Annotated in this window: 144 protein-coding genes, 1 tRNA gene and 1 pseudogene (2 of these 146 cut by a window edge); 76 read left to right on the top strand and 70 right to left on the bottom strand. The window is 48.7% G+C overall.

Going from position 1 to position 230,686, the window contains the following annotated elements; all coding sequences use genetic code 11:
- Positions 1 to 796: the start of a GH92 family glycosyl hydrolase gene (locus T495_RS0103105; protein ID WP_033147532.1), read on the bottom strand. The gene continues 1,817 nt to the left of window position 1, outside the view; 796 of the gene's 2,613 nt are visible here — the first part of the coding sequence; its start codon is at positions 794 to 796; its stop codon lies off the left edge, out of view.
- 84 nt (positions 797 to 880) lie between these two features.
- On the opposite strand from T495_RS0103105, the gene queC reads away from it, so the two are divergent.
- The gene (gene queC, locus T495_RS0103110; RefSeq protein WP_028904531.1) at positions 881 to 1,534 is read left to right on the top strand and encodes a 7-cyano-7-deazaguanine synthase QueC; all 654 of its coding nucleotides are present in this window, start codon (positions 881 to 883) and stop codon (positions 1,532 to 1,534) included.
- 1 nt (position 1,535) lies between these two features.
- Positions 1,536 to 2,765 carry a pitrilysin family protein gene (locus tag T495_RS0103115; protein ID WP_028904530.1) on the top strand — a complete coding sequence of 410 codons (1,230 nt, stop codon included), beginning with the start codon at positions 1,536 to 1,538 and terminating at the stop codon, positions 2,763 to 2,765.
- On the opposite strand, the gene T495_RS0103120 is transcribed toward T495_RS0103115, so the two are convergent.
- From T495_RS0103120 to T495_RS0103130, 3 genes are read right to left on the bottom strand one after another with little or no spacing between them, the layout of a single operon-like run.
- On the bottom strand, positions 2,758 to 3,255 hold the full coding sequence (locus T495_RS0103120) for an RNA polymerase sigma factor (protein WP_033147533.1): 498 nt from the start codon (positions 3,253 to 3,255) through the stop codon (positions 2,758 to 2,760). The two genes, T495_RS0103115 and T495_RS0103120, sit on opposite strands and share 8 nt — an antisense overlap.
- Positions 3,248 to 4,249 carry a glycoside hydrolase family 43 protein gene (locus T495_RS0103125; protein WP_033147534.1) on the bottom strand — a complete coding sequence of 334 codons (1,002 nt, stop codon included), beginning with the start codon at positions 4,247 to 4,249 and terminating at the stop codon, positions 3,248 to 3,250. The genes T495_RS0103120 and T495_RS0103125 overlap by 8 nt, the downstream gene beginning before the upstream one ends.
- A 24-nt stretch (positions 4,250 to 4,273) precedes the next feature.
- Positions 4,274 to 5,722, bottom strand: a complete 1,449-nt coding sequence (locus tag T495_RS0103130; protein ID WP_028904527.1) for an MFS transporter — start codon at positions 5,720 to 5,722, stop codon at positions 4,274 to 4,276.
- A gap of 164 nt (positions 5,723 to 5,886) precedes the next feature.
- Between T495_RS0103130 and T495_RS0103135 the strand changes: the two genes are divergently transcribed.
- The 5 genes from T495_RS0103135 to T495_RS0103155 all read left to right on the top strand — a co-directional run bounded on the left by T495_RS0103135 (position 5,887) and on the right by T495_RS0103155 (position 13,653).
- A complete protein-coding gene (locus T495_RS0103135; RefSeq protein ID WP_033147535.1) occupies positions 5,887 to 7,830 on the top strand; it encodes a sialate O-acetylesterase in 1,944 nt (647 codons plus the stop codon).
- Between the two features lie 18 nt (positions 7,831 to 7,848).
- Complete coding sequence (locus tag T495_RS0103140; RefSeq protein WP_033147536.1) at positions 7,849 to 9,240, top strand: MFS transporter; 1,392 nt, start codon at positions 7,849 to 7,851, stop codon at positions 9,238 to 9,240.
- A 96-nt stretch (positions 9,241 to 9,336) separates the two neighbouring features.
- Complete coding sequence (locus tag T495_RS15045; RefSeq protein WP_051651820.1) at positions 9,337 to 11,400, top strand: PP2C family protein-serine/threonine phosphatase; 2,064 nt, start codon at positions 9,337 to 9,339, stop codon at positions 11,398 to 11,400.
- A 20-nt stretch (positions 11,401 to 11,420) separates the two neighbouring features.
- Positions 11,421 to 11,966, top strand: coding sequence for a hypothetical protein (locus tag T495_RS0103150; protein WP_155993412.1), 546 nt, complete (start codon positions 11,421 to 11,423; stop codon positions 11,964 to 11,966).
- Position 11,967: 1 nt separating this feature from the next.
- Entirely contained in the window at positions 11,968 to 13,653 is a 1,686-nt protein-coding gene (locus tag T495_RS0103155) for a nucleoside kinase (RefSeq protein WP_033147538.1), read from the top strand.
- Between the two features lie 40 nt (positions 13,654 to 13,693).
- Here the strand turns inward: T495_RS0103155 and T495_RS0103160 are convergent, their stop codons facing one another.
- From T495_RS0103160 to T495_RS0103175, 4 genes are all read right to left on the bottom strand, one after another.
- Positions 13,694 to 14,743 (bottom strand): hypothetical protein, encoded by a 1,050-nt coding sequence (locus T495_RS0103160; RefSeq protein WP_155950174.1) that lies wholly within the window; start codon positions 14,741 to 14,743, stop codon positions 13,694 to 13,696.
- An 850-nt stretch (positions 14,744 to 15,593) separates the two neighbouring features.
- Positions 15,594 to 17,606 carry an alpha-L-arabinofuranosidase C-terminal domain-containing protein gene (locus T495_RS0103165; RefSeq protein ID WP_081831989.1) on the bottom strand — a complete coding sequence of 671 codons (2,013 nt, stop codon included), beginning with the start codon at positions 17,604 to 17,606 and terminating at the stop codon, positions 15,594 to 15,596.
- Between the two features lie 14 nt (positions 17,607 to 17,620).
- Positions 17,621 to 20,020: a glycoside hydrolase family 127 protein gene (locus tag T495_RS0103170; RefSeq protein ID WP_231495035.1), complete on the bottom strand. Its 2,400-nt coding sequence runs from the start codon at positions 20,018 to 20,020 to the stop codon at positions 17,621 to 17,623.
- Positions 20,021 to 20,036: 16 nt separating this feature from the next.
- Positions 20,037 to 20,921 (bottom strand): PfkB family carbohydrate kinase, encoded by an 885-nt coding sequence (locus tag T495_RS0103175; RefSeq protein ID WP_033147539.1) that lies wholly within the window; start codon positions 20,919 to 20,921, stop codon positions 20,037 to 20,039.
- Between the two features lie 160 nt (positions 20,922 to 21,081).
- Here T495_RS0103175 and T495_RS0103180 point away from each other — a divergent pair, with 160 nt between their 5' ends.
- From T495_RS0103180 to T495_RS0103190, 3 genes are read left to right on the top strand one after another with little or no spacing between them, the layout of a single operon-like run.
- The gene (locus T495_RS0103180) at positions 21,082 to 22,371 is read left to right on the top strand and encodes a glycoside hydrolase family 28 protein (RefSeq protein WP_051651843.1); all 1,290 of its coding nucleotides are present in this window, start codon (positions 21,082 to 21,084) and stop codon (positions 22,369 to 22,371) included.
- Positions 22,372 to 22,417: 46 nt separating this feature from the next.
- Complete coding sequence (locus tag T495_RS0103185; protein ID WP_033147541.1) at positions 22,418 to 25,411, top strand: TonB-dependent receptor; 2,994 nt, start codon at positions 22,418 to 22,420, stop codon at positions 25,409 to 25,411.
- Positions 25,412 to 25,442: 31 nt separating this feature from the next.
- Positions 25,443 to 27,086, top strand: a complete 1,644-nt coding sequence (locus T495_RS0103190) for a RagB/SusD family nutrient uptake outer membrane protein (protein WP_033147542.1) — start codon at positions 25,443 to 25,445, stop codon at positions 27,084 to 27,086.
- 67 nt (positions 27,087 to 27,153) lie between these two features.
- Here the strand turns inward: T495_RS0103190 and T495_RS0103195 are convergent, their stop codons facing one another.
- Positions 27,154 to 28,635: a glycoside hydrolase family 28 protein gene (locus T495_RS0103195; RefSeq protein WP_231495036.1), complete on the bottom strand. Its 1,482-nt coding sequence runs from the start codon at positions 28,633 to 28,635 to the stop codon at positions 27,154 to 27,156.
- A gap of 82 nt (positions 28,636 to 28,717) precedes the next feature.
- Between T495_RS0103195 and T495_RS0103200 the strand changes: the two genes are divergently transcribed.
- The 5 genes from T495_RS0103200 to T495_RS0103220 all read left to right on the top strand — a co-directional run bounded on the left by T495_RS0103200 (position 28,718) and on the right by T495_RS0103220 (position 36,513).
- Complete coding sequence (locus T495_RS0103200; protein ID WP_155950033.1) at positions 28,718 to 29,677, top strand: ABC transporter substrate-binding protein; 960 nt, start codon at positions 28,718 to 28,720, stop codon at positions 29,675 to 29,677.
- A 16-nt stretch (positions 29,678 to 29,693) separates the two neighbouring features.
- Positions 29,694 to 31,607: a SpoIIE family protein phosphatase gene (locus tag T495_RS0103205; RefSeq protein ID WP_033147544.1), complete on the top strand. Its 1,914-nt coding sequence runs from the start codon at positions 29,694 to 29,696 to the stop codon at positions 31,605 to 31,607.
- A 170-nt stretch (positions 31,608 to 31,777) separates the two neighbouring features.
- Positions 31,778 to 34,120, top strand: coding sequence for a glycoside hydrolase family 3 protein (locus tag T495_RS0103210; protein WP_033147545.1), 2,343 nt, complete (start codon positions 31,778 to 31,780; stop codon positions 34,118 to 34,120).
- 17 nt (positions 34,121 to 34,137) lie between these two features.
- Positions 34,138 to 35,244: an esterase family protein gene (locus T495_RS0103215; RefSeq protein ID WP_033147546.1), complete on the top strand. Its 1,107-nt coding sequence runs from the start codon at positions 34,138 to 34,140 to the stop codon at positions 35,242 to 35,244.
- Positions 35,245 to 35,271: 27 nt separating this feature from the next.
- Positions 35,272 to 36,513 (top strand): esterase, encoded by a 1,242-nt coding sequence (locus T495_RS0103220; RefSeq protein ID WP_033147547.1) that lies wholly within the window; start codon positions 35,272 to 35,274, stop codon positions 36,511 to 36,513.
- A 63-nt stretch (positions 36,514 to 36,576) separates the two neighbouring features.
- On the opposite strand, the gene T495_RS0103225 is transcribed toward T495_RS0103220, so the two are convergent.
- From T495_RS0103225 to T495_RS0103235, 3 genes are read right to left on the bottom strand one after another with little or no spacing between them, the layout of a single operon-like run.
- Positions 36,577 to 37,026 (bottom strand): MgtC/SapB family protein, encoded by a 450-nt coding sequence (locus T495_RS0103225; protein WP_028902836.1) that lies wholly within the window; start codon positions 37,024 to 37,026, stop codon positions 36,577 to 36,579.
- Positions 37,027 to 37,028: 2 nt separating this feature from the next.
- The gene (locus T495_RS0103230) at positions 37,029 to 38,159 is read right to left on the bottom strand and encodes a hypothetical protein (RefSeq protein WP_028902837.1); all 1,131 of its coding nucleotides are present in this window, start codon (positions 38,157 to 38,159) and stop codon (positions 37,029 to 37,031) included.
- 52 nt (positions 38,160 to 38,211) lie between these two features.
- Positions 38,212 to 40,107, bottom strand: coding sequence for an AAA domain-containing protein (locus T495_RS0103235; RefSeq protein WP_033147548.1), 1,896 nt, complete (start codon positions 40,105 to 40,107; stop codon positions 38,212 to 38,214).
- Positions 40,108 to 40,183: 76 nt separating this feature from the next.
- Here T495_RS0103235 and T495_RS0103240 point away from each other — a divergent pair, with 76 nt between their 5' ends.
- From T495_RS0103240 to T495_RS0103250, 3 genes are all read left to right on the top strand, one after another.
- Positions 40,184 to 40,996 carry a bifunctional hydroxymethylpyrimidine kinase/phosphomethylpyrimidine kinase gene (locus T495_RS0103240; protein ID WP_033147549.1) on the top strand — a complete coding sequence of 271 codons (813 nt, stop codon included), beginning with the start codon at positions 40,184 to 40,186 and terminating at the stop codon, positions 40,994 to 40,996.
- On the top strand, positions 40,993 to 42,345 hold the full coding sequence (locus tag T495_RS0103245) for an RluA family pseudouridine synthase (RefSeq protein ID WP_033147550.1): 1,353 nt from the start codon (positions 40,993 to 40,995) through the stop codon (positions 42,343 to 42,345). The genes T495_RS0103240 and T495_RS0103245 overlap by 4 nt, the downstream gene beginning before the upstream one ends.
- Positions 42,346 to 42,408: 63 nt before the next feature.
- Positions 42,409 to 44,913: a M1 family aminopeptidase gene (locus tag T495_RS0103250; protein WP_197020329.1), complete on the top strand. Its 2,505-nt coding sequence runs from the start codon at positions 42,409 to 42,411 to the stop codon at positions 44,911 to 44,913.
- A 16-nt stretch (positions 44,914 to 44,929) separates the two neighbouring features.
- Here the strand turns inward: T495_RS0103250 and T495_RS0103255 are convergent, their stop codons facing one another.
- A complete protein-coding gene (locus T495_RS0103255) occupies positions 44,930 to 47,824 on the bottom strand; it encodes a DUF4450 domain-containing protein (protein ID WP_033147700.1) in 2,895 nt (964 codons plus the stop codon).
- Between the two features lie 280 nt (positions 47,825 to 48,104).
- Positions 48,105 to 48,178, bottom strand: a tRNA-Ile gene (locus T495_RS0103260).
- A 133-nt stretch (positions 48,179 to 48,311) separates the two neighbouring features.
- On the opposite strand from T495_RS0103260, the gene T495_RS0103265 reads away from it, so the two are divergent.
- Together T495_RS0103265 and T495_RS0103270 are read left to right on the top strand one after the other, a co-directional pair.
- The gene (locus T495_RS0103265) at positions 48,312 to 49,253 is read left to right on the top strand and encodes a bifunctional riboflavin kinase/FAD synthetase (protein ID WP_033147552.1); all 942 of its coding nucleotides are present in this window, start codon (positions 48,312 to 48,314) and stop codon (positions 49,251 to 49,253) included.
- Positions 49,250 to 50,008: a CPBP family intramembrane glutamic endopeptidase gene (locus T495_RS0103270; protein WP_033147553.1), complete on the top strand. Its 759-nt coding sequence runs from the start codon at positions 49,250 to 49,252 to the stop codon at positions 50,006 to 50,008. Before T495_RS0103265 ends, T495_RS0103270 begins: the two co-directional genes overlap by 4 nt.
- A 173-nt stretch (positions 50,009 to 50,181) precedes the next feature.
- Here T495_RS0103270 and T495_RS0103275 read toward each other — a convergent pair whose 3' ends face one another.
- From T495_RS0103275 to T495_RS0103330, 12 genes are all read right to left on the bottom strand, one after another.
- Positions 50,182 to 50,655 (bottom strand): hypothetical protein, encoded by a 474-nt coding sequence (locus tag T495_RS0103275; RefSeq protein WP_033147554.1) that lies wholly within the window; start codon positions 50,653 to 50,655, stop codon positions 50,182 to 50,184.
- On the bottom strand, positions 50,645 to 51,163 hold the full coding sequence (locus T495_RS0103280; protein ID WP_028902869.1) for an RNA polymerase sigma factor: 519 nt from the start codon (positions 51,161 to 51,163) through the stop codon (positions 50,645 to 50,647). The genes T495_RS0103275 and T495_RS0103280 overlap by 11 nt, the downstream gene beginning before the upstream one ends.
- 59 nt (positions 51,164 to 51,222) lie before the next feature.
- Positions 51,223 to 51,996 (bottom strand): acetylglutamate kinase, encoded by a 774-nt coding sequence (gene argB / locus T495_RS0103285; RefSeq protein WP_033147555.1) that lies wholly within the window; start codon positions 51,994 to 51,996, stop codon positions 51,223 to 51,225.
- Between the two features lie 17 nt (positions 51,997 to 52,013).
- Complete coding sequence (locus T495_RS0103290; RefSeq protein ID WP_033147556.1) at positions 52,014 to 53,060, bottom strand: GTP pyrophosphokinase family protein; 1,047 nt, start codon at positions 53,058 to 53,060, stop codon at positions 52,014 to 52,016.
- Positions 53,060 to 53,362, bottom strand: coding sequence for an STAS domain-containing protein (locus T495_RS0103295; RefSeq protein ID WP_028902872.1), 303 nt, complete (start codon positions 53,360 to 53,362; stop codon positions 53,060 to 53,062). The genes T495_RS0103290 and T495_RS0103295 overlap by 1 nt, the downstream gene beginning before the upstream one ends.
- Positions 53,359 to 55,785 (bottom strand): SpoIIE family protein phosphatase, encoded by a 2,427-nt coding sequence (locus tag T495_RS0103300; protein WP_197020330.1) that lies wholly within the window; start codon positions 55,783 to 55,785, stop codon positions 53,359 to 53,361. The genes T495_RS0103295 and T495_RS0103300 overlap by 4 nt, the downstream gene beginning before the upstream one ends.
- Before the next feature lie 25 nt (positions 55,786 to 55,810).
- A complete protein-coding gene (locus tag T495_RS0103305) occupies positions 55,811 to 57,076 on the bottom strand; it encodes a phosphatidylserine decarboxylase (RefSeq protein ID WP_028902874.1) in 1,266 nt (421 codons plus the stop codon).
- An 8-nt stretch (positions 57,077 to 57,084) separates the two neighbouring features.
- Positions 57,085 to 58,977 (bottom strand): biosynthetic arginine decarboxylase, encoded by a 1,893-nt coding sequence (speA, locus tag T495_RS0103310; RefSeq protein WP_033147558.1) that lies wholly within the window; start codon positions 58,975 to 58,977, stop codon positions 57,085 to 57,087.
- The gene (locus tag T495_RS0103315) at positions 58,974 to 59,501 is read right to left on the bottom strand and encodes a shikimate kinase (protein ID WP_028902876.1); all 528 of its coding nucleotides are present in this window, start codon (positions 59,499 to 59,501) and stop codon (positions 58,974 to 58,976) included. Before T495_RS0103315 ends, speA begins: the two co-directional genes overlap by 4 nt.
- The gene (gene topA / locus T495_RS0103320; protein WP_033147559.1) at positions 59,498 to 61,876 is read right to left on the bottom strand and encodes a type I DNA topoisomerase; all 2,379 of its coding nucleotides are present in this window, start codon (positions 61,874 to 61,876) and stop codon (positions 59,498 to 59,500) included. The genes T495_RS0103315 and topA overlap by 4 nt, the downstream gene beginning before the upstream one ends.
- A gap of 86 nt (positions 61,877 to 61,962) precedes the next feature.
- Positions 61,963 to 62,496: an NUDIX domain-containing protein gene (locus T495_RS0103325; protein ID WP_033147560.1), complete on the bottom strand. Its 534-nt coding sequence runs from the start codon at positions 62,494 to 62,496 to the stop codon at positions 61,963 to 61,965.
- A 5-nt stretch (positions 62,497 to 62,501) separates the two neighbouring features.
- Positions 62,502 to 63,953: a sialate O-acetylesterase gene (locus tag T495_RS0103330; protein WP_081832010.1), complete on the bottom strand. Its 1,452-nt coding sequence runs from the start codon at positions 63,951 to 63,953 to the stop codon at positions 62,502 to 62,504.
- Between the two features lie 113 nt (positions 63,954 to 64,066).
- Between T495_RS0103330 and T495_RS0103335 the strand changes: the two genes are divergently transcribed.
- Both T495_RS0103335 and T495_RS0103340 read left to right on the top strand, forming a co-directional pair.
- On the top strand, positions 64,067 to 64,915 hold the full coding sequence (locus T495_RS0103335) for an alpha/beta hydrolase (RefSeq protein ID WP_033147562.1): 849 nt from the start codon (positions 64,067 to 64,069) through the stop codon (positions 64,913 to 64,915).
- An 18-nt stretch (positions 64,916 to 64,933) separates the two neighbouring features.
- Complete coding sequence (locus T495_RS0103340) at positions 64,934 to 65,227, top strand: DUF4491 family protein (RefSeq protein ID WP_033147563.1); 294 nt, start codon at positions 64,934 to 64,936, stop codon at positions 65,225 to 65,227.
- 76 nt (positions 65,228 to 65,303) lie between these two features.
- Here the strand turns inward: T495_RS0103340 and T495_RS0103345 are convergent, their stop codons facing one another.
- Positions 65,304 to 66,458 (bottom strand): TlpA disulfide reductase family protein, encoded by a 1,155-nt coding sequence (locus T495_RS0103345; protein ID WP_033147564.1) that lies wholly within the window; start codon positions 66,456 to 66,458, stop codon positions 65,304 to 65,306.
- A 167-nt stretch (positions 66,459 to 66,625) separates the two neighbouring features.
- Here T495_RS0103345 and pnp point away from each other — a divergent pair, with 167 nt between their 5' ends.
- The 6 genes from pnp (at position 66,626) to T495_RS0103375 (ending at position 73,147) form a co-directional block, all read left to right on the top strand.
- Positions 66,626 to 68,968, top strand: coding sequence for a polyribonucleotide nucleotidyltransferase (gene pnp / locus T495_RS0103350; protein ID WP_033147701.1), 2,343 nt, complete (start codon positions 66,626 to 66,628; stop codon positions 68,966 to 68,968).
- A 331-nt stretch (positions 68,969 to 69,299) separates the two neighbouring features.
- On the top strand, positions 69,300 to 69,761 hold the full coding sequence (rplM, locus tag T495_RS0103355) for a 50S ribosomal protein L13 (protein WP_013063360.1): 462 nt from the start codon (positions 69,300 to 69,302) through the stop codon (positions 69,759 to 69,761).
- 9 nt (positions 69,762 to 69,770) lie between these two features.
- Positions 69,771 to 70,157 carry a 30S ribosomal protein S9 gene (gene rpsI / locus T495_RS0103360; RefSeq protein ID WP_013063558.1) on the top strand — a complete coding sequence of 129 codons (387 nt, stop codon included), beginning with the start codon at positions 69,771 to 69,773 and terminating at the stop codon, positions 70,155 to 70,157.
- Between the two features lie 123 nt (positions 70,158 to 70,280).
- Positions 70,281 to 71,090 carry a 30S ribosomal protein S2 gene (rpsB, locus tag T495_RS0103365; RefSeq protein WP_028902885.1) on the top strand — a complete coding sequence of 270 codons (810 nt, stop codon included), beginning with the start codon at positions 70,281 to 70,283 and terminating at the stop codon, positions 71,088 to 71,090.
- A 41-nt stretch (positions 71,091 to 71,131) separates the two neighbouring features.
- Entirely contained in the window at positions 71,132 to 72,130 is a 999-nt protein-coding gene (gene tsf, locus T495_RS0103370) for a translation elongation factor Ts (RefSeq protein WP_028902886.1), read from the top strand.
- A gap of 57 nt (positions 72,131 to 72,187) precedes the next feature.
- Positions 72,188 to 73,147 carry a carbohydrate kinase gene (locus T495_RS0103375; protein ID WP_033147565.1) on the top strand — a complete coding sequence of 320 codons (960 nt, stop codon included), beginning with the start codon at positions 72,188 to 72,190 and terminating at the stop codon, positions 73,145 to 73,147.
- Between the two features lie 40 nt (positions 73,148 to 73,187).
- Here T495_RS0103375 and T495_RS0103380 read toward each other — a convergent pair whose 3' ends face one another.
- Positions 73,188 to 74,987: a DEAD/DEAH box helicase gene (locus tag T495_RS0103380; protein ID WP_028902888.1), complete on the bottom strand. Its 1,800-nt coding sequence runs from the start codon at positions 74,985 to 74,987 to the stop codon at positions 73,188 to 73,190.
- 228 nt (positions 74,988 to 75,215) lie between these two features.
- Between T495_RS0103380 and T495_RS0103385 the strand changes: the two genes are divergently transcribed.
- Positions 75,216 to 75,743, top strand: coding sequence for a TIGR00730 family Rossman fold protein (locus T495_RS0103385; protein WP_033147566.1), 528 nt, complete (start codon positions 75,216 to 75,218; stop codon positions 75,741 to 75,743).
- 39 nt (positions 75,744 to 75,782) lie between these two features.
- On the opposite strand, the gene T495_RS15775 is transcribed toward T495_RS0103385, so the two are convergent.
- Both T495_RS15775 and T495_RS0103390 read right to left on the bottom strand, forming a co-directional pair.
- Complete coding sequence (locus T495_RS15775; protein ID WP_155993414.1) at positions 75,783 to 75,887, bottom strand: smalltalk protein; 105 nt, start codon at positions 75,885 to 75,887, stop codon at positions 75,783 to 75,785.
- Between the two features lie 69 nt (positions 75,888 to 75,956).
- Positions 75,957 to 76,511: a hypothetical protein gene (locus tag T495_RS0103390; RefSeq protein WP_051522972.1), complete on the bottom strand. Its 555-nt coding sequence runs from the start codon at positions 76,509 to 76,511 to the stop codon at positions 75,957 to 75,959.
- A gap of 452 nt (positions 76,512 to 76,963) precedes the next feature.
- Here T495_RS0103390 and T495_RS0103395 point away from each other — a divergent pair, with 452 nt between their 5' ends.
- From T495_RS0103395 to T495_RS0103435, 9 genes are all read left to right on the top strand, one after another.
- On the top strand, positions 76,964 to 77,272 hold the full coding sequence (locus T495_RS0103395) for a type II toxin-antitoxin system RelB/DinJ family antitoxin (RefSeq protein WP_033147567.1): 309 nt from the start codon (positions 76,964 to 76,966) through the stop codon (positions 77,270 to 77,272).
- Positions 77,273 to 77,277: 5 nt separating this feature from the next.
- Complete coding sequence (locus T495_RS0103400) at positions 77,278 to 77,691, top strand: putative toxin-antitoxin system toxin component, PIN family (RefSeq protein WP_033147568.1); 414 nt, start codon at positions 77,278 to 77,280, stop codon at positions 77,689 to 77,691.
- 4 nt (positions 77,692 to 77,695) lie between these two features.
- Positions 77,696 to 78,526 carry a hypothetical protein gene (locus T495_RS0103405; protein WP_033147569.1) on the top strand — a complete coding sequence of 277 codons (831 nt, stop codon included), beginning with the start codon at positions 77,696 to 77,698 and terminating at the stop codon, positions 78,524 to 78,526.
- A gap of 13 nt (positions 78,527 to 78,539) precedes the next feature.
- A complete protein-coding gene (locus T495_RS0103410) occupies positions 78,540 to 79,520 on the top strand; it encodes a hypothetical protein (protein ID WP_033147570.1) in 981 nt (326 codons plus the stop codon).
- On the top strand, positions 79,517 to 80,368 hold the full coding sequence (locus tag T495_RS0103415) for a hypothetical protein (protein WP_028902892.1): 852 nt from the start codon (positions 79,517 to 79,519) through the stop codon (positions 80,366 to 80,368). The genes T495_RS0103410 and T495_RS0103415 overlap by 4 nt, the downstream gene beginning before the upstream one ends.
- Before the next feature lie 272 nt (positions 80,369 to 80,640).
- Entirely contained in the window at positions 80,641 to 80,763 is a 123-nt protein-coding gene (locus T495_RS16265) for a hypothetical protein (protein WP_255347581.1), read from the top strand.
- Between the two features lie 95 nt (positions 80,764 to 80,858).
- On the top strand, positions 80,859 to 81,293 hold the full coding sequence (locus tag T495_RS0103425; RefSeq protein WP_033147572.1) for a hypothetical protein: 435 nt from the start codon (positions 80,859 to 80,861) through the stop codon (positions 81,291 to 81,293).
- Positions 81,278 to 83,491, top strand: a complete 2,214-nt coding sequence (locus tag T495_RS0103430; RefSeq protein WP_051651825.1) for a DUF3987 domain-containing protein — start codon at positions 81,278 to 81,280, stop codon at positions 83,489 to 83,491. Before T495_RS0103425 ends, T495_RS0103430 begins: the two co-directional genes overlap by 16 nt.
- Before the next feature lie 41 nt (positions 83,492 to 83,532).
- On the top strand, positions 83,533 to 84,024 hold the full coding sequence (locus tag T495_RS0103435) for a DUF5675 family protein (protein ID WP_033147573.1): 492 nt from the start codon (positions 83,533 to 83,535) through the stop codon (positions 84,022 to 84,024).
- Between the two features lie 35 nt (positions 84,025 to 84,059).
- Here T495_RS0103435 and T495_RS0103440 read toward each other — a convergent pair whose 3' ends face one another.
- The 4 genes from T495_RS0103440 to T495_RS0103455 all read right to left on the bottom strand — a co-directional run bounded on the left by T495_RS0103440 (position 84,060) and on the right by T495_RS0103455 (position 91,414).
- Positions 84,060 to 86,183 (bottom strand): S46 family peptidase, encoded by a 2,124-nt coding sequence (locus T495_RS0103440; protein ID WP_033147574.1) that lies wholly within the window; start codon positions 86,181 to 86,183, stop codon positions 84,060 to 84,062.
- A 10-nt stretch (positions 86,184 to 86,193) separates the two neighbouring features.
- On the bottom strand, positions 86,194 to 87,654 hold the full coding sequence (locus T495_RS0103445; RefSeq protein ID WP_033147575.1) for a lipopolysaccharide biosynthesis protein: 1,461 nt from the start codon (positions 87,652 to 87,654) through the stop codon (positions 86,194 to 86,196).
- A gap of 65 nt (positions 87,655 to 87,719) precedes the next feature.
- On the bottom strand, positions 87,720 to 88,952 hold the full coding sequence (locus tag T495_RS0103450) for a nucleoside recognition domain-containing protein (RefSeq protein ID WP_033147576.1): 1,233 nt from the start codon (positions 88,950 to 88,952) through the stop codon (positions 87,720 to 87,722).
- A gap of 146 nt (positions 88,953 to 89,098) precedes the next feature.
- The gene (locus T495_RS0103455; protein ID WP_155993416.1) at positions 89,099 to 91,414 is read right to left on the bottom strand and encodes a hypothetical protein; all 2,316 of its coding nucleotides are present in this window, start codon (positions 91,412 to 91,414) and stop codon (positions 89,099 to 89,101) included.
- A 157-nt stretch (positions 91,415 to 91,571) separates the two neighbouring features.
- Here T495_RS0103455 and T495_RS0103460 point away from each other — a divergent pair, with 157 nt between their 5' ends.
- Positions 91,572 to 92,906 (top strand): LruC domain-containing protein, encoded by a 1,335-nt coding sequence (locus tag T495_RS0103460; protein WP_197020331.1) that lies wholly within the window; start codon positions 91,572 to 91,574, stop codon positions 92,904 to 92,906.
- Between the two features lie 91 nt (positions 92,907 to 92,997).
- On the opposite strand, the gene T495_RS0103465 is transcribed toward T495_RS0103460, so the two are convergent.
- Positions 92,998 to 95,256, bottom strand: coding sequence for a DUF4842 domain-containing protein (locus T495_RS0103465; protein ID WP_155993418.1), 2,259 nt, complete (start codon positions 95,254 to 95,256; stop codon positions 92,998 to 93,000).
- 281 nt (positions 95,257 to 95,537) lie between these two features.
- On the opposite strand from T495_RS0103465, the gene purL reads away from it, so the two are divergent.
- From purL to T495_RS0103480, 3 genes are read left to right on the top strand one after another with little or no spacing between them, the layout of a single operon-like run.
- On the top strand, positions 95,538 to 99,248 hold the full coding sequence (gene purL / locus T495_RS0103470) for a phosphoribosylformylglycinamidine synthase (RefSeq protein ID WP_033147580.1): 3,711 nt from the start codon (positions 95,538 to 95,540) through the stop codon (positions 99,246 to 99,248).
- A 30-nt stretch (positions 99,249 to 99,278) separates the two neighbouring features.
- The gene (locus T495_RS0103475) at positions 99,279 to 99,821 is read left to right on the top strand and encodes a chromate transporter (RefSeq protein WP_028902903.1); all 543 of its coding nucleotides are present in this window, start codon (positions 99,279 to 99,281) and stop codon (positions 99,819 to 99,821) included.
- A 16-nt stretch (positions 99,822 to 99,837) separates the two neighbouring features.
- The gene (locus tag T495_RS0103480) at positions 99,838 to 100,413 is read left to right on the top strand and encodes a chromate transporter (RefSeq protein WP_028902904.1); all 576 of its coding nucleotides are present in this window, start codon (positions 99,838 to 99,840) and stop codon (positions 100,411 to 100,413) included.
- Here the strand turns inward: T495_RS0103480 and T495_RS0103485 are convergent.
- Positions 100,410 to 101,198: a hypothetical protein gene (locus T495_RS0103485; protein WP_155993420.1), complete on the bottom strand. Its 789-nt coding sequence runs from the start codon at positions 101,196 to 101,198 to the stop codon at positions 100,410 to 100,412. The two genes, T495_RS0103480 and T495_RS0103485, sit on opposite strands and share 4 nt — an antisense overlap.
- A gap of 249 nt (positions 101,199 to 101,447) precedes the next feature.
- On the opposite strand from T495_RS0103485, the gene T495_RS0103490 reads away from it, so the two are divergent.
- On the top strand, positions 101,448 to 102,473 hold the full coding sequence (locus tag T495_RS0103490; RefSeq protein ID WP_231495037.1) for a glycosyl hydrolase 53 family protein: 1,026 nt from the start codon (positions 101,448 to 101,450) through the stop codon (positions 102,471 to 102,473).
- A 9-nt stretch (positions 102,474 to 102,482) separates the two neighbouring features.
- Here T495_RS0103490 and T495_RS0103495 read toward each other — a convergent pair whose 3' ends face one another.
- Genes T495_RS0103495 through T495_RS0103515 form a run of 5 tightly spaced genes read right to left on the bottom strand, consistent with a single transcriptional unit; the run spans position 102,483 to position 112,351 of the window.
- Positions 102,483 to 104,003 (bottom strand): glycoside hydrolase family 30 protein, encoded by a 1,521-nt coding sequence (locus T495_RS0103495; RefSeq protein ID WP_033147582.1) that lies wholly within the window; start codon positions 104,001 to 104,003, stop codon positions 102,483 to 102,485.
- Positions 104,000 to 106,204 (bottom strand): glycoside hydrolase, encoded by a 2,205-nt coding sequence (locus T495_RS0103500; RefSeq protein ID WP_081831993.1) that lies wholly within the window; start codon positions 106,202 to 106,204, stop codon positions 104,000 to 104,002. Before T495_RS0103500 ends, T495_RS0103495 begins: the two co-directional genes overlap by 4 nt.
- Before the next feature lie 29 nt (positions 106,205 to 106,233).
- Complete coding sequence (locus T495_RS0103505; protein ID WP_033147583.1) at positions 106,234 to 107,823, bottom strand: RagB/SusD family nutrient uptake outer membrane protein; 1,590 nt, start codon at positions 107,821 to 107,823, stop codon at positions 106,234 to 106,236.
- Positions 107,824 to 107,844: 21 nt separating this feature from the next.
- Positions 107,845 to 110,847, bottom strand: coding sequence for a TonB-dependent receptor (locus T495_RS0103510; protein ID WP_033147584.1), 3,003 nt, complete (start codon positions 110,845 to 110,847; stop codon positions 107,845 to 107,847).
- A 31-nt stretch (positions 110,848 to 110,878) separates the two neighbouring features.
- The gene (locus tag T495_RS0103515) at positions 110,879 to 112,351 is read right to left on the bottom strand and encodes a hypothetical protein (protein WP_231480181.1); all 1,473 of its coding nucleotides are present in this window, start codon (positions 112,349 to 112,351) and stop codon (positions 110,879 to 110,881) included.
- A gap of 202 nt (positions 112,352 to 112,553) precedes the next feature.
- On the opposite strand from T495_RS0103515, the gene T495_RS16105 reads away from it, so the two are divergent.
- Together T495_RS16105 and T495_RS16110 are read left to right on the top strand one after the other, a co-directional pair.
- The gene (locus T495_RS16105) at positions 112,554 to 114,986 is read left to right on the top strand and encodes a two-component regulator propeller domain-containing protein (protein ID WP_231495038.1); all 2,433 of its coding nucleotides are present in this window, start codon (positions 112,554 to 112,556) and stop codon (positions 114,984 to 114,986) included.
- A gap of 27 nt (positions 114,987 to 115,013) precedes the next feature.
- Positions 115,014 to 116,558, top strand: a complete 1,545-nt coding sequence (locus T495_RS16110; RefSeq protein WP_231495039.1) for an ATP-binding protein — start codon at positions 115,014 to 115,016, stop codon at positions 116,556 to 116,558.
- Here T495_RS16110 and T495_RS0103525 read toward each other — a convergent pair.
- The 6 genes from T495_RS0103525 to T495_RS0103550 all read right to left on the bottom strand — a co-directional run bounded on the left by T495_RS0103525 (position 116,555) and on the right by T495_RS0103550 (position 127,269).
- Positions 116,555 to 119,206, bottom strand: coding sequence for a glycoside hydrolase family 2 TIM barrel-domain containing protein (locus tag T495_RS0103525; protein WP_231495040.1), 2,652 nt, complete (start codon positions 119,204 to 119,206; stop codon positions 116,555 to 116,557). The genes T495_RS16110 and T495_RS0103525 overlap by 4 nt on opposite strands.
- Positions 119,203 to 122,505 carry a DUF5107 domain-containing protein gene (locus T495_RS0103530; protein WP_033147586.1) on the bottom strand — a complete coding sequence of 1,101 codons (3,303 nt, stop codon included), beginning with the start codon at positions 122,503 to 122,505 and terminating at the stop codon, positions 119,203 to 119,205. The genes T495_RS0103525 and T495_RS0103530 overlap by 4 nt, the downstream gene beginning before the upstream one ends.
- Before the next feature lie 62 nt (positions 122,506 to 122,567).
- Entirely contained in the window at positions 122,568 to 123,905 is a 1,338-nt protein-coding gene (locus T495_RS0103535; RefSeq protein ID WP_033147587.1) for a sugar porter family MFS transporter, read from the bottom strand.
- 92 nt (positions 123,906 to 123,997) lie between these two features.
- On the bottom strand, positions 123,998 to 124,870 hold the full coding sequence (locus T495_RS0103540; RefSeq protein ID WP_028902914.1) for an AraC family transcriptional regulator: 873 nt from the start codon (positions 124,868 to 124,870) through the stop codon (positions 123,998 to 124,000).
- Positions 124,871 to 124,916: 46 nt separating this feature from the next.
- Positions 124,917 to 126,218 carry an MFS transporter gene (locus tag T495_RS0103545; protein WP_028902915.1) on the bottom strand — a complete coding sequence of 434 codons (1,302 nt, stop codon included), beginning with the start codon at positions 126,216 to 126,218 and terminating at the stop codon, positions 124,917 to 124,919.
- Between the two features lie 25 nt (positions 126,219 to 126,243).
- Entirely contained in the window at positions 126,244 to 127,269 is a 1,026-nt protein-coding gene (locus tag T495_RS0103550) for a LacI family DNA-binding transcriptional regulator (protein WP_033147588.1), read from the bottom strand.
- Positions 127,270 to 127,572: 303 nt separating this feature from the next.
- On the opposite strand from T495_RS0103550, the gene T495_RS0103555 reads away from it, so the two are divergent.
- From T495_RS0103555 to T495_RS0103645, 18 genes and pseudogenes are all read left to right on the top strand, one after another.
- A complete protein-coding gene (locus T495_RS0103555) occupies positions 127,573 to 128,967 on the top strand; it encodes an ammonium transporter (protein WP_033147589.1) in 1,395 nt (464 codons plus the stop codon).
- 18 nt (positions 128,968 to 128,985) lie between these two features.
- Positions 128,986 to 130,314: a circularly permuted type 2 ATP-grasp protein gene (locus T495_RS0103560; RefSeq protein ID WP_033147590.1), complete on the top strand. Its 1,329-nt coding sequence runs from the start codon at positions 128,986 to 128,988 to the stop codon at positions 130,312 to 130,314.
- Positions 130,315 to 130,333: 19 nt separating this feature from the next.
- Positions 130,334 to 131,032, top strand: a complete 699-nt coding sequence (locus T495_RS0103565; protein WP_033147591.1) for an alpha-E domain-containing protein — start codon at positions 130,334 to 130,336, stop codon at positions 131,030 to 131,032.
- Between the two features lie 9 nt (positions 131,033 to 131,041).
- Positions 131,042 to 131,815, top strand: a complete 774-nt coding sequence (locus T495_RS0103570) for a transglutaminase family protein (protein WP_051651829.1) — start codon at positions 131,042 to 131,044, stop codon at positions 131,813 to 131,815.
- The gene (locus T495_RS0103575; protein ID WP_033147592.1) at positions 131,812 to 132,747 is read left to right on the top strand and encodes a M14 family metallopeptidase; all 936 of its coding nucleotides are present in this window, start codon (positions 131,812 to 131,814) and stop codon (positions 132,745 to 132,747) included. The genes T495_RS0103570 and T495_RS0103575 overlap by 4 nt, the downstream gene beginning before the upstream one ends.
- Positions 132,744 to 133,676, top strand: a complete 933-nt coding sequence (locus T495_RS0103580; protein ID WP_033147593.1) for a M14 family metallopeptidase — start codon at positions 132,744 to 132,746, stop codon at positions 133,674 to 133,676. The genes T495_RS0103575 and T495_RS0103580 overlap by 4 nt, the downstream gene beginning before the upstream one ends.
- A gap of 88 nt (positions 133,677 to 133,764) precedes the next feature.
- Positions 133,765 to 134,922 (top strand): sialidase family protein, encoded by a 1,158-nt coding sequence (locus tag T495_RS0103585; RefSeq protein ID WP_033147594.1) that lies wholly within the window; start codon positions 133,765 to 133,767, stop codon positions 134,920 to 134,922.
- A gap of 49 nt (positions 134,923 to 134,971) precedes the next feature.
- Positions 134,972 to 137,509 (top strand): helix-turn-helix domain-containing protein, encoded by a 2,538-nt coding sequence (locus tag T495_RS14895; RefSeq protein WP_081831994.1) that lies wholly within the window; start codon positions 134,972 to 134,974, stop codon positions 137,507 to 137,509.
- 153 nt (positions 137,510 to 137,662) lie between these two features.
- A complete protein-coding gene (locus T495_RS0103595) occupies positions 137,663 to 140,959 on the top strand; it encodes a TonB-dependent receptor (protein ID WP_033147595.1) in 3,297 nt (1,098 codons plus the stop codon).
- A 35-nt stretch (positions 140,960 to 140,994) separates the two neighbouring features.
- Positions 140,995 to 143,127 carry a RagB/SusD family nutrient uptake outer membrane protein gene (locus T495_RS0103600; protein ID WP_033147596.1) on the top strand — a complete coding sequence of 711 codons (2,133 nt, stop codon included), beginning with the start codon at positions 140,995 to 140,997 and terminating at the stop codon, positions 143,125 to 143,127.
- Positions 143,128 to 143,289: 162 nt separating this feature from the next.
- Positions 143,290 to 144,198, top strand: a pseudogene (locus T495_RS0103605) (pectinesterase family protein); the annotation flags it as partial.
- Positions 144,199 to 144,259: 61 nt separating this feature from the next.
- Entirely contained in the window at positions 144,260 to 145,408 is a 1,149-nt protein-coding gene (locus T495_RS0103610) for a S9 family peptidase (protein WP_033147597.1), read from the top strand.
- Positions 145,409 to 145,426: 18 nt separating this feature from the next.
- Entirely contained in the window at positions 145,427 to 147,070 is a 1,644-nt protein-coding gene (locus T495_RS0103615; RefSeq protein WP_033147598.1) for a glycoside hydrolase 43 family protein, read from the top strand.
- A gap of 217 nt (positions 147,071 to 147,287) precedes the next feature.
- Entirely contained in the window at positions 147,288 to 150,287 is a 3,000-nt protein-coding gene (locus T495_RS0103620; protein ID WP_033147709.1) for a TonB-dependent receptor, read from the top strand.
- Positions 150,288 to 150,326: 39 nt separating this feature from the next.
- Positions 150,327 to 152,015, top strand: coding sequence for a starch-binding outer membrane lipoprotein SusD (gene susD / locus T495_RS0103625; protein ID WP_033147599.1), 1,689 nt, complete (start codon positions 150,327 to 150,329; stop codon positions 152,013 to 152,015).
- A gap of 31 nt (positions 152,016 to 152,046) precedes the next feature.
- Complete coding sequence (locus tag T495_RS0103630; RefSeq protein WP_033147600.1) at positions 152,047 to 153,243, top strand: SusF/SusE family outer membrane protein; 1,197 nt, start codon at positions 152,047 to 152,049, stop codon at positions 153,241 to 153,243.
- A 19-nt stretch (positions 153,244 to 153,262) separates the two neighbouring features.
- The gene (locus T495_RS15060; protein WP_197020332.1) at positions 153,263 to 155,053 is read left to right on the top strand and encodes a DUF5115 domain-containing protein; all 1,791 of its coding nucleotides are present in this window, start codon (positions 153,263 to 153,265) and stop codon (positions 155,051 to 155,053) included.
- A 131-nt stretch (positions 155,054 to 155,184) separates the two neighbouring features.
- Positions 155,185 to 156,300 carry a glycosyl hydrolase 53 family protein gene (locus T495_RS0103645; RefSeq protein WP_033147712.1) on the top strand — a complete coding sequence of 372 codons (1,116 nt, stop codon included), beginning with the start codon at positions 155,185 to 155,187 and terminating at the stop codon, positions 156,298 to 156,300.
- A gap of 106 nt (positions 156,301 to 156,406) precedes the next feature.
- On the opposite strand, the gene T495_RS0103650 is transcribed toward T495_RS0103645, so the two are convergent.
- Together T495_RS0103650 and T495_RS0103655 are read right to left on the bottom strand one after the other, a co-directional pair.
- Positions 156,407 to 156,838, bottom strand: a complete 432-nt coding sequence (locus T495_RS0103650; RefSeq protein ID WP_155950042.1) for a DUF6078 family protein — start codon at positions 156,836 to 156,838, stop codon at positions 156,407 to 156,409.
- 140 nt (positions 156,839 to 156,978) lie between these two features.
- On the bottom strand, positions 156,979 to 158,190 hold the full coding sequence (locus T495_RS0103655; protein WP_033147601.1) for a VapE domain-containing protein: 1,212 nt from the start codon (positions 158,188 to 158,190) through the stop codon (positions 156,979 to 156,981).
- Positions 158,191 to 158,574: 384 nt separating this feature from the next.
- Here T495_RS0103655 and T495_RS0103660 point away from each other — a divergent pair, with 384 nt between their 5' ends.
- Positions 158,575 to 160,602: an alpha-amylase family glycosyl hydrolase gene (locus tag T495_RS0103660; protein ID WP_033147602.1), complete on the top strand. Its 2,028-nt coding sequence runs from the start codon at positions 158,575 to 158,577 to the stop codon at positions 160,600 to 160,602.
- Positions 160,603 to 160,617: 15 nt separating this feature from the next.
- Here the strand turns inward: T495_RS0103660 and T495_RS0103665 are convergent, their stop codons facing one another.
- The 15 genes from T495_RS0103665 to T495_RS0103735 all read right to left on the bottom strand — a co-directional run bounded on the left by T495_RS0103665 (position 160,618) and on the right by T495_RS0103735 (position 188,378).
- Entirely contained in the window at positions 160,618 to 161,403 is a 786-nt protein-coding gene (locus T495_RS0103665; protein WP_033147603.1) for a glycosyltransferase family 2 protein, read from the bottom strand.
- On the bottom strand, positions 161,400 to 162,668 hold the full coding sequence (locus T495_RS0103670; RefSeq protein ID WP_033147604.1) for a glycosyltransferase family 4 protein: 1,269 nt from the start codon (positions 162,666 to 162,668) through the stop codon (positions 161,400 to 161,402). The genes T495_RS0103665 and T495_RS0103670 overlap by 4 nt, the downstream gene beginning before the upstream one ends.
- Positions 162,669 to 163,226: 558 nt before the next feature.
- Positions 163,227 to 163,709 (bottom strand): 2-C-methyl-D-erythritol 2,4-cyclodiphosphate synthase, encoded by a 483-nt coding sequence (ispF, locus tag T495_RS0103675; RefSeq protein WP_033147605.1) that lies wholly within the window; start codon positions 163,707 to 163,709, stop codon positions 163,227 to 163,229.
- A gap of 7 nt (positions 163,710 to 163,716) precedes the next feature.
- A complete protein-coding gene (porV, locus tag T495_RS0103680; RefSeq protein WP_155950044.1) occupies positions 163,717 to 164,862 on the bottom strand; it encodes a type IX secretion system outer membrane channel protein PorV in 1,146 nt (381 codons plus the stop codon).
- 79 nt (positions 164,863 to 164,941) lie between these two features.
- Positions 164,942 to 168,100: a type IX secretion system sortase PorU gene (gene porU, locus T495_RS0103685; RefSeq protein ID WP_033147607.1), complete on the bottom strand. Its 3,159-nt coding sequence runs from the start codon at positions 168,098 to 168,100 to the stop codon at positions 164,942 to 164,944.
- A gap of 36 nt (positions 168,101 to 168,136) precedes the next feature.
- The gene (locus T495_RS0103690) at positions 168,137 to 168,754 is read right to left on the bottom strand and encodes a fumarylacetoacetate hydrolase family protein (protein ID WP_028902938.1); all 618 of its coding nucleotides are present in this window, start codon (positions 168,752 to 168,754) and stop codon (positions 168,137 to 168,139) included.
- Positions 168,755 to 168,809: 55 nt separating this feature from the next.
- Positions 168,810 to 172,679 carry a hybrid sensor histidine kinase/response regulator transcription factor gene (locus T495_RS0103695; RefSeq protein WP_033147608.1) on the bottom strand — a complete coding sequence of 1,290 codons (3,870 nt, stop codon included), beginning with the start codon at positions 172,677 to 172,679 and terminating at the stop codon, positions 168,810 to 168,812.
- Between the two features lie 41 nt (positions 172,680 to 172,720).
- Positions 172,721 to 174,289 (bottom strand): right-handed parallel beta-helix repeat-containing protein, encoded by a 1,569-nt coding sequence (locus T495_RS0103700; protein ID WP_155993422.1) that lies wholly within the window; start codon positions 174,287 to 174,289, stop codon positions 172,721 to 172,723.
- 2 nt (positions 174,290 to 174,291) lie between these two features.
- Positions 174,292 to 175,866, bottom strand: coding sequence for a RagB/SusD family nutrient uptake outer membrane protein (locus T495_RS0103705; RefSeq protein WP_033147714.1), 1,575 nt, complete (start codon positions 175,864 to 175,866; stop codon positions 174,292 to 174,294).
- Between the two features lie 13 nt (positions 175,867 to 175,879).
- A complete protein-coding gene (locus T495_RS0103710) occupies positions 175,880 to 178,954 on the bottom strand; it encodes a TonB-dependent receptor (RefSeq protein WP_028902941.1) in 3,075 nt (1,024 codons plus the stop codon).
- A gap of 231 nt (positions 178,955 to 179,185) precedes the next feature.
- Positions 179,186 to 181,546, bottom strand: a complete 2,361-nt coding sequence (locus T495_RS0103715; protein ID WP_033147610.1) for a beta-glucosidase — start codon at positions 181,544 to 181,546, stop codon at positions 179,186 to 179,188.
- 3 nt (positions 181,547 to 181,549) lie between these two features.
- Positions 181,550 to 182,755, bottom strand: a complete 1,206-nt coding sequence (locus T495_RS0103720; protein ID WP_033147611.1) for an esterase — start codon at positions 182,753 to 182,755, stop codon at positions 181,550 to 181,552.
- A 5-nt stretch (positions 182,756 to 182,760) separates the two neighbouring features.
- Entirely contained in the window at positions 182,761 to 183,675 is a 915-nt protein-coding gene (locus T495_RS0103725) for a hypothetical protein (RefSeq protein WP_155993424.1), read from the bottom strand.
- Positions 183,676 to 183,717: 42 nt separating this feature from the next.
- Positions 183,718 to 185,283: a RagB/SusD family nutrient uptake outer membrane protein gene (locus T495_RS0103730; RefSeq protein ID WP_028902945.1), complete on the bottom strand. Its 1,566-nt coding sequence runs from the start codon at positions 185,281 to 185,283 to the stop codon at positions 183,718 to 183,720.
- Between the two features lie 47 nt (positions 185,284 to 185,330).
- Entirely contained in the window at positions 185,331 to 188,378 is a 3,048-nt protein-coding gene (locus T495_RS0103735; protein ID WP_033147613.1) for a TonB-dependent receptor, read from the bottom strand.
- 253 nt (positions 188,379 to 188,631) lie between these two features.
- Between T495_RS0103735 and T495_RS0103740 the strand changes: the two genes are divergently transcribed.
- Together T495_RS0103740 and T495_RS0103745 are read left to right on the top strand one after the other, a co-directional pair.
- A complete protein-coding gene (locus T495_RS0103740; protein WP_051651832.1) occupies positions 188,632 to 192,681 on the top strand; it encodes a hybrid sensor histidine kinase/response regulator transcription factor in 4,050 nt (1,349 codons plus the stop codon).
- Positions 192,682 to 192,789: 108 nt separating this feature from the next.
- Positions 192,790 to 194,769 (top strand): alpha-amylase family glycosyl hydrolase, encoded by a 1,980-nt coding sequence (locus T495_RS0103745; protein ID WP_033147615.1) that lies wholly within the window; start codon positions 192,790 to 192,792, stop codon positions 194,767 to 194,769.
- Between the two features lie 55 nt (positions 194,770 to 194,824).
- Here the strand turns inward: T495_RS0103745 and T495_RS0103750 are convergent, their stop codons facing one another.
- Together T495_RS0103750 and T495_RS16115 are read right to left on the bottom strand one after the other, a co-directional pair.
- Positions 194,825 to 196,276 carry a family 43 glycosylhydrolase gene (locus T495_RS0103750; protein WP_033147616.1) on the bottom strand — a complete coding sequence of 484 codons (1,452 nt, stop codon included), beginning with the start codon at positions 196,274 to 196,276 and terminating at the stop codon, positions 194,825 to 194,827.
- Between the two features lie 19 nt (positions 196,277 to 196,295).
- On the bottom strand, positions 196,296 to 198,392 hold the full coding sequence (locus T495_RS16115; protein WP_231495041.1) for a family 43 glycosylhydrolase: 2,097 nt from the start codon (positions 198,390 to 198,392) through the stop codon (positions 196,296 to 196,298).
- Between the two features lie 329 nt (positions 198,393 to 198,721).
- On the opposite strand from T495_RS16115, the gene T495_RS0103760 reads away from it, so the two are divergent.
- The 4 genes from T495_RS0103760 to T495_RS0103775 all read left to right on the top strand — a co-directional run bounded on the left by T495_RS0103760 (position 198,722) and on the right by T495_RS0103775 (position 207,097).
- Positions 198,722 to 202,039 carry a TonB-dependent receptor gene (locus tag T495_RS0103760; protein WP_081831997.1) on the top strand — a complete coding sequence of 1,106 codons (3,318 nt, stop codon included), beginning with the start codon at positions 198,722 to 198,724 and terminating at the stop codon, positions 202,037 to 202,039.
- Positions 202,040 to 202,091: 52 nt separating this feature from the next.
- Positions 202,092 to 204,254: a RagB/SusD family nutrient uptake outer membrane protein gene (locus T495_RS0103765; protein WP_033147617.1), complete on the top strand. Its 2,163-nt coding sequence runs from the start codon at positions 202,092 to 202,094 to the stop codon at positions 204,252 to 204,254.
- A gap of 169 nt (positions 204,255 to 204,423) precedes the next feature.
- Positions 204,424 to 205,632 (top strand): DUF6057 family protein, encoded by a 1,209-nt coding sequence (locus T495_RS0103770; RefSeq protein ID WP_033147618.1) that lies wholly within the window; start codon positions 204,424 to 204,426, stop codon positions 205,630 to 205,632.
- A complete protein-coding gene (locus T495_RS0103775; protein ID WP_369793221.1) occupies positions 205,607 to 207,097 on the top strand; it encodes a hypothetical protein in 1,491 nt (496 codons plus the stop codon). The genes T495_RS0103770 and T495_RS0103775 overlap by 26 nt, the downstream gene beginning before the upstream one ends.
- Here T495_RS0103775 and T495_RS0103780 read toward each other — a convergent pair.
- Positions 207,081 to 209,342 (bottom strand): SpoIIE family protein phosphatase, encoded by a 2,262-nt coding sequence (locus T495_RS0103780; RefSeq protein ID WP_033147619.1) that lies wholly within the window; start codon positions 209,340 to 209,342, stop codon positions 207,081 to 207,083. The genes T495_RS0103775 and T495_RS0103780 overlap by 17 nt on opposite strands.
- Before the next feature lie 186 nt (positions 209,343 to 209,528).
- Here T495_RS0103780 and T495_RS0103785 point away from each other — a divergent pair, with 186 nt between their 5' ends.
- Positions 209,529 to 211,730: a cellulase family glycosylhydrolase gene (locus tag T495_RS0103785; RefSeq protein ID WP_051651834.1), complete on the top strand. Its 2,202-nt coding sequence runs from the start codon at positions 209,529 to 209,531 to the stop codon at positions 211,728 to 211,730.
- A gap of 23 nt (positions 211,731 to 211,753) precedes the next feature.
- Positions 211,754 to 213,781, top strand: a complete 2,028-nt coding sequence (locus T495_RS0103790; protein ID WP_033147620.1) for a bifunctional carbohydrate acetyl esterase/feruloyl esterase — start codon at positions 211,754 to 211,756, stop codon at positions 213,779 to 213,781.
- A gap of 509 nt (positions 213,782 to 214,290) precedes the next feature.
- Here T495_RS0103790 and T495_RS0103795 read toward each other — a convergent pair.
- The gene (locus T495_RS0103795) at positions 214,291 to 215,079 is read right to left on the bottom strand and encodes a hypothetical protein (RefSeq protein ID WP_028902292.1); all 789 of its coding nucleotides are present in this window, start codon (positions 215,077 to 215,079) and stop codon (positions 214,291 to 214,293) included.
- Positions 215,080 to 215,304: 225 nt separating this feature from the next.
- Here T495_RS0103795 and xyn10D/fae1 point away from each other — a divergent pair, with 225 nt between their 5' ends.
- The 3 genes from xyn10D/fae1 (at position 215,305) to xyl3A (ending at position 222,872) form a co-directional block, all read left to right on the top strand.
- Complete coding sequence (gene xyn10D/fae1, locus T495_RS0103800; RefSeq protein ID WP_028902293.1) at positions 215,305 to 217,500, top strand: bifunctional endo-1,4-beta-xylanase/feruloyl esterase; 2,196 nt, start codon at positions 215,305 to 215,307, stop codon at positions 217,498 to 217,500.
- A 295-nt stretch (positions 217,501 to 217,795) separates the two neighbouring features.
- Positions 217,796 to 220,273, top strand: a complete 2,478-nt coding sequence (locus T495_RS0103805; protein ID WP_033147621.1) for a glycoside hydrolase N-terminal domain-containing protein — start codon at positions 217,796 to 217,798, stop codon at positions 220,271 to 220,273.
- Between the two features lie 19 nt (positions 220,274 to 220,292).
- Positions 220,293 to 222,872, top strand: coding sequence for a xylan 1,4-beta-xylosidase (gene xyl3A, locus T495_RS0103810; RefSeq protein ID WP_081831999.1), 2,580 nt, complete (start codon positions 220,293 to 220,295; stop codon positions 222,870 to 222,872).
- On the opposite strand, the gene T495_RS0103815 is transcribed toward xyl3A, so the two are convergent.
- Both T495_RS0103815 and T495_RS0103820 read right to left on the bottom strand, forming a co-directional pair.
- Complete coding sequence (locus tag T495_RS0103815) at positions 222,862 to 224,160, bottom strand: ABC transporter substrate-binding protein (RefSeq protein ID WP_033147622.1); 1,299 nt, start codon at positions 224,158 to 224,160, stop codon at positions 222,862 to 222,864. The genes xyl3A and T495_RS0103815 overlap by 11 nt on opposite strands.
- Before the next feature lie 22 nt (positions 224,161 to 224,182).
- Positions 224,183 to 228,187, bottom strand: coding sequence for a two-component regulator propeller domain-containing protein (locus T495_RS0103820; protein WP_033147623.1), 4,005 nt, complete (start codon positions 228,185 to 228,187; stop codon positions 224,183 to 224,185).
- 189 nt (positions 228,188 to 228,376) lie between these two features.
- On the opposite strand from T495_RS0103820, the gene T495_RS0103825 reads away from it, so the two are divergent.
- A protein-coding gene (locus tag T495_RS0103825) for a glycosyl hydrolase 115 family protein (protein ID WP_033147624.1) crosses the window boundary here: on the top strand, positions 228,377 to 230,686 show its 5' portion. It continues 177 nt past the right edge of the window; the window shows 2,310 of its 2,487 coding nt (coding positions 1–2,310); it begins with the start codon at positions 228,377 to 228,379; its stop codon lies off the right edge, out of view.

The raw sequence follows: 230,686 nt of genomic DNA on the forward strand, positions 1-230,686 counted from the left end.
CTGTTATCTGGATGCGACTGAGCAGACGCTCCCAGCTCTGGCGGAGTTTTGCCAGTTGACTGTCGAAGTCGTCTTCAACGATATTGCGCTTGGCTTGTTGTTCGCTGACGTACGAAATGCCAATCTTTATGTTCAATAAGGTATCGGCAAAGGCGATGGTATTATCGCTCGTCTGCTTAAATGCTTTATCTGTTACCAGACAAAAGTAGACTGTATAGGCATCACCATTGTTCCAGCCGCCTCGAACGCGTGTGTAACCACGTACCTCGTGGTTGTTCACCACTTCTACTTCGCCACCGATGAACTGCTGCTGTTCACGACGGTCTGGTTCAGGGTTCTTGCCCAGGTAATGGGTGGCATCGATGAGTAGTGAACCGTTCGCGGGATAGTGTATGCGATAGAATGCACAGCGTTCAGCTGTTGTAATCTCTGTGCGGATGCCATTCTCGAAGGTGGTGGCATAATAACCTAATGCGAACATCTCATTTACCCGTCTCTGAGGAGTTACACCTGGTTGTATCAGAATATTACCATATTTCTGCCCACCGCCAGTACCACTGACATGGGTCTGCGAAAAACCTGTCACAACCTCAGGCATCTTGGCCCAGCCGGCATTAGGCTTAACGGTACAGTCGGGACCTGGTTTACACATGCCAAAAGGCATCGACGGACCAGGGAAAGTCCTTCCCACACCCTCACTGCCAATCCTTGGATCGACATACTGCCACACTTGTCCCAAGCTTGCCATAGAACAGAGTAGCAAACATACGGTTAAAATGTTCGTTTTTAGTTTCATGCCGCAAAGATAAACATTTTTTCGTGTAATTAGTGTGTTTCGTGCCTTTTTTTTCGTACTTTTGCAACCAAAAAGATAAGAAAGATGAAAGACTGTATATTGATACTGAGCGGTGGTCTCGATTCTACCACCTTGCTGTACGACTATCAGGACCGTATTGCATTAGCAATATCTTTCGATTATGGCAGTAATCATAATGCGAAGGAGATACCCTTTGCACGTCTGCATTGCGAACGTTTGGGAATCAAGCATATCGTGATTCCCCTTGAGTTTATGGGGCAGTATTTTCATAGTTCGTTGTTGGAGGGCGATGAGGCCATCCCTGAAGGTCATTATGCCGACGAGAATATGAAATCGACCGTTGTGCCTTTCCGCAATGGTATCATGTTGGCTGTAGCAACAGGTATGGCCGAGAGCAATAATCTGCAGTATGTGATGATGGCCAATCATGGAGGCGATCATACAATCTATCCTGACTGCCGTCCAGAGTTTGTCGATGCTTTCGATCAGGCCGCTCATGCCGGCACTTATAATGGTGTACGCTTGCTTTCGCCATATTGCAATATGACTAAAGGACAGATTGCTGCACGTGGTAAGCAACTGGGTATCAACTATGCCGAGACCTGGTCGTGCTACCGTGGTGGCGACAAGCATTGTGGTAAGTGTGGTACCTGCGTAGAACGCAAGGAGGCCTTGGCTGATGCCGGTATCGATGACCCAACAGACTACGAAGGATAAGATGTCGAAATACAATATCCATACTCTATCCAATGGATTGCGGATCATCCACAAGCCTTCTGTGGCTGAGGTGGTTTACTGCGGTTATCAGATTGCAGCAGGCACGCGTGATGAGCTACCAGGCGAAGAGGGTATGGCTCACTTCTGCGAACATATGACGTTCAAGGGTACTGAGCATCGCAACGCCCTCCAGATTATCAATGGCCTGGAGCAATTAGGCGGCGATCTGAATGCCTTCACTAACAAGGAAGATACCACCTTCTATGCTGCTATCCAGAAGGAGCATATTGCTAAAGCTATCTCGCTGCTTACCGATATGGTATTCCACAGTGCCTATCCTCAGCACGAGATTGATAAGGAGGTAGAGGTAATCTGCGATGAAATTGAGAGTTATAACGACTCGCCAGCAGAGCTGATCTACGATGAATTCGAGAATATGTTGTTCGAGGGGCATCCCTTGGGGCATAACATATTGGGCAATGCCGATCAGTTGCGTACCTATAAAACAGCCGATGCCTTACGATTTGTAAAGCGCAACTATCGCCCTGATAACGCTATCTTCTTTGCCTATGGCAATGTGGATTTCAAACGTCTGGTAAAAATGGTAGAGAAAGCGCAGGAATTAGTTCAGGCACCAGCCGGACAACAATCCGTATTGGTTGGCGGTACCCCAGCGGTTCCTGCCAAATCGCTTACCAAAGATATAGGTTCGCACCAGGCTCATGTGATGTTAGGCACACGTAGCTACGATATCCATCACCCTTTGCGTATCCCTTTGTATCTGCTGAATAACATCCTTGGCGGTCCCAGCATGAATGCCCGCCTGAACCTTGCCTTGCGCGAGCGTCATGGTCTGGTTTATACTGTTGAGAGTACGATGGTGAGCTATAGCGATACAGGCATGTGGAGCATTTATTTTGGTTGCGACCCACATGATGTAAGAAAATGTCTCCGTTTGGTGCGTCGCGAGCTGGATAAGGTGATGCAGAAGCCTCTGAGCGATAGTGCCCTTCAGAAAGCCAAACAGCAGTTGAAAGGTCAGATAGCCATTGCTTGTGACAATCGTGAGCAGTTTGCCCTCGACCTTGGCAAGAGTTTCCTGCATTATGGTTGGGAGAAAAACGTTGATAAACTGTTTGATAGTATCGATAAGGTGACGGTTGCTGACATCCAGCAGGTGGCAAACGATTTGTTTGCCGCTGATAAACTGTCCACTTTAATATTCAAATAGCGCGCAGGTACTGTCGCATAGCTTTGCGGGCAGTACCCAAGCGATACTCTACGCTCTTGTAGTTATCGCCCAGAAAGTCCGATATCTCACTTACCTTCATACCATCGTAGATATGAAGACGATAGATTTCACGACAGTTCTCAGGCAGTCGGGCTAATCCGCGTTCCATCTGTTCGGTGATTTCGTAGATAGAGTAAACGGAGTCTGTAGAAAGCTTCTCGCTACATACCTGATGGATATAGTGCTCGTACTCATGATAGCTGGTACGACGGCGGTAGTAGTCGAAGATGAGATGACTGGCAATGGTATAGGCTAAGGCAGGTAAGGTGTGCTCGGTTAATAATTTAGTGGAAGTGAGCAGACGCAGAAAGACATTTTGTACCACGTCTTCTGCTTCTGCACTTCCACCAAGACGAGCTCTGACGTATGTCAGCAACTCGTCGCGGTGAGTAATAAAATAGTTGTCTATAAGTTGATAATTATTATTCATTGATGACCTTCTGAATCGTACCATCCTCGTTATAGAACAGGCGCTGCACCTTGAGTGAGCGCAGGTGGGTGATATCATTTGAAGGTACGCAGTCGTGATAGAACAGGAACCATTCGCCCTTATACTCTACGATAGAGTGGTGGGTTGTCCATCCTACAACTGGGTCGAGGATGACACCTTGATAGGTGAAAGGTCCGTAAGGATTGTCGCCGATACCATAGCACAGCATGTGGCTGTCGCCGGTAGAATAGCTGAAGTAATACTTGCCGTTGTACTTGTGCATCCATGAAGCCTCGAAGAAACGATGAGGATCACCTGCCTTCAGGGGCTGTCCGTCCTTGTCGACTACCACAACGCTGCGTGGAGCCTCTGAGAACTGTAGTACATCATCGCTCATCTTTACCACGAAGCTCGACAGGGCAGGTACGTCGGCAGGCGCAAAGAGCTGGGTCTTCTTATCAGCAGCAGGACCAAGGTCAACACCTTCTTTCACCAGTTTCTCTGGAGCCTGGTACCACTGCAACTGTCCACCCCACAGACCACCGAAGTAGCAGTAGATCTGTCCGTCTTCGTCTTTGAATACGCTGGGGTCGATAGAGAATGAACCACGGATAGGCTGATTCTGTGGAATGAATGGCCCTTCGGGCTTATCAGCAACTGCTACACCCAGGTGGAATACACCATTGTAGTCCTTAGCCGAGAAAATCAGGTAGTACTTACCATCCTTCTCTACACAGTCGTTATCCCACATCTGCTTTTCAGCCCACTTTACGTCGGCAACATCCAGAATATTTCCATAGTCGGTTACCTCGCCATTCTCTACGTCTTCCATAGAGATAACGTGATAGTCTTTCATCTGGAAGTGACCGCCATCATCGTCGAAGGCAGCACCAGCCTCCCAGTCGTGAGAGGGATATACATAAAGCTTACCATTGAATACATTAGCAGAAGGATCTGCATAATAATCTTTCGGATAAAGATAGCGTGGTTTCATATACAAACTATATTAAATGAGTTATTAAACATGATTATTTTGGTTGGCAAAGCGTCGCCGTGCAGCTAACTCTGCCTGCATATTCTCGTTATATTCCTTGGAAATCGGATAGAAATGGAGCGCTACTACGCCTACAACAAAGAGGATGGCAGGAACAACACTTGATACCAGTCGGATGCCTAAGGTGGCACTCTCATTCTGGATCGTTGACTCGCCACCAGAGTTATAGCCAAACATCGAAATGATGATGCCGGCAATAGCACCTCCGAATCCCAGACCTAATTTCAGTGCGAGTACGATACCTGAGAAACAGAATCCTGTGGCACGGCGATGGTTCTCGTATTCTATATGGTCGGCTACATCGCCTATCATGGCCCATAGTAGTGGGATGGTAGGGGCATAGACTAACGAGCGCAGGAAGTTGAGTACGAACAATAAGCTGACATCTGTTGGCTCAGGGATATAGAAGAGCGCTGTAAAGAAGGCGGTCATGGCCAGACAAACCTTGAAGGTCTTTTTCTTTCCGAACTTGTTGGCTAAGTAACGCGACAAACAGATGACACCCATAAATTGTACCACAGCGCCCATCATGTTAAAGGCTGAGAAACCAAAAGAATAGGCCTCGTCAGGTTCGATGCTGACAAAATGTGACAGGAAATCATAAAGCGACTTCTGATCGACATTATACTGGAAATAGAAATTCATGGCCGATCCCCACATGGCTAATGTGATGAATAGGGAGAAAGTGAGCAGCGCCATGGCATTCCAGGATACACTCGAAAAAGTGTTCTTGATATCTTCTCTAATACTGATTTGCTGCTGTGGAGGTGGTTGGATACGCTCTTTGGATACCGCAAATGTAATGATAAAGAATAGAAATGCGATACAGGCAAAGAGTATGATAGTACAGCTCCAACCATGCTGCAACGTGTTACCCTCGGCAAAATGTTCGACGAGTGGTAATGTGAGTCCTTGTACCACGAACTGTGCTATGGTAACAACGACAAATCGGATGGTGGTGATGCTGGTGCGCTCGCGTATGTCGCTCGTCATTACGCCTCCTAATGAGGAATAGGGGATGTTGTTAAAACTGTAGACGGTCATGAGCAGCACGTAGCTGATAGTAGCATAGATGGCTACGGCGCCTTTGCTATGTATGCCCGGATTGTAGAATGCCAATACATAAAAAAGACAGAAAGGGATGACGGTCCATAGCATCCAGGGGCGGAATTTGCCCCAGCGGGTGTTGGTATGGTCGGTCAGTAGACCTACTGCGGGATCAACAATAACAGCCGAGATACTGGCAATCATCAGTACCGATCCAGCCACGGCTCCATCAAGTCCGAAAACGTCGGTATAGAACTTCAACTGGAATATCATCATCATCTGGAATACCAGATTAGCGGCGGCATCTCCCAAGGAATAGCCCACCTTTTCGCCCAATGAAACCTGTTGTGATGATAACTTATTCATAACTGTTGTTGTTAAAACTGCTGCAAAGGTAGTGAAAAAATAGCCATCCGACATTCTAAATTGTTACAGATGCTTTTCAAAATGTGTCATCGCGTAAGAAAAAAGGTGATTTTGGATAGTTCAACAAAGAATTTTGTTACTTTTGCAACATCAAAGCAACAATTATGAAGAAAATTCTGTTTTTTTGCGCAACTTTATTCTGCCTTTCAATTGCTGATGCTAAGGTTTCTATGCCGCGACTGTTCCAGTCGGGTATGGTGATGCAGCGTGGTAAAACGATCCCTGTTTGGGGAAAAGCCGATGTCGGCGAAACGGTTACCATACGATTCAATAAGAAAGTGTATACCACAACTGCCGATGCTGATGGTCGTTGGCGTATTGATCTCCCTAAGATGAAAGCGGGTGGCCCTTATCAGATGTCTGTTAACGAACAGACCATTGATAACATTATGATTGGCGATGTGTGGCTGTTGTCTGGTCAGTCGAATATCGATGTAACTATCGAACGCGTCTATCCGCAGTACACTCAGGAGATTGATAACTACGAGAATAGTCAGATCCGCTTGTTCCGTGTGCAGAACGAAACGAGCACGCATGGCGTTAAGGAAGATATCCGTCCCACAAATATCAACTGGAAACCTGCCAATAAGCAGAATGCCTGGCTATTCTCGGCAGCTGGCTACTTCTTGGGTAAGCGTATGTTCGAGAAAAGCAAGGTGGCTCAGGGCATCATCGTCAACAGTTGGGGTGGAACCCCTATCGAGGCATGGATTAGCGAAGACTCGCTGAAAACCTGCTATCCCATGCTTATCAAAAAATTGCAGATGTATCAGAATGATGCCTACATACGCGCTCAGATGCAGGCCAATGGTGCTGCTAACCAGCAATGGGAGGCCATTCTGAATCAGACCGACCCTGGCTATGCTGATGCGAAATGCGATGACAGCCAGTGGCCTGTGGTCAATCAGAACGACTGGATCTGGCGCGGTACGGGTAGTGTGTGGTTGCGTCAGCATATAACGATTGACAAGGCGCATGCAGGAAAACCGGCGCGTTTGCTGTTAGGTACACTCTTCGATCGTGATGTGACATACCTGAACGGTAAGCAGATTGGCCAGACGGGCTATCAGTATCCACCTCGCCGCTATGATATCCCTGAAGGACTCTTGCAGGAAGGTGATAATGTAATTGCTATCCGCTTTATCAACAAATACGGCGCTGCGCACTTTATTCCCGAAAAGCCTTATATGTTTTGTTTCGGCGACGATCGTTTCTCGCAGAACCCCATGCCCCAGGATGTGATTCCTTTGAGCCAGCAGTGGCTGATGCATGTCGGTGCCGAGATGCCTCAGTGCCCAGGCGGCGATGTCTCTCTGCAGAATCAGCCTACCACCCTCTATAATGCCGTGCTCTATCCCTTGGCACCTTACGCCATCAACGGTGTTGTTTGGTATCAGGGTGAATCGAATACAGGAAATCCTGCATATGCAGACTATCTGAAGAAACTGATGGACAGTTGGCGCGATCGTTGGCAGGAGCAGCTGCCTTTTGTCATTGTCCAGTTGGCCAACTACGATGGTCGCCAGCAGAGTGGCTTCCCACGTCCCATCACGCCACAGGTAGACCCCGTCAACAGCGGTTGGGCGCAGTTGCGCGAGGCTCAGCGCACCGCAGTCAAAGCCGATGCACGTGCAGAACTGGCAGTCATCAACGACTTGGGCGAGACGGTTGATATCCATCCCTTGCGTAAAAAAGAGGTTGCCGAGCGCGTGGCCCTGTGCTTTGATAAGCTCTTATATAATAATAAGGTGAAGTTGTCGCCCGAGGTGGTATCTACTCATGTGAGTGATGCGGCTATTCAGCTCACACTCGACCAACCCATACAGGAAGGCGATCTTTATACATTCGAGGTTTGCAACAATGGTAGCGACAAATATCAGAATGTTCCTGCTGTCGGCAGGGGTAACGTGATTACCCTTCTTTATCCTACGGCATCTCAGGCACCATGCCTGAAAATCCGCTACGCTTGGAAGGACGATCCTAAGCAGGCAAATGTACGTTCATTGAACGGTCTGCCAATGAGTTCATTCGAATTGAAGATTAAATAATAATAACTAATAAGAATTATGAGTACAACTAACGAAACCAAAGGCTTTTACAAGCTTTCGTGGCTCCAGCGCATCGGATATGGATCGGGCGACCTGGCGCAAAACCTGATTTTCCAGACGGTGGCATGTTATCTCATGCTTTACTTGACTACAGTACTGAAGATTAATCCAGCTTTTGTGAGTGGACTGATTCTTTCCGTTCGACTCATCGACTGTTTCTGGAGTCCTGTAGTAGGTCGTTATATTGATAACCGTAACCCCAAATTGGGTAAGTACCGCACTTACCTGCTTTATGGTGGTATTCCCCTGACGGTTGCCGCCTGCCTGCTCATGCTGCCTCAGGCCGCTACCTGGTCAACCAGCATGAAGCTGATCTATGCCACTGTGAGCTATACGGTGCTGAGTATGATCTATTCAGTGGTAAATATCCCTTATGGCTCTATTATGGCCAGTATGACGCGCGATAACGACGAGGTGCTGAAACTGACATCTACCCGTATGGTGTGCGCCAATATCGGTCAGATTGTAGTTCAGGCAGGTTTCCCCATCGGTTTGGCTATGGTTGCTCACACGATGATCGACTGGAATCAGGCTCTGTTCATGGCCATTGGTACTATCCCTGCCTTCGTTATCCTGCCCTCTCTGCCTATGTTGAAGAGATGGTTGGGCAAGAAGGGCCTGTATTATCTGCTGCTCACTATTGGTTTTGTAGGCTTCGCCATCCTGTTTACCATTGGTAAGTTCTTTGATGTGGCAGCCCTTAATACGCTGGTACAGACAGCCAAGGTGATGACAGGTGTGGGTCTGTTGGTAGGTTCTCTGATGTGGGCTCTTGTGCCTGAGGTCATCACCGAGGCCGAGTATCGCACAGGCAACCGTCCTGCTGCTACCGTTAACGCCCTGGCTGGTGTAGCCTTCAAGGCTGGTTTCTCCATCGCCGGTTGGATTACGCCATTGGTAATGGGTATGATTGGCTTCGACCTGGCCAGCGAGGAGTCGGCTCTGCCTATCGATCCTAATGCCTGGTTTACCGTTACCTGCGTGTTTGCCATCATCGGCTTTATGCTTCTGCTTTATTGCTTCACAGGTTGTAAGGAGCGAATCGCTACCACCCCTGAGAAGCCTGTTACCTACCGCGAGATGTTTGCCGAGTTCAAGGCCAACAAGTGCCTGCAGCTGGTACTGAGCATCTTTGTAACAGTGTTCCTGGCATCGTTTATCAGCGCACCTGTTAACGCTTATTATACGCACCTTGCCGAATATTCTGCAACAGCACAGAATGCTATTCTGGTGTTCACTTGTATTATCCCAGCTGTTTTGCTGATCGTTGTAGGCTGCCTCATCTATAAGTATCCTCTTACCGATGAGCGTCTTGACGAGATTAACAAGGAGATTGAAGCTCGCGGATAAAAGAGCGATGTTTATGTAATATTTTGGTGGAATAACTTGCAAGTTCCAAACTTTTTCCGTATCTTTGCCCACAAGAAATGATTATTGGGCATAAGAATGAGCCAAAGAACTATTAAACTACTGGCTTGTTTCTCGCTGGCAGTGTTGCTGGTGGTTGCATGCGGCGAACGGAAAGAAACAGGACTTGAAAAGAATACAGCCGACGGATTAGTCCTTGATGCATACAAGCATAAGGACTATCCGTTGTTATTGTCTTTAGCCGATAGTCTTGGCAAGGCTGGTGCTATCTCCGAAGTTCAGTCGTACTATTGGAGTGGCTATGCCAGCGACCGCATGGGTAAGAAGCGTACAGCCGAGTATTATTGGAAGAAAGCCGAGAGCGCAGTCGATAATTATAATAATGGCGAGCAGGTGGATTATTATGCCAAATCGGCCAGTCATCTGGCTAACCTGTTGAACCTGAAGGGCGATTTCGATGGCTCGTTGAAGGAGGCTATCAATGCTGCTGAAAAGCTCGAGGTGTTAGGTTGCGACACTACCACCGATTATGTAAACCTGCTGGTGTTTATCGGTTGCGGTCAGGCCCGTTTGCCTGGCATGGAAGAAACTACCAGAAAGTCGTTCGAACGTGCTTATAGCAAACATCTTGAGCGCATCAACGCTTCACCTACCGAATCTACTTACAAAGGTGCCATTGCCGGCATTGTGAATATGGCTTACTCGTGCAATGCCACCCATCAGTATCAGCAGGCCATGCATTGGTGCGACTGCTATGAAGAGCTGGTACAGAAATACGAGAGGCTATATCCTGCCGACGTAGACTATATCGACAAGCAGCTTGCCCGTTGTAGTATCTATCGTGCCACAGCGCTTGTCTCGTTAGGACAATCGCAGGAGTCGTATCTGGCCTATCTTGATTTCAGAAACACCAAGTTCAGTAAGAGTCCTGAGGGTATTTACGACGCTGGTGAGTACCTGATTGAGGCCAAACAATGGAAAGATGCTGCCGTTTGTTTTCAGCGACTCGATGAGTTGGTGAACAAATATCGCATGGAGTTCTCGATCGAGAATCTCGAAACCTATTATCTTAAGAAGTACGAAGCCAACCTCAAGGCTGGTCGCAAGGATTCGGTTTATGCCATTAGTACCTTTATATGCGACTCGCTGAGTGTAGCTATCGATCGTGCAAGAGCTGATAATGCAGCCGAACTGGCCACTATCTACAATACCGAGCAGAATGAAACCAAGCTGGCCGAAAACGAAGCCAAGCTGCTGCGCGAACGACAGATAGCGGCTATCATCACCATTATTCTCATCATCGGCTTCTTCATTGTCTATGCCCTTTACAAGCAGAAGGCTGCTGCTAGGCTGCACAAGGCGCACAACGATCTGAAAGCGGCTTACGACCAGCTCGAGGAAACCACGTCGGCCAAGGAGCGTATCGAGAGCGAGCTGCGCATTGCCCGTCATATCCAGGAGTCGATGGTGCCCAACGAGTTCCCAAAGCGTTCCGATTTCGATCTCTATGCTTCGATGACAGCCGCTAAGGAGGTAGGAGGCGATTTGTACGACTATCTGATTATTGGCGATAACTTGTGCTTCTGTGTAGGCGACGTATCAGGTAAGGGCGTGCCCGCAGCGCTCTTCATGGCACAGGTCATCCGCCTGTTTCGTGCTATGGTTAAGCGTAACTATACGCCAGCCAAGTTAGCTACCGAGCTGAATGCCGAGTTGTGTGAACATAACGACGACGGCATGTTTATTACCATGTTTATCGGTATGGTGAACCTGCGTACAGGCAAGCTCGACTTCTGTAACGCAGGTCATAATCCCCCCATATTAGGTAATGGCGATGAGAGCAGATTCCTGAAGATGGAATCGAATGCGCCCATTGGCCTGTGGGAGGGACTGAAATATACTGGCGAGGTTATCGACGACATCCGCGGTCGCCTGTTCTTTGTATATACCGACGGACTGAATGAGGCCGAGAATAGCCAGCTGGATCAGTTTGGCGACGAACAGGTGCTTACCGTATTTAAGCGCAACAGCATGCTGAGTCCTCGCAAGATGGTAGATACCATGAAGACTGAGGTGAGTCAGCATCGCGATGGTGCCGATCCAAACGACGACCTCACTATGCTCTGCCTACATGTAATATAGACTATAATATTTGATTTGATATGATAAATTGCAAACATCTCTGTATGATGCTGATGTTGGCATTATGCACTCTCACCGCTCAGGCTCAGGAAGCAGAGCTTATCCGTAATGGCGATTTTGAACTGAACCCCAGAGTAGAACGAGGCACCAGTGCCACAACCGTTTGGGATGGTCCCAAGCCAGTAGTCGTGGTACATGTCGACCCTATTAGTGCCGATAATCCTAATTATGCTGTTATCTGCTGCGATACCATCTATAACGTGGGCTTTGATGGTATCCCTGTGGTTGAAGGTGCCAAGTACGATTTCTCTGTCAGCTTGCGTCATATCCCTGCGCTGAAGGAAGAGGAGCGTACCTGTGGCCACAAACTCCTCATCATCCAGTTGGTCGATGAGCAACGGAAGCCTTTGGCCGAGGCCACTATTCGCGCTAAGGGCTGCCACTGGCAGAAATACGAAACAACATTTACGGCTAATGCCGCCAGCGTCAAGGCTCGGTTAGCCATCATCGGCATCGGCTGTCAGAAGATAGCTATCGATAAGGTCAGTCTGAAAAAACACGAGTAGTATGTTACATATCCGCTGCAAGAATAACAACGTCACCAAGAGTTTCCCTGAAGGCACATCGTTAACCGACGTCTATCAGGCGTTTGCCAATGATCTTAACTTTGAGTATCCTGTGGTTTCGGCCAAGGTCAATAATGCCTCGCAGGGCTTGAAGTTCCGTTTGTATCAGAATCGCGACGTGGAGTTTCTCGATGCCCGTAGTGGTTCTGGCCGCCGTGTGTATATACGCTCGTTGTGCTTTGTGCTCTACAAGGCTACCTGCGATGTGTTCCCTGGTAGCAAACTCTACATGGAGCACCCCATCTCTAATGGCTATTACTGCAACTTTAAAAAGAAAAACAACGAGCCCCTGACCGATGAGGATGTGCAGAAGATCTGCCAACGCATGAAGGAGATTGTTGATCTCGACCTGCCCTTCCGTCGCACCGAGGCCACTACCGACGAGGCTGTACGTGTGTTCAGCGAGCGTGGTTTTGCCGATAAGGTGAAGCTGATTGAAACCAGCGGTCAGATATATACCGATTATTATATGCTGGGCGATACCGTGGATTATTACTATGGTCCGCTGGTACCCTCGGCTGGTTTCCTCAAGGTGTGGGGCCTGGAGCGCTATCACGACGGCTTGTTGCTGCGTGTGCCTGATAAGAACGACCCTACCAAGTTGGCCGAGAAGGTGGATATGCCCCGTACGTTCGAGGTGTTTGCAGAAAAAGTGCGTTGGGATATCATCATGCGCCTGTCGAATGCGGGCGATGTCAACAAGGCCATCCTGCGTGGCTATGGCTCCGAGCTGATTCAGGTGAGCGAGGCCCTGCAGGAAAAGAAGATCGTGAAAATCGCCGAGGAGATCGACCAGCGTTTCCGCGACCCAGAGAATCCCATCCGTATAGTCCTCATTACAGGACCGTCGAGCTCAGGTAAGTCCACCTTCTGTAAGCGTCTTTCCGTACAGCTCTTGGCCTGCGGTTTGCGCCCCTATTCGTTCTCTACCGACGATTACTTTGTGAACCGTGTCGATACCCCCAAGCTGCCTAACGGTCAGTACGACTTTGATAATATCGAGACTGTAGATTACAAGCTGCTGGGCGAGCACTTGGAGCGCCTGATGAAGGGCGAGGTAGTAGAGGTGCCCCAGTATAACTTTGTAACGGGTAAGCGCGAGTGGAACGGCAAGAAGTTCAAGCTTAGCAACGATAGTGTGCTGATTATCGAGGGTATTCACGCCCTGAATCCCCTGCTCACTAAGCAGATTCCCGATTCAGCCAAGTATAAGATCTATATCTCTGCCCTCACCAGTATCTCGCTCGATGATCACAACTGGATTCCTACCCAGGACAACCGCCTGTTGCGTCGTATTATCCGCGACTACAACAAAGGCGCTTTCTCGGCTCGTGAGACCATCAGTCAATGGAAGAGTGTGTGCGAGGCCGAGGACCAGTGGATCGCTCCTTTCCAGGAGACGGCCGATGTGATGTTCAATTCGGCGCTTAATATCGAGTTTGCCGTGTTGCGCACCCATGCCGAGGTGATTCTTGCTTCAGTTCCCAAGAACTGCCCCGAGTATGCCGAGGCCCATCGCCTGTTGAAATTCCTGCGCTATTTCATTCCCATCAGCGACAAGGAGATTCCCCCCACCAGCATCATGCGTGAGTTCGTAGGTGGCAGCAGCTTCAAATACAGGGGCTAAACAAAAACGGTGCATCTCGTATAGAGTTGCACCGTTTTTTTTACATCGTAGTATCGTAGGCTGAGCTGTCATCGTCTTCGTACACGCCCCATCGACGAGTATTCCATACTATATTCTTTATCTCGATGGTCTGTGTTCCCATCAGATCAATAAGCTTCGACTGCGTCATCTCACATGGCCAACCATTATAGAAGTAGTTGTACTGCTCAGAGTAGGTAATCTTTGCCTCGCTATATTCCGTCGAGTCGATAGCCTGATTCATCTCATCCAGATGCTTGTCGCTTATCATCTTGTTGAAGTACATTTTCAGCATATCCTTTACGTCATCCTTAGGGACGGTGGTTTCTGATACGCTATGCACATAATAATCGTCTTCGAATCCGTAGTCATCGTCGGTCTTACCGTAACTTGTCACAATTACGCTATGTTGTGGATATCCGTTATCTGAAGGCTCTTCGTTCTCTACTTTACCTATAGGCAGCGACTTGCCATGTAACAAGAACAGCAACTGCAGATCGTCATTATTGGCCAGGAAAGCCTTCTCGTTAGAAAACATAGTTGCTACCTGTGCTTCAAATCGATGTCGAGGAAGCACTTCACTCATCGCAGGCATATTAGTATAGATTGAGTCAAATATCGCCTTAGATGCAGCTTTCATATAGTTTTTCACCTCTGTCCAGTTCTTCACGTGTTCGATAGTGCCATACTCATCTGTAGAAAACAGCACCTTCACATCGCCCATCTTTTCCATTATCGACTGCATCACACGTGTAAACATAGAGTCTTTATATTCCACTGTAGTGTTCAGCGTATTGTATTCTATCAGATATCCTTTCGACGTCGAGTCGACTACCACCAATTGTATATCGCTCTTGATGTAGTGGTCTACGATGGTATCATTTTTTTCCACCTTAGCCTCGTAATCCTGATATTGATAACACATGGTGTCGTTCTTGCAGAAATATGCAATAACATTTACTACCGAATCCTGACTAGCCTGCTGGGCAGTCACCGCTTGGGCTGCAACGGGCATAGCACACAATTGCAGAGTAAGTGCCATTACGGCACGTAACAGATTTTTCTTGTTCATAATACAGTTAGCCATTTAAGCATGGTAGGCTTATTTTTAATTCAGCGACAAAGGTACACACAATTCTTCATTCCGCCAAATATTTATGCGAGAAAAATGAAAAAAAATATACCAGAAATGGGCATGACATGCTGAAAATCCAAATAAGAATCTCACAAACAGCCTACATGCCTACACGATTTTAGAGTAATTCTCTATGTTTCAGTCACTTGCAAGTTTCTAAACCTACATAAAGCCTACATGAAGCCTACATGTTTTACAGCTGATAAGGGAGTTAAGCGATTGCTTTGCCTAGTATAGCAAACCTTTTCTTTAATATAAGTTACGAAATTCTCTAGAGAATTTTATAGCTTCTTAACTAGTTAGCAATCCTTTGCACGTCACTTAGCCGAAAATTCTCTAGAGAATTTCACAACACCCCATAATACTAATCATTACAAACATTACAAAAAGTATCTTTTCGCAAGGCTAGGAGTGGCTTTCTACAGCCTAATAAGTTACTCGCTAGATGTCAAAAAGCTACTTTTTGTGTAGGAATCATGTAGGCTTTGTGTAGGCTTTATGTAGGATTTATGTAGGCTTAAAAACGCAGAAAACCTAGTGTTTATACTGGTTTTGAGCAATTTTATGTAGGCATGTAGGCTTATACCAAACTTTTCTGTTTTATTTCTACAACCGTCAATACATTGTCTGCGACTTTGAATCTTATCTTTGGTCCCCAGTTTGGTCCAACAGATGGCATCAAATTCGACCACTACAAAACCGATTGGGATTTTGATTAGTAAAACAAAAAAAGGCTTGCTCAGGATAATTTGAGCAAGCCTTTAGGTTTATTAATGTTTAGCTGTGATTACAGCTGGTACTGCAGCATGACCATAGAGTAGGGCTTCAGCTGGAGTGAGAACTTCTTCTGAGCCTTGACGGGGGTGCTACGAGGGAAGATGGGTTGGCTCTCGTAGTTGTTCTCATCGTTGGCCTGACCGGCAAGGACGGTCTGCAGGGCAACCTTCTTGATACCCTTGAAACGGCTCAGGTCGATGTTAGCCGTCTTAGGCTCGGCTGTAGCGTTGCAGAGCTTCACATATACCTGACGCTTCTTTACGTTGAGAACTACCGACTGGCCGTAGCGTACATCCTCCATAGGCTGGATGACATCAGCAGCGTCGCCCTCGAACTTCACGCAGTCTCCATAGTAGTACTGACCAGAGCTCTGTCCGAACATCTGCTGAACATAGTAGCTGCAAGTAAGATAGGTGCGCTGGTTGTCGAAGTAGATGAGGTCGGGATTCCAGTTGGTGGCATCCTTCTTGGCGAAGAGGGGGGCGTACGAGGTCATAGCTACCACGTCGCCGTTGCGCTCTACATGGAGCAGGTACAGACCCTCGGCCAGGGCGTCGATGAGCTTCTTGTCCTTAGCGGCATACTCGCCCAGATAAACCTTGGTCTTGCGGTCGCGTGGGTACTTGTCGTACTGGCGGCTCTTCAGGAAGTAATCGTGTGGCTCGTAGTAGTGCTCGTCGATGATAGGCATGCCTAACTCTTCGGCCAGCTTCCAGCCGTTCTCCAAGTCGGGGTTACCTGGATGTGAGCCAGGACCGGCTGTGCCTACAATCACAATCTCAGGATGTGCCTTGGTGACACGCTCGTAGATATACTTGAAGCGCTCGGCAAACTCGGGCGAGATACGCTCCTCGTTACCCAGACCGAGGTACTTCAGGTTGAAGGGTTTGGGATGACCGGCATCGGCACGCATCTTGGCCCATTTGTTGGTGGCAGGATCGCCGTTGGCCCACTCAATCAGGTCGATGGCCTCGGCCACCCATTCGTCCATCTCACTCATAGGAACAACGTCCTGTGCCTGATTCTTCATGCCCCAACCACCGTTGGTACCCTGACAGCTCACACCGCAAGGCAGGATGGGCAGTGGCTCCATATTCAGGTCTTCACAGAACTGGAAGTACTCGTAGTAACCCAGTCCCATGCTCTGGTGGTAGCCCCAGGTGTTCTTCAGCTGTTTGCGCTGCTCCTTGGGACCGATGGTGGTCTTCCAGCGGTAGGTATTCCAGAAACCGTCGCCGCCGCCATGAACCACGCATCCGCCAGGGAAGCGCATGAACTTAGGCTGCAGCTCAGCCAGTGCCTCGGCCAGGTCGGTACGCATACCATGTCCCTTATAGGTGTCCTGAGGCATCAGCGATACCATATCGACATCCAGGGTTCCCGTGTTCAGCACCAGTATCTGGAGGGCTGCCTTCTGACAGTACTCGTTGGTAGTCAGCTCGGCCTCGTATTTCTGCCATGACTTGCTATCGACCTTGATGGTTGCCTCCGACAGCAGTTTGGGGTCCTTGCCCCAGCCCAGTGGCTCTACAAGGGCAATGCGGATCTGCTTGGCGCCGCTGTCAACATTGCGGAAGAAGGCCGAGAACGTGTATTTCTTGCCATCTTTGACAGAGATACCGCTAAAGCCATCGTTCTGGATGCCATAGCCGGTCCAGCCGTTGTAGTCGTAATACTGCTTGGCACGCTCGATATGCAGACGCATATAAGTGGGGTTGTTAGGATGGATGCCGTTATCCATGCGAGGCTCGAGATAGCCCAGAGAGTGGCCTGGACGGATCTGGCGCCAGGCGGTGCCGGGGCCCCAGCCATCGCGCTCGGTGGGGTTGAACTCGAACGATCCGTTCTGTATCAGTTCGGCATAGAGTCCACCATCAGCCGAGCTGCTGATGTCCTCGAAGAAGATGCCAATGAGCTCGTCGCTGATGGCCTTGCCGCCAACAGGGGCTTTCATTGGTTTCTGGGCGTTGAGGCCCATGGTGGCTGCCAGGAGGGCAGCGCTGAGAATAGTTCGTTTGTACATAGTTGATGTTATTGTTATTTGTTATTGATGAGTCTTACTTCGTATATCTCGCCTATCTGTTTCTTGGGTTTGGCCACAAACTTGATGCGGACCTGTTTCTTACCCTTCAGCAGCTGGGCTGGAATGGGATACTCCTCGTACTTGAATTCGGAGATGCGGTACTTACCTGTGTTGTTTACCGATGTCACCAGTACATCGTCGACCAGGATATCAAACTCGTGGCTCTTCCACTCGCCTACACCCCAGTATTTCAGTCGCAGGCTCAGGTCGGTCTGGTCGCCTGTCTGCATCAGGTAGCTGAAGTAATGGCCGTCGTTGGCATCGCGGAAGAACACATCGTTGGTATTGCCCACAAACGACTGGTCGGTCTCCATGAAGTGGTCTGACTCGGGCTGCTGCTCGCCTGGCTGCACCTTGTCGGTGGTGCGCGCCTCGAGTGCTTGGCGCTCCTGTTCCTGCTTGGCCAGGTTGGCCAGATAGCCCTTGTAGCTATCCTCGCTCAGCGCCAGCCAGTACATCATGTAGCGTGAGTCGTGCAGTTCGAAGAAGGGCATCAGCTCGTTGTGTATCTCGTTGACCATCTTGGTCTGCAGGGTGAAGTGCAAGGGTTTGCCGGCGATAGGTTGCAACTGGTCGGCAATGCCCTCGATATCGTTGTTGATCAGGATGGGGGCCTGGTCGATAGGCAGTTTCTTGCCCACTGCCAACTGACCGAAACGACTGTCGTCGGCTATCAGCATGGCCAGATCCTCTGTGCCTGTCTTCATGGCCAGCATAATCGGGCCGTGCATCAGGGCGATATACTGCGAGAGGTTAGGCATATACTTCACGCTGTTGTGCATGGGGAACTGGATATCGATGACGTCGCCCTTCTTCCATTGGCGGTCGATAGCCACATAGCTGGAAGGACCAGTGATGATGCTGACGGGTTTGCCGTTCACCTTGACGCTGAACTGGCCGGGCTTCACCCAGCCGGGGTAGCGCACCTGCAGGGCAAACTTGCCTTTGCCCTGAGTGATGGTGATCTTGCTGTTCTCGCTATAAGGGAAGTTGGTCTCCTGACGCAGCTGGATACCTTTCTGCTTCCAGTTCAGTTCAGAAGCCACGAAGAGGTTTACAAACAGAGCGTCGCCTTTGTGGGTATATACGAACTGACCGTACTTGCCATGGTTCTCCATACCTGTGCCCACACAGCACCACATGGCCTCGTTGGGGGCGGAGTAGTTGCGGTAGTGGCGCGGACGGGCTGAGGTGAAGTACACATAGCCGCCGTGCTCGGGATGCTGGGTAGAGAGGATGTGATTGAACATCGCCAGTTCGTAGAAGTCGGCAAAGCGGGCCTCTGGGTTGCGGCGATGCAGGTCCTCTGTCAGTTTCAGCATGTTATTGGTGTTGCAGCTCTCAGGCCCGTCGATATCCTCAACGAAGTCCTTACAGGCCTCCTTGCTGGGGAAGTGCTCACGGCGACTGTTACCGCCAAAGGCCAGCGAGCGCTCGCCCGTCACGATATCCCAGAAATAGGCGCCAGCGGTGTGGTAGGCCTCGTCGCCAGCCAGTTCGGCTATGCGTTCAAAGCCGATGACCTTGGGCACCTGGGTGTTGGCATGCATGTTGTCGAGCACATCGCGGCGCTGCATCAGCGGGTTGAGCAGACGGCGGTGTGAGAATCGCTTGGCTACATCGAGGTATTTCTTATCGCCTGTGATCGCATAGGCATCGGCCAGTACCTCGTTCATGCCGCCATGCTCGGTGTCGAGAGCGCGTTCCATCTGGGCATCGGTCAAGTCGGCTGTCAGGTCGATGGCCCAGTCGCAGAAGCCTAAGAAGAGCTGTTTGGCCTGCTCGTTGCCGCAGTAAACCCACGCATCGCGCAGACCGGCATACATCTTGTGTATATTATAGAATGGCACCCACGCACTGTGATAAGCGCCGAAGTCGCCCTTCTTGAAGTTACCCCACACACGGTCGCTGCCAGGCACGCCGCCCACATAGCCACGGCCCCAGGCGGGGTGGTTCTTGGCGTTGGCATCGGCACAGCGCTGCAGTTCGCTAATCCAGTATTCCATGCGCTGGCGGCATGCTTCATTGCCTGTAGCGGCATTGATGGCCATCGCGGTCAGATAATGTCCGCCCACATGTCCGTCGAGTCCGTCCCAGTTGGGGTACGACTTGGCCTTTGGCGTTAGGCCGGCCTCTTTCAGATAAGGTGCTAACAAACGGTCGTTGTCGTACTTCAACAGTACGTTGATGTTCAAGTCACGCGCGTGCTTCAACGGTCCGTCAAGTAGGGTTACATCTCCCAATGGGAATTCATCGGCATACAACCGATCCTGCGCATGAACGCTACCAGCTGCGACAAAAAGCAGCGAGGCGAGCAGCAGTCCATGCGAATGAGTCTTGAATAGGTACATCATGTTTGTTTATAAGTTGTTATTGATTCTTTCTGATGACGTGATACACATCTTCTATCTGGTGGGTAAAAGGTCCGGTGTGTTCCAGTTTCAGTGTACACATGGCAGCCGCAAACTGGCCGCTTTCGGCATAGCCCATGCCTCGTGCTCTGGCATAGAGATAGCCTGCGCTGTAGGTGTCGCCGCAACCTGTGGCATCAACGAGCTTGGTGGGGGCATAGGCCGGCGTCTCGTAGAAGCGGTCCTCGGCTAAGATCATCGAACCGCCACCGCCTAAGGTCACGATGACCTCACGCACGCCCCAGTCGTGTATCTGCTGGGCAGCTTCGTAGGGATCGGTCATGCCTGTCAGCGTCTGGCATTCCCATTCGTTCACCTTCAGGATGGCTGTGTGTTTCAGCAGACGCAGCTTGTCGGCCCATTCGCAGGCCTTCACTTCTTCGCCAACCACCTCTCTCAGGTAGCCCTGCACATCGATGCTCACATCGCCTTTGCTGGCTAAAAACTCCACAATCTCTGGTGCGAAATCGTCGGCCAACAGGGTGCCTAAGTGATATACACGCGCCTCCACATCCTTCAACTGGTTGAGTGTGAATGGGGCCGACTTGGCCAGCACCCGCTGGGTGCGGTTGTCCATGTTGGCGCCATATTTATTCTCGAAGAATACGTTGGTGTCGCTCTCGAAAGCCGTTACCTCGATACCTGCCTGACGCAGTTTCTCAACTTCGGGCATCACTTCCTGGCTCACCGAGGTGATCATGTGGAAGAGGATGTCGCTTGGCAGCGATGCAATGGCCCACGCCATATAGTAGGCTGAGCCGCCTGCACAGTGTGTGGTCATGGGCGGAACCTGCGTGATAATCCTATCGCGAGTGATGTGCCCGATACAACAAATGTCTGTCATTAAAATCGCCTTTTTTTAAATAATAACTTTTTTTCGCTTGCAAAGATAACTTTTTTTTTCTAAAAGTTTTGTTTTATTCGGAAAATATGCTATCTTTGCATCAATAATTTGGTACTACTAATTGCAATTAATGGTAAAACGTACACTTTTCTGGGTTTTTATGCTTAGCATGACGGTCTTTCCGGCATGGTCGCAGACGATATATGATGTGATGAGTTTTGGTGCCGTTGGCGATGGCGTGACCGATGATGCCGCTGCCATTCAGCGAGCTATCGATCAGTGCTCGGATGAGGGGGGCGGTCGTGTGCTGTTGCCACGCTGTCACACCTTCCTGGCTGGTCCTATCCAACTCAAGAGTCATGTGGAGCTATACCTGGAGGCTACCGCCACGCTCAAGGCCCATCCTGACGAGGCTATCTATCACCTGAGCGCCTTTGGTGAAAACCGGGGCGAGGGTATGCTGTGGCTCTGGGCAGCGCATGCTGAGAACATCAGCATCTGTGGTAAGGGTACCATTCATGGCAACGGCATTGCCTTTATGGGTGCCGAACTGAGCGACAGCTACGAGCTGAAGCCGCTGAAGGATCAGACTTTCGATCCCCGTCCGCATGTGCTCACGCTGACCGATGTGAAGCAGCTCACCATCCGTGATGTCACCATCAACGAGGGAGCCTATTGGACCGTTCACCTCATCGGTTGTGATGAGGCTGTGATCGATGGTATCAACCTGCTCAACAACCTGAAGATCCGTAATGGCGATGGCATCGATATCGACCACTCTAAGCATGTGCGTATCGCCAACTGTCATATCACCAGCGGCGATGACTGCATCTGTCTGAAGAACCGCAGGGAGTTCGAACAGTATGGCTCGTGCCATGATATCACCGTGACCAACTGCGTGATGTCGAGTCGTTCGTGTGCCATCAAGATTGGTAGCGAGAATATGGACTCTATCTACAATGTGGTGTTCGATAACTGTATCATCACCGGCTCTAACCGCGGCCTGGGCATCCAGAATCGCGATGAGGGTACCGTGACCGATGTGGTGTTCTCGAATATCCAGATGGACTGCCGCCTGTGGAGCGATGTGTGGTGGGGTAAGGCGGAGCCTATCTATGTGACCAGCTATCCCCGTGCCAATGGTAATCATAAGGATGCCAACTGGCGATTCCCCAAGGGGCAGATTGAAGGTAAGTGTGGCGAGGTGAGCCGCATCTACTTCAACAATATCACCGCTACCAGCGAGAACGGCTGCTTTGTGGGTGGTGACGAGCCCGGCAAGGTGAAGGACATCTATTTTAATAATGTACGCGTGCGACTGCTTGGTGAGGGGCAGCGCTACATGGATAAGCGTCCGTGTAAGGGCGAGGGCTTTGTTGAGGCCAGTCTCAAGGCCATGAGGCGCATGAAGGTGCCCCTGCTAACCGAACATGCCACTGTTTATATGTAATCATACTAAGAATAAATATTTTTTTACTAACTTTTAATTTTAAATTATGCAAAAGATCCTAAATCTCAAACAAGGAATGCAGAAGACCATGTTTTTTGTGTTCTTTCTGTTGTGCAGTACAGTGATGCTGGCACAGAACAAGGTGTCGGGAACTGTACTGGACGCAACTGGTGAACCTCTGATTGGCGTAAGCGTTCTGGAGGCTGGAACCAACAATGGTGTTGTTACCGATTTCGAAGGTCAATTTACACTGACCGTAAAACAAGGTGCTAAACTTACATTCTCGTATGTAGGTTATCTTACACAGACTCTTGCCGCTGCCAACGGCATGAAGGTTACACTTCAGGAGGACAACAAGGTGCTGAACGAAGTTGTAGTAGTTGGTTATGGTACCATGCGCCGTAAGGACGTTACCTCATCTATCACAACCGTTAAGGCCGAGGATCTGAACCGTGGTGTATTTACCGATCCAGGTCAGATGCTGCAGGGTAAGGTGCCCGGACTAGTTGTTTCTTCAACAGCCGACCCAAATGGTTCACCTACCATCACACTGCGTGGTGCATCTACACTGCGTTCAGGTGCTATGTCGCCATACTATGTTGTAGATGGTATTCCTGGTGTTGATATCTCTATCGTTTCACCAGACGATATCGAGAGCATCGATGTGCTGCGTGATGCTACTGCTACCGCTATCTATGGTTCTAAGGCTGCTAATGGTGTAATCATTATCACCACCAAGAAGGGTGATAAAGATAGAACCAATGTAACTTATAATGGTTATGTGGCATTCGACAATATCCTGAAGAAGTACGATGTGGCTACTGCTGCAGAATTGCGTGAGTACGCCTCGAAAAATGGTGTTACTCTTAAGGATGGAGGCGCAAATGTTGATTGGCAGAAGGAAGTGCTGCGTACAGGTATTAGCCATAATCATAACTTAGGTATTACTGGTGGAAATGGTCGTACCAACTATATGATTAGTGGTAACCTGATGAAGCGTGAAGGTGTTATTAAGATGACAGGTATGGATCGTTTCAATTTACGTTCACTTGTTTCTACTAAGACGCTGAAGGATCGCCTCACTCTGTCGATGAGTTTGAATGCTATGTATGGTAAGCACTTTGGTGTGCCTACAGGTGACAAGGGTGCTTCTGTTCTCGATGCGATGAACTACTACTCGCCAACCAATCCTATCAGAGAAGCTGATGGAACTTGGTCAATTGGTAAGGGATCAAAGAACTACAACCCACTGGCTCTGATGGAGGAGAATATCTCTGAGACCATCTGGAAGCGTAATCAGTTTATTGGTAAGGCCACTCTCGAGATCATCAAGGGCCTCCTCTGGAATGTAAACTACTCTTGGAGCAACTACCAGAGCACATATAGCGCATATAACACCCGTAACTCTCAGATTGAGGGTATTGGTAACAAGAATGGTCAGGCCAGCCGTAATACCTACTTCGGACGCGAGCAGACCTTTGAGACCTATCTGAACTACGGCTTCACAACAGGTAAGCACAAGGTTGACCTGATGGCTGGTTACACTTGGGAAAAGAAGAAGAACAATGATGGCTTTGGTCTGAGTGTTGAGGGTTATTATAATGATGACCTGACATGGTATAATATGGCGTATGCCCAGACTATCCTTGGCGTTCAGAACTCTGTATCAAGCGGCTATGTTGAGAATGTAAAGAACATCTCGTTCTATGGACGTGCCAACTACTCGTTCGATAGCCGCTACATGCTGCAGGCTACTATTCGTCGTGATGGTTCTTCAGTATTCGGTAAGAATAACCGTTGGGGTACCTTCCCATCAGTATCAGCTGCATGGAACATCACAGAGGAGAGCTTCATGAAGAATCAGAAGATTTTTGATAACCTGAAGTTGCGTGCTGGTTATGGTGTATCAGGTAATGCTATGGGATTCGATATTTATTCTTCATACGAAACTTATGGAGCTTCTGGTACATTTAAATACGATGGCAAGACCTATCGTACTTATGGTGCTACCAAGAATGCTAACCCTGACTTGAAGTGGGAATCAACATCGATGTTGAACATCGGTTTGGACTTTGCTTTCTTGAGAGGCCGCATTAATGGTACTATCGAGGTTTATAATAAGAAAACTAAGGATCTGATCTGGGGCTATCCTGTTTCTACTACAGAACATGTATACGGTTATATGGATGCCAATGTGGGTGAGATGACCAATAAGGGTATTGAGTTCTCGATTAATGCCGTTCCTGTTCGCACTAAGAACTTTACATGGAGCACCACTATCAACCTGTCGCATAATAAGAACAGAGTTGACAAAATGCAGAACGAGACCTATCATACAACTAACCTGTCTCAGGGTGATCCTGACGTAGCTGGTGTTTCTGCTGATGGATGGACCCAGCGTATTATGGAGGGTGAGTCTATTGGTACATTCTATACCTATCAGTATGCAGGTACAGTTAATGGCCGTTCAGAGTATTATGTATTGGACGAGAATGGTAATCGTACAGGCGAAACCACAAATAACCCAAGTCTGAAGGATCGTTCTATTACAGGTTGTGCACAGCCTAAGCTGAATGCAGGTTGGAATAATACCCTGACTTATAAGGATTGGAGTTTGAACGCCTTTATTACTGGCGTATTCGGCAATGATGTTTACAACAGCCCACGTGCTCACTACACCAGTGCACAGTTGTTCTCTGATGGAAAGAACGTGCTGAAGGAGTTCCTGTCGTTCCCAGCTGGTGATGCTTCTGGTTCACTCCCATCTGACCGTTGGATTGAAAAGGGTACCTATGTTCGTCTGCAGTCTCTCTCTCTGAGCTACACATTCCGTAACTGTTTCAACAACTGGATTCAGGATCTTACCCTCTATGGTACAGCTAACAACCTTCTTACTATCACCAACTACAAGGGACTCGATCCTGAGGTTAACCTCGGTGGTATCGACCCTGGTATTGATTACCGTTGGAGCCGTTTCCCACACGCTCGTACCTTCATGGTTGGTGTGAAGATTAACTTTGGCGATGGCAAGAAGAAATAAAGTTATTATCATTTAATAAGATTCAAGTATTATGAAACTAAATAAAGTATTCCTTGCAGCTGGCATGTTTGCCGTAGCACTTACCAGTTGTACAGATTTGGATGTAAATCCGAATTCTCAATACACAGAAGACCCCAGTAAGAATTCTGGTATTGACCCAATGATCATGGTAGAGGCCAAGATGTCAGATGTATATTTCCACTTGTCTGGTACTCTTGGTCGCCGATACATGGAAGCACAGTGCCTTGCTTCGGATGAGTTTACGTCTCTGGCTTTTGATGGTGGTTACTATGATAGTGGAACATATGCTCATCAGGCTCTTCATGATAGTAGAGCAACTGATGCTTCGCTCGATTGGTATTCTGAACTCACATCAGGTATCACGAAGGTGAATACCATTCTCGCAGAACTCAGTGGTGCTTCTGCTCAAATGACAGCTCCTGCCCGTGCTATGCGTGCTTATTTCACATGGGTACTGATGGATAACTTTGGTGACACTCCTATCCTTGAGAAGGTTCCTGCCGAAGGTGAGGTTGTTGCCCGTTCTCCACGTAAGGAAGTTGCCGAATGGATTGAAAGTGAGCTTCTTGAAATCATTCCTTCGCTGACAGATGAATTAACAGAGAATACATACGGTAAGCCAACAAAATACATGGCTCAAGCATTATTGGCTAAACTTTACATCAACTGGGCTGTTTATACAGCAGAGTCGGTTGATCAGTATGATGCAGCAACTGCTGCCAATCCGAAGCTTGATGCCTGCGTTGAGGTTTGTGATGAGATTATCAATAGCGCTAAGTTCAACCTCGGTTCTGTTGATTATCTTCACAAGTTCTCTTATGACAATGGTTCTCACGTAGAAGACTTTATCTATGTTATGCCTTATGATGTACTCACCCTTCCTGGTATGCAGTACGCTCGTCCTCGCTCGTTTAAGCAGATGAAGGGATTACTCCCCAACTATTATGGCTCAACTGAAAAATTCACTAATTCGTTTGGTGGAAACATGGTTGTGACACCTGAGTTTGCTAAGTTGTTCTGTCTCGATGGCGACATCCGTAACCTCTGTATTCTGCGTGGTGATGTTTACAATCGCGATCCTAAGACGCTGAAACCAACTACAGAGCCATTTATGTATAATGGTAAGCAAGTTCATTTTACAGAAGACATCACACTCATTAAGGAGGATAATACTATTGATGTTGGTAATGACGATAATGCTCTTCAGCAGGGTTGCCACTCAATCAAGTGGTTCCTCATCCCAGGTGACTACAATGTAAAATACGATCCTGGTAATAAAGAAGGACGTAGCCAGTCGAATGATCTTCCCATCTTCCGTTATGCTGATATCCTGTTGATGAAGGCTGAGGCACTCACACGCATTGGAAAGGGTGGAGCCAAGGATCTCTTCAATCAGATTCGTACCTATGCTGGTGCTCCACAGATTGCTGCAGAACCTACACTCGACGAAATCTATCAGGAGCGTGGTCGTGAGTTCTTCGACGAGAACTGGCGCCGTAACGATATGATTCGCTTCGGTCACTTCGAGGACGAGTTCTTCCCTCACTACAAGAACTTCCCTGATGCTAATTTCGATAAGCGTCATCGTATCTTCCCTATAGAGCAGGAAATGCTTGACCTGAACCCAGGTTGGAAGCAGAACCCTGGTTATTAATCTGAATACATACTGATTAGTAATATTCCCTAAACTTCGGGCGGAGATGAATCACATCCCCGCCCGATTATTTATATGTATTGATCATATATCTGTATCTCATGTTTTCAACATCCTCATCGACTATCATGGGGCGGAAGTCGGGAGCTGCGAGGGTGAGGTGGATGTTTTTGAGGGTGATGCCGTTGATATGGCGGAGGTAGAAGCCCCAGGCGGGGAGTTCGCCAAACATGGTGAACTCAGGGTATTTCTGAATCTGCTCGGGTACATCGTGCTTACGCCAAAGGGGCACATAGGCCATGCCTTTGGTGGCGCGACCTGGGTAGTGGATGTTGATGTCCTCGAGTGTGATATGCTCGATGCGATTGCCGGGAATGCCGCAGATACTGCTGGGGAAGGGGTTGTGGAAGAAATCGACCTCAGGACCACGCAGGTCGTAGGCTTCATCAGGACGACCAAAAGGCACTTCGCAATAAAGGTCGCGGATGGTGATATTCCTGATTGTACCCTTGCGCTGGCCTGCCCGCTGTCCTAATCGCACAAAAATAGGATTGCCGGTATTTGTGGCATTGATGCGTTCTACAAGAATGCTATCTATCTGTGCGCCATCTACGCTCTCGATGGCGATGGCCGAGCGGAAGGTGTCGCGTACTTTGATATCATGCACATAGACCTTGCGGAAGCCGCCCCACGAGGCGGTGCCGAACTTTACAGCCGAGGCGCTACTGCAGATGTTTAAGTGGGCTATCTCGATGTCGTAGCACTCGCTATCGACGTGATAGGACTTCAGGCATACGCCATCGTCGGCAGAGTTGATATTGCAGTCGGTCACCTTCACATGTTGGCAATCGGTCAGGTCGATACCGTCATTATTCCAATAGGCGCGATTCTCGATGTTGAGGTCTTTCAGTGTGATCTGTTGGCAAAGGTGGAATGAGAGCCCCCAGTTGGCACTGCTCTTCAGTGTCATACCCTTCACCGTGATGTCCTTGCTGCGGTAGATGAAGAACAGCTTGGGGCGTGCCAGCTCGCTGGGGCGCTGGCGGCGCAGGTTGTAGTGGGGGTCGATGCGTTCGCCTGTATGATGCAGACTGTCGATGTTCAGCGCTAACTGCAGCCCCTGTCCGTCAATCAGTCCCTTACCTGTGATGGCTATATGTTCGGCCTCATTGGCCATCAGCAGCGCCATGGCGGCGTTGTCGCCCCGCTGGTCATCGGTCTGTGCTATCTGCATCGGCTGGTAGTCGTAGGGATTGGTGCTGCCTAACAGAGTGGCGCCTTCCTCGAACTCGAGGGTAACACCCGAGCGGAGCATCAGTCCGCCTGTGAGATAGCGTCCTGCCTTAAGCACCAATGTGCCGCCGCCTTTCTTGGCGATGCGGTCGATGCCTTGTTGCAACTGGGGGGTACAGAGCGCTTGTCCGCTGGCATCCAGATGCAGATCCTTGGAAGTCAGGGTGACCTTGGCCAGAGTCGAGCCTGGCAGAATGGCCATCATAGCGCAGACGAAATGGACAAAACATGTTCTCATGGTTGCAAAGATAGCCATTTTTGTTGAATGTTGTGTTGTTTTTCACATTTATTCTTATCATTTTGTTGGCGTTTCAGATATTTTTTTGTACATTTGCAAAGTGAATATAAAGATTAGGTTATTCGTCGCATTGATAGTTCTGGCAGCTTGTATGCCTATCGTGGCGCAGAAGACTCACAACGAAAAGATTATCTTCACGCCACAATGGACGGCGCATGCCCAGTTTGCCGGCTATTATGTAGCCTTGGAGAAGGGTTTCTACAAGGCGGCAGGGGTTGATGTGGAAATAGTTCATCCGTCTTTATCACAGACCGTGATAGACCGTCTGCGCAACAATGAGAGTCATGCCACCACCATGCAGCTTTGTCAGGCCATGGAGATTGTCGACAATGGTATCCCCTTGGTGAACATCCTTCAGACATCGATGAATAACGCCACCGTCATTGTATCGCGACGTGATAAGGATCCGCTGACTCAGAAGGGAGCCCGTGTGGGTATCTGGCAGGCCGGCTTTGGCCAGGTGGCTGTGTGTATGAGTCGTAAGGAGCATCTGAACTACCAGTGGATCCGCTTTACCACCAATTTCGACTTGTTTGTGAAGGGTGCCATCGACGGTACGCTGGCCATGAGCTATAATGAGTATTATCAACTGATGCAGATGGGCTTTACGTTTACGGAAAAGAACGTATATCGTTTCTGCGATCATGGCTATAATATTCAGGAGGACGGTGTTTACATGCGTCGCGACTATTACGAGACGCATAAGGCGCAGGCCCGCAAGTTTGCCCAGGCCAGTCGCAGGGGATGGGAATGGGCTTCGGCTCATCCTGAGGAAACGGTGGATATCGTGATGAAATATTGTCGCGAGAATCATATCATCACCAACCGCGTACTGCAGCGACTGATGTTGAAGGAGATCCTGAGATTACAGATTGACCGCGAATCGAAGAAGCGCGAGTTCCGTCTGCGTCCTGATATGGTGAAGTTGGCCAGCAAGCTGATGCTGGAGAACGAGATGCTGAAAAAGGAAGTTACCTACGAACAACTCATAGCGAGATAGCTGTATGATTAACCCGATGACATATGTCCGCCAGTCGATTACCAAGAGGCTTAGCATCTTGATAGTGTTCATTGCTACCATCATCTTTGTGGCAGCGATAGGATATATGTTCTTCGAATCGCGTCAGGCCGTCCGTGAGGAGGCTATCAGTCGTGCTACTGAGACGTTGGATAATACCGTGCTCCGTGTGAATGGTCTGCTCGACCGTGTGGTCATTGCTACGGAGAACTTTGAATGGTTGCCAGTGCGTCATCTGGATAAGCCCGACTCGATGTTTACCTATTCGGCGCGTATCCTGAGGTGCAATCCTGACCTGAATGGTTGTTCAATCGCCTTTGAGCCTGATTTCTTTAAGAGTAAAGGACGTTACTTCTCGGCTTACAGCTATAATAATAAAGGTACGATTGAGACAACACAGGAGGGTAACGACCAGTATCAGTATTTCTATATGGACTGGTATCAGTTGGTGAAACTGCTTGATGGCCCCAGTTGGGTGGAGCCCTTTATGGATTATAATCCGGAGGACATCTATGCAGAGGAGATTATCGCCTCGTACTGTAAACCGCTCAAAGACGAGAAAGGTACCTATGTAGGCACTATCTCGGTGGATATCTCGATGGAGTGGATATCGGAGGTGATATCGAAAGTGAAACCCTATCCCAATTCCTACAGTATCATGATTGGTCAGGGAGGTACCTACTTTGTGCATCCTGATACCACGAAGCTGCTCCATGAGACGATATACACCCCGACTTTGGAACATCCTGACACCGCCTTGACCGCTCTTGGACATGCCATGCAGCGTGGTGAGCAGGGCATGCGCCAGCTGAAGTTTGAAGGACAGGACTGTTATGTGTTCTACAAGCCACTCGGTTCTACAGGTTGGAGTGTGGCTATTGTCTGCCCTGAAAGTGACATTTTTGGCAGTTACAACCGATTGTACCGAATCGTGATAGCCATCGTGGTGGTGGGACTGCTGCTGATGCGCTTTGTGTTCAGTCGTGTCATCAAACGTGAGCTGAATCCCCTTCATACCTTAGCGTTACAGGCTGAGACGATAGCCTCGGGCCAGTTCGACCAGACGCTGCCTGATGATAAGCGTATCGACGAGATAGGTAAGCTGAACCATTCGTTCAGCAATATGCAGCAATCGTTGGTCAACTATATCGACGAGTTAAAACGCTCTACTGCCCAGAAAGCGTCTATCGAGAGTGAGCTGAAGGTGGCGAGTGATATACAGATGGGAATGATTCCCAGAGTGTTCCCACCGTTCCCAGAGCGTCATGATATCGACCTCTATGCTTCGATGACGCCTGCCAAGGTAGTAGGTGGCGACCTCTACGACTATTTTATTCAGGATGAGCGACTCTACTTCTGTGTAGGCGACGTGTCGGGTAAGGGTATCCCAGCCGCGATGTTCATGGCCATCACCCGTGATTTGTTCCGTATCATTGCCCAGCAGAACCATTCGCCTTGGGATGTGGCTACGCAGATGAACTCTTTCCTGGTGAAGGATAACGAGCAGAGTATGTTTGTGACGATGTTTATCGGAATGATCGACTTGCGCAGAGGGTGCATGGAGTTCTGTAACTGCGGCCATAATCTGCCTATCCTTGACGGACAGTTCATGGAGATTAAGGATTGTAACCAACCTCTTGGACTGTGGGAGTGTAAAGCCTTTAAGGGTGAGGTCATTGAGGATATCCGTGACAAACGGCTGTTGTTCTATACCGACGGACTGAACGAAGCTGAGAATATGCAAAAGGATCGACTGGGCGACGACCAGCTGTTGGCGCTGATGGCCGATACCGATCAGATGGACTCGGAGCAGATTATTAATAGACTAAAGAACGCTGTAATCAATCATCGCGCTGGCGCAGAGCCTAATGACGACATGACACTACTGTGCTTGTCGATCAAGACCTTGTAATGGCCGTTTTGAACAAATCGAACAGGATTTGAACGAATCGGAAAGCCAACGGCGCTTTTTGAACAACATCGAAAATTAAACGAACGCAGCAGAAAGACGGTTTGAGTTCGGCTTTGTAATTTTGCATCCGGAAACCAGAATTCTAAAGTAACTAAAAAATAAAATTAACAATGAAAATTTCGTTTCATCAAATTAGTTTGGTTGTAGTAGCTGTGATTTCTTCACTTGGCTGCAGCATTAGCGTGTCGGCCCAGCAGCTAAGGGCAGAAAACATCGACGAGGTAATCAAGGCGTTAACCCTCGAAGAGAAATGCCACTTAGTGCTGGGACGCGGCATGCACTTCAACGACGAGGCTAAATTCCCAGGTACGGCAGGCAGTACTTTCTCTGTAGAGCGTTTGGGAATACCTGAGACTTATTGCGCTGACTCTCAGCAGGGCTTGCGCATGAACGCTACACGTGCGTGGGATCATAACGATTATTATCCTACCGACTTTGTGGCTTCGATGACTTTGGCTTCGACATGGGATCGTGAGGCCGCCTTCAAGGTTGGACAAGGTATCGGTAACGAGGTGCGCGAGTTCGGGCTCGACTGGATTCTCTCACCTGCCATGAACCTTATCCGTAACCCGCTGTGTGGTCGTAACCACGAGTATTACTCTGAGGATCCTTATCTGTCGGGTACCATTGCGGCTGGTTATGTACGTGGTGTGCAGAGCGAAGGTACGGCTGCCTGTCCCAAGCACTTTGTGGCTAACAATCAGGAGACAAACCGTAATAACAATATCTCTCAGGTGTCGCAGCGAGCTCTGCGTGAGATCTACCTGAAGGCTTTTGAGATCATGGTGAAGGAGAGCAATCCCTGGACTATCATGACCTCGTATAATAAATTGAATGGTCCATACGCTGTGCAGAACCGTGAACTGCTGACCACTATTGTTCGTGATGAGTGGGGATGGAAGGGTATGTTCGTATCTGACTGGAACGCTGGTGATAATGCGGTGGCTGCTATGCTCGCAGGCAACGATATGTTGCAACCAGGACAGCCCAAGCAGTATCAGGCTATCCTTGAAGCTGCCAAGAGTGGAAAGTTGCCCATGGAAGTGCTCGATGCCAACGTGAAGCGTATATTAGAATATGTGGTAAAGACTCATAACTTTAAAGGCTATCAATATCACAACGAGCCCAATCTGAAGGCGCACGCCCAGATAGTTCGTGAGGTAGGCGCTGATGGTATCGTATTGTTGAAAAACAGTGGTATCCTGCCTCTGACAGGAAAGCGTGTAGCACTATTCGGATGTACCTCGTATGACTGGATTTCTGGTGGTTCGGGTTTTGGTGGTACCTCAGTGGGGCACTATACCGTATCGCTGGTTGAGGGTATGCGTTCGGCTGGTTACGAGGTTTACAAGCCATTGATTCGTACTTATACCCAGCATATTGCTGCCGAGGAGAAACGTCTGTTCCCCAACGGTCGTCCTCCCTTCTCGCTAATGCCACCAGCACGTGCCGACGAGAAGCAGTTTACTGCCGACGAGCTGAATGCTGCTATCGAGGGTAGTGATGTGGCTATCATCTCATTAGGTCGTAAGAGTGGTGAGGCTGCCGATCGCAGCGAGAGTGACTTCTATCTGAAAGAGGGTGAGGCCAAACTGATCAAAGCTGTAAGTGAGGCCTATCACGCCAAAGGAAAGCAAGTGATTGTACTGCTCGATATCTGTAGTCCTATCGACGTGGCTTCTTGGCAGGATCAGATCGACGCATTGGTTTGCACCTGGCAGGGTGGTCAGGAGAGTGGCTTTGCTGTGGCTGATGTGCTTTCCGGAAAGGTAAATCCTTCAGGAAAGTTGCCTATGACCTTCCAGATTAAATATGGTGATGCCTATGCTGATAAGAACTTCCCCAGCAATGTTGATGACAAGACCTTAGGTGCCATGTTTATGTGGGGCTATAACAAGGATAAGGCACCCAAGGAGCGTACGCCTCAGGCAAACATCGACTTCACCAACTATGAGGAGGATATCTATGTAGGCTACCGCTATTTCGACAGTTTTGGCAAGCCAGTGGCTTATCCATTCGGATTCGGACTGAGCTACACCACCTTTGCTTATGAGAATATGAGCGTGAGCGAGGCCAATGGCATCTATACTGTAAAGGTAGATGTGAAGAATACTGGTAAAAAGGCTGGTCGCAACGTGGTAGAGCTCTTTGTGGCTGCTCCTAATAGCAAGAAACTGAACAAGCCGGCAAAGGAACTGCGTAACTATGCTAAGACGCGTTTGCTGCAGCCTGGTCAGACAGAGACTGTAACCATGCAGGTGAAGGCAGAAGATTTAGCCTCGTTTAATGAGAAAGCCTCGGCTTGGAAGACCGATGCAGGTCGCTACGACTTTCTGATCTGTTCATCGGCCAGCGATGTTGAGGCAAAGGCTTCGGCTCCTGTCAAGGCTTGGACCAAGAAGGTGAACAACGTGATGAAACCCAATGTGAAACTGAATCTGCTGCGTAGATAATCATAGATAATATTAGAATGAAACAGTTTTTATCGATATTCCTGCTGATCTGCTGCACTGGGCCTGTGTGTGCCCAGTGGCAGATACAGCCCACACCCAACGATACCCTACAGCCTGTACGCAATCTGGGGGGTGGCAAGGTGGCTTTTAGTATCTATGCGCCTAATGCCAAACAGGTTGGCTTTGGCGGCGATGCGATGCCTTGGGGTAAGCCTTTGCAGTTTACTAAGGCCGATAATGGTGTGTGGACAGCTGTCGTCAGCGATGTAAAGGATGGCGTTTATCGCTACAATTTCACTGTCGATGGCGTGAAAGTGCAGGACCCCAAGGGCGCTCTCTCAGCCGAGACCTCAGCTCTGGCCAATATCGGCGATGGCAAACAGTTCTACGATATGCGTGCCGATGTGCCTCATGGTGCTTTGGCGCAGCGCTATTACTTCAGTAAGCCGTTGAAAGCCTTGCGCCGTCTGCATGTATGGACTCCCGCTGGCTATGAGAAGAGTGCCGACAAACTGCCTGTACTCTATCTGATTCATGGTGGTGGCGATAACGATGCCTCATGGCCTGGTGTGGGTTGTGCCTGCAATATTCTCGATAATCTGTTGGCCGAGGGTAAGATGAAACCCATGGTAGTGGTGATGCCTAATGGTTCAATTCCTGCTAAGAACCTGATGGACGAAGTACCCTTGTTCGAGCAGGATCTGGTGACTAGTATCATTCCGTTTATCGAGGATAACTATCGTGTGGTTGCTGATAAAGCTCATCGTGCGATGGCTGGACTCTCAATGGGAGGTATGGAGACGATGGAGACCATCCTTAACGATAACGATAAGTTTGCGTACTTCTGGGTACTCAGCGCAGGCTGGTTCCCTGCACAAAAGGAACAGTTCGAGGGCTATCGTCAGCGTCTGAACAAAGCAGCTGCCGGTATCAAGAAGAACGTGTGTCAGCTGGTGTTCACTCAGGGTAATCCAGAGGATATCGCCTATCAGAATGGTTTGGCTACGCTTAAACTTTTTGATGCTGCCAACATCAAATATGAGTATTATACAGCCCCAGGTGGTCATACCTGGTACACCTGGCGTAACAACTTACACCAATTAGCTCAGAGATTATTTAAATGAATAACGAATAGTGAATAATTAAAACGTATGAAAAAAGTAATGATGACTTTAGCGCTGGCAGCGATGTGCTGTGCTGGCGCTCAGGCACAAGAGAAGCTCTTCCAGAGTGCCAGTGTTAAATCTCCTGTTGTAAACAAGGACGGAACAGTAACATTCAACCTTTTTGCCCCTAAGGCTGTGAAGGTAGAGGTGACAGGTGATTTCCTGCCCACCCAGCAGATCGAGATTCCTGGTTATGGCAAATACGATGCCCCAGGTGTAGCTCAGCTGAAGGAAGGTAAGAATGGTGTGTGGAGCTATACTACTGACAAGCTGGCTCCTGAAATGTATAACTATACCTTCAATATTGATGGTATGACTGGTGTGAAAGACCCTGCTAACATCTATGTGAACCGTGATATCGTTTCTTTTACCAATATCTTCATTGTCAGCGAAGAGAAGGGCGACAAGGGTGATCTGTATAAGGTGAACGAGGTGCCTCATGGCAACCTCTCGAAGGTTTGGTACAACAGTCCTACGCTGAAGATGCAGCGCCGTATGACCATCTACACACCTGCTGGTTACGATAAGGGTGGTAAGTATCCAGTGCTCTATCTGTTGCATGGTGCTGGTGGTGACGAGAATGCCTGGAGTGAGCTCGGACGTGCTGCACAGATTCTTGATAACCTGATTGCTACTGGTAAGGCTAAGCCAATGATTGTGGTGATGCCTAATGGTAATCCTAACTGTCAGGCTGCTCCTGGTGAGTGGTCATGGGGTATGTACACTCCTGGATTCCGCGATGGTGGTACAGGTCCTACAGCTCCTGCTGCTGCTTCTATTCCAGAGAGCTTTATGGATATCGTAAACTATGTAGATGCCAACTATCGTACCTTGAAGGACCGTTCTCACCGTGCCATCTGCGGTTTGTCAATGGGTGGTGGTCACACGTTCCACGTAAGTCTGCTCTATCCTAACAAGTTCGACTACTACGGACTGTTCTCTGCAGGTCTGCACTTGGATAATGGTACATTCGAGGCTTCGTTTGCTAAGCAGATTGAGAATAGCCCCACCTTCGCTCAGCAGAGCGCAAAGCTCTTTGGTAGCAAGCCAAAGCTCTACTGGATGGGTATGGGTAAGACCGACTTCCTGTATCAGAGCACAGTTGACCTGCGTAACTACTGGGACAGCAAGGGTTATAAGTATGAGTATGTTGAGACTGATGGTGGTCATATCTGGCGCAACTGGCGTATCTATCTGACCATGTTTGCTCAGAAGATCTTTAAGTAATCCTCGCTGAGGATATCTTCAAATAAGAATCATAAACCCTCGCTCAAACGGGCGAGGGTTTTCTTATTTCTTGTGTTTGTCGATTTTCCGAAGGATAAAGTTAAAAGCTTCGAGACCTACCAGCACCAGTATGGTTGAAGCAATAGAGAGAACATACATACCGCCTCCACAAGCCAAACCGATGGCAGCAGTAACCCATAGACCAGCAGCGGTGGTCAGACCACGCACCACATTCTCGCTCTTATGGAAGATGATGGTTCCGGCACCAATGAAACCGATTCCGGAAACGACTTGAGCTGCTACACGCGACACATCCCAACGGTGCTCTGGGGTGTGCATAGCTCCTTCGAAGCCGTAGGCTGATACTATCATAAACAGGGCAGAACCTAAAGCAACAAGGAAGTGGGTACGTAATCCTGCTTCTTTGGCGCGATATTCACGTTCCAAACCAATGGCACCACCAAGGAGTGCTGCCACAAAGATACGCAATACAAATTCCAAATTCATGTCCATAATTATAGCTTTTTGCGATAGCAACGGTGACGGCGGTGAATCGTGGTCTCAAGATACTGCCACTGTGAGAGGACACCTTCGTTGGTTTCCATCTGTGGTCCTGTCTCAGCCCATTTGAAGCCATAGCGCTTGAACTGATGGATGAGATCGTCGAAGATGAGGGCATTGGCACCTTTGCCACGATAATCGGGCAGTACGCCAATCAACAGCAAATCGACGGTGTCGGTGTTGTGCCACTTCAAAGTCTTGAAGAGTTCCCACCACCCAAAGGGGAGAAATCGACCGTCGCGTGTGCGCTGAAGTGTTCGGGAGAAGGATGGGAAGGTTACACCAAAGCCCACCATTTTATCGCCATCCATGATACCGGTAACAAGGTTCATGTCGGCTATCTTGATATAATCGTTTACCAGCTTGTCTATCTGATGCTGAGAGAGTTCGGAGAATCCGTAGAGATCCTTATAGGTAGCATTGAGAAGATGGAACACTTCGCGCCCCCAACCACCGCTAACTAACTCCTTGCGTGTGAACTTGCGTACTCTCAGACCATAACGCTTGCGTACCATCTCGGTAACCTTGGCAAACTTGGCGGGTACTTCCTCAGGCACTTTTACCTTACACTCCACATAGTCGTTGTCCTTGACAAAACCATCCATCTGCTCCATGTGCTGAGGGTAATATGGATAGTTGTAGTTGATATACATGGTTGCCAACTGGTCGAAACCTTCAATGAGCATACCTTCGCGGTCGGTATCGATAAATCCTAACGGACCAGCAATCTCCGTCATACTCTTGGCCTTGCCCCATTCCTCAACGGCTTTCAGCAGAGCTTGGCTCACTTGCATATCATCAATAAAGTCGAACCAACCGAAACGTACCTGTTTGCATCCCCAGCGCTCGTTAGCGCGATGGTTGATAATGGCAGCCACGCGTCCTACTATCTCACCATCCTTATAGGCCAGAAAATACTCTGCTTCACAACATTCGAACGAGGGGTTCTTGTCGCGGCGCAGTGTTGCCATCTCGTCGAGATAGAGATAGGGCACAGCGCTATCGCAACCTCGGTATAGGTCGTAATAGAACTGTATGAACTGTTTCAGTTCCCGTTTGGTTTCAACCCTTTTTATCTTAATCATGGTTGCAAAAGTACGATAATTATTCGAAACTTACAAACAATTATTAAGTTTTTTATAATGCTTCAATGTATTCGTAAAGCTTTCTGTAGAAGGGGTGGCGCGTCAGGGTAGAGGCATCGGCTAAGATGATCAGTTTCATTCTGGCACGGGTGATAGCCACGTTCATACGTCGTAGGTCGCGTAGGAATCCGATCTGTCCATCGTCGTTCGATCTCACCATAGAAATCATGATGACATCGCGCTCTTGTCCTTGGAAGCCGTCAACGGTGTTGATACTGATAAGCCCCTTGAATGGCTTGAAGAACTCACGTTTTTTGAGTTGCTGGCGCAGATACTGCACTTGGGCGCGGTATGGGGAGATGACGCCCACATCGATACGCTCGTTGAGAATGCGTTCTTTGCCAATCTTCTCGAAATATTGTTGCAGCGCCAACATGGTAAGTTCTGCCTCTGCCTTATTGATACGGCCAAAATTCTCGCCAACAAATTCCTCTTTGAAGGAGATGCCACTGTCCTCAGGGAAGTCGAACTGTGAGGTGTCGATCCACGTCATGGGTACATCAAGATCCAGGATACTACGGAACTTTACGTCTGGCGCACTCTCCACCTGATTGTTGTAGAACCAGTCGCTTGAGAATCGCATGATTTCCTCGTTCATGCGATATTGCATCTTCAACAGGGTTACTACCTCTGGCTTGTTCTCTACAATACGCTCCATCAGCGTCTTGCCTAATCCTGCTTTCAGGGCTGCATAACATTTCACCGTTGGCGGCAACTGACAATGGTCGCCTGCTAAGATCACTCTCGAGACCTTGCGGATAGGAATCCAGCAGGCAGCCTCGAGTGCTTGGGCTGCTTCGTCTATGAATAAGGTACCAAACTTCTGGCCGTCGAGAACGCGACTTGTCGATCCTACCAGCGTACAGGCGATGACGCGTGCCTCGCTGAACAGGTCGTTCTTGATGCGCATCTCGAGTTCAGTAGCGCGTTCTTTCAAGCGTTCAACCTTCTGGTGGTATTTCTGGTCGCCTTTCTTGCGATTGCCTCTGACCTCGCGAATGGCCTTTCTCAGTGCCCAAAGCATCTCATAGTCAGGATGCGACTCGAAACGTCGCTCATAGGTAAACGATAGCATTTTGTCGTTCACACGGGTGGGATTGCCGATTCTTAGTACATTGACGCCTCTGTCGACCAGTTTCTCTGAAATCCAGTCGACGGCCATATTGCTCTGTGCGCAAACCAGTACCTGACTCTCGCGTCGTAGCGTCTCGTAGATGGCTTCTACAAGAGTTGTGGTCTTACCTGTTCCTGGAGGTCCGTGTACGATGGTTACATCTTTGGCTCTCAACACTTTGTTTACTGCATCTTCTTGAGTGGCGTTGAGGTAAGGGAAGTGAAGGGCACCAAAACTGAATGTCTCGGCTTTGACTCTATTGTAGAAAAGGTCGCGCAGATAGGCTAGTCGTCCTTTGGCGGCAATGACCTTGTCAAGCGCATTGAACATCATTTTGTAGCTGGTCTCGTCGAAAAACAGTTGTACGCCAAGGTTCAGTGTGTTCTGTATTTCTATCAGTCCCATACCATCAGGTACGCATATCACCATTCTATTGCCATCCACATAGCTGACGGTGGCCGACTGCTTGAAATAGTTGATGTTATTTTTGATGTCTACACTGAAGAATACAACAGGCTTGCCATATTCAAAGTTGTGTTCAATCTCCTCGTCGGTGGTTTCGCGGAACACCTCTATCACTTTCTGGTTCAGCGAGTTGAAATAGATTTTTCCGATAGTGAGCGGGAACCAGACGTCGCCACGTTTTATCTTCCGCTGCAGTCCCATCTGTTCCGTCTGTTGGCGGAATTCTTCTTTTTCAGCTTCGTACTCCATCTGGAGCAATTGCCGTTGTTTTTGTAGTGCCAATATAGGCGAATCAAGTTGTTTTTCCATAAACGCTGGTAAAATTACAAAAAAACTTGTAATCTCGTATCACCATAATTAAAAAAGTAGTAACTTTGCAGCCGAAATGAAACAGATATTGTTGATTAATGACGTCGTAGGTTATGGAAAGGTCGGCATGGGTGCCATGTTGCCTATCCTGTCGTACTTAGGTATCCCTACCTATAGTCTGCCTACAGCACTCGTGTCGAATACACTCGACTACGGTAAGTTTAATATTCAGGATACCACCGAATACATCCGTGGAACGTTGCCTGTATGGAAGGAATTGGGTTTCGGCTTCGATGCCATCTGTACAGGACTGATGTTCAGCGATGAGCAGGCTAAACTGGTGGCTGGCTACTGCAAGGAACAAGGCGAGCAGGGTACAACGGTGTTCGTAGACCCGATTCTGGGAGATGGTGGACGACTGTATAATGGTATGACGGAGCGTCAGGTGGAGCTGATGCGTGAGATGGTATCAGTGGCTCACCTCACTTTCCCAAATTATACAGAGGCCTGTTACCTCACCAATACACCTATCAAAATGCAGGGAATCAGTTGGGAGGAGGCTGGCGACTTGTTGGATAGATTACGTAAGATCGGTACTAAGTCGGCGCTGATAACGAGTTGTAAGGTTGATGGCCGTAATGCGGTAGTGGGCTATAACCACTACGACGATAGTTATTTCCACTTAGAGTATCACGAGATTCCAGGTCTGTTTCATGGTACGGGTGATATTTTCTCTGCTGTGCTAATTGGCCATCTGCTGAATGGTGAAACACTGAAGGTGAGCACACGTACAGCTATGGATACGGTGTTCCGCATGATTGAGCGCTACAAGGATACTGATGATAAGAATCGTGGTATCCCAGTAGAAAAATGCCTCGACCTGCTATGAGGTTGCACCCCCTCAATTCCAACATACAAAAACCAGAACGGTTCACCTGGCCTTTCTGCTACGAACCTCATCCGCTGTGTTTGTTGGCTTGTGAGGAGGTGAAACATGAGATTGAACGAATAGCTCCCCAGGAAGGAAAGATGTTTGGGGTGCTGGTGGTGGAGGCGGAGGTGTCATTAGGTTTCCTGGCTGCATATTCTGGCTTGTTGGAAGGTAGGAATGACTGGGAATACTTTGTTCCGCCAGTTTTCGATGCGCAACAGCCTGATGGATATTTTAAACAGAAAGAACGTGAGATATCTGCACTCAACCAACATTCTGCCAACGGCAACCAAACCCTCAACCGCCAGATGTCGCAGGAGCTGCAATTATGGCTTTTTCGGCAGTATCGGATGTTGAATGCCAAGGGTGAGGAGAGGGATTTGGTTGATATCTGGCGCGATTATCATCAGAACCCGAAGATTCAGAAGAAATTTCCATTACCACCTGGAGGTACAGGCGATTGCTGTGCCCCCAAATTATTGCAATATGCTTACCAGCATCATCTGAAGCCTGTATGCATGGCTGAGTTCTGGTGGGGACCTTCGCCACAGAGTGATATCCGTCATCATGGTGAGTTCTATCCGGCTTGTAGAGGAAAATGTAAGCCTGTGCTTACTTGGATGCTCCAAGGACTGGATGTAGATCCTGATCCAGAGCATTCCGGCTTCCTGCACCAAGGAATAGAGATTGTTTACGAAGATGAACATTTGGCGGCTGTATATAAGCCGGCAGGTATGCTGAGTGTGCCAGGTAAAGCCGATGAATACTCGGTAGCCACGTGGGCACAGGAACGCTGGCAGGGAGCCATGTTGCCCCATCGTCTGGATCTGCTCACGTCTGGTATCATGCTGGTGGCTAAAACACCTGAGGTATACCGCCAACTACAGAGTCAGTTTGCTGCGCGAACCATCAAGAAGAAGTATCTGGCGGTGGTAGAAGGAGAGGTGAAGGAGGATCATGGTATCATCGACCTGCCGCTGAGCAGCGATCCACTCAACCGACCTCGTCAGATTGTGGATCATGAGAACGGCAAACGGGCTATCTCTGAATATCGGGTGATGGAACGCGGCATGCGTGACGGGCGCCCTATTACCGTACTTGCCCTTTATCCCCATACTGGTCGTACACATCAGTTACGCATGCATTGTGCCCATCAGGAGGGACTGGGGTGTCCGATAATGGGGGATGAACTCTATGGGCATAAGGCCGACCGTTTATACCTACAGGCTGAGACCATCGCGTTTGTGCACCCCGTCTCCCAAAAACGAATGCGCTTTTTTTGCCCTTCCGACAAAAAAATATGGTGAATTCCGCTATAATCTGCTGATATTTTGCTAAATTTGCAGACAAAATTTAAAAAAATGTGTCGCATGAGATTATTAAGAGGTCTATTAGTAGTGGTGCTGAGCGTTGTTGTGCTTAGTGTCTGTGCACAGGCAGACAGTCGCAAAGGTCATATCAATGGCATTCTTTATCAGTTAACATTTAATATACCTGAGCAGGCTACGGACAAGGTGACAGGAAAGGCTGTTATTACCTTCGACCTCAGAACCAAGCAGGATGTAGCGCTCGACTTCCAGGGTACACCAGATGAAGTCATCGTCTATAAGGCCAACAAGAGTAAAGCTAAGAAGGCAAAAGTAAGGATTGAGAATCATCAGATAGTAATTCCTGGCAAGATGTTCAAGGCAGGTGCCACTAATAAGGTTGAGATAGACTTTGTCTGTCAGGACAAGGCCTTGTCGCGTAGTGGTAACGTGGTCTATACTCAGGTTCAGGCCGATGAGGGACGTGCCCTTTTCCCTTGTTTCGATGTCGAGGGCATGCGTGCTCAGTATCAGACCACAATTAATGCTCCCGCCGGATGGAAATCGGTGTCGGTAGATATGTCTGAGAAACTGGTGCCATCTGATTATATGTTCGTGACGGGTAAGTTCGACGAGAAGACATCGTCAGTAGATGGGCGCCATCTGCGTGTGCTCTATTCAGAGAGCACGCCTGATAAAGAGGCTGATATTGATGATGTGTTCAATGAGGTGGCCAAGTCGATGAAGTGGATGGAAGGTTATACAGGCGTCAGCAACCCTTATGAGAAAGAGTGTGTCATCTTTATCCTGCCGAGTCTGGAGTTGGGTGGACTGGAGCGTCGTGGCTCTATTGCCTTAAGCGATAAAGCGGTTTTCTTAGGTAAGAAGCCCTCGAAGGAGGATCTGCTGAAGCGTACTGCCCTGATAGCCCACGAAACATCGCACATCTGGTTTGGTAATATTATTGCTATCGATGAGCCTTGGGCTAAGGAGGTGCTGGCAAATTTCATGGCATCGAAGATGACACGTAGCCAGTACAGAAAGGGTGAGTTTGAGATAAACTTTATAAACAGCTATATGAGCCCTGCTATGGCATTGGATCGTACGGAAGGTGCCCATCCTATTGCCTGGGAGGTGGATAATCCCCACGATCCTGTGTTGTTTTACGATCATATCAACTACGAGAAGGCGCCTGTCATGATGCGTATGCTGGAGGAAGAGATTGGTGCTGAGGCTATGCAGAAAAGCTTGCAGCAATGTCTGCATGACTACTATATGGGGCATGTCGGCTGGGATGAGATTGTGGAAATGCTCGACAAACAGGCACCAGGAGCAGGTGTGCGTCAGTTCTGCGATGTCTGGGTGAAACAGAAGGGTATGCCTGTCATTACCACGGCTTATAAGAACGGACAGGTGGTGGTGACACAGACCGATCCTTACGGACGTGGTCTTTTTTGGCCACAGAAATTCGAGTTGAAGGTAATCAGTAACTTAGGTGTGTCGCAGGTCATCAAGGTGGATATGAAACAGCCCACGATGACTTTCAAAGTGAAGGGTGGTGAGCCTGGCTATATCGTGCCCAACCAGGATGGCCGCGGTTATGGACGATTCACGTTGGATGATCATTATGTACAGATACTGCCCATGCGATTGATCATTACCCGTAATGACTTGAATCGCTATACCTTGTTGAATCTGATACATGATAACTATCTGCAGGGCAAACTGACACCTTCGCACTTTGGCGAACTGTTCCGCTTCCTGGGACATGAGAAGAATCCGCTCATTATGGAGACGGCTATCAACCAGATGCATAAGATTGCCTCCGACCTTTCATTGCAGCAGCGTTATACCTTGGAACTGGTGATTATGGATCTGTTGGGCGAGAATAGAACTAAGGACTGTCGACAGCTGGTTCTGCGCAAACTGGGCACCAGCGCTATCTCGCCTGAGGTGCTGAATAAGCTGCAGACCATTCTGGATCGTCATGACGAAACGGTGCTCGACGAGCACGACTATATGGCGATAGCCTATCGCTTGGCTATTACCCGTCCAGAGCGTCGCAAACAGATACTTGAGAAAGAACGTGATCGCCTGATCAGTTCTGGTAATCAGGAACTGCTTCAGGAGTTCGACTTTGTGAGCAAGGCCACACATCCTACTGCAGATGCCCGTGTGGAGGTGTTTAAGAGTCTGCTGAAGGCAGAGAACCGCGTGAACGAGTCGTGGGTTTTGAATGCTTTACGCTTGTTGAACTCGGATGTGTTTGAGCCACAGAGCAATGTGTACATCGTAGAGGGACTGAAGGCGTTGCCAGAGATTCAGAAGACCAACAGTCTGGCCTTCCCTATGCGTTGGGTCAATACCCTGATTGCGCCCCACAAGAGTGAAGAGGCCAAGATTGAGATCAAGAAGTTCCTCGATGGGAATGCAGACTTCCCTGCCAATCTGAAGAACTATATCTATGAGTCTTCTTGGGTGTTGATGAACCAGGTTCCTTATATTGACAAGACTCCGAAGCCGGCACCTGCTCCTGTAAAGAAGACCACAACCAAAAAGAAGAAATAACAGAAAGGTTCGATGGCTATTGTAACGTGATAGCCATCAAACCTATAACCACATCATTGGATAGTGTACGTAGAGTGAGTGCCCTCAGGCGTTTCTGAGGGTTTAGCGGCATGATTAACAACTGCCCGGCTCCGTTAGGAATCTCACGTCCGTATTCGCCTTGCAGACTGACTATCTGGCTCAGATCGCGACTGACATCGCCTGTGCCGAAGCATACACGATAGGGGCGTGGAGAGGGGGCATTAAATGCCTTGCCGTCTATGTAATAATCCTGCTCGATAGGGCACCAGTTGTCAGGATTCCTCAGCGCTAAGGTATCGGCTGTTCCATCGGTATAGGTTACTTTAACCTGTCCGTTGTCTATTCTGCTCTGCATGTGGTTGGTAGAGCCTGCCATCAGCAGATAGGCGCGACTGGCCTTGCCTTTTAATGGTATGTCGATGGCGTCAGGATAGTTTTCCCAAAGACTGGTATAGACAATGTTATGGCCTTGGGTTGGTGTCTTCATGGGTACACCAGCCAGGTTGAAGATGCCTTTCGATACCTTGCTGCGGAATACAGAGTCGTTAATCTCTGCTGTTGTCTTTGGGTGGCACCATTCGCCAATGCCTTGTGTGGGAATCTGCAGGGTGGTAGTCTGAGGGCGAGGGCTGAGGTACTTGTTCTTGAAGATGTCGCTCACGTTGGCGTTGAAATGTCTGCTCAGGTCGATGGGTTTGAAGCGTTTACCCAATTCAATCTCGCCCAGCCCTAACTCGGCGATAGGAGATTGTTCGGCTACTTGGAAGGTGGTATCGCACCCCATATCCTCAAGCTCGTATTCAATCACCTGCTTTGGCTCGCTTGTTCCTGCGATGTCGTGATATGCTCCCTTTTTACTGTTCACCCTGACAATTATCTGCAACGCCTGCTTGAAATGCTGTTTGATGGCCAGACGTACCCTTTGCCCCTGCCGTGTGTACTGATACTCCAGATAGGGTGTCTTGATGCTTGCCTTCTCCCAATCATCGGGGAATGCCGGACGGACGATACATTGGCCATAAAGAGCCTGTGGAACAATGCCGAAGAGCCCCTGGATCAGCGTGCGACTGCTGATGCCGATACAATCGCCGAAGTCGCGATAGCATTCGCCACGAGCAGCATCGTAGTGGCTTATCTGTCCAAAGTTGGCAGGACTCTGTCCGTAGTACATCTGGTCGAGTATGTTGGCTTTCATCAGTTGGTAGCCCTCGTTGGCGCGCCCTGCCTCGAAGTAGGCCTGGGCAGTATGCATCACCTCGGCAGCGGCTACGTTGTTGATGCTCCACGAGTAGGGCATCCAGTCGCTGGTGGCGATGGTCTGATAGCCTGTCTGTTCGACAGCGATATGCGGAATGTGCTGATCGATATATCGTGTGGCTTGGTAGGCCTGTGCCGGACTGCTGGCTCCACAGTCGATAGGGGTGTAGATACTCCATATGGCTGGGTGGTCGTGCGTGCGTTTCAGCCCCATAGCATCTTGATATTCGGCCCAGACGCCTTTCTCTTTCAGCCATAACCGCTGGTTCATGGCCCGTAGTATTGCCTCGGCTTCCTGCTGATAGGGACGTGGGTCCTGCCCTATCAGTTGGGCTATTCTGGCTGCCAGTTTGTTACCGCGGTAGTTGTAAGCCGAGCTGTGGGTGACGGCACCACCGCTATAGTAAAGGGCATCGCTGGCCCAGATGCAGCAGTAGGCATCGTACAGGTGGTCGCCATCGGGGTCGTAGTTACGTTTCTCCCATGCCAGGTGTCGTGTCAATACAGTCCACATCTGGCGCATATAGGCCGTATCAGCATCGTATTGGAAATGCCAGAGCAGTTCGTCGATATAGTTCAGGTTCATGTCGTAATGATGCATCTGATCATTGCGCTCGGGATTGCGACAGATATAGCCGTTGGAGTACATCTGTGTGCCCCATTTCTTTTCAGCGCGGGCCATATTCAGCACGCTATCCTGAGAGGGATGCGGAATGGTGGCTGGCACGTTGGTGACTTGGCTCCTGGCGTAGGCATCGAAGTGACTGATGGCGCGCTCGTTCCAGCCAAGCACATCGCCCAGATAACCTGCTCGCCAACCTGCTAACGGCATGCGCCAGCCGATACAGCCGTGCAGCCACGTCTGACCGTCCCAATCGCCATCGGCAGCCAATACCAAGGCTCCACCAAGTGTGTTGATATATGGGTCGGGGGTATCGAACTGAATGCGATGCGAGAGCTGACGATAGTGGCGCTCTGCGGCCTTGAACAGTTGCTGCCCTTCGGCTTTTCCTAAGGTCTTCATTACGTTCAGCTCTACTTGCATGTAGGCTGTTGTATCGTTGAGTGTTACTTCTGCGGTCTGAAGCACCTCGCCTTTTGGCTCGAGTACGCCGGGCTTGTCGGCGCCGATATCGCCATTGCGTGAAAGCTTGGGTTGAACGATATCAGCTACCAATGCCTTGATGTGGGCGCGCCCCTTGAGTGCTACTGAATGGAATGCCCAGATGGCGCTTTCGCTATCAGGCAGGGCAATGACACGGATGTCTAACTGGGCTTTGCCCCAACGGCTGTCGCATAGCTGGTAGGTGCGCTGACCCTCTGTATAGTTAGCTGTGCATGGGGTAACAGCCTCTAACGGATAGCTATGCCCGTCAATCTCTGCCACGAATCGGATATTTCTGTGGTATCCCTTCTTCACCACAGCAAAGATAGGACGGTCGCTGGTTTCCAGTCGCCAGTCGCTATGGCTGCCGTAAAGTGCTCGTGTGTAACGGTTGTTGCCATTCTTACAGACGAAAGCTCTGCCTTCGCCAGGCTCGTATTGTAACGTGCGAGGAGAGGGCTCGCCATGCGTCTGCGCCATAGCCGCTATACTGATGGTGAGGAGCCATAGGATAAAGATTTTCTGCATGCTACCTTTTTTTATAATCTTACCACACTTTTTATATTCCAGACTTTGAAACTTACATTTCAAACTTTGCAATTTGCATTTCAAACTTTGCAATCTACATTTCAAACTTTGCAATCTACATTTCAAACTTTGCAATCTACATTCCCACGCTTTGGAATTATCTTCTACGGCGTGGAGCGGAATTTTTCTGCCGCAAAGGTAACGTTTTTCTCCGTTCCTGACAAGTTTTTCAAGGAAAATACAAAAAAATGGTCTCAAGAGAAATCTTGAAACCATTGTGTGGACCAGCCAGGGCTTGAACCTGGGACCTCCAGATTATGAGTCTGTTGCTCTAACCAACTGAGCTACAAGTCCGATGCTTTGCCTAAAAAGCGGTTGCAAAGGTACGTGAATTTCTTTAAATATCCAAATTTTTAAGAGGAAATAACTAAAAATCATTGATTTGTAAAGCTAAATTGGGGATTTTTGAGTAACTTTGCGGCCAATTATGAAGATAATAAACGATATAGATAGCATTCAGATGCCTTGTGAATGCACTGCTACCATCGGTGTGTTCGATGGCGTGCATCGCGGTCATCAGCACCTGATTACGATGATGATGGCCGAAGCCAGGCGGAAAGGTACAGCTTCGATGGTGATTACCTTTGATCGCCAGCCACGCGAGGTGTTTGATGCTACGTATCAGCCGCAGGTTTTATCGACACTCGACGAGAAGCGTGCGTATGTCAGTCAGTTGGATGTTGATTATCTGGTGGTGCTGCCTTTTACACGTGCGTTGGCCTCCCTGACGGCTCAGGAGTTCATGCAGCAGATATTGCGTGAGAAGCTCAACGTGACAACATTGGTAACGGGCTATGACAACCGTTTCGGCAAGAATCGCACAGAGGGATTCGATGACTATGTAGTGTATGGTCGTGAATTAGGCATGGAGGTGCTACGAGGCGATGCCGAGATGATGACTGATGGTAGCTGTGCTGTCAGTTCTTCTGTGATCAGGCAACTGCTGACAGAGGGTAGAGTAGAGCAGATGCCAGCCTGTATGGGGCGCTACTATCAGCTGTCGGGAACGGTGATGCCGGGTGAGCATATCGGCAGTACACTTGGATTCCCAACGGCAAATCTGGAACCGGGAAATCCTCATAAACTGATTCCTGCATCGGGGGTTTATGCCGTATGGGCCAGTATTGGTGACGCTCCGAAGAAGGCTGCTATGATGAATATTGGTACCAGACCTACTTTTAAAGGACACCATACCACCCTTGAGGTGAATATTTTTAATTTCGAGGGTGATATCTACGGGCAGACGGTGACCATTGATTTTGTGGCCCGGCTGCGCGAGGAGCGCCGTTTCGATTCGCCTGAGGCGCTGGTCAAACAGTTGGAAGAAGACAAAAAGCAAGTAGAACAGATATTAAACCAGACAAAATGAAGAATGCAATAATCTATACGATAATTTTTGCCTCAATACAGTTTGTGATGGGAGGCATAGTGATGGGGGTGTTTAAGCTGATAGGACTTGATCCGATAGGATCGGTGAGTCTCATCACAGGTAGCATCCTGTCCAGCATATTGGCGTTTGCATTGTTTATAATATGTAAGTGGGCGGAGGTTAGTCCGCATTGGCTGCGCACTCGTCCTTGGACGGTACTGCTGTGGACTGTGGTGGCATCGTTAGGTGCACTCACACCATCGATATGGTTGCAGGAGATGCTGCCTGAGTTGCCAAATGTAGCCGAAAAGGGTTTGGAGAGCATAATGGGCAATCGCTTAGGATATGTAGTGATAGGGCTGCTTGCACCATTGGTAGAGGAACTGGTTTTTCGTGGAGCTATATTGCGCAGTTTGTTGCGCTGGCATCATAATCATTGGGTGGCTATTGCCATATCTGCTCTGCTGTTTGCTCTAACTCACGTAAATCCTGCACAGATGCCGCATGCATTCTTGATAGGTATGTTGCTGGGCTGGATGTACTATCGCACAGATAGTATCATACCTGGGGTGGTGTATCACTGGGCTAACAATTCGGTAGCCTATGTGATGTACAACATATCGATAGCATTATACGGTACGGGTGATCCTACGCTCGAAGATATGTTCGGCTCAAGTGTATTGTTGTCTGTAGGATTTTCGTTGCTGATAATGCTGCCGGCGATATATCAGCTTAACCTCAGAATGAAAAAGTAACCCCAAGCGTATAGCATTGAAGAAGGCTGCAGCCCCATTGTAGTGGGAGTGCAGCCTGAACTTCAGCGTTAGTATTTCCTGAAAATTTGAGAGAAATGAACGAAGCTTCACAGCTTCTTCTTCCTAATTGTTTTACTTGTTTTTATTATAAAGAAAGCATAGAAAAAAATATCTTATTCAACGAGGGTGGTTCGCTCCGTATTTCCAACCTTAATCGTGTCGGTGATGTTCTCGGCCTGAATGGTACCAAGTGAGTTAACGGAGTCTGTTACCTGCTGCTGATGGAATTTGGCATAAGCCTCTTTGGGGTCGTCCCATCCACGGTCCCAAGGTGCCTGAGCGGCATTGCCTAAGGTCAGGATGATGGCTACGACTGCGGCAGCACGGAATAACGGCATGAGGCGTGAGGTAAAAGTGATAATCTTTGCCTTAGGCTGCTCAATGCCCACCTTCTCAAGTATACGGGTGTCAAAGTCATCGTCCAGTGTCTCCTTCTCCTGCTGGAGAGTAAACAGCGCTTTGTACTGCTGCAGGCAGGCAGGAACATCATCCTGACTGAAGAATGTGCGCAGTATAGACTCTTCTTGGAGTGTGGTCTCACACTGCCAATAGCGTTCCAATAACTGTTCGATGTACTTATAGTCCATATTTCTCTGATTCTATATATTTCTGTCGGATGGCTTGTCGAGCTCGGAAGATGTTGACTTTCACCTGTTCTTCGCTGATGGCCATTATCGACGCAATTTCTTTATAACTCTTGCCTTCGAAGTCGCGTAGTTGCATAACGCTCCGCTGTTTCTCTGGCAGCTCATTGATGAGGCGGCGTATCAACTCAACGCGGTCGCGCTGCATTGCCTGCTCCTCAGGGTTGGAGGCGTAGCTGCTGTCAGGCGAATCATGCTCGCCTTCTTCCAGACTTTGGTTCTGGTTTTCCAACTTTCGCATTCTGTCGAGCGACAGGTTGCGGCAGATAGTAAGACAAAAGGATTCTATTGATTCGATGTTCTCCCATTGCTCTCTGCGGTTCCAGACCTTAATCATCGTGTCTTGTACTACATCCTCTGCCTCTGCAGGGTTGAGGGTGATGCGGAGGGCAAGCCTGTAAAGCTCGTTCTTCAGCGGCAAGATGTCGTTTTGAAAACTGATCTTTTTCATCCTCTTCTTTTTATATGACGATTAACCTGGGGCAAAAGTTACAAGTAAAACGGAAAAATTTATAAAATTGTTGTGCCGCTTGTTCCATCAATGGCTGTGGCGAGGGTGATAATCACACGATTGACACCTGCATCGATAGCGCTAAGCGCATTTTCAATCTTAGGCAACATACCGCCACTGATGGTACCGTCGGTCTTATACTTCTCGAAGGCGGCACGTGTGATAGTTGGTATCACAGAGTTGTCGTCATCGGGATTACTAAGCACGCCTTTCTTCTCGAAGCTGAAGATCAGGGTGACATCGTAATATGTGGCTAATGCCTTGGCCGTCTCGCTGGCGATTGTGTCGGCATTGGTGTTCAGGATGTGTCCTTGCCCATCGTGAGTCAGCGGTGCCATAACAGGCGTAATGCCTGTCTCGATGAGCTTGTTCAGCATCTCGCCGTCGGCCTTGTCTACATCGCCTACAAAACCAAAGTCGATACCGTCTTTGATGGGACGTTTATGACTGCGTATCACATTGATGTCAGCTCCCGTCAGGCCAAGGGCATTTACACCATTGGCTTGCAAGCGTGCCACGAGGTTTTTGTTGACCAATCCGCCATAAACCATCGTTACTACGTTAAGCATTTCAGCATCTGTGATGCGGCGTCCACCAACCATTTTTGACTCGATGCCCAGACTGGCAGCTACCTGAGTAGCTCGGCGTCCGCCGCCATGGATCAGTACTTTACGCCCTTCGATGGCGCTGAAATCTTTTAGTAACTGGTTGAGCTGGGCTTCGTCTTCAACAACGGCCCCGCCAACTTTGACGATTGTGAGTTTCTGTTTCATGTTCTATTCTATAATGTTTACGACTGTCCAATGGCAGTATACTGATGTATGATGCCATCAGCCAGATACGCATTAGAGTCATTGGCACCATAGATGGTGTCGTAGATAAGTTTAACTTCCTCGCGATTGCCACCGTGTTTAAGCGTCCATACGATGCAGAGGTTCTGCAGACCCACGCTTTCTGACAGGATGTCGAGATCGGTTATAGCCAATTGCGACAGCGCTAACTGATAAGCTGTATCGCTGAGTTCATCGACCATAGCCTGAACCTCGCCAAGCGACTCCATGCCGAAATGCTCAAGAACAGGGAGAAAAGGCATGAGTGAGGCTGGGAATAGCTCTGCTTGATTGACGGCTGCAATGCGTTGATTGAGTCGATCAAAGGGGCGTAGATCCAGATAGCTGCGGAACGAGTCGGTAGAGAGCGTTACTTCGTTCAGATTACCTGACTTGACTAACGTCTGAATCTGGCGGCGATATTCCGTCATGGTGGTGCGTAGCCGACTGAATTCATCGTCGGCCAGTTCGAGCATACCTGCCAGACGACTGAACTGGCGGCGATACTCAGGTGGCAGTTTTACTGCCCCTTTATAGCCTATGTCGTGTTCTATAGCCGACCAAGTGTGTTGCAGGGCAGTACGTATCTGAATCTCGAATGGTATGCTCCCCTCGTGCAGGCGGCAGATGTAGTGGAGTGAGTTATAGCCGAAACTGGTAAGCTGATGTAGCTTGCGTTTGTCTACTGAGTTGTTCCAATCGATATCGAATAGCTGGCTGACAATAGCGGCAACCTTGTCAACATCGTCGGTGTAGAAGGTAACGATACGTAGACCAACCAGATCGGTAATGTCGCTGAGTGAGCGGTATTTCTCGCCTTTTAGCTCCAGTTTGCCTGCTAACGACTGCTCAGTTTTCACACGGTGTTCTATGCTATTGAGCTCGATGCCCTGATGACGTAGCGTCGTTTGCAGCAACTCAAAGACCTTGTTTTCAAGTTGCTGCAATTCAGGTCGCTGGTTGTGGAACTCCTGCAGCAATGCTTCGCAATGAGGCGATAGTCGCATTATTTAAACTCGAACAGGTTGATGAAGCCCGTCATTGCGAACACCTGACGGAGATCTTCGTTAAGACCACGGAGGAATACATGGCTGCCTTTGGGCTTTGCTGCTTTAAGTAGGCCAAGGAACAGGCGCAGACCACTTGAGGAGATATACTCAAGGCTGGTGCAGTCGAGGATAACATCATGACCGTCACAGTTGTAGAGAGGTTTCATTTCTTCTTCGACTTTTGCTGAAGCTGCTGTGTCGAGACGACCTTCGAAATACATGACGAAGTTCTTGTCTTCTTCTTTAAACGTTGTTTTCATAATGATAATTTATTGGTAAATTTTTTGCGGAGCGTCAGGACGTTCTTTCCGTCAATACGCTCATAGTTAATTGTATCCATAATCTGTCGGATCAGGTGGATGCCTAATCCACCGATACTTCGTTCTTCTGCAGAGAGTGTAGTGTCTACTTCGCTCTTGGCAGTAGGGTCGAAAGCGGTACCATTGTCGCTGATGACAAATTTCAACCGTTCATCGTTTGCTTGTGCGGCAATGTAAACATCGCCTTTCACGCCAGCGGGGTAGGCATAATTCATGACGTTGACTACTGCCTCTTCGATAGCGAGGTTTAGTTTCATCGTCGTACTCATGTCGAATCCAACGGCCTCGCAGACTTCATCTACGAAAGCGTTAAGCTGGGGTACTGTCTGCACATCGTTAGGCAGAGTGATCTGATTTTGATAACGCACGTCGAGTTGCTTTTTGGTGTATTGTATTGCTAACATGGTTAAATCGTCACTTTGTTCTGCGCCGTCAACAAAAGACTGTACAGCCAGTCTCATCTGATCTATGACGGCATGTGGTGCACAACAATATGATGCCTGAATGCTATTCGCCTGATTGAGAATGCGATCCATGCCGAATAGCTCGTGACGATTGTTTTCGGCTTCACTTAGTCCATCGGTAAACAGGAATATTGTAGTTTGTGGCTTAATCATGACCTCCTGGACGCTGAATCGCCAATCGGGCATAACACCTACGGGGATGTTTGAATCGCATGGTAACGTTTCTACATGAGCCGTTTGGTCGAAACTGACGAGTAACGGTGCATCGTGGCCGGCATTACAATATCGCATACGGCCTGTTGGCAAATCGAGTGAACCTACAAGGAGTGTGACAAACATGTTAGAGTCGTTGCCATCGGCCATGGCATCATTAATCGTGGTAATGATGCGGTCAGGTGCCGCCTCATGGGCAGAGACGGTACGGAACTGGGCACGGGTAACAGCCATTACCAGAGAGGCAGGTACACCCTTGCCGCTGACGTCGCCTATGCAGAAGAAAAGTTTCTCGTCGCGGATATAAAAGTCAAACAAGTCGCCACCTACAGATTTTGCAGGGGTTAGTTCGCCATAGATATCGATATCATTACGATCAGGATAAGGTGGGAAAATCTTGGGCAGCATCGACATTTGGATGTCACTGGCCACACGTAGCTCACTTTCAATGGATGCCTTAGAGGCTGTAGTCTGCTGTAGTTGAGCAATGTATTTGGCTATTGAATGCTGCATATCGTCAAAAGAGTCGCGTAGATGACTAATCTCGTCTTTTGAATCGAATACAGGTAGTTCTACATCGAAGTTACCTCGTGAGATCTCTTTCGTTTTTTCTGATAACAAGCTGAGTGGCCACAACTGTGAGCGGATGATATAGTAAAGCGATAAGGATATCGCAACTACTAATATGGCCAGTAGCAGAAGCATATAGGTTCGCAAACGGTTGGGACCTTCCAGAATCTTGTCTTCAGGTAGTGTGAAGCAAATAGACCATTGTACGCGGTCGACGGGCGCGTAATAGACAATCGAGGAAGAAAAGACTTGCCTATTTGACTCATTCTGTAGCTGACCTGACATGTCAACCGTATCTGTTCCATCTTGCCAACTCAGCATTTTTCTGGTCATCTCAAGGAATGTGGAATCGTGTTGCTGTCGTGCTTGATCAATCACATTAATTGATTGGACCCAATCTGTATTCGGATGGCAGATATACTGTGAATCGCGCCCTACAACAAATACGGTGGAGTAATCGTAGGGCTTGGCTTTGTCTACCAGATTCTGTACCCAGTCGAGTGAAACATCGGCACATAGTACTGCGTAAGTATGCCCCGTCTCGTCGTGAAGTGGTACGGAATAGGTAACCATAGCACGTTTGGTCGACATGGAGTCGATATAAGGCAGGCACCAATAACCCTTGTCGAGTTTGTTGGTATAAATCCAGTTACTATCTGTTTCCAGATAGCAGAAGTCGTTTTCCGGGCCGCCTATCTCATCTTCTTCAAAGGTATCTTTGGCTGTTCGATAAATGGTTGGTGCAAAATAGCGGTCATTATGTTCAAAGTAATTAGCCTCATAAAGCAATGTTACTGCTGCTATGTCCTCATTGGCCTCAATGAGTCGTTCCATCAGAGGGCGGCATAGTGTTTCATGAGGCGCAAACATGTGAGCGTAGGATGCTGCTGTGTTGACAGCTGTCTCAACATTTGACAGACGGTTGTCAATCACCTTGATGGCACCAGTCATAGAACGACCTGCCTGGCGGTTCACTTCTGTGATGACGATGTTGCGTACATAGTTCATCTGCCATAAGCCTGCCGTGAGCAGGATGACGGTGATGACTACAAGCACAAGGCATGTGGTACGCGCTGCTACCGACTGGTTCAGAATTTTTGATAATCTGGCTTTCACATGCTCCATACATTATTGTTTTTAGTTACTCGTTTCGTTGCAATTTGGCATAAGGTTCACCCATTAGTGTCAGGTTTTCATTGTGCACAATATTGACATCGATGCCCTTTTGGAAAATCATGACGACATCAGAGCCTCCGAATTGGAAGAATCCCATTTCATCGCCTTTTTTGAGTTGCTGACCTACTTGTAGTGAAGGAAGCCAGTTAACACTACATATCTGCGACATACCCACAGGCATCATAGCCACCAGCCCGTATTGCTCTGTCTCGATGATTGCGCAGGCTCGCGTCTCTACCATCTGAAAGCCTATGTCGTTTACGTAGTAGTAGAGTTTGGAATTATTGTCCCAAAGTGTATAACCGCCTCCAGCCGATACGCCTGGTATCGTTCTTAGCTCCTTGAGTACACCATCAACGGGTGCGTGATAACGATGGTAGCAGTTAACATCGAGGAACGTGTGAGTAAGTGTACCGCCTGCGAAGGCGTTCTTGTACTGCGAGTCGTTGCCTATCAGTTGGGCTATGTCAGAAATCTTAGCTGTTTTAATCTGTAAACTATCAGGATATTGCAACTGGTTATTATCGTCAATCTGCCAAGTAAGTTTGGGCCAAGAATCAACTGGACACACAACCTCTGTGTCGGCAATTGGTCGCATGGCGGGTGAGGCTAACTTACGAGCAAAGAATTCATTGAATGTACGCCATTGGTTGCCTTCGCCGTACCAACCTTCTGTGAGTCCCCAATCTGGGTCATCCTTTACCATATTATAATAGGTGTCGTTCCAACTGTCTTCTGTCGACAGGAATTCCCCCCAGGTATTGCTGTAGATAGAAAGCCATGAGGCAAACGGTTCAACAAACTCTACTGTGGGATAGAAAAAACCGCGATTACGAAGTTCGTCGAGAGGTTGATCGACGATGAACCAGAAGTAGCCAATGCCTTGGTCGGTACGACCGTAGAGTCCCCTCCCGTAATCGTTGGGAGCTTGATGAATCATCACGTTCCAAGGCAACTGATGTACATTCCAGTCAATGAAATCGTAGAACTCATTGAGTGATTGGGCTGGGTTGTATTGACGGTCAGGATTGATTTCGGCAGCCTGAGCGATGGCGTGTTCCAGTAGCGATTTAATCTCGTCATTCTCATTGCATATCTTGATGAGGGCTTTCGTTGCCTCTGTATGTTGATGCCCTGGCGGTATGACAGGGTCATCATCGTTGCTACATGCAGAGAACTGCATGCTGCATAGCAAGATGGTTAGCAACAACCAAAGATTAAGTTTCTTCATAGGCGCTATTACTCAAGATAGGTATATCCGTAGAGTCCAGAACGGTAGTTCGAGAGGAACTCTTTTCCCTCGTCGAGACTGATCTTACCCTGCTTAACACTCTTGGCTACCCATACCTCTAACTGACGAACCAGCTTTTTGGGGTTGTACTGTACATATTCGAGAACCTCTTCTACCGTCTCACCATCGATAATCTGGTCGATGTGATAATTGCCGTCTTTTTCAGAGATATGTACGGCATTAGTATCGCCAAACAAATTGTGCATGTCGCCTAAGATTTCCTGATATGCTCCTACCAGGAACACACCTAAATAGTAAGGCTCGTTCTTTTTCAATGCATGAACGGGCAGCGAGTGGGTGTTATGGCGGTTGGTGGTGAAGTTGGCTATCTTGCCGTCGCTATCGCAGGTGATATCCTGAATGGTAGCGTTGCGTGTTGGACGCTCGTCTAATCGCTGGATGGGCATGATGGGGAATACTTGGTCAATAGCCCATGAGTCGCTGAGACTCTGGAACAATGAGAAGTTGCAGAAGTACTTGTCGGCCAAAAGCTTGTCAATCTTCATCAGTTCCTCTGGAATGTGCTTCAGACTCTTGGCTAAAGCATGGATCTCATGACAAACACTCCAATACATTGCTTCTACTTCTGCGCGCGTTTTCAGATCGACGATACCATGCGAGAACAAATCGAGCACTTCTTCACGAATCTGTTCAGCATCGTGCCAATCCTCAAGAACATTACGTGGGCTCAGGTTGTCCCAGATTTCATAGAGGTCCTTTACCAACTGATGTGAGTTCTCGTCGGGTTCAAACTCTTCTGGCATCTCTGGCAGAGAAGCTGTCTCCAGTACATCGATGATCAATACTGAATGGTGCGCAGCTAATGAGCGCCCGCTTTCGGTGATGATATTGGGATGTGGCAGATCGTTCTTGTTGGCTGCCTCAACAAAAGTATAGATACAGTCGTTAACATACTCTTGGATAGAGTAGTTCACCGAGCTCTCACTCGATGGTGAACGGGTCCCGTCGTAGTCAACTCCAAGACCTCCTCCGCAATCTACAAAGTCAACGTTGTAACCCATCTTGTGGAGTTGGATATAGAACTGTGATGCCTCGCGTAGGGCTGTTTGGATGCGACGGATTTTGGTGATTTGTGAGCCGATATGGAAATGGATCAAACGTAGGCAGTCATTCAGTCCCTTCTTGTCCAGGAAGTCCAGTGCTTCCAGCAGTTCTGCGCTTGTCAGACCAAATTTGCTGGCGTCGCCACCACTCTCTTCCCATTTTCCTGAGCCTGATGAGGCCAGCTTGATACGGATGCCGATATTGGGACGGATGTTCATCTTCTTTGCTTCGCGAGCAATAATTTCCAGCTCGTTCATCTTCTCTACAACTATGAATATCTGCTTGCCCATCTTCTGTGCCAGCAGTGCCAACTCGATGTAACTCTGGTCCTTATAGCCGTTGCAGACAATAATCGAGTCGCTTTGACATTGCATGGCAATCACAGCGTGTAGCTCAGGCTTTGAACCAGCCTCAAGGCCAAGGTTGAACTTGCGGCCATGCGAGATAATCTCCTCAACGACTGGTTGCATCTGATTTACCTTGATAGGATAAACCACATAATTCTCGCCTTTATAGTCATATTCTTCTGAAGCCCTTTTAAAACAGCTCCAGGTCTTTTCAATTCGATTGTCGAGAATATCTGGGAAGCGTAGCAGAACTGGTGGCGTCACATCGCGTAGTGCCAGTTCGTCCATCACTTCGCGCAGGTCTATCTGCGTATTGTTCTTACACGGAGTGACGTAGACATCGCCTTTGTCGTTGATGCCAAAATAAGAAGTGCCCCAACCATTGATGTTGTAAAGCTCTTTCGAGTCCTCAATTGTCCATTTCTTCATAATCCCAATAATTCTTTTATTTTTGCCACGCTGATTTTTATTTTCTCATAATTGTCCATTAGGCTGACGTCGAGCGTATATTTTGCCTTTGTATAATAGGGCTCGCGCTTATCCAGTTGTTCTCGAATATAGGCTATCAGCTCTTCAGGGGTTTTACCCTTGATAAGTGGGCGTTCAACCTTACCCATCAGTAAGTGGTTGTACAGTACTTCTGGATCGGCTTTCAGATACACGGTCTGACCTTGTTGGTTCAGATATTCCATGTTGTCAAAAAAGCAAGGGGTGCCTCCACCACAGCTGATAATCACATCCTCAAATTCGGCTACCTCGTGCAGCATGCTGTGTTCCATCTTACGGAAACCTTCTTCCCCTTTTTCTGCAAAGATCTGTGCCACACTCTTGTGCATTCGGCTTTCTATATACCAGTCAAGATCGTAGAAGGTGATACCCAACTCTTTCGAGAGTGCCTTGCCGACAGTGGTCTTTCCGGCTCCCATGTAGCCTATCAGGATTATACGCTTCATGCCTTCTTCGTTGTCTTTCTTGTTGTCCTCTTCGTTGTCTTTTTGACGCCTTTCTTCTCCTTGTCTTTTTCAAGTTCTCGCGCCTCCTCGATGAGTTTCATGCACTCGTCGTAGGTCAGGTCCTTTGCTTTCTCGTGAAGACTCTTAGGTAGACGGTAGTTTTGTCCGTCATACGATAGATAAGGACCATAGAGTCCGTTCATGACCTCCAACTTGGGATCTTCCAGGAAAAATTTGAGGTGCTTGGCGGCTTCTTGTCTGCGCTTTTCCTGAATCAGGGTGATGGCTTCATCCAGTGTGATGGCCATAGGGTCGGTATCCTTAGGAAGTGATGCAAACATGTTTTCATGCTTCACGTAGGGACCGAAACGGCCAGCTCCGATAATAACTGTCGAACCCTCGAAATCACCTAACTCTCGTGGCAACTTAAATAGCTCCATTGCTTCTTCGAGGGTGATGGTCTCCATGCTCAGTTCTTTGGGTAACTGGGCAAACTGCGGTTTCTCCTTGTCTTCTGATGAGCCAATCTGTACTACGGGTCCGAAGCGGCCAATCTTTACAAATACGGGGCGTCCGCTTTTTGGATCATTACCCAATACACGCTCGCCGGCTTTGAATTTCTGGCGACTGTTCATGGTCTCTTCTACAGTGGGCTCAAAACTCTTGTAGAACGATTTCATCATGTCGGTCCATTTTTCGTCGCCTTCGGCTATCTTATCGAAATCCTGCTCCACCTTTGCGGTGAAGTTGTAGTCCATGATTTCACTGAAGTTCTCCATCAGGAAGTCGTTTACTACAGTACCAATATCTGTGGGAATCAGTTTGCCTCTGTCGGAACCAGCCCACTCCTTGCGGGTTTTCTGGGTAATCTGCTTTCCTTTCAACTGGAATATGGAGTATGAACGCTCCTCACCTTTTTTATCGCCTCGCATCACATACTCACGCTGCTGAATGGTAGAGATAGTTGGTGCATAGGTTGATGGACGACCAATACCTAGCTCTTCCATCTTGTGTACCAGACTAGCTTCAGTGTAGCGCTGTGGACCGGCACTGAAGCGCTCAGTGGTTATAATCTCACGACGCACCAACTCCTGACCTTTCTTCATGGCAGGCAGGGTGTGGCTGTAGTCTTCGTTCTGTTCGTCGTCGTCGATAGATTCACGATATACTTTGATGAATCCATCGAACTTCACTACCTCGCCCTGAGCGGTAAATACCTCTTCTATATCATCGCTCTTGATGGTAATAGTGGTTTTCTCGATTTCAGCATCAGCCATCTGGCTGGCAATAGTGCGCTTCCAGATAAGCTCATATAGGCGTTTTTCCTGTGCTGTTCCTTCTATGGCATTCTTGTCCATATATGAAGGACGGATGGCCTCATGGGCCTCTTGTGCACCCTTTGAACTGGTGTGGTATTTGCGTAACTTGCTATAGTTCTCACCATACAGGTTTACAATCTCTTTTTTGCTGGCGTTCAGACATAGCTCCGACAGGTTTACAGAGTCAGTACGCATGTAGGTGATGCGTCCGCTTTCGTACAAGTGCTGAGCTACCATCATGGTCTGGCTGACAGAAAAACCAAGTTTACGTGCAGCTTCCTGTTGCAATGTTGATGTGGTAAATGGGGGAGCTGGCATGCGCTTCATAGGTTTCTTGGTGATGGCATCAACTGTAAAGGTGGCTGTCTTGCACTTTTCCAGGAACTCCATGACCTCTTCTTCTGTCTTAAACCGTTTGCTAAGCATCGCCTTAACCTCTGATGCAGATCCATCAGGGTTAGCAACGGCAAATACACCGCTGACGCTATAGAAAGGTTCGCTCTTGAAATTCTGAATCTCGCGTTCACGCTCTACAATCAGTCTGACAGCAACACTCTGTACGCGTCCTGCTGAAAGGGCTGGCTTCACTTTGCGCCACAATACGGGCGAGAGTTTAAAACCTACCAAACGGTCCAGTACGCGACGGGCCTGCTGGGCATTAACCAAATCCATGTTGATATGGCGAGGATGCTCGATGGCATCCAGAATGGCAGATTCTGTGATTTCGTGGAATACGATACGGTTGGTGTTCTGTTCGTCTAATCCCAGCACTTCACACAAGTGCCATGAGATGGCTTCTCCCTCGCGGTCCTCATCGGATGCCAACCATACGGTCTGAGCTTTGCTTGATTTGTCTCTGAGTTCATCAACCAGTTTCTTTTTCTCGTCTGGAATCTCATATTCAGGCTCCAACGTTTTTTCGTCGATGCTGATTTCCTTTTTCTTCAAATCGCGGATGTGTCCATAGCTCGACATCACCTTGAAGTCCTTTCCTAAGAATTTCTCGATGGTCTTAGCCTTTGCAGGCGACTCCACTATCACTAAGTTCTTTTGCATATTCTGACTCGTTATATTTCTTTTGGGCTGCAAAAGTAAGCAAAAAACTCTCTACCACCTTATTAATATAGCATTTTTTGTTTTTATTAACAATTCTGAGTCAAGAAACGGTGTACAGCCTGACGTATGGAGCGTAATCCGAAGCGTTCTACATAGACCTCTCTGAGTGGAACCCATTGCAGGTCGGCGGCATCATCGTCGGCCCTCAGTAGAGAGTCGTCTTCTACGTGACAGATGAAGAATAAGTCAAGTGTATGTATGTCCATGCCAGAATAGCGGTAAACATTGGGGATGGAGAACTGATACTTTACATTCTCCGGGTTGATGATGAGCCCTGTTTCTTCTTTGATTTCTCTTACCATGCCTTCTTCAGCGTTTTCGTCGTTGTCGACAAAACCGCCTGGTAGGTCCAGAGTTCCCTTGGCGGGTTCTTTGGCGCGTTTAGCCACCAGCAGCTCGCCTTTGTTGTTCAGGATGAAGGCGGCTGTCGAGGCCCGTGGGTTCTGGTAGTAGGTAAACCCACAGTTGGCGCAATGCCTGCTGAGGGCATTGTGTATCTCAAAGTCCTGACTACCACATTTGGGACAGAAATGGAATAATTCAAGCGGATGTTCACTCATAGGCGTTACCAGTTGTCGGTTCTGAAGGGGAATAAAGGCAGGTTGGCGCCGTTCTTTACGTTGCCAATCTGGAAATTCTTAAAGCAGTAGCGTACGGCCACCGGTCTCTTCACCTGTGGTGCGGAAATCTTGATGGCCTCGTCCCAATAGCCGCCACCAGGCTGCCAGAAGTGCTGGGCCTGAGCGGGATAGAACACCTTATCCTCGCCGGCTATCTCAAAGCCTTGGATATCCTCAAACGGGGCATCGGTGTGGTAGTTGTTGTCCAGATGGATATAGATGGCATCCTCCTTGATGTGCATATCCTTGAAGGTGGAGCTCTGGTAGAGGATGCCTTCGAAACCATAGTCGCGGTGCAGGGCCGTATAGGCTAAGCGCTGGCCCACCTGCTGTTTCTGTGCAGGGTGTATCTGACTGAACTCATAGGGATATACCAGGTCGTTGATACACACCAGCGAGCTGTTGGGGATCATCTGCTGGGCCTTGAACTGCTGTTCGCGTAGCAGGGCACCGCTGATGGCGTTGTTGTCGTCGTCATAGCGGTAGGGAGCTATCTGCACGAAGTAGAAAGGAATCTCGCCCAGTTTGAACTGGCTGCGCCACTGTTCCACCAGCAGTTTCAGGCGCTGCGCATACTGGTCGCCCGGGTCGCCCACATTCGAGCAGCCCTGGTAATACAGGATCCCCTTTACGGTGAAGTTCAGGATGGGGTTGAAAGTGCCATTGCCCCAGAGTAGTGAGCGATGGTAGTCCCATTGTGCCCATTTCTTGCAGATCTCGACCGAGTCGGTGGGGTCGTTGGTGTATTTCTCCAGGTTCTCCTTGGTGAGCCAGCTTTCTACACGCGAACCTCCCTTGTTGGCCTCAATCAGTCCGATGGGAATGTCGAGTGCCTCTTGCATGGTCTGTGCAAAGAAATAGCCTGTGGCAGAGAAGTCGCCAACGGTATTGGGTGCGCATACGCGCCACTCGCACTGCGCATCGTTCAAGGGCTTGGCCGACATCACGCTTGGTATCTTGGCACTGCGAATGCCTGGGTGCTTCTTCGCATCGATCACCACCTGGTTGTAGTTGTTGACAGGACACATCCAGAAGCCTTTGACGGGCATCTCCATGTTCGACTGTCCGGCGCACACCCACACCTCGCCGCTCAGCACATTGCTGATGGTAAGCTTCTCGCCGTCGTCGAAAGTGATGGACAGCGGCGTGTAGCTGGCCTTGGGTGTCTTAACGCTTACCAGCCATTCACCCTGCTTGTTGGCTTTGGCTGTAGCCGTCTCATTGCTCCACGAGGTTGTTACCTTGATGGTCTTGCCGGGCTTGGTCCATCCCCACAGGCGGGCTTCGGTTTGTTGTTGTAATACCATGTTGTCGCCAATCAGATGGGGCAGCCTCACTTTGGCCTGGGTGCCCAGCGCCAACAGCATCAGTGTTGTAATAGCTAAGATTTTCTTCATCATTTATTGTACAGTTTCAAGTTACTGTCGGCAAAGATACTAAAAATCCGTAAAAAGCGCATCATTAGTAGCATTTTTTTATTACCTTTGCGCCAAAATTGGAAAAATAGTATATGAAAAGTTTAAGAAAAGTACTAGTGATGTCGCTGTTGGGGCTCTCTTTCGCGGCGTTTGCGCAGAAGGGTACCACCCTGCCGCTCTGGCCCAACGGTCCCGCAGTGGCGAGTGTTGATGATAATGATAAGGCGGAGCTCACCGTTTATCTGCCTGATGCCAAGAAGGCAACCGGTCGCGCAGTGGTGTGCTGTCCTGGTGGCGGGTATCAGCATCTGGCTATGGACCATGAGGGGCATCAGTGGGCGCCTTTCTTCAATATGCAGGGTATCGCTCTTATTGTAGTTAAGTATCGTATGCCTCATGGTAACCGTCTGGTGCCCATCTCTGATGCTGAGGAGGCTATTAAGACTGTACGACGTCATGCGGCAGAGTGGCGTATTAATCCTGATGATGTGGGCATTATGGGGTTCTCGGCAGGTGGTCACCTGGCTTCTACCATCGCCACCCATGCCAAGGATGAGGCTGCACCTAATTTCCAGATCCTGTTCTATCCGGTCATCACCATGGATTTAGGTTTCACCCATAAGGGTTCGCATGATAACTTCCTGGGGGCTATGCCTAAGGATAAGAAGGGACAGAAGGAGTACAAACAGTTGGAGTTTGACTACAGTAATGACCTGCAGGTGAACCGTACCACGCCTCGAGCCTTCCTGGCATTGAGCGATGACGACAAGGCGGTGCCAGCGGCTAATGGTTTTAACTACTATCAGCAGTTGTATAAGCATGATGTGCCCGCATCGATCCATATCTATCCCACTGGTGGACATGGCTGGGGCTATCGCGAGACCTTCGCCTATCACTATCAGATGGTGTTCGAACTGAAAGGCTGGCTCCAGAGTTTTTAATCCATTAAATGTTCACTTATGTATTTTACAGGTATCATTATTGCTGTTTGTACTTTCCTGACGATAGGCATCTGGCATCCGATCGTTATTAAAACCGAATATTACTGGGGTACCCGCCCTTGGATTATCTACCTTATCGTAGGCCTTGCCTGCATTGCTGGTGCGCTATTCATCGAGAATGCTATCATTTCGTCGATAGTTGGCGTATTTGGTGCTTCTGCCTTGTGGGGCATTGGCGAGTTGTTTGCACAAAAGAAACGTGTAGAAAAAGGCTGGTTTCCCAAGAACCCTAAGAGGTGTAAAAAAATCTAACTGGTTTTCAAATGCAAAGCACTTAGAGCGCAATTGTTCTCTAAGTGCTTTGCAAAATAAATCAAAAATACAACTTTTACAGCAGATTCTTGATTTCTGTTTCGAGGTCGGCAATCTGTGCGGCACGCTTCACGAGGTTGTTGCCGCGGTCGATGATGAAGAAGTCGGGCACAGACTGAACGTTGTACAGCATGAGGCGCTGTGAGTTCACGCCGTCCTCATCGCGCACGCTGATCCAAGGCAGGGCGGCAGTCTGCTGCTTCCAGAAGTGCTCATCGGGGTCGAGGCTCACCTGGAAGATTTCAAGTCCCTGTGCGTGATATTTGTTATAGAGCTCGCGCAACTGGATGATGCGGGCGGGAGAGTTTTCCATAGCGAAGATGTGGAAGTCGAGCAGAACAACCTGGCCCTTTAGATTGGTGAGGCTGCGCATCTGACCTTTGTTGTCGAGCAACTGGATGTCGAGAACGCCGGCCTGCTGAACCTTGCTGGCGTCGATCTGAATGTCAGCATTTTTGGCATCAACAATGCGCTGGTTCTTCATGCCTTCGATGGCGATGTTGTGCAGGTTCTGTCCACGCTCGGCATGGGGGTAGTAGGTGTCCCAGCTGGTGGCTACAGCGGCAAATGCCTTGATATCTTCCTTGTTGGTACGAGGATTGAAAATCAGATAGTTGCCGATGGCCTGGAATAAGGCAAAGTAGGCATAAGCCTTATAGGGCTCCTTATAGATGTAGTCGCGCTTTACCTCGTTCTTATAGGCCTCAATGAGTGTCTGGATGCTATCGTTGGCTTTAACGATGCCTAACTCTGTGTTGCTCTGCAGGGCAATGGCCTTAGACTGCAGGTCCATCTGCTTCAGAGCCAGCTCGCGGATCTTCTCGCAGTTGTCTGAGCCACTGATGGTATAGTTAGATGCCATTTCCGGGTACTGGCCTTTTACCTGTACGGTCTCTGTAGAGTCGATGCTCACGTTGATAATCTGGTCGGCAATGCGAAGACGATAGAACTCAGGAGCTGTAGTGGCATCCTGGCTGAATGAGAAATCGCCAGCTTCGCTTAACTTTACAGAGTCGAGCACATTGATGCCCTCCAGACCTACATTCTCGAAGTAGAGCACAGAATCTTTTGCACCAGCAATCTGTCCCTCTACGGTGAACTGATTCTTATTGCACGAGGCAATTGATAATGCAGCCAATGCTACGGCTGCTGCTTTACAAATATGTTTCATCTTTTTAATTAGAATTTCGCTTTGTGGGTGCAAAGATATAACTTTTTTAGTGAATAGTGAATAGTGAATAGTGAAAAATTAAAAAAAATATTGAGTTTTCTCGTTTATTAATATAATTATGTGTAACTTTGCGGCTGTTTTTTATATATTAGATGTTTTTAAACAAGATGAACGTAATTACAAAAACCCTTCAATTGGCTGATGGACGTACCATCACCATTGAAACCGGGAAAGTGGCAAAACAGACCGACGGCTCTGTTGTTCTGCGTATGAACAACACCGTATTGCTCGCCACTGTTTGTGCCGCAAAAGATGCAGTTCCCGGAACAGATTTTATGCCTTTGCAGGTAGATTATCGTGAACAGTACAGTGCAGCCGGACGTTTCCCCGGCGGATTTACCAAGCGCGAAGGCAAAGCCAGCGACAACGAAATCCTGACATCAAGACTGGTGGACCGTGTGCTCCGCCCGCTCTTTCCTTCGAACTATCACGCTGAGGTGTTTGTGAATGTGATGCTGCTTTCAGCTGATGGCGTTGACCAGCCCGATGCTTTGGCAGGTTTTGCTGCCTCAGCCGCTCTGGCATGCTCTGACATTCCTTTCGAGTGCCCTATCAGTGAGGTTCGTGTAGCCCGTATCAACGGTGAGTATGTTATCGATCCAACCTTCGAGCAGATGAAGGAGGCCGATATGGATATCATGGTTGGTGCCTCGGCAGAGAATATCATGATGGTTGAGGGAGAGATGAAAGAGGTGTCAGAACAGGATATGATCGGCGCTCTGAAGGCTGCTATGGCTGCTATCAAGCCTATGTGTGAGCTTCAGGCTGAACTCTCAAAGGAACTTGGTAAGGATGTTAAGCGTGAGTACGACCACGAGGTGAATGATGAGGAGCTGCGTGAGCGTATGAACAAAGAGCTGTACCAGCCCGCTTACGATGTTACCAAGCAGGCTCTTGAGAAGCAGGCACGTGCCGAGGCTTTCGAGAAGATTCTTGCTGACTTCAAGGAGAAGTATGCTGCTGAGCATGCCGACCTGACTGAGGATGAGATGGAAGAGAAGTATGCTATGATGGATCGTTACTACCACGACGTGGAACGCGACGCTATGCGCCGTTGTATCCTCGACGAGGGTATCCGTCTCGATGGTCGTAAGACTGATGAGATCCGTCCTATTTGGTGCGAGGTTTCTCCTCTGCCAATGCCTCACGGAAGCTCTATCTTCACACGTGGTGAGACACAGTCGCTCTCTACCTGTACCCTGGGTACCAAGCTCGATGAGAAGATGGTTGACGATGTGCTCGACAAGAGCTACCAGCGCTTCCTGCTTCACTATAACTTCCCTCCATTCTGTACTGGTGAGGCTAAGGCTCAGCGTGGCGTAGGTCGTCGCGAGATTGGTCACGGACATCTGGCATGGCGTGGACTGAAGGGTCAGATTCCTGAGGACTTCCCTTACACCGTTCGTTTGGTAAGTCAGATCCTCGAGTCTAACGGTTCTTCTTCAATGGCTACTGTATGTGCCGGTACTCTCGCCCTGATGGACGCTGGTGTTCCTATGAAGAAGCCTGTTTCGGGTATCGCCATGGGTCTGATTAAGAATCCTGGAGAAGATAAGTATGCAGTATTGAGCGATATCCTCGGCGACGAGGACCACCTGGGTGATATGGACTTCAAGACCACTGGTACCAAGGATGGTCTGACCGCTACTCAGATGGATATCAAGTGCGATGGTCTGAGCTTCGACATTCTTGAGAAGGCTCTGATGCAGGCTAAGGCTGGTCGTGAGCACATCCTGAAGTGCCTCACCGATACTATCGCTGAGCCACGTGCAGAGATGAAACCTCAGGTTCCTCGCATCGTTCAGATGGAGATTCCTAAGGAGTTCATTGGTGCTGTGATTGGCCCTGGTGGTAAGATTATCCAGCAGATGCAGGAGGATACTGGTGCTACTATCACTATCGACGAGGTTGATGGTGTAGGTAAGGTTCAGGTATCAGCTCCTAACAAGGATAGCATTGATGCTGCTATCGGTAAGATTAAAGCTATCGTAGCTATTCCTGAGGTAGGCGAGGTTTACGACGGTGTGGTTCGTTCTATCATGCCTTACGGATGCTTCGTGGAGATTATGCCTGGTAAGGACGGTCTGCTGCACATCAGCGAGATCGACTGGAAGCGCCTTGAGACCGTTGAAGAGGCTGGTATCAAGGAGGGCGACCACATTCAGGTTAAGCTCTTGGAGATTGATCCTAAGACTGGTAAGTACAAGCTCTCTCATCGTGTACTGATTGAGAAGCCTGCCGATTATGTTGAGCGTCCTGCCCGTGGTGAGCGTCGTGAGCGCCCAGAGCGCAATGGCGAGCGTCGTGACCGTCGTCCGGACCGTGGCGATCGTCGCAACGGTGAGCGTCATGGAGAGCGTCGCCCACGTCCTGAGCAGCAGCAGGCTGAGGCTCCAAAAGAGGAACAGCCAAAGGACTTCAGCGACTCGTTAGATAACATGGATTTCTAAGAAAGAAATCTTAAAAATAAAGAAAAGCGTTAAATTTCTCTAAATTTGACGCTTTTTTCTTTTGCGCGTACCTTATATAATAAAAATAGTTAGTACCTTTGCACACCGATTTAGGGGAGAGGCTTAGAATCCCCGTGAAATGTTGTGTGAATAGCGGTGTCTTTGGCCGGGCATGGCGGTTCGTGAATCAGCGTTTCAATGATCCCCGTCAGGGAATTAACCCGAGGGGGTGCGACGTTAGACTGACAACCGGGAGTTAGACCCTGGGAGTGAGTTTATGCGCGTACATATTTAATTATAAGTTAAACTGTTTTTTAGTAGTAAATTTAAAATGAACACTTTGAGTTACAAGACACTTTCTGTAAACAAGGAAACAGCAAAGAAGGAGTGGGTGGTAATCGATGCCACAGACCAGGTAGTTGGTCGTCTCGCTTCAAAGGTAGCTAAGCTGATCCGCGGAAAGTACAAGCCAACTTTCACTCCACACGTTGATTGTGGTGACAATGTAATCCTTATCAATGCCGATAAGGTAGTTTTCACTGGTAAGAAAGAGACCGATAAGGTTTATACCCGCTACACAGGTTATCCTGGTGGTCAGCGCTTCAATACTCCTGCTGAGCTTCGCAAGAAGAACGGTGGTGTAGACAAGATGCTGCGTCATGCCGTTAAGGGTATGCTGCCAAAGGGTCCTCTGGGCCGCAGCCTGCTGAACAACCTCTTCATCTATGAGGGTACCGAGCATCCACATGCCGCTCAGCAGCCAAAGACTATTGATATTAACCAGTATAAATAATAAGGAAAGATGGAAGTAATTAACGCAATAGGTCGTCGTAAGAGCTCTGTAGCCCGCGTATACGTAACAGAGGGTACTGGTAAGATTACGATCAACAAGAAGGATTTAGAGGTATATTTCCCATCAGCTATCCTGCAGTACGTGGTTAAGCAGCCACTCGCTCTGCTCGAAGTAGCTGAGAAGTATGACATCAAGGCTAACCTCGACGGAGGTGGTTTCACAGGTCAGAGCCAGGCTCTGCGTCTCGCAATTGCCCGCGCCCTCGTGAAGATCAACGAAGAGGATAAGAAGAAGCTGAAGGATGCAGGTTTCATGACTCGTGATAGCCGTGAGGTTGAGCGTAAGAAGCCAGGTCGTCCAAAGGCACGTCGTCGCTTCCAGTTCAGTAAGCGTTAATCCGCCGAAGAACTTAGCGAAGAGTTTAGTATCTAAACCCGCTGGATTCCTTTGGACTACCATCGGGCTGATTCTGGACAAAAGAATTAAAAAGAAAGTAAACAATTTAAAAGCATTAAGAAAATGTCAAGAACAAATTTTGATCAGTTGCTGCAGGCTGGCTGTCATTTCGGTCACCTGAAGCGTAAGTGGAACCCCGCTATGGCTCCTTACATCTACACCGAGCGTAACGGTATTCACATCATCGACCTGCATAAGACAGTAGCCAAGGTTGACGAGGCTGCTGAGGCCCTGAAGCAGATTGCCAAGAGTGGCAAGAAAATCCTGTTCGTCGCTACTAAAAAACAGACAAAGGAAGTGATTGCTGAGAAGGCTGCAAGCATCAACATGCCATACGTTATCGAGCGCTGGCCTGGTGGTATGCTCACCAACTTCCCCACAATCCGTAAGGCCGTTAAGAAAATGGCGAACATCGACCGTCTGATGCAGGATGGAACCTACTCAAACCTCTCAAAGCGTGAGCTGCTGCAGATCACACGTCAGCGTGCCAAGCTGGAGAAGAACCTGGGTTCTATCGCCGATCTGACTCGTCTGCCAAGCGCACTCTTCGTAGTTGATGTAATGAAGGAGAACATTGCCGTTCGCGAGGCTAACCGTCTGGGTATCCCCGTATTCGGTATCGTTGACACCAACTCTGATCCTAACAATATCGACTTCGTTATCCCTGCAAACGACGATGCTAAGGACTCTGTAGAGGCTATCCTGAATGCCTGCTGCACCGCTATCGCCGAGGGTATCGAGGAGCGTAAGGTAGAGAAGGCCGATGAGAAGGCTGCCGACGCACAGGCTGAGGGCGAAGAGGTAAAGGCTAAGCGTGCTCCACGCAAGGCCCGCAAGGACGCTGAGCCAAAGGCTGAGGAGGCTGCTGAGTAATTATAAAGGTAAAATAGTAAAAAGGTAAAAAAGTAAATAAAATGGCTATTTCAATTGATGATATCAAGAAGCTTCGCGCAATGACTGGCGCTGGTCTGGCTGACGTAAAGAAGGCTCTGACCGAGGCTGAGGGCGACTTCGACAAGGCCAAGGAGCTCCTGCGCGAGCGTGGCCTCGCTATTGCTGCTAAGCGTAGCGACCGTGAGACATCTAATGGTTGTGTACTCGTAAAGAGCGTTGATGGCTTCGCTGCTATGATCGCCCTGAAGTGTGAGACCGACTTCGTTGCTAACGGTGCCGATTTCATTGCTCTTACTCAGAGCATCCTCGACGCTGCTATTGCTGCTAAGGCTAAGGATATTGAGGCTGTTAAGGAGCTTACTCTGGCTGACGGTCAGAAGGTTCAGGACGCAGTTACTCAGCGCTCTGGTATCACCGGTGAGAAGATGGAGCTGGATGGCTACCTGACACTCGAGGGTGAGAACATCGAGGTTTACAACCACATGGGTAAGAACACCCTGTGCACCATGGTACAGACCAACAAGCCCGCTGCTGAGCAGGGTCACCTGGTAGCTATGCAGGTTGCTGCCATGAAGCCAGTAGCTCTCGACGCTCAGAGCATCGATCCAAAGATTCTCGACGAGGAGTACAAGACCGCTGTTGAGAAGTCAAAGCTCGAGCAGGTTCAGAAGTTCGTTGATATGAAGCTCAAGAAGGCTGGTTTGAACCCCAACCTGGTTGATTCTGAGGATCACATCGAGAGCAATATGTCAAAGGGCTGGCTCACACAGGAGCAGGCCGACGAGGCTCGTAAGATCATTGCTGATGCAAAGGTTGAGGGCGAGGCTAACCTGAAGATGCCAATGATTGAGGGTATCGCTAAGGGTCGTGTTGAGAAGTTCAAGAAGGAGAACTGCCTGGTTGACCAGGAGTTCCAGTTCGGCGATGGCGACAAGGCTACTGTTGCTCAGTGGCTCGCTAAGCAGGACAAGGATCTGAAGATCGTTGCCTTCCAGCGCTTCACACTCGTTGCTGACTAATTTTTAGCAATATAGACAGGATCGGCATTGCGAAAGCAGTGCCGATTTTTTTGAACTATGAGAAAAGTAATAGGAATAGGAGAAACTATACTGGATATCATCTTCCGCGACGATCAGCCTGTTGGTGCTGTGCCTGGCGGTTCGATGTTCAACGGACTCATCTCGTTGGGTCGTAGCGGCGTTGATGCGGCTTTTATCAGCGAAACGGGCAACGACCGTGTGGGTCGTCGCATCATCAGTTTCCTGGAGGAGAATCATGTCGATGCCTCGAACATCAGCGTGTATCCCGAGGCTAAATCGCCCGTATCACTGGCGTTTCTGAACGAAAACAACGATGCCGAGTATATCTTTTATAAGGACCATCCCCACGACCGTTTGGAGTTTATCACGCCCGATATCCAGCCTAACGATGTGGTGATGTTTGGCTCGTTCTATGCCATCAACCCCGTTATCCGTCCGCAGATGTTGGCTTTCCTGCAGTATGCACACGAGCAGGGTGCTATTCTTTACTACGATGTAAACTACCGTGCGTCGCACCTAAAGGATCTGGTGAAGGTTACGGCCAATATCCTTGAGAACTTTGAGCTGGCTGATATCATTAAAGGCAGCTCGGAGGATTTTGAGAATATGTATAACAAAACGGGCGCCGATAGTGTGTACCGTTCGCAGATTGATTTCTACTGTAAGAACTTCGTCTATACGCAGGGTAGGGAGCCTATCGAGTTCCGTGCGCAGGGCGGCTTTGCCAAGCAGTACCCCGTGGCGGCTACACAAACGGTTAGTACCATTGGTGCTGGCGATAACTTCAATGCCGGCTTTGTGTACGGACTGCTGAAGTATGGCGTAACGCGCGATATGCTCCACGAGGGCGTCGATGCAGCCATCTGGGATAAGGTGATAGCCGAGGCCCAGCAGTTTGCTGCTAATGTGTGCGGTAGCATCAACAACAGCGTTGATACCGCCTTTGGCGACAATAAGAAAGCCGAATACCAGGCCGCACTTGCTGCTATGGAATAAAATAAAAGCCTCGCAAAACTGCGAGGCTTTTTCTTTTCTCTTATTTCTTTTTCTTTCGGGGTTTGCGCATGGCCCAGCCTTCTTCGCTGAAGTCGGGCTCTTCGCCTTTAAATCCACGCTGGGCTTTATCCATCAACTCACGCCAGTTGTCTTTCTTCTGGCGTTTGGGCTTGCCACCCTTGCCTGCTCGCTCGCCACGTTCGTCGCCCTTGTTGGCATCGTTGGCATCATTGCAGCGCACCGTCTGCCCCTTGTAGCGGATACCTGTCAGCTGCATCATCACCTTCTTAGCATCCTTTTCGGGCACCTCAAAGTACGAAATGCTATCCAGCAGGTCGATATGCCCCACCTCCTGACGACCACCAACAAAGCGGTTCAGCGTCTGCATCAGCTCGCCTGGATAGAAACCGTGGCGCTTGCCAAGGTTGATAAACAGGCGGCGGTAACCCTTCTGGGGCTTGTTCTGCACCTTCTGCTTGTCGCTCTGCTGACGACGGTCCTTCTTCTCAGGCACCACGGGCTCAATCTCAGGTGCATCGGCATAGTAGGCCAGGAACTTACCAAACTCAAGCGATACAATCTTCTTTATCAGCTCGTCCTTGTCGATATACTCAAAGTAGCGGTTGATATCCTGCATGAATGGGGCAATCTCCTCGTCGTCAACATCGGTCTTTACTATCTGATCCATCACCTTGTAGAGCTGCTTCTTGCAGATCTCTTCGGCCGAAGGAATCTCTGCCTTCACAAACTCCTTGCAGATAATCTTCTCGATGTTACGAATCTTGAACTTCTCGCGACTGTGTACAATCGAGATAGATGTGCCCTTCTTGCCTGCACGGCCTGTACGACCCGAGCGATGGGTGTAGCTCTCGATGTCATCAGGCAGTCCGAAGTTAATTACGTGCGTCAGATCGTCAACGTCCAATCCGCGTGCAGCCACATCGGTAGCCACCAGCAGCTGCGTCAGGTGGTTGCGGAACTTCTGCATCGTCTGGTCGCGCTGCTGCTGGTTCAGGTCGCCATGCAGCGATTCGGCATTGTAGCCGTCTTTAATCAGCTTATCGGCTATCTCCTGTGTCTCCACTTTGGTGCGACAGAAGATGATGGCAAAGATGCGTGGATAGTAGTCAACGATACGTTTTAGTGCCAGGTATTTATCCTTGGCGTTCACCATATAATAGATGTGGTTAACGCTCTCGGCGCCCTCGTTGCGGCTGCCCACAACTATCTCTTTGTAGTCGTGCAGATACTTCTTGGCCACACGCTCCACCTCTTTGCTCATAGTGGCTGAGAACATCAGCGTGTGATGATCGGCCGAGAGCGACTCGAATATCTCGTTGATACTGTCGGAGAAGCCCATATTCAGCATCTCGTCAGCCTCGTCCAGAACGATGTTTGTTACCTGACTCAGGTCGGCCTTGCCGCGATGCATCAGGTCAACCAATCGGCCTGGTGTGGCCACAATAATCTCCACACCCTTTTTCAGCGCGCGCATCTGCGGCTCGATGGCAGCGCCACCATACACGGCCTCTACGTGCAAGCCGTCGATGTATTTAGCAAAGTCGCGCAGGTCGTCGGCTATCTGCAGGCACAGCTCACGTGTTGGCGAGAGCACCAGTGCCTGTGTGTAGCGCTGTGTTGTGTCGATGCGCTCCAGCAATGGTATGCCGAACGCTGCTGTTTTTCCGGTACCAGTCTGGGCCAGGGCTATCACATCGTTTTCGTTGCCCAACAGGTATGGTATTACTGCCTCCTGTACAGGCATGGGATGTACAAACCCTAACTCTTCGATGGCTTTGCGAATCTGCTCGCAAACGCCTAATTCTTCAAATGTCTTCACTTCTTATTTTTTTTACTTTTTTACTTTTTTACTTTTTTACTTTTTTACTTTTTTACCTTTACCTTACTACTTCTGTAAATTCCGGTTTGCCGCCCTTTTGCTGTGCGTAACTCGTTGCAATGCCTGTCATCATTGCCAATGATAAAAATAGTTTTCGCATCATAATTTTGTTTATTTAAACTTAATCGTTTGCAAAGATACAAAATTATTTGTAATTTTGCAAGCATTATGAAAATATGTGTGTTTTGTTCTGCCAACGAGCAGATTGATGCCGAGTTTTTTACGCTGACTGCCGAGCTCGGCAAGTGGGCGGCTGAAAATGGTCACACCATCGTGTATGGCGGTGTTAACCAGGGCCTGATGGAGTGTGTGGCCAAGGCTGCCAAGACGGCTGGCGGCCGTACCATCGGTGTGGTGCCTACCAAGGTTGAAGAAACCGGGCGCACCAGCGATTACGTAGAGATAGAGATACCTTGCGACAACCTGACCGACCGCAAGCAGCTGATGATGGACCAGAGTGATGTGTTTATTGCCCTGCCAGGCGGTATTGGTACACTCGATGAGATATTCACTGTTGCAGCATCTGCCACCATTGGCTATCATCATAAGCCTGTGATTCTTTATAACATGAAAGGCTTCTGGAATCCGCTGATACAACTGCTGGATGAATTAGATTGCTGGCACATGATCCGTGGCGACTGGCAACAGTACATCAAAGTGGTCGATTCCTTAGATGAAATCAAACAGCTGATATAAACCAAAGAGCCCCGCTTTTTAGCGAGGCTCTCTTGTTTTTTACAGGCTGTTCACACAACTGGTGGCGCCCAGTGCAGTAACAATGGCAGTGGCTATCGATGCAATCATCTGCAGGATAAACTTCATGGTTTCTTTCTTGCTCATAATGATAATTTTTGATGGTTAAAGGTTAATGGTTGATGTGTTAAGCGATGGGGCCGAAGCCCCCGCTTGCTAATCTTCGGTCGGCCCGTTGTCGTCGGGGTTACCGCCTCCGCCGGTGTTGCCACCCTGGTCGCCGCTTGAACCGCCTCCGGTGTTACCGCTCTGGCTGCCGCCGCCCTGATTGGTGGGCTCGTCGTCGGCCTCGCTGTAGTCGGTATAGTTCTTAGGCAGCTCGGTCACGTTGCCGGCTTTGGTAAGCTCTGCGCGGGTAAACTCGCCAGTGGCACGTGCGCGCAGGTACACGCTGTCGATGTGCTTGTTGGTCGAGAAATCCTCGCTCTTCAGGGCTCCGCCCTTGGCAGTCTCGATGCCAGCCGAGAAGATTGCCAGGTTAGGCAGCTTAACGGCCTTGCCCTCCAGCACCAGCTCGCGTATGCACTCTACCATGTCGGTAAGCATACCCTTGATGGCTCCCTTAGAGTAGGGCGTGTTGTGGTTCGACATGTGCTTGGCCAGCTCGTCGAGGTCGATGGTCTTGCCGATGGTAACGGCGCGTGCAAACCAGCGTCCGTACACGGAGCTCTGCTTGTTTTTGTTCTGATACTTACGATAAAATACACTCATAATGGTTAAATTTTAAATGGTTAATACTTAATGATTTTTACGATGCAAAGATAGCACTATTTTGCTTCGGAACCAAATCCGTAAGCCCCTGCATTGCAAAAATTTGTTAACGCTACGTTTACGCCTCGCAAACAATATTCTCAGTCCTCGCAAACGCACCGTTTACAAATCGCATACGCCCCACGTACATTGTGACTGTGATTTTGTGACAATAAGCCCCTCGCAAAATCGCAGCCACCGCCATCCATATAGTTTAAAAATAATATAATAATATTATATATTATTATATTATTTTTAATTACCCGCCACCGCCATTATCGTACCTCCTTAATGTCACAAAGTCCAAGTCACAGAGTATAAAACGAATCATTAAAAGATGTAAATTTATGTCATATTGCTTGCATTATGAAATAATATTGCTTATATTTGCAGCAGTTTAAACTTTTAAGAATATGGCACAGGTATCTATGACGGTGAGGATGGACTCACAACTAAAGCGGAATTTTGATGCACTTTGTCAGCAGCTTGGCATGAGTGCTAATGCTGCAATGAACATTTTTGCGAATGCGGCAGTCAGATCGCGTGGCATCCCTTTTAGGGTAGGGCTTGACGAGCCTAAAGTGCAGAATCCGGCTCTAAGAAGGTTTCTGGAATATCGCGAGAGTTTATCTGCCGACGATTCGCGTCCAGAACTTACTTTAGATGAAATCAACGAAGAAATAAGGTTGGCCCGCGAGGAACGAGCTGCACAAGAGAAGTAAGGTATATGATACAAGCAGTTATCGACACAAACGTATTGGTGTCGGCGTTTATTACTAAAAAACTAGATTCTTCAACCGCAATGGTATGGGGGGCAGTATTGAATGGCGACATTATACCGATGTATAACGAAGAAATCATAGATGAATATACCGACGTGTTACATCGCAAGAAGTTTAACATACCAGAACAGCTGATAAAGGATGTAATCAACCACATAATGACGAACGGGGTAAGAGGCGAGCGCGTATTGAGCGACGACTTTTTCCCCGATCCCAAGGACGTTGTGTTCTACGAGGTGGCGATTTCAAAAGACGACGCCTATCTTGTAACCGGCAATACAAAGCATTTTCCCAAGAAGCCAATTGTAGTAACGCCTGCTGAGATGCTGGAGATTTTGAAAGCAGAAAAAAATAAATGAACAGATGAATAAGATACTATATCCACCATTAATATCTATTGGGGTACTTTCACCATTATACGTATACGCGCTTATTGACTTTTCTATAGGAAGTTTAATTGTTGCAGTCACATCGTCACCGCTGTTGATTTTAGTACTGTGGATGAGCATGGATAACTTCTGGATAAACCGTAGGCTTCCCGTTATTTGCCCTAACAATTATAAAACGGTAAAGGTTGGGGGCGATACTTTCGAACAAACGTTATACGTTTATGATGAGGAAAACGATATTCACTATCGATACGAAGCGAAGACTAAAAGTTTCATCATATTGAGAGTGATGCATACCAATCCTCTACGCTATTTAAAAGAATACGAGGAAAGGAAATATCAATTTAAGGTACGTTTTGAGCAGTTAAGTATTCCGATGACTATACAAATGTCGGACGTAAAAAGCGGCTACAGTTATGCTACTTTTGTAAGATTAACAAAGAAAGATGCATCGCCTGAGAATATCAAGTTAGTAAGGCAAACGCTCATCGATCTGGCTCAGGATGATTATTTTAAAAGGTCGGACATTAAACAAATTGTAGCAGCTAAAGATATCTATGTTGCATTCTATGAAGAGTTAAGCGACAATCTTTATTATATACATTATGTGAAGAATAAAGCGGTAGAGATATTTGCTGAAAACGCAGAGAGTCATAAAATTGTATCCCTGGACTATGACGAGCTTGATGAAAACTATCAGCGACTTGAGGATTTGTATGAAATGCTTGAATCAAACGAAGTAGCTTTTGTAGGTACATTTTCATTGGCGGATTTCAAATTGCTTATCACCAAACCTGTTGATTAAAAAAGAATAACAAATGGCACAGATAGAAACAGCCAGTGCGGAACTGGCATGGATACAGAAACATTTCTTTAAAGGGGCGGGCTTGGATAAGGCCAGCCGTTTGGAGGGCGAAGAGCGCAGGGCTTACGTGCTTGCGCAGGTTGAGCGATTGCTGGCAACGCCATGCGGGCATACTACAGCGGCTATATGGCTGTCGGATAGATTCTGGACGTGCGATGAGGGCAGGAAGACATACGATGTAGATCCTACGCCGCTGTTGATTCTGAAGGAGCAACAAACGCTTACGGCCAGGCAAATGGCGCGCCTGCGACTGATACTGGAGGTGGCTGGCCTGTGCCATGACCTGAGTCTGGACTTTACGTTCGACCTGAAGGAAGCTTTCGGTGTAGAGAACGCTTTTCGGGTATCAAACAAACAACTTGTGGAGTGGCTCACAACAACCGAATATGAAAACATAGCAAAGTATACGGCATATATTATGAAAAGGCAGGCTACCATTGTGTATGCATATGGCCGCTACCTGCCTGCGCAAGACGCGCTTGCTGAGTTATTTTCGTCGGAATACAGTTGCTTGATACGCGAACCCCAACTTACTGATATACCGCCTCGTGCCTATGTAAAGACTGTCATCGACGAACTGCAACGCATAAATGAGCATTGGCAACAGGGACGTAACAAGAGGCTGAAGCCCGATTTGATAATGCTTCACGACGAAATATATGGCGAGGTGCCCGACCTGTTTGATAAGGATGTACTGAAGGCTGCAAGGGTACTCTACGATTATATGGACAAAGAAGTGTACGGACGAATGACAGGCAACAATCCGTTTGGCCCTGAGGCGTTGAAACTCTTTGCCAAGAAGGTTTGCGAAGTGCGTGCAGAGTATCTGGCTGAAGGTTGGATTGCCGACGATTCGTTGGAGTTCAATTATCTGATGGCTCATGCCGAAAGTTGTGGGTATGGATACTGGCGAGAGGAGGACGAGGCCTTATGATGAGTAGTAATCGTAGCGACTATAAGTCGGCTTCGGAATGGCTTTCAGCACTCTTACACGATGAGGCGTGGCTTACACAGCAGGAGCGACTACAGTCAGCAACAACTGCCGAAACAATCGTTCATCGCGAGGACGCCATCAGGCGTATTGGTATAGGCGAGACTTATGAGTTCTGGGAAATCTACGACCATCAGGTGGAGAAGGCGGTTAGCGAGGTTTGGGAGATTGCAGAGTTGTCGCTCCCAAAACTAAAGATTCAAACCATAGGCATGCTTTCGATGGCGTGGCTTGAGCAGCATTCTAACTCAGAAGTTAAAAGTGAGGTAAAGAAAACCTCGGCAAAGAAAAAGCCTGAGAAACCTCAAAAGCCTCGTGAAACGATGACGTTTTATCGGAAAAGTGGCGTAACTGAAGGACATCTGATATTACTCTACCAGAAGTTGGTTAAAGAAGAGTGGATAGAGGGCAACGAGGCTGATTTCAAAGCTCTGTTCTCAAATAAGCGAGACGAGAGTTGTGTTTTGACTTGGAAAGGTAAATTTGGTAAAGGTACGCTCGTAGAGATTTTCAAGCAGTTTGTTGGTGCCGGTATGATAACTGTAGCCAATGGTTTTACCATTCCTTCCATTTTAGAAGGTCATTTTGTGGATTCCAACGGCAAGTGGTTGACGGGACTCGACAAAGGCAATGCGGCTAACGACAAGGCGCTACCTATTATTAAGGAATGCGTAAAACTACTGAAAGCCGACCCTGAACAGCTAATCTATGGCGATTATGAAGAGGATGAGGATTTTCTGTCGAAGTATGACCCTTACGACCATCAGGATTTGAACATTCACAAGCGATAAAAACGCCCCCCTAAGGAGTTCTTTAGGGAATCAAATATTTTTTTTGAGAAAATTTTCGCAATAGCGGAATCTCTTTGAAACACAAAGGGTTCCGCTTCTTTTTGTTTGCCAGAATAACACATGTTTGTATCCTTCCCTAAAGTACTCCCTGAATAATTCCCTTAAACAAGCGACTTTGGCTGGGTATTATGGAAGCTGTCTCACACGGAGCCCAGCTAACAAGTAACAATATGTGTCGCTTTAAGGAGGCGACGTTAAACAAAAACAATAATATGTCGAAACGTAATGATTTGAAAGCGGCTTGGCGCGCTATTCGTGCCAACCAGGCAAAGCAGCAGATGAACAAGGTGAATCATCTGGGAGTTTCTAACTCAAAACACTTTTTCACCTATTAAATAATTAACATCGAGGTAGGTGAGTGACGAAAGTCTCGCGAGTGAAAAAGGCCTAATTTCAGCACTTTCTTCCTCACTTAAAAACACTCGATAAAATGCAGAAATTTTTTAAGAAACAGCTTTTACAGCAGAACGTCAAGATGGACAGCAACGTTAACTTTATGGTGAATGGTGATATTAATATCCAGCCCTGCCCTTGGGAACAGGATGTGGACCTGACCGACGGGCGCCCCGTTTACTACTGCGCCAACCTTGAGGTGATGGCCGATGGTCAGACACGCGTAAAAGCCAAGCGTACAGGCAGTCGCGGACCACTCTATCAGACGCTGTTCGAGACGTCTCACGGCGTGGTGAAGATAGTGCCCCAGCGCAAGCACCGCCGACCCGAACGCGAAAAGGTGATAGTGGAATTCAAGTTCCCGCGCCGCTATGGACTGGAGCTAACCAAAAAGCTCTACGCCGAGGAGGCCGATCAGGTAATGTCGTACTTTAAAACACGAAAGGAGGAATGTTTATGGAATCAGCATTAATCAGCACCATTAAGTTTACATGTATTGGCAAGGGGCACGGCGCTCCTTGCCTCCCTGCCACCAAGGAAGACTGGGAAAAGCTTCGCCGCGAATCGTGGCTCGCGCAGATGTGCGCACGTATAGAGAAAGGTGACGATGAGTTGAAACATCGGTTGCCGGTGTGGACACCGCATTGCGCAGAGTTTAAGGACAACCACCGCGCCATAGCCGATGCCGTTAAGCCGCTGAACCGACTGATGCTCGACTTCGACGAGAAGGGGCATACCGATGAAATCTGTGCCCGATTGTTGGAAAAGTCGCCACTGGTGCCGCTGCTCATTGAGGAATCGGTTCGCCATGGTACGCATGTGCTGGTAGAGCTACCCGATGGGATGACCGCTGAACAGGCACAGGAACTGATGAAAGAGGCTACGGGATTTGCACCCGATGCTGCCGTAAAGGATGTGTCGCGTTGTATCTATATGGTGCCCGATGACCATACCCGCTACGTAAGCGAGAAGTTGTTTATAGCAACTGACTACAGAACGGAGTCCATTGCTGAACAACCTGAAACAGAAATAGTCCTGAAGCCCTGTAGTCCGTTGCATAACGAACACCCGCTTGAATTTAAGGGCATACCCTACAGCTCTATCATAGCCGAGTGGTGGCACCGCAACGGGGGCGAGCCTGCCGAGGGCGAGCGCAACGTGAAACTGCACAAACTGGCTGTAAACCTGCGCGCCATCTGCGATAACAAGAAAGAGGTGCTGATGCAGGTGATGCCCCGATTCGGACTGACCGATGCCGAACTGAAATCGGTAGTTGATTCGGCTTGTAAGGAAGAGCCCAAGGGCGTTTCGAAGATGCTGTCTTCTATCATTGACAATTTATCATTAACCATTGAACATTCTGATGAGGATGAGTTAGATGGTGCAGAAAATGTTCAATCTTCAATGTTCAATGTTCAATGGAATAAACTGCCCATCGGACTGAAGGAGTCGTTGGTTGGTGTGCCCGTCAGTATGCACATGCCCGTACTCTGCGGCGTGCTGCCCATTGCTGCTGCCTATGCCGACCAGGTAACGGTGGAGTATTGCGACGGCAACGCCCAGCGCTTAGGTCTGATGTCGATAATCCGTGGCGAGCAGGCCAGCAACAAATCGGTAGTAAAGAATGCTGTTGACATCTGGAAACGACAGCTTGACGAGGAAGATGCTCTGGCCCGCAAGCGCGAAGAAGAGTGGAAGGAGCGCAAAAAAGGCCGTAAAGCCAACGAGAAGGCGCCCGAAGATCCACATGTGTTGATTCGCGTGGTGCCTGTAACCGTTAGCTGTTCTACGTTGCTTAAGCGCTTTAAGAATGCCCAGAACCACACGCTGTACAGCTTTGGCGAGGAGCTCGACACGCTGCGCAAAACCAACGGAGCCGGTTCGTGGTCGAGTAAATACGATATCTATCGCTTGGGGTTCGACTATGGCGAGTGGGGACAGGATTACAACAGCGATGCAGCCGAGAGTGGTGTGGTAAACGTGGCTTACAACTGGACCATGCTGGGAACCAATGGCGCCCTGCGCAAGTGCTTTAAGGCCGATAACATTGAGAACGGACTATCCAGCCGAATACTGGTGGCCGAAATGCCCGACAGCAGCTTTGCCAAGATGCCCAAGTTCCGTAAGCGAACGGATGAGGATGTGGCTAAGATACAACAGGCCGTGAACCGTCTGCGTAGCTATACCGGCCTGGTCGACACGCCCCGTCTGCGCCGGGCCATCGAGGGCTGGGTAGAGCAGAAACGCATAGAGGCTGCCAAGGATATCGACCACGTGAAGGATACCTATCGCAAGCGCGCTGCCGTCATCGGCTTCCGCTGCGGCGTGGTGTTCCACCTGCTAAGCGGTTGCAGCAAAGAGAGCAAGGCCTGCATGGAGTTTGCACTCATGATGGCCGAATACTGCCTGCAACAGCAGATAAAAGCTTTTGGTGAGACACTCGAAAGTCAGTTTCTGGATGCCCGCGACGAGGGTGTGCGCTATGGCTCTAACCACTCTATCTTCGACCAGCTGGCGCCTACGTTCACCATGGACGATCTGCGTGCGCTGAAGCGAGGATTCTGCGGCGAGGCCGGGCTGCGGAAAATCATTTCGCGCTGGTACCGCGACCAGTGGATTGAGAAAACCGACCGCACGCACTGGAAGAAAGTGAACAGTGAAACTTTGTGACTTTGACTTTGTGACATTAAGCAAATTGTAAAATTGTAAATATGGAGATAGTATTAACCCGCATAGCTAAGCGCCAGCAGTACACCATAGGTAGGCTGGCCATTGTAGAACGCACCGACGACGAGTATCTGGCAGGTGAGCGCGAGGTGTACTTTTGTGATACGCTCGAGCCGCCTGTCATCGAAACCAAAACCACCGTATCGCTGGCTACGGTACTGCGTTCGCCCACCAAACTCAAATCCATCAAGCCCGTAGCCATCCCCGAGGGTCGCTACGCAGTAGTCATCACCTACTCGCCAAAGTTCCAGAAGTGGTTGCCGTTGCTGTTGGGCGGGCTGGATTTCAACCGCCTGTGGCAGGGCATACGCATACACTTCGGCAATACCGTAGCCGACACGCAGGGCTGCATACTGCTGGGGCGTAACCAGCGTGTGGGCAGACTGTTCGAGAGTCGTAAATGGGTGTACGAACTGAAACAGAAAATCATCGAAGCCAAGGCCCGAAAAGAAGCAGTGTGGATTACCATCAGGTAGTCCACACTGGCTTTTATCATCGTAAGTGCTAAGGCTTACTTGGCGCCGATCTCTTTAATCAGACGGTCGGCTTTACCCCAGCTTTCCATCATGTAAAGCACGTAGCGGATATCAACGCCGATGCAGCGGGCCAGCTGCTTGTCGAAGAAGATATCGCTCGAAAGGCTGTCCCAGTTGCCGTCGAAGGCCAGACCGATGAGCTCGCCCTTGCCGTTGAACATAGGCGAACCAGAGTTACCACCGGTGATATCATTGTTCGACAGGAAGCACAGGTGCATCTTGCCTGTGGTCTTATCGGTATACTTACCAAAGTCCTTCTTAGAGAGCAGCTGCTTCATGATAGGCTCGGCCTCGTAGTCGATAACGCCGTTCTCGCCCTGCTTCATCTTCTCAACGATACTCTCGGCAGTGGTGTAGTAGCCTGAAGGCTTGCCTGCCAGCAGGTACTCGCCTACCTGACCATAGCTTAAACGCATGGTGAAGTTGGCGTCTGAGTAGTTAGGCATATCCTCCTCCATGCGCAGCTTGGCGGCACACAGATAGCGCTCCTGCACGGCGATAGAATCGTAGCCCTCGGTAGCCTCGCCTATGATGGCAAACAGGGTGTTGTTAAGGCTCTCGCCAAAGGCCACGCCTGGGTCGTTCTTAAAGCTCTTTTTGTTGATGTAGATCTTCTTGCCGTTCTTCATCAGCTGCGACTTCTTGAACAGATAGTCGATATACTTCTGATAGTCGCCGCCAAAGTCGCGGTCAACCACCTGATAGAAGCTGGGCAGGTATTTCTCCTCCACCTGCGTGCGGTAGAACTTCATGGCAGCTGCCTGAATCTCCTTGTCGGTAGCCTCGTCCCACTCGCTGCTGTTGTCTTTGAACTCGATATACTGTTTCTTGGGGTTGTTCTCATCGCCCTTGACAACAGCGCCGTTCTGCGAGCGATAAGCACGGCGTGTCAACTCGTCGGCGCTACGGCCGCCAAAGGTCTCGCTGAAGTAGGTCAGCGCCTTGATGGCCTTGAACTGCTTGGCATACAGGCGCTCCAGCAGGTCGAAGTCGAGCTTGCCCTTCAGGAATCCTGTTGAGTCCTGCCACTGGCGGATCTTCTGCTCAAACTGAGCTTTCTGCTGGATAAGACCGATGGAATCGATACATTTGTTCATACCGATAGAGTTCTTCCAGTAGTTAGAGCTCTGGGCGTACTTAGAGTCGTACTTGATACGTACAGCCTCGTCGGCACGCATGTGGCGTATCATAATGTCCTGCTTAATCTCACGGGTCTTATAGCGTGGCTCGTTCTCAGCGTCGCGGCGCTCGCGGATACCGTAGCTCGACAGGTAACGGTTAGTGCTGCCAGGATAGCCGATGGTCATAGAGAACGAACCTGGTACATAGCCCTGCAGCGATACGGGAGCCCACTTCTTTGGGTGATAGGGCACGTTGTCCTTAGAGTACTTGGCAGGACCGCCTGTCTTCGGATCTACATAGATACGGAATACAGAGAAGTCGCAAGTCTGTCGGGGCCACATCCAGTTGTCAGTCTCGCCACCGAACTTACCCATCGACTTAGGCAGGGCGAACACCAGGCGCACATCCTCAAAGTCGCGATAGGTGGTCAGGAAGTAGCGGTTGCCCTCGTAGAAAGGCTTCAGCTCTACACGCAGGGTAGAGTCCTGCTTGCGGATGTCCTTACTCATTGCGTTCTCGAGCGAATCGACAAACTTGGCGCGCTTGCTCTGTGCCAGTCTGTTCAGACCTAATGAGTCGAGATAAGCTGTTACATCCTTCTGTTCAATCATAAAGCTTACAAACAGGCGCTCGTTGGGCAGCTCCTCTTCGTAAGAGTTGGCTACGAAGCCGTTCAGCATATAGTCGTGCTCAACGGTAGAGTGCGAGCGGATGGCCTCGAAACCGCAGTGGTGGTTGGTAAACACCAGTCCGTCGGGCGAAACTACTACACCCGAGCAGAAGCCGCCAAAGTTAACCACGCAGTTCTTAACGGCATCCTCACCATAGTAGAGTGCGCTGTATGGCAACTCAAAATTCTCCTGCTTCATGGTCTCATAAACGGCATTGGGCAGATTGTAAAGTGTCCACATGCCCTCGTCGGCCTTAACGCCGGTAAGGCTGCATGCAGCAAGTAAAGTAAAAAGTAATTTTTTCATAAAAATATAATTAGTTTTTGAATTTTTTTCCAATGATGGGCAGGCTTGAAAGGGGCATGTCGGTTTTGATGATACGGAAGATGAAACCTGCAATCATCAGACTGTTCCAGATGAGTGATGCCCAGGCAGGTAGTCGCTGCTCGCCCCATTTCATCAGGGCAAAGAAGGCGCCTGCGGCAATAAAGTAAATAATGATATCCTTCATAGGATAGGGGATAGGGTTCTGTTTCTGACCAACCAGATAGCTCAGCACCATCGCTGTGCCATAGCCGGCCAGTCCGCCCCAGGCGCACGCCCAGTAGCCTATCTGAGGGATGAAGATAACGTTAACGGCAAACAGCACCGCGCAGCCAGCCAGCGAGAACCATGCGCCATAGATGGTCTTGTCGATCAGCTTGTACCAGAACGACAGGTTGAAGTAGATGCCCATAAATATCTCGGCCATCATCACTATCGGCACAATGCCCAGTCCCTCGCGGAACTTATCGCCTACCAGGTACTTGAAGATATCGATATAACCCATCACACACAGGAATGCCAGCAGCGTGAATATCACAAAGAACTTCATCGACTTGGCATACAGCTCCTTGCTGTCTTTCTCCTTGGCCGAGCCGAACACGATAGGCTCGTAGGCAAAGCGGAAGGCCTGGGTAATCAGGGCCATTATCATTGCTATTTTGATGCAGGCGCCGTAGATGCCTAACTGATGGCGACCCTCCTCGGAGTCGAGGATACGTGGCAGCAGTATCTGTCCTGCCACCTGGTTCAGAATGCCTGCAATACCCAGTACCAGCAGCGGCCATGAGTAGCTGAGCATCTGCTTGCACTTCTGCCCGTCGAACTGCCACTTAAAGCCTACCAGCTCGCTGATGAGGCAGAACGATATAATAGTGGTACACAGCAGGTTGATGGCAAAGGCATAACCGATGTGTATCTGCCACTCAGGGTTGATCTTTGGCATGAGCCAGTAAGCCACCACATTCAGCGTAACACTCATAAAGATAAACAGCAGCTTGAGCGATGCAAACTTGAGTGGCTTGTGCTTGTAGCGCAGATAGGCAAAGGGGATGGCCTGGAAGGCATCCTGAGCCACGGTAACAAACATCATACCTACGTACCACTTGTGGTTGGGATAGTCGAGCACGCTGGCGATGGGGTTGATAAACAGCAGTACCAGCGCAGCAAATGTGAGGCATACGCCGCCAACCATTATGAGCGCCGTGCTGTACACACGCATCTTGTCGCCCTCCTCTTTGTTCATAAAGCGGAAGAAGGTGGTTTCCATACCGAAGGTCAGCAGCACCATGAGCAGCGCTGTCTGGGCATAGATATCGTTGTAGATGCCGTAGTCGGCACAGCTCTTCAGCGTATAAGTATAGAGTGGCACCATCAGGTAGTTCAAGAATCTACCCACAATGCTCGAAAGGCCATAGATAGCCGTGTCTTTTGCTAATGATTTCAGATTTGCCATTTTTACTTTTTTACCTTTTTACCCTTTTACTTTTTTACCCTTTTACTTTTTTACCCTTTTACCCTTTACCCAAAGAACATGTATGCTATTGCGATGGCAGCGATGATGCCAGCCAAGTCGGCTAACAGACCGCAGGCCACAGCGTGACGGGTTTTTACAATGCCCACGCTACCAAAATATACTGCAAGAATGTAGAATGTGGTATCGGTAGAGCCCTGGAAAATACAACTCAGTCGGCCTACAAACGAGTCGGCGCCATAGGTGGTCATCGCGTCAACCATCATGCCGCGGGCACCGCTACCACTCAGCGGTTTCATCAGCGCGGTAGGCAGCGCACCTACGAAATCGGTGTTGCCGCCACAGGCTTCCACGCCATATTTCACACCATCAATCAGCATGTCCATCGCACCCGAAGCACGGAACACACCAATGCCTACCAGGATGGCTACCAGGTAGGGGATGATGCGCACGGCGGTAGTAAAGCCCTCTTTGGCACCCTCGATGAATGCGTCGTACACATTGATTTTCTTGCGAACGCCTGCCAGTATGAAAGCGATGATAATCAGCATCAGCATAATGTTTGCGGCGCTGGTGCTCACTTTGTTCATCAGCATCGAGTCCATCTGTCCGAAGCCCCATATAACCGAGGCAACCACTAAGGCTGCACCGCCAAGGGTAAGCAGCATGGTGCGGTTGAGCAGATTGATCTTCTGGAAAAAGCTGGTAATGATGATACCTGCCAGCGTAGAGAAGAACGTGGCCAGCAGGATAGGAATAAAGATGTCCGTGGGCTGTGCAGCACCCATCTGGGCGCGATACACCAGGATGGATATCGGTATGAGTGTAAGTCCGCTGGTGTTCAGCACCAGGAACATAATCATCGGATTGCTGGCTGTATCCTTTTTCTGGTTCAGATCCTGTAGCTGCTCCATGGCTTTCAGACCTAAGGGCGTGGCGGCATTGTCCAATCCAAGCATGTTGGCAGCAATATTCATAAATATCGAGCCCGTTACAGGATGGCCCTTTGGGATGTCAGGGAACAATTTGGTAAAAACAGGACTCAACAGCTTAGCCAGCACGTTTACCACGCCGCCCTTCTCGCCTATCTTCATAATACCCAGCCACAGCGACAGTACGCCTGTAAGGCCAAGTGATATTTCGAAAGCTGTTTTCGACGAAGAAAACGTTGAATCCATCATGGCAGGGAATACATCGAAGTCTCCCCAGAATACCAGTTTTATCAGGGCAATCACAAATGCGATGATAAAGAATCCTATCCAAATCCAATTTAATACCATAACAGCGTGCAAAGATAAGGTATTTTCCTGACATACGCAAGCATTATAGCCAATAATAATAAATAGAAGAGCACCTGCTCACGCAGATGCCCTCCTCAACCATTTTTATTAAAGTCCTATTCTTATTTTTTTGATAGTTCGCAATTTTAAGGAATCAGCTCAACCTTGGTTAATATGACGCTTGCGCCCTGCACAGTGATGTTGTTGTTCTGCAAGGTGCTCAGGTAGTTGCCAATCGTGAACTCTACATAGCCTGCTGAAGGCCAATCTGCACCTTCATAGAACTTCACGATGTCCTGCCAACCTTCGGTCTTCAGCCAGAGTTGCTTCCAATCGCCAGCGGCGCTTCCGTAGAATCTCAGTTTGCTGGTGCTGCTTGCGTTAGCAAATTTATCCTTGGAGATCAGAATGTCCAGATTAAATGCTACAGTCTTCGAACCGCTCCAGATGACTGTTGCTGAACCGCCTCCGCCCTGTGGCTCGTCGGCTGTCTTCTGGCTGTTGTCATAGGTAAGAGCCAAGGCTGTTACGCCTCCGCCTTGGAAAATCATACCGTTCTGCTTGAAGCGGTTGGCTGTGGTCGTGTTAAGCTTAAACTCTACATAGCCGTTCTTGGCATTGCCTTGGGTGGAGTTCTCGCTCCAGCCGGTATTGCCCAGGTCGAAATTCCCCCAAGTAGAGTCTGTGGCTTTGATAATATAGCCGTTCTGACTGGTGAAGTAGAAGCGGATGATGGTTCCGTTGCCGATTTCAGCTGTCTTCAGGTCATTGGCAGATACTGAGACGTAACCGTTCCAATTATCGAATATGGTGCTACCACTGGTATCGCTCCAAAGCGTATGCTCGTGACTCGCATCAGCTAATGTGTAGCTGTATGTGGGGTTAGAGGTTCTGCTCACCTCTTCATAGCTGACGGTGCCGGTCTTGTCGGTCTTCATGTCGTAGTCAACACCTTCCAGTGGATAGAGATTGTCCTCTACGCCAGTGGTGGTCCAAGGCTCTGCACCGCCACCTACATACGCTACGAATCCTGTATAGGCTTCCTTGATGTCTGTGCGCTCGTAAGCCCAGCGGGTTCCTACAGGTACACATATCTTATGAGGCGCTTTTCCTTGATAGGCCTCCAGCTGGTAGACAGCTAATGAAGAGCGTACCATCACTACAATATTATTGACGGTAGCCTCGTCGGCTGAGGCAAAATCGATACGGCTGGTAACACCTGCTCTGCCCTCAACGTGCTGTAAGGAAATCGACTGATCGAACCGGCAGGTGTTAATGAGGGTGTTGTCGGCAGTCGATGGGTTGAACATCTGGTGGACATTCTTATTCAGAGCATTGAATTTTATAGCCAACTCGCCACCTGCTGCCAGTGGAGTAACCTCGGCATAGTAGGTGCTGCCTGGCTCGCTGGTGTAAACAGCCTCGTTGCCATCAGCATCTCTCTGTACCTTATGCTCCTCGATAATCTTTGCATCGAATACCAGGTCGTTATAGTCGTAGTCCTTATTGCTCGACGAGCTGCCCAGGTCTTCGCAGAACACCCACTTATGTGTTACTACGGTTTTCTTCTTATAGACTTTGGTGACTTTATCGGAAATAACAGTGCTGCCGTTGCCGGGAACCACTTTCAGAATCCAGTCGTCGCAGTACTGAAGCTCCTTCATGTCATTGTTAAGCTTCTGGTCGCCATTGTCGTATTTCTCGCCATACATGCACAGACCCACATACCAGCCTTTGCCTACGCCTGGTACATCAATTTCAGCACACTTAAACAGCTTGTATTCCTCGCTGCACCAGCTGCTGTGATACTTAAAGCTCAGCGCCGAACTGTTCTGCATGTAAACCATCTTCCAGCCTGTTCCATTGTCGTTGGCATTGAAGTCAAGCGCGTGGGTATAGTTGGCGCCGTCGCCAACACAGAGATAGTCCATGGTGGCCTGGGTCACAAAATCGTCGCGGTATTCATTCGACGTGGCACTTGGGTTATTGGCCATGTAGTTCTGGTCGAAACGTTTCCAGTACACATTATAATCCTTGCTGGCCTGGCCCCATACATGCTGGATGTAGAAGTTGCTGATGTTCAGACCAGCGGTAAATCCCGGATGCTCCTCAAACCACTTCTTGACATGGGCACGCTCTGCCTCTGTGATAGGTGCAGGTGTGGTGTAATTAGGATATTGACTTGAATAATTGGGGAAATTCGGCATGTCGGGCTTGATGCATGTGCCGCATGAATTGTCGCCTTGGCTGCGCGTCATGACTCGTGCAGCCGATACGCCTGCCTCACCAAAACCCCAGTCCTGCTGTGGAGATGGCTTACAATAGAAGTCGTTAAAGTTATTAGCAAATTGCTCTTTCTTAATTTGCTCAATGTTTGTGTAGCCATCTATGTCTTCATGGCAACTGGTCATCAGGCCGTTGCAAATAAGAGCTAATGCTCCTGCTATCAAATACTTCTTCATTTTAGGACTCTAATAAATTGTTACGTAACTATTCCTTTTTTCGGGTGCAAAGTTACCACTTTTTTCCGCAGGTTGTATAATATTTATGGTTAAAATCTGTAAATATTTAGAAAATATGCGCCACTTATCAGATTATTTTGTAATTTTGGCCTCAAAAATGAAATTAAATATGCGTAATTGTCTGATTTTTACCATTATAGCAACCCTGGTAGTCGCATCCTTCCTGTCGTCGTGTAAAAAGGATGTTTACGACGAGAAAAAGCATGAGGAACTCATTCATTATTTCTCGCCAATGGATAGCGTCGACCAGCAACATATGTGGATGCTTTCAGATGACCAGGTTCTGCATTACCAGGTGCCTTCGGGGGCGGGGTATGAACAGTTATGTGTCTATTCGTCAGATCCCCTTACAGATAGTAAGGCTGAGCTGATGAGCCGGATTTTTGTGACTGGCGGTCAGTCGGGTTCATTATTGGTCAATGTACCCTATCTGCAGTCTAAACTCTATGTGGCGCTTGTCGATGCGAGTGGTAATATGGCTGTGACCTCTATATCTTCTGATCAGACGTCGGTTGATTTCTCGAGCGTCACTACAGGAGTGGCTAAGTCTGGCTTGAAACCATTGACCTACACGTACCTCTATGAGGAGAACTATCCGGAACCAGGCGACTATGATTACAATGATGTGGTGCTCCGTATCTCTCAGCAGCGTACCGCAGTCAATCAGATTACTGTCAGTGTGACGATTGCTGCTGTCGGTGGCGACAAACAGATTGCTGGATTTATCCGATTAGTGGGCTATTCGTACGAGGAGATAGATTCGATTTATACCACTTCTGGCGAGACGTTTAATGAAGGTGTCAACGATCAGACGCTCTATCCTTTCGGAAATCTCTTCAGCGACAAAACGCTCGTTCACTCTCACCTTATGAAGGGAAGGAATCAGGAAGCTGTACTGAATCTGTTCTGTGATGCCCATTGGGCTATGGCCTTCAATCTGGATGCCGACTATGGTCTCTTTACCCGTAAGAAGTATAATGTTATGACTGGCGACTATGACGTGAATTATTATCAGTCGCGTGCCACACGTACGCTTAGCTATGTGATTACGTTTAAGGAAGATAATCAGAATGTGATCCGCTCGCTCGACAATTTTACGCTGAACACATTGGATCCGTTTATTATCACCTATTATAATGGCGGCAATTGGGAGACGCACGTCGAGGAGTATAAGTCGGCTAAGGTGCTTTGCGACTATTCGGTAGCTAATTTCAAGGACCTGCCTTGGGCGCTGATGGTTCCTCAGGCAAACTTCCATTATCCATTAGAGGGTAAGGGGCATGAATTGGGCTATAGAAAACGTACGGATGGTGTCGTTGCTTCGTTTGGCGTCTATGCAGAGCCAGGACATTCGTTTGGTGAGTGGGCTGAGGACCATACACGGTTCTACGATTGGTATCTCTATCCCAATTTGGATATGACGTTTAATTAATATGGACAGGATATAAAGGGCGGAGGGGCATTCACATCACGTGAACACCCCTCCTTCATTTAACTATAATAGAGTTTGAAAAATATACTGTTTATTTGCTGTAAACATAATCCTCTTCAGGTGTCTGATACCAGCCTCCTCTTTCTGCTCTGAGGGTCAGGTCGGCCTGCTTACCCCATCCAATAAAGCCTGTATAGGCATTGGTGACATTGATGCGCTCCAGTGGCCAACGCCATTTGTCGGGGATTGCGATACCTAATGGCGCCTCGGCCAAACCACTTGGATTGCCTTCCTTTATGATTTCAATGAAACCGGTGATGGCGTTTGATTCCACTTCTGGATCGGCATTGATATGGAATGGAAGGATCTTCAGTCCTGGGTTCTGGAAGTCAAATCCCACAGGCTTATCAATGGTGGTGGATACGGCATCAGCATCAACACCTCTGCTACCAGTGTTTACCATGGTGCCCTTGGCTACCCCGAGGGCATTGTGTACTTCGGCATTGCCATTCCATGTCAGGCGGGTATTGCCCAACCATACATAGTTGTCATATTCACATCCGGCAGCGACCAGGGTTACAATCAGCTTGCTGGCATCGCTCTCGCTCTCTCTGATCTGAATGACAACGTCGTTCATATCGAAATCACATCTGGTCTTATTATCCTCAAAGGCATAGGTCCATGTCTGATTCTCTGTAACAGGTGTCTCTACAGAGGGGTTGGATGCCCATGAGGCACCGCAATCGGTAGAGTTATAGGTAGGATTCAGTTCGCTGAAATCTACTCTTGTGGTGTTCTCGTTCAACTGGACGGTGGGCCATACACCACTGTTACCTGCTCCTAATTCTACAAGGTTTTTGAAGCCAATGGTTATCTTGCCTGTTGTCTGAAAGCTGTATCTATGGCTGGCAACGGTGGTGGTTCCGCCTAAGCGAACGTAATTGTTCTCGCCTGTTGCCATAAAGCCTTGGTAGGTTCCATCGCCTTGTGCTCCCCAATAACTATCTCCTTTGATATTAAAGCCGGTATTTCCTTTCATGTTGACCTGGAAGTTGTTGCAGTCGGCTGAGGCTGCTTCCATATAACCTCCCGTCATGAGGTTAAGCTGACCATCGTGCAGATAGGCATCCTCTTCAACAATCAGCTGGCAGAAATTATAATAGGTTCCGTTCCATGCTTGAATCTTGAATTGTTTGGTGGTGTAGTGACCTTTGTTAATCCACCATATCTGGCCATTTCCCTGAGTGCACTCCGTTAAGCCGCCAACAGTTACTGTACCTTCATTATAGAAGTTGGCACAAGAGTTTAATTGAAGTGTACCAGTGATATTCAGCTCACCGAAGTTGTAGAAGTATGAAGGATGGCCATCGCCGGGTTTGCTGGTGATGTCTTTGGCGTTCATGACACCTTCGTTATAGACGGTGATATCCTGGTTGGCCTCAAAGTTCGTGCTGAAGTTAACCTCTCCTCTGTTGTAAATGCATGACCTTACATCTTTTTTCTGACCATTCTCCCATATCTCATTGGTTTCAAGCTTTGAGGGGTTGTAGTTGAGGGTACCGCCAGCAGAAACGTAGATGGCACATTCATAGTTGGCTTGCCTGTCCATCGTAAGAACTGCACCTGGCAGAACATAGAAGTTTGCAGAGTAGATATAAGCACTGCTTGGCATGGTTACATTGCCATTGATATAAATGTCGACAGCAGGTCCTTGCCACAGGTTTACATTTGAACGCATGCCACTGGTTGCAACCAGTTTGCCTGACATGATACAATCGTAATCACTGGTTGTGTTAATATCCTTGGCGTTGCCTGGAATGTCGGCTACGGTCTTATAATAGCTATTTGTATTCTCGAATGTAAAAGGATCGCCCTCTACTGCAGCGCTGGCTCTTGTGCGGGCTTGGGCAGGGGTGCTGAAATCGTAGTTGGCAGTAATCTGATTGTTCTCAACATCTACATATTTGTACACCATGTTGCCGTTACTCTGCTTTAATCCAACATATACCGACTTGTAGTGCTGGGGAATGCGGAAACCGCTGATGGTAGTTGTGGTGCTGGTCATTGGTGCACTTGCCAGTACGCTTCCGTAGCCATCGGAATACGGATTGTTCGAGAAGACATACAGTGTAGCCCCTGTGTCGCTCAATCCTTCTACGTTGAAGGTTGCTGTGGCTGTCGATGTCATCACCCAGTCTTGGTTGTCTGGAATGTAGAAGCCAAGCGCCTGCTGGGCATTGTCAAGCGATGCCTGCTGCTCCTGCTGCTCAGAATCAATTTCTTTCATGCAGGAGGTTATAGCCAGCCCCATTGTAAGGACTGCTAATCCGTTTAAAAGATATCTTTTCATACTCTAAAAAATAGTTAAAATCAAACAAAATGAACTAATTCGGCTGCAAATTTATGCATTTTATTTGAAAAATCCAAATACTTTGGCTTTTTTTATGTCTTAGGACGTTGTTTTTAACAATCATCCCATTGCCCTTATTGGGCAATAGATGTTTTATGGGTTTTGGACAAATAATTGAAATATAATTTAAAGATGCAAATGTTTTGGGTATTATATTTGTGTGTTACGATAAAAAGTAGTACCTTTGCACGCAAATTTGGAAATTTATTAATTTAAAAGGTATGATACGTTTCTTTCAGACCCCACAGAAATCGGTGATTGCCACTGAGGTAAATCACGTACTAAGTGAACAGGAAATCAAGGAATTGAACTGGCTTTATGGTGATGCCGCCATGCTGGATGCAGAGCAACTGGATGGATACTTCGTTGGTCCGCGCCGTGAGATGGTGACACCATGGTCGACAAATGCCGTTGAGATTACACAGAATATGGGCCTCAGCGGCATTTCTCGTATAGAAGAGTATTTTCCCGCTGCCACTAAGGACGCTGAGCACGACGAAATGCTGCAGCGTATGTATAATGGCTTGAATCAGGATATTTTTACTATTAACATTAAGCCAGAGCCTATTAAGTATGTGGATAATCTGGAGGAATATAACGAGCAGGAAGGTCTGGCTCTGAGCCCTGAGGAAATAGAATATCTGCACGGACTGGAGAAGAAGAACGGACGTCCATTGACCGATTCTGAGATCTTCGGTTTTGCGCAGATCAACTCTGAGCACTGCCGTCATAAGATCTTCGGTGGTACATTCATCATCGATGGGCAGGAGATGGAGTCAAGCCTCTTTGCAATGATTAAAAAGACTACACAGGAGAATCCTAACAAGATTCTTTCGGCTTATAAGGATAATGTAGCTTTTGCACAGGGACCTGTGGTTGAGCAGTTCGCTCCAAAGGATCAGAGTACCAGCGACTATTTCCAGGTAAAAGATATCGAGAGTGTTATCTCGCTGAAGGCTGAGACACACAACTTCCCCACAACCGTAGAGCCATTCAATGGTGCCGCTACTGGTACTGGTGGTGAAATCCGCGACCGTATGGGTGGTGGTGTTGGTTCATGGCCTATCGCAGGTACAGCTGTTTATATGACTGCTTATCCACGTCTGACTGACGATGACAAGCTAACACGCGACTGGGAGGATATCCTTCCTGTTCGCCAGTGGCTGTATCAGACACCTGAGCAGATTCTGATTAAGGCTTCGAATGGTGCTTCCGACTTCGGAAATAAGTTCGGTCAGCCACTGATCTGCGGTTCTGTACTTACCTTCGAGCATCAGGAGCCCAATGATACCAAGTATGCTTACGACAAGGTAATCATGCTGGCTGGTGGTGTAGGTTATGGCACTAAGCGCGACTGTCTGAAGAAGGAGCCTCAGAAGGGCAACAAGGTGGTTGTAGTTGGTGGTGATAACTACCGCATCGGTCTTGGTGGTGGTTCTGTATCATCAGTTGATACAGGTCGCTACAGCAACGGTATCGAGTTGAACGCCGTTCAGCGTGCTAACCCTGAGATGCAGAAGCGTGCCTACAATCTGGTTCGTGCCCTCTGTGAGGAGGATGTGAACCCCGTTGTTTCAATACACGACCATGGTTCAGCCGGACACCTCAACTGTCTCTCTGAGCTCGTTGAGGAGTGCGGTGGTGAGATTGATATGACCAAGTTGCCTATCGGCGACAAGACCCTTTCAAGCAAGGAAATCATTGCCAACGAGAGTCAGGAGCGTATGGGTCTGCTCATCGACGAGAAGCATATCGAGCATGTACGTAAGATTGCTGAGCGCGAGCGTGCTCCACTGTATGTAGTTGGTGAGACTACAGGCGATGCTCACTTCTCGTTCAAGCAGGGTGATGGTGTAAAGCCATTCGATCTGGATGTGGCTCAGATGTTTGGTCACTCACCCAAGACTATTATGAAGGATAATACTGTAGAGCGTCACTATAGTGATGTAACCTACAGTCAGGATAAGATTAACGAGTACCTCGACCGTGTGCTCCAGCTGGAGGCTGTGGCTTGTAAGGACTGGTTGACTAACAAGGTCGACCGTTCGGTAACAGGTAAGATTGCACGTCAGCAGTGTCAGGGAGAGATTCAGTTGCCTCTGAGCGACTGTGGCGTTGTAGCCCTCGACTATCGTGGTGTGAAGGGTATCGCCACAGCACTGGGTCATGCACCTCAGGCTGGTCTGGCTGATCCTGCTGCTGGTTCTGTACTTTCTGTAGCTGAGGCTCTCACAAATATCGTATGGGCTCCACTCGCCGAGGGTATGGATTCGCTGAGTCTTTCTGCTAACTGGATGTGGCCTTGCCGCTCTCAGGAGGGTGAGGATGCCCGTCTGTATGCTGGTGTCAAGGCGCTGAGCGATTTCTGCTGCGATCTGCATATCAACGTTCCAACAGGTAAGGATTCATTGTCGCTCTCTCAGCAGTATCCTAACGGCGAGAAGATTATCTCACCAGGAACTGTGATTGTATCTGCTGGTGGTGAGGTTTCTGACATTAAAAAGGTGGTAAGCCCTGTATTGGTTAACGATAAGAAAGCATCACTTTATCATATTGACTTCTCGTTCGACGAGCAGCGCCTTGGTGGTTCTGCTTTCGCTCAGAGCCTGGGTAAGGTAGGCGACGATGTGCCTACTGTAAAGAATGCCGAGTACTTTGCCGATGCCTTCATGGCTGTTCAGGAGATGATTAACCGTGGATGGATTATGGCTGGTCACGATATCTCTGCCGGTGGTTTGATTACCACGCTGCTTGAGATGTGCTTCGCTAACACTGAGGGAGGTATGCACATCAACCTGCACGACATCTGTGCCGATGGCGATGTTGTTAAGGCTCTCTTCGCTGAGAACCCTGGCGTAGTTATTGAGGTAAGCGATGAGTACAAGCAGGAGTTCAAGGACTTCATGGAGGAGCAGGGCATTGGCTATGCTAAGATTGGTTATCCTGTTGAAGATGCCCGCACTATCGTTGTGAAGGCTGGTGATGCAGAGCATACATTCGACATCGATGCTCTCCGTGATACATGGTATAAGACTTCTTACTTGCTCGATCGCAAGCAGAGCTTCAATGGTAAGGCTGCCGAGCGTTTCGCTAACTATAAGAAGCAGCCTATCGAGATGCAGTTTAATAAGGACTTCACTGGTAAGTTGGCTCAGTATGGTATCTCAGCCGATCGCCGTCAGCCTTCAGGTATCAAGGCTGCCATCATACGTGAGAAGGGTACCAACGGTGAGCGCGAAATGGCTTACTGCCTATATCTGGCTGGTTTCGACGTGAAAGATGTGATGATGACCGACCTGATTTCTGGTCGCGAGACTCTCGAGGATATCAACATGATTGTATTCTGCGGTGGTTTCTCTAACTCCGACGTACTTGGTTCGGCTAAGGGTTGGGCTGGTGCCTTCCTCTTCAATCCTAAGGCTAAGGAGGCACTCGATAAGTTCTACGCTCGCGAGGATACCCTCTCATTAGGTATCTGTAACGGTTGTCAGCTGATGGTTGAACTTGGCTTGACTGGTGCTAAGGGTGCTAAGATGCTGCACAACGACTCTCATAAGTTCGAGAGTGAGTTCATCTCGCTGAGCATTCCTCAGAACAACAGCGTGATGTTCGGTTCACTGAGCGGCAACAAGCTCGGTTTGTGGGTTGCTCATGGCGAAGGAAAGTTCTCACTGCCCGAGGCTGAGAGCGCTTACAACGTGATTGCTAAGTACAACTATGCTGGCTATCCCGCTAATCCTAACGGATCCGACTATAATGTAGCTGGTATCTGCTCTGCTGATGGTCGTCATCTCTGCATGATGCCTCACTTGGAGCGAGCCGTATTCCCATGGCAGAACGCCTGGTATCCTGCTGACCGTCGTCAGGATGAGGTTACTCCATGGATTGAGGCCTTCGTCAATGCACGTAAATGGGTGGAGGCTCACAAGTAAGTGAAAAGTTTACAGTGAAAAGTGAATAGTATTTATTGGGAATCATTTAAGACCTTCTTTAAGATTGGCATATTCACCCTTGGCGGTGGATATGCCATGATACCTTTGATAGAGGAAGAGGTAGTGAACAAGAAACAGTGGGTGTCAAAGAACGAGATGCTCGACCTGATAGCCATTGCCCAGAGTTGTCCTGGTGTATTTGCTATCAACATCGCCACCTTTATCGGCTATAAGTTGCGCAAGACGCGTGGCGCCATCTGTACTACACTTGGAACGGCATTGCCTTCGTTCCTGATTATTCTGGCCATAGCCATGTTCTTCAGCCAGTTTAAGGATAATAAGGTGGTGGCAGCTATGTTCCGTGGTATCCGTCCTGCGGTGGTGGCCTTGATTGCTGTACCGACCTTCCGTTTGGGACAGCGGGCTAAACTCAACTGGTACACCATCTGGATTCCTGTGGCTTGCGCCTTGGCTATTTGGGCCCTTGGCATTTCGCCAATCTATATTATTTTGATAGCCGCTGTTGGAGGCTATATCTATGGCAGAATAAATAAGACTTCGTGTAATTCGTGAAATTCGTGGCTGAAATATGATTTTCGTTAGTTTATTTATCACATTCTTCGAGATTGGCCTCTTCGGCTTTGGTGGAGGTTATGGTATGCTTTCACTCATTCAGCACGAAACAGTTGAGGCACATCACTGGCTTTCAACGTCGGAGTTCACAGATATTGTGGCTATCTCACAGATGACACCTGGACCTATCGGTATCAACTCTGCCACGTATTGCGGCTATACGGCTATTCATAATGCTGGTTATGGGCACCTGATGTCCATTCTTGGTTCGGCAACGGCAACCTTTGCTCTTGTTTTGCCATCGTTGGTATTGATGATCTTGATTAGTAAGATGTTCATGAAGTACATGAATACCCCATTGGTACAGTCGATATTCACTGGTCTGCGTCCTGCTGTCGTAGGTTTGTTGGCTGCTGCCACCCTGCTGCTCTGTAACAAGGAGAACTTCTCTTCACCTTATGAGAATCCTTGGCAATTCGGTATCAGTTGTGCGCTCCTTGTTGCCACTGCATTTGGTACCGGCTATCTCAAGATCAACCCTATCCGTATGATTTGCTACGCTGGTTTTGCCGGATTATTGCTTCTTTATTAACGGGCAGTCAGGGCTTGGACTTGTGCGGGCGTCAACTGGCCAGAGTTGATGAACTGCTGCATGATATCATAGAGTGTGTGTTCCATCTGTTCTGTGATGGTATAGTCCCATGTCATTGCCTCTTCTATGCTGACATGTACTCCTCCTTTGTTTTGACTGTTGTCCAAGCAATAGAGTGTAACGTCGGGATGTTCCTCCAGCAAATAGGCAATGCGCCCTTTGAACCGAGGATAGCAATACACGTAATAGTAGTAGCTCATGGCGCGGTTCGACCTGATGAGGCGGTTTATCATGTTCGTAAAGCCGGTCTTCGGATCATTGTGCACAAAGATGATGCTGGCTTTAAAACCGCGGTCTTGCACCATCTTTAGACGTGTCTCAAATGATGGGATACTGATGAAAGCACCATCGTACACCAATCCGGCGCTACTTGCCAACGCCTTTAGGTTTGGATTATTCCGTAAAGCAGTCGATTTGCCTGCAGCTGTCGACCCCATCATAAAAAAGATGGTCTTATTGTTTTCAGCTTCGGCACGATCTATCAGCTTGATGAGTACCAGACTGTCTATCTGCCTGCTTGCCATAATATAATCGGTAACGTTCAATCCGTTGTAGCCTATGCATTTCAATTCCTCACGTACAATGTCTGGGTCAAGAATGTTGTCACTCTTTAATAGATACGAATCTGCTAACGAGTCCAAATGCTCGCCTACCCATTGATAGGCAGCATTACCAGTGATGATATGATGGACAGAATCGGCATTCTCATGAGTATTGGTACTCATGTTTCCTGCCACAGCCCAAACCTGGCAGAAAAGCAGTTGTGCTATAAGGATTTTTCTAAAGATAGATTGCATAGGCATTTGATATTTATTGACTTTCGTCTGCAAATATACAACTTATTTTGATATAAACGAAGAATAACTGTTTTTTTTCGCATATCACCTTAATTGTTTAATAAAACCTAATATAAACAGATGTGGTAATGCAATTATAGAAAAAAGTTCTATTTTTGCATCATATAAACAGACTGAATGATGAAATTACTACTTGTATCAATGGTTTTGGCACTCTTTTCTCAGAGTGTTCATGCACAGGAGGACTTTGTGAAAGGGGCTGATGTGGGATTCCTCACTGGTCAGGAAAAACATGGTGTGAAGTTTCATGACCGTAATGGTAAGGAACGTGACTGTTTAGAACTGCTGAAGAACGATTACCAGATGAAGGCCATCCGCATGCGTGTGTGGGTAAACCCACGTGGCGGCATGAACGATAAGCATGAGTTACTGGCTATGGCTAAGCGTGCCAAAGCGTTGGGGATGGATCTGATGGTGGATTTCCATTACAGCGATTCGTGGGCCGATCCTGCCAAGCAGCCCATCCCCGAGGCTTGGAAAGATCATAGTTTCAAGCAGATGAAGAAGGATCTGCGCGAACATACCATTGATGTGCTTTCGCTACTCAAGGCTAATGGCATAGAGCCACGATGGGTACAGGTTGGTAACGAGACGGCTAACGGTTTACTCTGGCCCATGGGGCATATTGAACAGAATCCCAAACAGTATGCCGGCTTTATCCGTGCTGGTTACGATGCTGTGAAGCAGGTGTTCCCTCACGCGATAGTCATCGTACATCTGGACCGCGGCCACCTGCAGAGTCTTTATGATTATAATCTGGATATCGTGAAAAAGTATGGTGGTAAGTTTGATATGATAGGTATGTCGCTCTATCCTTACTGGGCTATGCAGGATCATCCAGAATTAAATCCTGATGGGATTATTAGTGATTGTATCGCGAATATCCGTCATTGCAGCGAGAAATACGGTTGCGATGTAATGATTGTAGAAACGGGCTTTGAGGTCGACGAACAACATTCTGAAAAGATGGAAGAGGGGCGTAGACAGTTAACGCGTGTGATTCGCGAGGCTCGTCGTGATACCAAGGGGCATTGTCGTGGGGTGTTCTATTGGGAACCACAATGCCTACCTGGTGGCTACAAGCTTGGCGCCTTTAACAGCAACGCCGCACCTACAGCCATCATGGAAGCCTTTGTTGAATAGAATGTAACGTTATTGTGCTACAAAAGTGGTGATACTACGGGGAGGCAATAATTGCTTTCCCGTTGTTTGTCCTATGGGTTTCAGTGTTTCGCCTGATACATCCGAAGTGCGATACATCTGCCATTGGACAGTTTGCTGATTTGACAGGTTGAGGCTGAAATCCTGCATCTGGTTGCTATAGTTGATGACTACAGCCACCCATTTGCCATCGACATTCTGATAGGCAGAACACATCAAGCCATATGGATTGAATTCTGCCGATGAGGATACCTCGTAGCGGGTGGCACCAGGACGGATAAAACGACTGTAGTTGCCCAAAGCCCACATCAGACGAGAGTCAACGGCATAGCCGCTCTTCATATGGTCTGAGGTGTAGACTCGTATGAGTCCATCCTTGTAATCCTCGCCCACAGAACGCCACCACGACCAACTTTCGGCATCGGCAAATACCAAGTCGTGATGAATCACACGTGCTACGTAAAGGGCTGTTTTCATCGAGAAGTCGTAGCCACCGCCGCCACCGATCTCCTCATCATTGCCCATGATACATAATTCTGTCTGCCAGAACTTCAGACCGTATTTAGCGATGGTATCGCGTAGCTGTTCGCGAATCTCTCTCATATAAGGTACTGGGGTGTTTGTCCAATAGCTGTGCCCAACCATCAGCCGAGGCACATTGGGTACATTGCCCAGATAGGTCTTTGTACTGTCTTTCGAGAAGAAGGTGCGTATCTGATAGCCACGCTCCCAGTTCGTCTCGTGAGTTGCTAAGAGACAGCGTAGATCGCTCGACTCATCGACAATAATCTGGGTGGTAAGACCTTGCTTTTTAAATGCCTTTCCGGTTTCACGTATCAGTCGGGCAATCTCTCGGTTGGTGGCAGGCGAACCTTCCTGTTTAGGACCAAGCCAGTTCCAGTGACCATCAGGCTCGTTGACAGGGCAGAGATAATCAAAATGGATGCCATCGTGTTCCTCTATGCCTTTAACGGCTGTTGCCATAAATTTGGCAAAGTCGTCATAACAGTCATCCTTCAGATTGATGGTACCACCTCGTCCGGTATTTGTTGCCAGACCATTCTGCGTGAAATATACGGGGGCAGAATTCATGAAGGCCAGGAAATGGGGTACTCCACGCTGTTGTGCCATCTTCAGGAACTTACGTTGTCCTGGTTGCTTAGTCCAATCGTATGACCCCTCCTTTGTTAAGAAGCACTCCGTACGTGTTCCGGGTTGTATCTGTGAGTCTTTACCCTGTTCGGCACTGCCTGTTCCTAAATTGAAACGCCATACCGAAAGACCGATACCTTTGGGCTTACCCTGGGCATCGTTTTCGAGTGAGAAAAGCCAATCGGCAATCTTCTCTTGCTCTGTTTGATCATCCCAAAGACCGATAAACTGCATCGACCATGCATCAGAAGCACCAAAGTGCAGAATTTTCTGACGTGGCTGACTGACTTCAATCTTAAAGTCTGTTGCGTGACATACAGAGGCCACTGTAGCCAGAGCTAATAACCATTGATATCTCATTTTACAATGTATTTCTTACCATTCTTAATATAAATACCCTTTTGTGGACGGCTTATCAACTGACCATTAAGAGAATAGATTCTATCGTCGTTTCTATTGTTGACTCTTACTTCACTTATGCCAGTTGAGTTGCCAAGGGTTGCAACTACAGTGACCACCGAACGAGCTGGTATTTCCAGATTGGTGGCATCGTTAAGCGATGAAACCAACTGTAAGTCGTGCTCCTTGTCAGTGACATAGGTCTTGATACCATCAATAGACTTGTCTGTCAGAGTAAGTCCAATCTTACGACTGGTGCGATTCATGTTAACCATGACTGTTACTAAAGTCTTTCCATTGGGCGACAACCATGATGAGCCCATTAGTGCGTTCATCTCATCGGCGCCGCTCACGTCAACACGCTGATAGCCGGGACGGATGAAACGACTGTAGTTTCCAAGTACCCAGAGGTTTTTGTCGGCTGTCAAAGTACCTCCTTCTTTTATATCACCATAACTCTCCTCACCAGTGTCGCCCTTGGCATTCATGCGAATCAGGTAGAAACGGTTTTTCTGACTGTATTTCTCTTGTGCGAATGATGTCCAGTACGACCATCCTGACATGTTGCCATAGTTCAGGTCGCAATAGATCAGTTTGCCCATATAGAGGGCGATATCCATTTTGGTTGCAGCTTCGTAGCTGGCAGGAAAACCTGCAGAGGTAGATGGCGCTGTATCAAGCATCGACCACTCTGTCTGTATTACTTCAAGTCCGTACTCGTTGGCGGCATCACGCACTTCTTCACGGATGTTCTTTAAATCTGTGTTGTTAGTGAATGTCCAGTAGCTATGACCTGCTACTACCTTTGCTAACGAGGGTAAGTCACCGATATAAGTCGAACTGCCACTCTTGAAGAAGGCATTAATCTGATTCGAAGCCCTGCCTGTGCCGCTATAGAGCAGATCCCATGAGCTGGCTTCAGGAATTAGGATCTTGGTAGTGAGCTCGCGATCCACAATGCTCTTATTGAGTTCTTTAGCTAACTTGGCGATGTTTGCATTTTCCCATGGTGAACCCTCCTGACCGTCTTTCCATTCAAATCGAGGTTCATTGACTGGGTCAATATAGGTCACGTTGTAACCCTCATCCACGAAATGCTTGGTGGTTGTTGCTAAGAATTCAGCAAAGTCGTCGTAACAGTCATCTTTCAGATTGCACGATAAATCCTGTCCGTTTGTGTTTGCTTTTCCGGTTTTTGTTTGATAAACAGGGGCAGAGTTTGAGAATAGCAGGAAGTGGTCGACACCATAGTCCTTAGCTTGTTTCATGAACCACTGCTGACCATTGCATTTGGTCCAGTCATAGGTGCCGTCCGACTTTAGGTAACACTCTGCTCGTCGTGTCTCGTCGTCGATATTGCTATTGGAACCCTGTTCTGCGGAACCTGCTCCGATGTTGACACGCCAACATGACAGACCGATACCTTCTGGATTGCCATCGCCGTCCATCTGCTGACTGAATAGCCATCGAGCAGCTTTCTCTTTCTCTGTAGTGCTGAAATAGTCACTGATGTACTCTGCTGTCCAACAATCGCTGGCACCAAAGTCTTGGACGGTCTGATAGGTCTTGCTCAGGTCAATCTTGACCTCAGCAGGAGGTAGGGCTTCACCTGCGCCTAATGAGATGTCATCAAAACAATAGGTAGCTTCGCCCCAACCAGAACGTGGGTCACTCCAGTTGCAGCTTAAAACAATATAGATGGTTTTCAGGGTCTTTCCGACAAAGTCTGCCAGATCAATGCTGATACGCTCCCACGTCGCATCGGCAGATAGCTTGCCGATATAGAGTTGATGGGCTTCTTCATAGCCGTTAAAGCCTATACGCATATCCTTGGGTTGAATAGAACGGTAGGCCAGCATTGTGAGAATGCGATTTTCATCACTGATGACTACTGGTTCTTTCAGATCAAGAATGATAAAGTTTTTCTGCCAGTCGGCATCTGCCTTGTTGGTTGCTCCGGCACATTTGTCCGAGGTGTTGAGTCCCGTCTTCGACGGGTTGTCCATCACGGATGGCTTCACAGAGAAGAGACTCCCCTGATAGTCCTTGTTGATTTTCAGATTGCCCGCAGTGCCGTCTTCAAAATCGGCAAGGAGCGTTGTTTGTGCACTGGCGATGACCGACATCATCAGCCCAACCAGAAATATCAGGGAACGTCTCATCTCTTATAAAGCTTTTGTTATATTAGTTATTATTTGTATCCAGGGTTTTGTTTAATGCTACCATTCGACATGGTAATCTCTGAGTTTGGAATGGGGAACAACAGGTCGCGTGTCTCATCGAAGCTAATACCTTTGTCCGAAGCCTCATTCTGGTTCGAGATTTCCCACTCGTCGGTACTCTCAACAGTATTATAACGTACGAAGCTACCATTGGCGCCCATGACGTTGCAGATAGCAGGCTTGCCGTTATCGTCCTTCCAACGACGGAGGTCGAACAGACGGTTGCCTTCCAGAGCCAACTCTAAACGGCGCTCCAAACGGATAGCATCGCGCAGTGACTTGCCAGTAGAAGTAACGGGATCGAGGTTTACACGATCACGTACCTGATTCAGTGCCTTCTGAGCTTCTGTATCATGACCAAGTGCATTCTCCACCTCGGCCTTCATCAGCAGAACATCAGCATAGCGCAGTACACGATAATTCAAAGGAATGTGAGCTGCATCGTATTGCGATGGACGACGGTCAACAGGGATATAGAGTTTCATGTTGGCACGAGCACTCTTATGTTTGCTTGGTGAAATGATATAAGGATTGTCCTCATTCCATGTAGGATCACCAGGCACTTCTGTCTGGCCATGACGCATGATAGTGTACTTCAGGCGGATATCGTCGTCAGCATCTTTGAAGGCCTTCTCCAAATTACTGGTAGGACCGCCCCATGACCATCCTGAGTCATCGCGAGAACCGGTAACAACAGAGAAACGCTCACCAACACCGTAGCGAGTGTCGTCATTGGTCTGGAATTCGAAAAGTCCTTCCTTACTGTTGTTATAGTCCATGCTCCATACCTTAGCAAAGTCGTCGAGTAGCTCATACTCACCGCTGCTGATAACGGCATCAAGCTGTGTCTTGGCCTCATCATACTTCTCTTGGTAGAGATAAACCTTGCCCAACAAACCCTGAGCTGCGCCTTTTGTAGCGCGGCCCATGTCGGCCGCAGCATATTGTGAACGGAGTGGTAGAGCGGCAATCGCATCCTTCAGATCCTGCTCAATAAAAGCATAGGTCTCTGTGTCTGTGGCACGTTCAATGCCCTGAATCTCGCTTGGCATTTTCAGACCATCAATGATGGGCATGCCACCAAAATTGCGGAGCAGATCAAAGTACATGAAGGCACGCAGGAACTTGGCCTCGCCAATCAGACGGTTCTTGTAGCTCTCGTCATTAAATGTTACCTCAGGAATCTTCAAGATGGCAATGTTGCACTGCAAGATGCCTTTCCAACGATACTGGTAGAAATTCTGAACGGCGTTTCCACCCTCGATGGTGTTACCTGTGTAATGCGACAGAGGCTTGTAGTCGCCAGGCTCCTGTGTGGTGTTACCCATCCACTCGTCATCAGTACACATGTCAACCAGTCCATAGTGCTTATAGATCTGCCACCAGTCGTCGCAAGCCAGATAGGCGTAGCAGCCTACCACCTGGTTAGCACATTCATCCTCAGTGGCAAAGTAGTTGTTCATATCCTGCTGTCCCAAAATAGGCTCTTCAAGGAAACTCGAGCAGCTGGTCAGCGTAAGTCCTGCGGCTAATGTCAAGCCAAATAATATCTTTTTCATATCAGTATTCCTTTTAAATAATTAGAAATTGAGGTTTACGCCCAGCAGGAAGGTGCGTGGGTTTGGATAGCCTGTCCAGTCGATACCAGCCTCTGTGACACTACCCATGGCTGCTGTTTCTGGGTCCATGCCGCTGTATCCTGTGATGGTGAAGAGGTTCTGGGCCGACAGAGAAATGCGGGCAGTCATCTTCGGACCAAGGATGTTCTTGGGAAGTGTATAGCCAATCTGGAGTAGCTTCAGACGCATATAGCTACCGTCTTCAACAAAGAAAGTTGAAGGCTTGTTGTGGTTGCCGTTAGCGTCGTTTACAGAGAGGCGGGGAACATCTGTATTGGTGTTGTCTGTGCGCCAGGCCTTATCATATGTGCCGGCAATCACATTCATACCATCGGTACCGAAGTAGCGATCCTTATTCAGATTGTAGATATCGTTGCCGAAGGTTCCATAGAACTGAGCTAGGAAGTCGAAGTTCTTCCATGAAGCATTCAGGTTGATACCCAGCATCAGGTCGGGGAATGGGTTACCGATATATGATTTGTCATTCTCGTCAATCTTGCCGTCGTGGTTGATATCTTTGTAACGGAAATCACCAGGCTGAGCGTTAGGCTGCATCAGTTCACCATACTGACTGGTGTAAGAGCGAACCTCTGTCTCGTTCTGGAAGATGCCATCAACGGTGTAGCCATAGAACTGAGAAATCAGCTGACCGGCCTCGTTGCGGATGATGTTATCGCCATTGTGGCTACCTGTGTAGATATAGTCGCCGTTCAGGGTGATAGCCTTGTTCTTGACGCTTGAGAGGTTTACGCCTACGCCATAGCTGAAATCGCTCACTCTATCCTGCCAGTTGATACCAAGTTCCCAACCGGTAGCGCGCATCTCACCTACATTCTCCCACATCTGACCGTTCCACATGGGGTAGCCCAGCAAGAGCAGGTTATCCTTCTTCATCAGCATGTCGTGGCTGGTTTTGCGGAACCAGTCGGCTGTAACACGCAGACGACTCTGCAGGAAGGCAGCATCGATACCGATGTTGTAATCCTCAACAGTCTCCCACTTCAGCTTCTGGTTACCAATACCGCTCACCTGTGAACCAACTATAATCTGGTCGCCCAGTACATAGCGCATGGTGCCGATGCTGCTCAGATAGGCTGAATTGTCGATATTCTGGTTACCAACCTTACCCCATCCAAGACGGAGCTTCAGGTCGTCAACAATGTTCTGCTTTTTCATGAACTCCTCGCCGGTAATACGCCATGCAGCGCTGACTGCGGGGAAGGTGGCATACTTATTACCTGTAGAGAACTTAGAAGAACCATCGACACGGATCGAAGCTGTCAGATAGTACTTTTCAGCATAGTTATACATCACACGACCGAGATAAGATATCAGACTGGTGTATGAGTTGTAACCGCTGGCATCATCGTCGGCAGTACCTGCACTCACATAGCGCATGGTCTCTACATTCGAAGGAATATCATAGCTGGTTCCGTAGAGATTATAATACTGGAAACGCTCCATGGTATAACCTGCCATCAGATTCAGGTTGTGCTTCTGATTGAAGGTCTTCATGAAGGTCAGTGTATTGGTCCAGTTCCAATCTACATTGTTGGCATAGGTACGAGATGCCTGGTTCCGGTCAGCCTTCTCCAGATTGTCGATAAAGAAGTTGGGTGTGAACGAATCGGCCATATTGAATCGGGCATTCAGACCGAACTGTGTACGGAAAGTCAGTCCCTCAATCGGTGTGATAGCGATATACGGTGTAGCCAGAAGACCATATTCGTCGGCACCTGCATCCAGACGGTACATAGAGGCAACGGGGTTCCACTCCTGATTGTTGTTAGAACGGGCATAGTTGCTGTACTCATTGCTGGTCCACTGCTCTTTAGGCAGCATCACATTGGTAGTGGGGTCCATGCTCATCACTGCACCCATCAAACTTGGGGTGTTGTCCCAGTTCTCATAGCGTGGAGTCAGGTCGATACCGGCCTTTACCATCTTGTTGAAGTTGTACTCCATAGAGAAGCGGGCAGAGAGCTTCTGCCAGTAACCGGTCTTATACTGAGAGTTCTGGCGATAGTAACCAATGTTTGATGAGTAGATGAACTTATCGTTACCGCCAGAGAATCCAATGTTGTAATTCTGCTGGATAGCTGCTTTGTTGAATACCTCGTCCCACCAGTCGGTACTGCCACCTCCCTTGAAAGGAGATACCTGACCGTCGTTGGTGTAACGGGCGTTGTAAACCTTTTCGTATTCTGCGGCATCAGCGATGTCGGGCTTAGAGAGCGTCTGAATACCAACGGTGGCAGAAGCTGTGAACTTTGTTACGCCAGCAGCTCCTTTTTTAGTTGTGATCAGAACCACACCGTTCGAAGCACGAGTACCATAGATGGCACTGGCTGAAGCATCCTTCAGAACCTGCATCGACTCGATGTCATTCTGGTTCAGGAAGTTGATGTTGGTGCCTACGGGCATTCCGTCAACAACGTAAAGAGGGTCAGAACCATTGATGGTCGATACACCGCGGATGATGACGCGTGGGGTGGCTCCTGGACTACCGGCACCAGTTACCTGTACACCGTTTACTTGTCCCTGGAGGGCGTTCATCACGTTACCTGTTGACAATTTCTCCAGTTTCTCGCCCTTAATAGCTGAAATACTGCTGGTCAGGTCGCCTTTCTTGGCTACACCATAACCGATAACTACAACCTCGTTCAGGTCGTTGGTCTCGTCTTTAAGTATCACGTTAATGGTTGTGCGACCATTAACGGCCTGCTCTACAGTCTTGTAGCCGATATATGAAAATACCAGTGTGGCATTCTTGTCGACAGACAGCTGGTAGTTACCGTCATAATCAGTAACTGTACCATTGCCAGCTCCTTTCACTTTTACCGTTGCACCAATAATAGGTTCATTGGTGGCTGTCTCGGTTACTGTACCTTTCACCGTGATGTTCTGTGCCTTCGCAGCCAGTGCAACAACGGCAATTAGCATGGTTAATAAATATCTTTTCATATCGAATAGTCTTTATATTAATAATTAGGTATTACTTCACTGGGATGATACGTGAACGCAACAGATGGTAGTCGAACTCAAAACGATACTTGCCTGTGGCGGGTACCTTTACCTTCTTCATGTTGTCACCACCATTGAGAACATTCTTCTCGTTGTAGTCTGAACCATCAAAACGCCAGAAGGGCTCAGGCCACCAGCCCCACCAGTGGGTCTGTGTGATTGTAAACTCGATGTCATTGCCCTCTTCCCATGTGCTTTCGCGGTAGAGCAGATAGGGGTTCTTTGTGTCCTGATTCAGGATATAAGCACCTGAGTTCTGATTGGTTGTCCAGTTGCCGGCATCATCGGGCAGACCACTACCGGCCAAGCAGATCTGTTCAGGCTGCTCACCACTTCCATCACCGAAGTCGCGATAGGTGGTTCCGTTAAGTGTCATCACATTTGTAGTGGGCACATAGGTGTTAACACTATAGACGCCTGTTACAATATTAAACTTGATTTCATAATATGCTACCTCGCTGAGTTCAATACCAGGAGCCTCTGAACTGTTTGTGAGTAAGGTGTTGTCATCAGGATCAACTCCGAAACAGATAGGCTCAAAGTCGGTCATCTGAGGGATGAAGCGTACCTTTGTACCAGCTTTCTGGTTGTAATAATGTGCTGTGTACTCATATTCGCCAGTATGATCGATGAGCATAGGTACACCGTAGATGTCGCTTGAAAGCTCACGAGCAGTCTCTACGTCTGCAAGATACATCTTCGCAAAATCAGGCATTTCACTGACAGTAATTGTACTGGTGGTCTCAACCATGTTGTTGAATGTGTCATAGGCTTCAACGGTTAGTTCGTAAGAAGTCTTAACAGCAGGGAGCTCATAGACTTTCTTAACCTGGAACTCACTCTGACCATTAGCCTCGATACGGTCGTCGATGTTGAGGTCTGCACATTTAACCTGTACATAAGAGAGTTTCTTGTTGTCAGTAACGGTGCAGTTAAGTTTCAACTTGGGGTTCTGAACAAGTACAGTCAACTCCTTAGAAGGAGCTACGGCAAAAACAGGACTGGTAAAGTCACCATCGCCTGTTACTGTAACGGTAGCAGTCTGCTTGTTGCCTACTACATCCTCTACAGTAATGGTAACTGGGAATGAACTGGCATCAGTCCAGCCGTTGGTGTACTTCTTCTGATAGGTGTACTTCAGCTCATACTCTGTCTGAAGCTGATCGTAGAGTTCGAGCAAATTGATGGTCTTATCGAGCATCATTCCCTCGCTCTTCAGATTGATCGACTTGATACCATCGGCATCTTTAATGGTTCCTTCGATGGTGAATTGTCTTCCTGCTTCGGTCTGAATGCGGTCAGAAGGCAATGAAATCGTTGGAACTTGGTTATCTACAGCAGAATAACCTTCGTCGCTGCTACATGACATCATGCTTCCTAATAGCATAGGTAGAGCAAACGCCATGAGCCAACTTTTCTTGAGATAGTTAGTCATCTTAAACATAATTTTTAGTTTGAATCTTTAAAATATATTGTTAGTTGCTATTGTAGCGATTGTAGTTCTGAATGGCAAAATTAGATAATTTTAATTAAATTAGTGGTCAATAATAGGGCAAATAAGGTAACAAATCGTGCATTGACCGATTTGTGGTGTATTATTTTGCAAATAATTATGTATCTTTGCACCATCACAAATAGAGAAGAAGATGAACAGACTTAGATACCTCATAGGGGTGTACTTGTGGATAGGAATGGCTACTATTTGTCAAAGCGCAGACGTGGTCAAAGTGCTTGGCTATCAGGAGGGCTTGTCGAGCAGCTACGTGGTAGGCATAACACAAGACAAGTTCGGTTTTCTTTGGTTCGCTACCGAAGAGGGACTGAATCGTTTTGATGGTTCTAATTTCCAGACGTTTTATAAATCAACCGGTCTGCCTGGCAATCAGTTGAATTGTGTAGCCGACGATCCAGAACACTCCGTGATGTGGATTGGCTCTCAACGTGACGGACTCTGTGCTTTCGACTACGAGAAGTATCACTTTTCTTATTATGCTCATGATGACAATAATCCTCAGAGTCTGATCACCAATGATATTACCAGCCTCTTTCCTGCTACCGACGGCCAAATGTGGATTTCGACCTATTGGGCAGGTATCGACAGGCTTGACCCTCGAAATGGTACATTTACTCACTTTAATCGTGAGACAGTAAAAGGGTTGGTTAGCGATAAGACGTGGTGCGTGATGGATGATGGTGACGGGCATTTATACATAGGACATGTGGTTGATGGCTTGAGTATTATTGACATCAAGACACGAACCACCTTGTCGCATTTCTATCACTCGAAGGAAAGTGGATCACTATCTGGAAATGATGTTCACTGTATCTTTAAGGATAAAATGGGAAACATATGGGTGGGTACAGACAATGGATTAGACTTGTATGATCCCTTGAACCGGATGTTTATCCATTTTACTGATAACGGGCGATTGAACCGTCGTATCTTCGATATCAAACAGTTTGGCAACCAGCTTTGGTTGGCTACAGAACAGGGCGGTATTGCTATCCTTGATCTCTCCAGACACTTCCTCTCACATGATGGACAGTCGCAGATAAGGTATATTTCCGAGGGTGATAATAGTGATAATTTAAGTGGAAATTCTGTACGTAGTCTCTTTCAGGACCGTTTTGGTAATATCTGGGCAGGCTTGTTTGGGGGTGGTGTCAACGTCATCATGCCCCGTCAGAATCTTTTCAACTGTGTTACCCGTCCGCCTTATCTTAACGAGAAGAGTACCAATGGACGGTCAGTACTTAGTGTGGTACTTGATAACAACCAGAATATATGGGTAGGTACCGATGGAAAAGGCGTGGAAGTTTATGAACACGACGGACAGAAGATCGCCACTTATCAGCAGCATGAGTTGAGTACGGTGCAGGCTGCTGTTCTTGACTCCAAGGGACGGCTCTGGATGGGTAACTTCCGAAATAATGCATACGTGTGGATGCCTCGGGAAAAGACTTTCAAGAAAATATTCTCATCAGATGACATAGATGTACGTACATTCTTCGAGAATCAAAAGGCTGAGGTCATGTTGATTGGCACAGGCGATGGCCTTTATGAGGTAGATATGCATAGTCTTGAAATCAAAGCCAAACACGATTTCAAGTTTCTCAATGATGTACGTGCCATTCAGATGGATACAAACCAAAGACTCTGGATAGGATTCTTTGGTGGAGGCTTGGAGGTTTATGATGCCACCTTCCACCTGCAGAAGCGGTTTAATACTTCAAATAGCTTTCCTTCAAATACCGTCAGTCAGATTCTGAAGGACCGGAAAGGTGGTATGTGGGTTGCCACTGCCGAGGGGTTGGTACACTTCCCTGATGTCAGGAGTTGGCAATATGCCGTTTATTCCGAGGATAATGGGTTGAGGAATGCCAATATCCATGCTATTGTTGAGGATTTTAAAGGCAATATATGGATAAGCACTAATAAAGGTATCAGCTGTAAGCATTTTGCCAGTGAAACAATTTCGAACTATGGTCATAATGAGAGCTTCCTGGACGGTATATTTCTTGGTGGAGCAGTGGCAATCGATGCTGAACAGAATATCTATTTCGGTTCTTCATCCGGTCTCTATCGTTTCTCGCCAGAAGAACTCATGGCCCACATTGAGACACCAGATGTGTTTATCACGGGTATCACCATCTATCAGAATGACGAAGAAAGTACCGAGCATACGTTGACCTTGATAGGGCGGGAGCGTGTATCTATGAACTATCGTGAGAATTATTTCCGTATTCGTTTCAATATCCAGGATTTCTCGTTGGCCGATCGGGTAGAGTATGCCTATCGCATGGAGGGACTTGGTGAGGGCGCATGGCATACTACTGCCGAAAATGATATTACCTTCCGCGACTTGCCGCCAGGCAAATATCAATTGCAGGTACGCTGTCGTTTGCGAAATCAGGAATGGGGAACACGGTATGCCACCCTACAGATTGTGATAGCACCGCCTTTCTGGCTCTCATGGTGGGCATGGACATTCTATGTTTTGTGTGTCGTAGGTCTTGTGCTCTATCTGTTGAATGCCTATAAGCACCGTCTTCGTTTGGAATACTTGCTCCAGTCATAGAAACGTGAACATGAACAACAGCAGACCTTGAATGAGGAACGATTGCGTTTTTATACCAACATCACGCACGAGTTGCGAACACCATTGACATTGATTATCGGTCCATTGGAGGATTTGGCGAAGAATAGCGATATCCCTCAGAAGGCCAAGCACCGCCTGGCGGTTATCCATCAGAGTGCGGTACGTTTGAATAATCTGATTTCGGAATTGTTGGAGTTCCGTAAGATGGAGACGCAGAACCGCAAGCTGTGTGTTGCCAAGGGTAACATTGTTGAAACGGTCAGAGAGGTGTGTTTGAAATATGAAGAACTGAATCGTAAGGATAGTTTGAACATCCGTTTCATGGCATCTCAGAACAGCATAGAGGTGTGGTTTGATAAGGAAGTGATAACCATCATTGTCGATAATTTGGTATCGAATGCCATTAAGTACACGGATCGGGGCGAAGTGACTATTTCCATTGAACAGCACGACAATGAGGTAAGGATAGCTGTTTCTGACACAGGGCACGGCATACCACCAGAGGCATTGCCTCACGTCTTCGAGCGTTACTACCAGGCAGGAGGCGAGCACCAGGTATCGGGTACTGGCATCGGTCTGTCGTTGGTTAAGAACTTGGTTGAGTTACACCATGCCCAAATCAATGTGGACAGTAAGACCGGTGAGGGAAGTAGGTTTATTGTCAGTCTGAAAGCCGACTACAACTATCCCGACAATCTGCATGCGGAAGCTGTACCGCAGGCATCTAAGGATAAACAGACCTACACTGCCGAGTCAGGTATCGCCAATGGCGAGTTGCCTACCATGCTTGTGGTTGAGGATAATAAGGATATTCGCGACTATATTGAGGAGTCGTTCAGCGATCAGTTTGCCATCCACACGGCACATGACGGTAAAGAGGGGCTCCGTATGGCACAGCAGATTGTGCCTGATATCATCATCAGTGATGTGATGATGCCTAATATGGATGGTAATCAGATGTGCCGTTTATTGAAGAACGACCTCTCCACCAGTCATATCCCTATTATCTTACTGACGGCCAAAGATTCGTTAGCGGCTAAAGAAGAAGGTTATGATTCAGGTGCCGACTCTTATATCACCAAGCCGTTCAGTCACTCCTTGTTGGCCAGTCGTATCAAGAATCTGCTCAAACAGCGACAGCAATTGTCGAAAGTACTCCTTGCGTCCAATAGTCAGGATGGTCAGACCGAGAAGCAGACCATGCTCAAAGAGGCACTGAGTAAGATTGATCAGGACTTCTATAATACCCTGAACCAATATATCGACGAGCGTATCTCCAGTGAGATCGACGTGAACTATCTCGCCGAGAAGCTATGTATGAGCACCAGCACACTCTATCGTAAGATGAAGTCGCTCACAGGTCTTTCTACAGTAGAGTACATCCGTAAGTATAAGATGCAGTATGCAGAACGGTTGATGCTGGAGGGCAAATATACCATTTCCGAGATAGCCTATATGTCGGGCTTCAATAGTATCAATTACTTCCGCCGTTGCTTCAAAGAGGAGTTCGGCGATGTGCCGTCCGACTATCTGAAGAAACTGAAGGGTTAGTCATAAATACTGGTTGCTGCCGTCTTCTGTTCTCTTGCTTCGGTAAGGAACAGACTACGAAGGTCCCCTTCTGTCATACTTGAAGTCGGATGGAACTCATCAGTGAGCATATAGCGTATCAGACTGTATCTTAACTGACGTAGTTCCGGTAGATGGCTGTCTGTAAGCAGATCAATGCTTGAAAAGATAAGTGAGCCTTTGCCAACCCTGGCTTCAAAGACTTGCGCCAAACGACGGTTGTTCACGAAGTTGTCCACACTCTCTACGATAGGAGTCACAGGTGATATCGAGTCGAGAATCATCACACGACTGCGTTTTACCAGGTTCCACCATTGCCAGTTGCTATGCATCTCGGTGGGGAAATCGGCTAATGCGGGATGATTGGGATGGCAGAGTAGCCCCATGGTGCCTGCTTGTTTCGGGAAGTGGACTGGACTCCAGAATACAGGTAGGAACTTGCCCTCCAATCCCTTGATAACCGATGTCTTTGGCGACAGCAACACCTTTTTACCCTTGGCTAATGCCTTTAGAGCCACGTTAACATCGGCTGTAATCACCAACTTGGAACTTGAAACTTGCAACTTGGAACTTATATCCGGATACACCCAGATGCTCCAGCGGTTTCGCCATGGTGTATCCTTGATAGATACCACCAGCTCTAAGCGTTGCGCCTTTTCCACCTTGCTTAAGGCTATCGATATATTCTCGCCATAACCTTCGGCATAGGTATTGCCATCCTCATCGTTCAGTTGCCAACAGATGGTTTTGTCGGTCATGCTTTCAAAGCTGTAGTTGGCAATATCTACCTTGGCCGTAAACGTCTCGTCGGCCTTCCACACAGCCTTATCAAACTGAGCCAAGGGCACCACTGGCGCACAAGCCTCGCGAAAACGCTGTGGCTCAACCAAGCCCTTGCTATCCCAAAAGGCATCCAGCAATCCTACCAACGCCGTTCCCTGACCAGGAAAATCGTGCAGGTCTAACAGTTGGAAACCACTCTGCTGCGGCGTTTTCAGGGCACGCTCTATCTCCTCCTTATAGAGGATGGCAGCCAATTTGCCCGATGCTTGCAGATAGTCGTCGGCACGGTGTAACAAGCCCTTTTGCTGCAGATCGTTACGTATGGCCCTAAAATTCAGCGGATTAAGCACCCCCGTATACTTATCAATCTCCTTGATGTTTGGATACACGCTGTACTGTCCTATTTCGTGACTTACCAATGGCACGGTAATGTTCTTGGCAGCCTCGCGATAGTCGCTCTTAAAGTCAGGCACACGTTCATCAAACACGCCCTGACCGCGTACCCAACCGTTATCCGTCCACTGGGTGATAAAAATCTCATCCTCGGGCTCCTGCTTCACGCCGTGCCCTTTCTCGAATGTGAAGGTAGAGGTGACATAGAGATGGCGTGGGTCCTGCTGTTTCATGTAATGTGTCAGCTTGTTCAGAAAATCAAAGTCGGGTTGCAACTCGTTACCACAACTGATGATGCACAGTGATGGATGGTTGCCGTAGTTGTGCACGATGTTGTCATACTCCTGGTACAGGAATTTGGCCGTAGCCGAATCCTGATTAACTGTGAGCGACCAGTTGGGCAGTTCCACCTGACAGTAGAAGCCCATTTTATCTGCCACACGGAATGCAGCCTCTGGTGGGCACCACGAGTGGAAACGCAGGTGGTTCAAGCCATATTCGCGGGCGGTGGTAAACACTTTCATCCAGCCACGCTCGTCAGTGGGTGGCGTGCCTGTCAGTGGGAAGATACAACATTCAAGTGTTCCTCTCAAGAATGTGGGATGCCCATTGATGAGCAGTTGATTGCCTTCTGCCTTAAAATTACGCATACCAAAGGTAACGGTTTGGGCTTGTCCACCCGCCATCACGCTCAAGGCGTATAGGTGCGGATTAAACTCGCTCCACAGCTGTGCACCGGCCATCGGCAGTACATACTCGCCAGCAGCCATCTTTACGGGTTTCACCGCCTGTCCGTCCAGCATAAACTGCGGTTCTTTCTTTGCATCCTGCAGGGCCAATTTGATGCGTACCTCTTGTTTGTCGACATCTGGATACACCTGCACATCGCTTATGGTGGGGACTACAGAAAGTTCCATGCGTCCCAGCACGCCATTCCACATGATTTGCGTGTCGTTGGTATAGGCATGAGCCAGATTATCTACGGTTATATCGTGTAGTTTGCTATTGTCGATCGTCAATGATAGCGTGTGCTTGCCTGCGCTTAACCCATTCTTCATATAAAATAGGTGTGGCGTGGTCAGACTCTCCTGCATCTGCCCTAAGTCCACGTCATCTATCATCAGACTACTGCGCCACATCACGCGCTCCAGCAGCAGCTGCAAGGGTTTGCCTGCCATCTCTTGGGGCACGGTTATTTCGCGCTGATAGGTAGCCGTGCCAATGTACGAGTGGTTACGTGTCAGTCGCGACAGCTGCGGCTTTTGTAGCGCAGGCTTCAGCGTGTTAGGTGTGCCTATGCCAGCCCCATCAAGTGTGCCAGGCAGGGCGATAGGCTGCACCTTGCTGGCGCCAAGCCTAACCTGCCATTTACCACTTAAATCTACTATTTGCTGTGCAGATGCAGTCAACACACACAAGCACGACAGAAAACATGCTATACCTTTTTTCATCATAAAATCTGAGATATCGTTGTTCGGAATTGACGGGCGCCGAGGTGATTGTTGTCGAGGGCCTCGACCTCAGCTAAGTACTTCTCTGCTTTCTGTATATCGCCCATGCCGTAATAGCCCAGGGCGAGCATGTACTTGCAGTGGATGAGGTTCATCTCATCGAGGTCGCCTTCCCATACCAGCAGGTCGGGCAGCGAAACGGCAAAGTAGTCCATCACCACATGGTCAAAAATGTGCTGCTTGCCGTAGTTGATGAGCTTGTTGAACAGCGAGCGGGCCTTGTCTTCCTGTCCCAGTTTGCGGTAGCACAGGGCAGCATAGAAGATTTTATCGGGCTTGGCATCGTTGTAATACATTGCGGCTGCGGGCTCGGTTGGGCCAACGGTGCCTTCCTCGTATCGGCCCAGGAAATAAAGGAAGTCGTTATCCTGCGAGCCATAGAGCTTGCCTTCGCCTAAGTGGTGTGGGAACACGAGGCATTCCTCTAAAAGCTGCTTGGCGCGGGCATCGTGTGGATCCTTCTGCAACAGCTGCTTGGCAATCTCTAAACGGCACATCTGATACTGACCGCTCACTTTGCCTTCGCCACCCTCCCATGGATGGAAGATGCGATTATCGATGAGTTGCTTAGCCTCCTCGTATCTACCTAACATGTTAAGCAGGGTGGCATGTTCGAGCACGAGGTCGTCGCGGCGCTCAATGAGCTCGGCATGTGCTTCGTAGAAGGCCAGACGCTCGGCAAGTGGACGGTGTAGGCGCTTGTAAAGCTGATCAAGCTCCATGAATAGGCGCTCATCGTTCTTATCGAGATGAAAGGCTTTTTCCATATACTCCAAAGCCTCATCCTGACGCCCCTGCTTGTTAAAGCGTGCGAGAGCCAGATTGCGCCATACGGTTGGGAAGTTTGGATCGATACGGGCAGAGAGTTCCCAGTTCTCGATGGCTAAATCATACTGACGTTTATCGTAATACAGACATCCCAGATAGTAAGGTGCCTTGGCATCATTTGCGTCGGGCAGATTTTTCATTGACTCGAACATGCGGGCATCCTCCAGACGGTTGGGGAAACAATAATCTGGAGCCACCTTCATAGCCTTAATGATAATGTCCTTCGCATCTTCGATACCAGTAATATACGCCAGATAATAATAGGTAAGTGGCGACTCCTCTATCCCATGCTTGATGGCGGTTTGCAGCACCAGCGTAGCCTCGTTGTTGAGCCCGGCCTGAACATAGTCAAGGGCTGTTTCGTGGTAGTTATAGATGTTGCCGTGCATCAGGTCGACCATGTGGTCTAATGGTGCGTTATCACCTGAAAGCAGATGCTCCTCGACCATGCAGACATAGTTGAATGGATCGATAGTGTACGACTCCTTAATCCAAGCCAAAGCCTCGTCTTTTCTGCCCAGTTTACGTAGCACGGTAGCCTTCATGGCGCGTGCCTTGTGGTTATGACTGTTGTTAATCAGGGCGCGATTGAGTTCGTCGAGTGCATCCTCCCACCTCTCAGCAGCTATGCTGATGCAGGCGGCCTCGAAATAGCCTGCATCGGCCCAAGCCTTGTTCCAGGTAGATTTCCAGAAGTAATTGTAGGCCACACCGTGCAGCCCTTTCAGTTTATTAACCACACCCAGGTAGAATAGTGCCTCGCCATCGTAAGGATTTGGATTGCGTTTCTTTTGAACCTTTACGGCTGTTTCGAGATAAGTCTTAGTCTTATCGAAACGGGCGCGGCGCAGGTACCACAAGCCTATCTGCATGTTGCAGCGGTAATCCAATGGATCGCGGCGCAAGGCCTCCTCGTAGTAATCAAGTGCACTCCAAGTGGCATGGCGATACTGTTCCAGGTGCAGACCAGTCAAGTACAACTGATCGATGGTCTTGGTATCCTGTGGCGAGAGCGCAGCCTCGGCGGCATCAGGGATAGGACGGATTTCATCCGACTCGGCATGCCACTCTAACAGCGGGTACATGCGGGGATTCTCAGGGCGATCGATAGTAAGGAACATATCGTGCAACGGGGTGTTGGTTTCAACCGTCTCAACAAGCACCTCCTCTGGCGAGAGGGTTACTACCTTATCATAATATACGTTGCTATCAAGATCATCGAGTACGATACGTACCGTTTGCTTAGATGTAGCCAGGATCTTAAAGGTGGTATGGGTAGCATCGGGCTGCTCGATATTCATCACGAAATCCTTCGAGGCCTGTTTTACGATACCTACCTCGCGATAAGGCATAAAGTACTGCACAAACTGCTTCTCCTCGTAGGGCATCAGCCAGGTAAAGTCGGGCTGGTTCTCGGTATATACACCTGCCATCAGCTCGATATAGGGGCGGAAACCCTCACGATCAACCTGCCACTGCTGCATCTCCTCGGGTGTAGCCTCATCCGTCAGGTTGCGGTCCCAGGCACGACCAAAGTCGCCATTACCCCAAGTCCACTGTTTTTTGCCTGGCGAATAGTGGTGACTGGCCACATGCAGCATACCGCCCTTGGTATCGTTCTCGTAACCACCCTCGAAATCGAAGCGTGAGTTTACGCCCATATAGCTGGTGGGCACAAAGATATTTTTATAGTTAGAGATATCAACACCTGCCGAATAGTCCATCTTATAATAGGTGCCTGTGGCGATGGGGAACGACGAAACGGCACGCTTTCCATGATCGAATACGGCATTGATATCGGGTGGAAACACGCTCTGATAGGCATCGTTAACTTCGACGGCAGGGTTGGCCCACCACAGGAAGGTCTGGGGCAGATTAGTGCGATTGCTTACACGACCCTGAATTTCGAGATAAGCACAGCCTGGACGCAAGGTAAAGCCTGCCATACCCTTTTGGTGGAACATACGCTCCATCTCGTTTACCCATACGGTGATAGAGCCATCCTCGTTCTCAACAATGGTGCTATCAACAGGCATGTAGGTGGATGGACGATGGTGCTGCGGCCAGTTAAACTCGATGCCACCACTAATCCAAGGACCAGCCAGACCAACCAATGCGGGCTTGATAACATGGTTGTAATACACAAAGTGACGCTGCTTTATCTTGTCGTATGCCATCTGTACACGTCCGCCCAGCTCAGGCAGTATCATCACCTTGATATATTCATTTTCTATATAGATGGCTTTGTACTCCTTGTCTGTCTTTTCGTCGCTCATTGTCTCAATGACGGGGTAGGGATATACCACACCACTTGAGCCTTGATACACTCTCTTCTCTAAGAACATAGGGTTCTTCTCGGGCTTTCCCACCTCATAGGTTGGGATAGTCACCATCTCTCTCCAAGCTTTTACCATCTTTATATTTACAATTTTACGATTTACAATTTACAATTCATTTTTCATTTTTTCCAATTTGGTTATTTGACCAATTCTTTTTCTAACGCTTCAAGGCTCTTGCCTTTAGTCTCTGGACAGTTACGGAAAAGGAAAATAAAGGCACAGATACAGATACCGCTGTAAATCCAGAACGTACCGCTGCTGCCTAAGGCGGCATTCATGGGCGGAAACGAGAATGTCAGTGTGCAACAGCCTACCCATAGGGCAAAAGTACAAGTCGCCATCGCAATACCACGGATGCGGTTTGGGAATATCTCTGCCAACAGAGTCCATGTAACAGGTCCTAATGTCATCGCATACACGGAGATGGCTGCTACTACGAGCGCTACCATCAACATGCCAGTCATGCCCATGAAATAGCAAGCGCCTAATGTCAGATAGATCAGACCGAGTCCGCCAGCGCCAATGAGTATAAGTGTGCGACGCCCCCACTTCTCGATGGTGTAGAGTGCCACAAACGTAAACACCACATTGGCGATACCAGTGATGACGATATTGATAAACATGCCGTCCACATCGAAACCTGCACCCACAAATATCTCCTGAGCATAGTTGAAAATCACGTTAGTGCCGCACCACTGCTGGAATACAGCTACTACCAATCCAAGCAACAGCACCTTACCGTATTTATGCTGGAACAGCTCGCCTAGTCCAGCCTCCTGTTTAAAGTCATTAAACTTTGAACTTTCTTGCGTCCCTTCGGTAGCAAGCGAGCATAGCTCGAGCGGAGCTTTGAGCTGTTTATATACGGGACTCTCTGGGATAAAGAAACTCATGATGAGGAACAATGCTGCAGGAATGGTCTCTGCCCAGAACATCCAGCGCCACCCCCAGCCGATATTCCATTCCTGATTGTCGGCTATTGTTGTGTCCTTGGCTAATAACATGTTAACAATCTGGGCACAGAGGATACCGAGTACGATGGTCATCTGGTTCAGACTGACCATCCTGCCTCTGATCTCTGCCGGACTGACTTCTGCAATATACATGGGTGCTAAAGCAGAGGCAACACCGATGCCGATGCCTCCCACAAAGCGTGCTATATTAAATAAGGTGAAGTTGTTGAATAACCCTGTAGCGATAGCAGACACGGTAAATAGAACAGCTGATAACATCAGTAGTGGCTTACGACCATATTTGTCGGCAGCTGCACCTGCTACCATTGCGCCAAGCAGGCACCCTATGAGGGCTGTTGTCATAGCTATGCCCTGCATCAGAGGCGAATCGCTGATGCTGAAGTATAGCTCATAGAATGGTTTTGCGCCACCAATCACTACCCAGTCATAACCAAAGAGTAGGCCGCCCATGGCCGAAACTGCGCAGATGAAGTAGAGAAATCCTTTGTTGTAACCTTGCATATCTTAAACGTTTTTGTTTCTTGGGTGCAAAGTTACGACGATTTTTGTATTAGAAGTATAGATTATCTGATGATTTTATATGGACTATTCTACTATTGCTTGGATTCCCTATAGACTGATGGTGGCATACCAACAATTTTAGTGAAGAGTCTCGAGAAATAAAGGGCATCTTCGATACCAACTTTATAGCAAATCATATTGATTTTCATATCAGTGGTGCGCAACAACTTACAGGCATGTTCTATCTTCAGCTGGTTGAAATAGGCGATAGGGCTATGTCCTGTTTTCTTTTTGAATGTACTTGTGAAGTGGCTCTGTGAATAGCCAATGTATTGTAGCACATCTTCCATCATGATGTGGTTCTCTATGTTCTCCCGCATGTAGTGTATGGCTTGGTCTACAATGTCTGCTTCAGTCTCAGTCTTCGCTCTACGGAACTTCCCTAAATATCTCATCGATGCTAAAAAGTGATGTAGCAGACTACTGGCATAACGCATATCTTCCAGTTCCTTGCCCTGTTGTAAGGTGGTGAGTATCTCCTCGAAAATGTTCAATCGCTCACCAATACGTGAGTTGATAGCCACATTAATGCTTTGCGGGGTGGCCGCTCCTTGTGCATAGACATGTGCAGTGATACCCCCAAAATGCACCCAGTAGATGGTCCATCGTTGGTTGGTGCCGTATTCATGGGGCTTGCCTTTGGGAAGTATAAAGAATTGGTTCTTTCTTACCTCGTGTTGTTGGCCTTCAACGATGTACCAGCCATCGCCCTCTACGCAATAGATGAGAACATATTGTTCGATACCCTGTTGTCGGATGCGATGATGGTGCTCGGCTTTAGGATAATAGCCAATATCAGTAATAAACAGACTTTGGCATAGTTCGTCCTTTTCTGCCATTTCCTTCTGAGCAGGTGCCAGTACCACCATTTGTTCACCTTTGAATCCGTCCTTCTTCCTGATCATCACTGCAAAAAGCTTTTTCGGAGTTCTTGCTCGGATAGGCTGTGTGTCACTTTTTGGTCTTGATGCCGAAAACAGCGCAGGCGCCAGCAACCAGTAGGATACCTGAAACAATCATCATATAGGCCTGATTACTGCCTACGAGCGTCAGGATTGAACCTCCCAGAAGGGCGGCTACAATCTGGGGTACGCAGATGGTTCCGTTGAAGAGTCCCAGATATGCGCCCATGTGGCCATAGCCCTGCAGGGCATTGGTGACCAGAGTGAATGGACAGGCCAACTGTGCTGCCCAGGCGCAACCAATCAGCAGGAATGGGAGAATCTGCAGATACTGACCAGGACAGAAGGGAATGAGTGAAAAGCCCAAGCCTCCGAGGGCCATGCTGACAGCATAGGCCACCTTGATATTCTTGAATCGGGGGATGAGGGCCGCCCATACAACAGAGCCCATGGCCTGTATAGCATAGAGCACGCCTGTCCAGTTGCCGGCTACCTGATATGCCTCGCTGGTAGAGTCGGCGGTATCCCAGACGGTCAGCGATACGGCATCAACCACGTAGGTCCACATATAAAGGAAGGCTGCCCAACTGAAGAACTGTACCAGTCCGATGCGCCAGAAGGCCGATGGGGCGTTCTTGAGGAGAACGAACCAGTTGGCCGAGTCTTTCTTCTCTTCTGATACGGGATTGTATTCGGCATACTCCTCGGGTGTCCATTCCTTGACTTTGAGTGTGGTGTATATGACACAGAGAATGAGGATAGCAGCACCAATATAGAATGACCAGATTACCGTGTCGGGCACAACGCCTTCGGGAGCTACGTTCTTCAGGCCAATCCAAGCAAAGAAGAATGGGAATAGGAAACCTACCACGCTACCTGCATTACATAGGAACGATTGGATAGAGTAGGCCTTGCCTTTCTGTTTCTCGTTCACCATGTCGCCTACCATCATCTTGAAGGGTTGCATGGCCATGTTGATACTGGTGTCAAGAAGCATCAGCATTAGCAGACCGAAAATCATGACCATCGAGATGCTCAATCCTAATGAGCCGGCATTAGGCAGAAGACACATGACGGCCACTGCTGTCAGGGCTCCTATAAATAAATAAGGTATACGGCGCCCGAATCGCGTCCAGGTTCTATCGCTCAGTGTGCCAACAATCGGCTGTACCAGAATACCCATCAATGGGGGGAGTATCCAGAAAAAACTCAGCGAGTGCGGGTCAGCACCTAATGTGCGGAAAATACGCGAGATGTTAGCACTCTGCAGGGCGTATGCAATCTGTACGCCAAAGAATCCGAAACTCAGATTCCATAACTTCCAAAACGATAAATCCGGTTTTTGTCTCATATTATTGTTCTTTTTTTATTATTCACTATTTTGTTGTGCCGCGGACAACCAGTCTGGTTCTGATCACCCGTTTTTCTATTTTGTCAAGTGGCGACAATCCTTCCACCTTATCCATGAGGATGTTGGCCGCTTCTTCGCCCACACGATGTCCCCGCTGTTCAACGGTGGTCAGCATCGGGTCGCAGGCAACTGCACGCTGTCCGTTGGTGAAACCGCATATCTGTACGTCTTCAGGTACCCTGCGTCCAGCATGTTTTACTGTGTATAGCACACCGATAGCCGTGTCGTCATTAACGGCGAAGTAACCGTCTGGCGGATTTTCCATGGCCATGAGTTTAGGTGTCAGCTCCTCAGCAGCAGCACGGTTGTCGCATAAGCCAACGATACTCTCATCTATCTGCATGCCGTGTTTTAAAAGGGCATCCTTGTAGCCGTTGAAGCGGTTCTTTGATATCTCCAACTGCATGGGACCGCCGTAAAAGGCGATGCGCTTGCATCCAGACTCTATCAGATGAGTTACCGCATTATATGCCCCCATATAGTCGTCGACCACCACGCGACTGGCGTTTACACCCGTACAGATTCTGTCATAGAACACCATGGGGATGCCAGCGTCAATCAGCTTCTGATAGTGGTCGTAGTTCTTCGTGTCCTTGGCCTGCGACACAATCACACCGCACACCTTGTAGCGGTGGAAGCTCTCGCAGATCTTGGCTTCACGCTCATACTGTTCTCCACTCAGTGCCACCATAATCTGGTAGCCACGACTGGTAGCGGCCTCTTCGATACCTGTCAGGATGGATGAGAAATAATAATGTGTGAACTCCGGTACGATGACACCAATTAGTCGTTGTGGCATCACACGACTGTGACGGAGTGCCTCGCCGATGGCGTTGGGATAGAAGTTGTGCTCGCGAGCATACTGTTGGATGGCCCTGCGACGTTCTTCGCTGATGCGGGGCGAATCCTTCAATGCACGCGATACTGTTGCCACGGAAATGCCGAACTCCCGTGCAATATCCTTCATTGTCATTGGCGCTTTATCCTCCATCGGTCCTAATTATTCTGCGTGCAAAGATAATGCAAATCGGGCGAAATACAAAATAAATAGCGATTTATTTTTATTCGGGTGGTAGTTTGATGTCAAGGGAGTCCTTTGTGATTATTCAACTAACAATCTGTAACACAATGATGGTATTTTACTAACAAATCGTTTCGAACTAACACGTTTGCGGTCTATATTATTACAAAATGATAGTTTATGATAGATTTTAGAATCAAAGTGAAAGAAATAAGCGTATTATCTTCCATTTTGTTCGTACCTTTGCCCCCAAGTATTAAAGGTAAGATAGTTATGAAGGTAAAAAGACGTTGGAAATTCCTGATGGCAGCGATAACATTGATAGCTGTTGCAGGTGTGTTTGTAAGTGAACCTACTTTCGAGTGTGATTGGTCCGTTATTTCAGCGGCCGATGTGGCGTGGCTCATTACGGCCACGATTTTTGTTTTAATGATGACGCCTGGCTTGTCGTTCTTCTATGGCGGAATGGTTGGAGCCAAGAACGTGATCTCTACCATGTTGCAGTCGTTCATTGCTATGGGATTGATATCTGTTCTATGGGTAGTGATTGGCTTCTCTTTATGCTTTGGTGACGACATCGGTGGTGTGATTGGTAATCCTTTGACATTCCTGATGTTCCATGGAGTGGGTGGTGCGGTCTATACTACGCCTGCAGGACATATCTTAGGTGGCGCTTCGATACCGTTGGCCTTGTTTGCACTGTTCCAGATGAAGTTCGCCATCATTACCCCCTCGTTGATAACAGGATCGTTTGCTGAGCGTGTACGTTTTTCGGCTTACATGTTCTTCATGATGTTCTTTTTCTTCGTCATCTATTGCCCGTTGGCGCACATGACATGGCATCCTGAAGGCTTGTTCATGAAGTGGGGTGTTATCGATTTCGCTGGTGGTATTGTGGTGCATGCTTCATCGGGTGTGGCTGCTCTGGCTGGTGCCATCTTCTTAGGGCGCCGTAAGGCAGAGACACGTAAGAGCGAGCCGGCCAATATCCCATTTGTGCTTCTTGGTGCAGCCATGCTATGGTTGGGATGGTTTGGTTTCAATGCCGGTTCGTCGCTCCATGCAGATGGTGTTGCCATCAAGGCTTTCCTGAATACCAATACGGCATCGGCCACTGCCATGATGACCTGGATATTCTTCGACTGCCTACGCGGTCGTAAACCATCGGCCATGGGTGCGGCTGTAGGTTGTGTGGTTGGTCTGGTGGCCATTACACCGTCGGCGGGCTATGTCACTGTTGGTCAGAGCATATTTATCGCTTTCGTCATCACGCTGATCTGTAACATCGCCGTTTACTGGCGCTCGCGTAGCAGCATCGACGATGCCCTTGACGTATTTCCAACCCATGGTACTGGTGGTATCTTCGGTACCGTGTTGACAGGTATCTTTATTCAGGAAGGATTGATAGCCGGCACATGGGATGGCGTTGTTGTCTTTCTTTATCATCTGCTGGCCATTGTCATTGTGTTCACCTATACATTCGCTATGAGTTGGCTGGGTTACAAACTTATCGATCATCTCATCCCGATGCGTGTCTCGGCCTACAGTGAGAAGGTGGGTCTCGACTTCTCGCAACATGATGAACACTACGGACTGGCTCATATCGGTGAGCGCGAATTAGCAGAGTATGAAGAGCATATCAGAGAGAAATATAACATGAGTACATAATTTAATAAGGTGTTGCCTATGAGTATCAGGATAACGGAATTGACAGACAGTCGCGACACTGTTAACAGATGGATGGAGCGTTATGGCGTACGCTTCGGTGTGTATAAGAATGGTATTTTTAACGAGCAATTGTTTCCTTTCGATCCCATTCCCCGAATCATCGGAAAGGATGACTGGAGTTATCTGGAACAGGGACTTAAACAGCGGGTACAGGCACTGAACCTCTTTCTATGGGATGTTTATCACGAAAAGAAAATTATAAATGATGGTATCGTGCCCGAGGAGTTCGTCTATTCGTCGAAAGGCTATCTGCCAGAGTGCGAGCGTATTAACCCGACAGGTGGCGTGTATGCCCATATTGCGGGTATCGACTTGGTTGAAGGAAAAGACGGCCAATGGTATGTGTTAGAGGATAACCTGCGCATACCAAGTGGCGCCAGCTATCCCATGATTGCACGACAGATTACACGGCGGGTGTCACCTGCAACCTTTGCTTCGAACAGCATTGCTGATAACCGCAACTATGTGGAGTTGCTACGCGTGATGATGGACGAGATGAACAACGGACGAGGCATTTCTGTGATACTGACTCCCGGTCGCTACAACTCTGCTTACTTCGAGCACTCCTATCTGGCAGAGAAGACGGGCGCAACATTGGCTTACCCAGGCGACCTGTTTGTAGAAGACAACAAGGTGTATTACACAGGTATCTACAAAGAACGTACCCGTGTGGGGTGTATCTATCGTCGTGTCAGTGATGAATATATGGATCCGATGGTATTCGAAGCCTCATCGTTGCTGGGCGTTCCCAATGTGATGCAAGCTTACAAAGCCGGCAATGTGGCATTGGTAAATGCAATAGGAAATGGTGTGGCTGATGATAAAGGTATCTACTATTTCGTACCGAAGATGATAGAATATTATTTGGGTGAGAAGCCCATCCTGCAGAATGCACCCACCTACTTGCCTTATTATAAGGCGGACCACGACTTTGTGCTGGAAAACATACAGCGCCTGGTGATAAAGGATGTGTCAGAGGCTGGCGGTTATGGTGTGGTGTTCGGTAAGGATCTGACGGAAAAGCAACTCAACGAACTGCGGGGCCTAATCGTTGATCAGCCGCGACGCTGGATAGCTCAGGAGATAATCGACTTCAAAGACCTGGAGGTGCTCGACGAACAAGGGCTTGTTGAGCGTAAAGCTGACCTGCGTGCTTTTGTAGTCAGTGGTAAAGAGACTAAGGTGTGGTGTAGCGGTCTGACCCGCTTCTCCCGAAATCCTGACTCCTTTGTGGTTAACTCCTCACAGGGAGGTGGCTTTAAGGATACGTGGATAATGGAACAATAACACATTAATAGACAACGGAATGGAAAAGAATACAATTATATCGGCCAACAAGGCTAACTGCCTGTTTTGGTTAGGACGTTATGAGGAACGCGTGTATATAACCCTTCATCTGCTTCGAAAGTGCTATGACATGATGATTGATGGCGAGATTGATGACTATCTGCCTATCTGGACAAAACTCGATGTCTTGGGGGTATATGGTACGAACGATGAGTTCACACAGGGTATGATGTATGACGATGCGAATCCGGGTTCTATCATGGCAGCACAGACAAAGGCAATGGATAACGCCATCTTGCTGCGTGAGGAAATCATGTCGGAGACATTAAGTTATCTGGAAATGAGCGTAGCCCTGATAAAGAAATGTCGTGAAGAGAAGAACACAAATGTGATGCAGTTGCAGCCTGTTATCGACTGGTCGTTGGCCTTCTGGGGAGCAGCCGAACAGCGTCTGCATAATCATAAAGCCCTTTATATCATGATGATGGGGCGCAATATTGAGAACCTCGATATGCTCCTTCGTTTCGAATATGATTATTCGCGTATTGCACAGGCCTATGATTCGGTGAAGCACTATTCACGCTTACTGCCTGGTCTGCTCGATGAAAATATGGAGAGTCAACTGGATCAGCTGATTATCAGTCAGAAATTTCATCTCAGCGATGTAGAGTACAAGAACAAACTGTTGGCATTCGTCAATCAGTTGACAAGGGTTTAGGCTGTTAGGATGAGACGCTATCTTTATAATTATCAGACCATTGTAACCTTCAGTGAGCCGGTGTCGGGACATTCGGTGATGCTGCGTTGTCAGCCTGCAGCCAACGCCTTTCAAACTATCGAGCAGGAACACGTAGTAGCATCGCCCGACTACTGGCTGACTGCCGGTACCGATGCTTTTGGTAACCGTATCCTCTTCGGAGGAGCCAACGAGCCACACTCGGTGTTTGCCTACGTCAGCACAGGGATTGTAGCTGTGGACACCTATTTCCTGAAACAGCGTGGTGAAAACATGATGCTGTATAATCAATCCTCGCAACTGACAAGCGTCAACGACGCGATGAAAGAAGTTGCTATGGTTGAGACAGGAATGTCAACGGTTGAGAAGGCCCAACTACTGTGTCACAGGGTTTACGAAATGCTGTCCTATGTACCAGAGACCACTACGGTCGAAACGCCTGCTTGCGATGTGTTCAGCAAACAGTGTGGCGTATGTCAGGACTATGCCCACCTGATGATAGCTTTTTGTCGGGCTAATGGGCTGCCAGCCCGTTATGTGAATGGTTTCCTGGAAGGTACTGGACAGACGCATGCGTGGGTAGAGGTGTTCGATGGCTATAGTTGGCAAGGCTATGATCCCACTCACGACCGTGCCCAGTTGCTGCAGGGCTATGTCAAGATTGCGCATGGACGCGACTCAGCCGACTGTCCCGTCAGTCGTGGAATCTTCTGCGGACATGCAGTACAACAAACACAAATCAGTGTAACACTACAAGAATTATGATAAAGACGATTGTATCAACAGAACTGCCTGTAGATGAGCAGTTCCGCATTCGCAAGAATGTGATTCAGCATGGCAGGGAGGGCCTGCGATTCTGTGTGGTAACAGGAACTCACGGCGATGAGCTCGAAGGCCAGATGGTGTGCTACGAACTGGCGCGCATGGTGGGAGAGCATCCGGAATTACTGAATGGTACGTTGGAAATATATCCAGCACTGAACCCGCTAGGTATCGATACAATCCAGCGTGGCATACCTAACTTCGATCTGGATATGAACCGTATTTTCCCTGGTGACCCTCAGGGGACGATGGCCGAACAAACGGCACATGCTATCATCGAGGATATCAAAGGGGCTGATATGGTGATTGATATTCATTCCAGCAATCTCTATCTGCGGGAGACGCCACAGGTGCGTATCAACGTACAGGACGCTGAGTGGTTGGTGCCCTTTGCCGAACATCTTGGAATGGACTTTGTTTGGGTGCACGATGCTGCCACCGTCCTTGAGGCTACGTTAGCCCACTCGCTAAACAGTACGGGTACACCGTGCCTGGTGGTAGAGATGGGTGTCGGTCAGCGTATCAATCATAAGATGTGTCAGCGGTTGGTGTCTGGCATCCTGCACTTGATGCAACGGATGGGGATGTGGAAAGGCGAGGTGGCAGCCAGCATGCCAAGGTCCATCATTTGTCAAGGTGACAGTGTGACATTCCTTAATGCGGAGACGTCTGGGGTGTTTTTGACAGAGATGAAGTGTGGTGTTCATATTACGAAAGGACAGGTTCTTGGGCAAATCGTTGATCCACTGCGCGGAAAGGTGCTGAGTACAGTCAAATCGCCTGTTGATGGCTATCTGTTCACAATACGTGCCTATCCTATTGTGTATGAAGGATCGCTCATGGCACGAATCTTTAATTCTGAAGCAAAACAATGAGAGAAGAGACTATTTTTGATATGACGTCGCCCAGCCGCGACAGCTTCCGCATTACAGGCTACCGCTTTGGTGAAGGCGCTAAAACACTGGCTATTGTTGGAGCTATGAGGGGCGACGAGGTGCAGCAACAGTACATCTGTGCGCAGTTGGTGAATCGATTGGCCTTGATTGAACAGCATAATGGGATTTCTGAGGGTAAGAGCATCTTGGTGATACCTTCCTGTAACCCGTTCTCAATGAATGTGAGTAGCCGTTTCTGGGCCATGGATAATACAGATATCAACCGTATGTTTCCTGGCTATAGCGCAGGTGAGACAACACAACGTATAGCAGCTGCTGTTTTTGAGGCCTTGACAGGTTTTCAGTATGGAATCCAGTTGGCCAGCTATTATGTGCCAGGTAACTTTATTCCCCATGTCAGGATGTTGAAGACTGGCTATGAGGATGTAGATACAGCCCGTCTGTTTGGTATGCGCTATGTAACGGTTTATAAACCTCGTCCTTTCGATACTACACTGCTGAATTACAACTGGCAGCTGTGGGGCACGAAAGCGTTTTCGATTTATGCTGGGAAAACCAGTCGCATCGATCAGACGGCTGGGGGCGAAACGGTTGATGCCATTCTGCGTATGATGAGCCGAACAGACATCATCACCACGGGCTCGGCGGGTGCCGCCTATGAGTCGGTTGTTGTCGATGAGGCTGTGTTCCATCATGTAAAAGCACGTCGTGCGGGCATCTTTATCCGCTTGGTAGATGTTGGCGATCGTGTGCATCCTGGTCAGTCGTTAGCTCATATTATACATCCATATAACGGACAGATCCTTAACGATATCAAAGCCACGACAGAGGGAACGGTCTTTTTTGCTCATAACCGACCGGTGGTGTTGCAGAATGCTTTGTTGTTTAAATTGCATATCAGAGACTGAATCAGGTGCGGATGGTCAAAAAACTGGCAGATTATTTGGTAGATACGGCAGAATAGTGTAACTTTGCATCTGTAAAAACTACTTAAGGATGAAAACGTTACTACTGATATTGTTGACTTTTTATGGTGTGCAGTTCACGGCTTCTGCTCAGCAACAGGCTCCCTATATCCCTGTCGGTGTGATTGATACCACTCAGTACGAAACTGTGGGACTGAAACCTATAGTAGGTGTGAAGACGGTGACGGTATTTAAAGCCTCCGAAGCGTCCGACCATTATGCCAATGGCGTTGTGCTGGCTGCGTTTAAAGGAGCATTGTACTGTATGTGGCAAAGTTCTCCAAAAGATGAGGACAGCGACGATACCCGTGTGCTTTATAGCATCAGCACCGATGAAGGCAACTCATGGAGCAAGCCCATGGTGTTAGCTGCACCTAATCAGGATTGCTATTGTACTTCGGGTGGTTGGCTGGTAAACGGCGATACACTACTTGCTTTTATTGATATTTGGCAGAAAGGACTTTCGCCACGAGGCGGCAAGACCTGCTACATGACAAGTGCCGACGGACTCTCGTGGAGCATAATGCAGCCAGTAAGAATGGCCGATGGCAGCGAGATGAATGGCGTGTTGGAACAAGACCCCTACCGCCTGCCCGACGGGCGTATCATAGGTGCTACTCATTTTATGTCAGGATTGCATCTCTGTCCTGTATATACTGATGATCCGCGAGGCATCAGTGGCTGGCACAAAGGAGAGTTTGAATACAAGGATTTGGGTAAGACATCGCGTGAGATAGAGCCCAGTCAGTATGTGCGCCCCGACGGCACTATCGTGATGCTGTTCCGCGACCAAAGTAGTAGCTTTCGTAAACTGGCGTCTGAAAGCAAGGATAGGGGATTGACCTGGACTCGACCAATGTTAACCTCTTTCCCGGATGCACGCACCAAACAGTGTGCAGGCAATCTGCCTGATGGCACGTTGTTTATCGTCAGCTGTCCGGTTCCTGCCAAACGTCGCTGGCCGCTCGTACTGCATTTGAGTAGCGATGGCAAGAACTTTGATAAAGCAGTTTTACTACGTAGTGGTGCAGCAGACGATTTGCCACCACGGCGCTATGATGGCCGGTACAAGACTCCTGGCTATAGCTACCCCAAGGCCTTGGTCTATCAAAATCGGCTCTATGTTGGCTATTCTACAAACAAGGAAGACGTGGAATGCACAATTTTCCCCTTTTCTTTGTTGTTTTAACAAAAAAAGTAGTATCTTTGCCACCCGAAAAGACTAATAAACGGAACCGATGCGGAATTATTTTGCAATGCTCTTGTTGGTGTTGATGAACTGGTGTGGCTCCATGCTTGCCCAGCCTCAGTGTACGGTGACTCATTACGATGAGTTCAGCGGCTTGGCACAGTGGTGGGTTACACAGATCCTTCAGGATAGGCAGGGGATGATCTGGATTTCCACATGGAATGGCTTGAACCGTTTTGATGGTTATGAGTTTGAATGTTTTAAGTCTCAAGCTGGCGATGGTGTTGACGTGCCTTCAGACCGCATTATGGATATGATGCTGATGGACGATGGTAGTCTGCGGTGTTATGTAGAAGGCCGTATCCTGGGCTTTTCAACAAAGACGTGCAAGTATTTTGAAATAAGTGAAACAGAGGAACGTCAACTGAAAAAGAAATTTGCTACAGCGCATCAGCGTGAGATGGCTTTTGAGTCGAAAGGATTGCCTAATTATTATAAAGATGTATATGGTACCGAATGGACAATCGGTCAGCAGGGCGGACTAAAATATAAGGATCAGGCAACTGGGCAATATAAGGACTACCCTGCTGATTGGCATGGCGCTGATCGTATCCGGTTCTGCTTGGCCGACAAAGAAGGTAATGCTTGGTTTACCAGTAGCTATGGCGCGTTCAAACTGAGTTTCCATAAACAACCCTATCAGAAATTAGAACAGGTTAAGCCTGTGCAGGTGCGTTATTCTTTTTTGGATAAGAAACAGCGTTATTGGATTACAACTCGTGATGATGCTACCATTAGACTCTTTGACCGAAAGAATCGTGAACTGGGTTATTTAGGTGCGGATGGCCGACTGCATGCGGGATATACCTCGTTTGGATCGCCCGTATATCATATCTTTCAGGATTCAAAAGGTACTATCTGGCTATGCAGCAAACCTTATGGTTTGTTCAGATTGCGTGAAACTGCCGATGGGGTTTTTAATGTGGAACACTTCGTACACCAAGATGGAAACTCGCATTCGTTGAGCAATAACGAGTTGTATTATGCCACAGAGGATAATCAGGGACGTTTGTGGATAGCAAACTTCAGAACAGGAATTGACTGCGTGGTCAATCCGCAGGCAGCGCATCCTGAATTCATACATGTGAACAAAATAGATCGTCCGGCAACTGATGGGCAGACGCGTTCACGACAGCTTCATATCACTCGTCAGAATATCCTGTTGGCAGCCACTACAACAGGACTACTCGTGGCCGATATCTCGCCAAAAGATCCACGGCAGATAGTCTTTAAGCGCCATACGAAGGATATCCATAGAGGAAACAGTCTGAGTAATAATGCTACGATGTTCATCACGGAAGACAGTAAACAGCGTATATTCGTCTGCACAGAAAGTGGTGGCGTAAACCAGATACTATCTGATAATCTGCTGGCTCCTCAACTTGAATTCCGGCATTTCAACACTTCTACCGGACTGCCTTCCGACGTGGCACTATCTGCTGTATCTTATCATAACCAGTTGTTGGTGGTGAGTAATAACCAATTGATCCTGTTAAATCCCGACGTCACCGAGAAAACTGACTATAAGTCGTTCTTCCTGAATGAAAAGCTGCGTTTCTCGGATGCTGTCCCTTTGATGTTGCCTGATGGTAGGGGCTTATTCGGACTTCAGAACGGCGCTTTTACTATCCGCAAGGAAGATGTAGGCGGCAACAGATACATTCCCCCTATGGCATTGACGGCGTTGATTATTGAGAATAAGCATAAAATGCGTGGGGTGAATACGATCGATACCTTAACGTTGGAACCGTCGCAGCGCAGTTTTCAGTTACGTTTTGCGGCACTTGAGTATTCTGATGCGAGCCAGATTTCTTATGCCTTCCGAATGGGAGAGCATGCCTCGTGGAATCATATAGGTAAGGACCGTTCAGCTACATTCCTTGATTTAAAACCAGGTACCTATCAGCTCCAGATACGGTCTACCAATTGTAACGGACTGTGGGTGGATAATATACGTACACTGACAGTTATTGTAAAGCCAACTTTCTGGGAGACCCGTTGGGCGCAGCTACTCTATGCCTTGTTGCTGGTCATGTTTGTATGGGGTGTTTTGTATTTGCGTCATTATATTATCAGGATGAATCGTCGACAAAAGGAATTGCACGAGGCTTACTTGGCATTGTTGAACAACAAAGCCGAAAAAACTGTTTCTACTCCGTCGGACGCTTCCGTGCCTTCAAAACCTCAGATAAAACCTGAGGATGAGGCTTTTATGCAGCGGGCTATACAATTCATCGAGGAACACCTTGGCGATGCAGATATCAATATCGGTGACATGGCTGATGCAACAGCTACCAGCCGCTCTGGTTTAAACCGTAAAATGAAGTCGTTGCTGGGTGTCACGCCACTCGACTTTATTCGTGAGGCCCGTATCCGTAAGGCTTGCCAGATGTTGAAAGATGGTGCATCGGTTAATGATGTGGCTTACAGCTGTGGATTCTCCGACCCGAAATACTTTGGAAAATGCTTTAAGGCCGACATGGGGATGACCCCGAAGGAATATAAGGTGGAATATTCTGTCAAGTAAGGTGGAATTTTGTTTCAAAATAGCATTTTTGGCACAAAATTGCACCCAGTTGAGATAATCTTGCCCTAAAATTAGAACTTAGGATAGTACCTTTGCGTCGTCAATTATCGACGAACAACTAAATTCTAATTTATTCAATAACGTAAAAACAAAATGAAAAAGTTCAAGCAAATTGCAATGAGAGCTTTGTTCTTTGCAGTCATGACATTGATGGCTCAAATAGCTATCGCCCAGTCAAAGACTGTCAGGGGAACTGTGACCGATGGTAGCCATGAGCCGCTTATCGGCGTCAGCGTAACTGTTAAGGGTACGCACAACACGGGTGTTATTACTGATATGAATGGCACCTATTCTATTACGGTACCTAACGATAAGGCAGTACTTGTGTTCAACTACATCGGGTTCAGCGAGACAGAACAAAGTGTGTCGGGTAAAACAACCGTAAACGTGGAACTGAAGGAAGACAACATCGGTTTGGATGAGGTTGTTGTCATTGGCTACGGATCGGTGAAGCGTAAGGATCTGACAGGTGCTGTGGCTTCTGTTCGTGGCGATGACCTGGCTGCTGTACCTGTAAACAACGTAGCTCAGGCGCTGCAGGGTAAACTGGCTGGTGTGAACGTAACCTCGGGTGATGGCCGTCCAGATGCTGATGTTTCTATCCGTGTACGTGGTGGTGGCTCAATCACTCAAAATAACTCACCTTTATTTATTGTCGATGGCTTCCCTGTTTCAAGTATCAGCGATATTCCAGCCTCAGAGATTGAGAGTATCGATGTTCTGAAGGATGCTTCTTCTACAGCTATCTATGGTGCGCGTGGTGCCAATGGTGTTATCCTGGTGACAACAAAGAAGGCTGAAGGAGGCAAAGTAAAGGTTAGCTACGATGGTTATGTACAGGCTAAGAGTGTGGCCAAGACCTTGGAGACGCTAAGCGCACAGGATTATGTGCTCTTCCATTGGGGGTATGGAACTTCGCGTGGACAGGGCGTTGGTGATGCTGTAGCCAAGTATTTCGGTCTGGGAAGTAAGTATGGCAACCACTATGCTCAGTATGCCAATGTGGATACGCACGACTATACCGACGACTTGCTGCGTACAGCATGGACGCATAGCCATAACGTGGCCATTAGTGGTGGTACCGATAAGACCCATTTTGTGACTAATGTCAACTATATCAATGATCAGGGTATTAAAATCCGTTCAGGTTTGGAGAAGTTCTCGGCTTCGATGAAGTTGCAGCAGCAATTGCTGAGCAATCTGACTTTCGATGTTGATCTGCGTTATACAGAGTCAACCATCAATGGCCAGGAAGGTCTGCAGAGTGGTCGTGGTTCAGAGGTTTCTGGCGCCTACAAGTATCGTCCAATCGATAATCCTCTCGGTGGTGTTTCTGTGTCCGAAATCTCAGGTCTGAGTTTTGGTGTGAAGAATATTGATGATAGCTATCATGCTAACCCTCTGATGTTGGTTGAGAGCGTAACCAACTGGCATAATACACGTAATCTGCGTGGAAGTGGTGCGTTGGCTTGGGAGATAATTAAAGGTCTGACGGCTCGCTCAGAGTTGTCTGTTACACGTGCCAGTGGTACAGCTAAATACTATGACGATGGCTATAATGATGCTGCTGAGAAGCGTGCCACTCTGACTCGCAGCACTGGTACAGGCCTGCGTTGGTTGAATACCTTGAACTATAGTGTTGAGTTGAATAAGATTCACTCACTGAATTTCTTGCTGGGTCATGAGTTTATCAAGAGCGACTCAGAGTCTTCGCAGTTGGCGGGCTACGGTTTTCCTGATAATTTTGACTACGATACCGCTATCGGTATGATCAATACGGCAACCCGCTCTTTCTCTGCTATTAACTCGATTGCAGTGCCTACACGTACCATATCTTACTTCGGACGTGCAAACTACTCACTGTTGAATCGTTATCTCTTCACGGTAACCATGCGTGCTGACGGTAGCTCTAAGTTTGCACCAAACAACCGCTGGGGTTACTTCCCTGCTGCCGCTTTCGGATGGCGTATCAGTGAAGAGCCGTTTATGACAGGTACAAAAGAGTGGCTTTCGAACCTGAAACTACGCCTGTCGTATGGTATGTCGGGAGCTGATAATATCAACTCAAACCTGTGGCGCGAGACATGGAAGACTACCAGTGCTGATAATAATAAGGTGACTATTAATGGCGAGAAGACTCCGTTCTATCAGCCTGATGGACTGTTGGCTAATAACGATTTGAAGTGGGAGACAACCATCTCTCGTAACCTTGGTATTGACTATGGATTCCTCGATGGACGTATTAATGGTAGTGTTGAGCTCTACTGGAACACAACTAAGGACCTGTTGATGCTTGTGCCCATCGATAATACTACTGGTTACACCTATCAGTATCAGAACTTCGGTAAGACTTCAAACCGTGGTTTTGAAATCTCTGCCAATGTTGATGTGATCCGTACCAAGGATCTGCGTTTTAACGTAGGTGTCATCTATAACTATAATAAGAATAAGGTTGACGAACTGACAAATGCCGATAACTATCTCTATTCTTCATACTGGGCTTCATCGGCTACAATGCCTGTAAACGATTATATGTTGGTTGAAGGTAAGGCTGTAGGTATTGTTCGTGGTTTCAAGTCGGCTGGTTTCTATACTGTTGATGACTTTGACTATATTAATGGACAGTATGTATTGAAAGCCGGTGTGCCTGATTTCGACCGTTCTATTTCGGGAAACTACATGCATCCGTTTGACCTGCCTGCAGGTCAGAGCGCCTTCCCTGGAGCTGCAAAGTTTGAGGATACCGACAAGAGTGGTCGTGTGACCCTCGACGATGCTACTGAGCTGGGCGAGGTGATGCCTCATCATACAGGTGGTTTCTCGCTCAACCTTCAGTATAAGAACTGGGATGCCAGTGCCAACTTCAACTATGTGCTCGATGGCAAGATCTATAATGCCAATGCCATGATGAACCTCTCTGGTGGTGAGTATAATGACCTGACTGCACAGAAGTTAGCCTTCGTTGCCGATGCTTATAAAGTATATAATGTAAATGCTTCGGGCGAGCTGTATGCTGTAACTGATCCTTCAGAACTGCGTACACTGAATGCCGGTGCCAAGTATGCCGTGCCTTATCATCAGAATGGTATCGTGACCGATCAGTTCCTGGAGAGTGGTGCTTACCTGCGTCTGCAGACACTCACCATTGGCTACACCCTGCCAAAGGTTTTGGTTAAGAAGGTAGGTGTCAGCAACCTGCGTCTTTACCTGACAGGTAGCAACCTCTTTACCATTACAGGCTATTCTGGTGTTGATCCGGAAGTAAATGCCAGCACCACAGGACGTACCGGCTTCCTGGAGAGCGTAAAGGTATTGCCAACGCTGAACATGGACTGGGGCGCTTATCCTCGTGCCCGTACATTCACCTTTGGTGCTAATATCAGTTTCTAAAACCTAAATTTCGACAATAATAACAAGATACAGATATGAAAAAGATAATAACAACCGCAATGACAGTAGCCACACTGTTTATGGCTACAGGATGCAGCGACTCTCTGGATGTAACATCACCCAGTGTGGTTGATAAGGATTTTGTCTTCAGCGATGTGCAGTCTGCTCGTTCGGCTCTCTATTATGGTTATCAGACATTACAGAATGCGCGTAGTCTTCATTCTGTGGGATTCTACTGGTGTCCTGTATGGGGATCTGATATAGAAGATGCCCAGGATACCTACAGCGATGGCAGCGCAGGTTGTCAGGAGAAGACCTTTTATCCTGGTGGTACAGAGAATTATAATATCAACTCAGGAGAAGGCACTGAGGTATTTGGTCAGATGTATAATACCATCGCTGTGTGCAACTCATTGATTAATGCTTTCGAAGAGAAAAGTGATTTCCAACAGATCATGACAGGCGAGCCTAATGAGATGTCGGATATCTATGGACAGGCTGTTGCTTTGCGTGCTACCTGCTACTGGGAACTGTTCAAGTGGTATGGTGATGTGCCTCATGCACTGAAGACCGGCGAGAAGGCTGAAGGCCTGACCTCTCGTTTCGCCATTGCCGACTATCACATCCAGAAACTCCGCGAGGTGGAGCCTCACATGTTCCGTGTGGGGGAGAGCAGCCATCGTGCTGATGTCATGAACCGTACTTATGTGCAGGGACTGATAGGTCGTCTGTGTCTCTATAATGCTGGTTATACCACTCGTCGTACCGACCTTGGTGCCGATTTCTATGTGGATGGTGATGGCAACCAACTTACTTTCGACGACTGGAGTGTAGAGAAGAACAAGGCCATCTATGGTCGTCGTTCTGATTGGCGCAATATCTATCAGATTGCCAAGGAGTACTTGCAGGCAGCAGTACAGAACCATGGTTCGATTGAACTCCATCTCACTGACCCACGTACCAACGACGCTAATGGGCGTGAGTACGGCAACCCCTTCCAGTATTGTTTCCAGCAGATGCACTGCGGTGTTACCGATGGTCTGGCCGACGAGTCTGTCTATGAGATTCCTATGGAGTATAATAATGGCGCAGACCGTCCTGCCTATATCGGTCGCCCTTCGCGTGGTGGTAACGGCGATGCACCGTGTGTAGGCTGTGGTCAGGATCGTGTTCAGGCGTGGTTCTATTATGGTGCTTTCAATCCTCAGGACTTACGTCGCGATGCCTCTATTACCGTGACTGGTAGCGATGGTCAGGGACATGAGGATATCCAGTCGTTCAATCGTTCTAACTGGGGATGTGGCGCAGGTCCTGCAACAAACAAGTGGGACTGGAACCGACTGCCAGCACCTAATACCAACAGCTATGGTACATCAGGTATCAACGTTAGCTATATGCGCATCTCTGATATCTATCTGATGTTAGCTGAGGTTGAGGCTGCTTTGGGCGATGATGGTGCTGCCAAGAGTACACTGGCCATTGTTCATAATCGTAATTATGTTGGTGGCGTAGATCCGAACTTCGATCAGTTTATTGCTGACTGTGGTTCTGTATGGGATGCAGTTATCCAGGAGCGTGCTTTTGAGTTTGTTGGTGAGGGCGTTCGTCGTTTCGACTTGATTCGTACCGGTAAACTGCCACAGGCTGCTGTTGAGAACCGTAAGGAGATGACACGTATTATCGACGAGGTTGTAGCTAATGGCTATGCTAAGTTTGCTAATGGTAACGAGCTGCCAGCTTATATTTGGACTAAGATGGTAGATGCCCGTACACAATATGGTTATCGTCTGACAGGTCAGTGCCCTGTTGGCAAAGAGGATGATCCTGTGCTTTATCCGAGCTGGCGTGGACAGCATGACGACTGGGGCTCACTCTATCCAAAGGTGATGGGAGCTACAGCTACTAATGTGGCCATCAAGGGATTGTTCAAGCATATTGTACCTGGTAGTGCAGAGGCCATAGCACTTGAGGCTGATGGCTATGAACAGAAACCATGGGCTGTTGATATGGATAGTTATCGTGATTCTTATGCAACCAAGTTGTTGGCAGGCTATAGTGATGCTGATTATGCAGCTAAGAATCCTCCTATCTATCTGCTGCCGTTCACTTATAACACGTTGACAACCTCCAAGATAACCAATGGCTATGGCTTCCGTCAGGAACAGTAATGTAAGAGTTTAATATAGTTAGTTAAGAGTTAGTTTTAGTTTTCGTAAAGGGGGAATGCGTGAGTATTCCCCCCTTCTAAAAGAAAGAAGATGAAGAGTAGATTAGTATTACTCCTTTTGGGTATGTGCGTAGTCTGTGTGTCATGGGCAAAGGTTGATGGCTACGATTTTGTAGTCGCTGCCGATGGTAGTGGTGATTTTGTCACTGTCCAGGCTGCCATTAATGCTGTGCCGGATTATCGGAAAGCCGGTCCCACCCGGATACTCATCAAGAAAGGAGTCTATAAGGAAAAAATAGTCATAGCGGCAAGTAAGGAACGTGTGTGGATAACTGGCGAAGATGGCACTGTACTGACTTATGATGACTACGCCCAGAAACCGAACGTGTTCGGCGAGGAGAAAGGTACCAGTGGCTCAGGAAGTGTTTACATATTCGGTCCTGACTTCATGGCAGAGAATATCACGTTCGAGAATGCCTCTGGGCCAGTAGGACAGGCGGTTGCCTGTCATGTGGCTGGCGACAGGGCCGTATTCCGTCGCTGCCGTTTCTTGGGTTTTCAGGATACACTCTATACCTTTGGCGAGAATACCCGTGAGTATTTTGAGGATTGTTATATCGAGGGGACCGTTGATTTTATCTTCGGTAAGGCAACTGCTGTGTTTAATCGTTGTGAGATACGAAGCAAAACATCTGGTGGCTTCTTGACAGCTCCTGCCACACCGCAAAACTGCCAGTATGGTTATGTGTTCTATGATTGTAAGTTGACGGCAGATAACGGTGTTGAGGCTGGTAGCGTCTGGTTGTCGCGCCCTTGGCGTCCCTTTGGCAAGGTTGTGTTTATTCGTTGTGAAATGGGGCGCCATATCCGCCCAGAAGGTTGGAATAACTGGGGAAAGGCAGAGAATGAACGTACTGCTTATTACGCAGAATATCAGTGCTCTGGAAAAGGTGCTGATACCAGTCGACGTGCTGCCTGGGGGCATCTGCTGAGCGATATAACGGCCTATGAGATGACTCATGTGTTGAAGGGAACTGACGGATGGAATCCACTTCAACCAAAAGAAAAGTAGTGTTTTTCTTGAAATAATGGAAATAATTGTATATCTTTGCACCCGAATAAACTACTTGAAGATGAAAAAGTTACTGCTGATATTGTTGGCTCTTTACGGTATGCAGTTCACGGCTACGGCCCAGAAACGTGCCAAGTATGAGTTTATGCGCAATCTGCCTGTCTATGCCGACTCGCTGATTGCTCACTTCGACTATCCTCTGGCTTGGGAGAATAGTGGCATTAAGAAGTTCGCTAAATGGAAGAAGGTGGCCCGTCAGAAGGTATTCGACTGTATGTTGATGCCACCACCACCACCTGCAGATGGGTATCAGACGAAGGTTCTCTTTGAAGAACAACGCGATGGCTACAAGGCTCGTAAGTTAGAGGTCCGCCTGTCGCAGTACTATACCGTGCCTGCCTATGTACTCATCCCCGATGGTAAAGGCCCATTCCCAGCTGTCAACCTGTTGCACGACCATGGTGCTCATCTATATATAGGTAAGGAGAAGATGATCCGGCCTTTGGCTTGCGAAGAGGCTGCAGTTATCAAGGATGCAGAGGAGTGGCTGAAGGGTTACGAGGGGCAGTTCTTCGGCGATTATCTGGCTAAGAACGGCTATGTGGTCTTCTCGGCTGATGCACCGATGTGGGGTGAGCGTGGGCAGAAAGAGGGTGCTCAGCGTGACCGATATGATATGATAGCCGGCAACATGATGATGTATGGCATCGATCTCTCGGCCTGGATGACTTACGACGATATCGCTGGAACTGAAGTCCTGGCCCAGATGCCTGAGGTGGATGCCTCAAGGATTGGCTGTACAGGTTGGTCTATGGGGGCCTACCGTGCCTGGATGCTCGCTGCACTCAGCGACCGCATCAAGGTAGGTGCCTCTGTCTGTTGGATGGTAACGGCTGATGAGCAGATGGGATTTAAGTACGATCGTACGGAGAATGGTGGCTTTGCCAACTGTTTCCCGGGGCTTCGTCGCTGGATGGACTATCCCCATGTGGCCAGCCTGGCTTGCCCTAAACCTATGCTCTTCATCAATGGTGCGCAGGATGTCCTCTTTCCCGTGCCTGGTGTTGAGAAAGCCTTTGCTACCATGCATGCAACATGGGAAAGTCAGGGCGCCGGTGATAAAATCGAAACCGAACTCTGGGATATGCCCCATAGCTGTTGGAAGAATTCCCAGCAGCGTGTACTCGATTTCTTCAAGAAACACTTATAAAATGAAAACTACTAAGATATGAAAAGAACGATTCTGATGGCAGTTGTCTGCCTACCTCTATGGGCTTCTGCACAGTATGTGTCAAAGGTGTGGAGCCCCGATCATAGCGATGGTACCTACACCAATCCCGTGATTAATGCCGACTATAGCGACCCCGATGTATGCGTGGGTGCCAGCGGTGAGGATTATTATATGACCGCTTCGTCGTTCCAATGTGTACCAGGTCTGCCTATCCTGCATTCCAAGGATCTGGTGAATTGGGAAATCATCAACTATGCGCTGACCAATCTCTATGAGGGCGATGAGGCGTTGCTGCGTCATTTCAGCACTCCTCAACATGGTGCTGGCGTATGGGCTCCCAGCATTCGTTATCATGCAGGTTGGTATTATATCTATTGGGGCGATCCTGATTTTGGCGTATATATGGTTAAAACCCAGAATCCTGCAGGCAAATGGGAGGCACCCGTTTGTGTCATCAAGGGGCAGGGCTATATTGATACCACGCCGCTTTGGGATGAGGATGGTCGTTGCTATCTGGTGAACGGATGGGCCAACAGCCGTTCCAAGTTTGCCTCAGTGCTGACGGTTCGTGAGATGTCGGCCGACGGTACACGTGCCATCGGCGAGCCTGTCATCGTGTTCGATGGCAATGGTACCGAGAACCGTACTTGCGAGGGCCCGAAATTCTATAAGCGTGATGGCTGGTATTGGATTATGTGTCCTGCTGGCGGTGTGCCAACAGGTTTCCAGTTAGCTATGCGTAGTCGTTCCCCCTACGGTCCCTACGAGCATAAGATTGTATTAGCACAGGGCAAGACTGATATCAACGGTCCTCATCAGGGTGGTTGGGTACATACCAAATACGGCGAGGACTGGTTCCTGCATTTCCAGGATAAGGAAGCCTATGGTCGTGTGGTTCACTTGAATCCCGTTGATTGGAGCACAGGTTGGCCCATCATGGGTAAAAAGGGCGAGCCTGTTACCACTTATAAAAAGCCCAAGAGCAGTTCAACGCTGGTGGTTAATCCAGTTGAAAGCGATGAATTTAATAGTAACAAGTTAGGCCTGCAATGGCAATGGCACGCCAACTACGACGAAAAATTCGGTATGCCCACCGCCTTTGGCACCTACCGTATCTATAATTATAAACTCTCTGATCACTTTGTCAACTTCTGGGAAGTGCCTAATCTGCTGCTCCAGAAGACGCCTGCCGATCAGTTTACAGCCACCACCAAGATACGTTTCACCTCGAAGGCTGATGGCCAGATGGGTGGCCTCATCATGATGGGCCTCGACTATTCGGCATTGGTGGTGAAACGCGTAGGTAAGCAGTTTCAACTGCTGCAGCTCACCTGTAAGGCTGCCGATAAAGGACAGCCGCAGACAGAGCAGCTGATAGCAACTCTGAAGCCTACCACTGAGGATAAGATCGATTACAAACCAGGTGTTCACATGGATATCTATCTCCGTCTCAGTGTCGATAACTCCAAGCTCAACTTTGCCTATAGTCTGGATGGCAAGAAGTTCAAGCCCTGTGGCGCTGAATTCCAGATGCGTGAAGGCAAATGGATAGGCGCCAAGTTCGGCTATGTGTCGGTAGACCCTAATCCCAAATCCGACCGTGGCAATCTGGATGCCGATTGGATAAGAGTGACACCATAGTACATCAATTAGTATAAGGTAAGGGTCTGTATCGTGAGATGCAGGCCCTTTTCTGTTATGCAAACGTTTGCACCGATAAAATAACAATTTTAAACAAAAAAAAGGATAACGTAACGAAATCTGATTTATCTTTGCACCGATAAAACTGTAAATTCAAGCTTCCCAAAAGCTTAAAACGATATAACAATAACAAATTAACTCTAATTTAAATGTAATGATGAAGCAGGTAAACATTCAATTTCCGCTTAGGATGCTTGGCCTTATTTTGGGTCTTATCCTATCGGTCAGTGCCTTTGCTCAGATTGAAGTAAAAGGCCATGTGAAAGATTCTGCAGGCGAACCCATTATCGGCGCAACAGTACGTGTAGACGGCACTCAGGCTGCTACTGTTACTGATTTCGACGGTAACTTCGTGCTGAAGGCTAATCAAGGTGCAAACATTACCGTTAGTTACGTTGGTTTCCAGAGCCAGACGGTAAAGGCTGCTCCAAATGTAGTCGTAACATTGAAAGATGATTCTCAAGTACTTGAGAACGTCGTTGTAATCGGTTACGGTCGTGCTAAGAAAAATGATCTGACAGGCTCTGTGACAGCTATTAAACCTGATGAACTCAGTAAAGGTATTACTAACAATGCCACAGATATGCTTGTAGGTAAGGTGGCTGGTGTTGATGTTATCACAAGTGGTGGTACGCCTGGTGCTGGAGCTCAGATCCGTATTCGTGGTGGTTCGTCTCTGAACGCTTCAAACGATCCTCTTTATGTAATTGATGGTTTGACAATTGATGGCAACACTGCTACTGGTATGTCGAACATTCTGGCAATGATCAATCCAAACGATATTGAAACATTCACCGTGTTGAAGGATGCTTCTGCTACCGCCATTTATGGTAGCCGTGCTTCTAACGGTGTTATCATTATCACCACAAAGAAGGGTAAGAAGGGAACTGCACCTCGTATTTCTTATAATGGTGACGTTACGATCTCTACTATTGCAAAGAAATATGATGCACTGAATGCTACAGAGTACAAGAATCTTGTGAACAGCATCGAAGGTCTTGATGCTTCGAAGTTAGGTGACGCTGATACCAATTGGCAGGACCAGATTTTCCGTACTGCAATCAGTACTAGCCATAATGTTTCTGTATCAGGTGGTATAGGTAGTGTTCCATATCGTGTGAGCGTGGGTTATAACTCTGCACAGGGTATCGTGAAGACTTCTTGGATGCATCGTGCTAATGCAGGTTTGAACCTCGCTCCAAGTTTCTTTAATGATCACTTGAACCTGAATATCTCTGCTAAGTATATGTATGAGAAAGATCGTTATGCTGATGCTGGTGGTGCTATTGGCGCAGCTCTTTCTATCGATCCGACTCGTCCTGTATATACTAACGATGAGACATCAAAGTTCTTTGGTGGTTATTATCAGCCATATGTGAATGCTAGTTATAAAAATCCAGATTGGACTTATACCAATAATAACAATGCACCACAGAATCCACTTGCTTTGCTTGAATTGAAAGAAACATTGGCAAATGCTAATGACTTTACAGGCAATTTTGAGGCAGACTATAAGATTCATGGTTTCGAGGATCTGCATATTCACGCAAGTTATGGTGGACAATACACTGAGTCGAAGCAGACTGACGTGATTTCTCCTTATTCATTCTCAAACAACTATTATGGTTGGAATGGTCTGACACGTTATTATAAGTATAGCATTACAGCTAATGCTTATGCACAGTACCAGAAGGAAATAGATGCTCATTACATTGACGTTATGGCTGGTGCAGAGGAAAGCCACTACCATCGTCATGGCTACAATGAGGGACAGGGTACAGATTCATATACAGGTGAAGCACACAATCCAAGCATCCGTAGCGAGCAGGAGTGGGCAACCCATAATTCATTGGTTTCTTACTTTGGCCGATTGAACTATACATTGCTTGACCGCTATATGTTGACTGCAACATTCCGTGCTGATGGTTCTTCAAAATTCTCTAAGGAAAATCACTGGGGATACTTCCCATCAGTGGCTCTTGCCTGGAAAATTAATGAGGAAGGCTTCATGAAGAATGTTAACTGGTGGAATGAACTTAAACTCCGTTTAGGTTGGGGTAAGACTGGTCAGCAGGATATCGGTAGCGACTTTGGCTATGCTCCTCTTTATGTAGTAGGTAACTCATACGCAATGTATCGTTTCGGTGAAACCGATTACATTACAAAGCGTCCTACTGCATATAATCCAGACTTGAAGTGGGAGACCACAACAACTTGGAATGCCGGTTTGGATTTTGCATGGCTGAAAAACCGTATTACAGCAAGCTTGGATGGTTACTATCGTAAGACCACCGACCTTCTGAATACAGTTACAATCCCGGTTGGTACAAACTTTGGTTCTGTATTAACAAAGAACATTGGTTCTATGAAGAACTATGGTGTTGAGTTCTCTATCAACGCAAAGCCAATTGTTACTAAGGATTTCACATGGGATGTAAGCTATAATATTTCATGGAACCACAACGAGATTACTTCTCTGACAGAGGATGCCGATGATGATTATTACATCAAGGTTGGTTCTACTATCTCTCGTGGTAATGCTACATTAATCCAGGCAAACACCGTTGGAAAACCACGTAACTCGTTCTTTGTTTACCAGCAGGTTTATGATGAGGCAGGCAAGCCCATTGAAGGTTTGTATGTAGATCGTAATGCTGATGGACAGATCAACGAAAGTGATAAGTACTATTATAAGAGTCCAGCAGCAGATGTTATCATGGGCTTCACAACCAAGTTCCTTTATAAGAACTTTGATTTGAGTGCTGCTTTCCATGCCTCATTTGGTAACTATGTTTACTACAACTATTTGTCAGATAAGGGTTCTATCAGCGCTTCTGGTCTCTATTCGAATAGTGCGTTCACTAACACATTCCCAGAGGCTGTACAGTTGGGCTTTACCGGTGTAGGTACAGAGTATTATCTTTCTGACTATTATGTCCGCAATGCTTCTTACTTGAAGTGTTCAAACATAACATTTGGTTACACATTCCCCAATCTGCTGAAGAATCATCTTAACGGTCGTATTTTTGCTACTGTTCAGAATCCATTTATTATTACCAAGTACAAAGGTCTTGATCCTGAGGTGGCTGATGGTGTTGATAAGAATCCATATCCACGCCCACGTAGTTTCCAGATTGGTTTGAGCTTGAACTTCTAAGAGAATGAAATAATAATAACGAATAAAGAATTAAAGATTATGAGACATATATTTTCAAAATCGGTTGTTGCAGGTCTGCTTGTTTTTGGCATGACCTCTTGTGCCAACGACTTGAATATCTCATCTATCGATCCGCAGACCTCAACCTCTTATGAAGACATGGAGTTGTTGGCTAAGGTCTATGGAACATTGGGCATGACGGGACAGAAAGGTCCTGCAGGTTCTGGTGATATCAGTAGTGATGAGGGTGAGTCGGGTTTCTATCGCACGACGTTTAATCTTGAAACTCTGCCTACCGATGAATGTAACTGGGCTTGGCAGACAGATACAGACATCCCTCAGATAACAGGTATAAGCTGGAACGCCAATAGCGGTCGTACACAGTGGGCATACCAGCGTTTGGGCTTTAATGTGCTGCTTTGTAACTTTTACTTGCAGAATACTGCTGACAAAGCAGATCAGGCAGATTATAAGTATTATCGTGCAGAGGTTCGTTTCTTGCGTGCTTTGTACTATTGGTACTTCCTCGATCTTTGGCATAAAGCTCCATTCAAGGATGAAAACAATTCCATGAATGACCTTCCTGTAGAAAAGGTCGGTAAGGATCTTTATGAGTGGCTTGATACAGAGCTTACTGCAATTGAAAGTGAGATGGCTCCCATGGGACAGTTTAACTCTGCTTCCGACTTCGGTCGTGCTGATGCAGGTGCTGCCTATATGCTTCATGCACGTTTAGCCTTGAATGCTAAAGTTTATACTGATGGAGCTGTTACTGCCTATGACAAGGCAATTAGCTATTGCGATAAGCTTATCAATGGCCCATATGCATTGAGTAGCACCGCTAAGACAAATCCATCGAATGGCTTGACCTATAGTGGTTATGCACAGTTATTCATGGCTGATAATGATGTTAATGCTGATGCAGTAAAAGAGATTATCTTCCCGATTCGTCAGGATGGTGTAAGAACTCCAGGCTATTCTTGTGCAAGTTATCTTGTTTGCTCTACCCGTATCGCAGGTATGCCTTATCCAGGAACTAAGAACTGTTGGAGCTGTAACTATGCACGTCCTAACCTCATTGAGAAATTCTTCCCTAAGGATGATATTCCAATGTCTTCGGATGATAATGTTGGTGATGGCAGTACTGAGACTCTTATCGCTCTTGATGCTGAGGATGGTTCTGATACCCAGGGTATTATTGCTGCTGCTGAGGATGACCGTGCTCTGTTCTACGCTGGCCGTGGTGGTGGTATCAGAAAGCTGCGCACAGATAAACTGAATAATTTCCTTGATGGTATCTCTATCGTAAAATGGCAGAATATCCGTGTAGATGGTGGAACAGTTAGCGATCCAGAGTTCTCTGATACAGATATTCCATTGTTCCGTCTAGCAGAAGCCTACATGACTCGCGCAGAGGCAAAATGGCGTAGTGGTGATGCCACAGGTATTAATGATGTAAATGTACTCCGTGAACGTGCTAATGCAAAGCCTTTGACACAGCTCACAGAGCAGGATCTTATTGACGAATGGAGTCGTGAGTTCTATATGGAAGGACGCCGTCGTTCTGATCTGATTCGCTTTGATATGTTCACTGGCAAGAAGTATAACTGGGCCTGGAAGGGCGGCGTAGCCGATGGACAGGCTGTAGATAGTCATTTCAAGTATTATCCTATTCCTATGGATGATATTAATAATAATAAGAATATGACTCAGAATGCCGGTTATTAATTCAGATATAATCATAAAATACTAAAGAGTTATGAATAAGAAATTATTTAATATAGGACGCTGGTTCTCCATTCTCGCTATTGTGGGACTTACTCTTACCGCTTGTGAGAAGGATGATAATAGCAACCCAACATTTAAGGCTACCAGTCCATCTTTTACACTCAATGTGCCTGCTAATGCACAGAATAACGTGTATGATTTGGTTTCGGCTAATAGCCTGGAATTGACTTGTACACAGCCAGACTATAATGGTGTACCTTACGTAGTGCAGTATCATGTACAAGTGGCTCTTTCAGAGAATTTCTCTGCCTTTAAGGAGTTAGAGACTTCGTATACAACAGCTAAGATGGCTGTAGATGCATACGAATTGAATACAGCAGTGATTGACTTGTTCCATGAGGTTGAAGGCGATATTGATTATCCTGATGAGCCTCGTCCTCTGTATATTCGTCTGCGTGCTAATGTTGTCAATATGGCAAATACGGTTTTTGACGAGTCTTTCTCGAATACGATTACTCTGCCTAATGTGCTCGCAACCTTCAAGGCGCCAGAGTTGACATACCCAACATCTTGTTACATTGTTGGCTCTTCTATAGGTGATGGCCCTGACACTGACAAAGCCTACTGGGGCTATTGGAAGCCTATGGCTCCTGTTTATGGTGCTGAAGGCGAGTTCTACACCATTATTTATGTTCCTGATGGTGGTACGTTCAAGTGGGGTGAAGAGAAGAATGACTGGCGTGGTTTTGATCGCGTAGCAAAATTCGACGATCAGGCAAATGCTGGAGTACACGAGGCTGCAAGTGACGGTAATATCCAGTTCGACAATGGCGGTTGGTACACAATCCACGTTGAGACAGCTCTTGGTGCTACAGAAGTGGCTTGGACATTCCACATCTATCCTGCTGCTGCTTATGTAATTGGTGCTGTTGAAGGTGCTAATTGGACAGATAGTGATGCAAACTGGCAGATGACTGCTCCTGAAGGTGACGGTACATGGGAGTCTCCTGAATTCGTTGGTGGAGGTGAGCTTCGTGCCTACATCAAGGTACCTGGACGCGACTGGTGGAAGACCGAGTTTACACTATATCAGGGTGAGTTGTACTTCCGTACTGTAAATATTCCAGCAAACTGGGCTGAGAATGTTGGTGAGGAATACTCTGTATCATGCTCTGCAGGCCAGAAACTCTATGTGAACTTTAGCACAAATACAGGTGAAGTAAAATAACTAATAAACGTATATGAATATGAAAAAGATATTTCAATATAGCTTTGCAGCATTGGCGGGTCTAGTACTCGCCAGCTGCAACGGCGATTACGAAGACTGGCTTAAGCCTCAGGGCTACGACCAGGAGAATCCTGCTGCTGCTTATGGCGTGACAGCTACACCTGGATCGATTACTATGCCAGTTAGTGATGACGATGTAACATTGTTTTCTTTCTCAGCAACCAGTGAGGAAGTTACAGGTTATGCGCTTCGTAATCTGACGGTAAGTGGATTCGATGTTGATTATAATGTTGTAGGTAACAATGTCGTTGTGTCTGCTAATGAGGTGGAAACCATTGCAATGAGCATTGCAGAATCACGTGCTAAGAAAACTCATACACTTGATGTAGATGTGGATTTTGGTGCCATCCTGAATAATGGTGATGCCGTGGCAGGAAAACTGACTGTTAATCCAACAATTACCACATCCCCAACACCAGCTATTGACGAGAAGGGATATTTCTTGTTAGGAAACTTTGCAGAAAATGGAAACGGTTGGGATTTGTCAAATCCAGTATGGATGACGGATAATGGTGATGGAACTTATTCGGCCATCGTAAATACTACTGGTGAGGGCGATAACTGGTTCAAGTTCTATGAGGGCTCTCATTATAGCGCAGATAGCTGGGATGAGGTAAATGCCGGTCAGATGGGATGTGCAGAGAATGGTTGCCCTGATAAGTTCGGCTTCATTATATGGTCAGGTGATAAGACTGGTGTAGAGACTCCTGTTATTCAGGGTAAGGGTCAGTTTAAGGTTACCATAGATATGGTTAATTTCACCTATAAGGTAGTCCGTCAGGCTGTTAATTACTACATCGTTGGTGGCCCTAATGACTGGGGCGAGTCTGCCAGAGAGAAGATGTTGAAGTTCAATCAAGCTGATATCGAGGTTCCTGTTTATACAATTGTATTCCCAGCAGCAGCTGAGGGCGATACATGGTTCGCTATTGGTGATGACAAGGCTTGCGATGCTATCGCAAACGATAATGACTGGACACAGCTTTTCGGTACAACCAGTGGTAACGGTGAGCAGGGTGAGAGCGGAACTTTGTCACGTCGTACAGGTCTTAATGATGATGGCTCGTTCAAGGTTCCTGCAGGAGCTAAGTTTATCAAGATAACACTTGATATGGATGCCATGACCTATCAGGTTAAGACACTTGACTTTGGTGAGTATATTTATGAGGCAGGTGTGAATAATAGCTGGGGTGAGATCGAACAGCCGCTTTACTGCTCAGACGGTCAGGGAACATATAAAGGCTTCTTCTATGCCGAAGGTGCTGATTGGGCTGATGGAAAGGGTGCATTCAAATTCCGTGGCGCAGCTGATAATTGGGATAATGGAAACTATGGTGCTGCCACTATGAGTGATGATGGTCTTACTGGTACACTGATTGATGATGGTGGATCTGGTAATATATTGGTTAAACCAGGATTCTATATGGCTACAGTTGATTTGGCAGCAATGTCTTATCAGATGACTCCAATTGCGGTTGGCATCATAGGACCTGCTCAGGCTGGTGGCTGGGATACTGATACCGACATGACATACAATCCCGAGACCCGTGCATGGGAGGCAACTATTGAGTTAGCTGCAGACGAATTCAAGTTCCGTGCAAATGATGGTTGGGATATCAATTGGGGTGGCTCTGCCGACAATCTGATTCAGGATGGTGGCAACCTTAAGATTGATGAGGCTGGTACATACTTCATCCAGTTCTTCCTAATTTGTGAGACTAAGTCATATTGCAGGATTACTAAAAAGTAGTTTATAGTCTTTGCTTCTTATAACAGGCGAGCCGTTTAACCATAACGGCTCGCTTGTCATAAATAGACAAAAATATTTGGAAGTAAAAAAATTAATGTCTATCTTTGCCAAAACAATTAGTTTTAATGCTTATGAATAGTATTAAGAAGATATTGAGAGGAATTCTATCACTAATACTGCTGCTGGTGGTAAATGCTGTTGGTTTTGCGCAGCCGAAGAAATATCTGGGGGGCGATGTGTCGTTGTTACCATCTTATGAACAGATGGGTACAGTCTATAGGGATTTTGATGGAAAGCCGGTGGAGCCATTAGCCTTCTTTAAAAGAATGGGATGGAATGCTATTCGAGTCCGTCTTTTTGTTAATCCTGAATTTGCGCCTCAAGAACATAAAGAAGAAGGCGTATGTCAAGATTTGAAATATGCATTAGAACTGAGTAGACGTGTAAAAGAGGCAGGATTCGATCTTCTTTTAGATATCCATTATAGTGATTACTGGGCCGATCCAAGTAAGCAGACGATACCTCATCTATGGAAAGATGCCAAACCAGAATCATTGGCGGATAGTGTGTATGCTTATACAACAAGAGTACTTGGCGCATTTAAAGCAAAAGGTGTAGTCCCGAATATGATACAGGTTGGCAATGAAATAACCTATGGAATGCTTTGGCCTGTCGGACGTATCCATCCGATGAAAGATGATAATTGGGACACATTGTGCCAACTGTTAAGCAAAGGTTGTAAAGCCTGCCGTGAGGTGTATCCTGATGCCAAGATTGTAATCCATACAGAGCGGGCTGGAGAGTGGAATATGACAAAATCCTTTTATTCGCACTTGCAAAAGTATGGTATAGACTATGACATTATTGGATTAAGTTACTATCCTATGTGGCATAATACTATTAAAAATCTTGGTTTGACTCTTAAAAATTTAGAGACTACTTTCCCTGAAAAGGAAGTCATGATAGTAGAAACCGCTGCGTATTATTCTCATGAAAATGATAAGTGGGCTGCTGGACCTGATCAGTATGCTGAGTTCTATCCTATTTCACCTGATGGACAGGCATCTTTTGTGAGAGAGTTGATGAAGGAACTATCGGCCCATCGTAATGTTACTGGCGTCTTTTGGTGGTTCCCTGAAGAGAATGCGTGCGGAAATGATTTGTTGCCCTGCTGGATAAATCGTGGTCTGTTTGATAACCATACAGGCAAGGCTCTTCCTGCGTTAAAAGACTTTCGAAATAGTTAATCTCAGGCTCAGTCCTCCTACTGAAGGACTGCAGTCCTGATACGAAAGGACTCGAGTCTTCCTTAGGGAGGACTCGAGTCTCTGTTAATAAGGACTGGAGCGGGGATTAATCGTTCCAGTTCAGCTTCTCTATATACGCATCAAACTTTAGTTCTGGATGGCTGATGGCTTTAAGGGCAGCTTCAACTTGTTTGATATCGCTGGGCGAACAGAGTTGGGCACCCTTGCGACGTTCGAAGTAAGGATTGCGTCCAAACTTGCCCTGCAGTCGATACATAAACGTACTGTACTCATCGGGCAGCATCTTCTTCTGCATGTTCTTAAACCCTTTTCCATAAATCTGAGGCTTGTCATCGCGATAGTACTCGCACCCTTCGCCAGTTTGGATTAGTTGTGGATTCAGAATTGTTACTGCCGTCAGCTTGCTCGGCAAATTCTGCATAGCCAACTGTCGCAGACAGTGGTTGGCCATCTTGCAATCCGCATTACTGCAATGCAGATAGCAGCCAGGAACTTCATCGTAATTAATCTTGCTCATTTTTATCAGTTTTTCGTTAAACATCTCCACCTCTCACTTACATGCGCCAAAAGCCGCATCTGTGCAGAGGTTTCGGGCGTGTGAGAGGTTTGCTGAACCTCTCACTACACCTCTCACTCAACCTCTCACTTTTTCCGTCGTCAGGCAGCATCAACAGGCACCACATTGTAGTATTTTACATGTCCGCGCTCAGTATGCTCAAAGCCCAGGTCCTTCATGGCAAAGCCCAGATGAACCTTGGTGCTAATGGTCTTTTTGAGCGAAGGATACTCCTTGCTAATCAGCTCTAGCATCTGTGTGCAGTTCATCGCCTTTACCTTCTCGCCCTCGTTAGGTTTGCGGAAACAGGCCTCAACAATCTCGGCAATGTCCTTCTCATCGGTATAGTCCAGGTTCAACTGCTGGATACGCGCCACCTGTTCGTTGGTAAACCAGTAGGGCGCCTTCAGCTCGTTCACCTCGTACACAAGCTGGGCATATAGCTGTTCGTAATCAATCTCGCCTGTATTGTCGATATACTGCCCATCGGGAATCTCGATGCAGATGAATCGACGACTACCCGTTACATCCGACAGCGGATGAGGATTGTTGGTAGTGGCTACGAACGATGCATAGCGGGGGCGATCCTGTTGCGAACTGCCATAGATGGTACGTCCGTTAACCTTGATTTTCGAGAGCGTCTGTTTCAAGGAAGCCTGCTGACTGGGGCGGATGGCATCCAGCTCATCGAGATTCACCAGCAGATTGTTGGTCAAGGCCATCTCCTTATCAAACTTGTTGCTCAGGTTCAGATGGTCGAGATAATACTCCTGCAGTTCGGGAGGTAGCAAGCGTGCTATGAAGGTAGATTTGCCACACCCCTGCGCCCCAATCAGTGTGGGTACACTCTCGTTGGCGTGCAGATGGTCTTTCTGCAACCAATGCGCCACAGCCGAGCGGAACCAGATGACTAAGAAGTCCAACTGCTCGCTGCTGATGCCAGGCAGGCGACTGAACAACTGGGCCAGATGATTCTTACCATCCCATTTGGGCAGACGTGTCAGAAACTCAAAGATCGGGTCATACACAGGAGTCGCATCCGAGTAGATCACCTCCTGAATGTCAGTCTTAGGACTGTTTTTGGTAATCTGCTCCTGTTTGGCTTTTCGAACGATACTGTTCAGCGCCTCAGGTGTTAGCGTTCGCCATACAGGCTGACTATCAGGAGGTTCTGCGCTAAGGGTTACATACTCTACCTTACCATTCAGCACATTGCGACGGAACTGGTAATTGTCACTAAGGAACTGCTCTACGGCGAGCGAGTTCTGCTGAGAGACTCCAAGAGACTCTCCGTTGATTGTTACTTTCTCCATAAATTAAAGAATTTAATTTTAAGTTTGTTGATTATGTGCACTTTTCATACTCGCGTATGTCTTTGTGTACGGTTTTTGCTATTGCGCTGGCAAAGGTACAAAAATTAGAAAGCGGTTTCAAGTCTTTCCTGTTAAATTCTTGTTAAATTCTACAAATGTTAAAATCGAGTGAGAGGTTGAGTGAGAGGTTGGGTGAGAGGTTCGCTCAACCTCTCATGCCTCAAAGTGCCTGTATTTATGCGGCTTTCGGCGTATTTGAGTGAGAGGTCGCGTGCAACCGATTGCATTAGATAACTTGCATAAAAAGATCCGCTTGGAGAACAACCATGCGGCTTTTTTTATATATTTGCAGCAGATTCAGTAATACAGATAACTAAAAGGCGTATGAGAAGATTTTACTCCGTTTTGATACTTTGTTTGGTGACCATCGCTTCGATGGCACAGGGATGGCCCGAAAACTACAAGGGTGTGATGCTGCAAGGGTTCTCATGGGATTCGTTTGTTGATACCCAGTGGACGAATCTGGAGAAGCAGGCCGACGAGCTATCAGGCTATTTTGATCTGATATGGGTGCCACAGAGCGGTAACTGTAATTCGTCGTATAACCAGATGGGCTATACACCGGTTTACTATTTTAATCAGAATAGTTCGTTCGGAACCGAAGAACAGTTGCGTCACATGATTCAGACTTTCAAAGAGAAAAAGGTTGGAATCATTGCTGATGTGGTGATTAATCACCGTAATAATCTGGGTGTTAATGGCTCGTGGGTAGACTATCCTGCTGAGGAGTATAATGGTGTAACTTATCAGATGCTATCGACAGATATCTGTGGGAATGATGATAGTGGTAAGACCAAAACGTGGGCTAATAATAATGGCTTTACGTTGGGTAATAATGAGAACACTGAAGACTGGCCAGGATGTCGCGATCTGGATCATAGCAGTGCCAATGTCCAGACAATCATCAAGGTTTATCTGAAATATCTGCTGAACGATTTAGGCTATGCAGGTTTCCGCTATGATATGACCAAGGGATTCAGTCGTGGTTATCTGGCAGAATATAACTACGATGCTCAGCCTACCTATTCGGTAGGTGAGTATTGGGATGGCAACAAGAGTACCTTGAAGAGCGTTATCAATCAGCAGAAGAAGGACGGTGTGGTACAGAGTGGTACATTCGACTTCGCTTTCCGTTATTCGGCTCGCGATGCTTGTAATGGCAATAACTGGAGTAAGCTGGCCAATGGTGGCTTGGCTACGGAGGCTGGCTTTTCACGCTATGCAGTGACCTTTGTTGAGAATCACGATATGCAGGATCGTGGTAACGTAACCGGTTACACAAAGGATCCTATCACAAAGAATATCGAGGCTGCCAATGCCTGGTTAATGGCTATGCCTGGAACTCCTTGCGTATTCCTGTTGCACTGGAAGAGCTACAAAAACGAAATCAAGCAGATGATTTTGGCACGTAAGGCTGCCGGAATAAGCAACCAGAGTGCATGGGAACAAAAGAGCAGCTCATCGACGGCCTATAAGCTGGTAACTACGGGCGACAATGGTAAACTGTATGCAGCGTTTGGTTCAGGGGCCGCTAATCTGACCGATGCCGATTATGTGAAAGTGCTGAGTGGCACCAACTATGCTTACTATCTGAGTAAGACTGTTGAAACCCCGTGGGTCAGCCTGGCTGAGGGAACTTATACGAAGGCTACAGAAGCTACATTGACTGCTGTCTCGGAGAGCACTGGCGCCCAGTTGGTATATACACTCGATGGTACAGATCCTACAGCCAGTAGCACAAAGGTTAACAGTGGTGCAACCATCACCATATCAGAGACCTGTACGTTGAAGGTCGGTTTGCTGGTAGATGGCGCCGTTAAGAAAATCATTACGCGCCAATATGCTATTAAGCCATTTGTTGCCCATAAGGCTACTATCTATCTGAAAAATCCGGGTTGGAGTACCGATGTCTATATGTACAGTTGGGCTAACGATGGCAATAACACCCAGTTGTTGGGTAGTTGGCCTGGTTCGGTTATTACCGATACAAAGATGATTGATGGTGTGAAGTGGTACTACCATGAGTTTGATGTAAACACCGAAGGTTATTCATTTAACGTCATCTTTGATCAAGGTAACGGTAAGACCCAGTCCGTTGATATAGGTCCACTGAGTGAGGATACATATTATGAGATAGGCGATATCGTTAATGGTAAGTTTACCGTCAATGATGTGACGCAGACTGTTACTGGCATCCTTCCTGTAAAAGAAGTGATTGACTTGAATACGCCTGTAAAGGTCTATACCCTCGATGGCCGACTGGTGAAGACGGCGCCTAAGGGCAGTGATGCCCTCAGCGGACTGGCCAAGGGCATCTATATCGTAAACAAAAAGAAGTTCGTTTTGAGATAAATAATTGGTTCGTAGTTAGTGATTAAGTAGAGCGCGGATAGCGAACCAGCAATGCAGTGCGAAGGTTTGCACGCGCCCGTAATGATGCTCCATCACCCTGTATCGCTCCCAGAGCGATTCGCGGTGGTGGAGTGTTGTTTGTCCCTCTTCGGTATAGTTGGCTACTACCATGTGCAGATTCAACAGAGGCACCTGCTCTTTGTCGGCGGCCTTCATCACACGGATGCACCAGTCGACATCGGCAGAATAGCGGTACTGCATATTGTAAGGTGTAGCGATGGCAAAGTCGGTACGTGCATAGAACGCCTGATGGCACACCAACATACCTTGACGGAACGATTTCCAGGTGAGGCGCTCGGGTGGTGCCAGTCGACGATGGCGCAGGAAGTGCCCTTCACCGTCAACGATGTCGGTATCGCCGTAGAGAACGGCTGGCAGTTGTGATGGTTCTTGGGTGTTGGCGACAGCCTGTGCTATGCGGCTGGCAGTATCGGACGAGGGTAGGAAATCGCCAGCGTTCAGGAAACAGAGATAATCACCATCGGCAGAACGTAATCCCTTGTTCATGGCATCATAGATACCTTTGTCGGGCTCTGAACTTACTTGTACCTGATGTCCGTTCTCTGCAGCGTTAGAGCGGGCAATATACTCATCAACCAGCTTCAGTGTGTTGTCGGTCGATGCGCCATCAATAATCAGATGCACAATATGAGGATAATCCTGCTTGAGCACGCTGTCGAGGGTGCGCTGCAGCACGTTGGCTGCATTATATGTAATAGTAATATAGGTGATTCTGATCATATCCGATAGTGTTTGAAGGCCAACGCCTGATTATACACTTCGATGTATCTGGAGGCTACACTGCGCTGTGAATAGCACGTGTTGACCTTGTGCAGGGCCTGTGCCGACAACTCCTGATAGTTCTCATTGTTGAGCACCCATCCCATGCCGGCAGCCAGATCGTCGGCATCGCGGAATCGGGCTACATAACCGTTCTGCTGGTGGTCGATCATCTCGGGGATGCCACCTACCTTGAAACCTACACAAGGCACTCCGCAGGCCATCGCCTCCATCAGTGTGTTGGGCAGGTTGTCCTCGAGTGATGGGAGTACAAATACATCGGCAGCATTGTAGATATCTACAATGCGTTTCTCGTCGTTCACATACCCCAGTGGGATAGCAGGCAGCGCCAGTTGTGAAGCCACATCCTCAGAGTGTCCACCGAGGATGGCCACGACAGCATTCAGGTTAGGACATGTCTCTACGAGCTGCTTAGTGGCTGCGGTAAAGTAAGCCATACCCTTACGGTCGTCGGTCACTCGCTGCGATACAAACAGGATGATCTGTTTGTCGGTGGGCAGACCTAAACGTTGGCGTGCCTCCTGTTTGTTTTGCGGATGATAGATGTGCGTATCGATGGGGTTTGGGATGCTACAGATATGCTGGTCTTTCAATAGGGCGCTCTTCTTGGCTTCGCCCTCCAGCCACTTGCTACAGGCCACAAACGAGATGTTATGCTCGCTGAGCATGCGCTGCTTCTGGTTCCAGATGCTGGTAGAGAGGTCGTCCTGCGATCCACCACCGGGTAACAGCTGGCACTGGTGACAGCCCGACTTGAAGTAACCACAGCCTCGGGTATAATGACAGATGGCTGTGGCAGGCCAGATGTCGTGCATGGTCCAGACAACCGCCTTGTCGCTACGCAGGATCTTGTTGATATTGTCCAGCGAGAGCATGCCTTGGTTGATCCAGTGCAGGTGGATGATGTCGGCCTCCTGAAACTCACGGAGGTTGGTGATGTCTGTGCCTGCATTGGCAATATCTATTTCAAATAAGTGCTGTTTCGAGAAGTGCAGTCGGCAGAAAACAACCAGGCGCTCCCATAGGAAGTGCCAACGCTTCATGGGTGATTTGGGCAGTTCGGCTACGGTCAACGTGTCGGTCTCCTTGTCGCGTACCAGCATTTTGGCTTTTACACCGTAGTTATTCAGAGCCTTCATCAGGCGATTGGCTGCTACGGCAGCACCGCCTGTTCGCTCGCTTGTATTAACTATTAATATTTTCATCTTTTGTAATTATTGCTGCAAAGATACGAATAAGTGAGAAGAAATCCAAATATAATTTGAGATTTCTCGAACGTGAGTATCTTCGAGCGTAGCTCAGAGAAATGAATAAGTGAGAAGAAATCCAAATATAATTTGAGATTTCTCGAACGAGAGTATCATTATTCGAGTTTTTGTTAAAACGACGTAAAAATAAGTAAATAAGTGTTGTTTGCGCACACAATTGTTTGATGTAGGTCAATAATAATGTTAAAATATACACTTATTCTGCTGAAAAATTTGCAGGATTCGAAAAAACGTCGTACCTTTGCACCCGTCAAAAGGTTAATAGATTAGATTGTTTTAGGTTAGTAGTAATATTTATAGTTTTAGGTTTTTAGTTATTGGTAAAAGAAAGTTTTCAACAGTGGGATAACTGGAGGTCGCTGTGAAGCTCCCTTTTAAACTTTCAAATTTTTGGCCCTTGTGGGCTGAAAATTTCTTTTTGTAGAAAAAGGATTTTTAGTTAAACATAGGCTTTTGTGATGCCACAGCTCGTGAGGGTTGTGGCATCACTCTGTTTTATGCCTCTTTTTCTATCAGCACCACGGCGTAGGCAGAGATACCCTCTTCACGACCGGTGAAGCCGAGTTTCTCGGTTGTGGTGGCTTTGATGGAGATGTCGTCTTCGTCGCAGCCGATGACCTTGGCCATACAGGCTTTCATCTCAGGGATATGCGGGTTCATCTTGGGGCGCTCAGCACAGATGGTGGCATCGATGTTCACTAACTTGTAGCCCTTAGTGGCTATCAGCTCGATGGTCTTTTTCAGGATAACCTTACTGTCCATGCCATCGGTAAACTCGGCAGTGTCGGGGAAATGATAACCAATGTCGCGCATGTTAGCGGCACCCAACAGGGCATCGCAGATGGCGTGCAACAGCACGTCGGCATCGCTGTGTCCCAACAATCCTTTGCTATGTTCTATCTTAATGCCGCCCATCCACAGGTCGCGGCCTTCAACTAACTGATGGACATCATAGCCCATTCCAACTCTAATCTTCATATACTATTTACTTTTTAAACAGATCCTTGATACCATCCATGTCGAATGTCAGTGAGAATCGCAGTGTCTGGTCGAGTGGGTTGCTGCGGGCGGTGGCAATCACATAGCCCACATCGAGTGAGAACACATTCATCTTGAAACCACCACCTACGGTGAAATACTTCAGGTTACCCTTCGACTCGTCCTGATGATGGTAGCCGGCACGTAACGAGAACTGGTCGTGGTACACGTACTCGGCACCGACACTCCATTGTATCTCTTTCATCTCCTCGCTGAATCCGCCAGGTGCGTCGCTGAAACTCTTGAATATACCGCTGATGGCACTGATATCGCTATATTCATGGCGCACACGGTCCTGATAACTGCTGTTCGACTCATTCTCTTCCTGACGGGGAACGGTGGGAACCAGTAGCTTGTTGGCGTCGGCCGAGATAGAGAAACGGTTGTATTCATCGATAGGTACCATCAACGAGGCACCCAAACGCAGGTTGGCAGGCAGGAACTGACTCTCGTCATCGCCATAATAACTGATCTTGCTGCCGATGTTCGACAAGTTCAGTCCGATACCTAACTGGCATTCCCGGCTGCCTAACATCACATAGTTATTATAATACATGGCCAGATCGGCGGCAAAGGCCGAGGCAGGCTTTGAGTCTTCGCTATAGTCGTAACGCAGGTCGCTGTATATCCAACGGATGCCTGCTGCCAACGAGAACTTCTCGCTCAGCATCATCGAGTAAGCTACATCGAGCGACATCTCGTAGGGCTTCACTGTCATACCATCGCTGGCAAACACCTCACCTAAAGAGAAATAGCGTAACGAACCGCTAATGGCCGAATAGTCGCCGATGCGATAGTAACCAGCCAGATAGGCTAAGTCGATATCGTTCACCAGCTGGCGCAGCCAGGGGGTGTAGTTCAGGGCGATGCCGGCCCGGCTGATGCAGAACGGATATTTGGCTGGGTTCCAGTACTGTGAGTTCACGTCAGGGTCGGTAGCTACACCTACGTCTCCCATACCGGCTCCACGAGCGTCGGGGGCTATCGTCTGTGATATCACCGCATGCTCCACGGGATTGAACATCACATTCTTCTCGTCCTGAGCTGTAGCTGTGAATACTGAACAGTGAATGGTGAACAGTGTCACCATCATCCATCTCAGTAAATGCCCTGTATCTTTATATGTATTCATATATCTCCTTTTATCTACTTAATATTAACGCTATGTCTCTCTAATTATTGCTCTTAATCAGTAATTTAACGGTTTTCGAGTTGCCGTCGTTCAGGGTGAATCGGCACAGGTAGAGCCCCGTGTGCAATCGACTGCCTCCAGCTACGTTCAGGTTCCAGTCGATGGTGATGGTGTCGCTGGTGGGGATGAAGGTGTCGGTTTGTCGCCAAACCTCGCGGCCCGACAGGTCGTAGACATCGAGTGTCACCTTCAACTCGCTGCCCATACGGTCGTGGGTAATCACAAACTGTGCGTTGGTATGGGCTGGGTTCTGCTTGCAAACCACGTTGAAATCGCCTGCTCCGGCATCGTCAGTGACTTCGAAGGCCAGCTCGACTGTCGATGAGTTGTTCAGGATATCCCATGCTCTGAACAAGAGCTTGTGCTGACCGGTGCTCAGTTCTGGAATGCTGAAGCCGACCCTGCCTGAGCGGAAGTCGCCAAAGTCGTACTCGAAGTAGTCGTTCAGATTATAGGTCTTGTTCATATCGCCATCGACGATGAGCGTCAGGTCGTGACCGATGCTGTTACCTGAGGTGTTGATGCCACTGTCGTCGTAGAGTTCGGCACTGAAGTAAGGCGTGGTGTTCACTTTGCCTCCGTTCTTAAATGATTTCGAGTTCAGGTAGACATATATCGAAGGTCCGATAGAGTCGGTCAAGGCAGTCTCGCTGCCTATCAGTTCAAAGCTGTCGTTCTCGCCGTGGGCAGTACGGCTCTTGTCGTTACTCATGGCATAAAGGGTCATCAGTCCGTTACCATCGGTATAGCTGATGTCCTTGGGTATTGAGAACGTGATGTGGAAGGTGCCATCGGTCACTTGGTCGGCTCCGCGATAGAGGTATTTGGTACGGTCTTTATAGACAAAGGCTTTCTCTGCGCCATCGCTTCCTGTGTTGTTCAGTCGACAGGTAATGGTTTCTTCGGCATCTCTTACTGAGAGGTTGACTGTACCGTTGAAGTCAGTATCAATGGCCTGATCGAGCATGATATGACCGGTAACCTTGACGATCGAACCTGCTGCCAGCTTGATGATCTCGTCGGTGGCTCTGCCGTTGATGCTATCGACCACAATCTGCTGCTTCGGCGTGGCTAACCGGAGGGCTGGATCGCCTAACAGGGTGTACTGTAGCTTGTTGGGAGTGAGGTCGCTGCCTTTGCTCACCAATTCGCATTTGGCCAGTCGTACGGCTTCGCCTATCGAGATGCCTGGTGTGAGTACCTGACGGGTGAAAGCCAGGTTCATCACCTCGTTATAGGAGGCATAAACAGTACGGGTGGTACCGAAGAAGGCAATGCCGCCGCCCTTGCTGTTCAGCATCACCGTCTCGCCGATGTTATCTTCCTGACCGTCGAAAGGCATGATGTCGCACGAGGCAGTCATCCAGAGTGGCAGGTAATTGGACTGCTGGGTCTCGAAATCCTTCAGTTTCATCACCATCTCGTGACTCAGGGCATAGGCAGCGCCATGACCGCAGTAGTTCATAATCAGCGCTCCTTTCTCCAATTGCTGTTTGATGAGTTGTGTCACGTCAGGATAGCTGTAGCCTGTCGATGAGGAGGTGCGCTCGTAGGCGTCCCAGTATATCTTATCTACATTGTAATTCGGGAAGCTGGTCTCTATCATCTTGGCCACTTGGTCGGCAGTCTTCATGTGCGAGTTGTCGTTGCCGTCGTCGCCCATCATACAGATCTCATTCTGCCACGCGCCGCCATACTCATTCTGAGCATAGCTGATAATCTTGTCGACTAAGATATTGGCCTGGTCGGCTGTGCGTGCCGGCAGGCGACCTACGGCCACGTCGGGCTGTCCGTTGTAGCTCGAGCTGCTGCCATTGGCTTGCTGTATCACTTCCTCGTCGTCGAGCAGACAGAAGTAATCGTCGCTGACGTAGCAACTCACCTGACTGAAGGAGTTTTCGCTCTCGTAACACAGCAGGAAGTCGTCGGGCTGATAGCCGCTCCACTCTGATGTATTCATGCGGTTGTCCCAGCCGCTATCGCCGAAGAGCAGCAGATAGTGTGGCTTCTCGGTGTCGTTAGCGGCGTGGTCGTACAGCATCTTCAGGTAGCGACGGTAGGCGTTGGCATCGGGGGTGCCACTGCTGAACTCGTTATACAGTTCATCGGCGGGTATAATGCTGACGGTCAGCTGGTCGTGCTGTTCGTGGTAGGCCTTCAGCCGTTCTGCCTGTGCCAGCAGCTTCTGTGAGGCAGGGATGATGATGACCATGTCTGTAGCCGTATCGGCATGATGGTCCTGGTTGGTGATACGACTCACGTATGTTGGTTCCGGCAACGTGCCGTTCAGACTCAGTGGCATGGGGGTATCGTGCTGCAGGTCGATATAGTCCAGACGTAAGTCGCTGCCTGCGATTTGGGTGATGCGGATGGTGTTGTCGGCCTTCAGGTTCGTCAGACGGTATTGATACAGTTGTTCGTCGGCTTTGGTATAGTTATCCAGTATCACGCTCTTGTTGATATGCCCCACTACCGAGTCGTTCACCTCGATGGTGGCTTCGTAGTTGCCGTTGGCCGTTAGCGCAATGCCGATGTTGCCGGTGGTTCCAGTGGCTTTCAGTGTATAGCTTTGTGGGGTGCCTATGTTGAACAGGGTCTTGTCGAACAGGTTGCGACCGCCGTGAAACCATGAGTAGTTATCCACCTCGTACAGCTGGTGGTAATCATGGTTGGTAGGGTAGTGCTGTGCTACAAAGGTGGCACTGTCGGTGGTCAACGGTTCGCCTTCGCTCTCGGTCAGGAAATAATAGCCGTAGTCGGCATACGGATTGCGTGTACGTATGAGCGATTCCTGCTGTTCCCAATTGACGGGACCTACGGCGTAAAACACGCGTTTGCCGTTGATCGTGCAGGTGGGTACCTCGTGCAGGTCGTCGGTGGTTGTCAGATAGGCGCCCGTCAGCTTCTCTGGTTGCATGGCACCGCCGTAGCCGTATATCTTTACCTTGTCGGGATTGCTGAATCCCGCCTTTCTGATAACGGCTTCCGACAGGTGATGGAAGCCACTTGCTGATACGCTGATTTTAGCCCAGTTACCCTCGCGGAGCACAGAGTGTTCCGCATACCGCCCCTCAGCCTTGGTGGTGATGCCAATGGCCATCAGGAGCAGGACTATAATCAGTCTGTTGATGGTATTCACTATTCTTATAAACGTAAAGGGCTGAGTTTTATTGCCTTACTTGCAATTAAACTCCAACACTTTGCGTTCCTCGAGCCAACCCTCTAAGTGGTCGTCAATCTTCACAGGACCTACGCCAGCAGGCGTGCCTGTGTATAGGATGTCGCCGGTCTTCAGGGTGAAGAACTGTGAGATATAGGCTATGATCTCGTCAATCTTGTACAGCATATCGCTGGTGCAGCCTTCCTGTACGGTCTGTCCATTGATATCCAGGTGGAAGTGCAGGGCCTGCAGATCCATGAACTTTTCTTTAGGTACCCACTCGCCGATGGCAGCTGAGCCGTCGAAGCCCTTACAGATGGTCCAGGGCTGACCAGCCTCGCTCGCTTTCTTCTGCAGGTCGCGGGCGGTGAAGTCGATACCTAACGTCACCGCATCGTAATAGCGATGAGCAAAGCGCTCTGCGATGTTTTTCCCTAATCGGCAGATGCGTACCACCACCTCTGTCTCGTAGTCGATACGTCCTAAGTGGTCGGGGATAAAGAATGGCTTACCCTGATTCAGTATCGCTGAATCAGCCTTCGTAAAGATCACTGGCTCATCAGGACGTTTCAGCGTCCCGTGCAGTTCCTGATTATGTGCGGCATAGTTCATGCCAATAGCAAATATCTTCATACGGGGGACAAAGATACGAATAAGTGAGCAGAAAACCAAATATACCAGTCGTTTTTTAGTGTAATGACTGTATAAACTGCTTTGGTGTCATCTGCATCTTACGTTTGAATAAGGTGCGGAAATTCTTCAGATCATTGATACCTACAGCCTCTGCCACACTCTCAACATTGGTCTCGCCCTGGCGGAACAACTGTACGGCTTTGTATATGCGATAGTCGTTGACAAACTCAATCAGTGACATACCGGTCATCTGGCGCAGTTTTTTATATAGCGGCGAGTGACTCATGCCTAACTGTTCTGCCAGGAAGGCAATACTGAATTCCGGATTCTGGAGGTTATCGTCAATCACCTCACGAACACGCAACAGGAATTTCTGCTCTTCCTTAGAGTAGGTCTTGTGTTCGGCAACCGGTTCAGTCACAGCGTCTGTCTGTGATAACAGCTGGTCGATTCGCTTTCTGAGTAGCTTAAGCGATACAGGTTTGGTCAGATACACATCCGCCCCTCTGTCAAAGGCAATCATCATGTCGTCTTCGCTGGCCTTAGCCGTAAAGACGATGGTCTTTATGTGTTGCAGTTTCTTGTCACGTTTCATACGTGTCAGCATCTCCAAGCCCGTCATTCTCGGCATCATCAGGTCCAGAATAATCACATCGGGCAGGAGGTCCTGGGCTTTCTGCAGCCCTTCCTCGCCATTAAATGCCTTTTCAATCTTGAAATCACTCTCCAGATAACGTTCCAGCACCTCTACCGTTTCCTGTTCATCGTCCACAATCAGTATGCTGTGCATGGCGGCAGGATTTCCTTTATGAACAGGTTCCTCTATGAGTATGGCCTGAGGCTTCGTCTTTCCTTCTCCAAGGTGCTTGGGAATAAAGAACTGGAATACAGAACCCTTACCCATCTCGCTCTCGACACTGATCTTGCCGTGGTGCAGCTCCACCAGGTTCTTCACATACGAGAGTCCCAGTCCATCGCCATCGCCCTGTTTCCTGCCACGTTCTGATCTGAAGAAACTCTCAAAGATGGTGTCGCGTACACGTTCATCGATGCCAATACCATTATCTTTTACCCTGAACACCACGCGATCGGGCATATCCTCAATCGAGAGCGACACATAACCGCCCCGATTCGTGTACTTAAAAGCGTTCGATAGCAGATTAGAGATGATGAGCTCCAACTTCAAGGTGTCATAATCCAGCATCAATTCACTGGCGGGAGAGAAGAACTCATACTTGATATTTTTCTGCTTGAACATTTCAATATAAGAATCAGTCTTGTCCTTACAGAATCCCACAACATCGTCATAACTCAGCTGCAGATCCAGGTTTTCAGCCCCTAACTTCCTGAAATCTATCACTCTGCTAATCAGTTGATTGAGTCTGAGTGCATTCCGCCGCACAGCATCCAAATACGTATAGGGCACTTTCACGGTGTCCTGGGCGTTCTCCAGTATCTCCTCTAATTGAGCGGCAATCAGAAAGACCGGCGTGCGTAGTTCGTGCGTGATGCTGGTATAGAAATTCATCTTGGCTTCATCGAGATGACGTTGCGACTTGGTCTCGATGGCCGCCATCTCCATCTGATGCTTGACATGTAAGGAGCGGATATAAGCCCAGATAAGGAAAGTCACAAAAGCAACAATCAGGAACAGCCATAATAACGCAGCCCACCAAGTGGCATACCAAGGCGGACTAACCTTGATGACTAATATGCTGGGATCTCCCCAGGTGCCATCAGCATTGGTGGAGCGAACCAGGAGCTCATAACGACCTGGTGGCACATTGGTATATGATACCTCACGCCGGTGTCCTAACTCCTTCCAGTCATCTTCCAGTCCTCGCAGCTGGCACTGGAAATGGATACGCTCTGGCGACACCAGTTCGGGCACAGAGAAATTGATGGTGAAGAAGTTCTGATTGTGTGCCAGTTGTATCTCGCTTGTCTCCATACGATAGAGGTCAATGGTCAGCTCCTCGCCATTGGTCAGTATAAACTGCGTAAAACTGACATGATGAGCCATCTGGGAGATACGGATGCTGGCAGGATTGAAATAAATCAGTCCGTTCGTAGTTCCGAAATACATGTTGCCTCCATGGGATGCGGAACTATGCGGCGCAAAGTCAGATGTCTTATCATCAATATTCAGTTGTACGAACGTGTTTGTCGCTGCCACATACTGGAAGAGACCATTTGAGGTACCTATCAGCATATCTCCCGTCACATCCTCCTGTAGAGAGCGGACACCATCGCACGTCAAGCCATGATGAGGCCCATATTGATATACTTTCTGCTGTTTTTCATCAAATCGGTAGAAGCCGCCTAACTCATAACCGAGCCATAGCTGCCCTTTCCTGTCCACATGTACCAGTGATAATTCCCCTCTGGGGAAATCTGGCGTATGTACTTTTTCCGAATAGACAGCTACCACCTTGCGGGTTCTGCGGTGGATCTTACACAGGCCCTGATAACGGGTGGCCACCCACATATACTCGCCCTGAAGCGCAAATCCCATGCAGTGGGTCACAGAGTCTACATGCGAGATCTGTCCCGTTTGCTTGTTGAAAACGAAGACATCCGCACCGCCTATCCAGATATTCCCCAACGAATCGTCGCAGATAGTCCATACGTTATTGGCGTCGGGCTCAACCATGGGCATCCGCCATGTCTTGAATTCATGGTGCTGTTTAGAGTATCTCACCAGACCTTTGGTATAGACAGCCATCCAGAGGTAATCGCCGTCATTCAGCATCGATATCACGTTGTCGCCCGGCAACTGGCTGTTCTTCGATGTGAATGTTGTACGTTCGGAAGTGTCAGTATGATAGATCTCCAGTCCGCCACCGTCCAAACCTAAGTAGAGGCGTTTGCCATCGGGGACAACCGACGCAACAATGTCATACGACAGCTGGTGGTTATTACGATTCAGGATATTAAACCACCTGAACTGTTCGGAATAAAGATTCAATCCCATGCGATAGGTACCGATCCAGAGGTTATCCTGATCATCTACATAGAGCGAATAGATAGCATCGCCACTGATAGTACTGTTATAAGGCGTGTAGTTGGTCAGCTTTTCACCGTTGTCGAATACTAATCCGCTGCCGTCCATACCAAAAACCGTCTTGGAGCCATAATCACATGTAGCCATCAGCCCTGGTGGAACATAGGCCTGACTCTCACGGAGATGATTGTTCTCCACGCGGAAAGCACGGCTCTCATAACCAATGCCATAGCCCACAAATATCACACTTTTGTTACGGCTATAATAGATGTTGACCAGCGACGTGATACGTGCCTCGAATGGCAGATGGTCGATGATGCGGGTTGTTTCTTCGTCTATCAGGTATAACCCCTTGGGACCAGCAGCCACGATCATATGGTCACGATAGGCGGCAATAGCATCATACCGCTGACCGTTCTGACTGATGGTCTCAAACAGATAACCCTGTTTATGGCGATATACATTACCGCCATTATCTACCACAAACAGATGTTGCTCCGTTTTCAGGAACTTATTAAAACGGTTGATGTCTATCCCAGAAGTCCGCTTGCCTTGTCGGGGACAATGATGAAAAATACCATCACGTAACGAATAGAAATCTATACCTAAGTCGGTTGCTACCCACAGGCCGGAATCCACAGGTAGTACATCTCTCACAATATTGCAGTTAATGGTATGCTTGTCGTGAGGACGGTTCTGGTAGGTTGTAAAAGAGGTGCCATCGAATCTGCACAACCCATTGGCAGTGCCCAGCCACAAAAAACCGTTGCTGTCCTGACGACTGCAATACACGGTGTTGTCAGCCAGTCCTTGTGTTGTATTGAAGGAATGGAAAAACTTCTGTGCCGACACCGCTGTCGGTGTCAGCACCAAAGTCATCAGTAGTAACGTCTTGATGATGTATTCTGATAAATCCTTCATATCACCACTTTAATGGTGCAAATTTACTTATTTTCCTTTAATTACCGAAGCATCTCATCAAAAAAACGTTCAATAGCAGTCTTGTTCACAAAATGACAGGTCTGGCCGAACAGTGTTTGGCAGTCCATCAATGATTGTAAACCGAGATAGCCGTTTGCGTCAACATCCAGAACCAGTTTCTGATAGGCACTGTTTGAGGAACAAGGCTGACTGTCAGAACCATATACCTCGCATTGACCTAAGTACCAGTTATGCTTAAAGATGCTGCCAGTGCTCTTAGTCATTTCAATCTTACTTGACTCTGCCGAGTAGAATATATTCTCTTGATAGGTGGTGCCATCGGGATAGCCGTCCCAGGAGTTACTGCAGATCATCGTATGATCGATATCGGCAGATGCTTTCGCGTTCTGGTGGATGATATTACGTTCTACCAGTGTATGCTCCAGCTTACCACAGAGATGCATGGCAGGCGAAAACATACCGTCACGTGTGGCTTTAGGGCGGATACCATCGCCAATGCTGATATTGTAACGTACGATGCTGCCCTGATTGCCAATACTGTAATTGCGTTCGTTACCTGAGTCGCATATCAGCATCATACCGCCATAATTATCATGGCTGTAGTTATACTGCATCAGCGTGTTACGGCAATTATAGTCGCAATCAAATCCCTGAGCATCCCACGGAGCCTTGTGTCCACTCACCTCATTATACTGGATAACCGTGTTGTCGCAGCTCCATGGCCAGATGCCGGCAGCAGCCTGATCGGCGGGGAGGATGTCGGGACAATCGCGCATCACATTATATTCTATCAGACAACCGTCACACCCTATCGGCACAATGCCATCGCCAGGTACACCTTCTATCAGATTGCCTCGAACCACCACATGGGTATTGGGTAACCAATCCTGACGCTCCCAGTAGCCACTCCAGATCATACCGTTACGGCCACAGTCCTTGATACGACAGCCCTCAATCAGCAAGCCATCGAAACGCGAAGCAATGGTCTTTCCGCCGTTTTCAATGAGAAGAGCAGACCCACCACCGGCATCTTTCGATAAGGAGCCGTTGACATCGTGGATATATAGATCCGTTATACGGATATCATGCGAGACGCCATAGTTGGTACATGCCACTTTCACTCCCGTTCGACCTGCCAAACGCTCCTTGCCGGTATTCACGATTTCGAGACCGCTCAGCGTGAGATAATCGGCGTTCAGGATGTGAATGGCATAATGAGACTGTTCGTATCCCTTAACGATGGGCTTATCTCCTGTGCCATAACTGCCTATCTCTATGCGTTGATCCTCACTGCCCTTACCTGTGATTTCCAGCTCACCCTCAAAGGTCTGTCCTCTTTTCAACAGCAACCGGTCGCCTGCATTCAGCTTCTGCTGACTGGCACGTACCAGGGTCTTCCAGGCGCTTGTCTCTGCAGTGCCTTTGTTCTGGTCAGAACCTGTCGCAGCATCCACATAGTAGGTGTGGCTCTTTTGCGATGGGGGTGCTGGGGGTACCTCAGCACCCATGTCTGAGGTACCCGTTGCACACGAGAAGCAGGTGTTTATTAACAAACTGTATAGTAATGTGTTGAAAAACATCTTGGTCATCTTTATTTCCAGAGCGCGTTCTGCTCCAGCTGTTTGTTACTGTCAAGCTCACTCGTTGGGATGGGCCATACATAATCGCGCTCGCCGTTATAGGTGCGTTTCTCGTAGGCCATGCCGAAATGTGTACGCTCATACTCTACCGCATTGACAGCATCTTCCAGCTCATGCCAGCGATAAAGGTCGAACAGGCGCATGCCTTCAAATGCCAGCTCCACGCGGCGCTCATGTTTGATGATGTCAAGCAGCGCCTCTTTGGTCAGACCTGTGCCTTCAACGCTTTCTACTGTTGGCATGCCAACACGCTGACGTACCTGATCAACCAATGCCAGCACCTCACTCTCCTGATAGCCGCCTTTCTGGACCAGAGCCTCTGCCAACGACAGCAGTACCTCAGCATAGCGTACCACATAGAAGTCCTGACCATTATCCCAGGAGTTGCCGGTATCGGCGGGGTCGAAATACTTCATGACATAGACGGTTGAGAGCGATGCGGCAGCTCCACCATACCAGGCTGACTCGCCACCGGTGCCGTTCCAATACATACCTGGAACAAAGAGCGTAGCCTTCAGACGTGGGTCACGACCTTCCCAGTAGGCTGCATGGGGTTGCCATACATCCAGTTTTCCATCTACCCATGCGGCATAGTCCTGCGATGTCTCCTTGGTTCCATCGAGTTTGTAATACTCATCAGCCAGGTTCAAGGTGGCATTCATAGCCTCCAGTGGGGTGTTCCAATGGGCGTTGAACGAACAGCCTTCGCTGACACCAGGGCCTTCAAAGCGGACAGAGAAGACAATCTCGGGCGATTTCTCTCCTGCTGGTGTAAAGAGGGCAGCATAGTCAGGCGCTAAGGAATAGCCGAGTGACTGCATGGCACGATAAGCAGAGATAGCCTCGTCCCACTTCTCATTATACAGTGCAAGACGTCCCAGGATAGCATAGCAGGCACCCTTTGTGATACGTCCTAAGTCGGCTACCTGAGGCAGATCCTCAGCGCAAGCCTTCAGGTTGGCCATCTCGCCAGCTACGATATCTGCGCGCTTAGATGCAGGGCACTCTGCCTTGTCCAGTGTCAGAGGTTCTGTCAGATAAGGAACATCATTATATGTCATAGTCAGATTGGTGTAGATGAGTGCACGCAGGGTCAACGCCTCAGCCTTGTAACGGGCACGCTCTGCATCCGATACCTCTACACGGTCAATATTAGCAATGAGAGAGTTACAACGCTTGATGACCTCATAGCAAGCCGACCAGTAAGAACCAACAGCCCACGATGAAGGACTCTGGGTGCCGTTGGCTATATCATAACCTTCCATCCAACCACTCCAGTTGAAATGGCCACCGTTATCAGTCATACAGTCGAAGTTGAGGGGGCCCATATTCCACGGACTGCCATTATAGAGCTGTTCGCTCTGTAGTCCATCGTAGCATGCCACGAGAGCCATCATGGCATCATCGCTGGTCTTCCAGAATGTCTCTGATGATGATTCTGTAAGAGAGTCTCTCTGCAGCCAGCTGTCAGAACAGGCACTCAAACCAATGATTGCGCAGAGCGCAATGAATATATTCTTTTTCATAATCTGTTGCGTGTTAGAATTTAACATTGATACCAAATGAATAAGCTCTTACGTTAGGATGAACGTCGTTACGGGTATCGCTGCCCGTCTTTTCAGGATCGTAATCATCGAGCGAGGTGAAGGTGAGCAGGTTGCTGCCGGCAAGATAGAGACGTAAGCTCTGGATACCAGCTTTGGCCAGCAGAGGATTAGCCTTGAAAGTGTAGCCCAGTTCGAGACTCTTCAGGCGCAGATAGTCGCCCTTGGTCAGCCAGAATGAGCTGTAGGTATTGTTAAATTCTCCGCCCATACGTGGCATTGAACCGTTGACATTATCAGGTGAATAACGGTCGAGCCAGCGCGATGTCTTGTTACCACCATTTGAGATAGTTGTCTCATCCCAGTTGAAACGGTACAGACCGGCGATACCCTGCCAGAATGTGGTCAGGTCGAAGTTCTTATAGCTGGCACCAAGTGTGAATGCATATTGCAGTTTGGGGAAGGGATTACCGATAATCTGACGGTCGTCATCGGTAATGTTGCCATCATCATTCAGGTCCTCGTACATGATGTCGCCAAGTACAGGTGCCTGACCATTCTGCTTGATCACGACACCAGCCGAATTCTTACGCTGCAGATCGGCCTCGGTGCGATAGATGCCAATGGCCTTCAAGGCATAGTAGCTGCCGATGGCTTCGCCCTCACGGTTGATGGTAGAGCCGCTGATGCTCTCCTGACCGTTCATGTCGATGATCTTATTGCTAACAGCGGCCAGATTGAAGCCTGCCTGCCACTGCCAGTCGCCTTTGCGGTCCTGATAGTTGGCTGAGAGCTCCCAACCACGGTTACGGACCTTGCCGGCATTCTGATAAGGTGCGCTTAACGAACCGAGGAAGATGCCTGGCATAGGCAACTGCAACAGGATGTCGTTGGTGACTTTATTGTACCAGTCGAAGGTCAAAGATACACGTCCTTGTAGGAACGAGGCATCAAAACCGAAGTCGGTGACTGTTGTGGTCTCCCACTTGATCTTCTCATTGGCAATCTTTGAGGTCTTCATACCAATATATTTCTGGTCACCGAGATAGTAACTGCCCTGAGCCGACAAGGTCTCAGAGTAGGCATAGTTACCAATCTCCTGATTACCCAGTTTACCCCAGCTTCCGCGAATCTTCAATGATGAGAGCCATTTGAGATCCTGCATAAACGACTCGTTCGAGATGATCCATGCTGCCGAGAAAGAGGGGAAGGTAGCGTAGCGGTTGCTGCTTGGCAGACGTGAAGAGCCGTCACGACGAACATTGAATTCTGCCAGATAGCGATCGCCATAATTATAGTTCACGCGTCCGAAGAATGACTGCAGACGAGTTTCCTCAGCCGAACCACTCACATGGTCGTTTTGTGAACCACCATCCAGTTCATAAATATTATCTGTGGGGAATCCCTGACGCGAAGCGGTGTTCGTGTCCCAACGACTCGACTGGATAGAATGACCCAGCAGCACATTGATTTGGTGTTCACCAAACTTCTGGGTATAAGTCAGTATGTTCTCATTTGTCAGACTGGTCTCAATCCACTGATAATCGGTCAAAGTGTTTTGTGTACCGGCAGGTGCCAGGATGGTACCCTCTGCATTGACCTTCGCTGCTGATCGGGGATCATAACTGGTCGTGTTGTTATTGTAATACTTGTAACTGAGACTGGTACGGAATTTCAATCCTTTGTAGAGGTCAATCTCACCAAAGATCTGTCCGTCGAAACGGTAGTGCTCATTCTTTTTATAGCCGTTGTTAAGGTCATAAATAGGATTCTTGAATACTGATGCACCGATGGCATTATTACCATCTACACAGCCATATTCGCCGTTTGAGTAGCGAACCGGTACGGTAGGACGGGTGTACCAGGTGAGCGTACGGAGCAAACCGTCGCCACCTAAGCCTTTTACTGGCTCCTTGATATCCTGTTTGCTACCAGAAAGATTCAATCCGAGCTTTACCAGTCCAAGCTTGGCATCGATATTCGAACGGAAATTGTAACGGCGATTGGCGGTATTCTTCAAGATACCATCCTGATCCATATACTGTGCCGACAGCATGTAGTGCATATCCTTACCACCACCGCTTACCGACAGGTGATGCTGATGCATAGCGGCTGTACGATACATTTCCTTGGCCCACTGTGTGTTTGCAAAGTGGTCAGGATCACTGCCGTCCTTCAATTTTTGCAGCATTTCATCGGTATATGCCTTGGCGGGCTGACACTCATTATACATTTTGGCCCACTCATAGCTGTTAACGAAGTCGGGTAGTACGGTTGCCTCCTGCAGGGCGATGCTGCCCGAGTAGGTTACTGTAGGACGCATGTCGGCACCACGTTTGGTAGTAACCAGAATCACACCATTGGCAGCACGCACACCATAGATGGCTGCCGATGCGGCATCTTTCAGTACCGATACACTCTCGATATCCTCGGCGGCAAGAGCTGACATCTGCGAGATACTGCTCTCAATACCATCAATCAACACCATCGGGTTGTTTTTCGATCCACTTCCCAAGGTTCCAACACCACGTACACGGATTTCCGGATCATCATGACCGGCCTGGGCACCGTTGGTCTGCAGAACAACACCAGGCAGACGACCTTGCAGCATGGTTGAGGTGTTGGCCACTGGAATGTTGGCGACATCATTGAAATTAACCGAAGCGACAGAACCAGTCAGGTTGGCTTTCTTCTGGGTACCGTATCCCACAACCACCACCTCACTGAGAGCTTGTGAATCTTCTTTTAATGTAACTGTTAGATTCTGACCACTGGTAAAGGCTACCGTTTTGGTCTCGAATCCTACGTAGCTGATGATCAGTGTACCAGATGTAACACCACTGATAGAGAAACTACCGTCCATATTACTAATGGTACCAGTAGATTCATTTCCTTTTACCTGAACCGATGCACCGATAATCGGCTCACCATTACCGTCCAGCACACGTCCTTTCACGGTGCCGTTTTGTTGAGTAGTTTTCGTCATTCCATTACCTGCCATCACCCATTGTGGAGAGGCTACTGACACGGTAAGAGCAAGAAACAATGACAATCGTAGATGTTTGTCCATTTGCTAATGATTTTAGTTGTTAATAATAATGTGGAATCGATATGATAGGTTTCGATGATGCAAAGATAAGGTGTTTTTCTGATATAAAAGGGGGTGAAATTCGTTTCTTTAGGGGTGTTTTTCGTTTTTAGAGGATCATTATCGGAAAATGGACCGGTGTTATACGATAGAACCGCCGATGACATCTATGGGATGTGCATCGGCGGCAGAGATATAGAACTTGATTTAGGATTATCGCTTCAGAAGGTTCATCTGAGTCTGGGGCTTCATCACATTGTTCACCTTGGTCTGCTGACCCTTGACGTTGGCTTTCAGCACTGACTTGATGTCCTGCGATGAGGCACCAACCAGGAACTGGTATTCGCCAGCGGCTACTACCCAGGCTGAGGCGGCTTCGTCGAACGAGGCAAGGTCGGCGGCCTTCACGGTCATGGTGACGGTCTCGCTCTCATCAGGAGCCAACAGCTTGGTCTTGGCATAGGCCTTCAACTCCTTCACAGGCTTGTTGGCAGCCTTGTTGTCGGGAGCAGAGATGTAGAGCTCTACAACCTCCTTACCTTCCAGCTTACCGGTGTTCTTAACCTTGACGCTGATCTCGAAAGCATCGCCCTTCTCCACAATCTTGATATTGCTATACTCGAATGTGGTGTAGCTCAGACCGAAACCGAATGGATAGCTGACGGGTACATCGAACGAGTCGAAGTAACGGTAGCCTACGTAGATATCCTCCTCGTAGTCGGTGTAGTCAACATTCTTCACGTTGCCTTTCTGACCCTGGTTCATCATGTCGATCTTAGGATCCTGATCGATGGGGAAGTTCTTCGAGCTGTAGGCATCGGTGAACTTAACAGGCCAGGTCATGGTGAACTTACCACTTGGCGACTGCTTGCCGCTGAGTACGTCGACCACGCTGTTACCGCCTTCCTGACCAGCCTGCCAAGCGCAGAGGATGGCATCGGGCAGTTCCTTCCAGCTGGCAGTCTCAATGACACCACCGATGTTGAGCAGTACAACAACCTGCTTGCCGGCCTTATGGTAAACCTCGCAAACCTGCTGTAACAGCTGGCGCTCAGAGTCGCTCAGGTTGAAGTCGGCGGCCTTGCGGTCCATGAACTCACCGGAGATACGACCCAGTGTGATGACGGCGATATCAGAAGCTGCAGCCTGCTGGGCCAGCTCGTCGGCACTGAACTGCTTCTCGGCGGGCAGTGGACGTGGCATGAAGCGCAGCAGCATGGCATTCTTCGGATCCTTCTTGGCGGCAGCCTCAATCTCGGCTTCTACCTTCGCCTTGCACTCGGCAGCGTAGGTGGCGTAGGCGTTCTTCAGTTCATCAGAAACTACGTAACCACCGTTCTTCAGACCGTCGAGCAGCGATACCACATAAGCGTGGTTCACGTTACCCGAACCGGTACCACCAGCGATGAAATCGTAAGAAGTGTTGCCATACAGGGCGACATTCTTGATGCTCTTGGCAAAAGGCAGGGTCTGGTTGTTCTTCATCAGCACCATACCTTCGGCAGCACTCTGACGGGTCACGGCAGCGTGTGCTTCCAGGTCGGGCTTGTTGCTGTATTTGTAACCCTGGAAACGAGGACTCTTCTCTACCAGGTTCAGAATACGCTTCACGCTGCGGTCGAGGTCGGCCTCGGCCAGCTTACCGCTCTTCACGCCAGCTACGATACTATCGAACTGCTCGGCCTTACCTGGCTGCAGCATGTCATTGCCGGCCCACATCTGCTTGGCACCGTCCTTACCGCCAAACCAGTCGGTCATCACAGTTCCCTCGTAGCCCCACTCATCGCGCAGGATAGTGGTTACCAGGTTCTTGCTCTCAGAGGTATAAACACCATTGATATAGTTATAAGAGGTCATCACTGTCCAGGGCTGACTCTCCTTGATGGCAATCTCGAAGCCCTTAAGATAGATTTCGCGCAGAGCACGCTGAGAGATGTGAGCATCGTTGTTCATGCGGTTGGTCTCCTGATTGTTGGCAGCGAAGTGCTTGATGCTGGTACCTACATCGTTCTTCTGTACACCAGTGATATAGGCAGCAGCGGTCTTTCCTGCTACAACGGGATCCTCAGAGTAGTACTCGAAGTTACGACCGCACAACGGGTTACGCATGATGTTGAGGGCAGGCGCCAACAGCACGTCGGCACCATATTCCTTCACCTCTTCGCCGATGGCCTGACCTACCTGCTCGATGAGCTCAGTGTTCCAGGTTGAGGCCAACAGGGTGCCGATAGGGAAGTGGGTGCAATAATAGGTTGCAGAATCACCCTCACGCTTGGCGTCGATACGCAGTCCAGCAGGACCGTCGGCCAGCACCACGGCTGGGATACCTAATGAGTCGAGAGGGTAGGTGGTACCAGCAGCACCAGGCACCAGACTACGTGTGGCTCCGATCACGGCATCATTGCCCGAGAAGCCTGCCATACCAGTACCGATGACGAAGTGGGCCTTGTCTTCAAGTGTCAGCTTGCTCATCACCTCTTCCTGATTGATGGTGTTCTTGGACCCTTGCTTATCGGATGTAGCGCAGCCAGCTACCAATGCAGCTGTTGCTAAAAATAATACGGATTTCTTCATAGATTATTTAAACAATAATGGAGTAAACTCTGAGAGATAGATACGCCAGTTGCGCCAGATGTGACCACCATCGGTCTCCAGATAGGTGTATTTGTGCTTCTTGCTGTCAAGATAGGCACGCAGATCATTGTTGTTCTTGATCAGGAAGTCGGTCTTGCCGATACCAATCCAAAACAACTTGGGCTTCTTGCTGAACAGATTGTCGATTTTCTTGTTGCGGTCGGCATAGATGTTGGGGAAACCACCGTTGGGCTGCTGCTGATCGACAGCGGCAGAGAACAGACCTACGTAACCGAACATATCAGGATTGTTGATAGAGATGAACAGGCTGTGGAAACCACCCATCGACAGACCGGCGATAGCGCGGTGTGCCTTATCCTTCTTCACACGGTAGGTCTTCTCGATAAACTTCACCACATCGGGGAAGGCGGTCTCGAAGCTACCCTCCATGGTCTTTGGCAGCATCATGGTTGGTACCTTGAAGCCCTCGCTGGTCTCTCCTGGGCAGGCCTCCTGTGAGATATTGCCGTTGGTCATCACTACCAGCATAGGCTCTGCCTTGCCCTGTGCAATCAGGTTGTCGAGAATCTGGGCAGCACGTCCCAGCTCACTCCAGGCGTTCTCATCGCCACCGATACCGTGCAACAGGTAGAGTACAGGATACTCCTTGCCGCTGGTCTCGTAGCCAGCAGGAGTGTAAACTGTGAGGCGACGTGTAAGTCCGACTGTAGGACTCTCATACCATACCTTGCTTACGGTGCCGTGTGCCACCTTGTTAACCTTGTACAGATCGGTGCGCTGGTTGCCACCGATAAGCAGTACGCTGAACAGGTTGTTGATGTCGCGAATGTTGTACACATTCAGTGGGTCGATGATCTTTACACCATCAACAATCATGTTGTAGGTGTAGAGCTCGGGCTTAAGAGGCTCTGTAGTATAGCTCCACACGCCCTTGTCGTTCTTAACCAGATCTACCACACCAGGAGCGTCATAGGTATTGCCTGCGAACTCTACCTTTTTAGTAGGCAGCATGTCGCCGGTAATCTGCACCTTCTTTGCCTCGGGGGCAATCAGGTTGAATGTTACACTGTTGTCGGCATGTACGTCGGGTGAGGCCACCTGTGGGCCCTGCCCCCAGCTCAGATTCTGCTGAGCTTGTGCTGCCATGCCTGACAGGCAGAGGGCAGCAATAAGCATTAGTTTTTTCATATCTGTTATTCAGCTAAAGAGATAAACATCAAATTAAATGCACCGCTACCGGTAGTGCCGGCGGCATCGATGGTTTCGAGGCTTGTGCCCTTGAATGTGTATAGGGTTTCGCCCTCGCCGCTCTGGGCTGTGGTAATCTCAACGGTACCACCAGTGAGATACTGTGTCTTGCCAGCTGCGTCTACATAGCTTGAACCGCCAGCCATACCGTAGTCAGGCAGTGAGTAACCAGCGCTAATCTGCATGGCGTCGTGGGCATCGCTAACGATGGTGTAGGTGCCAGCCAGTGCAGCAGCCTGCTTGCCATTGCCATTGATGGCATCGAACATAGCCACCTGCTGACCGTTAGGATCTAATACGGTGATGGTGTACTTGGTTACATCGGGATAATCGGTCTGGGTAAAGGTAGTCCAGTCGAATACGCTGACAGCACTCTCCACGATGCTCATGGTGTAGCCGCTTGGCTCTGGATCGTCCTCGCCTACGATGAAGGTCAGTTCGCCCTTGTAGTATGGCTTATACTGCTTACCGTCGGCGGTCTTAACCAGTCCGCTGATGAAGTAGGTTCCGTCAACAAAGCTGACGTCTATGTTACCCTCGTTGATAGCAGCGCCATTGATGGATCCTGCGTATGTGCCGGCATTGCTAACTGTGGTTACTGGTGAGAATGAGCCCTCGCCCAGAATCCACTCCTTGCTACCGAAGCTGAGCGACAGAGTGTTGCCTTCGGCATCGGTAAACTGTGTGTTCAGCGCTTTTACGCCCTTGCCCAATTTGGTGGTAGGCTGTACGCTGCCGTTATTGAAGGTGCAGAAGGTGATGTTGTTGAATTCGCCCTGCAGATCTTCGATAGAGTCGCTGTCGCAAGCTGTGAAGCCGATAACGGCCAGCAACATTATGATATATCTAAACTTTTTCATAATTACTCGTAATTCTTAATTCTTAACTCTTAATTCTCTTTATTACCATTCTGCATTCTGAGTCATGTTAGGATTGAGTTCAATCTCCTTCAGAGGGATAGGTAGAAGCTTGTGCTTGCTCTTGAAACCGTAGTTCTGGTTATTGTAAGGCCACTGTGTACCCTCGGTGCCGAAGGCGGGCACTTCCTTACCCTGCTGACCAAGTGCTGTCTCTGCATCGCCCCAGCGAACCAGATCCTGGAAGCGTACGCTCTCATTGCAGAGCTCCAGACGCTTCTCGGTTTTGATATCATCCAGTGAAACGCTTGTCAGAGGAGTCTCCTTGGCGCGAGTACGGATCTGATTGATATAATCGAGTGCCTTGCTGGTGTTGCCAGCCTGCAGATGAGCCTCGGCAGCCAACAGCAGAACCTCAGCATAGCGCATAATCTTCAGGTTGGTGAACTGAACACCCTGGAAGAACGACTGGTCAACAACGCAGTCTTCCTTCAACGATTGGTTTTTCCACATAAAGTATCCCTCGCAACCATATACCAAGGCACCTGTCTGGATAGTAACGCCAAAGGCTTTCAGCTGGTCATAGGTCATCATGGTCTTGTTGAGACGGTAGCCATTGGCACCCTCCCATGCCACGAAGGCATCGTAGAGCGACTTGCGTGGGTTCATAAAGCCATAAGTTCCCTGAGCAATCACCGCTGCAGCCTGACCGCTGTAGTTCACCTTGTCGGTACGCCAACCCTGCATCAGCAGACCCATGTCGAACTGGTTCCACATCTGCTCGCTATCATTACGCTTCTGCAGTTCGAATACCGATTCGCAGTTGTTGTTGGCTGCAGCATGGAACTGAGCATCGTACTCACCCTGATAGAGGGCATATTTGCCAGAGTTAATCACATTGTCGAGCATGGCAGCAGCCTCACTGTTCTTACCTTCAAAGAGATAAGCCTTGCCTAAGAATGCCTGAGCAGTCTCTTTGGTGATACGGATACCACCCTCGGCATCGTTCACGTCGCTCTTTGAGGGCAGGGTACCACTGTTGATGGCATCGTTCAGATCACTCTCGATGAGTGCCCACATATCAGCAGGGGCGCTGTTGCCTAAGCGATACTCGCCAGGTTTCAGCAGATGGTCTACAACAGGTGCTGTGCCAAAGAGCGTTACCAGCTCGAACGAAGCCCATGCACGGAACACCTTGGCCTCGTTGACGGCACGCTTCATAATAGGTGTGTCACCCTGTACCTTGTCGATAATCAGATTCGCTTTGTAGATGACGCCATAGAGTCCCGAATAAAGACTCTGGATCATGCCGTGGTCGGTGCCGAAGGTGTACTCGTTGAGTTTCTCCATTTCGGCATTGTCGCCGCGAGAACCGCCACCAGTCCAGACATCGTCCGACAGACAGTTCTTGGTCATAAACCAGTTGTAGTGAAGGCCGCGCATCTGCAGATAGAGTGAAGAGGTGGCCTGCATGGTGTTTTCGTCGTTGGTGTAGAAGTCTTCCATGCTTCCCAGGTTGCCGTGCTTGGCAATGTCGAGCTCGCTGTCGCAGCTGCTGAAGCTGAGCGATGAAATGGCCAACATGGCGATATATAATAGATTCTTTTTCATAATTGTATTCTTTTACTTTTTTACCTTTTTACTTTTTTACCCTTTCTTTAGAATTCGATGTTTAAACCAAGTACAACTTTCTTCGAGGTAGGATAGCCGCCCTTGTCGATACCCATACCCGAGGTAGCGTTGGTAGCAGCCTCAGGATCGAAGCCTGGATACTTTGAGAAGGTGAAGAAGTCGTCGAGTGAAGCATAGATACGGGCGTGGCTCAGGAAGACCTTATTGATCAGGCTCTTGGGCAGTGTGTATCCCAGCTGAATCTGCTTGATCTTGAAGAAGCTGCCATCGTAAACCATGGCGCTTGAGCAAGCGTACTTGTCCATATCGTTAGCACCTGCGCGAGGCACTGTACCGTTCTTGTTCTCAGCAGTCCAACGGTTATCGTAGAACACTTCTTTCAGACGGTTTGAAGCTGCGTAGTCAGGACGGTTGATACAGTTGAAAATCTGATTGCCGTATGAACCTGTTCCGAATACAGTCAGGTCGATGCCCTTATAGGCAGCTGTGAGGGTGATACCATAGGTGAAGTCGGGGATGGCGTCACCAATGCAGGTCAGGTCGCCGTCAGATACTTTGCCGTCGTCATCCAGATCCTCGAACAAAGGATTTCCGGTTTCACTGTCGATACCGGCAAACTTATAGCCACGGAAGTAGTAAACAGGATAGCCCTTCTCGAAATAGGTAATGGTGTAAGTATGGAAGTTGCTACCGCTCAAACGCGTGATAGATGGATCGATGTATGTTACCTTATTGCTCAGGGTAGAGAGGTTACCACGGATGCTGTAGTTGAAATCGCCGATGTGGTCGCGCCAGCCAAGTTCAAACTCGAAACCCTTGTTCTCTACGTTACCGGCATTCATAGGTGAAGTGCTGCCGCCGATGATGAGTGAAGGTGTGGTACCCCATACCAGCAGGTCCTTGGTCTTCTTAATGAAGTAGTCGACCCCGAAGGTCATGCGACCACCCAGCAGAATGCCATCGAAACCGAAGTTCAGCTGCTCAGAGGTCTCCCACTTCAGATCGTCGTTACCCATGGTTGATGGGGCTGCGGCCTGTGTGTAGTTGATGCCTGAAGAGAAAGGATAGAGTCCGCCCAGTGCCATGTCGGTGCTGTAGCTATAGCCGCCCAATGCAGAGAGACTACCATTCTGACCCCAGCTGGCACGGAACTTCAGACTGTCGAACCAGCTCTTGAGAGGTGCAAAGAATTTCTCCTCGCTCAGAGTCCAACCTACTGATACAGCAGGGAAGTAACCCCAACGGGTTTTCTTAGAGAGCTTCGACAGGTCGGCAGCATCAGCACGCAGCGAAGCCTGCAGCAGGTAACGGCCCATGAAGTCGTAAGAGAGACGGCCGAAGTATGAGTATTTGGTGCTCTCGTTAGTCTCACCGCTTACGCCCTTGGTAGCCGATGCGTTGGCATAGTTCAGATAGTAGAACAGTGGGTCGTTCTTCTTCAGGGCATCTTCGCCATTGGCAGTCAGTGAGCCATTTACATTATTGCTTGTTGACTTCTGGAACGACATACCAACCATGGCTGTAACGGTGTGTCCGCCAAAGGTCTTCATATAGTTTGCAAAGTTCTCCCACTGATAGTAGATAGAGGTAGAAGAACCTGCGCTGAAGTCGAGGAAATCGCGGCTCTGTACTCCGTTGCCATAGAATGGCAGACTGGTGCTGCTGCTACGTGTACCAGCCAGGCGATAACCGAAACGAGAAGTGATGGTGAGTCCCTTTGCAGGTGTGAAGTCACCATAGATAGAACCGTTGATATTGAATCCCTGATTCTTTGACAGACCGTTGTCACGCATAATCATTGGGTGATACTGCTCGCCGGCATAGAACTTCGACACGGCATAGTAGTTACCGTTCTCGTCCTGCAGCAGCTGCTTGCCGTTGGCCTGGGCGTTTACCATCTGGTAAGGCAGGTTCTCGGCGGTGTAGGTGTCGGGAGTAAGAGGATCAAGCATCAGGATGGATGTGAGCAGTGATCCGTACTCGTTGTTTGAAGATACAGAGCGTACATCGTATTTCTCAATCTGGTTGGTGGTTCCTACCTTCAACCAGTCCTTAATCTTATATTCAGAGTTAATGGTAGCTGTGAGGCGTTTGTACACATCAGCGTCGCCCTTAACAATACCATTATTATTAAGGTATGCGAGCGAGAGGTAGTAGTTGCCACGTTCGTTACCACCAGTGAATGAAAGGGCGTGCTTCTGCATGTGACCGTGATTGAAAGCAACATCGGTCCAGGCTGTATTGGTCACACCGTCCCAGTTCTTAAGCAGGTAATCTTTTGTAAAGATGTTACCTTCGTCCATGTACTGGATATACTGCTCAGAGTTCAGCATCTTTGGGATGCGAGCCAGACTCTCGTCGGTAAACATGAAATCGTAAGAGATCTTTCCCTGTCCGGGCTTACCTTTCTTAGTGGTGATAAGTACTACACCGTTACCAGCCTCGGCACCGTAGATAGCGGCAGAGGCAGCATCCTTCAGGATTTCCATTGATGCGATGGTGCTTGGGTCGATACCGCTGATATCACCCAGACGCACACCATCGACAACGAACAGTGGTTCTGAGCTTGAATTAGAGGAATAACCGCGTACGCGTATGGTTGGTGAAGAACCAGGGGCTGCACTCGACTGGATAATCTGCACACCAGAGGTCTTACCCTGCAAAGCCTGTTGTGCGTTGGCAATGGTGCGGTTCTCCATATCCTCAGGTTTTACCTGTGAGATGGCACCTGTTACAGAACTTTTCTTCTGTACGCCGTAACCTACGACAACAACTTCGTCGAGAACCTTGTTGTCGGGTTTCATACGGATGGTCATGCCGTTCTTGGCAACTCCTTCGAATGTCTCGTAGCCGATGTAGGTGACGGTGATTACCTGACCGGGCTTGACGTTGACTACGAAGTTACCATCGAAATCGGTGATGGTTGCGTTCTTTGGATGACTCTTTTCGGCAACGGTAGCACCGATGACTGGTTCTCCGTTTTCGTCGATCACAGTGCCCTTAAGTCCTTGGGCGAAAGATGTCACAGACATAAATAATGCCATCAACATCAATAAAATACTGCTCTTTTTCATTGAGATTGTAATTGTTTTGAGTTAATTGTTAGAAATATACTTTGGTTCTAAATTTCGGCTGCAAAGATATAGTGAATTCTTAAATGATGTTTTTTTATTCTGTTTTTCGTTTTTCCCGCTTGTTCAAATCGCTGTAGCTGTTGTCCAATTTGTTTAAAAGTTGTTTGATTCGTTCAAAATAACCACCTAAACGCCATGATATATGGAAGATTTTACTTATCTTTGCATCAGATTACCACAAATAATGACTAAAATGAAACCTATTTTATCAATCTTTACCAGTGTGCTTTGTATCGTCATGATGTTGTCTTGTGAACGACAGGGTGTAACTGGTACTCATCTTGATAAGGACGAAGAGCACGACCTGGTGGTGGCTCAGGAACTGTCGAATACCCGTGTGCAGTGTCTTGCAGAAGATGCTGCCGGACAATTGTGGATAGGCACCTTCAGAGGTCTGAACCGTTACGACGGCCATGAGTATCATCAGTATTTCTGTACTTTCGATTCTCTGGGTCTGCCTGATAATAATGTGCAGGGTCTGCTCTGCGATAAGCAGGGGCGCCTGTGGGTGGCTACGGTGAACGGTGTCTGCCGTTATACCCGGCAGGATACCTTTGAGCCAGTGCTAATGCAGACGGGCAATCGTAATGCCCGAAAGTTGCTGATGGACTCGAAAGGGCGGGTGTTCGTCTATAATGGTACAGAGCTGCTGATGTACGATGAACAGCATCATATCTTCCTGTCGCATATCCAGCGAGCGATGACCAACCAGTCATGGGGCGACTGCTTTATCGACGCTGCCGACGATATTCTGTTGGCAGGGCCCGGCAATCTGCTGGTGTTCAGTGGTGAGACTTTTAAGCAGAAACACGAGGTCAAGGGCTCGCCCAATAATGGATTCTATTACTTCGACCTGCTGTCGAATGGACTGTTCCTGTGCTCAGGCAATGGCTCCTTGGCACTCTACGATACCAAATCACGTCAGTCGGTACCTCTGCCGCAGGACATGATGGACAGACTGACGGCGCACAGCAGCGTGCTACAGGCTGCCTGTCTGTTGGATAACAACAGCATCCTGCTCAGTACCTCACGCAACGGTCTCTTTGAGCTGAACCTGCTGACCCATACTCTCCGTGGACAGAACGATGCGGGCTTTACGGTGCCTGCTCCCGATGCTTATGTGACTCAGATATTCCAGGATTCACGCAAGAATATCTGGATGGGAACCTACGATAAGGGCTTGTTTGCCGATTATTACTATAAAGAGAAGTTCGGTGGTAGCGACAACTATCTGAACCGTGTCCTTGAGAATTCCTCGGTATTCGCTGTGGCTATCGACAAACAGGCGAACCTCTGGATCTCCACCTTGCTGAAAGGCGTCTTCGTCTATCATGCTACCACCCAGAAGGCTGAGCAGATAGAGATAGCCGGACTGCCTGCTGGTGAGCGTAAGAATGCCATCACCCACATCTTCTGTGATCGTGATGGACTGTTGTGGCTGTCGACCAGTAACATCGTGATGAAATGCCGGTATGATGGCGATAGACTGAATATTCTTGGACAATGGCAAGTGCCGATGACGATGGACTTTGAACAGACCGACGATGGTACCGTATGGGCTGCTTCCAGCACCACTTATCTCTTCGGCTTCCATCCCGGTGCCAGTGAGCCTGAGGCCAAACAGGCTTTCAATGTCGATTTTACCTTTATCCCCTCGTTGCTGAAACTGAACGATGGCACCATGCTGATCTCAGCATTCTATCAGCAGATTATGAAGATGGACCCCAAGACCGGCAAGCTGAGTCAGCAGGACATCGCCGGCATGCAGCGTTGTATCCGTCGTAGTGTCTTTATCCCCACGGACATGCATCAGGATAAGCAGGGCAATGTATGGATAGGTACTGTCAGCAATGGCTTGCTACGCTATAATCCCCGTACCAATGAGATGAACCGTATTGCGGGTCTTTCGTGCTCGGATGTGGCTGCGATTGAGGAGGACCGGCAGGGTAATCTGTGGATCAGTACCATGAAGGGCCTGAACCGTTTAGATACCAAGACGGGCACCATCACGTCGCTCTATAAGGCCGACGGACTGGCTGGCGACGAGTTCTGCGACCGTGCTTCATGTCAGCTGCCCAACGGCAGTCTGGTGTTTGGCGGTTCCGATGGTGTGACGATGTTCAATCCAGCCGATATCGACACGCTCCGGAAGATACCGCTCCTGTTCAGTCATCTGAAGATTCACAATCAACTGGTGCGTCCTGCAGCTGGAGGCCCTATCGAAACCATGCTGGACTGTTGTAAGGAGATTCGTCTGAAGCATAGTGAGAACAGTTTCAGTATCTCCTATACGGCCCTCGACTTCGGCGAATACGAACGCGTACATTATTATTATAAGCTTGAAGGATTTGATAGCGACTGGATTGACGCAGGTAGTACCCATACCGCCAGCTATGCCAATCTGCCGGCAGGACATTACACCTTCCGGGTGCGCACTTCCGATAGTGCCAGCGACCAGGATGCCAGTGATGTGCGTCAGATAGCGGTGATTGTAGATCCTGCCCCCATGCTGTCGTGGTGGGCTTGGCTGATCTATGCGGTGATAGGTGCGCTGATAGCACTCTATCTCTATCAGAGTGCCCGTAGAGTGGTGGCTGCCCGTCGTGCTGCCCGAAAGGCAGAGATGGAGAAGGAACAGGAACTGCGTACCAATCAGATGAACATGAGCTTCTTTGCGAATATCGCCCATGAGTTCCGTACGCCGTTGACGATGATTGCCGGACCTGTGGCGCAGTTGGCTAAGAGCGACAGAGTCGGAGACGAGGAGCGCAACTTGCTGTGCATTGCCCAGCGCAGCATCCAACGTATGTTCAAACTGGTGAACCAGCTGATGGACTTTAATAAGCTGGAGAACGATACCCTGCGCCTGACTGTAGAACAGATAGACGTGGTGAAACTGCTGAACAATATCTGCGATTCCTTCGAGTTTAATGCCAAGGAGAAGGGCTTGCAGTTGAATCGTTTTGGTATGGAAGACCAGCTGATGGCATGGACCGATGGCGATAAACTGGAGAAGATTGTAAGTAATCTGTTGTCGAACGCCTTGAAGTTTACCCCACGTGGTGGTAGGATAGATGTGCAGCTGGATGTGGTTGACGCCCAGGTGAAGATAACCATTGCCGACACAGGTAAGGGTATCCCCGAGGAGCACAAGGAGAATATCTTCAAGCGCTTCTATCAGTTGGATAACCAGACGAAGGCTATCGTTAACTATGGTACTGGTATCGGACTCTATTATTCGCGCCGGTTGGCAGAACTGCACCATGGCACCCTGACTGCTGATAACCGTCAAGGCGCCGAAGGAGCTGTGTTTACCTTGATTTATCCGATGAATGAGCCTGCCTATACCGAGGCAGAGCGCCGTCCGCTGGAAGGCGATACTGCACTGGCTGTCGGTGCCCAGTTGTCAACTGGCTGCTCGGCTATGCCGCTTGGCTCTGCCAAGAATAATCCATTGTCAACTGTCGATTGTCAGCAGAATGACGATGACCGCCCGACCATCCTCGTTGTCGACGATGATACGGAGATTATCAACTATATGCGGATGCTGTTCTCGCACGACTATCGCCTGGTGACCTGTCTCGATGCCGATACGGCGCTTGAGGAGATGCGGGCGGAAGAGCCGAATATCGTGCTGAGCGATGTGGCGATGCCTGGTAAGGATGGCTATCAGCTTTGTCAGGAGATCAAACAGGACATCCAGTTGAGTCATATCCCTGTTATCTTAGTGACAGCGAAGGTCACCGCAGAGAATCAGGTTGAAGGTCTGAATGTAGGTGCCGATGCTTACGTCACCAAACCCTTCGAACCAGCTGTGCTCTCTGCGCTCATCCAGTCGCAGTTGAAGAACCGCGACCGTGTGCGCAAGTTGCTTTCTAAAGCCACTACCACCGAGGAGGAGGGTGTGGATAATGTACTGTCGGAACAGGATAAGCACTTCATGGAAGAGCTTTATAAGCTGATGGAAGAGGAACTGTCGAACTCGGAACTCGATGTCACCCGTATCACCAAGTTGCTCTATATCTCACGTACCAAACTCTATTATAAGATCAAGGGCCTGACTGGCGAGACGCCCAGCAGTTTCTTCCGTACCTACAAACTGAACCGTGCGGCAGAGTTGTTGAAGAGCGGCAAGCATACGGTGGCCGAGATTGCCGATATGACTGGATTCAGTACGCAGAGTCATTTCTCCGTTGTCTTCAAGAAACAGTTTGGTGTCACCCCTACAGAGTACAAAGGGTAGGGTTGTGCAATCGTTTGTCCCTATCGGTTACGGGATTTCTTTTCTGATGCGAACAACGTATCAGAAAAATCCCTATCTTTGCAGCATGAGAATAAACTAAGAACAAAAATGAAACGGATTTTATTAGTAACCGCCATCCTGATGGCAAATGTATTATCAATGAGTGCAGCAAAGAAACAAGTGATTGACCGTATCGACCCCACCGACTGGTATGTAGGGATGAAGAACCCGCAGGTGCAGTTGATGGTCTATGGCCAGGGGATTCGCGATGTTGCCAGTGTAACCACTGATTATCCCGGTGTGGTGATCGACAGTTTAGTTCGCCTTGATTCGCCTAACTATCTGTTGGTTTACATGAATCTGCGTGATGCGCAACCCGGTACGATGACACTGACCTTTGCCGGTGGCACCGTGAAGGGCAAGAAAGGGGTGAAGGTACCGTATCAGCTCAAGGCCCGCGAGATGAGCGGCGACAAGCGTATGGGTTTCACCAATGCCGATGTGCTCTATATGCTGATGCCCGACCGCTTTGCACAGGGCGCTAACCATCCGGCACAGATCAAAGGCATGCGTAACTATGTGGAAGACCGTACCAAACCCAGTCTGCGTCATGGTGGCGACCTGAATGGTATCCGCGAACACCTCGACTATTTCAAGGAGTTGGGCGTGACAGCCCTTTGGTTTACACCTGTCCTCGAGAACGATTCGCCCGACTCAAAGAACGGCTTCGCTACCTATCATGGCTATGCCACTACCGATTATTATAAGGTTGATCCACGCTTCGGCTCCAATGAGGATTATAGGCGTCTCTGTGATGAGGCTCACCAGAAGGGATTGAAGATTGTGATGGATATGATCTTTAACCACAGCGGTTTTGAACATCCTTGGACCAAGGATATGCCCAGCAAGGATTGGTTGAACACACCTGAGTGGCTGACAGAGAAAAACAGCGGTCGCGACCCCATGACTGGCTTTACCGCTAATGCCGATGGTTCTGAGCCCGCTAAGAGTGCTTACCTGCAGACATCGTATAAGCTGACACCTGTGGTCGATCCATACGCTTCGGAGATCGATCTGAAGGAGACGGTAGAAGGATGGTTCGTCCCATCGATGCCCGACCTCAACCAGCATAATCCCCACCTGATGCGTTACCTCATCCAGAATTCTATCTGGTGGATTGAAACTGTGGGTATCGACGGCATCCGCATGGATACCTATCCTTATGCCTATGCCGATGCGATGGCACAGTGGCTGAAAGAACTCGATGTAGAGTATCCTAACTTCAATACAGTAGGCGAGACCTGGGTCACAGAGCCTGCTTATACCGCTGCCTGGCAGAAGGATTCGAAGATCACGCCATCTACCAACACCCAGCACCCGCTCACCAATACTTATCTGAAGACCGTGATGGATTTCTCGTTCTTCGATAAGCTGAATCAGGCCAAGTACGAGGAGACCGATGGCTGGTGGAATGGTTTTAACCGCCTGTACAACTCGTTTGTCTATGATTATCTCTATCCCAACCCTTCGAGTGTAATGGCTTTCATTGAGAACCATGATACCGACCGTTTCCTGGGTAATGGCAAGGATACACTGGCTCTGAAGCAGGCTTTAGCCTTGCTGCTCACCGTTAACCGCATCCCCCAGCTCTATTACGGTACCGAGGTGCTGATGAATGGTACCAAGGAGAAAACGGATGGCAATGTGCGTAAGGACTTCCCCGGTGGATTCCCCGGCGATACACATAACTGCTTTACCAAGGAAGGACGTTCCAAGAGCGAGCAGGCCATGTTTACCTGGCTCTCTCGTCTGCTCCACTGGCGTCAGGGTAATGAAGTGATTACCAAGGGCAGACAGATTCAGTTCACCCCGTTCAATGGTGTCTATGTGATTGCCCGTCAGTACAAGGGCAAGACGGCTATGACCATTCTGAACGGCACGTCGAAGCCCGCTACATTTGATGTAGCACGTTATGCAGAGATCATCGGTAAGGCAACAAAGGCTAAGGATATCCTGACTAATCGTTACGTGGATGTATCGAAGAATATGGAGCTGAAAGCGCGTCAATCGCTGATACTTGAATTCTAAGGATGATATTTGAATAGAAAGCTCCCCTCCTTATGCGGGAGGGGAGCTTTATTGTTTAGTGGTTCTTGAAGTTCCACTTCGAGTTGTCGGAAGTGAAATCATACTTTGCTAATGTCGGCGTAGAGTCACCAGCTGAATAGAGGCAGAACTCGGTGTTCACACCGGGCTGACCAGGGATGGCCTTCGGCATGATACGGTAGGTACCGTCGGTGAGCTGTTCGATACGCCAGAGCTGCTCGTCGGCGCCGGTATAGGCGGGAACTGTGGTCACCTCCTTGTCGGCAGTAGCAGCGAGGGCACGCTCTGTACCTTCGATGGTGATCTTGAAGTAAGGATTGCTCAGATAGCCGCCGGCAGCATCAACCGGTGTGATGGTCCAGCGCTGGTGCGGACGGTGCATATAGTCGCCGATACGAGCAGGGATGTTACCCTGAGGCCAGGTGCCGATGACCTCGGCAAGTGTCTGGTTGGCAATGGGTTTTACGGGCTGCTGCATCTGCTCACGGTTGAACCAGCCCTGACGCTCCTGCTGCATACGGACGAAATCAACGGTCAGCTCTAAGGCGTAACCGCGACGCTCCGACTCAATCTCGAAGGTGCCGCCCTTGAAGTTATCGCCAGCCACAGGCCAGCCGTTCTTCCAGACGAGAGGACGTACGGCCAATACCGAGCGACCGCTCCGTTCGAAGTCGGCCTCCCAGTGGAACGACATCACCTCTACGCCTTCGTCGATGATGTAACGGCCGAAGTGTCCGGCACCGCAGGCACGCTCCTCGGCAGCAATCACCATCTTACCGCCACCATGCAACATGTCGCGGCCCACATTGTCGAGATAAGGGCCCTGAACACTGCGTGAGCGACCTACCACGATATTATAGGTAGAGTTCACGCCGTCGCAGCAGGTGCCGTGGGTTCCCAGCAGATAGTACCAGCCATCGCGGTACATCAGGTCGGATGCCTCGCAGTCGATGGCAATGTCCTTCTCTTTGTTGCCTTTCTTACGGAAACCGGTCTTGGGATCGAGTTCTATCAGTCGGATGGTACCGAAATACGTGCCGTAGCTGATCCACAGACGCCCCGTGGTGGGGTCTAACAGGAGTCCTGGGTCGATGGCGTCCTGATCCTCCATGCCGTCAGAGGCACACACCTCTACAGCCTCTGTCCATTTGAAGTCGGGCGACTTGGGGTCGAGGGTCTTGTTCCACATGGTGAGGATACGACCAGCGTGACCGCCGCCTAAGCCACCACCCGTGGCGCCATAGATACAGAGGTAGCGGTCGCCAATCTTCAGAACGTCAGGCGCTGCGCCGCCACCAGGGCGGTCGGCACCGCTGTTCCAGCTCCAGCCGTCGGCCGAGATGAGACCACCGCCGCCAGTACCGAAGGTGTAGTATTTGCCATCACACTCAGCAAGTGTCGAGGGATCGTGAATATAAGGAGCGCCAATCTGCGCATGAGCGGCTGCTGTTACAGCAAGTGTCGCCAGTATTGTATGAAGTTTTTTCATAATTATCAATTGTCAGTTTTCAATTATTAACTACCTTGTAGTTGGTAACGGGGTTACCTTTCTCGTCGAGGAAACGGACGCAGAAGTCGCTCATGCCGGGGCCGTTGATGATGGCACCACGCAGGATGTTACGACCTTTCTTCAGCTTCAGACGTGGCGACATGGCATCGTCCTTCACCATGCGACGGTCACCACTCAGCAGCAGGGCCTCTTCGCCGTTCAGCCACCACATCGAGGCGGAGTTGGAACCTACGGCCAGACGGACATTGTCGATATCCTCGTCGCAGTCGATGATGGTTACTGCCCAGAAGAGCACGCCATATACCTGCTGGCCCCATTTCTCGGCAAAGCGGAACAGCTTCACGTTCATGTTCTCGCTGTCGAGGGCGTGCCAGGTGAGCGTCTGATTAACGTTGACTATTTTGGGCTTAGCAGGCTCCTGAGACTGGCCGAAGCTGCGGCCGAAGCCGGCGGGCACCTCTTCGCGTTTGAAGGATACCTTCACCTTCTGACCATCCTTTGGTACGATAGTCTGCTGTCCTTTGAAATAGGGCATGTTGAAATGTTCACGCAGATAAGAGTCGGTAAATACTGTATTGCCGCTGTTGGGCTTGTCGATAGGCTCTAAGAGCAGCCAACGGCGGATGAAGCCTTCTTCATCGGGCTTTGCTGGTGTGGCAGTAGCACGTGAGAAATACTTAGGACGGTTCTTGAACTGTACCCAGTCCACGCTGATGCCGGCATCGCCTTCAACGGTGATCACCAGGTCGGTCACACCTTTGGGGGTGTACTCCAATGGCGCTGTGAGGGTGAGCCACTGGTTACTGAAGTCGCGACGGAACATAGCGGGAGTTCCGGCAGGCATCTCAGGCTTCACGGTCATGTCGAATTTGGCGATGATCTTGCCTTTGGCATTCTTCTCACGGAGATAGAACTTGGTGTTATTGGCGGCTTTGGCATTGATGAGGACATAGCCGTCGGTCAGACAGGCGAGATCCACATCGTTGTATCGCAACCAGCTGCCTTTGGCAGGGAGGGTGGCCTGGAAGCTGCGGAAAGTGTTCACGGTGTCGATCAGCTGAGTGGTCACATCCTGACTGGCAGCGCTGTAGCGGTCGATCTCAATACGTTCTGTGGCCTGGTTGATGCCTACACCACGCATGGTCTGCTTCACCTCCTGGATGGTACCATCGGGGTTGAAGCTCAGTTTCTCGATACATACCGAGCGGCGCTTGTCGTCGCGGGGTGAGAAATGGTTACGGTGATAGAACAGATACCACTGGCCCTTGTAGTTGACGATGCTGTGGTGGTTGGTCCAACAGCCGTTGTCGTGCTCGGCCATGATCAGTCCTTTGTATTCGTAGGGTCCCATCGGGTTTTTGCTCATGGCATAGCCCAGTACTTCGGTATTCTCTCTGACGTAAGGGTAGGTGAGGTAGTAGTTGCCGTTGTACTCAAAGGCAAACGGACCTTCCGCCTGACGGTTAGGCAGACCTTTCAGGCAGTCCACGCCATACATCTCGAATTCGCGGTCGCCCCATTTCACTTTTTCTTTGGGGGTATCGTCGGCGAGTTCCTTCATGTTGGGCTTGAGCTTGGCGCAACGACCTGCTCCCCAGAAGATATAGGCATTGCCGTCAGATGCCTGGAGCACACAGGGGTCGATGCCGCTGATGCCTTTGATGGGCTCTGCTTCTGGAACGAATGGTCCTTCAGGACTGTCGGCGATGGCTACACCGATGCCGAAACCGAAGCCGTTAGCAGGTGTTGAGGGGAAATAGAAGTAGTACTTCCCGTTTCTGTAGATACAGTCGGGTGCCCACATCGAGTAGGAGTTAGGTTTCACCCAGGGTACTTTGTTCTGGGTAACAATCACACCATGGTCGGTCCAGTCGGTCAGGTTCTCCGACGAGAATACATGGTAGTCCTCCATGGTGAACCAGTCCTTGCGCTGCTGGTCGGCAGGTGGCAGGATGTCGTGCGATGGATAGAGATACACCTTGTTGTTGAACACGCGAGCCGTCGGGTCGGCCGAGAACTGGTCGCGGATCACTGGGTTCTGTGCCATGGTCAGCAAAGGCACAGACATCAGTACTGAAATACAAATTTTCTTCATTGGCGATGGTTTATTACTTATTATTGTCATGCTTTCTGTTGCAAAGTTACATATTTTTTAATAATATGAGTAGAATTATTGTTAAACGTTTAATAATGTTTGTTTGCAATTTGTAACACAAAATTTGTGTCGTGTAACATTTTAAGGCATTATTTTGATTTTATAAACTCTGCGTTACATAAAATAAAGTATTTAAGTTAATTTTAATATATATTTGCAGCCGAAAACGCGGCCAATAACGCCAATGCCGTTGCAAGCTTAAAACTTTAGGTTTGAATGACAAATTCAGCCAAACATATATTACAATTATCTAACTAATTAAATTAATTATGTGGAATTTTAAATCAATCGAAAAGCCGTTAATGGCACTGTTCCTGCTCTGTTTGTTCCCATTGGGAGCGCTGGCTCAGAGTCTGGTTAAGGGAACGGTGAATGATGAAGCTGGTGAACCAATCATTGGTGCCACTGTAAAAGTACAGGGTACGCAAAATGGTGCAATCACTGACTTTAATGGTAATTTCCAAATTCAGGCAGCCTCAAATGCTACCCTGAACATCTCTTATGTTGGTTATGTACCACAGACTGTAAAAGTTGCGGGCAAAACCAACATTACAATCGTGTTGAAAGAAGACGCACAGATGCTGAACGACATCGTAGTTGTTGGTTACGGTACAATGAAGAAGAGCGACATCACCGGTTCTGTTGTATCAGTAAACACCGAAGACGTCATGAAGAAATCACCTGTCAACGTCAGTCAGGCCCTGCAGGGTGCTGCTCCTGGTGTAATCGTTACCATGCAGGATGGTCAGCCTGGTGCAAAGGCTCAGATCCGCATCCGTGGTGTCGCCACTATTAACGGTAGCGCTGCTCCTCTCTACGTAGTAGACGGAGTTCAGGTAGGTGACAATGCTGATTTTGTAAGCCCAAGCGATATTGAGTCTATCGACGTTCTGAAGGATGCTTCTGCAACTGCTATCTACGGTTCTGCAGGTGCTAACGGTGTCATCATGATTACCACCAAGCATGGTTCAAAGGGACATTCTAATATTAATATTACTGCCGACTTCGGTATCCAGACTCTCAGCTCTAAGCTTGATGTATGCAGTGGCGACCAGTATGCCGCTAACCTCCGTCAGGCACGTATCAATGACGGACAGGTGGATGGATCAGGTAATGCCATCATGTGGAACCCTGTTTGGAATGCAGAATATGACGGTAAGCGTAAGTATACTGACTGGCAGGATGTTATGACACGTTCAGCATTGCGTCAGAACTACAATGTTTCTACTTCTGGCGGTAACGAAAAGACCCAGTACAACGCATCTCTCGGTTTCCTGCGTAACGACGGTCTGGTTGTAAACACCCAGTATCAGCGTATTACTGCACGTGCAAACGTTAACTCTCAGGTTAACAAGTATATTGCTTTCGGTGCCGACGTTTCTTGGACACATACTGACAGCTATGGATCTAACGTTTCTGTAGGTAACTTCGGTAACCTGTCTTCTCTGCGCGACTTCGCATTCGCATGTCCTTCTATGGATTTCGTTACTAATACTGTTGTTACTTATGATGGTGTTCCTGCTGGTACATACATTTCTCCAAATGTAGTTAACCCTGACGGAACTTTTGGTGATGTTACCGGTGGTAAGAACTTCAATGATGGATTCTGGGGAACAACTCTTGGTAATATGTATGCCAAGCAGATGGATCTGCACGGTCGCAACCGCAGCAACCGCACACTTTCAACAGCTTACTTGACCATCACTCCAATCGATGGCCTTTCTTGGAAGACTCTTCTTGCATACGACTACTATGCTGGTTCAAACGAGAACTTCTATGGTGGTATCCAGCGTGTGAACTATGTAAACGGTGAACGTATTGACGTTACACAGGGAAAAGGCGATGCTTACTATAATCCTTCTGAGAACAATGACTATCGTTTCGATCTTGGCAACAACGAAAGCCAGACGCTCCGCATTCAGAACACTCTGACCTACAACTGGAGCAACGATATCCACAATGTAACCGTAATGCTTGGTAACGAGGTTTCTCGCTGGTATGGTCAGTGGGTAGGCGGATCATCAGTTGGCTATGATTCTAAAGACAACCGTGACCTTGGTCTGACAACTCAGCCCACTAAGCGTAACGCAAGTGGTGGTCTGAACCTGGAGAGTCGCATGATCTCTTACTTCGCACGTGCATCTTACAGCCTGATGGACCGTTATCTGTTGACCGCTACCATTCGTCGTGACGGTTCTTCAAACTTCGGTTCTGGTAACCGTTGGGGTACCTTCCCATCAGTAGCTGCCGGTTGGCGTATCTCTGAGGAGGCATTCATGAAGGATATCAACTGGATCAACAACTTGAAGCTCCGCTTCGGTTGGGGTCAGACTGGTAACTCAGGTGGTGCCACAGATATGTCTGTAATTGGTCTGAATGTTGACGGTCGTTATATTTACTATAAAGCAACTGATCCTCTTGGTCTGGGTACTGGTACACCTACGGTTACAACTGGTTATTATAATATTCTTAAGGACACCAACCTGAAGTGGGAGACCAACGAGCAGCTCAACTTTGGTATCGATGCCGCATTCTTCAACAGCCAGCTCGTTATCGGTGTAGACTACTTCATTCGTAAATCTAAGGACCTTCTGCTTTGGCGTAACATCCGTCCATCATCTGGTTATGCTAACATCTACACCAACTACGGTGAGATTGAGAACAAGGGTCTCGAGTTCATGGTTGGTTTCAACAAGCGCATCAACAAGGACTTCTCTATCAATGCAACTCTGACAGGTTCTACACTGACCAACAAGGTAAATAAGATGGGTGATCCTATCTACAACACCAACTCAGATTCATCTGGTCAGGGTACTGGTGACGGTTCTAACACTGGTGCAGTAGGTGCTGCCGACGGTTATCACTGGGGCAACCACTCTATCTGTAAGGAGGGTGAGGCTGTAGGTTCATTCTATGGCTATCGCGTAGAAGGCATCATCAAGGACCAGGCTATGCTGGATAAGGCTAAGGCTCAGGGTCAGACAGCTAAGATGGGTGACTATCTGTTCAAGGACCTCAATAATGACGGTGTTCTCAACGAGAGCGATATGGACATTCTCGGTAACGGATTCCCATCTTTGAACTATGGTTTGACACTTGGTGCTAACTATAAGGATTTTGACTTCACAATGCAGATGCACGGTGTATTCGGTCAGAAGATCTACTCTTACTCAGCTATGCGTCTGACCAATATGTTCTGTTCTGACGATGGTACTTCTCCAAACATTCTTGCTTCGGCTGCTGCTAATGCTTGGTCTGAAAGCAATCCTAACGGAAGTGAGGCTCGTCTCTCAATCCTTGACGAGAACTACAACATGCGCGCCAGCGATGCATGGGTTAAGAATGGTGATTTCCTGAAGATTTCTAATATCCAGGTAGGTTATACAATTCCAAAGAGCATTTCAAGCAAGCTGCTCATCCAGAACGCTCGTATTTACCTCGCAGTTCAGAATGTATGCTGCATCTCTGGCTACAACAAGTACGGCGATCCTGAGTGCGGTCAGGGAAGTGTACTCTACACAGGTCTTGACACTGGTCGTTATCCAATGCCTCGCACTTATTCATGTGGTATAAATGTAACCTTCTAAACAATTGATAATAGACAATTGAAAATTGATAATTAAAAATAAGAATATAAATATGAAAACAAAATATTATATTTTAGGTGCAGCGTTGTGCAGTACTATGGGCTTAGGCCTTACATCCTGTAACAACGATGAGTTCCTCAATGTAACGCACTATTCGTTGCTTGAGGGAGATGCGATGTTCGAAAATGACGAAAACGCTATCAAGGGTATGACCGGTTGTTACGACCAGCTCCTGCCCCGTACGAATGACGACCCCTATAAATACTGGATCTTCAATGGCTGTCATCCTACAATGGACTCTCAGGCTTCTGGTTGGGATAAGGACTTCATGGTTCAGAAATGGACTGCTTCACAGGCACAGCTTAAAACCTTCTGGACCCAGTCATATACTTGTGCTTCACGCTGTAACGACTTCCTGGCAGGTCTTGAGGCTTCAGAGAATGTTTCTGACGACGTAAAGCGCCACCTCGAGGGTGAGGCTAAGGCACTCCGCGGATTCCAGTTCTTTGGTCTGGCTAACACATTCGGCCGTGTGCCCCTGTTGATTACAGGTGAGAACTATATTAATACTCCTACCAAGCCAAAAGCTGAGTCTTTCACTGAAATGTGGGACTTCGTGATTAAGGATTTCAAAGAAGCAGCAGAACTGCTTGATTGGAAACCATTCCAGGGACAGTATGGCCGTTGTACCAAGGGTATGGCGCTTGCATTCCTCGGCGACGCCTATATGTGGAAAGCCTACACTGTGCCTGAGACTGCTCAGGAGTGCTACCAGATGGCATACGACGCTTTCCAGCAGATTATCAAGAGTGGAGAGTATGAGTTGAATCCATCATTCACCACGCTGTATGACGCTGACGAGGCATGGCCTAAGGAGTGTATCTGGCAGATCCTGTTGAACTGTGGTGATGAATATGGTTCATGGGATAATTCAAAGCATGCCGGCGCACATGGTTGGACTGGTTTCTACTTTGGTCCTACATCAAATGGTGCATGGGGTACCTACCAGATGTCTTGGGAGCTCTATGACTCTTTCGAGAACTACATTGACGATCCCGTTTATGGCAATGCTTATGACAAGCGCCGTGATGGTTCAATGGTTACAGCTACTGTTCCATTCGAGATGCGCAAGGATCACCCAACATGGGAGCAGCGTGTAAAGCCAACTCAGAAATGGCTCGATTCAAATATTAAGTATATTCGTGGTTATTCTAATATATACTATGATGAAAAGGGTGATACTATTAAGTGGACAGATCCTGATGATTTGGACGAAAAGGGTCAGCCTAAGGTGAAGCCATATACATTGTTCAAGCAGAAAAATGGTGAAATTGTAGGTAAAAAGAAGGCTGAAGATGGTGATGTAGCATATTATGTATATTCTGATAATGCTTACGAGAAATACTACAACAACTACAAAGCTGATAAAGAGGCTGGATGTGGAATCTACGATCCAACACACCCAATTGGATTCAACCCATTCAACCAGGAGTTCGTAGGCTGGTGTGGTTTCCACTGGACTCCTACAGACCCAGCTCCTACAGTATGGTCTACTAAGCACTGGCGTAACGGCCGTGGTTGCGACTGGTCTACAGGTATGCTCTGGTTGCCAGATCACATCTACTTCAAGCGTTATGCAAACGTTCTGCTTGATCAGGCTGAGTGCTGTTTCCGCCTTGGTAAGGAGGCTGAAGGTTGGGCTTTGGTAAAACAGATTCGTGAGCGTGCTTTCGGTAACACTGAGGTTGGTAAGGACCTGTCTAAGTACATTGCTTATCACCAGAAGATTGCTAACTTCTATGGCGACCAGGGTCATGGCGATGCAGTAGACCTTGCCGGTTATCCATTCCCATTCAATACAGAGACTGTGAATGTACCTGACGCTAAGGAGTACTATACAAAGATCAAGAATGAGTACGGCTATAGCTCTGAAGTTTGGAAAGTTGCTGTTAACATTGAGCGTCGTAAGGAGTTCTCTGCTGAGCCTTATCTGCGTTCAGACATGCACAAGTCAGGCTTCCTGGAGGATCATGTAAATACTGTATATCCAAAGAACAATTTGCCTGAATCAGGAAATTCTGTTATTCAGGAATGGCGTACTGCACGTAACTTCGACTTCGATATGAATAAGATGTTCATGCCAATTCCAGAAAATGAGATTCTGATGAATCCTGATTGTGTACAGAATGAGGGTTACACAGGTACCAATGAGTAATTTAATTAATTGACTAAATTTTATAAGTTAGTTATAGTAGTTAGTATTAGACACATTGTTTTGGTATTTTCGGAGATGCTGCATCGTGATGATGCGGCATCTTTTTTTGTAAATTCTTTGGTGATGTTGGAATAAAATTGTAACTTTGCAGCATCTTTTTCTAACCTAAATGATGAAGGCAAAGACGTATATACAGCATAACGGGCTATGGCTGCTCGTGGCGGTGCTGGGGATAGCGGTATCAGGCTATTTCCTGCTCAGACTGCCGTTCTTACTCTTGGCGCGCGAACAGGCGCAGCTGTTTCTGTGGAATACCGACTATCTGATGGAACGGCTTGCCGTGCCCGGTGGACTGGCGCAGTACTTAGGTGAGATGATGGTGCAGTTCTTCCTGAACCCGCTGGCGGGTGCCATTTGGTATGGCGCGTTGTTTGTCGTCATCACCTGGCTCTCCTTCCTGTTGATAGGCTCGCCCAAGCATAGGTATCTGTCTCTGTTGAGTCTGGTGCCGTCGTTGGTGCTGACTTATCTGTGGACGGATATCCGTTTCCCGATGACGTTAACTGTAGCGGTTCTTTTAGCATTGGCGCTGGCGGTGGGTGTGCAGTTGCTCAACCGCAAGGCGCAGTTGGCTGTGCTCACCGTGCTGATGCCGGTGGGCTATTGGCTGATCGGTCCCGCCATCGTGCTCACGCTGATTCCTATATTATATAAGAGGTGTAACATCGTGCCCGCCATGGCATTGGTCATCTGGTTGGTGGCTTGCGTGCTGGGCAGTGCCAGGGTGGTGCCTTATCCGCTGAAGCAGGTGGCGCGAGGCGTGGATTATTATCTCGACGATACGAAATTCGGCACCTACGAGGATATGACGTACGACATGCTGGTGCGTGAGCAGCGCTGGTCGGCTGTGGTGAACCGCTATCATGAGCAGGGCTCGGAGTCGTTGGCTATCCGCGATGCGGTGGGGCTGTCGATGTTTCAGCTGCAGCAGATTGACCAGCAGGAGATGCTCAGCCATTTCGAGTTCTCTACCAAGGCGCTCAGTAGTATCTCCTCGGCCTTCATGATGAGCGAGGTGTGTATGCATGTCGGGATGGTGAACATCGCCCAGCGTGCGGCGTTCGAGGCTATGGAAGCTATACCTAATCATAATAAGAGTGCAAGAGCGCTCCACCGACTGGTTGAGACCAACCTGATCACCGGTCAGACGGATGTGGCACTGAAGTATATCGCCATTCTCGAACAGACCACCTTCTACCGGGGATGGGCGAGCAGGATGAGAGTGCTGGCGGAGCAACCGCAACAGCTGGATCATCATCCGTATTATCACCGTTTAAAAGAGATTTATGAGCATGGAAATGATATGTTCTTCTATTAAGAAGCTGTTGGCTGTCGGATGTTGGTTGCTGGCTATCGGTCTGGCAGCTTGTAGCAGTCTGCCAACCGATGTGAAGCAGGTGAACCAGATGCCTGATATCTATCCCGACTATGTGGGGGTGACGATTCCTACGGACATTGCGCCGCTGAACTTTGTGATGGCCGACGATGCTGTGGAGACTATCGACGTGGAGGTGACAGGCTCGAAAGGAGGCCGTCTGCATGCCAATGGCGATGTGGCCGACTTTGATATCGATGCGTGGCACCAGCTGTTGGCGCAGAATAAGGGTGGGACGCTGACGTTTACTGTCTGTGCGCTGAAGGATGGCCAGTGGACTGGCTATCAGCCGTTTACCATGACCGTCAGTGAGCAGGCATTAGAAGCCTGGGGTATCACCTATCGCCGTATTCCGCCCAGCTATGAGATGTACAGCCGGATGGGACTCTATCAGCGCAACCTGAGCAACTTCGATGAGGAGCCGCTGATAGTGAATACCCAGACGCCCGACCAGTGCCTGAACTGTCATACCGCCAACCGTACCAATCCTGATCAGTTTGTGTTCCATGTGCGTGGCAGCCATGGTGCTACGGTGGTGGGTAAGGAGCGTATCGAACTACTCAAAGCCAAGAACGATTCGTTGGGTGGCTCGATGGTTTATCCCTATTGGCACCCGGGCGGCCGCTATTGTGCGTTCTCAACCAATAAGACCTCGCAGATGTTCCATACCAATATGAAGAACAAGCGTATTGAGGTCTATGATGCCGCGTCGGATGTGTTTGTCTATGATACCGAGACGCATACTATGCTGGGCGATACCATCATCATGAAGAAATACTGGGCGGAGAACACGCCTGCCTTCTCGCCCGATGGCAAGTGGCTCTATTTCACCACTGCCAAACGTCAGGTCTATCCTACCGATTATGATCAGGAGAAATATAGTCTGTGCCGTATTAGCTTCGATGCGCAGACTGGTACCTTAGGCACTCAGGTGGATACGCTGGTCAGTGCCGATGCCACGGGTAAGAGTGTGTCGTGGCCCCGTCCTTCGTACGATGGGCGTTACCTGATGTACACCCAGACGGATTATGGCTACTTTACGATATGGCATCCCGAGGCCGACTTATGGCTGCTCGATTTGCAGACGGGCGTGTCGCGGCCGATGACAGAGGTGAACAGTGACAGGGCGGAGAGCTGGCATAACTGGAGCGTGAACAGTGGTTGGTTCTTGTTCACCAGCCGTCGGGAGAATGGGCTCTATACCCAGATCTACCTGGCATCGATCGATACGACGGGTAAGGCTACCAAACCGTTCCTGCTGCCTCAGCGTGATCCGAAGCAGTTCTATCAGAATATGTTATACTCGTTTAATATCCCTGACTTTACTTCCAAGCCGGTTGACTACGACAGTTATCAAACGGCCAGGAAGCTGAACGGCCAGGAGCGGGTGGCTACAAGATTTCAGTAGCCTCCGCATCTTCAATGGTTATCTCGGGTTCGTCGTAGAACTCGGGCTCGTCGTACACCTTAGGTTCCTCTATGGGCTGTGGGGCTTCAAACACCTCAGGCTCTGGCTGCTGTGGCTCAACCACGGGCTGTACCTCGGGTTCAACCTCCGTCTCTGGCTCGGGCTCTTCGCCAGCCTTCTGTTCCAGTTTCGCGCCGCCCTTATACCGGATGGCCAGCAGCGACATGTCGTCGCGCTGCTCATAATCGCCGGCAAAGTGCTGTACGGCATCAAGCATATTGTCGATGAAAGGTTTGGGGCGTGGATCCAGTTTCATGGCCTGCAGGGCAGAGCCCAGCATGCGTTTCTCGTTGAAGACGCGGTGTTCTGCATTCTTCACTTTGATGAGTCCATCGGTATTGAGGAAGAGCATCGTACCTGGTAACAGTGTGGTCTCCTGCGCCTCGAACTCCCAGTTGGGGCGCTCGCCAATGGGCACGTTCTGCTCCACCGGCAGATGGTGCAGCTCGTTGCTCACCAACAGCGGCGCGCTGTGGTTGGCGTTACAGAAGTAGAGGATGCCGTTATTGATGTCGAGCACACCCACAAACAGGCGTACGCCAACACCTTGTTCTTCGTTCTTGGCCAGTGCGTTGTTGATGGCCATCATAATTTTCTCGGGTCTGGGCTCGAAGGCAGCAGCCGTGCGGAACTGGGCTTTGACCAGCGTGGTGAGTAGTGAGGCCTTTACGCCCTCAACGGTTGCCTCACCAACGCAGAAGAACAGCTTGCCGTTGCGCAGACAGAAGTCCATCACGCCACCGCCCTGTATCTGTCCGAGCTTGACGGCGCTCCACATATCGAAGTGCTTGTGCTTGGGCATCAGGCAGGGTGGCATCACCTGCTGGATATTCTGGCCGATGCGCAGTTCCGAGTCCTCGCGCTCTTTCACGATGGTGTCGGCCTCCAAGCGGTCGTAGTCGTATCGCAGATCCTCGTATTGGGCTTCCATCTGTTTGGCTTTACGGTGACGGACTACCATAAACGCGGTCATACAGAGTATCAGACATACAAAGCCGATGACAATCAGTGTTTGGTATTTGCGGTTTTTCTGGGCCTCCTGCTCAGTCATCTTCTCCACGTTATCCACAATCACCGCCAACTCCTCTTTCTCGATGTTCTTCGACTTGGTGATGGCCTGTCCTAAGGCGTTGCTGATATCCATGGCTACCTGGATGGCTGAGTCGCGCCGACCTGCCAACAGGTTGGTGCGGTATTTCTTCAGCACCAGACTCTCGATATTCTCGAGTGAGTAGTTCTGGGGTGTCTCGCCCATCATGGCATTCAGACTGCTGTAGTTCTCGGCAGCCTCGTCCCACCGGTGGGCAGCCGTCAGATAGTCGTTGGCATCGATGCGGCCTTTCGGAGTGTTGCTGAACTGAGTGGTCAGGAACTTCTCATAAGCCTTGGCAGCTTCTTCGCTACGGCCTAATCCTTCGAGGGCGATGGCCTGGTAGATATCATAGCGGGCCAGCTGACGGTCGATATAGTCGGCATCGGCGTCGAGGCGCTGCTCGTATTCGCTCAGCACCTGTCCGAAACGGGTGATCCAGTTCAGTGCCTCCTGCCATTTCTTGGCGTAGATATAGTTATAGGTGATATTGATCAGACCGGTGATACCGTCTTTATAGACCAGGTCGTTGTGGTAGGTCTCAATATTCTCCATGTGTCGCTGGTAGGCTTTGTTGAATCCTTCGGCATTGCCTTCGTTGGTGCCTAAGCCTTCCTGGCAACAGCCTATATAGATCAGGATATTCAGATAGTCGCTGGTGCTGTCGCAATCCAGCGATTCCAGTTTCTGCACAACCGGTATGCTGATGTTCAGACCTTCCTCGTAGTTACCTCTCACGGAGAGCATGTTGGCCAGTCGGCTTGCCGATCTGGCGTAGTAGGTCATCTCGTCGGGATCGGTCGATTCGGCAGCCGCGTTGAGCGATGCCTTCCAGTAGTACTCTGCCAGACGCTGGTGTTTCATCTTGTCGTAGGCATAGCCTCGCCAGTAGCATGCTTTGGTGGAGGTGATGCTGCCGATGGTCTCCAGACTGTCAACCACTTGCAGCAGTTCTGTGTATTTTCTGGTCTTCTGGGTGGCTTCAATCAACTTGTCGGCCTCGCTGATCTGACCTTTCTGTTGTTCCTCTCCGCAGGCTGTCAGTAGCAGTGCGATGATCATTGTCAGGAATATCCAATGTTTTGTCTGTCTCATATTCGGTTTCAAGAAATTGATGTTTCTGGATGCAAAGATACAAAAGAATTTTAAATAAACTCAAAAACAAGGTAAAAAAGTGTATGTAGGGTTGGTATGATACGTCATCAAAAGTAAATGTAACTTGCGAAAAAGGCTGTTTGGTGGAAAGTGTGTAATTTTGCACCCTGATAAACTGAAACATTCATGAGACGTATATTTACTCTAATTACAATTCTGTGCGCACTTGGCGCAGGAGCTCTGGGAGTCAAGCCATTGCCCTCGCTCCACACTGAAGGAAAATGGCTTGTTGACAAACATGGTAACCAAGTGGTGCTCCACGGTGTGATGGACACGCCCAACATGTATTTTAATGGTTGGCGCTGGGGATCGCCCTGGACGGAGAATCCTACCAATTATAACGCTACTGGCGCAACGAGATGCCTGCCATATTTTGAAACGCTGTTCGCTGGCATGGAAGAGGCCAAATGCAATATCTTCCGCTTGCATCTGGACCCAGCCTGGACCAATGACCCCAATAGTTCTTATGTTTATCCCGGTTCTGACGGTCAGGCCCAAGGTGTGACTGGCGAGGCCGATATCACGAAATTCAATCCTACCCGTCTGCGTACGTACTTAACCTCTTTATATCTGAAGCTGGCCGACAAGGCCATGAATCATGGTCTGTTTGTAGTGATGCGCCCTCCCGGCGTGTGTCCTCACAATCTGAAGGTAGGCGACTACTATCAGCAGTATCTGATAACGGTTTGGGATATCGTTTCGAGTCAGCAGTTTGTGAAAGATCATCCCGGACAGATCAGTCTGGAGCTGGCTAATGAGCCTGTGAATATCAGGAACGCCAACAATCAGGACGATACGAAGGCGTTGCACGACTACTTCCAGCCGGTGGTTGACAAGATCCGTGAGAATGGCTTTACGGGTATCATCTGGGTTCCAGGCTCTGGCTACCAGTCAAACTACCGTAGCTATGCAGAGCATCCTATCGAGGGCGAGAATATCGGTTATGCCGTGCACGACTATCCCGGTTGGTATAACAGTAGCGACGATAATCCGGATCCTGATCAGAAGATTGCCAGTTTCCATGATGCCGTACCCGTTGTAGATACCAATCCGATATTGATCAGCGAGGTGGACTGGAGTCCTATCAAGGAGCCGAAAGAGCCTGATACCAATGGCGATGGCAGCATCAAACGTAATGAGTTCGGCGATATCGTCTATAAGAATCTGGGCACCTGGGCCACGGGCTCTACCTCGAAATGGGGTAAGGCTTTCAAGGCTGTGCTGGATCATTTCGGCAATATCTCGATGACCCTCACGCATCCCCATGATTTCATGGATCTCGATGCTCTCTATAATTATGGGTTAGTAACACCTGCGTTCGATGGTAATCCAGAGGCCTGCGGTAAGGCTTGCTTCGACTGGTATGCCGACTATTATCAGATGAACAGGCCTCATGACGACGAAGAGGCAGAGACGGGCGACTTCTATACCGTTCAGGCGTTGAAGGCCGATCAAGAGTCGTTCGACCTGATGCTTGGCGACAAGATACCGATGTCGCTGCAGTTACTCTATGCCGACGGACATACCAAGGAAATCTCGGGCGTGGCAACCTATACGGTCGATAACCCTGCGGTAGCTGCGGTGAAGAACGGTCAGCTCTGTGCACTCGCCAGTGGCGAGACGCAGCTCAACGTCTCTTATACCGATATCAAGGGCACCGAGTGGAAAAAGTCGTTTGCCGTCACGGTTACTGGTCTCGACCTGGGTGATTTCACCAGTCTGAGCAGTCTGTCGGATATCACTGCCCAGCCGTTTGCCATCATGAATAAGGAGACGGTGAAGATGATCTATGGTTCTACGATGCAGAATCTGGGTTGCGATCTTGCCACTCAGGTGGTTAATGGTAAGTCTATCAATGGCTATATGTTCAAGGCTGAGGCTATTTCCGGTCGTAGTGGCTGCTACCTGCTTCGCTTGCTGACATTGAGTGGCAGTGAGTATAGTGTTTATGGTAGTCCGGGTTATCTGAACGGCTACTCTATTTATGGCGACTGCAGTTTCATTCTCGGACTGAATGAACAGTATGGTCAGGACGCAGCTGATGGCGCTGTCTGGGAAATCAAATATGTAGCAGGTCAAGGCTTTACGCTGAAGAATATGTACACAGGTAAGTATCTGCACGATGCATCATCGGCTAAGTTTGATACTCCCGCCTATTTCGACTTCCTGAAGGCAGGTAGTAACACCACTGGCATCCAGACCGTTGAGCGAGCTGTCGATAACGAGACCGTCTATACCCTGCAGGGTGTCAAGGTAGGTACCCGTCAGCAGTGGGACGCTCTGCCACGCGGCATCTATGTCGTGGGCGGCAGGAAAATCTTGAAATAACTCCTTATCAACACATAAGTATTATGTTACAATCAACAATCAAAACCATCCTGCTGGCCTCTGCACTGTTGGTGCTCCCTGCCAGCATGTCGGCTCAGAAACGAAAAGCCGCCCCCAAAAAGAAGGCTGTCGCCGAACAGGTGAAGCCCGTCGATGAGAACTTCTACATCTTCCTCTGTTTCGGACAGTCGAACATGGAAGGTGCAGCCCGTCCTGAGGCTCAGGATCTGGCCAGTCCGGGTCCCCGCTTCCTCCTGATGCCTGCTGTCGATTTCCCCGACAAAGGGCGTAAGATGGGCGAGTGGTGCGAGGCTTCGGCTCCGCTCTGCCGTCCAAACACCGGATTGACACCTGCCGACTGGTTCGGTCGTACTCTCGTGGCATCGCTGCCCGAGAACATCAAGATTGGTGTCATCCATGTCGCTATCGGTGGTATCGACATCAAAGGCTTCCTGCCCGATAGCATCAAAAGCTATGTCAAGACAGCCCCCAACTGGATGAAGGGCATGCTGGCAGCTTATGACAACAACCCCTACGAGCGCCTGGTTACTCTGGCCAAGAAGGCTCAGAAGGATGGCGTCATCAAGGGTATCCTGATGCACCAGGGCGAGACCAATACCGGCGATCCTAAGTGGGCTGGTATGGTGAAGCAGGTGTACGACAACCTCTGTGGCGACCTGCAGCTCAAGCCCGAGGATGTGCCCCTCTATGCCGGCAATATCGTACAGGCTGGCGGCAAGGGTGTCTGCATCGGCTGTAAGAAGCAGATCGACGAGCTGCCTCTGACGCTCCACACCTCACAGGTCATCTCTTCCGACGATTGTACCAATGGTCCCGACCGTCTGCATTTCGATGCTGCCGGCTATCGTGAGTTGGGCTGTCGTTATGGCGAGGCTGTAGCCCGTAACTTAGGTTTCGAACCCAAGCGTCCGCATATTGAGATGCTCAAGCGTATCGAGGTGCCTGCCGATGCTTTCATCGCCGAGACCACTGTGCCCGGCAATGAGTTCCCCAAGGTCGATAAGCAGGGCCGTGCCTACTTCAGCATTGCTGCCCCCGAGGCCCGCAAGGTGATTGTGGATATCTGCAATAAGAAATACGATATGCAGTCCGACGGTAAGGGTAACTTCATGGCGGTGACCGATCCACTGCCTGTCGGTTTCCATTATTATTTCATGGAGATCAATGGTGTGCGCTTCATCGATCCTGCTACCGAGACCTTCTTCGGTTGTAACCGCGAGGCAGGTGGTATCGAGATTCCAGAGGCTGCCGAGGGCGACTACTACCGTCCACAGCAAGGTGTGCCCGCTGGTCAGGTGCGCAGCATCTATTATTATAGCAACGAACAGCAGACGTGGCGTCATGCCATGGTCTATACCCCAGCCGAATACGAGCTCAAGGCCAATGCCAAGAAACGCTATCCTGTGCTCTACCTGCAGCATGGCATGGGCGAGGACGAGACCGGTTGGAGCAAGCAGGGCCACATGCAGCATATCATGGACAACGCCATTGCCAAGGGCGAGGCTGTGCCGATGATTGTGGTCATGGAGAGTGGCGATGTCAAGGCTCCGTTCAACTTTGCCAGTGGCGCCTCTAACGAGCAGGGCCGTTCGCAGTATGGTGCCTCCTTCTATCCCGTCTTGTTGAACGATCTGATTCCTTATATCGACAAGACCTTCCGTACCAAGAGCGATCGTGAGAACCGTGCCATGGCAGGTCTGTCGTGGGGTGGTCACCAGACGTTCGACGTGGTGCTCACCAACCTCGACAAGTTCGCTTGGCTCGGTACTTTCAGTGGTGCTATCTTCGGTCTCGACGTGAAGACCGCCTACGATGGTGTGTTTGCCAATGCCGATACCTTCAACAAGCAGATCCATTACATGTATATGAACTGGGGCGAGCAGGACTTCATCAAGAGTGCCGACATCGTCAAGCAGCTCCGTGAGTTAGGTGTAAAGGTCGAAGCCAACGAGTCGAAGGGCACCGCCCACGAATGGCTCACCTGGCGCCGCGGCCTCCACGAGTTCATCCCCCATCTGTTCAAGAAATAGTCCCCTCCTCTATAAGTGAGAAACTATGAAGGGGCCGGAGAAGGTAATCGCTTTCTCCGACCCCATTTCTTGAAAGCGCCAGCGGAGACACCCAGCGCTACAAGTACAACGGCAAGGAACTTGACCGCATACATGGTCTCGACTGGTACGACTATGGCGTCCGCCACATGGACGGCATGCGATTCACAACAATCGTGGAGGTGATGTGCTGGAGAAGAAACAAGTACTGTTTGAAGGCTTTGGCCTTTTATTCATAACGGTTGTAAAAACTTTTTATTAAAGTTGCTGACTTAAGTAAATTAGGTCGATTTTTATGCTGAGTTAATTCGATTGATAAAATGAGCCAGCTCGTTTTATCGTTTGAATTAACTCGCAGTTTTTCAGTCACCCCTACGATATCCAAAAAACGATCAATAATGTGTCAATTTTTTCTCTAAGAGCCACGGGGTCGGAGAGTCATAGGACGGAGAATCTGATCATTTTCTCCGACCCCATTCCTTGGAATGATGCTAACGGATGGGCTCGTATTCGAATTTCCAGTTGTCGGTATAAACGCCTATTTTGGTGAGTCCGCCTAAGTCATTGGTGGTGTGCGTTGTGCATTTCACTTCCTTTACCAATCCCTCAGACACCGTGTATTCGTAGTCGACATACTCATAGCATACCAGTGGTTTTTCTGATGTAGGACTTCCTCCTGCAGAACTGTAATAAGTGTATCGTGTTTCTTTCGATGGCAGGTATTTCGTTCTTTTTCCATAATAGCCTTGCCACTCCAGAATCGCATCGCTATGGGTTATGATAAAAGGAATGTTGTTGGGGATATTGGTATAGGTGTATTCAGATATAGCCCCCCATGCCATTTTCGTTAGAAGCTCGTTATTCCATTCGCATTCCACCGAGAGAGGATAGTTTCTTGATAGGTAACCTTTGGCATCATATTCGTAGTCTTTAATATCGGGCTCACGAGTCATTCTTTCTTGTCGACTTATACGCCCGTTATTAAGCGTACATTCGTATTGGAAGGTTCCGATATCTATGGTTATCTTGTTGTTTGCATAAGAATAGTTATTTGTGTAGCAATTGCCATTCTGATATTGCTCCCACTTGACTATTTTCCCGGCAGCGTCGTAACTTAAGGCATCCTGATGGCTATTGCCGGATGAGTTGCTGTACTGAATGGAAATCAGACGCCAGTCTTTTACTTCTTCTTTGTTCTCATGTTCACTCTTGCTACAAGATACGAAGGATACAGCTAAAAGCATCATAGATGCAATTGCTAAAAAAACTTTTTGTTTCATTTTGATTGTTGATTAATAATTGATAGGTAAATAATCGTATCTGCAAAAGTACGAACTATTTTCCAATCCACCAAATATTCACAGACCTTTTTCTTTGGTCATGACGGCTTGATGCGGAGATATGATACAGATAATAAAGTATGTGATACACTTGAAATAGGGTGGTAAGGGAAAATGTCGTAACTTTGCAGCCGATAATTAATAACAGAAAACGAATTAGCAAATATGAAAAAACTATTCTTAGCGTTATCGCTTATCGCCGGTAGCCTGACAGCATCGGCACAGTGGGGACGTCCCGTGGATTACAGCGAGGGTCCCGGACTGAAAGATGCCTATAAAGGCTATTTCACTATCGGTGTGGCTGTAAACAAGTTCAACATCTCGGATCCTGCTCAGACTGCCATTGTCAAAAAGCAGTTCAATAGCGTGACTGCCGAGAATGCTTGGAAGCCAGGCGAGATTCATCCCAAAGAGGGTGTATGGAACTTTGGCTTAGCCGACAGCATCGCCAACTTCTGTCGTGAAAACGGTATCAAGATGCGTGGTCACTGTCTGTGCTGGCACTCACAGTTTGCCGACTGGATGTTTACCGACAAGAAGGGTAAGCCCGTCAAGAAAGAGGTATTCTACCAGCGCCTGCGCGAGCATATCCACACCGTGGTTAACCGCTATAAGGATGTGGTTTATGCTTGGGACGTAGTTAATGAGGCTATGGCCGATGATGGTCGTCCATTCGAGTTTGTTGATGGCAAGATGGTTCCAGCCAGTCCTTATCGTCAGAGCCGTCACTTTAAGCTGTGTGGCGACGAGTTTATTGCTAAGGCTTTTGAGTTTGCACGCGAGGCCGACCCAACAGGTGTGCTGATTTACAATGACTACAGCACCATCGACAATGGCAAGCGTGAGCGTATATATAATATGGTGAAGAAGATGAAGGAGGCTGGTGTGCCCATTGATGGTATCGGCATGCAGGGCCACTACAATATCTACTTCCCTGATGAGGAGCAGCTGGAAAAGGCTATCAACCGTTTCAGCGAGATTGTAAACACTATCCATATTACAGAGTTGGATCTGCGTACCAATACTGAGAGCGGTGGTCAGCTGATGTTCTCGCGTGGCGAGGCTAAACCACAGCCAGCTTATATGCAGACACTGCAGGAGGATCAGTATGCCCGTTTGTTCAAGATCTTCCGCAAGCACAAGGATGTGATTAAGAACGTGACCTTCTGGAACCTGAGTGATAAGGATTCTTGGCTGGGTGTGAACAACCACCCACTGCCTTTCGACGAGAACTTCAAGGCTAAGCGCTCGCTGCAGATTATCCGCGACTTTGATGCCGCTATGGATAACCGCAAGCCCAAAGAGGACTTCGTGCCCAACCCCATGAATCAGCCTGGACAGCAGTATCCTATGGTGAACTCAGAGGGGTATGCCCGTTTCCGTGTGGTGGCTCCCGATGCCAAGTCGGTCATCGTCAGCCTGGGTCTTGGTGGCCGTGGCGGTACCGTACTGCGCAAGGATAAGGATGGTGTTTGGACCGGTACTACTGAGGGTCCGATGGATCCTGGATTCCACTACTATCACTTGACTATCGATGGTGGCGTGTTTAACGATCCCGGCACACACAATTACTTCGGTTCTTGCCGTTGGGAGAGTGGTATCGAGATTCCTGCCAAGGATCAGGACTTCTATGCTTATCGCAAGGATATCAACCATGGTAACATCCAGCAGGTAACCTTCTGGAGCGAGAGCACAGGTAAGATGCAGACTGCCAATGTTTATCTGCCTTACGGTTACGGCAAGTTGGTAAAAGGTAAGAATGGTAAGATGACACAGGAGCGTTATCCAGTTCTGTATCTGCAACATGGTTGGGGTGAGAACGAAACCAGCTGGCCTGTACAGGGTAAGGCAGGACTCATCATGGATAACCTGATTGCCGACGGTAAAATCAAGCCATTCATCGTGGTAATGGCCTATGGACTGACCAACGACTTTAAGTTCGGTACCATCGGTAAGTTTACTGCAGAGGAGTTTGAGAAGGTGCTCATCGACGAGCTGATTCCTACTATCGATAAGAATTTCCTGACCAAGGCCGACAAGTGGAATCGTGCTATGGCCGGATTGTCGATGGGTGGTATGGAAACTAAGCTCATCACTCTGCGCCGTCCTGAGATGTTCGGTTACTGGGGACTGCTGAGTGGCGGTACCTATATGCCCGAGGAGATCAAGGACCCCAAGGCTGTGAAGTATATCTTCGAAGGATGTGGCGACAAGGAGAACCCAGAGGGTATCAACAAGAGCGTTGAGGCACTGAAGGCTGCCGGATTCAAAGCCGAAGGTCTGGTTTCTGAGGGCACAGCACACGAGTTCCTGACCTGGCGCCGTTGCCTGGAAAAGATGGCACAGAGCCTCTTTAAATAGGAAAAAGTGCTAAAAAAGTGCAGTTTTTATAAGGTTGAAACAAATAAGAAAGTAATTGTAACATAACAATAAGTGACTTTCGCAAAATTGCACTAACTTTGCACCCAGATAAAAGAAGAATCGGTTAAAATTGTTTTAGTTATATTAGTAGTTAGTAGTTTTTCCTTCCCTGGGACCCAAGAAAAGCGTTTCTTGTCCCAGGGTTTTTCTTTAAAATATAAAAAGTGAAATAATATTTGGTATTCTACTTACTTATTTGTATCTTTGTGCCCAAAAACAAACCTATAGTAACAGAATGAAACGATTAGTAACCATTTTGATTGCATTTTGTCTTGCAATCGTAGCGAGTGCTCAGCAACATAAGTTGTGGTATAGCAAGCCTGCCAGTCACTGGCTCGAGGCCCTGCCTGTGGGTAATTCTCACTTAGGCGCCATGGTCTTTGGCGGTACTGATGTAGAGCAGATACAGTTGAACGAAGAGACCTTCTGGAGTGGCTCGCCGCACAACAACAACAGTCCTGCGGCGAAGAACAGGCTTCAGGAGGTGCGCAAGCTGATTTTCGAAGGTAAGGAGAAAGAGGCGCATAACGTGATAGAGCGTACTTTCTTTAAAGGGCCTCACGGGCAGAAATACCTGCCCATGGGGGGACTGAAGCTGGTATTCGATTTTCAGGGGCAGGCTGCACCAACTAACTATCGTCGTGAGCTGAGTCTGGCCGATGCGCTGAACACCACGACCTATGAGGTGGATGGGGTGAAGTATGAGCGTACGGTCTTTGCCTCGCAGGCCGATAATGCCATCATCATCCGTGTGACGGCTGACAAGAAAAAGACCTTGAACTTCGAGGTGTCATATACCCGCGACAATCAGGTGGCAGAAGGTGGCGCTGTGGCCAAGAACGAGCATGCCTACCTGATTCAGAATGTTGACCACGAGGGTATTCCTGGCAAACTGAAAGCTGAGGTGCGTGTAAAAGTGCTGGCGGATGGTAGCGTGGTGGATACCGATAATACCATGCAGGTGCGTAGGGCTACTACTGCCACCATTCTGATCACGGCAGCTACCAACTACGTGAATTATAAGGATATCAGTGGCGATCCCATCTATAAGAACAATCTCACGATGCAGTCGCTTCATGGCAAGAGCTACCGACAGCTGCTGAAGCGTCATCTGCAGAGATATCAGGAACAGTACAACCGTGTATCGCTGTCGTTCCCCCAGTCGGCTCAATCAGAGATGGAGACCGACAAGCGTCTGGCTGCGTTCGACGGTAGCGACCTCGACATGGTGTCGCTCATGATGCAGTATGGCCGCTATCTGCTGATCTCGTCGTCGCAGCCTGGTGGACAGCCTGCCAATCTGCAGGGCGTGTGGAACGACAAGCAGAATGCCCCATGGGATTCGAAATATACCATTAATATCAATACCGAGATGAACTACTGGCCGGCATTAGTGGGTAATCTGGCAGAGACCCAGGAGCCTCTGTTCTCGATGATCCGTGATCTGAGTGTGACGGGTGCCAAGACTGCCAGGACCATGTATGATTGTCCGGGATGGGTGGCACACCATAATACCGACCTCTGGCGTATTGCCGGACCTGTGGATGGTACCACATGGGGCATGTTCCCAACGGGAGGCGCCTGGCTGACCACCCATCTGTGGCAGCACTATCTGTTTACTGGCGACAAACGTTTCTTAGAGGCTTTCTTCCCAGTGATGAAAGGTGCTGCTGATTTCCTGTTGTCGTATCTGCAGGAATACCCGAAGAACGGTGAGGTGAAACAGGCTGCAGGCTGGTTGGTTACCGTGCCTACGGTGTCGCCGGAACATGGACCGATGGGTAAGGGAACCACAGTGACGGCTGGCTCGACCATGGACAACCAGATTGTGTTTGATGTGCTGACCAGCACGCTGAGAGCTCATCAGATCTTAGGCTACCAGAATGTGGTCTATACCACCATGCTCGGACGCGCTATTGAAAAGTTGGCACCGATGCAGATAGGTAAGCATGGACAGTTGCAGGAGTGGCTGATTGATGCTGATGACCCCAAGGACGAGCATCGTCATATCTCACATCTGTATGGACTCTATCCTTCGAATCAGATTTCACCTTTTACACATCCGGAACTCTTTACCGCAGCTGCCAACACGCTGAACCAGCGTGGCGACATGGCTACGGGCTGGAGCTTAGGATGGAAAATCAATTTCTGGGCGCGTATGCTCGATGGCAACCATGCCTTCCAGATTATCAAGAATATGCTCCATCTGCTGCCCGATGACAGCAAGGCCGGCGAATTCCCTGATGGACGTACCTATCCCAACCTGTTTGATGCCCATCCGCCTTTCCAGATTGACGGTAACTTCGGTTGCTCGGCTGGTATCTGTGAGATGTTGCTGCAGAGCCACGACGGTGCTGTACATCTGTTGCCGGCATTGCCCGACGCCTGGAAGGAAGGAGAGGTGAAAGGCCTGCAGGCCCGAGGCGCCTTTACGGTTGACATGAAATGGGCGCAGGGCACACTCACAGAGGCTACCATCGTCTCGAAGATCGGCGGCACCCTGCGACTGCGTTCTTACGTGCCTCTGAAGGGAGTTGGACTGACACCAGCCCAAGGAGCGTGCGATAACGACCTGTTGAGGTCGGCTGTGATCCGTGAGCCGTTGAAGTCGCCAGAACTGAAGGACTTCCAGCTGCGGCCTGTCAAGCAGGTGTATGAGTATGACATCCATACCGCGCCTGGTAATATATATAAGGTGTACAGCGAGAATTGACCAATTAATATACATATCAATGAAGTATCAACTATTCCTAACAATGATGTTCTGTGCAGGCGTTTCGGCCTCGGCACAGACATGGCCTTATCAGAATCCTAACCTTTCTGCTAAGGAGAGAGCCGTAGATCTATGCGGCAGACTGACCCTTGAAGAAAAAGCCCAGCTGATGCTCGACGAGAGTCCGGCTATCCCCCGTCTGGGTATCAAGAAGTTCTTCTGGTGGAGTGAGGCACTGCATGGTGCCGCTAACATGGGAAATGTGACTAATTTCCCTGAGCCGGTGGGGATGGCTGCCTCGTTTAACCCCGACCTGCTGTACAAGGTGTTCGACATTGCCAGTACCGAGTTCCGTGCCCAGTACAACCACCGTATGTACGACCTGAAAGGTGAGGACATGAAGATGCGTAGCCTCTCGGTATGGACACCGAACGTGAACATCTTCCGTGACCCCCGTTGGGGCCGTGGACAGGAAACCTATGGCGAGGACCCCTATCTCACCAGTGTGATGGGTGTGCAGGTGGTCAGAGGTCTGCAGGGACCTGAGGATGCGAAGTACCGTAAGCTCTGGGCCTGTGCCAAGCACTATGCCGTGCATAGCGGACCGGAATATACCCGTCACTCGGCCAATCTGACCGATGTGCCTGTCCGTGATTTCTGGGAGACCTATATGCCTGCCTTCAAAACCCTGGTGCAGGATGCCAATGTGCGTGAGGTGATGTGTGCCTACCAGCGCCTGGACGATGACCCTTGTTGCGGCTCTAACCGTTTGCTGCAGCAGATTCTCCGCGATGAGTGGGGATTCAAGTACCTCGTGGTGAGCGACTGCGGTGCTGTGAGTGACTTCTATACCTCGCATAAGAGCAGCTCGTCGCCGGTGACCGCTTCGGCCAAGGCTACCCTGGCAGGAACGGATGTGGAGTGCGGCTATGGCTATGCCTATCGTAGTATTCCCGAGGCTGTACGTCGTGGTTTGATTACAGAGGCTGAGGTTGATAAGCACGTGATCCGTCTGCTCGAAGGTCGTTTCGACCTGGGTGAGATGGATGATCCTGCACTGGTAGAGTGGTCGAAGATTCCTTATTCTGCCATGTCGACCAAGGCTTCGGCACAGGTAGCGCTCGATATGGCGCGTCAGACCATCGTGCTGTTGCAGAACAAGGATGGTATCCTGCCGCTGAAGAGGAATGCCGAGAAGATTGCCGTGATAGGTCCTAATGCCCATAACGAACCGATGATGTGGGGTAACTATAACGGAACACCAAACCATACCGTCACCATTCTCGATGGTATCAAGGGTAAGCAGAAGAAACTGCTGTACCTGCCGGGTTGTGACCTGACCAACGACCGCGTGATGGAGTGCCATATCGCCTCGGAGTGTACCGCACCCGACGGTAAGAAGGGACTGAAGGGTACCTTCTGGAACAATACCGAAATGAAGGGTAAACCCTTTACAACCGAATACTATACCAAGCCTGTGAATGTGACCACTGCCGGTATGCATGTGTTTGCACCCAACCTGCCTATCGAGGATTTCTCGGCTAAATACGAGACCACCTTTACCCCCAAGGAGGCTGGCGAATATGTGGTGAACGTGGAGAGTACCGGTCATTTCGAACTCTATGTCAACGGCGAGAAGAAGTTCACACATCATATCTGGCGTGCCACACCTACCCGTACCGTGCTGAAGGCCGAGAAGGGACAGGCATTTAAGATTGAGGTACGCTTCCAGACCGTGAAGACCTGGGGCGCCTCGATGAAGATTGACGTGGCCCGTGAACTGCCTATCGACTACCAGCAGACCATCGCTCAGCTGAAGGGGATCAACAAGGTGATCTTCTGCGGTGGTATCGCACCCAGCCTGGAAGGTGAGGAGATGCCTGTCAATATCGAGGGCTTCAAGGGCGGCGACCGTACCAATATCGAGTTGCCGAAGGTGCAGCGTGAGTTCCTGAAGGCGCTGAAGGCTGCCGGCAAGCAGGTGATCTTTGTGAACTGTTCGGGTTCGGCAGTTGCATTGCAGCCGGAGACCGAGAGCTGCGATGCCATCGTGCAGGCCTGGTATGCCGGTCAGGAGGGTGGTACAGCCGTTGCCGACGTGCTCTTTGGCGATTACAACCCCTCAGGCAAGCTTTCTGTTACCTTCTATAAGAATACCCAGCAGCTGCCCGACTATGAGGACTACTCGATGAAGGGGCGTACCTATCGTTATTTCAATGATCCGCTTTTTGCCTTCGGCTATGGTCTGAGCTATACCGCCTTCGAGGTGGGCGAGGCCCAGTTGACTGGTGAGAAAGGGAACTACGAGGTGACTATCCCCGTGACCAATACCGGTAAGAAGAACGGTACAGAGGTGGTACAGCTGTATATCCGCGACCTGAGCGACCAGGATGGTCCGCTGAAGTCGCTGCGCGCCTTCCAGCGTGTAGAAGTAAAAGCCGGTCAGACAGCAACAGCCAAGCTGACACTGACACCGAAGAGCTTTGAGTTCTGGGATGCAGAGACCAATACCATGCGAACCAAGCCCGGACAGTATGAGATACTCTACGGTACCAGCTCGCTGGATCAAGACCTGAAAAAAATGACCATCACTTTTTAGTGGTGGTCATTTTTCTATGAATCAATAAGATGGCTGCTATAATCAATAGGAGTGCTATACCGACTATTGTGGCATAACTCCAGAAATTGTCAACAGACGTATCCTTCACCTTTTCCCATATCTCGCGTAACACCTCCTGACGGTCGCCGCTGTCGCGGAGGAAACTGCATCGGCTGATGACATCCTTATCCGGATACATGATGCTGTCCACATGGACCGCTGTGGCCTCAGGACCGAAAAAATAGCTGAGGTCGATGGTGTGCTGGAGGCTGTTGTCGGTGACGGCCTCCAGAATCTCTGGTGTGGCAATGGCCGAGCTGTAGCCGGTCTCTGCCATGCAGAGCAGGGCAATGTCGGGACGGCACATGAAGTTCAGCCAATAGCTGGCGGCCTGCACATTCTGGCAACTGGTGGGGATGACCCAGCAGTCGGCCCAGCAGTCGCTGCCTTCTATCGGTACGATATACTGCAGCTGCAGCTTGTCGTCGGCCTCGTCGATGGCCCACTTGGCATCACCGTTCCAGGTCAAGGTCATCCATTCCTTGCCATCCTGCATCTGACGTTTGTCGTCTTCTACGGCAAAGCTCTTCATCTGTGGTCGGGCTTGCTTCAGCAGGTCTTCTACGATGGCGATGTTGCGGTTGGTCAGATAGGCTGCCAACAGGTTGCGGTTGGTGGTACCAGCCTTGATATCGTCGTAGAAGGCGTAGTTGATGAAGATATTATAGATGTCGCTGAACGAGTCCTTCATGATGACCTTACCGCGGAATTTGGGGTCGAACAGGAATTTCCAGCTATAGACATCCTCGGGGTTTACGTATTTGGTGTTGATGAGCACGCCGGTGTTGCCCCACAGATAGCCTATGGTGTAGTCCTTGGCGACAATGCCCTGGGCCTCGCCGATATGCTGCAAGAGATCGTCGATGAAGGGCGAGGTGCCATTCATCCAGTTGGGGATACCCTTCTCTACAAAGCTGGTGTCGATGCGATGCAGCATCTTGTGTTTCATCATACGCTCGGCGAGATATTCGGGAGGACAGAAGACATCGACCTGGGCCTGACCGCACAGGATCTGTGTGAAACAGTCCTCTGGATAGTCATAGGTTATATATTCCACTTTGATGGGATGGCCAGTGACATCCTGGTACCATTTCTCGAACATGTCGATAACCCCTTCGCCGATATAATCACCCCAGTTATACACCCTGAGTACCTCCTGGCGATTATTCTGGGCTTGCAGGCCCAGCAAGCAGCATAAGGCAAGAACGATGGTCGCTATTCTTCTCATTATGACCTCCTACTTTTCACGATTAGCGTTGTTCGTGTTCCTTCATGTAGTCACGTGGTGACATACCATAGAACTTCTTGAATACAGTAGAGAACGAAGCCGAGTTGGCAAATCCGCAGGCATACATCACCTCGGTGACGTTCATGCCCTGATTAGCCAGCAGCTGCGCTGCCTTCTTCAGGCGGATGTTACGGATGAAATCGTGGGGGGTCTGGCCCGTCAGGTCTTTCATCTTACGGTGCAGGTGTACACGGCTGATACCAACGGTGTCGGCAATCATGTCCACACTCAGGTCGGAGTTGTTCAGATTCTTGTTGATACACTCCATGATACGCTCCAACAACTTCTCATCGGGCGATTTGAGACGAATCTCGTCAACCTGCTCTTCCAGATCGTCGTTACGCTCGTATTTCAGGCGCAGCATACGGTTCTTATTGATCAGGTTGATGATAGTGCGGCGCAGGATATCCATATTGAATGGTTTGACGATATAGGCGTCGGCACCTGCCTCCAAGCCCTCCAGCTTATCCTCGTCGCGGTTCTTGGCTGTCAGCAGGACGACAGGGATAGAGTTGGTGCTCGGGTTAGTCTTCAAACGTGAACAGAGCGCGTTACCATCCATCTCCGGCATCATGATATCACTCATCACCAGGTCGGGCTTGCAACGGATGATTTCGCCTAAGGCCTCACGACCGTTGGTGCAGATATGGACATCGTAGTCGGTCGAGAGTTCTCTATCCAGATAGTTACGGATCTCTTCATCATCCTCGGCAATCACCAGTGTCATCTTGCTGTTAGCGGGCTTCAACTCCTGGATAGGTGTTGGCTCCTCGCTCTCCTGTACCTCTTCCAGCAACTGTTCCGGTGTGATGGTGTCGGTATTCTCTTCTTCTTCTGCCAGCATGATCTCCTCAGGAGACAGGTGACTGTTGCCCATCGGGATGTTGATGACAAACTCACAGCCTTTCTCCAGGTTGTGGACGGTGATGGTACCGTGGTGGAGCTCAACGAGCGAACGTGTCAGGTCGAGACCGATACCGGTACCTACATAGCGGTCGTTGATTGAATTCGGAGTCTGGTAGAAGCGGTCGAAGATTTTGTTGAGCTTGTCTTCGGGGATGGATTCGCCATTGTCGTAGATGGCAATGGTAGCCGACTGGCTGTTGTGAGTCAGGTTGATGCCGATCTCACCACCGGTAGGCGTGTATTTGAAGGCGTTTGACAGCACGTTCATAAAGACCTTGTCGAAGTTCTGACGGTCTATCCAAACGAGAATATTCTCCTCGTCGAAGTTGAAGAGGAACTTAATCTGCTTGGATTTCGCCTGCCTATCGAATAGGTTGTAAATATCCTTTGCGAAACTGACCAGGTTGGTTTCACGCATGCGCATCTGCATCTGTCCCTTGTCAATCTTACGCAGGTCCATCATCTGGTTGATCAGACTGAGAATACGTTCTGCGTTACGTTTGATAGTCTCGTAGACACCTTTTCGGTTGGGATCGTCATCGTTCTTGATTAGCGAGAGCAATGGCGTGATAATCAGCGTCATAGGCGTACGGATCTCGTGACTCATGTTCATGAAGAAGCGTAGCTTGGCCTCGCCCATCTCTTCGGCATGGATATGGGCCTGCAGGCGCAGCCGGTCCTGTTCCTTATGACGGCGATAAGCCAGGTATTGCCAGATGAAGAGTCCGATCACGATGGCATAGAAGAAATAGGCCCATGCCGAACGGTACCAAGGACTGTGGATGACCACGGTGAACTCTCTGAGCGGCGTCTCGATGTTGTTGCGTTCGGCCTTCACTCTGAAACGGTAGGTGCCTTGTGGCAGGTGCGACAGGGTCAGGATGTTCTCGCCAGGTTGCAGACGGTTGAATGGCTCGCCGTTGATGCTGTATAAATAAGAAATGTGTTCGGGATTCTCGTAGGTCAGCGTTGAGAACTGGATAGAGAACGTATTATCGCTGTAGCTCAGTTCAAAACGGTTGCTGGCGATGATGGCCGTATCGGTAACCAGATAGTTGCCTGAACGGGTGGCTCTGTTCACTTGCTGGCCGTTGATGGCAAAGGAGGTCAGTTTAACCTCTGCTTCCCATTTGCTGGGGGTGATACGGTTAGAGTCGAACCAAGAGATGCCAGCCGTTCCGCCCATGGCCAGTATGCCGCTGGCGGAAATAAAGGATGCACCGTCGCTGAACTCGTTGCTTTGAAGACCGTCGTCAGCAAAATAGTTCTGCCAGATGTTGGTTTTCGGGGAGAAACAGCTCAGGCCATGGTCGGTTCCTATCCAGAGTCGGCCTTGTGGGTCGCGTTCGATGGTGGCGATACCATTATCGGCCAGTCCGTCCTCACGTGTATATCGCTTGGTCTTGTGGCTTACCAGATCATAGCAATACAGACCTTCGTTCGTACCGTACCAGAGTTTACCATCATATTCGCGTGTCACTCTGACGGGCATGCTGTAGTTCAGACAGTTGGTGCCAAAAGTCTTGGTCCAGCTGTTCTCAATCAGGTCCAGACAGCACAGTCCCATTGTGGTTGAGGCATAGATACGTTTACCGTCGGGCGACAGATGAACCTGTGAGATATAGTCGTTGCTGATACAGTTCATCTTTCTGTCCTTGTCGGCGCCGTTCTTCATCTTATAGGTGGCGACGATACGGCCGTCTTTAGCATCCATCTTGACCACACCGTGCCTCATGGTGGCCAACCACAGATAACCATCGTTGCTGACGGCGACGCTCATTACAATCAGATGCGGATCCTGGGGGAACGGAATACGGTGATACTGGAAGCTGACAGGGTCGATCCAGCCGATGCCTTCGCGGTAGCTGCCTACCCAGATGCGTCCGTCTAATCCTTCAGCTAATGCCATCACCACCGATGGGAACTGGTCCTTCAGGTGTTTGACAGCCTTGGTGTTGTAATCGTAGCAATACACACCGTCCTTGTCGGTACCTACCCAGATACGTTGCTTGCTGTCCATGCAAACGCTGACCACGCAGGACGAGCCCAGAATGTTACGGGCACCTAACTTATGACCCATGTAGTTGAAGCCTTTGAAGTTGATGGGCTGCATGAAGATACCCTTCTGAAGCAGTCCTAACCACAGGTTGCCGCTCTTGTCTTCTGTGATGGAATAGACCTTACTGATAGTGAGGTCGACCTCAAGCGAGAAGAACGGGTTGTTGATGAGTTCCTTGGTGCGGGGGTCGAAAAGGGCAACACCTTTTCCGTCGTAACCAATCACAATCATGCCATCGTGGTCGCAATAGAGGGCGGAAACCGAGTTGTTGCCGGTTTCTTCAATATGTACAAAGGTGTCGCCCTGCATGCGGTAGGCGCCACTATTCACGGTGCCGGCATAGATGACGCCATCCTTACCTTCGGCCAGACATACGAATACCTGGTCGGCCTTGTCTGTCAGGTGGCGTTTCATGGTCTTGCCGTCGTATGAGATGAGGCCCATGTGGTCGGTAGCTATCCACAGCGTACCTCTTCTGTCTTCAATCATGCCGTTTACGGTATGGATGGTAGCCAGAGGGCCTTTCTCCTGTATGGCGGTATGCTGGTTCTTGAATTTCAGGATACCCAGTCCAGAGGTTCCAGTCAGGATATCACCATTCTTGCGCTCTAAGAAACAGTTGGGGAAACAGTGGCCTTTGTTGCCGTCCTTGTCCAGCATGACCACTTGATGGAACTGATTGCCATCCCAGGTCTGCAGACCACCGTACATACCGAAATAGAATGTACCTTTGCTGTCCTGCATCATGCTGTTCACATAGTTGCTGGCCAGCGAACGGTCGTGCAGATTCTCTTTTCTGAAAACGCGGAACTGATAACCATCATAGCGGTTGATACCATTACGGGTGGTTGCCCAGATAAATCCTTCGTTGTCAAGGTACACTTGGGTGACGAAACTGCTCGACAATAATTGATTGTCCGTACTAAAGAACTTTCCCCTTTGGGCGAAAGCACTCGTTGAGAAGATAAATGAAGTTAGTAACAGTAGAAACTTAACTCGCATTGTTTTGTTAGTATTTTATTGATCGTTAGTTGCTTTAATTTTGTTATATGTTGCAAAGATAAGGTATTTTTCGTTTTGTAACAAACAAATGTTACAAATATTAAACTTTTTGATACATTTATAGTAATTTTAGTGCCTAAAAAGGCCTACCTTTGCATCGGATATATATAATTTGTAACATTAGCGCGTATGATTCAACGACATTTTTTGTTAAAATCACTGATGGTTGTTGCTTTTTGGGCATATGTTTTGTGTGTTAAGGCAACCGATCAGTTTGTGTTCTTCCAACCCTCTTCTGAGATGTGGCAGCTGAGACAGTATACTGTTTCGGTGAGTCAGAAGGAGCATAGTTGTGTGCAGTTGGCGGTTGGTAATCTCTTATCGGATTTCGGCAAGGTGACGGGTAAGGCTGCTACGCTTTCTGATGCTGCCGAAATCCTGGTAGGTACCGTTGGTGTGAATCCGCAGATTGACCAATGGGTGAAGCAGGGAGAGTTGCGTGATTTGAAAGGTAAGACCGAGAAGTATATCATCAAGACCATCGGTCAGCAACTGGTGATTGCCGGTAGTGATAAGCGTGGTACGGTATATGGCGTTTATGAACTCTCCAAGCAGCTGGGCGTGTCGCCTTGGTATTATTGGGCTGATGTGCCTGTGGAAAAACATGCTACTCTCTATATAAAGAAAGGTGTATTCACTGATGGCGAGCCTGCCGTGCGTTATCGTGGTCTGTTTCTGAATGATGAGGCGCCTTGTCTGACTACATGGGTCAAGAATACCTTTGGTACTGATTACGGTGGGCATCTGTTCTATGAGAAGGTCTTCGAGTTGATTCTCCGTTTGAAGGGTAACTATCTGTGGCCTGCCATGTGGGGATGGGCTTTCTATGCCGATGATCCCGAAAATCTGAAGACTGCCGACCGTATGGGTGTGATGATGGGTACTTCGCACCATGAGCCTATGGCGCGCAACCATCAGGAGTATGCCCGTCATCGAAAAGAGTGGGGCGCCTGGAATTACGCGACCAACAAGCAGAACCTGGATCGTTTCTTCCGTGAGGGCATAGAGCGGATGAAGCATACCGATGATATTGTAACCATCGGCATGCGTGGTGATGGTGATGAAGCAATGGGTAACGGTACTGATACCCGATTGCTGGAGAATATCATCCAGAATCAGCGCCGGATAATCAAAGAGGTGACCAAACGTCCTGCCAAGGAAACACCGCAGATCTGGGCCTTATATAAAGAGGTGCAGGACTATTATGATGCCGGTTTGCGTGTGCCCGATGATGTCACTATCCTGTTGTGTGACGATAACTGGGGTAATGTGCGTCGCATTCCTACTGCAGAAGAGCAGAAACGCAAAGGCGGGTGGGGCCTCTATTACCACGTGGACTATGTTGGTGCGCCCCGCAACTCTAAGTGGATTAACGTGACACCTATCCAGAATATGTGGGAGCAGTTGCAGTTGGCTTACAATGGTGGTATCCAGAAACTCTGGATCCTGAATGTGGGCGATCTGAAGCCTATGGAATATCCCATTCAGCTGTTTATGGACATGGCGTGGAATCCGTCGAAGTATCGTGTGGATAACCTGTTGGATCATACCCGACAGTTCTGTGCCGAGAGTTTTGGTGAGGCGCATGCCGATGAGGCCGCTTCGCTGCTGAACTTAGTCAGCAAGTACAATGGACGTATCACAGCAGAGATGCTGGATGCCAGAACCTATACCTGTGAGGAGTTTGAACAGGTGGTGAACGAGTATCGGGCACTAGAAACACGGGCACTCCGCTTGTTCCTGGAACTCAATCCTGCATGTCAGGATGCTTATCGCCAGCTCATCCTCTTCCCTGTGCAGGCCATGGGTAATATCTATGAGATGTACTATGCCCAGGCGATGAACCTGCAGCTGGCTAAGCAGGGTGATCCTGATGCCAACCTGTGGGCTGAGCGTTGTCGGCAGGCTTTCAAGCGCGACTCGCTGCTCTGTGCTTATTATAATAAGGTGATGAGTGGTGGGAAATGGGATGGTATGATGATTCAGAAGCATATCGGTTACCGGATGTGGAATGATAACTTCCCTGCTGATGTGTGTCCACGTCTGATTGCTGTGCCGCAACCTGAACATGGCCCTGTATTCTCGCCGTGTGATGGCTATGTGAGCATAGAGGCTGAGCATACCTACAGTCGCCAGGATGCTACCAAAGCCCAGTGGACGGTGATTCCCTATATGGGGCGTACGCTGAGTGGTGTTGCCTTGATGCCTTATACCGCTGCTACCGATCAGGCACAGTTGACTTACCGCTTCACTTCTTCCGGTGTGAAGACTGCCAAGGTGCATGTGGTTACCAAATCAACACTCGACTATCTGGATAAAGGTGGCTTGGTCTATGAGGTATCGATAGACGGTCAGGCGCCCGTTCCGGTGAATTTCAATAAGGACCTGAATGAGAAGCCTGAGAATATCTACTCGGTCTATTATCCAACGGTTGCCAAG

The sequence above is a fragment of the Prevotella sp. P6B1 genome, assembly GCF_000702825.1.
Lineage (GTDB): Bacteria > Bacteroidota > Bacteroidia > Bacteroidales > Bacteroidaceae > Prevotella.

Bases quoted from the DNA above. Each gene is read 5' to 3' on its own strand.
- T495_RS0103170 (WP_231495035.1), bottom strand. From the start codon at position 20,020: ATGATGTACCTATTCAAGACTCATTCGCATGGACTGCTGCTCGCCTCG.
- T495_RS0103715 (WP_033147610.1), bottom strand. From the start codon at position 181,546: ATGAAGAAATCCGTATTATTTTTAGCAACAGCTGCATTGGTAGCTGGC.
- T495_RS0103140 (WP_033147536.1), top strand. From the start codon at position 7,849: ATGAGTACAACTAACGAAACCAAAGGCTTTTACAAGCTTTCGTGGCTC.
- T495_RS0103710 (WP_028902941.1), bottom strand. From the start codon at position 178,954: ATGGACAAACATCTACGATTGTCATTGTTTCTTGCTCTTACCGTGTCA.
- T495_RS0103585 (WP_033147594.1), top strand. From the start codon at position 133,765: ATGAAAACGTTACTACTGATATTGTTGACTTTTTATGGTGTGCAGTTC.
- T495_RS0103175 (WP_033147539.1), bottom strand. From the start codon at position 20,921: ATGACAGACATTTGTTGTATCGGGCACATCACTCGCGATAGGATTATC.
- T495_RS0103495 (WP_033147582.1), bottom strand. From the start codon at position 104,003: ATGAGATATCAATGGTTATTAGCTCTGGCTACAGTGGCCTCTGTATGT.
- T495_RS0103535 (WP_033147587.1), bottom strand. From the start codon at position 123,905: ATGCAAGGTTACAACAAAGGATTTCTCTACTTCATCTGCGCAGTTTCG.
- T495_RS0103500 (WP_081831993.1), bottom strand. From the start codon at position 106,204: ATGAGACGTTCCCTGATATTTCTGGTTGGGCTGATGATGTCGGTCATC.
- T495_RS15060 (WP_197020332.1), top strand. From the start codon at position 153,263: ATGAAAAAGATATTTCAATATAGCTTTGCAGCATTGGCGGGTCTAGTA.
- rplM (WP_013063360.1), top strand. From the start codon at position 69,300: ATGAACACTTTGAGTTACAAGACACTTTCTGTAAACAAGGAAACAGCA.
- T495_RS0103600 (WP_033147596.1), top strand. From the start codon at position 140,995: ATGAAAAAGATAATAACAACCGCAATGACAGTAGCCACACTGTTTATG.
- T495_RS0103415 (WP_028902892.1), top strand. From the start codon at position 79,517: ATGATGAGTAGTAATCGTAGCGACTATAAGTCGGCTTCGGAATGGCTT.
- T495_RS0103510 (WP_033147584.1), bottom strand. From the start codon at position 110,847: ATGAAAAGATATTTATTAACCATGCTAATTGCCGTTGTTGCACTGGCT.
- T495_RS0103390 (WP_051522972.1), bottom strand. From the start codon at position 76,511: ATGAGTGTATTTTATCGTAAGTATCAGAACAAAAACAAGCAGAGCTCC.
- T495_RS0103345 (WP_033147564.1), bottom strand. From the start codon at position 66,458: ATGAAACATATTTGTAAAGCAGCAGCCGTAGCATTGGCTGCATTATCA.
- susD (WP_033147599.1), top strand. From the start codon at position 150,327: ATGAGACATATATTTTCAAAATCGGTTGTTGCAGGTCTGCTTGTTTTT.
- T495_RS0103525 (WP_231495040.1), bottom strand. From the start codon at position 119,206: ATGATGAAAAAAGGTATAGCATGTTTTCTGTCGTGCTTGTGTGTGTTG.
- T495_RS0103505 (WP_033147583.1), bottom strand. From the start codon at position 107,823: ATGAAAAAGATATTATTTGGCTTGACATTAGCCGCAGGACTTACGCTG.
- T495_RS0103780 (WP_033147619.1), bottom strand. From the start codon at position 209,342: ATGAGACAGACAAAACATTGGATATTCCTGACAATGATCATCGCACTG.
- T495_RS0103695 (WP_033147608.1), bottom strand. From the start codon at position 172,679: ATGAAGGATTTATCAGAATACATCATCAAGACGTTACTACTGATGACT.
- T495_RS0103335 (WP_033147562.1), top strand. From the start codon at position 64,067: ATGAAAAGTTTAAGAAAAGTACTAGTGATGTCGCTGTTGGGGCTCTCT.
- T495_RS0103165 (WP_081831989.1), bottom strand. From the start codon at position 17,606: ATGTACAAACGAACTATTCTCAGCGCTGCCCTCCTGGCAGCCACCATG.
- T495_RS0103215 (WP_033147546.1), top strand. From the start codon at position 34,138: ATGAAACAGTTTTTATCGATATTCCTGCTGATCTGCTGCACTGGGCCT.
- T495_RS16105 (WP_231495038.1), top strand. From the start codon at position 112,554: ATGAACAGACTTAGATACCTCATAGGGGTGTACTTGTGGATAGGAATG.
- T495_RS0103560 (WP_033147590.1), top strand. From the start codon at position 128,986: ATGAGTATCAGGATAACGGAATTGACAGACAGTCGCGACACTGTTAAC.
- xyl3A (WP_081831999.1), top strand. From the start codon at position 220,293: ATGAAGTATCAACTATTCCTAACAATGATGTTCTGTGCAGGCGTTTCG.
- T495_RS0103425 (WP_033147572.1), top strand. From the start codon at position 80,859: ATGCAGAAATTTTTTAAGAAACAGCTTTTACAGCAGAACGTCAAGATG.
- T495_RS0103385 (WP_033147566.1), top strand. From the start codon at position 75,216: ATGAAAATATGTGTGTTTTGTTCTGCCAACGAGCAGATTGATGCCGAG.
- T495_RS0103230 (WP_028902837.1), bottom strand. From the start codon at position 38,159: ATGATTAAGATAAAAAGGGTTGAAACCAAACGGGAACTGAAACAGTTC.
- T495_RS0103705 (WP_033147714.1), bottom strand. From the start codon at position 175,866: ATGAAAAAGAATATATTCATTGCGCTCTGCGCAATCATTGGTTTGAGT.
- T495_RS0103740 (WP_051651832.1), top strand. From the start codon at position 188,632: ATGAAACCTATTTTATCAATCTTTACCAGTGTGCTTTGTATCGTCATG.
- T495_RS0103465 (WP_155993418.1), bottom strand. From the start codon at position 95,256: ATGAAAAGATATCTTTTAAACGGATTAGCAGTCCTTACAATGGGGCTG.
- T495_RS0103665 (WP_033147603.1), bottom strand. From the start codon at position 161,403: ATGATCAGAATCACCTATATTACTATTACATATAATGCAGCCAACGTG.
- pnp (WP_033147701.1), top strand. From the start codon at position 66,626: ATGAACGTAATTACAAAAACCCTTCAATTGGCTGATGGACGTACCATC.
- T495_RS0103690 (WP_028902938.1), bottom strand. From the start codon at position 168,754: ATGAAGATATTTGCTATTGGCATGAACTATGCCGCACATAATCAGGAA.
- T495_RS0103195 (WP_231495036.1), bottom strand. From the start codon at position 28,635: ATGGCTATCTTTGCAACCATGAGAACATGTTTTGTCCATTTCGTCTGC.
- T495_RS0103620 (WP_033147709.1), top strand. From the start codon at position 147,288: ATGAAGCAGGTAAACATTCAATTTCCGCTTAGGATGCTTGGCCTTATT.
- T495_RS0103735 (WP_033147613.1), bottom strand. From the start codon at position 188,378: ATGAAAAAGAGCAGTATTTTATTGATGTTGATGGCATTATTTATGTCT.
- T495_RS0103160 (WP_155950174.1), bottom strand. From the start codon at position 14,743: ATGAACAAGAAAAATCTGTTACGTGCCGTAATGGCACTTACTCTGCAA.
- T495_RS0103795 (WP_028902292.1), bottom strand. From the start codon at position 215,079: ATGAAACAAAAAGTTTTTTTAGCAATTGCATCTATGATGCTTTTAGCT.
- T495_RS0103815 (WP_033147622.1), bottom strand. From the start codon at position 224,160: ATGAGAAGAATAGCGACCATCGTTCTTGCCTTATGCTGCTTGCTGGGC.
- T495_RS16265 (WP_255347581.1), top strand. From the start codon at position 80,641: ATGTCGAAACGTAATGATTTGAAAGCGGCTTGGCGCGCTATTCGTGCC.
- T495_RS0103135 (WP_033147535.1), top strand. From the start codon at position 5,887: ATGAAGAAAATTCTGTTTTTTTGCGCAACTTTATTCTGCCTTTCAATT.
- T495_RS0103750 (WP_033147616.1), bottom strand. From the start codon at position 196,276: ATGAAAAAACTTCATACAATACTGGCGACACTTGCTGTAACAGCAGCC.
- T495_RS0103785 (WP_051651834.1), top strand. From the start codon at position 209,529: ATGAGACGTATATTTACTCTAATTACAATTCTGTGCGCACTTGGCGCA.
- T495_RS0103435 (WP_033147573.1), top strand. From the start codon at position 83,533: ATGGAGATAGTATTAACCCGCATAGCTAAGCGCCAGCAGTACACCATA.
- T495_RS0103290 (WP_033147556.1), bottom strand. From the start codon at position 53,060: ATGCGACTATCGCCTCATTGCGAAGCATTGCTGCAGGAGTTCCACAAC.
- T495_RS0103670 (WP_033147604.1), bottom strand. From the start codon at position 162,668: ATGAAAATATTAATAGTTAATACAAGCGAGCGAACAGGCGGTGCTGCC.
- T495_RS0103460 (WP_197020331.1), top strand. From the start codon at position 91,572: ATGAAATTAAATATGCGTAATTGTCTGATTTTTACCATTATAGCAACC.
- T495_RS0103610 (WP_033147597.1), top strand. From the start codon at position 144,260: ATGAAAAAGTTACTGCTGATATTGTTGGCTCTTTACGGTATGCAGTTC.
- T495_RS14895 (WP_081831994.1), top strand. From the start codon at position 134,972: ATGCGGAATTATTTTGCAATGCTCTTGTTGGTGTTGATGAACTGGTGT.
- T495_RS0103550 (WP_033147588.1), bottom strand. From the start codon at position 127,269: ATGGAGGATAAAGCGCCAATGACAATGAAGGATATTGCACGGGAGTTC.
- T495_RS0103225 (WP_028902836.1), bottom strand. From the start codon at position 37,026: ATGGACATGAATTTGGAATTTGTATTGCGTATCTTTGTGGCAGCACTC.
- T495_RS0103325 (WP_033147560.1), bottom strand. From the start codon at position 62,496: ATGAGTGAACATCCGCTTGAATTATTCCATTTCTGTCCCAAATGTGGT.
- T495_RS0103265 (WP_033147552.1), top strand. From the start codon at position 48,312: ATGAAGATAATAAACGATATAGATAGCATTCAGATGCCTTGTGAATGC.
- T495_RS0103660 (WP_033147602.1), top strand. From the start codon at position 158,575: ATGAGAAGATTTTACTCCGTTTTGATACTTTGTTTGGTGACCATCGCT.
- T495_RS0103575 (WP_033147592.1), top strand. From the start codon at position 131,812: ATGATAAAGACGATTGTATCAACAGAACTGCCTGTAGATGAGCAGTTC.
- T495_RS0103270 (WP_033147553.1), top strand. From the start codon at position 49,250: ATGAAGAATGCAATAATCTATACGATAATTTTTGCCTCAATACAGTTT.
- T495_RS0103245 (WP_033147550.1), top strand. From the start codon at position 40,993: ATGAGGTTGCACCCCCTCAATTCCAACATACAAAAACCAGAACGGTTC.
- T495_RS0103645 (WP_033147712.1), top strand. From the start codon at position 155,185: ATGAATAGTATTAAGAAGATATTGAGAGGAATTCTATCACTAATACTG.
- T495_RS0103405 (WP_033147569.1), top strand. From the start codon at position 77,696: ATGAATAAGATACTATATCCACCATTAATATCTATTGGGGTACTTTCA.
- T495_RS0103315 (WP_028902876.1), bottom strand. From the start codon at position 59,501: ATGAAGCGTATAATCCTGATAGGCTACATGGGAGCCGGAAAGACCACT.
- T495_RS0103530 (WP_033147586.1), bottom strand. From the start codon at position 122,505: ATGGTAAAAGCTTGGAGAGAGATGGTGACTATCCCAACCTATGAGGTG.
- T495_RS0103400 (WP_033147568.1), top strand. From the start codon at position 77,278: ATGATACAAGCAGTTATCGACACAAACGTATTGGTGTCGGCGTTTATT.
- T495_RS0103130 (WP_028904527.1), bottom strand. From the start codon at position 5,722: ATGAATAAGTTATCATCACAACAGGTTTCATTGGGCGAAAAGGTGGGC.
- T495_RS0103725 (WP_155993424.1), bottom strand. From the start codon at position 183,675: ATGAAAAAGTTTAGATATATCATAATGTTGCTGGCCGTTATCGGCTTC.
- T495_RS0103210 (WP_033147545.1), top strand. From the start codon at position 31,778: ATGAAAATTTCGTTTCATCAAATTAGTTTGGTTGTAGTAGCTGTGATT.
- T495_RS0103445 (WP_033147575.1), bottom strand. From the start codon at position 87,654: ATGGCAAATCTGAAATCATTAGCAAAAGACACGGCTATCTATGGCCTT.
- T495_RS0103455 (WP_155993416.1), bottom strand. From the start codon at position 91,414: ATGAAGAAGTATTTGATAGCAGGAGCATTAGCTCTTATTTGCAACGGC.
- T495_RS0103770 (WP_033147618.1), top strand. From the start codon at position 204,424: ATGATGAAGGCAAAGACGTATATACAGCATAACGGGCTATGGCTGCTC.
- speA (WP_033147558.1), bottom strand. From the start codon at position 58,977: ATGAAGAAATGGACAATTGAGGACTCGAAAGAGCTTTACAACATCAAT.
- T495_RS0103185 (WP_033147541.1), top strand. From the start codon at position 22,418: ATGCAAAAGATCCTAAATCTCAAACAAGGAATGCAGAAGACCATGTTT.
- T495_RS0103730 (WP_028902945.1), bottom strand. From the start codon at position 185,283: ATGAAAAAGAATCTATTATATATCGCCATGTTGGCCATTTCATCGCTC.
- ispF (WP_033147605.1), bottom strand. From the start codon at position 163,709: ATGAAGATTAGAGTTGGAATGGGCTATGATGTCCATCAGTTAGTTGAA.
- T495_RS0103255 (WP_033147700.1), bottom strand. From the start codon at position 47,824: ATGCAGAAAATCTTTATCCTATGGCTCCTCACCATCAGTATAGCGGCT.
- T495_RS0103630 (WP_033147600.1), top strand. From the start codon at position 152,047: ATGAATAAGAAATTATTTAATATAGGACGCTGGTTCTCCATTCTCGCT.
- T495_RS0103395 (WP_033147567.1), top strand. From the start codon at position 76,964: ATGGCACAGGTATCTATGACGGTGAGGATGGACTCACAACTAAAGCGG.
- T495_RS0103250 (WP_197020329.1), top strand. From the start codon at position 42,409: ATGAGATTATTAAGAGGTCTATTAGTAGTGGTGCTGAGCGTTGTTGTG.
- T495_RS0103595 (WP_033147595.1), top strand. From the start codon at position 137,663: ATGAAAAAGTTCAAGCAAATTGCAATGAGAGCTTTGTTCTTTGCAGTC.
- rpsB (WP_028902885.1), top strand. From the start codon at position 70,281: ATGTCAAGAACAAATTTTGATCAGTTGCTGCAGGCTGGCTGTCATTTC.
- T495_RS0103450 (WP_033147576.1), bottom strand. From the start codon at position 88,952: ATGGTATTAAATTGGATTTGGATAGGATTCTTTATCATCGCATTTGTG.
- T495_RS0103295 (WP_028902872.1), bottom strand. From the start codon at position 53,362: ATGAAAACAACGTTTAAAGAAGAAGACAAGAACTTCGTCATGTATTTC.
- T495_RS0103805 (WP_033147621.1), top strand. From the start codon at position 217,796: ATGAAACGATTAGTAACCATTTTGATTGCATTTTGTCTTGCAATCGTA.
- T495_RS0103240 (WP_033147549.1), top strand. From the start codon at position 40,184: ATGAAACAGATATTGTTGATTAATGACGTCGTAGGTTATGGAAAGGTC.
- T495_RS0103745 (WP_033147615.1), top strand. From the start codon at position 192,790: ATGAAACGGATTTTATTAGTAACCGCCATCCTGATGGCAAATGTATTA.
- T495_RS0103275 (WP_033147554.1), bottom strand. From the start codon at position 50,655: ATGGACTATAAGTACATCGAACAGTTATTGGAACGCTATTGGCAGTGT.
- T495_RS0103120 (WP_033147533.1), bottom strand. From the start codon at position 3,255: ATGAATAATAATTATCAACTTATAGACAACTATTTTATTACTCACCGC.
- T495_RS0103280 (WP_028902869.1), bottom strand. From the start codon at position 51,163: ATGAAAAAGATCAGTTTTCAAAACGACATCTTGCCGCTGAAGAACGAG.
- T495_RS0103720 (WP_033147611.1), bottom strand. From the start codon at position 182,755: ATGAAAAAACTAATGCTTATTGCTGCCCTCTGCCTGTCAGGCATGGCA.
- T495_RS0103155 (WP_033147538.1), top strand. From the start codon at position 11,968: ATGTTACATATCCGCTGCAAGAATAACAACGTCACCAAGAGTTTCCCT.
- queC (WP_028904531.1), top strand. From the start codon at position 881: ATGAAAGACTGTATATTGATACTGAGCGGTGGTCTCGATTCTACCACC.
- xyn10D/fae1 (WP_028902293.1), top strand. From the start codon at position 215,305: ATGAAAAAACTATTCTTAGCGTTATCGCTTATCGCCGGTAGCCTGACA.
- tsf (WP_028902886.1), top strand. From the start codon at position 71,132: ATGGCTATTTCAATTGATGATATCAAGAAGCTTCGCGCAATGACTGGC.
- topA (WP_033147559.1), bottom strand. From the start codon at position 61,876: ATGCAAAAGAACTTAGTGATAGTGGAGTCGCCTGCAAAGGCTAAGACC.
- rpsI (WP_013063558.1), top strand. From the start codon at position 69,771: ATGGAAGTAATTAACGCAATAGGTCGTCGTAAGAGCTCTGTAGCCCGC.
- T495_RS0103235 (WP_033147548.1), bottom strand. From the start codon at position 40,107: ATGGAAAAACAACTTGATTCGCCTATATTGGCACTACAAAAACAACGG.
- T495_RS0103410 (WP_033147570.1), top strand. From the start codon at position 78,540: ATGGCACAGATAGAAACAGCCAGTGCGGAACTGGCATGGATACAGAAA.
- T495_RS0103765 (WP_033147617.1), top strand. From the start codon at position 202,092: ATGAAAACAAAATATTATATTTTAGGTGCAGCGTTGTGCAGTACTATG.
- T495_RS0103440 (WP_033147574.1), bottom strand. From the start codon at position 86,183: ATGAAAAAATTACTTTTTACTTTACTTGCTGCATGCAGCCTTACCGGC.
- T495_RS0103190 (WP_033147542.1), top strand. From the start codon at position 25,443: ATGAAACTAAATAAAGTATTCCTTGCAGCTGGCATGTTTGCCGTAGCA.
- T495_RS0103125 (WP_033147534.1), bottom strand. From the start codon at position 4,249: ATGAAACCACGCTATCTTTATCCGAAAGATTATTATGCAGATCCTTCT.
- T495_RS0103655 (WP_033147601.1), bottom strand. From the start codon at position 158,190: ATGGAGAAAGTAACAATCAACGGAGAGTCTCTTGGAGTCTCTCAGCAG.
- T495_RS0103340 (WP_033147563.1), top strand. From the start codon at position 64,934: ATGTATTTTACAGGTATCATTATTGCTGTTTGTACTTTCCTGACGATA.
- T495_RS0103760 (WP_081831997.1), top strand. From the start codon at position 198,722: ATGTGGAATTTTAAATCAATCGAAAAGCCGTTAATGGCACTGTTCCTG.
- T495_RS0103700 (WP_155993422.1), bottom strand. From the start codon at position 174,289: ATGACCAAGATGTTTTTCAACACATTACTATACAGTTTGTTAATAAAC.
- T495_RS15045 (WP_051651820.1), top strand. From the start codon at position 9,337: ATGAGCCAAAGAACTATTAAACTACTGGCTTGTTTCTCGCTGGCAGTG.
- T495_RS0103115 (WP_028904530.1), top strand. From the start codon at position 1,536: ATGTCGAAATACAATATCCATACTCTATCCAATGGATTGCGGATCATC.
- T495_RS0103820 (WP_033147623.1), bottom strand. From the start codon at position 228,187: ATGCGAGTTAAGTTTCTACTGTTACTAACTTCATTTATCTTCTCAACG.
- T495_RS0103565 (WP_033147591.1), top strand. From the start codon at position 130,334: ATGGAAAAGAATACAATTATATCGGCCAACAAGGCTAACTGCCTGTTT.
- T495_RS0103515 (WP_231480181.1), bottom strand. From the start codon at position 112,351: ATGTTTAAGATGACTAACTATCTCAAGAAAAGTTGGCTCATGGCGTTT.
- T495_RS0103490 (WP_231495037.1), top strand. From the start codon at position 101,448: ATGATGAAATTACTACTTGTATCAATGGTTTTGGCACTCTTTTCTCAG.
- porV (WP_155950044.1), bottom strand. From the start codon at position 164,862: ATGATGGTGACACTGTTCACCATTCACTGTTCAGTATTCACAGCTACA.
- T495_RS15775 (WP_155993414.1), bottom strand. From the start codon at position 75,887: ATGAGCAAGAAAGAAACCATGAAGTTTATCCTGCAGATGATTGCATCG.
- T495_RS0103580 (WP_033147593.1), top strand. From the start codon at position 132,744: ATGAGAGAAGAGACTATTTTTGATATGACGTCGCCCAGCCGCGACAGC.
- T495_RS0103775 (WP_369793221.1), top strand. From the start codon at position 205,607: ATGGAAATGATATGTTCTTCTATTAAGAAGCTGTTGGCTGTCGGATGT.
- T495_RS0103305 (WP_028902874.1), bottom strand. From the start codon at position 57,076: ATGAAGAAACTTAATCTTTGGTTGTTGCTAACCATCTTGCTATGCAGC.
- T495_RS0103180 (WP_051651843.1), top strand. From the start codon at position 21,082: ATGCTTAGCATGACGGTCTTTCCGGCATGGTCGCAGACGATATATGAT.
- T495_RS0103790 (WP_033147620.1), top strand. From the start codon at position 211,754: ATGTTACAATCAACAATCAAAACCATCCTGCTGGCCTCTGCACTGTTG.
- argB (WP_033147555.1), bottom strand. From the start codon at position 51,996: ATGAAACAGAAACTCACAATCGTCAAAGTTGGCGGGGCCGTTGTTGAA.
- T495_RS0103330 (WP_081832010.1), bottom strand. From the start codon at position 63,953: ATGAAGAAAATCTTAGCTATTACAACACTGATGCTGTTGGCGCTGGGC.
- T495_RS0103540 (WP_028902914.1), bottom strand. From the start codon at position 124,870: ATGATCAGGAAGAAGGACGGATTCAAAGGTGAACAAATGGTGGTACTG.
- purL (WP_033147580.1), top strand. From the start codon at position 95,538: ATGATACGTTTCTTTCAGACCCCACAGAAATCGGTGATTGCCACTGAG.
- T495_RS0103545 (WP_028902915.1), bottom strand. From the start codon at position 126,218: ATGAGACAAAAACCGGATTTATCGTTTTGGAAGTTATGGAATCTGAGT.
- T495_RS0103220 (WP_033147547.1), top strand. From the start codon at position 35,272: ATGAAAAAAGTAATGATGACTTTAGCGCTGGCAGCGATGTGCTGTGCT.
- T495_RS0103485 (WP_155993420.1), bottom strand. From the start codon at position 101,198: ATGAGTACCAATACTCATGAGAATGCCGATTCTGTCCATCATATCATC.
- T495_RS0103650 (WP_155950042.1), bottom strand. From the start codon at position 156,838: ATGAGCAAGATTAATTACGATGAAGTTCCTGGCTGCTATCTGCATTGC.
- T495_RS0103430 (WP_051651825.1), top strand. From the start codon at position 81,278: ATGGAATCAGCATTAATCAGCACCATTAAGTTTACATGTATTGGCAAG.
- T495_RS0103480 (WP_028902904.1), top strand. From the start codon at position 99,838: ATGATTTTCGTTAGTTTATTTATCACATTCTTCGAGATTGGCCTCTTC.
- T495_RS16115 (WP_231495041.1), bottom strand. From the start codon at position 198,392: ATGAAGAAAATTTGTATTTCAGTACTGATGTCTGTGCCTTTGCTGACC.
- T495_RS0103150 (WP_155993412.1), top strand. From the start codon at position 11,421: ATGATAAATTGCAAACATCTCTGTATGATGCTGATGTTGGCATTATGC.
- T495_RS0103375 (WP_033147565.1), top strand. From the start codon at position 72,188: ATGAGAAAAGTAATAGGAATAGGAGAAACTATACTGGATATCATCTTC.
- T495_RS0103615 (WP_033147598.1), top strand. From the start codon at position 145,427: ATGAAAAGAACGATTCTGATGGCAGTTGTCTGCCTACCTCTATGGGCT.
- T495_RS0103205 (WP_033147544.1), top strand. From the start codon at position 29,694: ATGACATATGTCCGCCAGTCGATTACCAAGAGGCTTAGCATCTTGATA.
- T495_RS0103570 (WP_051651829.1), top strand. From the start codon at position 131,042: ATGAGACGCTATCTTTATAATTATCAGACCATTGTAACCTTCAGTGAG.
- T495_RS0103555 (WP_033147589.1), top strand. From the start codon at position 127,573: ATGAAGGTAAAAAGACGTTGGAAATTCCTGATGGCAGCGATAACATTG.